This is a genomic window from Pedobacter yulinensis, assembly GCF_003029735.1.
GTDB classification, from domain to species: Bacteria; Bacteroidota; Bacteroidia; order Sphingobacteriales; family Sphingobacteriaceae; genus Pedobacter; species Pedobacter yulinensis.
The window spans coordinates 1,086,454-1,317,139 of the sequence record NZ_KZ686268.1 but is presented as its reverse complement, the minus strand read 5'-3'; the positions used below and the strand labels follow the sequence as shown (position 1 = coordinate 1,317,139).

At 50.4% G+C, this 230,686-nt stretch carries 209 protein-coding genes, 3 tRNA genes and 1 riboswitch (2 of these 213 running past the window's edge); of the genes, 101 read left to right on the top strand and 111 right to left on the bottom strand.

The window, feature by feature from the left end:
* A protein-coding gene (locus tag C7T94_RS05870; protein WP_107214346.1) for a S41 family peptidase crosses the window boundary here: on the bottom strand, positions 1-997 show its 5' portion. The gene continues 602 nt to the left of window position 1, outside the view; only the first 997 of its 1,599 coding nucleotides appear in the window; it begins with the start codon at positions 995-997; the stop codon falls past the left edge of the window.
* A 178-nt stretch (positions 998-1,175) separates the two neighbouring features.
* Between C7T94_RS05870 and murQ the strand changes: the two genes are divergently transcribed.
* The 8 genes from murQ (at position 1,176) to C7T94_RS05830 (ending at position 10,890) form a co-directional block, all read left to right on the top strand.
* Positions 1,176-1,991 carry an N-acetylmuramic acid 6-phosphate etherase gene (gene murQ, locus C7T94_RS05865; RefSeq protein ID WP_107214345.1) on the top strand — a complete coding sequence of 272 codons (816 nt, stop codon included), beginning with the start codon at positions 1,176-1,178 and terminating at the stop codon, positions 1,989-1,991.
* 10 nt (positions 1,992-2,001) lie between these two features.
* Positions 2,002-2,568: a hypothetical protein gene (locus tag C7T94_RS05860; protein ID WP_107214344.1), complete on the top strand. Its 567-nt coding sequence runs from the start codon at positions 2,002-2,004 to the stop codon at positions 2,566-2,568.
* A 35-nt stretch (positions 2,569-2,603) separates the two neighbouring features.
* Positions 2,604-3,350, top strand: a complete 747-nt coding sequence (locus C7T94_RS05855) for a Bax inhibitor-1/YccA family protein (RefSeq protein WP_107214343.1) — start codon at positions 2,604-2,606, stop codon at positions 3,348-3,350.
* A 114-nt stretch (positions 3,351-3,464) separates the two neighbouring features.
* Positions 3,465-3,568: riboswitch (SAM riboswitch) on the top strand.
* Between the two features lie 130 nt (positions 3,569-3,698).
* A complete protein-coding gene (metH, locus tag C7T94_RS05850) occupies positions 3,699-7,397 on the top strand; it encodes a methionine synthase (protein ID WP_107214342.1) in 3,699 nt (1,232 codons plus the stop codon).
* Between the two features lie 41 nt (positions 7,398-7,438).
* Positions 7,439-8,392 carry a methylenetetrahydrofolate reductase [NAD(P)H] gene (gene metF / locus C7T94_RS05845; RefSeq protein ID WP_107214341.1) on the top strand — a complete coding sequence of 318 codons (954 nt, stop codon included), beginning with the start codon at positions 7,439-7,441 and terminating at the stop codon, positions 8,390-8,392.
* Positions 8,393-8,469: 77 nt separating this feature from the next.
* Positions 8,470-9,984, top strand: coding sequence for a glycoside hydrolase family 10-like protein (locus C7T94_RS05840; RefSeq protein WP_107214340.1), 1,515 nt, complete (start codon positions 8,470-8,472; stop codon positions 9,982-9,984).
* 84 nt (positions 9,985-10,068) lie between these two features.
* Entirely contained in the window at positions 10,069-10,365 is a 297-nt protein-coding gene (locus tag C7T94_RS05835) for a hypothetical protein (protein ID WP_107214339.1), read from the top strand.
* A 69-nt stretch (positions 10,366-10,434) separates the two neighbouring features.
* Positions 10,435-10,890: a tail fiber domain-containing protein gene (locus tag C7T94_RS05830; protein ID WP_107214338.1), complete on the top strand. Its 456-nt coding sequence runs from the start codon at positions 10,435-10,437 to the stop codon at positions 10,888-10,890.
* Between the two features lie 70 nt (positions 10,891-10,960).
* Here the strand turns inward: C7T94_RS05830 and thrC are convergent, their stop codons facing one another.
* Genes thrC through thrA form a run of 3 tightly spaced genes read right to left on the bottom strand, consistent with a single transcriptional unit; the run spans position 10,961 to position 15,733 of the window.
* Entirely contained in the window at positions 10,961-12,268 is a 1,308-nt protein-coding gene (gene thrC, locus C7T94_RS05825; protein ID WP_107214337.1) for a threonine synthase, read from the bottom strand.
* Positions 12,269-12,290: 22 nt separating this feature from the next.
* Positions 12,291-13,226 carry a homoserine kinase gene (locus tag C7T94_RS05820; protein ID WP_107214336.1) on the bottom strand — a complete coding sequence of 312 codons (936 nt, stop codon included), beginning with the start codon at positions 13,224-13,226 and terminating at the stop codon, positions 12,291-12,293.
* A 56-nt stretch (positions 13,227-13,282) separates the two neighbouring features.
* Positions 13,283-15,733 (bottom strand): bifunctional aspartate kinase/homoserine dehydrogenase I, encoded by a 2,451-nt coding sequence (gene thrA, locus C7T94_RS05815; RefSeq protein WP_107214335.1) that lies wholly within the window; start codon positions 15,731-15,733, stop codon positions 13,283-13,285.
* Positions 15,734-16,154: 421 nt separating this feature from the next.
* Between thrA and rsgA the strand changes: the two genes are divergently transcribed.
* From rsgA to C7T94_RS05795, 4 genes are read left to right on the top strand one after another with little or no spacing between them, the layout of a single operon-like run.
* Entirely contained in the window at positions 16,155-17,075 is a 921-nt protein-coding gene (rsgA, locus tag C7T94_RS05810) for a ribosome small subunit-dependent GTPase A (RefSeq protein WP_107214334.1), read from the top strand.
* A 31-nt stretch (positions 17,076-17,106) separates the two neighbouring features.
* Positions 17,107-17,559: a D-aminoacyl-tRNA deacylase gene (dtd, locus tag C7T94_RS05805; RefSeq protein WP_107214333.1), complete on the top strand. Its 453-nt coding sequence runs from the start codon at positions 17,107-17,109 to the stop codon at positions 17,557-17,559.
* Between the two features lie 55 nt (positions 17,560-17,614).
* On the top strand, positions 17,615-19,153 hold the full coding sequence (locus C7T94_RS05800; protein WP_204353214.1) for an ArnT family glycosyltransferase: 1,539 nt from the start codon (positions 17,615-17,617) through the stop codon (positions 19,151-19,153).
* Positions 19,143-19,472 (top strand): nucleotide pyrophosphohydrolase, encoded by a 330-nt coding sequence (locus tag C7T94_RS05795; RefSeq protein ID WP_107214331.1) that lies wholly within the window; start codon positions 19,143-19,145, stop codon positions 19,470-19,472. Before C7T94_RS05800 ends, C7T94_RS05795 begins: the two co-directional genes overlap by 11 nt.
* Before the next feature lie 9 nt (positions 19,473-19,481).
* Here the strand turns inward: C7T94_RS05795 and C7T94_RS19705 are convergent, their stop codons facing one another.
* The 4 genes from C7T94_RS19705 to greA are packed head-to-tail and all read right to left on the bottom strand — an operon-like array spanning position 19,482 to position 21,600.
* The gene (locus tag C7T94_RS19705) at positions 19,482-20,195 is read right to left on the bottom strand and encodes a beta/alpha barrel domain-containing protein (protein WP_317046909.1); all 714 of its coding nucleotides are present in this window, start codon (positions 20,193-20,195) and stop codon (positions 19,482-19,484) included.
* Positions 20,196-20,226: 31 nt separating this feature from the next.
* Entirely contained in the window at positions 20,227-20,604 is a 378-nt protein-coding gene (locus C7T94_RS19700) for a beta/alpha barrel domain-containing protein (protein WP_317046908.1), read from the bottom strand.
* Between the two features lie 54 nt (positions 20,605-20,658).
* Positions 20,659-21,069: an HIT family protein gene (locus C7T94_RS05785; RefSeq protein ID WP_107214330.1), complete on the bottom strand. Its 411-nt coding sequence runs from the start codon at positions 21,067-21,069 to the stop codon at positions 20,659-20,661.
* 57 nt (positions 21,070-21,126) lie between these two features.
* A complete protein-coding gene (gene greA / locus C7T94_RS05780; protein ID WP_107214329.1) occupies positions 21,127-21,600 on the bottom strand; it encodes a transcription elongation factor GreA in 474 nt (157 codons plus the stop codon).
* 226 nt (positions 21,601-21,826) lie between these two features.
* On the opposite strand from greA, the gene C7T94_RS05775 reads away from it, so the two are divergent.
* Positions 21,827-23,707 (top strand): M1 family metallopeptidase, encoded by a 1,881-nt coding sequence (locus tag C7T94_RS05775; protein WP_107214328.1) that lies wholly within the window; start codon positions 21,827-21,829, stop codon positions 23,705-23,707.
* Between the two features lie 14 nt (positions 23,708-23,721).
* Here the strand turns inward: C7T94_RS05775 and C7T94_RS05770 are convergent, their stop codons facing one another.
* The 3 genes from C7T94_RS05770 to rsmA all read right to left on the bottom strand — a co-directional run bounded on the left by C7T94_RS05770 (position 23,722) and on the right by rsmA (position 26,257).
* Entirely contained in the window at positions 23,722-24,198 is a 477-nt protein-coding gene (locus C7T94_RS05770; RefSeq protein ID WP_107214327.1) for an OsmC family protein, read from the bottom strand.
* A 334-nt stretch (positions 24,199-24,532) separates the two neighbouring features.
* Positions 24,533-25,456, bottom strand: a complete 924-nt coding sequence (locus tag C7T94_RS05765; RefSeq protein WP_107214326.1) for a 2-hydroxyacid dehydrogenase — start codon at positions 25,454-25,456, stop codon at positions 24,533-24,535.
* A 15-nt stretch (positions 25,457-25,471) separates the two neighbouring features.
* Positions 25,472-26,257: a 16S rRNA (adenine(1518)-N(6)/adenine(1519)-N(6))-dimethyltransferase RsmA gene (gene rsmA, locus C7T94_RS05760; RefSeq protein ID WP_107214325.1), complete on the bottom strand. Its 786-nt coding sequence runs from the start codon at positions 26,255-26,257 to the stop codon at positions 25,472-25,474.
* 141 nt (positions 26,258-26,398) lie between these two features.
* Here rsmA and pdxA point away from each other — a divergent pair, with 141 nt between their 5' ends.
* From pdxA to C7T94_RS05695, 13 genes are all read left to right on the top strand, one after another.
* A complete protein-coding gene (gene pdxA / locus C7T94_RS05755) occupies positions 26,399-27,478 on the top strand; it encodes a 4-hydroxythreonine-4-phosphate dehydrogenase PdxA (protein ID WP_107214324.1) in 1,080 nt (359 codons plus the stop codon).
* Positions 27,479-27,784: 306 nt separating this feature from the next.
* Entirely contained in the window at positions 27,785-28,312 is a 528-nt protein-coding gene (locus tag C7T94_RS05750; RefSeq protein WP_107214323.1) for a YceD family protein, read from the top strand.
* A gap of 17 nt (positions 28,313-28,329) precedes the next feature.
* Positions 28,330-28,521, top strand: coding sequence for a 50S ribosomal protein L32 (gene rpmF, locus C7T94_RS05745; protein ID WP_107214322.1), 192 nt, complete (start codon positions 28,330-28,332; stop codon positions 28,519-28,521).
* 100 nt (positions 28,522-28,621) lie between these two features.
* The gene (plsX, locus tag C7T94_RS05740) at positions 28,622-29,560 is read left to right on the top strand and encodes a phosphate acyltransferase PlsX (RefSeq protein WP_107214321.1); all 939 of its coding nucleotides are present in this window, start codon (positions 28,622-28,624) and stop codon (positions 29,558-29,560) included.
* Positions 29,561-29,576: 16 nt separating this feature from the next.
* Positions 29,577-30,566 carry a beta-ketoacyl-ACP synthase III gene (locus C7T94_RS05735; protein ID WP_107214320.1) on the top strand — a complete coding sequence of 330 codons (990 nt, stop codon included), beginning with the start codon at positions 29,577-29,579 and terminating at the stop codon, positions 30,564-30,566.
* Between the two features lie 119 nt (positions 30,567-30,685).
* Complete coding sequence (accB, locus tag C7T94_RS05730) at positions 30,686-31,171, top strand: acetyl-CoA carboxylase biotin carboxyl carrier protein (RefSeq protein WP_107214319.1); 486 nt, start codon at positions 30,686-30,688, stop codon at positions 31,169-31,171.
* A gap of 65 nt (positions 31,172-31,236) precedes the next feature.
* Positions 31,237-32,580, top strand: coding sequence for an acetyl-CoA carboxylase biotin carboxylase subunit (accC, locus tag C7T94_RS05725; protein ID WP_107214318.1), 1,344 nt, complete (start codon positions 31,237-31,239; stop codon positions 32,578-32,580).
* A 139-nt stretch (positions 32,581-32,719) separates the two neighbouring features.
* Positions 32,720-33,601, top strand: coding sequence for a twin-arginine translocase subunit TatC (gene tatC / locus C7T94_RS05720; RefSeq protein WP_107214317.1), 882 nt, complete (start codon positions 32,720-32,722; stop codon positions 33,599-33,601).
* A 60-nt stretch (positions 33,602-33,661) separates the two neighbouring features.
* A complete protein-coding gene (gene rpiB, locus C7T94_RS05715) occupies positions 33,662-34,105 on the top strand; it encodes a ribose 5-phosphate isomerase B (protein ID WP_107214316.1) in 444 nt (147 codons plus the stop codon).
* Between the two features lie 18 nt (positions 34,106-34,123).
* The gene (locus tag C7T94_RS05710; RefSeq protein ID WP_107214315.1) at positions 34,124-35,716 is read left to right on the top strand and encodes a M28 family peptidase; all 1,593 of its coding nucleotides are present in this window, start codon (positions 34,124-34,126) and stop codon (positions 35,714-35,716) included.
* Positions 35,717-35,820: 104 nt separating this feature from the next.
* Positions 35,821-37,206, top strand: a complete 1,386-nt coding sequence (locus C7T94_RS05705; RefSeq protein WP_107214701.1) for a LutB/LldF family L-lactate oxidation iron-sulfur protein — start codon at positions 35,821-35,823, stop codon at positions 37,204-37,206.
* 4 nt (positions 37,207-37,210) lie between these two features.
* On the top strand, positions 37,211-39,187 hold the full coding sequence (locus C7T94_RS05700) for an alpha-ketoacid dehydrogenase subunit alpha/beta (RefSeq protein WP_107214314.1): 1,977 nt from the start codon (positions 37,211-37,213) through the stop codon (positions 39,185-39,187).
* A gap of 52 nt (positions 39,188-39,239) precedes the next feature.
* The gene (locus C7T94_RS05695) at positions 39,240-40,064 is read left to right on the top strand and encodes a hypothetical protein (protein ID WP_162618559.1); all 825 of its coding nucleotides are present in this window, start codon (positions 39,240-39,242) and stop codon (positions 40,062-40,064) included.
* A 40-nt stretch (positions 40,065-40,104) separates the two neighbouring features.
* Here the strand turns inward: C7T94_RS05695 and C7T94_RS05690 are convergent, their stop codons facing one another.
* The 10 genes from C7T94_RS05690 to C7T94_RS05645 all read right to left on the bottom strand — a co-directional run bounded on the left by C7T94_RS05690 (position 40,105) and on the right by C7T94_RS05645 (position 51,366).
* On the bottom strand, positions 40,105-40,734 hold the full coding sequence (locus C7T94_RS05690; protein WP_239494935.1) for a SprT-like domain-containing protein: 630 nt from the start codon (positions 40,732-40,734) through the stop codon (positions 40,105-40,107).
* A 153-nt stretch (positions 40,735-40,887) separates the two neighbouring features.
* Positions 40,888-42,336, bottom strand: coding sequence for a M28 family peptidase (locus tag C7T94_RS05685; RefSeq protein WP_107214312.1), 1,449 nt, complete (start codon positions 42,334-42,336; stop codon positions 40,888-40,890).
* A 108-nt stretch (positions 42,337-42,444) separates the two neighbouring features.
* Positions 42,445-43,491: a TerC/Alx family metal homeostasis membrane protein gene (locus C7T94_RS05680; protein ID WP_107214311.1), complete on the bottom strand. Its 1,047-nt coding sequence runs from the start codon at positions 43,489-43,491 to the stop codon at positions 42,445-42,447.
* A 3-nt stretch (positions 43,492-43,494) separates the two neighbouring features.
* On the bottom strand, positions 43,495-44,466 hold the full coding sequence (locus C7T94_RS05675) for a polyprenyl synthetase family protein (protein WP_107214310.1): 972 nt from the start codon (positions 44,464-44,466) through the stop codon (positions 43,495-43,497).
* Between the two features lie 281 nt (positions 44,467-44,747).
* Positions 44,748-45,710, bottom strand: a complete 963-nt coding sequence (locus C7T94_RS05670) for a YpdA family putative bacillithiol disulfide reductase (protein ID WP_107214699.1) — start codon at positions 45,708-45,710, stop codon at positions 44,748-44,750.
* 5 nt (positions 45,711-45,715) lie between these two features.
* Positions 45,716-47,116 (bottom strand): MBL fold metallo-hydrolase, encoded by a 1,401-nt coding sequence (locus tag C7T94_RS05665; RefSeq protein ID WP_107214698.1) that lies wholly within the window; start codon positions 47,114-47,116, stop codon positions 45,716-45,718.
* A gap of 136 nt (positions 47,117-47,252) precedes the next feature.
* The gene (locus C7T94_RS05660) at positions 47,253-48,272 is read right to left on the bottom strand and encodes an asparaginase (RefSeq protein ID WP_107214309.1); all 1,020 of its coding nucleotides are present in this window, start codon (positions 48,270-48,272) and stop codon (positions 47,253-47,255) included.
* A 214-nt stretch (positions 48,273-48,486) separates the two neighbouring features.
* The gene (locus C7T94_RS05655; RefSeq protein WP_107214308.1) at positions 48,487-49,254 is read right to left on the bottom strand and encodes a TatD family hydrolase; all 768 of its coding nucleotides are present in this window, start codon (positions 49,252-49,254) and stop codon (positions 48,487-48,489) included.
* 75 nt (positions 49,255-49,329) lie between these two features.
* The gene (locus tag C7T94_RS05650) at positions 49,330-50,304 is read right to left on the bottom strand and encodes an FKBP-type peptidyl-prolyl cis-trans isomerase (RefSeq protein ID WP_107214307.1); all 975 of its coding nucleotides are present in this window, start codon (positions 50,302-50,304) and stop codon (positions 49,330-49,332) included.
* A gap of 54 nt (positions 50,305-50,358) precedes the next feature.
* Positions 50,359-51,366, bottom strand: a complete 1,008-nt coding sequence (locus tag C7T94_RS05645; RefSeq protein ID WP_107214306.1) for a DHH family phosphoesterase — start codon at positions 51,364-51,366, stop codon at positions 50,359-50,361.
* Between the two features lie 121 nt (positions 51,367-51,487).
* Between C7T94_RS05645 and C7T94_RS05640 the strand changes: the two genes are divergently transcribed.
* From C7T94_RS05640 to C7T94_RS05630, 3 genes are all read left to right on the top strand, one after another.
* Complete coding sequence (locus C7T94_RS05640; protein WP_107214305.1) at positions 51,488-51,907, top strand: nucleoside-diphosphate kinase; 420 nt, start codon at positions 51,488-51,490, stop codon at positions 51,905-51,907.
* Positions 51,908-51,980: 73 nt separating this feature from the next.
* Positions 51,981-52,745 (top strand): FKBP-type peptidyl-prolyl cis-trans isomerase, encoded by a 765-nt coding sequence (locus C7T94_RS05635; RefSeq protein ID WP_107214304.1) that lies wholly within the window; start codon positions 51,981-51,983, stop codon positions 52,743-52,745.
* A 111-nt stretch (positions 52,746-52,856) separates the two neighbouring features.
* The gene (locus tag C7T94_RS05630; RefSeq protein WP_107214303.1) at positions 52,857-53,039 is read left to right on the top strand and encodes a hypothetical protein; all 183 of its coding nucleotides are present in this window, start codon (positions 52,857-52,859) and stop codon (positions 53,037-53,039) included.
* 1 nt (position 53,040) lies between these two features.
* Here C7T94_RS05630 and C7T94_RS05625 read toward each other — a convergent pair whose 3' ends face one another.
* Together C7T94_RS05625 and recF are read right to left on the bottom strand one after the other, a co-directional pair.
* The gene (locus C7T94_RS05625) at positions 53,041-53,331 is read right to left on the bottom strand and encodes a DciA family protein (RefSeq protein WP_107214302.1); all 291 of its coding nucleotides are present in this window, start codon (positions 53,329-53,331) and stop codon (positions 53,041-53,043) included.
* Positions 53,324-54,433 (bottom strand): DNA replication/repair protein RecF, encoded by a 1,110-nt coding sequence (recF, locus tag C7T94_RS05620; RefSeq protein WP_107214301.1) that lies wholly within the window; start codon positions 54,431-54,433, stop codon positions 53,324-53,326. Before recF ends, C7T94_RS05625 begins: the two co-directional genes overlap by 8 nt.
* A 125-nt stretch (positions 54,434-54,558) precedes the next feature.
* Between recF and C7T94_RS05615 the strand changes: the two genes are divergently transcribed.
* From C7T94_RS05615 to ytxJ, 3 genes are all read left to right on the top strand, one after another.
* Positions 54,559-55,224, top strand: coding sequence for a tetratricopeptide repeat protein (locus C7T94_RS05615; protein WP_107214300.1), 666 nt, complete (start codon positions 54,559-54,561; stop codon positions 55,222-55,224).
* A gap of 130 nt (positions 55,225-55,354) precedes the next feature.
* Positions 55,355-55,846: a 6,7-dimethyl-8-ribityllumazine synthase gene (gene ribH / locus C7T94_RS05610; RefSeq protein ID WP_107214299.1), complete on the top strand. Its 492-nt coding sequence runs from the start codon at positions 55,355-55,357 to the stop codon at positions 55,844-55,846.
* Between the two features lie 12 nt (positions 55,847-55,858).
* Positions 55,859-56,188 (top strand): bacillithiol system redox-active protein YtxJ, encoded by a 330-nt coding sequence (ytxJ, locus tag C7T94_RS05605; protein ID WP_107214298.1) that lies wholly within the window; start codon positions 55,859-55,861, stop codon positions 56,186-56,188.
* A 314-nt stretch (positions 56,189-56,502) separates the two neighbouring features.
* Here ytxJ and C7T94_RS05600 read toward each other — a convergent pair whose 3' ends face one another.
* Both C7T94_RS05600 and C7T94_RS05595 read right to left on the bottom strand, forming a co-directional pair.
* Complete coding sequence (locus tag C7T94_RS05600) at positions 56,503-58,008, bottom strand: malate:quinone oxidoreductase (RefSeq protein ID WP_107214297.1); 1,506 nt, start codon at positions 58,006-58,008, stop codon at positions 56,503-56,505.
* A gap of 81 nt (positions 58,009-58,089) precedes the next feature.
* Complete coding sequence (locus C7T94_RS05595; protein ID WP_107214296.1) at positions 58,090-58,494, bottom strand: OsmC family protein; 405 nt, start codon at positions 58,492-58,494, stop codon at positions 58,090-58,092.
* Positions 58,495-58,673: 179 nt separating this feature from the next.
* On the opposite strand from C7T94_RS05595, the gene lipA reads away from it, so the two are divergent.
* From lipA to C7T94_RS05580, 3 genes are read left to right on the top strand one after another with little or no spacing between them, the layout of a single operon-like run.
* Positions 58,674-59,564 carry a lipoyl synthase gene (gene lipA, locus C7T94_RS05590; protein WP_107214295.1) on the top strand — a complete coding sequence of 297 codons (891 nt, stop codon included), beginning with the start codon at positions 58,674-58,676 and terminating at the stop codon, positions 59,562-59,564.
* 49 nt (positions 59,565-59,613) lie between these two features.
* A complete protein-coding gene (locus C7T94_RS05585) occupies positions 59,614-60,165 on the top strand; it encodes an RNA polymerase sigma factor (RefSeq protein ID WP_107214294.1) in 552 nt (183 codons plus the stop codon).
* Positions 60,166-60,188: 23 nt separating this feature from the next.
* Positions 60,189-61,031 carry an anti-sigma factor gene (locus C7T94_RS05580; RefSeq protein ID WP_162618558.1) on the top strand — a complete coding sequence of 281 codons (843 nt, stop codon included), beginning with the start codon at positions 60,189-60,191 and terminating at the stop codon, positions 61,029-61,031.
* Here C7T94_RS05580 and C7T94_RS05575 read toward each other — a convergent pair.
* Entirely contained in the window at positions 61,023-62,513 is a 1,491-nt protein-coding gene (locus C7T94_RS05575; RefSeq protein ID WP_107214697.1) for an NAD(P)H-hydrate dehydratase, read from the bottom strand. The two genes, C7T94_RS05580 and C7T94_RS05575, sit on opposite strands and share 9 nt — an antisense overlap.
* 108 nt (positions 62,514-62,621) lie before the next feature.
* Here C7T94_RS05575 and C7T94_RS05570 point away from each other — a divergent pair, with 108 nt between their 5' ends.
* A complete protein-coding gene (locus C7T94_RS05570; RefSeq protein WP_107214292.1) occupies positions 62,622-64,535 on the top strand; it encodes a beta-N-acetylhexosaminidase in 1,914 nt (637 codons plus the stop codon).
* 50 nt (positions 64,536-64,585) lie between these two features.
* Here C7T94_RS05570 and uvrA read toward each other — a convergent pair whose 3' ends face one another.
* Both uvrA and C7T94_RS05560 read right to left on the bottom strand, forming a co-directional pair.
* Positions 64,586-67,429: an excinuclease ABC subunit UvrA gene (gene uvrA, locus C7T94_RS05565; RefSeq protein ID WP_107214291.1), complete on the bottom strand. Its 2,844-nt coding sequence runs from the start codon at positions 67,427-67,429 to the stop codon at positions 64,586-64,588.
* A gap of 197 nt (positions 67,430-67,626) precedes the next feature.
* Entirely contained in the window at positions 67,627-68,346 is a 720-nt protein-coding gene (locus C7T94_RS05560) for a lytic transglycosylase domain-containing protein (protein WP_239494934.1), read from the bottom strand.
* A gap of 269 nt (positions 68,347-68,615) precedes the next feature.
* On the opposite strand from C7T94_RS05560, the gene C7T94_RS19765 reads away from it, so the two are divergent.
* Both C7T94_RS19765 and C7T94_RS05550 read left to right on the top strand, forming a co-directional pair.
* Positions 68,616-70,064 carry a pseudouridine synthase gene (locus C7T94_RS19765; protein WP_107214290.1) on the top strand — a complete coding sequence of 483 codons (1,449 nt, stop codon included), beginning with the start codon at positions 68,616-68,618 and terminating at the stop codon, positions 70,062-70,064.
* Positions 70,065-70,140: 76 nt separating this feature from the next.
* A complete protein-coding gene (locus tag C7T94_RS05550) occupies positions 70,141-71,256 on the top strand; it encodes a lactonase family protein (RefSeq protein WP_107214289.1) in 1,116 nt (371 codons plus the stop codon).
* 23 nt (positions 71,257-71,279) lie between these two features.
* On the opposite strand, the gene bshA is transcribed toward C7T94_RS05550, so the two are convergent.
* The 3 genes from bshA to tilS all read right to left on the bottom strand — a co-directional run bounded on the left by bshA (position 71,280) and on the right by tilS (position 74,375).
* Complete coding sequence (bshA, locus tag C7T94_RS05545; RefSeq protein WP_107214288.1) at positions 71,280-72,431, bottom strand: N-acetyl-alpha-D-glucosaminyl L-malate synthase BshA; 1,152 nt, start codon at positions 72,429-72,431, stop codon at positions 71,280-71,282.
* 113 nt (positions 72,432-72,544) lie between these two features.
* Complete coding sequence (locus C7T94_RS05540; RefSeq protein ID WP_107214287.1) at positions 72,545-73,045, bottom strand: hypothetical protein; 501 nt, start codon at positions 73,043-73,045, stop codon at positions 72,545-72,547.
* Positions 73,035-74,375, bottom strand: coding sequence for a tRNA lysidine(34) synthetase TilS (gene tilS, locus C7T94_RS05535; RefSeq protein WP_107214286.1), 1,341 nt, complete (start codon positions 74,373-74,375; stop codon positions 73,035-73,037). Before tilS ends, C7T94_RS05540 begins: the two co-directional genes overlap by 11 nt.
* 52 nt (positions 74,376-74,427) lie before the next feature.
* On the opposite strand from tilS, the gene C7T94_RS05530 reads away from it, so the two are divergent.
* Positions 74,428-76,782: an OstA-like protein gene (locus C7T94_RS05530; RefSeq protein WP_107214285.1), complete on the top strand. Its 2,355-nt coding sequence runs from the start codon at positions 74,428-74,430 to the stop codon at positions 76,780-76,782.
* 55 nt (positions 76,783-76,837) lie between these two features.
* Here the strand turns inward: C7T94_RS05530 and rdgB are convergent, their stop codons facing one another.
* Together rdgB and C7T94_RS05520 are read right to left on the bottom strand one after the other, a co-directional pair.
* Entirely contained in the window at positions 76,838-77,416 is a 579-nt protein-coding gene (rdgB, locus tag C7T94_RS05525; protein WP_107214284.1) for an RdgB/HAM1 family non-canonical purine NTP pyrophosphatase, read from the bottom strand.
* Positions 77,416-78,018: a hypothetical protein gene (locus C7T94_RS05520; RefSeq protein WP_107214283.1), complete on the bottom strand. Its 603-nt coding sequence runs from the start codon at positions 78,016-78,018 to the stop codon at positions 77,416-77,418. Before C7T94_RS05520 ends, rdgB begins: the two co-directional genes overlap by 1 nt.
* A gap of 187 nt (positions 78,019-78,205) precedes the next feature.
* On the opposite strand from C7T94_RS05520, the gene C7T94_RS05515 reads away from it, so the two are divergent.
* The 3 genes from C7T94_RS05515 (at position 78,206) to C7T94_RS05505 (ending at position 81,230) form a co-directional block, all read left to right on the top strand.
* A complete protein-coding gene (locus C7T94_RS05515) occupies positions 78,206-79,573 on the top strand; it encodes a peptidylprolyl isomerase (protein ID WP_107214282.1) in 1,368 nt (455 codons plus the stop codon).
* Between the two features lie 4 nt (positions 79,574-79,577).
* Positions 79,578-80,540, top strand: coding sequence for an AAA family ATPase (locus tag C7T94_RS05510; RefSeq protein ID WP_107214281.1), 963 nt, complete (start codon positions 79,578-79,580; stop codon positions 80,538-80,540).
* 168 nt (positions 80,541-80,708) lie between these two features.
* Positions 80,709-81,230 (top strand): hypothetical protein, encoded by a 522-nt coding sequence (locus tag C7T94_RS05505; protein ID WP_107214280.1) that lies wholly within the window; start codon positions 80,709-80,711, stop codon positions 81,228-81,230.
* 26 nt (positions 81,231-81,256) lie between these two features.
* Here C7T94_RS05505 and C7T94_RS05500 read toward each other — a convergent pair whose 3' ends face one another.
* The 8 genes from C7T94_RS05500 to mutL all read right to left on the bottom strand — a co-directional run bounded on the left by C7T94_RS05500 (position 81,257) and on the right by mutL (position 90,391).
* Positions 81,257-82,141 carry a glycerophosphodiester phosphodiesterase family protein gene (locus tag C7T94_RS05500; protein ID WP_107214279.1) on the bottom strand — a complete coding sequence of 295 codons (885 nt, stop codon included), beginning with the start codon at positions 82,139-82,141 and terminating at the stop codon, positions 81,257-81,259.
* Between the two features lie 113 nt (positions 82,142-82,254).
* Positions 82,255-83,109, bottom strand: a complete 855-nt coding sequence (locus tag C7T94_RS05495) for a nuclear transport factor 2 family protein (protein WP_107214278.1) — start codon at positions 83,107-83,109, stop codon at positions 82,255-82,257.
* A 73-nt stretch (positions 83,110-83,182) separates the two neighbouring features.
* On the bottom strand, positions 83,183-84,175 hold the full coding sequence (locus tag C7T94_RS05490) for a M28 family peptidase (protein WP_107214277.1): 993 nt from the start codon (positions 84,173-84,175) through the stop codon (positions 83,183-83,185).
* Positions 84,176-84,255: 80 nt separating this feature from the next.
* The gene (cysS, locus tag C7T94_RS05485) at positions 84,256-85,716 is read right to left on the bottom strand and encodes a cysteine--tRNA ligase (RefSeq protein WP_107214276.1); all 1,461 of its coding nucleotides are present in this window, start codon (positions 85,714-85,716) and stop codon (positions 84,256-84,258) included.
* Between the two features lie 114 nt (positions 85,717-85,830).
* Positions 85,831-86,955 (bottom strand): endonuclease/exonuclease/phosphatase family protein, encoded by a 1,125-nt coding sequence (locus tag C7T94_RS05480; protein ID WP_107214275.1) that lies wholly within the window; start codon positions 86,953-86,955, stop codon positions 85,831-85,833.
* Positions 86,952-87,824 carry a rhomboid family protein gene (locus C7T94_RS05475; protein ID WP_107214274.1) on the bottom strand — a complete coding sequence of 291 codons (873 nt, stop codon included), beginning with the start codon at positions 87,822-87,824 and terminating at the stop codon, positions 86,952-86,954. The genes C7T94_RS05480 and C7T94_RS05475 overlap by 4 nt, the downstream gene beginning before the upstream one ends.
* The gene (locus tag C7T94_RS05470; protein ID WP_204353213.1) at positions 87,817-88,521 is read right to left on the bottom strand and encodes a rhomboid family intramembrane serine protease; all 705 of its coding nucleotides are present in this window, start codon (positions 88,519-88,521) and stop codon (positions 87,817-87,819) included. Before C7T94_RS05470 ends, C7T94_RS05475 begins: the two co-directional genes overlap by 8 nt.
* 4 nt (positions 88,522-88,525) lie before the next feature.
* A complete protein-coding gene (gene mutL, locus C7T94_RS05465; protein WP_107214694.1) occupies positions 88,526-90,391 on the bottom strand; it encodes a DNA mismatch repair endonuclease MutL in 1,866 nt (621 codons plus the stop codon).
* 273 nt (positions 90,392-90,664) lie between these two features.
* Between mutL and C7T94_RS05460 the strand changes: the two genes are divergently transcribed.
* From C7T94_RS05460 to C7T94_RS05450, 3 genes are all read left to right on the top strand, one after another.
* Positions 90,665-92,293 carry an amidohydrolase gene (locus C7T94_RS05460; protein WP_107214273.1) on the top strand — a complete coding sequence of 543 codons (1,629 nt, stop codon included), beginning with the start codon at positions 90,665-90,667 and terminating at the stop codon, positions 92,291-92,293.
* Positions 92,280-94,088: a serine hydrolase domain-containing protein gene (locus tag C7T94_RS05455; protein ID WP_107214272.1), complete on the top strand. Its 1,809-nt coding sequence runs from the start codon at positions 92,280-92,282 to the stop codon at positions 94,086-94,088. The genes C7T94_RS05460 and C7T94_RS05455 overlap by 14 nt, the downstream gene beginning before the upstream one ends.
* 167 nt (positions 94,089-94,255) lie before the next feature.
* Positions 94,256-94,852 (top strand): peptidoglycan recognition protein family protein, encoded by a 597-nt coding sequence (locus C7T94_RS05450; protein WP_107214271.1) that lies wholly within the window; start codon positions 94,256-94,258, stop codon positions 94,850-94,852.
* A 92-nt stretch (positions 94,853-94,944) separates the two neighbouring features.
* Here C7T94_RS05450 and C7T94_RS05445 read toward each other — a convergent pair whose 3' ends face one another.
* Complete coding sequence (locus C7T94_RS05445; protein WP_107214270.1) at positions 94,945-95,907, bottom strand: isopenicillin N synthase family dioxygenase; 963 nt, start codon at positions 95,905-95,907, stop codon at positions 94,945-94,947.
* A gap of 198 nt (positions 95,908-96,105) precedes the next feature.
* On the opposite strand from C7T94_RS05445, the gene msrA reads away from it, so the two are divergent.
* The gene (gene msrA, locus C7T94_RS05440; protein ID WP_204353212.1) at positions 96,106-96,714 is read left to right on the top strand and encodes a peptide-methionine (S)-S-oxide reductase MsrA; all 609 of its coding nucleotides are present in this window, start codon (positions 96,106-96,108) and stop codon (positions 96,712-96,714) included.
* A gap of 42 nt (positions 96,715-96,756) precedes the next feature.
* Here msrA and C7T94_RS05435 read toward each other — a convergent pair whose 3' ends face one another.
* Both C7T94_RS05435 and C7T94_RS05430 read right to left on the bottom strand, forming a co-directional pair.
* On the bottom strand, positions 96,757-98,058 hold the full coding sequence (locus C7T94_RS05435) for an SGNH/GDSL hydrolase family protein (RefSeq protein ID WP_107214269.1): 1,302 nt from the start codon (positions 98,056-98,058) through the stop codon (positions 96,757-96,759).
* Positions 98,059-98,076: 18 nt separating this feature from the next.
* Positions 98,077-99,291, bottom strand: a complete 1,215-nt coding sequence (locus tag C7T94_RS05430; RefSeq protein ID WP_107214268.1) for an OmpP1/FadL family transporter — start codon at positions 99,289-99,291, stop codon at positions 98,077-98,079.
* A 183-nt stretch (positions 99,292-99,474) separates the two neighbouring features.
* Here C7T94_RS05430 and C7T94_RS05425 point away from each other — a divergent pair, with 183 nt between their 5' ends.
* From C7T94_RS05425 to C7T94_RS05410, 3 genes are all read left to right on the top strand, one after another.
* Positions 99,475-100,080, top strand: coding sequence for a TetR/AcrR family transcriptional regulator (locus C7T94_RS05425; protein WP_107214267.1), 606 nt, complete (start codon positions 99,475-99,477; stop codon positions 100,078-100,080).
* Positions 100,081-100,095: 15 nt separating this feature from the next.
* Entirely contained in the window at positions 100,096-100,728 is a 633-nt protein-coding gene (locus C7T94_RS05420; protein WP_107214266.1) for an NAD(P)H-dependent oxidoreductase, read from the top strand.
* A 324-nt stretch (positions 100,729-101,052) separates the two neighbouring features.
* Entirely contained in the window at positions 101,053-103,800 is a 2,748-nt protein-coding gene (locus tag C7T94_RS05410; protein ID WP_239494933.1) for an Ig-like domain-containing protein, read from the top strand.
* 2 nt (positions 103,801-103,802) lie between these two features.
* On the opposite strand, the gene C7T94_RS05405 is transcribed toward C7T94_RS05410, so the two are convergent.
* The 4 genes from C7T94_RS05405 to C7T94_RS05390 form a co-directional block, all read right to left on the bottom strand.
* A complete protein-coding gene (locus tag C7T94_RS05405; protein ID WP_107214264.1) occupies positions 103,803-104,606 on the bottom strand; it encodes a DUF4249 domain-containing protein in 804 nt (267 codons plus the stop codon).
* Positions 104,607-104,608: 2 nt separating this feature from the next.
* Complete coding sequence (locus C7T94_RS05400; RefSeq protein ID WP_107214263.1) at positions 104,609-106,921, bottom strand: TonB-dependent receptor; 2,313 nt, start codon at positions 106,919-106,921, stop codon at positions 104,609-104,611.
* Between the two features lie 135 nt (positions 106,922-107,056).
* Positions 107,057-108,655: a PspC domain-containing protein gene (locus C7T94_RS05395; RefSeq protein ID WP_107214262.1), complete on the bottom strand. Its 1,599-nt coding sequence runs from the start codon at positions 108,653-108,655 to the stop codon at positions 107,057-107,059.
* A 25-nt stretch (positions 108,656-108,680) separates the two neighbouring features.
* Positions 108,681-109,034: a PadR family transcriptional regulator gene (locus tag C7T94_RS05390; protein ID WP_107214261.1), complete on the bottom strand. Its 354-nt coding sequence runs from the start codon at positions 109,032-109,034 to the stop codon at positions 108,681-108,683.
* A 295-nt stretch (positions 109,035-109,329) separates the two neighbouring features.
* Between C7T94_RS05390 and C7T94_RS05385 the strand changes: the two genes are divergently transcribed.
* Positions 109,330-111,693: a phosphocholine-specific phospholipase C gene (locus C7T94_RS05385; RefSeq protein ID WP_107214260.1), complete on the top strand. Its 2,364-nt coding sequence runs from the start codon at positions 109,330-109,332 to the stop codon at positions 111,691-111,693.
* Positions 111,694-112,122: 429 nt separating this feature from the next.
* Here the strand turns inward: C7T94_RS05385 and C7T94_RS05380 are convergent, their stop codons facing one another.
* A complete protein-coding gene (locus C7T94_RS05380; RefSeq protein WP_107214259.1) occupies positions 112,123-113,211 on the bottom strand; it encodes a DUF4185 domain-containing protein in 1,089 nt (362 codons plus the stop codon).
* 193 nt (positions 113,212-113,404) lie between these two features.
* A complete protein-coding gene (locus C7T94_RS05375; protein ID WP_204353211.1) occupies positions 113,405-116,692 on the bottom strand; it encodes a S41 family peptidase in 3,288 nt (1,095 codons plus the stop codon).
* 134 nt (positions 116,693-116,826) lie between these two features.
* Here C7T94_RS05375 and C7T94_RS05370 point away from each other — a divergent pair.
* Positions 116,827-116,899, top strand: a tRNA-Lys gene (locus C7T94_RS05370).
* A gap of 249 nt (positions 116,900-117,148) precedes the next feature.
* Here the strand turns inward: C7T94_RS05370 and C7T94_RS05365 are convergent.
* The 7 genes from C7T94_RS05365 to C7T94_RS05335 all read right to left on the bottom strand — a co-directional run bounded on the left by C7T94_RS05365 (position 117,149) and on the right by C7T94_RS05335 (position 122,135).
* Positions 117,149-117,862, bottom strand: coding sequence for an SPFH domain-containing protein (locus tag C7T94_RS05365; protein ID WP_107214257.1), 714 nt, complete (start codon positions 117,860-117,862; stop codon positions 117,149-117,151).
* Positions 117,862-118,053 (bottom strand): hypothetical protein, encoded by a 192-nt coding sequence (locus tag C7T94_RS05360; RefSeq protein WP_107214256.1) that lies wholly within the window; start codon positions 118,051-118,053, stop codon positions 117,862-117,864. Before C7T94_RS05360 ends, C7T94_RS05365 begins: the two co-directional genes overlap by 1 nt.
* A 310-nt stretch (positions 118,054-118,363) precedes the next feature.
* Positions 118,364-118,846 (bottom strand): DUF1772 domain-containing protein, encoded by a 483-nt coding sequence (locus C7T94_RS05355; RefSeq protein WP_107214255.1) that lies wholly within the window; start codon positions 118,844-118,846, stop codon positions 118,364-118,366.
* Between the two features lie 174 nt (positions 118,847-119,020).
* On the bottom strand, positions 119,021-119,476 hold the full coding sequence (locus tag C7T94_RS05350; RefSeq protein WP_107214254.1) for a hypothetical protein: 456 nt from the start codon (positions 119,474-119,476) through the stop codon (positions 119,021-119,023).
* Positions 119,477-119,583: 107 nt separating this feature from the next.
* Positions 119,584-120,237: a GNAT family N-acetyltransferase gene (locus C7T94_RS05345; RefSeq protein WP_107214253.1), complete on the bottom strand. Its 654-nt coding sequence runs from the start codon at positions 120,235-120,237 to the stop codon at positions 119,584-119,586.
* 91 nt (positions 120,238-120,328) lie between these two features.
* A complete protein-coding gene (locus C7T94_RS05340; RefSeq protein ID WP_107214252.1) occupies positions 120,329-121,102 on the bottom strand; it encodes a LytR/AlgR family response regulator transcription factor in 774 nt (257 codons plus the stop codon).
* Positions 121,083-122,135, bottom strand: a complete 1,053-nt coding sequence (locus C7T94_RS05335; RefSeq protein WP_162618557.1) for a sensor histidine kinase — start codon at positions 122,133-122,135, stop codon at positions 121,083-121,085. The genes C7T94_RS05340 and C7T94_RS05335 overlap by 20 nt, the downstream gene beginning before the upstream one ends.
* Before the next feature lie 263 nt (positions 122,136-122,398).
* Here C7T94_RS05335 and C7T94_RS05330 point away from each other — a divergent pair, with 263 nt between their 5' ends.
* Positions 122,399-122,845: a GNAT family N-acetyltransferase gene (locus C7T94_RS05330; protein ID WP_107214250.1), complete on the top strand. Its 447-nt coding sequence runs from the start codon at positions 122,399-122,401 to the stop codon at positions 122,843-122,845.
* 90 nt (positions 122,846-122,935) lie between these two features.
* Here C7T94_RS05330 and C7T94_RS05325 read toward each other — a convergent pair whose 3' ends face one another.
* From C7T94_RS05325 to C7T94_RS05305, 5 genes are all read right to left on the bottom strand, one after another.
* Positions 122,936-123,505: a dihydrofolate reductase family protein gene (locus C7T94_RS05325; protein WP_107214249.1), complete on the bottom strand. Its 570-nt coding sequence runs from the start codon at positions 123,503-123,505 to the stop codon at positions 122,936-122,938.
* A gap of 111 nt (positions 123,506-123,616) precedes the next feature.
* Positions 123,617-124,384: a LytR/AlgR family response regulator transcription factor gene (locus C7T94_RS05320; RefSeq protein WP_107214248.1), complete on the bottom strand. Its 768-nt coding sequence runs from the start codon at positions 124,382-124,384 to the stop codon at positions 123,617-123,619.
* Positions 124,365-125,441 carry a sensor histidine kinase gene (locus C7T94_RS05315; protein ID WP_107214247.1) on the bottom strand — a complete coding sequence of 359 codons (1,077 nt, stop codon included), beginning with the start codon at positions 125,439-125,441 and terminating at the stop codon, positions 124,365-124,367. The genes C7T94_RS05320 and C7T94_RS05315 overlap by 20 nt, the downstream gene beginning before the upstream one ends.
* The gene (locus C7T94_RS05310; RefSeq protein WP_162618556.1) at positions 125,438-126,490 is read right to left on the bottom strand and encodes a serine hydrolase domain-containing protein; all 1,053 of its coding nucleotides are present in this window, start codon (positions 126,488-126,490) and stop codon (positions 125,438-125,440) included. Before C7T94_RS05310 ends, C7T94_RS05315 begins: the two co-directional genes overlap by 4 nt.
* Before the next feature lie 49 nt (positions 126,491-126,539).
* On the bottom strand, positions 126,540-126,911 hold the full coding sequence (locus tag C7T94_RS05305) for a hypothetical protein (RefSeq protein WP_107214245.1): 372 nt from the start codon (positions 126,909-126,911) through the stop codon (positions 126,540-126,542).
* Positions 126,912-127,187: 276 nt separating this feature from the next.
* Here C7T94_RS05305 and C7T94_RS05295 point away from each other — a divergent pair, with 276 nt between their 5' ends.
* The 8 genes from C7T94_RS05295 to C7T94_RS05255 all read left to right on the top strand — a co-directional run bounded on the left by C7T94_RS05295 (position 127,188) and on the right by C7T94_RS05255 (position 132,555).
* Complete coding sequence (locus tag C7T94_RS05295) at positions 127,188-127,529, top strand: ArsR/SmtB family transcription factor (RefSeq protein WP_107214243.1); 342 nt, start codon at positions 127,188-127,190, stop codon at positions 127,527-127,529.
* Entirely contained in the window at positions 127,510-128,472 is a 963-nt protein-coding gene (locus C7T94_RS05290) for an SRPBCC domain-containing protein (protein ID WP_107214242.1), read from the top strand. Before C7T94_RS05295 ends, C7T94_RS05290 begins: the two co-directional genes overlap by 20 nt.
* Positions 128,469-128,867, top strand: a complete 399-nt coding sequence (locus C7T94_RS05285) for a DoxX family protein (RefSeq protein WP_204353210.1) — start codon at positions 128,469-128,471, stop codon at positions 128,865-128,867. The genes C7T94_RS05290 and C7T94_RS05285 overlap by 4 nt, the downstream gene beginning before the upstream one ends.
* Before the next feature lie 60 nt (positions 128,868-128,927).
* Positions 128,928-129,722 (top strand): helix-turn-helix domain-containing protein, encoded by a 795-nt coding sequence (locus C7T94_RS05280; protein ID WP_107214241.1) that lies wholly within the window; start codon positions 128,928-128,930, stop codon positions 129,720-129,722.
* 97 nt (positions 129,723-129,819) lie between these two features.
* Complete coding sequence (gene estT / locus C7T94_RS05275; RefSeq protein ID WP_107214240.1) at positions 129,820-130,668, top strand: macrolide hydrolase EstT; 849 nt, start codon at positions 129,820-129,822, stop codon at positions 130,666-130,668.
* Positions 130,669-130,794: 126 nt separating this feature from the next.
* Entirely contained in the window at positions 130,795-131,499 is a 705-nt protein-coding gene (locus C7T94_RS05265) for a hypothetical protein (RefSeq protein WP_162618554.1), read from the top strand.
* A gap of 148 nt (positions 131,500-131,647) precedes the next feature.
* Entirely contained in the window at positions 131,648-131,827 is a 180-nt protein-coding gene (locus C7T94_RS19300) for a hypothetical protein (RefSeq protein WP_162618553.1), read from the top strand.
* Between the two features lie 14 nt (positions 131,828-131,841).
* The gene (locus tag C7T94_RS05255) at positions 131,842-132,555 is read left to right on the top strand and encodes an SDR family oxidoreductase (protein ID WP_107214236.1); all 714 of its coding nucleotides are present in this window, start codon (positions 131,842-131,844) and stop codon (positions 132,553-132,555) included.
* Positions 132,556-132,568: 13 nt separating this feature from the next.
* Here C7T94_RS05255 and C7T94_RS05250 read toward each other — a convergent pair whose 3' ends face one another.
* Positions 132,569-133,174, bottom strand: coding sequence for a TetR/AcrR family transcriptional regulator (locus C7T94_RS05250; RefSeq protein ID WP_107214235.1), 606 nt, complete (start codon positions 133,172-133,174; stop codon positions 132,569-132,571).
* Between the two features lie 167 nt (positions 133,175-133,341).
* Here C7T94_RS05250 and fabF point away from each other — a divergent pair, with 167 nt between their 5' ends.
* Together fabF and C7T94_RS05240 are read left to right on the top strand one after the other, a co-directional pair.
* Positions 133,342-134,586: a beta-ketoacyl-ACP synthase II gene (gene fabF / locus C7T94_RS05245; RefSeq protein WP_107214234.1), complete on the top strand. Its 1,245-nt coding sequence runs from the start codon at positions 133,342-133,344 to the stop codon at positions 134,584-134,586.
* 158 nt (positions 134,587-134,744) lie between these two features.
* Positions 134,745-135,488, top strand: coding sequence for a LytR/AlgR family response regulator transcription factor (locus C7T94_RS05240; protein ID WP_107214233.1), 744 nt, complete (start codon positions 134,745-134,747; stop codon positions 135,486-135,488).
* Between the two features lie 42 nt (positions 135,489-135,530).
* Here C7T94_RS05240 and C7T94_RS19295 read toward each other — a convergent pair whose 3' ends face one another.
* Positions 135,531-135,674 (bottom strand): hypothetical protein, encoded by a 144-nt coding sequence (locus tag C7T94_RS19295; RefSeq protein ID WP_162618552.1) that lies wholly within the window; start codon positions 135,672-135,674, stop codon positions 135,531-135,533.
* 94 nt (positions 135,675-135,768) lie between these two features.
* On the opposite strand from C7T94_RS19295, the gene C7T94_RS05235 reads away from it, so the two are divergent.
* Positions 135,769-136,878 carry a sensor histidine kinase gene (locus C7T94_RS05235; protein WP_107214232.1) on the top strand — a complete coding sequence of 370 codons (1,110 nt, stop codon included), beginning with the start codon at positions 135,769-135,771 and terminating at the stop codon, positions 136,876-136,878.
* On the opposite strand, the gene C7T94_RS05230 is transcribed toward C7T94_RS05235, so the two are convergent.
* From C7T94_RS05230 to recO, 6 genes are all read right to left on the bottom strand, one after another.
* Complete coding sequence (locus C7T94_RS05230) at positions 136,814-139,612, bottom strand: lantibiotic dehydratase (RefSeq protein ID WP_107214231.1); 2,799 nt, start codon at positions 139,610-139,612, stop codon at positions 136,814-136,816. The genes C7T94_RS05235 and C7T94_RS05230 overlap by 65 nt on opposite strands.
* Before the next feature lie 373 nt (positions 139,613-139,985).
* A complete protein-coding gene (locus C7T94_RS05225; RefSeq protein WP_107214230.1) occupies positions 139,986-140,546 on the bottom strand; it encodes a pentapeptide repeat-containing protein in 561 nt (186 codons plus the stop codon).
* Between the two features lie 28 nt (positions 140,547-140,574).
* A tRNA-Val gene (locus C7T94_RS05220) sits at positions 140,575-140,649 on the bottom strand.
* Between the two features lie 96 nt (positions 140,650-140,745).
* Positions 140,746-142,833 (bottom strand): CehA/McbA family metallohydrolase domain-containing protein, encoded by a 2,088-nt coding sequence (locus C7T94_RS05215; RefSeq protein WP_239494932.1) that lies wholly within the window; start codon positions 142,831-142,833, stop codon positions 140,746-140,748.
* A gap of 248 nt (positions 142,834-143,081) precedes the next feature.
* A tRNA-Val gene (locus C7T94_RS05210) sits at positions 143,082-143,159 on the bottom strand.
* 65 nt (positions 143,160-143,224) lie between these two features.
* Positions 143,225-143,950, bottom strand: coding sequence for a DNA repair protein RecO (gene recO, locus C7T94_RS05205; RefSeq protein WP_107214229.1), 726 nt, complete (start codon positions 143,948-143,950; stop codon positions 143,225-143,227).
* A 188-nt stretch (positions 143,951-144,138) separates the two neighbouring features.
* Here recO and C7T94_RS05200 point away from each other — a divergent pair, with 188 nt between their 5' ends.
* Positions 144,139-144,693, top strand: coding sequence for a transposase (locus C7T94_RS05200; RefSeq protein WP_107214228.1), 555 nt, complete (start codon positions 144,139-144,141; stop codon positions 144,691-144,693).
* Here the strand turns inward: C7T94_RS05200 and C7T94_RS19290 are convergent.
* Complete coding sequence (locus tag C7T94_RS19290; RefSeq protein ID WP_162618551.1) at positions 144,630-144,923, bottom strand: isoleucyl-tRNA synthetase; 294 nt, start codon at positions 144,921-144,923, stop codon at positions 144,630-144,632. The two genes, C7T94_RS05200 and C7T94_RS19290, sit on opposite strands and share 64 nt — an antisense overlap.
* Before the next feature lie 11 nt (positions 144,924-144,934).
* Positions 144,935-145,126: a hypothetical protein gene (locus C7T94_RS05195; RefSeq protein ID WP_107214227.1), complete on the bottom strand. Its 192-nt coding sequence runs from the start codon at positions 145,124-145,126 to the stop codon at positions 144,935-144,937.
* Between the two features lie 81 nt (positions 145,127-145,207).
* Between C7T94_RS05195 and ileS the strand changes: the two genes are divergently transcribed.
* The 5 genes from ileS (at position 145,208) to C7T94_RS05170 (ending at position 151,216) form a co-directional block, all read left to right on the top strand.
* On the top strand, positions 145,208-148,597 hold the full coding sequence (ileS, locus tag C7T94_RS05190) for an isoleucine--tRNA ligase (RefSeq protein ID WP_107214226.1): 3,390 nt from the start codon (positions 145,208-145,210) through the stop codon (positions 148,595-148,597).
* Between the two features lie 4 nt (positions 148,598-148,601).
* Complete coding sequence (locus C7T94_RS05185; RefSeq protein WP_107214225.1) at positions 148,602-148,985, top strand: TraR/DksA family transcriptional regulator; 384 nt, start codon at positions 148,602-148,604, stop codon at positions 148,983-148,985.
* A complete protein-coding gene (locus tag C7T94_RS05180) occupies positions 148,985-149,587 on the top strand; it encodes a lipoprotein signal peptidase (RefSeq protein WP_107214224.1) in 603 nt (200 codons plus the stop codon). Before C7T94_RS05185 ends, C7T94_RS05180 begins: the two co-directional genes overlap by 1 nt.
* Positions 149,588-150,039: 452 nt before the next feature.
* Entirely contained in the window at positions 150,040-150,738 is a 699-nt protein-coding gene (locus C7T94_RS05175) for an SIMPL domain-containing protein (RefSeq protein WP_107214689.1), read from the top strand.
* 163 nt (positions 150,739-150,901) lie between these two features.
* A complete protein-coding gene (locus C7T94_RS05170) occupies positions 150,902-151,216 on the top strand; it encodes a hypothetical protein (RefSeq protein ID WP_107214223.1) in 315 nt (104 codons plus the stop codon).
* Positions 151,217-151,318: 102 nt separating this feature from the next.
* Here the strand turns inward: C7T94_RS05170 and serS are convergent, their stop codons facing one another.
* Positions 151,319-152,590 carry a serine--tRNA ligase gene (gene serS / locus C7T94_RS05165; RefSeq protein WP_107214222.1) on the bottom strand — a complete coding sequence of 424 codons (1,272 nt, stop codon included), beginning with the start codon at positions 152,588-152,590 and terminating at the stop codon, positions 151,319-151,321.
* Between the two features lie 82 nt (positions 152,591-152,672).
* On the opposite strand from serS, the gene rsmI reads away from it, so the two are divergent.
* From rsmI to C7T94_RS05145, 4 genes are all read left to right on the top strand, one after another.
* Positions 152,673-153,386 (top strand): 16S rRNA (cytidine(1402)-2'-O)-methyltransferase, encoded by a 714-nt coding sequence (rsmI, locus tag C7T94_RS05160; protein WP_107214688.1) that lies wholly within the window; start codon positions 152,673-152,675, stop codon positions 153,384-153,386.
* A 181-nt stretch (positions 153,387-153,567) separates the two neighbouring features.
* Complete coding sequence (locus tag C7T94_RS05155; protein WP_107214221.1) at positions 153,568-154,236, top strand: PH domain-containing protein; 669 nt, start codon at positions 153,568-153,570, stop codon at positions 154,234-154,236.
* A gap of 11 nt (positions 154,237-154,247) precedes the next feature.
* The gene (lnt, locus tag C7T94_RS05150; RefSeq protein ID WP_107214220.1) at positions 154,248-155,867 is read left to right on the top strand and encodes an apolipoprotein N-acyltransferase; all 1,620 of its coding nucleotides are present in this window, start codon (positions 154,248-154,250) and stop codon (positions 155,865-155,867) included.
* 173 nt (positions 155,868-156,040) lie between these two features.
* Positions 156,041-156,451: an OsmC family protein gene (locus tag C7T94_RS05145; RefSeq protein ID WP_107214219.1), complete on the top strand. Its 411-nt coding sequence runs from the start codon at positions 156,041-156,043 to the stop codon at positions 156,449-156,451.
* A 90-nt stretch (positions 156,452-156,541) separates the two neighbouring features.
* On the opposite strand, the gene C7T94_RS05140 is transcribed toward C7T94_RS05145, so the two are convergent.
* Together C7T94_RS05140 and C7T94_RS05135 are read right to left on the bottom strand one after the other, a co-directional pair.
* The gene (locus tag C7T94_RS05140) at positions 156,542-158,182 is read right to left on the bottom strand and encodes an NAD+ synthase (RefSeq protein ID WP_107214218.1); all 1,641 of its coding nucleotides are present in this window, start codon (positions 158,180-158,182) and stop codon (positions 156,542-156,544) included.
* A gap of 13 nt (positions 158,183-158,195) precedes the next feature.
* Positions 158,196-158,870 carry a porin family protein gene (locus C7T94_RS05135; protein WP_107214217.1) on the bottom strand — a complete coding sequence of 225 codons (675 nt, stop codon included), beginning with the start codon at positions 158,868-158,870 and terminating at the stop codon, positions 158,196-158,198.
* A 138-nt stretch (positions 158,871-159,008) separates the two neighbouring features.
* On the opposite strand from C7T94_RS05135, the gene C7T94_RS05130 reads away from it, so the two are divergent.
* Positions 159,009-159,824 carry a patatin-like phospholipase family protein gene (locus C7T94_RS05130; protein WP_107214216.1) on the top strand — a complete coding sequence of 272 codons (816 nt, stop codon included), beginning with the start codon at positions 159,009-159,011 and terminating at the stop codon, positions 159,822-159,824.
* On the opposite strand, the gene C7T94_RS05125 is transcribed toward C7T94_RS05130, so the two are convergent.
* From C7T94_RS05125 to C7T94_RS05095, 7 genes are all read right to left on the bottom strand, one after another.
* Positions 159,821-160,543 carry a 2-phosphosulfolactate phosphatase gene (locus C7T94_RS05125; protein WP_107214214.1) on the bottom strand — a complete coding sequence of 241 codons (723 nt, stop codon included), beginning with the start codon at positions 160,541-160,543 and terminating at the stop codon, positions 159,821-159,823. The genes C7T94_RS05130 and C7T94_RS05125 overlap by 4 nt on opposite strands.
* A gap of 2 nt (positions 160,544-160,545) precedes the next feature.
* Positions 160,546-161,625: a glycine cleavage system aminomethyltransferase GcvT gene (gene gcvT, locus C7T94_RS05120; RefSeq protein ID WP_107214212.1), complete on the bottom strand. Its 1,080-nt coding sequence runs from the start codon at positions 161,623-161,625 to the stop codon at positions 160,546-160,548.
* 78 nt (positions 161,626-161,703) lie between these two features.
* On the bottom strand, positions 161,704-162,906 hold the full coding sequence (locus tag C7T94_RS05115; protein ID WP_107214211.1) for a glycosyltransferase family 4 protein: 1,203 nt from the start codon (positions 162,904-162,906) through the stop codon (positions 161,704-161,706).
* A 16-nt stretch (positions 162,907-162,922) separates the two neighbouring features.
* On the bottom strand, positions 162,923-163,534 hold the full coding sequence (locus tag C7T94_RS05110) for a ribonuclease HII (protein ID WP_107214208.1): 612 nt from the start codon (positions 163,532-163,534) through the stop codon (positions 162,923-162,925).
* Positions 163,535-163,695: 161 nt separating this feature from the next.
* Positions 163,696-164,811, bottom strand: a complete 1,116-nt coding sequence (locus C7T94_RS05105; protein ID WP_107214207.1) for an ABC transporter permease — start codon at positions 164,809-164,811, stop codon at positions 163,696-163,698.
* A complete protein-coding gene (locus tag C7T94_RS05100) occupies positions 164,808-165,941 on the bottom strand; it encodes a glycosyltransferase family 2 protein (protein ID WP_107214205.1) in 1,134 nt (377 codons plus the stop codon). Before C7T94_RS05100 ends, C7T94_RS05105 begins: the two co-directional genes overlap by 4 nt.
* On the bottom strand, positions 165,919-166,896 hold the full coding sequence (locus C7T94_RS05095) for a lysylphosphatidylglycerol synthase transmembrane domain-containing protein (protein WP_107214203.1): 978 nt from the start codon (positions 166,894-166,896) through the stop codon (positions 165,919-165,921). Before C7T94_RS05095 ends, C7T94_RS05100 begins: the two co-directional genes overlap by 23 nt.
* A gap of 43 nt (positions 166,897-166,939) precedes the next feature.
* Here C7T94_RS05095 and ruvC point away from each other — a divergent pair, with 43 nt between their 5' ends.
* The gene (gene ruvC / locus C7T94_RS05090) at positions 166,940-167,506 is read left to right on the top strand and encodes a crossover junction endodeoxyribonuclease RuvC (protein ID WP_107214200.1); all 567 of its coding nucleotides are present in this window, start codon (positions 166,940-166,942) and stop codon (positions 167,504-167,506) included.
* Here the strand turns inward: ruvC and C7T94_RS05085 are convergent.
* From C7T94_RS05085 to C7T94_RS05035, 11 genes are all read right to left on the bottom strand, one after another.
* Positions 167,492-168,367: a DUF4349 domain-containing protein gene (locus C7T94_RS05085; protein ID WP_162618550.1), complete on the bottom strand. Its 876-nt coding sequence runs from the start codon at positions 168,365-168,367 to the stop codon at positions 167,492-167,494. The two genes, ruvC and C7T94_RS05085, sit on opposite strands and share 15 nt — an antisense overlap.
* A 372-nt stretch (positions 168,368-168,739) precedes the next feature.
* Entirely contained in the window at positions 168,740-168,955 is a 216-nt protein-coding gene (locus C7T94_RS05080; protein ID WP_107214196.1) for a hypothetical protein, read from the bottom strand.
* Positions 168,956-169,015: 60 nt separating this feature from the next.
* Positions 169,016-169,801 (bottom strand): 5'-nucleotidase, lipoprotein e(P4) family, encoded by a 786-nt coding sequence (locus C7T94_RS05075; RefSeq protein WP_239494931.1) that lies wholly within the window; start codon positions 169,799-169,801, stop codon positions 169,016-169,018.
* Between the two features lie 91 nt (positions 169,802-169,892).
* Entirely contained in the window at positions 169,893-170,774 is an 882-nt protein-coding gene (atpG, locus tag C7T94_RS05070; RefSeq protein WP_107214193.1) for an ATP synthase F1 subunit gamma, read from the bottom strand.
* A 72-nt stretch (positions 170,775-170,846) separates the two neighbouring features.
* On the bottom strand, positions 170,847-172,421 hold the full coding sequence (gene atpA / locus C7T94_RS05065; RefSeq protein WP_107214190.1) for a F0F1 ATP synthase subunit alpha: 1,575 nt from the start codon (positions 172,419-172,421) through the stop codon (positions 170,847-170,849).
* Positions 172,422-172,478: 57 nt separating this feature from the next.
* Complete coding sequence (atpH, locus tag C7T94_RS05060) at positions 172,479-173,021, bottom strand: ATP synthase F1 subunit delta (RefSeq protein ID WP_107214189.1); 543 nt, start codon at positions 173,019-173,021, stop codon at positions 172,479-172,481.
* 65 nt (positions 173,022-173,086) lie between these two features.
* Positions 173,087-173,581, bottom strand: a complete 495-nt coding sequence (locus C7T94_RS05055) for a F0F1 ATP synthase subunit B (protein WP_107214187.1) — start codon at positions 173,579-173,581, stop codon at positions 173,087-173,089.
* A 68-nt stretch (positions 173,582-173,649) separates the two neighbouring features.
* Entirely contained in the window at positions 173,650-173,859 is a 210-nt protein-coding gene (gene atpE, locus C7T94_RS05050; RefSeq protein WP_062551197.1) for an ATP synthase F0 subunit C, read from the bottom strand.
* Between the two features lie 40 nt (positions 173,860-173,899).
* Positions 173,900-175,036 (bottom strand): F0F1 ATP synthase subunit A, encoded by a 1,137-nt coding sequence (gene atpB / locus C7T94_RS05045; protein WP_317046907.1) that lies wholly within the window; start codon positions 175,034-175,036, stop codon positions 173,900-173,902.
* Positions 175,037-175,071: 35 nt separating this feature from the next.
* Entirely contained in the window at positions 175,072-175,479 is a 408-nt protein-coding gene (locus tag C7T94_RS05040) for a hypothetical protein (RefSeq protein ID WP_239494930.1), read from the bottom strand.
* Positions 175,480-175,531: 52 nt separating this feature from the next.
* A complete protein-coding gene (locus C7T94_RS05035; RefSeq protein WP_107214183.1) occupies positions 175,532-175,750 on the bottom strand; it encodes an AtpZ/AtpI family protein in 219 nt (72 codons plus the stop codon).
* An 84-nt stretch (positions 175,751-175,834) separates the two neighbouring features.
* Here C7T94_RS05035 and porW point away from each other — a divergent pair, with 84 nt between their 5' ends.
* The 4 genes from porW (at position 175,835) to uvrC (ending at position 183,114) form a co-directional block, all read left to right on the top strand.
* Positions 175,835-178,687, top strand: coding sequence for a type IX secretion system periplasmic lipoprotein PorW/SprE (gene porW, locus C7T94_RS05030; RefSeq protein WP_204353209.1), 2,853 nt, complete (start codon positions 175,835-175,837; stop codon positions 178,685-178,687).
* Positions 178,688-178,692: 5 nt separating this feature from the next.
* A complete protein-coding gene (locus C7T94_RS05025; RefSeq protein WP_107214179.1) occupies positions 178,693-180,912 on the top strand; it encodes a transglycosylase domain-containing protein in 2,220 nt (739 codons plus the stop codon).
* 87 nt (positions 180,913-180,999) lie between these two features.
* On the top strand, positions 181,000-181,212 hold the full coding sequence (locus tag C7T94_RS05020; protein WP_107214177.1) for an alkylphosphonate utilization protein: 213 nt from the start codon (positions 181,000-181,002) through the stop codon (positions 181,210-181,212).
* 60 nt (positions 181,213-181,272) lie between these two features.
* Positions 181,273-183,114, top strand: coding sequence for an excinuclease ABC subunit UvrC (gene uvrC, locus C7T94_RS05015; RefSeq protein ID WP_107214175.1), 1,842 nt, complete (start codon positions 181,273-181,275; stop codon positions 183,112-183,114).
* Between the two features lie 8 nt (positions 183,115-183,122).
* On the opposite strand, the gene porN is transcribed toward uvrC, so the two are convergent.
* The 6 genes from porN to C7T94_RS04985 form a co-directional block, all read right to left on the bottom strand.
* The gene (porN, locus tag C7T94_RS05010; protein ID WP_107214173.1) at positions 183,123-184,040 is read right to left on the bottom strand and encodes a type IX secretion system ring subunit PorN/GldN; all 918 of its coding nucleotides are present in this window, start codon (positions 184,038-184,040) and stop codon (positions 183,123-183,125) included.
* A gap of 1 nt (position 184,041) precedes the next feature.
* Positions 184,042-185,583 (bottom strand): type IX secretion system motor protein PorM/GldM, encoded by a 1,542-nt coding sequence (gene porM / locus C7T94_RS05005; RefSeq protein WP_107214171.1) that lies wholly within the window; start codon positions 185,581-185,583, stop codon positions 184,042-184,044.
* Between the two features lie 11 nt (positions 185,584-185,594).
* Positions 185,595-186,161: a GldL-related protein gene (locus C7T94_RS05000; protein WP_107214169.1), complete on the bottom strand. Its 567-nt coding sequence runs from the start codon at positions 186,159-186,161 to the stop codon at positions 185,595-185,597.
* 12 nt (positions 186,162-186,173) lie between these two features.
* The gene (porK, locus tag C7T94_RS04995; RefSeq protein WP_107214167.1) at positions 186,174-187,493 is read right to left on the bottom strand and encodes a T9SS ring complex lipoprotein PorK/GldK; all 1,320 of its coding nucleotides are present in this window, start codon (positions 187,491-187,493) and stop codon (positions 186,174-186,176) included.
* A 66-nt stretch (positions 187,494-187,559) separates the two neighbouring features.
* Positions 187,560-188,330 carry a uroporphyrinogen-III synthase gene (locus C7T94_RS04990; RefSeq protein WP_107214165.1) on the bottom strand — a complete coding sequence of 257 codons (771 nt, stop codon included), beginning with the start codon at positions 188,328-188,330 and terminating at the stop codon, positions 187,560-187,562.
* 12 nt (positions 188,331-188,342) lie between these two features.
* Complete coding sequence (locus tag C7T94_RS04985) at positions 188,343-189,308, bottom strand: DUF4271 domain-containing protein (RefSeq protein WP_107214163.1); 966 nt, start codon at positions 189,306-189,308, stop codon at positions 188,343-188,345.
* Between the two features lie 129 nt (positions 189,309-189,437).
* On the opposite strand from C7T94_RS04985, the gene hemW reads away from it, so the two are divergent.
* The 6 genes from hemW (at position 189,438) to C7T94_RS04955 (ending at position 194,984) form a co-directional block, all read left to right on the top strand.
* Positions 189,438-190,571 carry a radical SAM family heme chaperone HemW gene (gene hemW, locus C7T94_RS04980; RefSeq protein WP_107214161.1) on the top strand — a complete coding sequence of 378 codons (1,134 nt, stop codon included), beginning with the start codon at positions 189,438-189,440 and terminating at the stop codon, positions 190,569-190,571.
* The gene (locus C7T94_RS04975) at positions 190,561-191,358 is read left to right on the top strand and encodes an SDR family oxidoreductase (protein ID WP_239494929.1); all 798 of its coding nucleotides are present in this window, start codon (positions 190,561-190,563) and stop codon (positions 191,356-191,358) included. Before hemW ends, C7T94_RS04975 begins: the two co-directional genes overlap by 11 nt.
* A 188-nt stretch (positions 191,359-191,546) precedes the next feature.
* Positions 191,547-192,098, top strand: coding sequence for a fasciclin domain-containing protein (locus tag C7T94_RS04970; RefSeq protein ID WP_204353208.1), 552 nt, complete (start codon positions 191,547-191,549; stop codon positions 192,096-192,098).
* 185 nt (positions 192,099-192,283) lie between these two features.
* Entirely contained in the window at positions 192,284-193,165 is an 882-nt protein-coding gene (locus C7T94_RS04965; protein ID WP_107214159.1) for a cupin-like domain-containing protein, read from the top strand.
* A gap of 53 nt (positions 193,166-193,218) precedes the next feature.
* Positions 193,219-194,016 (top strand): DUF3050 domain-containing protein, encoded by a 798-nt coding sequence (locus C7T94_RS04960; protein WP_107214157.1) that lies wholly within the window; start codon positions 193,219-193,221, stop codon positions 194,014-194,016.
* Between the two features lie 89 nt (positions 194,017-194,105).
* Complete coding sequence (locus C7T94_RS04955) at positions 194,106-194,984, top strand: cupin-like domain-containing protein (RefSeq protein WP_107214683.1); 879 nt, start codon at positions 194,106-194,108, stop codon at positions 194,982-194,984.
* Positions 194,985-194,998: 14 nt separating this feature from the next.
* Here the strand turns inward: C7T94_RS04955 and C7T94_RS04950 are convergent, their stop codons facing one another.
* Positions 194,999-195,442, bottom strand: a complete 444-nt coding sequence (locus C7T94_RS04950) for a YybH family protein (protein WP_107214155.1) — start codon at positions 195,440-195,442, stop codon at positions 194,999-195,001.
* A gap of 71 nt (positions 195,443-195,513) precedes the next feature.
* Here C7T94_RS04950 and C7T94_RS04945 point away from each other — a divergent pair, with 71 nt between their 5' ends.
* The 4 genes from C7T94_RS04945 (at position 195,514) to C7T94_RS04930 (ending at position 200,486) form a co-directional block, all read left to right on the top strand.
* Complete coding sequence (locus tag C7T94_RS04945; protein WP_107214153.1) at positions 195,514-196,380, top strand: carbohydrate kinase family protein; 867 nt, start codon at positions 195,514-195,516, stop codon at positions 196,378-196,380.
* Between the two features lie 162 nt (positions 196,381-196,542).
* Positions 196,543-197,640: a vWA domain-containing protein gene (locus C7T94_RS04940; protein WP_107214682.1), complete on the top strand. Its 1,098-nt coding sequence runs from the start codon at positions 196,543-196,545 to the stop codon at positions 197,638-197,640.
* Positions 197,641-197,659: 19 nt separating this feature from the next.
* Positions 197,660-199,156 (top strand): sigma 54-interacting transcriptional regulator, encoded by a 1,497-nt coding sequence (locus C7T94_RS04935; protein ID WP_107214151.1) that lies wholly within the window; start codon positions 197,660-197,662, stop codon positions 199,154-199,156.
* A gap of 67 nt (positions 199,157-199,223) precedes the next feature.
* Positions 199,224-200,486: a metallophosphoesterase gene (locus tag C7T94_RS04930; protein ID WP_107214149.1), complete on the top strand. Its 1,263-nt coding sequence runs from the start codon at positions 199,224-199,226 to the stop codon at positions 200,484-200,486.
* A gap of 72 nt (positions 200,487-200,558) precedes the next feature.
* Here C7T94_RS04930 and C7T94_RS04925 read toward each other — a convergent pair whose 3' ends face one another.
* Together C7T94_RS04925 and C7T94_RS04920 are read right to left on the bottom strand one after the other, a co-directional pair.
* Positions 200,559-201,209 (bottom strand): class I SAM-dependent methyltransferase, encoded by a 651-nt coding sequence (locus C7T94_RS04925; protein ID WP_162618548.1) that lies wholly within the window; start codon positions 201,207-201,209, stop codon positions 200,559-200,561.
* A complete protein-coding gene (locus C7T94_RS04920; RefSeq protein ID WP_107214145.1) occupies positions 201,206-202,120 on the bottom strand; it encodes a UbiA prenyltransferase family protein in 915 nt (304 codons plus the stop codon). Before C7T94_RS04920 ends, C7T94_RS04925 begins: the two co-directional genes overlap by 4 nt.
* Before the next feature lie 212 nt (positions 202,121-202,332).
* Between C7T94_RS04920 and C7T94_RS04915 the strand changes: the two genes are divergently transcribed.
* The 9 genes from C7T94_RS04915 (at position 202,333) to C7T94_RS04875 (ending at position 214,013) form a co-directional block, all read left to right on the top strand.
* Positions 202,333-202,728 (top strand): META domain-containing protein, encoded by a 396-nt coding sequence (locus tag C7T94_RS04915; RefSeq protein ID WP_107214143.1) that lies wholly within the window; start codon positions 202,333-202,335, stop codon positions 202,726-202,728.
* A gap of 27 nt (positions 202,729-202,755) precedes the next feature.
* On the top strand, positions 202,756-204,633 hold the full coding sequence (locus C7T94_RS04910; protein WP_204353207.1) for a 7TM diverse intracellular signaling domain-containing protein: 1,878 nt from the start codon (positions 202,756-202,758) through the stop codon (positions 204,631-204,633).
* 281 nt (positions 204,634-204,914) lie between these two features.
* Complete coding sequence (locus C7T94_RS04905) at positions 204,915-207,821, top strand: SusC/RagA family TonB-linked outer membrane protein (RefSeq protein ID WP_107214139.1); 2,907 nt, start codon at positions 204,915-204,917, stop codon at positions 207,819-207,821.
* Positions 207,822-207,831: 10 nt separating this feature from the next.
* Positions 207,832-209,250: a RagB/SusD family nutrient uptake outer membrane protein gene (locus tag C7T94_RS04900; protein ID WP_107214137.1), complete on the top strand. Its 1,419-nt coding sequence runs from the start codon at positions 207,832-207,834 to the stop codon at positions 209,248-209,250.
* Between the two features lie 52 nt (positions 209,251-209,302).
* Positions 209,303-210,706, top strand: a complete 1,404-nt coding sequence (locus tag C7T94_RS04895) for a glycoside hydrolase family 30 protein (protein ID WP_107214135.1) — start codon at positions 209,303-209,305, stop codon at positions 210,704-210,706.
* Between the two features lie 118 nt (positions 210,707-210,824).
* A complete protein-coding gene (locus C7T94_RS04890; RefSeq protein WP_107214133.1) occupies positions 210,825-211,514 on the top strand; it encodes a helix-turn-helix transcriptional regulator in 690 nt (229 codons plus the stop codon).
* Between the two features lie 88 nt (positions 211,515-211,602).
* Positions 211,603-212,100, top strand: coding sequence for a DinB family protein (locus C7T94_RS04885; RefSeq protein WP_107214131.1), 498 nt, complete (start codon positions 211,603-211,605; stop codon positions 212,098-212,100).
* A 124-nt stretch (positions 212,101-212,224) separates the two neighbouring features.
* On the top strand, positions 212,225-213,274 hold the full coding sequence (rlmN, locus tag C7T94_RS04880; RefSeq protein WP_107214129.1) for a dual-specificity RNA methyltransferase RlmN: 1,050 nt from the start codon (positions 212,225-212,227) through the stop codon (positions 213,272-213,274).
* 46 nt (positions 213,275-213,320) lie between these two features.
* Positions 213,321-214,013: a ComF family protein gene (locus tag C7T94_RS04875; RefSeq protein WP_107214127.1), complete on the top strand. Its 693-nt coding sequence runs from the start codon at positions 213,321-213,323 to the stop codon at positions 214,011-214,013.
* 169 nt (positions 214,014-214,182) lie between these two features.
* On the opposite strand, the gene C7T94_RS04870 is transcribed toward C7T94_RS04875, so the two are convergent.
* From C7T94_RS04870 to C7T94_RS04860, 3 genes are read right to left on the bottom strand one after another with little or no spacing between them, the layout of a single operon-like run.
* A complete protein-coding gene (locus C7T94_RS04870; protein WP_107214125.1) occupies positions 214,183-216,945 on the bottom strand; it encodes a PAS domain S-box protein in 2,763 nt (920 codons plus the stop codon).
* A gap of 20 nt (positions 216,946-216,965) precedes the next feature.
* A complete protein-coding gene (gene glyA / locus C7T94_RS04865; protein ID WP_107214122.1) occupies positions 216,966-218,237 on the bottom strand; it encodes a serine hydroxymethyltransferase in 1,272 nt (423 codons plus the stop codon).
* Between the two features lie 48 nt (positions 218,238-218,285).
* Complete coding sequence (locus tag C7T94_RS04860; protein ID WP_107214120.1) at positions 218,286-219,053, bottom strand: segregation and condensation protein A; 768 nt, start codon at positions 219,051-219,053, stop codon at positions 218,286-218,288.
* A 130-nt stretch (positions 219,054-219,183) separates the two neighbouring features.
* Here C7T94_RS04860 and dxs point away from each other — a divergent pair, with 130 nt between their 5' ends.
* Positions 219,184-221,112: a 1-deoxy-D-xylulose-5-phosphate synthase gene (dxs, locus tag C7T94_RS04855; RefSeq protein WP_107214118.1), complete on the top strand. Its 1,929-nt coding sequence runs from the start codon at positions 219,184-219,186 to the stop codon at positions 221,110-221,112.
* A 57-nt stretch (positions 221,113-221,169) separates the two neighbouring features.
* Positions 221,170-221,745 (top strand): OmpA family protein, encoded by a 576-nt coding sequence (locus C7T94_RS04850; RefSeq protein WP_107214116.1) that lies wholly within the window; start codon positions 221,170-221,172, stop codon positions 221,743-221,745.
* Between the two features lie 355 nt (positions 221,746-222,100).
* Here the strand turns inward: C7T94_RS04850 and C7T94_RS04845 are convergent, their stop codons facing one another.
* The 3 genes from C7T94_RS04845 to C7T94_RS04835 form a co-directional block, all read right to left on the bottom strand.
* Positions 222,101-223,732, bottom strand: coding sequence for a hypothetical protein (locus C7T94_RS04845; RefSeq protein WP_107214114.1), 1,632 nt, complete (start codon positions 223,730-223,732; stop codon positions 222,101-222,103).
* A 54-nt stretch (positions 223,733-223,786) separates the two neighbouring features.
* A complete protein-coding gene (locus C7T94_RS04840; protein WP_107214112.1) occupies positions 223,787-224,482 on the bottom strand; it encodes a hypothetical protein in 696 nt (231 codons plus the stop codon).
* A gap of 81 nt (positions 224,483-224,563) precedes the next feature.
* A complete protein-coding gene (locus tag C7T94_RS04835) occupies positions 224,564-225,931 on the bottom strand; it encodes an undecaprenyl-phosphate glucose phosphotransferase (protein WP_107214681.1) in 1,368 nt (455 codons plus the stop codon).
* A gap of 539 nt (positions 225,932-226,470) precedes the next feature.
* Between C7T94_RS04835 and C7T94_RS19285 the strand changes: the two genes are divergently transcribed.
* Positions 226,471-226,740, top strand: a complete 270-nt coding sequence (locus tag C7T94_RS19285; RefSeq protein ID WP_162618547.1) for a hypothetical protein — start codon at positions 226,471-226,473, stop codon at positions 226,738-226,740.
* A 12-nt stretch (positions 226,741-226,752) separates the two neighbouring features.
* Here the strand turns inward: C7T94_RS19285 and rfbD are convergent, their stop codons facing one another.
* The 3 genes from rfbD to C7T94_RS04820 form a co-directional block, all read right to left on the bottom strand.
* Positions 226,753-227,637: a dTDP-4-dehydrorhamnose reductase gene (gene rfbD / locus C7T94_RS04830; protein ID WP_107214110.1), complete on the bottom strand. Its 885-nt coding sequence runs from the start codon at positions 227,635-227,637 to the stop codon at positions 226,753-226,755.
* A 78-nt stretch (positions 227,638-227,715) separates the two neighbouring features.
* A complete protein-coding gene (locus tag C7T94_RS04825) occupies positions 227,716-229,335 on the bottom strand; it encodes a gliding motility protein RemB (protein ID WP_107214680.1) in 1,620 nt (539 codons plus the stop codon).
* Between the two features lie 109 nt (positions 229,336-229,444).
* Positions 229,445-230,686, bottom strand: partial view of a polysaccharide biosynthesis protein gene (locus C7T94_RS04820; RefSeq protein ID WP_107214108.1) — the 3' portion only. It continues 705 nt past the right edge of the window; the window shows 1,242 of its 1,947 coding nt (coding positions 706-1,947); its start codon lies beyond the right edge, outside the window; its stop codon occupies positions 229,445-229,447.

The window sequence follows — 230,686 nt, the reverse complement described above, 5'->3', positions numbered from 1 at the left end:
CCAGGCCTTTGCCGAAAGAGCGCCGGCCTACAATTACGCCGCGCTTCAGGTCTTGTATGGCGCCGGCTACGATCTCACTGGCCGAGGCCGAATTTTCGTTGATCAGTACCGCCAGCTTTTCGCGTGTAAACTCGCCCGTACCTGTAGAAAAATATTCGGTTCGTGGTTCGTGCCTTCCTTCTGTGTAAACGATCAATTTATTCTCTGGCAGGAACTGGTCGGCCAGGCCGGTAGCAGCCATCAGGTAACCGCCGCCATTGTCGCGCAGGTCAAGGACCAGTTTACGCATGCCACGGCTGCGCAGCATCCTGGCCGCATCGGCAAAGTCCTGATCGGTTTGTGCACCGAATTTACTGATGCGTACATAACCGGTTTCAGGATTGAGCATGTAGGCAGCATCAATGCTTGACAAGCGCACGCTGCCCCTGGTAACCATTACCGTTGATGGGAGCAAGTTTCCGGGATGCAGCAGGGTCAGTTTGACACTGGTTCCGCGGCGGCCTTTGAAGCGGCCGGTCATTTTCTCGCGCGGGAGGTTACGCCCGCTTATGGTCATGGTATCAACTTTCAGAATCTTATCGCCTTTCTGTATACCCGACTGCCAGGCTGGCCCGTCTTTTACAACATTGGTAACCAGCAAAGTATCTTTAAGAATATAGTATTCCACGCCGATGCCTTCGAAGTTGCCTTCCAGGTCTTCGGCAAGCGCCAGCGCTTTGGTTGGCGGCAGGTAACTGCTGTGCGGATCGAGGCGGTGAAGAACACTGTCTATAGGAAGGTTGGCCAGCTTTTCGGTATCCACATCGTCGACGTAATTGCCATTGATGATGTGCAGGATTTCATCGACCTTTTCAGGGTTGTTATCGGCATATTTTGTACGCTTCTCCAGCACATATCCCTGGTCTTTCAGAAACTTATAACCCATGAACATACCCAGGATCAGGACCAGAGAATAACTAAGGGAAATGAGTAGGTTGATGCGCGTATTTCTTTTCATTCGAAAGCCAATACAAATTTATGAAAATTAAAGCGTTATGTAAGATACAGCGGGAATTATTTATTTGTTTTGGAAGATTATTCGACAATTATTTGCAGGCTACTGATCTTCTGTATAAAATTGTAGAACATTTCCGCCCGAACCGCAATAAAGCTGTGGTTCAGATAAAATTAAACGCATGAAAAGGGTTACCGAGCAGGATTCAAACTACAGACATATCGACAAGATGTCTGTACAGGAAATTCTTACAAACATTAATAACGAAGATAAAACCGTTCCATTGGCTGTCGAAAAAGCCATTCCCCAGATAGAAAAACTGGCCACCGCGGTTGCCGAAAGAATGCAGCAGGGAGGCCGGCTGTTTTACATTGGTGCAGGCACCAGCGGAAGACTTGGCGTTGTTGATGCTTCTGAATGCCCGCCTACTTATGGCGTACCTTTTGACTGGGTTGTCGGTATCATTGCGGGCGGTGATACCGCTATTCGCAAGGCTGTCGAATTTGCGGAAGATGACGAACACCAGGCCTGGACCGACCTCCAGGAATTTAACATCAATCCGAAAGACTGCCTGGTTGGCCTGGCTGCATCAGGCACCACGCCCTATGTGATTGGCGGCCTCAACAGCGCGCGCAGCCAGGGCATCCTGACGGGATGTATTGTGTGTAATGAAGGCAGCCCGATCGCGGCAGAGTCTGATTACCCGGTAGAAGTGGTCGTTGGGCCGGAATTCATTACCGGATCAACCCGCATGAAGTCAGGTACCGCCCAAAAGCTAGTTCTTAACATGCTCAGCACCACGGTAATGATAAAATTAGGCCGCGTGGTCGATAACAAAATGGTCGATATGCAGTTAACCAATAATAAACTGGTCGACCGCGGAACGCAAATGGTCATGGATGAACTGCACATTAGTCAGCAGGAGGCCTCTCACCTGCTTACGCAGCATGGAAGCGTGCGCAAGGCGGTCGAAGCCGGTCAGAAATCGACACTTTAAAGCATTTTTTATGCACGAAATTGAGCCTTTTTTTCAATGGCGTGACGACTACATATCTTCTGAAGATGAACGTTCGCCTTTCTACAATACGGAGTATTCCGAGTTGTATTTTGACAAACAGGTCTACAATTTCCTGCTCCACCCGCAGTGGGATGATTTCGGTTCGACAACCCTGTACATCAAGGTGCTCTATGCCGATTACGACCGGGGTTATGCCATCGTTGAAATGATCGGCGAATGGAACGATGCGGTGAACAACGACATCATGCTGCTGAAACGGGAGATCCTGGAAATGATGATGGATGAAGGCCTCAACAAATTTATCCTGATTGGTGAAAACGTGCTTAATTTCCATGCCTCAGATGACTCTTACTATGAAGAGTGGTTCCAGGATGTAGATGAAGGCTGGATTGTCGGCGTGAATTTCCAGCAGCACGTGATCGACGAATTCAGGCACAACAACATTGATTATTACATCAACTTTGGCGGACAGCTCGACAACCTGCACTGGCGCAGACTCAAGCCATTGCAGTTTTATAAAAAAGTTGAGGAAGTCCTGACAAAAAGATTAAACTAAAACTCTATTTTTAACATCCACACAATTTAATTAACATGGAACAACAAAATTATTCATACGATGACCAGAGCGTTTTTGTTCAGCAGGAACGTTCGGTATCAAAAAAGTTTTTCGCGAGCGTCTTTATGTGGATGTTCGTTGCCTTGCTGATCTCAACCCTTGCAGCAGTCTTTGTCAGCAGTTCAGAAGAAACCCAGGCTTTGCTCTTTAACCGGGAAACAGGTCAGCGCACCGGGCTTGGCTACGTAGCCATGTTCGCACCACTGGGGCTGGTCCTGCTGATGGGCGCTGGCTTCAGCCGGCTGTCTTATGGAGCCATTTTAGGTGTTTTTATTCTGTTTTCGCTCTTGCTTGGCGTCAGCCTTAGTTTCGTTCTTCTGTATTATGCAGAGGCCTCTATCATCAGCTGTTTTATCGGTGCCGCCGTTATTTTCGGTATCATGGCGGTTATGGGTTACACAACCAACATTGATCTGAGCAAGTTCGGCCCAATTCTGATGGTGGGTGTAATAGGTTTGTTCCTTGCCGGACTGGCAAATATGTTTATTCAGAGCGAGCAGTTCAGCTTTATCATGGCCTTCGTAGGTATAGCCGTATTTACCGCACTTACTGCATACGACGTACAAATGATTAAACGCATGGGCCAGGGAATTGAGCGTGACGGCAGCAGCATTGCGCATGCAGACACGAAGAAACTGGCCATCATGGCTGCTTTGTCACTGTACCTGGATTTCATCAATATTTTCCTTTACCTGCTGCGCATATTCGGCGGTAGAAAGTAAGCCCCAATCAAAACAAAATTTTAAAAGCCATGCATTTTTGTGTGGCTTTTGTTATTTAATTCGGTTGAGCCGGTGATTTTTTGGAAATCAGATTTCTTTGTTGCATTTTTGTGTCGCTTATTAAGAAAGATGGAGGGATTAGACCCTGCGAAGTCTTAGCAACCTGTGCCAACAAGGTGCTAAATTCTATCCTGGTTAGTGCCTGGAAAAGATAAGTAGAGAGACCCTTCCCGGATTTCCTGATAAGCATCGTCACCCCGGAAACTGCGCTGATTCAGCCGTTTCGGTCGTGCCGGTTTATTGATGTAATACAGGGTAATCCTACACGGGCGAAGGCCCACGCGCAACATGAGCATTAAGAAAGACTTAGAAGAACGCATTCTTGTGATCGACGGGGCCATGGGCACCATGATCCAGCGTTACACCCTCACAGAAGAGGATTTCAGGGGCGAACGCTTCAAAGATCACCCCTGCGATGTAAAGGGGAACAATGACCTTTTAAACATCACCCGCCCCGACATCATCAAAGCCATTCACCTCGAATACCTGGAGGCCGGAGCCGATATCATTGAAACAAACACGTTCAGCACACAGCGCATTTCCATGGCCGACTACCAGATGGAAGCGCTTTCATACGAGCTGAGCCTAGAAGGTGCACGCATTGCCAAAGCGGCCTGCCAGGAGTTCATGCAACAACATCCCGATCGCCGCTGTTATGTAGCAGGCGCCATCGGACCAACGAACCGCACGCTTTCACTGTCGCCTAATGTCAACGACCCCGGTTTTCGCGCCATCACGTTCGACGAACTGGTCGATGCCTATTACGAACAGGTTCGCGGCCTGGTAGATGGGGGTTCAGACCTGCTGCTGATCGAGACCATTTTTGACACACTGAATGCAAAGGCGGCGATCTTCGCCATTAAAAAATATGAAGCCGAGCTTCGCGCCGACCATAAGACAGCGCTGTTTGAAGAGCGGCCAATCATGATCTCGGGTACAATTACCGATGCATCGGGCCGTACGCTTTCAGGGCAGACCGCCGAGGCCTTTTTAAACTCGGTTGTTCACGCCAATCCGTTAAGTGTCGGTTTCAATTGTGCCCTGGGCGCAAAAGAAATGCGGCCGCACATCGAGGAACTCGCGCAGAAAGCACCCTGTTTCGTGTCGGCCTATCCGAATGCTGGTTTGCCAAACGAATTTGGTGCGTACGATGAACTGCCTGCAGAAACTGCAGCTTTCATCGAAGATTTTCTAAATTCGGGCTTTGTGAATATGGTTGGTGGCTGCTGCGGCACCACGCCTGCACACATCCGCGCCATCGCACAGATTGCCCGCCGGTCCAAGCCGAGGCAGGTGGCCCAACCTGAGCCCTTTATGCGGCTGAGTGGCCTGGAGCCTGTAACCGTTACACCCGAAAGCATTTTTGTGAACATTGGCGAGCGGACCAACATTACCGGGTCGCCCAAGTTTTCGAAATTGATTTTGGGCGGCGACTATGAGGCCGCGCTCGCAGTGGCGCGTCAGCAGGTTGAGGGCGGTGCGCAGATCATTGATGTGAACATGGACGAAGGCATGCTCGACTCTGAAGCAGCCATGACAAAATTCCTGAATCTGCTGGCTTCAGAACCAGATATTGCAAGACTGCCGGTTATGGTCGACTCTTCCAAATGGAATGTCATCGAAGCCGGGCTAAAGTGCCTGCAGGGCAAAGGCATTGTCAACTCGATCTCTTTGAAAGAAGGCGAAGATAAATTTCGCGAAAATGCCCGTACCGTTATGTTGTACGGTGCCGCCGTGGTGGTCATGGCGTTCGACGAAAAGGGACAGGCCGACAATTACGAACGCCGCATCGAAATCTGTAAACGCAGCTACGACATCCTGGTTAATGAGATCGGTTTTCCGCCCCAGGACATCATCTTTGACCCCAACATATTGACCGTTGCCACCGGACTGGAGGAACACAACAACTATGCGGTAGATTTTATCAATGCAACACGGTGGATCAAAGAAAACCTGCCCCATGCCAAGGTAAGCGGCGGCGTATCGAACATCTCCTTCTCGTTTCGCGGCAACAACACGGTACGCGAAGCCATGCATTCGGCCTTCCTGTACCACGCCATCCGGGCAGGACTCGACATGGGTATTGTTAATGCCGGCATGCTGGAGGTATACGAAGAAATTCCCAAAGAACTGCTGGAGCGCGTTGAGGATGTCCTGCTCAACCGCCGCGACGATGCCACTGAACGCCTGGTCGAATTTGCAGAAACCGTCAAATCAAAGGGCAAAGAGGCGGTTAAAGACGAGGCCTGGCGACAGGGCCCGGTCGAAGAGCGTTTATCACACGCGCTCGTCAAAGGGCTGATCGAATACCTGGACCAGGATGTGGAAGAGGCGCGGCAAAAGTATCCCAAACCCCTGCACGTCATTGAAGGCCCGCTCATGGATGGCATGAACATCGTCGGTGACCTGTTTGGCGCCGGCAAGATGTTTCTCCCCCAGGTTGTCAAGTCGGCCCGGGTCATGAAAAAGGCGGTGGCTTATCTGCTCCCTTTTATCGAGCAGGAAAAACTGGACAACCCGGACGGCAACCAAAGCTCTTCGGCCGGAAAAATTTTGCTGGCTACCGTAAAGGGCGATGTACACGATATCGGCAAAAACATTGTAGGCGTTGTGCTGGCCTGCAATAACTTTGAAATCGTCGATATGGGCGTGATGGTGCCGGCACAGGAGATCATCCGCAAAGCGCGCGAAATTAACGCTGACATCATCGGTCTGAGCGGACTGATCACGCCATCCCTGGATGAGATGGTACATTTTGCAAAAGAAATGGAACGTGAGGGTTTTACAATTCCGCTTATTGTTGGCGGGGCCACGACCTCGCGCATTCATGCCGCTGTTAAGATTGCACCGAACTATTCCGGACCAGCCATCCATGTTCTTGACGCCTCCCGAAGCGTTACGGTTTGCAGTACGCTGATGAACCAGGAAACCCGCGAAACCTATATTCGTGACATTCGGGCAGAATACGACAAGGCGCGCGAGGCACACCTGAACAAACGTTCTGACAAACGGTTCAAAGACATAGATGAAGCGCGTCAAAAACGTTTTCAGATCAACCTGAACGGGATGATGCCGCCCGCACCCAGCTTTACCGGCACGCGTGTTTTCGATGATTTTCCGCTCAACGAGCTGGTTCCCTACATAGACTGGACGCCATTTTTTCACACCTGGGAGCTGCGGGGCAGTTATCCGCGCATTTTTGACGACAAGGTAGTCGGCAACGAAGCACGCAAACTCTTTGCCGATGCGCAGGAACTGCTTAAAAGGATCCTTGACGAAAAACTGCTCACAGCAAAAGGCGTTATCGGTTTCTGGCCCGCACAGGCTGTAGGCGATGACATCGAACTGCTCGTGGATCAAAACGGAAAAACAGACAAGGTAACCATTCATACCTTGCGCCAGCAGGCAGAAAAGACCGAGGGGCAGCCGTATTATGCATTATCAGACTTTATTGCCCCTCAGGACAGTGGCATCCCTGACTATTTCGGCGGATTTGCCGTAACAACCGGCATTGGCTGCGATGAACTCGTCGCAACTTTCGAACAAAATCACGATGATTACAACAGCATCATGACCAAAGCACTGGCCGACCGGCTGGCAGAAGCTTTCGCAGAAAAGATGCACGAACTGGTCAGAAAAGAATACTGGGGTTATGCACGCGGTGAAAACCTCAGCAATGAGGATCTCATCAAGGAACAGTACGCCGGCATCAGGCCCGCACCGGGTTACCCGGCCTGCCCTGACCACACCGAAAAGGAAACCTTGTTCAACTTGCTCGATGCTGAAAAACAAATTGGGCTTCGCCTTACCGAAAGTTACGCCATGTACCCGACAGCTGCGGTAAGCGGTTATTATTTCGCGCACCCCGAATCGAGGTATTTCGGGCTGGGTAAAATTACCCGGGACCAGGTGGCCGACTATGCGCAACGCAAAGGCATGACGCTTGAAGAAGCGGAACGCTGGCTTGCACCCAACCTGGCCTATTAATTTGTGATTCACGCAGACAACAGAAGTATCCAGACAACCACATGAAAATTACAGAACATATCAGCAACGCAAAGGGAAAAACGCTCTTTTCATTTGAATTGCTGCCTCCAATCAAAGGCCAGAGTATCCAGTGGGTCTACGATGCCATCGACCCCCTTCTCGAGTTTAACCCGCCGTTCATCGATGTAACCTCACTGCGTGAAGATTATATCTATAAGGAACAGGACAATGGCCTGTTGCAGAAAGTATCGTACCGGAAACGGCCAGGCACCATTGCGATCTGCGCAGCCATTATTCATAAGTATAAAATCGATGCCGTGCCGCACCTGATTTGCGGCGGCTTCACCAAAGAAGAGACTGAAAATGCACTGATCGACCTGCAGTTCCTGGGTATAGACAATGTCCTGGCGCTGCGCGGTGATGCCAGGCAGGCCGACCCTTCGTTTATCCCGACACCAGGCGGCCACTGTTATGCAACAGACCTTATTCAGCACATTAAGAACCATAACGAAGGCAAATTTCTGCACGAAGACGTAGAGAGTTTCAAGAGCGATTTCTGCATCGGTGTGGCTGGTTACCCTGAAAAACATTTTGAAGCGCCCAACCTGGGTACTGACTTTAAGTATCTGAAGAAAAAAGTCGACATGGGTGCCGAATTTATCGTTACGCAAATGTTTTTTGACAATAGGAAGTATTTTGACTTCGTGAAAAAATGTCGTGAAAACGACATCAATGTGCCCATCATTCCCGGCCTGAAGCCGATCAGCAATGCCAAACAATTGATCTCTTTGCCAAAGATCTTCCACATTGACCTTCCCGAAGACCTGTGCGATGCCGTACAGCATTGCAAGTCGGTCAAAGAAGTAAAAGAGGTAGGCACTCATTTTATGATCAAACAGTGTAAGGAACTGATTGAATTCGGCGCCCCTGTGCTTCACTTTTACACGATGGGCCGGCCGGAGCAAACCAAAGAAATTGCGCGTGCAATTTTTTAGGGCAGCTGCGTAAAATTTTCGGGAACATCGTATCCTCTGCGGCTGAATCGTTATGTTAGCCCAGAAATTAAACCGACATGCTTAAAAAACTTCTATTCGCTCTTCTGGCTGTGCAGCTGGTATTTACACACTTGGTTGCACAGGAAATCCCGGCGCCACCGTCTGCCAATCGTGAGTTCCGGGCGGCCTGGGTTGCCACCGTAGCGAACATCAACTGGCCAAGTAAACCCGGACTGACAACTAAAGCGCAGCAGGATGAAGCCATCGCCCTGCTGGATATGCTGCAACGCCAGAATTTCAATGCCGTCATTTTCCAGGTCAGGCCACAGGCCGATGCCTTGTATGCCAGCAAACTGGAACCCTGGTCATTCTTCTTAACCGGCGAGCAGGGAAAAGCACCCGAACCCTATTATGACCCCCTCGAATTCTGGATCGAGGCCGCGCATGACCGTGGCCTGGAGCTGCATGTATGGCTCAACCCCTACCGCGCCCATCACATAGCAGGGGGCCCGGCAGGTCCTGCTTCTATTGTCAGCAAACGCCCAGACCTGGTTTATAAACTCAAGCAGGGATACTGGTGGCTGGATCCGGCAAAAAAAGATGTTCAAGACCTGTCTGCTGCTGTTGTTCGCGACCTGGTAAGCCGGTATGACCTGGACGGCGTCCATTTTGACGATTACTTTTATCCTTACGAAGAGTACAATGGCGGCGGTGATTTCCCGGATCAGGACAGCTGGAATGCGTACACACGCGGCGGCGGTAAACTGAGCCGCAGCGACTGGCGCAGGGAAAATGTGAATGTCTTTATTAAACGCGTGTACAAGGAGATCAAATCAATCAGGAAAGAAGTGAAGTTCGGGCTAAGTCCATTCGGTATCTGGCGACCCGGTTATCCGGCATCCGTCCAGGGATTTGACCAATACGACAAATTGTATGCAGATGCGAAGCTGTGGCTGAATAAAGGCTGGATCGATTACTTTACACCGCAGATTTACTGGCAGATCAACGACTACCCGCACAGCTTCCCGGTTTTGCTTGGCTGGTGGCAGTCAGAAAATACACAGGGCCGTCACCTCTGGCCCGGACTGAACAGCGGCCTGGGCGGCGGAGATAAAAACAGCGATGAGGTCATCAACCAGATCATGATTACACGCGGCATGCTTCCGCAAAGTCCTGGTGTTATTCATTGGAGCATTGCCGCCCTCACCAAACATGAAAGTTTGCGTAAGGACCTGCTGAACGGTCCCTATAAACGGGAAGCACTTGCGCCGGCCTCCCCCTGGCTCGACCGGAAGGCACCTGCATCGCCGGTTGTAACCACCAATGCTCTTGAGGCAGATCTCAACGTCAGGTGGACCCACCGCAAGGAAACCGATGTATTTAAGTGGATTGTTTACAGCCGCTATGGCAACAATTGGAATTATAGGATATTGAACCGAAAAGACCGCTTTTTTGCGCTAAGCCGGAATGCCCCTGCCACGTCAAAAATTGGCGCAAAAACACCGCTCCAGACACTGAATGCCATTGCTGTAACGGCAGTTGACCGCAGCGGCAATGAAAGTAACCCTGTCATTTTGCCGGTTTCTCAATAAAAGACCATTAGTTTTTTGATTGTGACGCCCATACGATAAATAAAGGCTCGAATTTTGCTAGATTCGCAGCATAACGCTTGGTTCATGAGGTTATTGAAAGTTGTTTCTGTTTTCGTATTGCTTTTGCTTTTTACCAGCAAGATCGTCTCTGACGCGCGGATTTTCGCGTTTTCAAACGCGATCGAAAGTGTAGCGGCCGAAGCCGGGGAAACAGAAGAAACCGAACCCAGGCTTAACGAACTTTTCATCAGTATTTCCGTATTAATGGTTATTGCGCCGTTCTTCCTGCTTCTTGGTGAGAAGCAGGTGCCCTTAAAACACCAATCCTGGATATCTTTTTATCCGCCTATCCAGACACCCCCGCCGAACAGGCTGTTTTAAGACCCGAACAAGCAATGAATCAGGCGGCGACCGGCCGCCCATGTTAAACCCATTTATATAATTCTGAGCATGAAAATTTTAATGACAGCCCTGGTATGTGGCATAATGGCATGCAGCCTTGGCAGCCAGGCACAAAAACTGAGTGACAATCAACTAAAGTCAAACATTCAACCGATCGAGAACCCGGTTAACCGCCTTGTGCAGCTTGAACCTGTCAGTTTTGAGTACAACAAAGATTGGAGCACACGGCTAAAACTTGGCCAGAACAAACAGTTCGGCTTCGTTGCTGAAGATCTTGGTAAGGTTTTCCCTGAACTTGTCTTTACCCAGAACAAAGACTACCCATCAGGAAAAAATGCCAGCAAGATGGCGAGTGTGAATAAGGTAGATCTGGAGGCTCTGGTGCCCGTACTGGTTGCGGCCATGAAAGAGCAACAGGCAGAGATTGAAAATTTGAAAAAAGAAATTAGCGGCCTGAAAAATGCCGGCCTTGCTGACCAGAAACAGCGCATGCAAGGTAAATAGAATACCAGTGGTTTGGTTATGCTGCCGGCAGCAGGTTGGTCTCGGTCAACCTGCAGGTCCGGCAGCTTTTTTATTCTGAGGCAGTCAGAAAGGTTTTGAATGCATTGAAATCTGCCGGCATGGCGAATGCTTTGCCTTCACGCCCGGCCAGCGAGTTGAGCTGCTCCGGCGTACTGATCCGCGCTGCCAGCTCTGCCGAGAACACTTCGGGGAATTTGCAGGGGTGCGCGGTCGAAAGAAACACGCAGTGGTAATCTCCCGGCTGTTCCTTGCGAAACTGCTCTGCACCAAGCCAGGCTATCGCGGTATGGGGGCAGGCAATATAATCATAACGGTCAGCCAGTTCGGCCATAGCCCTTACTGTCTCTGCATCTGAGAAACGGGCGGGGTGCACAACCCGCCGTACAGCCTCCAGGTCGCCGCCGAACAGATCCATGATGCGTACCCAATTGCTTGGCGCTCCTACATCCATGGCATTCGCATAGGTCTGCACCGAAGGTCTCGCCTCATACACCCCACTTTCCAGGAAACGCGGAACCGTATCATTTAAATTTGTTGCGGCAACAAAACCTTTTACAGGCAAGCCCATTTTCATGGCGAGCAGGCCCGCTCCTATGTTTCCAAAATTTCCGCTCGGCACAGAAAAAACGATCTCAGTGCCGCCTGCCCGCCGTACTTGTGCATAAGCATGGAAATAATAAAAAGTTTGCGGGATCAGCCTGGCAATGTTGATGGAATTGGCTGAGGTAAGCCTGAGTTGCGCGTTCAGTTCAGGGTCTGCGAAGGCCTGTTTAACCAGGGCCTGGCAGTCATCAAATGTGCCCTCCACCTCGATGGCCCTGATGTTTTGCCCATTGGTAACAAGTTGAAGTTCCTGGATCGGACTGACCTTGCCCCTGGGGAAAAGAATGGTGACCCGCGTTCCGGGAACACCAAGAAAACCCAGGGCAACGGCGCCGCCGGTATCGCCTGAAGTAGCCACCAGCACATCGAGCTGTTTCTGTCCTTCGCGCAGGTAATGGCCCATTACACGGCTCATGAACCTGGCACCGAAATCTTTAAAAGCAAGAGAGGGTCCATGAAAAAGTTCCAGGACAGCAGTGTGCTGGTCAAGCGGCACCAGCGGCGCATCAAAATTGATGGCGTCGGTAACCAGTTCACGAAGGGCTTCTGGCGCAATATCATCGCCAAGCAGGGCCGATGCGACGCGGAAAGCAATATCAGGCAGGGAATGCTGATCAATTTTGCTTATAAACTGTGCATCAAGCCGGGGTATGTGCTCGGGCATATAGAGACCCTTATCGGCCGGCATGCTGTTAAAGACGGCTTCCTCGAATCCGACACGCAGGTCTTTGTTATTTGTACTGTAAAATTTCATGGTTCGTTTGTCTGGTGATTAATTAATCAAGCACTTTTGGCCCTTCAGCATTCACCTGAGACACAAAACTCTTGCTGTTGATATTGATGCGGTGCAGGTGGTTCTGCAGCTCGAACGTGATCTTACGTGCCGTTTCCCGGCTCCCTGCCAATGCAAAAACAGACGGGCCTGAGCCTGAAATTCCGAAGCCGGCGGCCCCCGCATCCGTGGCAAGTGTACGCATCTTTTCAAAATCGGGTATAAGAATGGAGCGCACGGGCTCGACAAGCACATCCTGCATGCTGCGCCCGATCAGGTCAAGATCTTTCATAAAGAGTCCGCTGACCAGTCCGGCAACATTGCCCCATTGTGTTACGGCGTCTTTCAGAAAAACTTTGTTCCTGATCATTTGCCGGGCATCTTTTGTGGGAACATCAACTTCCGGATATACGATTGCAGCGTAGAGCTCGTCGGGGAAAGGAAGGGCAACCAGGTCGAGCGGCTGGTAACTTCTGATCAGTACGAAACCGCCCATGAGTGCAGGCGCTACGTTATCTGCGTGCCCGTAGCCGCAGGCAAGTTCCTCGCCCTTCATGGCAAACGGGACCAGTTCACGGGTACTGAGCGGCCTGCCCAGCAATTCGTTAACGGCAAACAGTCCGGCTACGGTGCTGGCAGAGCTCGAACCGAGGCCGCTCCCAATGGGCATTTTTTTATGCAGGGCAATGTCCAGGCCGACCTCGGTGCGGCCCAGGTGCTGCAGGTAGTGCTGAACACTGGCACTTACCGTGTTTTTCGACGCCTCGCGTGGCAGCCGGCCTTCATCGCCGGTAATCTGACTGATGGTGATGCCGGGCTTGTTGGTCAGGCGCATCACCACCTCATCGCCGGGTTCGTTCACGGCAAAACCAAGTACGTCAAATCCACAGACCACATTTGCAACCGTGGCGGGTGCGAAAACTTTGATGGTATCTTTCATTTTTCTTTAAGAGTTTGGGTTGGCGGCTGCTGGTGATCAGCCGTCAGAGCAATGCGCTATAAACTATGGCCTACGTTAATGATGTCAGCAAAAACGCCTGCGGCCGTAACTTCGGCACCTGCACCTGGGCCTTTTACCACCAGCGGGCGATCCTTGTAGCGCTCTGTCGTGAACGAGATGATGTTGTCGCTGCCGGAGAGCATGTAAAACGGGTGGCTTTCGTTGACCATCTCCAGGGCAATCCGCACAACACCGTTCTCCAGTTTGCCAATGTAACGCAACACCCTGCCCGAACCCTCAGCTTCAGCTTTGAGGCGCTCAAAATACCCGCGGTTTTTGACCAGTTCTTCGTAAAACTCAGCTACTGTATCGGCATGCAGGCAGGAGTCTGGCAGAATATTTTCGATCTGTACATCTGCAGCTTCCATCGGGTAACCCGCATCGCGCGCCAGGATCAGCATTTTGCGCATAAAATCCTTTCCGTTCAGGTCATCCCGCGGGTCAGGTTCCGTGTATCCCTTTTCCTGCGCCTCACGAACAATTGCAGCAAAATCATGCTCGCCCTTGAAATTATTGAAGATAAAGGAGATCGTACCCGAAAGGATCGCCTCGATCCTGGACAGCTTGTCGCCACTCAGCATCAGGTCTTTCAGGGTTTTGATAATTGGCAGCCCTGCACCCACGTTGGTTTCGTAAAAAAAGTCGACACCGAAACGACGGGCTGTATCTTTGAAACTGCTGTATTGCTCCAATGTACCTGAATTACCGATCTTATTGCAGGTTACAACAGATATGCTGCTGGCCAATACACCCTGGTAGTAGGCAATCGGCGCCTCACTGGCGGTATTGTCAACGAAAACACAATTTGGTAAGTTAAAGGCTTTCATCCTTTTAACAAATTGTTCCAGGTTAGCCGGCTCTCCGTGGCCGGTCAGTACTTCTTCCCATTTGTTGAGTGCAATGCCCTGTTCATCGAAATGCATAAGCCGGGAGTTGGCCATTCCAATCACCTTTACCTGCAGGTCATTATTTTTATCCAGGAAGGGTGACTGTTCACGCAACTGCCTGAAAAGGGTCTTGCCGATGTTACCTGTTCCCAGGCAAAAAACATTCAGCGTACGTTTCAGATCTGAAAAAAATGCTTCGTGGACTGCGTTCACCGCTTTCGACAGATCACCCCTGGTCAGAATAACCGAAATGTTGTACTCGGAGGATCCCTGGGCAATGGCCCTTACATTTACGCCGTTACGGCCCAGCGCGTGGAACAGTTTACCGGACATGCCCGGCGTATGCCGCATATTCTCGCCGACTATAGCCAGAACAGACAGATCGTTCTCCACTTCAGGCAGGTCGAGTTTCCGGGCTTCAAGTTCGAGTTCGAACTCTTTGCTGATCAGCCCCACAGCCCGAACGGCGTCTTCAGGTTTTACGGCAAAGGTGATGCTGTGTTCAGAAGAGGACTGTGTAATCAGCACAATGTTGATCTGTTCTCGCGATAGCAATGAAAACAGCCGGCCGCTAAACCCGGTCTTGCCAACCATGCCGCTGCCCGAGAGGTTAATGATGCTGATTTGATCTATTGAGGAGATGCCTTTGATCTGAAGGGAAGAGGGACGAACATCATTTTTGATAAAAGTTCCTGCAAACCCGGGGTCGAAGGTGTTTTTGATAACGATCGGAATTTTTTTCAAAAACGCAGGGATCATGGTGGGTGGATAGATTACTTTGGCGCCAAAGTACGAGAGCTCCATCGCTTCGGTATAACTGAGTTCGGCCAACGGAAATGCTTTACTCACCATACGCGGATCGGCAGTCATCATGCCGTTCACATCGGTCCAGATCTGAATCTCTGATGCATGGAGCGCAGCGGCCCAGACCGCAGCAGTGTAATCACTGCCCCCGCGACCCAGGGTGGTTACGCGGTTTTGTGCGTTACTCGCAATAAAGCCGGTTACAAACAGGACCCGGTCCTGGTGTTCGCGGTAAAATGCAGTGATGAGGCGTTCAGTCAGTTCCGTATCGACCCGGGCAGAGCCGAAATCACTGTTTGTTTTGATCAGTTCAGAGCCATCTACAAAGAGACTTCCTTCAAAGTGTTTGTTGGCAATATGGCTCACCATGGCTGTGCTGCAGCGCTCGCCATAACTCAGGATCAGGTCCCGGGTCTGCAAACTGAGCTCTTTCAGGTTGAAGACTGCCTGCAGCAGGTCTTCCAGTTCGTTGAAATAAATTTTAAGCCTGGTCAGCACGGGGTTTTGAGCCGAGGCTGGCAGGAGCGCTTTGATCACATCAAAGTGACGCTTTTCAATGTGTTTCAAATCGTCGCTGTAATCTTCGCCCTGCTCGGCTTTGGCTGCCATAGCTGTAAGGAGGTTGGTTACACCGCTCATGGCAGAAAGTACAACGACCGGGTTGCCGCCCGTTTTTTCCTGTTTGACGATCTCGATCAGGGTGCTGATGCTCTGTACTGATCCGACTGATGTGCCTCCGAATTTTAATACTTTCATGTTGGTTTGGTCATAAAAAAAGCGCCTTCCGTTGGAGGAAGGCGCTTTTTGTGTTTTATCTTTTTTCTCGATTTTTACAGCATTAGCTTTCCTTCCTCCGGTTATCCCCGATGGTAATAATAATGCTTGTAATAATCGATTGCTGGTTATACATGGTTGCTTAGTGTATCTTCTACACCGGCAAAGAAGGAGATTATTTTTTAAAGATGCAAACGATCTTCAAAATATTTTTAAAATACTTCAACTAAAACGCTTTTGCATTGTCAAATTCTTAGCCTGAAAGAGACCAAAAATTTTCGTCCCGGGCCCATGTAACGTTGTGGCGAACGGGTTTGTGTTCTTTTCAACTGTAGCATTGACACTCATTCTGGCAATCTGGCTTCGCAGCGTGCGTTTGTTTTTTATACCTTTACCAGAGCTTATGCAGGGATTAGTAATCAAATCGACGGGAAGCTGGTACCACGTACTCGCAGACAATGGCAAGACTTACGATTGCCGCATTCTCGGCAAGTTTCGCATAAAAGGAATCAAAACAACCAATCCTGTTGCCGTTGGCGACAGGGTCAGGCTGCAGTTTGAGCCAGGGGGCGAAACGGCTATCATTACCGAGCTGCTTCCCCGTCGCAATTACATTATTCGCAAATCGATCAACCTGTCACGGCAGGCGCAGATCCTGGCGGCTAACCTCGACCTGGCGCTGCTGGTCGTTACACTGGCATCACCCCGCACATCACTTGGTTTCATTGACCGCTTCCTGGTTACTGCCGAGGCCTATGACATTCCCGCCATCCTGGTGTTTAACAAACTGGATCTGTTCAGCGATGAGGGCTTAGAAATTCTCCAGGATTTCAAAGCCATCTATGAAGATATCGGTTATTCCTGCTACGAGGTTTCTGCCTTGCAGGGAACCAATATTACCGGACTCCAGGAAGTCATAGCCGGCAAAACAACGCTTATTTCCGGTCATTCGGGCGTAGGAAAATCCAGCCTGATCAATGCCCTGCTGCCAGACCGGCAAATCCGTACCGGGGCGGTTTCTGACTGGAGCGACAAAGGACAACACACCACGACTTTTGCCGAAATGTATGCCTTGCCCCAGGGCGGGCATATTGTTGATACGCCCGGCATTCGCGAATTGGGCATCATCGATATCGAGCCGCAGGAACTTGGCCACTTTTTCCCTGAGATCTTCAAGACCTCTGACAATTGCCGGTTCAACAACTGCAGGCACATCAATGAGCCTGGCTGCGCGGTGATGGCGGCCGTTCAGGAAGGAGGCATAGCGCCTTCCCGCTATGAAAGTTACCTCAGCATTTACCATGGCAACGACACGAGAAACTAAATTTCCCTAAGCCTTTACAGACCGATCAGTTATGCGAGCCATTATTCAACGTGTTACAGAAGCTTCCTGCACCGTCGACAACCGGGTTACAGGAAAGATCGCAGCCGGCCTTCTGGTGCTGCTCGGCATTGAAGATGCCGACAACGATACAGAACTTGAATGGCTGGCACAAAAAATTGTGAACATGCGCATTTTCAACGATGAAGCGGGCCTGATGAACCGGTCGGTAACTGAAACAGGCGGCAGCATTCTGCTGGTCAGCCAGTTTACACTCTTTGCAGCCACGAAAAAGGGAAACCGGCCCGGTTTTACCCGTGCAGCCAAACCACCCATCGCGATTCCCTTGTATGAAAAAATGGCCGGCCGCCTGACCGAGCTGACCGGCAGGAAAACCGAAACAGGTGAGTTCGGGGCCGATATGAAAATCAGGCTCTTAAACGACGGGCCGGTTACCATCTTTATCGATTCGCTGAACAGGGAATAATTAGTCGGGCAGCAGACCGTATTTTTTTGTATTTTCAATAAATCACTGCAGCATTTTGAAAGCACGTGCCCGTAACGGACAGGAAACGCCCCTGCTTATTTTTTTCCTGGTCCTCAAAATTTCCTTGTCTTACCTGCTTGTTAACCGGGTGTATGAACTGCACCGCGATGAATACCTGCATCTTGACCTGGGCAACCACCTTGCAGCCGGATACACATCGGTACCACCGCTTACCGGGATCGTTTCAGCATTAATTAAACTTGCAGGAGGCGGTTTTTTCTGGGTAAGACTTTGGCCGGCATTATTTGGTGCAGCAACCATTTTCTTTTGCTGGAAAACGGTCAGGCTGTTGGGGGGGAACCTCCTTGCCTGCTGCTTTGCAGCGCTGGCCTGCCTGTGTTCGGCCTTGCTCCGGATCAACACCTTATACCAACCCAACTCCTTCGATATCCTGGCCTGGACGGCTGTTTTTTATTATCTACTGAAGTACTTCAAAGACGATCAGCCGCTCAGGCTGTACCAGGTTGCCGTATGTGCAGCGCTTGGTTTTCTGAATAAATACAATATCGTTTTTCTGGGCATGGGTCTCGTTCCCGCATTGATGCTCAGCCCACAGCGGCGCATCTTTGGCACAAAACATTTTTACCTGGCTTGGCTGCTTGCATTGCTGCTCGTTCTCCCGAATCTTATCTGGCAATTTGAACAGGGTTTTCCGGTGTTGAAACACATGCGCGAACTGGCCAGCAAGCAGCTGGTTCACATAAACAGGGCAGATTTTCTTATCAACCAGCTGCTGTATTTTCTTAACAGTATCGTTTTTTTAGTCTGCGGATTGCTTGCCCTTCTTTTCTACAGGGATTTCCGCAGCCATCGCTGGGTGATTCTTGTTTATGTTTTTACCATGGCGATCTTTGTATGGTTCCGGGCAAAAGATTATTATGCTCTTGGCCTGTACCCGGTTCTGCTTAGCTTCGGCGCGGCATTCCTGGGCCGCAAACTGCAGGGCAGGCCCCTGGTTACGGCCCTTCTTGTTACAGTAACAGCGGGTTCCTTGCTGCTGATACTGCCTTATTTGATGCCGCTTTGGTCCCCTGACCAGATTATGCGGAACAGACAGCGGTTTGAAGACATGGGGCTGCTGCGCTGGGAAGATGGGAAAAACCACCACCTGCCGCAGGATTTTGCAGATATGCAGGGCTGGCGGGAGCTTGCCGCTCTGGCAGACCGCGCATTCGAAGCCGTACCCGATCGCAAAGCGGTTTTGGTCCGGTCTGATAACTACGGACAAGCAGGCGCAATCAACTATTATTCAACGCATAAAGACATCAATTGCCTTTCTTATAACGCCGACTACCTATATTGGTTTGACCTCAGCAAACCCATCAGGCACCTGATCCTGATTCGCGGGGCCGACGATTCCGACCCGAACCTGACAGCCGAACGGCTCTTGTTTAAACGTGTTCGAAAACTCGGCAGCGTGCGCAACAGGCATGCCCGGGAATACGGCACAAGTGTATATTTGCTTGAATTTGCACAGGAGCCGATCAACAACAGGCTCCGGCAGGAAATCAAAGAAGAACAACATGACCATTAAAGAAGCACAGACGCTGGTAGATGAATGGATCGGCACAACCGGAGTCAGGTATTTCAGCGAACTGACCAATACGGCTCTTCTCATGGAAGAGGTGGGGGAAGTTGCCCGCATCATGGCCCGGACATATGGCGACCAGTCTTTCAAAAAAAGTGATGAAGATGTGAACCTAGCAGATGAAATGGCAGACGTACTCTTCGTATTGATTTGCCTGGCCAACCAGACAGGAACCGACCTGACGGCAGCCCTCGAGGCGAACCTGCAAAAAAAGCGTATCCGCGATAAGGACCGGCACATTAACAACCCGAAGCTGCGGCGTTAATTGCACACCTTATTCCAGGTTAAGCACACGCCTGGCCAATTCGATGGCGGCCGGGCTGCCCATATATTTATGGCTTTCGTCGGATAATTTAACCACTTCTGTCCACTGGTCTCCATAAGTTTGAACGTGGGTCATCTTAATGACGATATTCATTGGATGAAGGCCCACATCGTTTGTGAAATTGGTCCCGATTCCGAATGAAACACCGATTTTTCCGCTGCAATAGGCTGCGATCCCGGCCACTTTTTCTGCGTTCAGCACGTTAGAAAAGATGATCATTTTTGAGACGGGATCAATATGGTGGCGATGGTAGTGTGCAATGGTACGGTCGGTAAAAGCGAGCGGATCCCCGCTGTCATGGCGAACACCATCGAACAGCTTGGCAAACATTTTATCAAACTGTCTGAAAAAATTTTCACTCGTAAATGTATCCGACAGGGCGATGCCAAGATCCCCGCGGTAAACGCTTACCCAGTTCTGCAGGCCGAGAAGGTTTGCCCTCGTATAGCCATACTTTCCCGCATGGAACATAAACCAATCATGAGCATGGGTGCCTATTGGCCGGGTAGCATATTTCATAGCAAGGTGTACGTTGCTTGTCCCGATAAAGGCACCATTCCCCTTTTGCCTGAGCGCGCTGACCACCAGGTCGTGAACGCGGTAAGAATGACGGCGACGGGTGCCAAACTCGGCGATTTTCAGACCAAGTTCCTTATATCGCACAATTTTACGCGTGCCAGTATCAAAAACCTGCTCAGCAGATGGCCTGGAATGTCCTGTAAGCTGATAAAAAAAGTTCTGAGATCAGCGCCAGGAGTCGCACTTCCCAAAGAATGGTCCGGTACCAAAACCCTTCAACGACTACTTGCAGCTCACCTCCATCTTGCGCAATCCTCACTTCTGACGGATCAAACCGGTATCCCTGCAGAAAGTCCAGGTAAGTTCGATCAAGGTACGGACAGGTTTCGGCCAGGTAATGTTTTTCGCCGGCAGACAAGGCAAGTCTTGCCAACTGGCCGGTTGCTTCATGCAACGCCCGGTCAAAGCCAGCAGGGAACACATGCCCGCCACGGTTTATAAATTCATACCGTACACAGGCAGTTGGAAATAACCTGATCACCGCATGCTGCATGGTAAATTTATAGAAATCGTTACCAGCAGAGCGGCGATTGGCATAAGCAGCAGGTTAAGGCGCTGTGATCTCGCGCAGGGCTTCGACAATTTTGGCCGCGGCCTCTTTCAGTTCGCCCTGGCTGAGCTGCAGCTTGGGTTTGCTGAAATTAAGGTCATCGACATTGTTCATCGGGATCAGGTGTATATGGGTATGAGGAACCTCCAGGCCAATAACTGCTACGCCCACTTTGCGACAGGGGAAGGCTTTTTTCACCCCGTTTGCCACAACCTTGGCGAAGATGAACAGCCCGCCGTAGGTATCATCGTCCAGGTCGAATATATAATCGACCGGCTTTTTGGGAATTACCAGCACATGCCCGGGAGCAAGCGGCTGGATATCCAGAAATGCCAGGTAATCGGCGGTTTCAGCAACGACATGGGCCGGTATTTCGCCAGCTATGATCTTTGAAAATATTGTAGACATTGGGGGAGGTTTTATACCTGCGGCCACCGGTTCTTATGGTTGCCACAGGTTGTTGAGTTACCTGGAGATTTCCAGGATTTCGAATTCCATTGTTCCGGCAGGCACCTGAATCTCGGCCTTTTCGCCGACAGATTTGCCCAACAGGCCTTGTGCTATAGGCGACTTTACGGAGATTTTTCCGGTTTTCAGGTCTGCCTCAGATTCAGCCACCAACTGGTAAGTCATGGTCGCACCATTCTTCACATTTTTGATCTTCACGATCGAAAGCGCCAGCACCTTTGACAGGTCGAGTTTCGACTCATCGATCAGGCGTGCAGAAGCAAGTGTTCCTTCAAGTTTGGCGATCTTTGCCTCGTGCAGACCCTGCGCTTCCTTTGCCGCATCGTACTCGGCGTTCTCCGAGAGATCACCCTTATCCCGGGCTTCGGCAATGGCTTTTGCAATTGCTGCCCTACCCTCCGTTTTCAAGTGTTGAAGTTCTTCTTTCAGCTTATCTAACCCTTCCTGGGTATAATAGGTTACTTCTGACATAGCTCGTATTCTTTTTCTTAAGTCCTATAAAAAACAAACAAGACTATATCGGCTTTCGCCTACATAGTCTTGCTATCATTAAAAACGAAGATAAAATTAGGAAATTACATTTCCAAATAATTTGTTTCTGACAACCGGGAAAGCCACGCAGGTACTATGAAAAGACTTTCAATTTTAAAAACATAAAAATCTGAATCTGCGTACCTTTGCGGCAGAATTTTAACCAATGAAAAAATTTTTAACTACAGCACTCGCCTGTTTTGTTTTCGCCACGGGCCTGCCGGCGCAGCAGCTCTACATGCCGAGAAACGTCAAAGCCGCTTTTGAGAAAGGTACCCGGTCAATGGATGGAAAACCAGGCCGGAAATACTGGCAGAACAATGCCCAGTACGACATGAAAATAACTGTCGATCCGAAAACGCGGCTGGTAAGCGGTACGGAAACAATCCGGTACAACAACAACAGTCCCGACACACTTAAGACATTGGTGATGCGTTTTGTAAACAACCTGCACAAGCCTGAAGCCCCGCGGGCCGGGCAGGTAAGCACAGATTTCCTGGCCCCGGGACTGGTTATTTCGTCTTTTATTATCGATGGAGAACGTTACGGAGTCACCGCAGCGGACTGGGGCACGACTGGCGACGTCAAGCTTAAAAAACCGCTTCATCCGCGCAGTACAGCCACGCTCGAGATCAGCTGGCAATATCCGCTGTCTAAGGAAAGCGGCCGCGAAGGCCAGATTGACGAACGCACCTTTTTTGTAGCCTACGCCTATCCGCGTGTATCAGTTTACGACGATTACAATGGCTGGGATCGCGTACCGCATACCGATCGCGCAGAATTTTACAATGATTTTAACGATTATAGCTTCTCTGTCACCGTTCCCAAAAACTATGTCGTCTGGGCCACCGGCGATCTGCTCAACCCCGAAGAAGTGCTGCAGCCGGAAATTGCCGCGCGGCTAAAGCGTTCTTATACCAGCGATGCAGTGATCCACGTGGCTACGGCCGAAGACATGGAACAAGAGCGGGTAACCCAGCAGAAAAAGAACACCTGGAAGTTTGCTGCCAAAAATATTTGCGATATCACCTTTGGCTTAAGCGATCATTATGTCTGGGACGCCGGCAGCACGGTTGTAGACAAAAAAAACAACCGCAGGGCGAGCACACAGGCTGCATACAATAAAACGGCGAAAGATTTTACCAATTCGGTAGCCTGGAACAATTATGCGCTAACCTGGTTTTCCGAGAACTGGCCGGGAATCGCCTATCCGTTCACAAAAATGACTGCCTTTCAGGGTTTCGCCGATATGGAATACCCGATGATGGTGAATGATGCCTCAGTAAATGACCTCAATTTTGCGCGGCTGCTGCAGGATCATGAGGTGGCCCACACGTATTTTCCCTTTTTCATGGGCACCAATGAAACCCGTTACGCCTTTATGGATGAAGGCTGGGCCACCACCTTTGAGTACCTGATCGGCATGAGCCACCATGATAAGGCCTATGCAGACGAAGCCTATAAAAACTTCCGGGTAAAACGGTATATCTTCGATTCCTCTGCAGAGCAGGACCAGCCCATTATTTCCATGTCAACACAGGTCAGCGGCGCAGGATATGGAAACAATGCCTACGTAAAAGCTTCGCTGGCCTACCTGGCACTGAAAGACCTGCTGGGCGATGCAACGTTTAAAAAAGCCCTCCACACGTACATGAACAATTGGAACGGGAAACACCCCATGCCCTGGGATTTCTTTAATTCGATGAATGCTGGCTCAGGTCAGAACCTCAACTGGTTTTTCAACAACTGGTTTTTCAGCAACAACTACATCGATCTCGCGGTTACTTCACTCAGAAAACCTAAGTCGGGAATTTCCGAGCTAACCATCGAAAACAGAGGCGGCTTTGCGATTCCTTTCGATGTCGAAATGACGTTCGCCGATGGCAGCAAAAAGAAAATCCATCAGACACCCGCCGTCTGGAAAGCGGGCAGCAAACGAATCAACATTGCTCTGCCTGCTTCCCGGAAGATCCGTTCGGTGCGTGTTGACGGAGGGCTGTACATGGATCCGACGCCAGCGAACAACCTGTTGAACGCAAACAATTAACCGGCAATTTGAGGTTATTCATCTTCAGCCGTGCAGACGGCTTCATGTTTAACCGGAAAATTGCAGGAATTCGCAATGAAACACATTCTATTGGCCTCGGCGTGAAGCGCCTGGGCCTTTTCTTTTTTCGATGCCGCAGAAATGCGAACTTCCGGTCTCAGTGTTACTTCGACAAAGCGGCCGCTGCCGTCCGGGCCTTCTTCCATTTTGCCGGTGGCCGCGTCGCGGTATTCAATTACCACGATATCGTGCTTCGAGCACAGGTGCAGGTACCAGAGCATGTGGCAGGAGGAAAGCGAAGCAACCAGCAGGTCTTCAGGATTGTGCCGGTGTTTGTTACCAAGAAACTGGGCATCTGATGATCCTAAAATATCTGGCTTGTCATTGATGGAGAGCGTGTAATCCCGGTCATACGAGCGGTAGTCCATCGTGCCTGATCCGCGGTTTCCGGTCCAGGTAAGGTGTGTGGCATATTCATGTAGTTTTAGCATTGGGGAGATATTTTTGATACAGGCAAGTTAACAATTCCCGGATTTTTCCGGCGATAACAGCAGCACAATTTAGGCATGAACCTGATTATTTCACCGGCAGTTGATGTTGCCTGTACTTTGAACACGGGCAAACGCCTGCGCGACCGGAGAAGATGATGTATTTACGGCTGAGAATCGCATGAAGGCTTGGCTTCGATCCCGCAGGACCAGCGCCGAAAGGTAATAAATTTTAATTTTTGGCTTTATTTTTTAACTTAAAGTTGGTAACTTTTGTAAAGTTACCAACTTTGCAGGACTCGAACTGGCTGCAGTGCCGATCAACTACCGATGTCGTTTACAGCCGTTCCAGTTTTTCAGCCAGCACTTCGGATATTTTATAATAGGATTCAAAAGTCCAGCCGCCCACATGCGGGCTCAGCAAAACCCGGTCGTTTGACCGCAGGGCTTCATACCACGGCTCGGCCGAAAGCGCCGGGAACTTTTCGGTTTCCAGTACGTCCAGGCCGGCCCCCAAAATCTTTCCCGTTTCAATCGCCTTGAGCACAGATTGTGTGTTCACGATTTCCCCGCGTGCGGTATTGATAAAAAACAAAGGCTTTCTGAAATGAAAAAGGTATTCGTCGTCCACCATCTGCCGGGTTTCCGGCGTTAGGGGTATGTGGAGGCTGAGTACATCTGTTTGCCGTACGATCTCTTCCATACTCACCTCCTGCGCAAAATTATCGCTGAAACCGGTTTTATATTTGTCGTAGGCCAGCACCCTGACCCCGAACCCGCTTAATTTCCGGGCAAAGCTCTGGCCCATGAAACCGTAGCCGATAATACCGACTGTGCGGCCCTTCAGCTCATAACCCCTGTTGCCTTCGCGATCCCAGACACCCTGCCGCACGCCGGCGTCTGCCTGGCGCAGGTTATTCATCAAAGAAAGCAGCATACCCATTGCATGTTCGCCAACCGCATCCATATTGCCCTCGGGTGCATTAAGCAGCGTAATGTTCCGGGCCCGGGCAGCCTGTTCATCGATATTATCGAGTCCGGCGCCGGCACGGGCAATGAACCGGAGTTTTGTTCCCGCACCGATCAATTCCGCGTCCATCTTAAATTTTGTTCTGATGGCAATGCCATCATAACCCGCAATGCATTCCAGCACTTCCTGCCGGGTAATGCCGGGCAGATCGTCGACCTCATAACCCATGCTGCGCGAACGCGATGCAAAAACCGGGTGCAGGGCATCGGCAATCAGTATCTTTCCTTTCATGTGTTAAATATTTTCTTATCTGGCGGCAAGCTCCTGCAGGTGCAGTGTCAGGGCCACAAAATCTGCTACGGTCAGCTGCTCAGCGCGTTTTTCAAAGTAGGTATGCTGGTCCATTTTATCTTTGGGCAACACTACAGACAAGGCGTTGCGTAACGTTTTCCGGCGCTGGTTGAAACCGGCCTTGACCACGCGCCAGAAAAGTTTTTCATCGCAGGGCAAGGCTTCCACTTCATTGCGCAGCAAACGAATAACGGCAGAATGTACTTTAGGAGGCGGATTGAAGGTACCCGGCTTTACCGTAAACAAATAATCAATGTGGTAATACGCCTGGAGAAAAACGCTCAGTATGCCATACTCTTTTGAACCGGCGGCAGCCGCACAGCGCTGCGCCACCTCTTTCTGAAACATACCGACCATCTCTACCACCTGCTGGCGGTTGTCGAGGACCTTAAAAAGGATCTGCGAAGATATGTTGTATGGGAAATTGCCAATGATGGCAAATTTATCAGGGAAGTAGGCAGAAAAGTCCAGCTGCAGAAAATCACCGTTAATGAGCCTCTTGCCCAGGTCAGGATATTTTTCCTGCAAAAAGGTGTACGACTCCTCATCAATGTCAATCAGCCAGGTTTCAAAATCGGTCCGTTTGACCAGGAAATCAGAAAGTATCCCCATACCCGGCCCAACCTCCAGTACCTGGGTATATGCTGTAGTACGGCTCAGGCTGTCAACAATGCGACCGGCAATGTTTTTATCGGTTAAAAAATGTTGTCCGAGGTGCTTTTTTGCTTTTACCAAACTCATACAGAAGGGCCGGCCTTTGGTCAGGCCGTTGCCTGGCTGTACAGCCTTTTTTTAATATACAAATTAAGTAAAGTTTTATGGCTTTGAGGCTGGTTCCGTTCAAAAACTGTAATTTGCGCTTAAATTTCTGCACTCTGAAGCATGAGCAATAAAGTAAAGATCGGAATCAGCATAGGCGATGTAAACGGCATCGGGCTCGAAGTAATTATCAAAACACTGGCAAACAGCCATATTCTGAATTATTGTATTCCCATTGTTTACGGACATACCAAGGTGGCATCTTTTCACCGCAAAGCCACCGGTGTGAGCGACTTCAGTTTCCAGGTCATCCCTTCAGCTGCACAGGCCAGTGCAACGAAGGCCAATATCATCAATTGCTGGGAAGAGGACGTACGTGTGGAATTGGGCACGGCAAATGAAACGGGCGGCAAATACGCTTTTCTATCGCTGGAAAGAGCCACGCAGGACCTTGTTAACGGTGAAATCGATGCCCTGGTTACCGCACCGATCAACAAGCACAATATCCAGTCTGAAGATTTCCGTTTTCCCGGCCATACCGAATACCTCCAGGAAAAAAGCGGCAGCAGTGATGTCCTCATGTTCCTGCTCAGCGATGATCTCAAAGTAGGTGTTGTTACCGGTCACATCCCGGTGCAGGAGGTTGCTGCCCAGATCACTAAGGAAGGCATTCTGCGGAAATTGAAACTGATGAACGAAAGCCTGAAAAAAGATTTCTGGATCGAAAAACCGAAAATTGCCGTGCTCGGATTGAACCCGCACGCCGGCGACAGCGGCCTGCTTGGCAAAGAAGAAGAAGCGATCATTACCCCCGCCATACAGGAAGCTTTTGACAAAGGGATCATGGCGTTCGGGCCGTATCCGGCCGATGGCTTTTTCGGCAAAGGAAGTTTCAGGCAGTTCGACGCCGTACTGGCCATGTACCACGACCAAGGTTTGATCCCGTTCAAAACGCTTGCGTTCAGCACCGGGGTCAACTACACCGCCGGGCTCAAAGTGATCCGCACTTCGCCCGATCACGGCACCGGTTACGACATTGCAGGCAAAGGCATTGCCGACCATGCGTCGTTTACCGAAGCCCTGTTCACGGCCATTCATATCGTCAAGAACCGCCGCGAGCATGAAGAACTGCTGAGCAATAAACTGCGTACCGGCGGAAAAGTCATTGAAACTGCGCTCGACATCAAGGACGACGCATCTTAAGCGCAAAACAGGAACAGACCTGCGCGATGGTGCAGCGGCCAGGGTTCAATAAACCCGATTGGCGCGGAAAGCCCGCAGCGGCACGATGCGGCTTGCAGCGAAAGCGGGACTGCCGCTCATCTGTGCAGGGCCCTTGCTTTTCAAAAAGAAAACAGGCACCCAGATGAGAGCAGCATGCGATGACCGGGCTTCCCGCAAGATGCCTTGTTAAAGAAAACCAGGTATTTAGCCGCACACAATTTTCGCCAAACATTTTCGATATCTAAAAAATATTCCTACATTTGCAGGCTCAAATTTCGTCGCATTTTGAAACCGCTAAAACAGTTTTCAGTTCCGTTTACCGGATTAAAATTAGGCAAGCACGATTTTGAATTTGAAATCGATGATGCCTTCTTCAATGAATTTGAGTATTCATTGATCAAGAGCGGAAAACTGAAAGTCCAGATGGAAATGGACAAGCAGGAAACCATGCTGCTGCTGAATTTCAGGATTTCGGGCAGTGTCAGGTTGAACTGCGACAAATGCCTGTCTGATTTTGATCAGCAGGTTACAATTGAGGAACGGCAGATTGTAAAATTTGCTGAAGACAATTTGGAAAGTGATGATCCGGAGATCATCATCCTGAACAGGAGCGAAAGCGAGATTGATGTATCGGGCCTGTTGTATGAGATGATCAACGTGGCGGTTCCGTATATCAAGAACTGCAGCAACGGCGGGAACGGCCAGCAATGCGATCAGCAGATGATTGACAAGCTGGAAAGTCTTTCTGCCGAAAATAATGAAGAAACAGAGACGGTCGACCCACGCTGGGAAGCCCTGAAAAAATTAAAATAAAATAAAAATTTACTAAAATGGCACATCCAAAACGTAAGCTTTCTAAATCGAGAAGAGATAAAAGAAGGACGCATTACAAAGCTGAACTTCCTTCTTTGGCAACCTGCCAGACAACAGGTGCCGTACACGTGCCTCACCGTGCATACAACGTTGATGGTAACCTTTACTACAACGGCAAACTGGTTATTGAAAACACAACAATAGGTTAGTTTTCTTAAAAATTTGTTTGTGTTTTCATGGGCTTAAGCTTTACCTTAGCCGTCTGAAACGACCGGTAACTTACCGCAAAAGCACAAACAGAATTTTACTATGAAAATAGGCCTGGATATAATGGGTGGAGACTATGCTCCCAAAGCGATCGTTTTGGGAGCAATAGCAGCCCATGAAGCACTTTCGGCGGGAGAGAGACTTGTGCTTATCGGTGATACTTCACTGATCAAGCCTGTTCTGGCCGAGCAAGGGTTTAACCCCGACCATTTTGAATATGTCCATACCGAGGAAGCAATCGGCATGGGCGAACATCCCACCAAAGCTATTGTTCAAAAGCCCAACTCGAGTATCGCAGTTGGTTTCCAGCTTTTGAAAGAAGGCAAGATCGATTCTTTTGCCAGTGCCGGCAACTCAGGCGCCATGCTCGTCGGCGCTGTGTTCAGCGTAAAGACGATTCCGGGCATTATCCGCCCGTGTCTATCTACACTCGTTCCCAAGTTAAAAGGTGGCGCAGGCCTGTTGCTCGATGTGGGCGCAAATGCAGACTGCAAGCCCGACACCCTGCTGCAATTTGGCATACTGGGCAACCTGTATGCAGAGAATATCCTGCAGATCGCCAATCCGCGCGTAGCGCTGATGAACATCGGGGAAGAGGAAGAAAAAGGAAACATGGTCGCCATGGCTACCTTTCCGCTTATGCGCGATACCAGGTTTTTCAACTTTGTAGGTAACGTAGAAGGACGCGATCTCTTCAACGATAAAGCCGATGTCATCGTTTGCGATGGTTTTACCGGCAATATCGTACTCAAAATGGCCGAATCGTTTTATATTCTCACCCTTAAGAAAGGCTTCAAAGACGAATTTTTTGACCGCTTTAACTACGAAAAATACGGCGGCAGTCCCATTCTCGGTGTCAATGCCCCCGTTATCATCGGGCACGGCATTTCCAGTCCCGAAGCCGTGAAAAATATGGTCCTGCAATCTAAAGACATGATCGAAACGCAGCTGGTCGAAAAGATTAAAAAAGCTTTCAAGTAATTCTAAATTGAATAAAATGAGCAAAATTCACGCTGCGATTACCGCGGTTCACGGTTATGCACCCGACTATGTGCTGACCAATAAAGAGCTCGAATCGATGGTAGATACCACAGACGAATGGATCACCACCCGTACAGGTATAAAAGAGCGGCGAATCTTAAAAGGTGAAGGCCTTGGCACCACCGATATGGCCATGCATGCTGTAAACGGCCTTTTAGAAAAACGCGGCATCTCTGCTGAAGAGATTGACATGATCGTTTTCTGCACCACTACGCCCGACCTTTCTTTCCCCGCTTCGGCCAATATACTCGGCGAAAAAGTAGGCGCTAAAAACGCCTGGGGTTACGATGTCCAGGCCGCCTGTTCAGGCTTTATTTACGGACTGACCATCGGATCGCAGTTCATTGAAACCGGCAAACACCAAAAAGTACTGGTCGTAGCGGGCGACAAAATGTCGTCTATTATCGACTATACCGACCGCACCACCTGCATTATTTTCGGCGACGGCTGCGGCGCCGTATTGCTCGAACCGAATCACGAAGGGCTGGGCGTTATCGACTCCATTCTTCGCAGCGATGGTTCAGGCATCAAACACCTGCATCAGAAAGCGGGGGGCTCGGTTAAACCTGCCACGCACGAAACCATTGACAACCGCGAGCACTATGTCTACCAGGAAGGTCAGGCCGTGTTCAAATTTGCGGTGACCAATATGGCAGACGTAGCCGCCGAGATCATGGACCGCAACCAGCTTACCGCCGACGATGTGGCCTGGCTGGTTCCGCACCAGGCCAATAAACGGATCATCGACGCAACGGCCAACCGGATGGGTGTGGGCAGCGATAAGGTGATGATTAACATTGAACGGTATGGCAATACCACGAACGGAACCATCCCCCTCTGCCTCTGGGAATGGGAAGATAAGCTCAAAAAAGGCGACAATGTTGTCCTTGCTGCGTTCGGCGGTGGCTTTACCTGGGGGTCAGTTTATCTTAAATGGGCCTACTAGTACCATAAAACGGCCCTGACGGCACGAACCTTGCGGCATTAACCTGCTGACAATTAATTACTAAAGAAAAAACATAACTTAGTTATACATTAAGACAAGTTTACTTAACAAGACAAAGAATGGATATCAAACAAATTCAGGAACTGATCAAGTTTGTTTCACGCTCCGGCGTAAATGAGGTTGCGATCGAACAGGAGAATTTTAAAATCACCATTAAAACCAACCAGGCCCCTACTGTCGTAAACGCTACTGTACCAGCACTTCCGGTTCAGCAAGTACAACAGGCGGCCCCTCCCGTTGCGCCTCCTGCTGCCAGCCCGGCAGTTGAAACAAAATCGGCTCCTGCCGCAGATGATACGTCTAAATACATCACCATCAAATCGCCGATGATCGGAACTTTTTACCGTTCAGCAAGCCCCGAAAAGCCATCCTTTGTCAACGTGGGCGATGAGGTGACCGCCGGAAAGGTGATCTGTATCATCGAAGCCATGAAGCTCTTCAACGAAATTGAAAGTGAAGTTTCAGGAAGAATCGTTAAGGTACTGGTAGACAATGCCTCGCCGGTAGAATACGACCAGCCGCTTTTCCTGGTCGAACCCGCATAGCCTAACTTATTTTAACTTCAGGACGCCGGGGCTAGTGCCCGGCTTTGCCTGTTAGCAGCTCAAATATGTTTAAAAAGATATTAATTGCCAACAGGGGCGAGATTGCCTTGCGCATTATCCGCACCTGCAAAGAAATGGGCATCAAGACCGTTGCCGTTTATTCTACCGCCGACCGCGAAAGCCTGCATGTGCGTTTTGCCGATGAAGCGGTTTGCATCGGTCCGCCTCCAAGCAAAGACTCTTACCTCAATATTCCAAATATCATTTCTGCTGCCGAGGTTACCAATGCAGATGCCATTCATCCGGGATACGGCTTTCTTTCAGAGAACGCCAAGTTCTCGAAAATCTGCCATGAGTACGGCATCAAGTTTATTGGCGCCACGGCTGATCAGATCAATGCCATGGGCGACAAGGCCTCTGCCAAAGACACCATGAAAGCTGCCGGTGTGCCTACCATTCCGGGTTCAGATGGCCTGCTGTCTGATGTGAAACAAGGCATCCAGGTGGCCAACGAGATTGGTTACCCGGTTATCCTGAAAGCAACGGCAGGCGGCGGTGGCCGTGGTATGCGTATCGTCTGGAAAGATGAGGAGTTTGAAAATGCCTGGGACAGTGCACGCCAGGAAGCCGGCGCAGCCTTTGGCAACGATGGCATTTACCTCGAGAAATTTATCGAAGACCCGCGGCACATCGAGATTCAGGTAATCGGCGACCAGTATGGAAAGGCCTGCCACCTGTCTGAGCGTGACTGTTCAATCCAGCGTCGGCACCAGAAGCTGGTCGAGGAATCGCCTTCTCCTTTCATGACCGATGAACTGCGCGAAAAAATGGGTGAAGCGGCCATTAAAGGCGCCGTAGCCGTTCAGTATGAAGGTGCAGGTACCATTGAGTTCCTGGTAGACAAGCACCGCAATTTCTACTTTATGGAAATGAATACCCGTATCCAGGTAGAACATCCCGTTACTGAAGAGGTGATCAATTACGACCTGATCAAAGAACAGATCAAAGTGGCTGCCGGTGTTCCAATCTCAGGCGCCAATTACCTGCCAGACATGCACGCGATCGAGTGCCGCATCAACGCAGAAGATCCGTTTAACGGCTTCAGGCCTTCGCCGGGAAAAATTACTAATTTCCACTCGCCGGGCGGGCATGGCGTTCGCGTAGATACCCATGTATATGCGGGGTACCAAATTCCACCGAACTATGATTCTATGATCGCCAAGCTGATATGCGTGGCCCAAACCCGTGAAGAGGCCATCTGCACCATGGAGCGCGCACTGAGTGAGTTTGTCATTGAAGGTGTAAAGACCACCATTCCTTTCCACCTGAAGCTGATGAAAGATCCCAATTTCAGGGCCGGCAACTTCACCACGAAGTTCATGGAAACTTTTGAACTGACCGCCGACTAAGTATTTTGTAACAGCGAAAGATCAAAAATGCCGTTTTTCCGCACTTTTGATCTTTCGTTTGTAACATCGGCAAACCAATCAAGATATTTTATCCGTACATACCATTCTATTAGACCAGAATGGTATTTTTGTTTCCCGTATGAGCGTAACTAAAGAAAGAAAGTCACTTGTAAAAAGCATTACTGAAAAAGGAAAAACGATGGAAGCTGAAATGTCGTTTTTCGATCACCTCGACGTGCTGCGCAAACACCTTGTACGTTCGGTACTCGCGATCGCGGTCTTTACCGGCCTTGCTTTTTATTACTATGATTTTATTTTCGACACGGTCGTTATGGGCCCCCGGAAGGGCGACTTCTGGACTTACCGCATGATGTGCAAAATGGTCGAGGCCTTCCCCAAATATATCGACAAAGATTTCTGCATCACCAGCATACCCGGAAAGATCATCAACACCCAGATGGCCGGACAGTTCACCCTGCAGCTGAACTCATCGGTCATTTGCGGTATTGTGCTGGGCATCCCCTATCTCCTGTTTGAGCTCTGGAAATTCATCCGGCCGGCATTACACGAAAATGAAAGGAGATCTGCCAGCGGCTTTGTGTTTTTTGCTTCTGTTCTGTTCCTGCTCGGCGTCTTGTTTGGTTATTACATCGTAAGCCCCCTTTCGGTTAATTTTTTGAGCAACTACTCTGTCAGCAAGGAGATAGAAAATACGATTACGATCGATTCTTACCTCTCCTCTGTGGCCACGCTCACGCTGGGAACCGGGATCATCTTTGAACTGCCCGTTATTATTTATGTCTTGTCTAAACTGGGCATCATGACGCCGAAGTTTATGCGTTCAAACCGCCGGTATGCGGTGGTCCTGATCCTGGTCATATCTGCCATTGTTACACCTACGGCGGATATCATGACCATGCTGATTGTCAGTGCGCCGCTCTTCCTGCTGTTTGAACTGAGCATTTTCATTTCTGCCAACATTGAGCGCAAGCGAAACAAAGAACTGAACGGCGCCGCCTGATCCCGAGGTTAACGAAATATTTACGGCAATAAGCCGATATTCTTGTTATTTTTGATCATCATGTCAGAAAACAAAAAACTGAAGATCGCAATAGGCGCAGACCATGCCGGTTTCGATTACAAGGAAATGCTCAGGGATTACCTGGCCAACCAATATGAACTGAAGGATTTTGGCACCTACTCTTCTGAATCGGCCGACTACCCTGATTTTGCACACCCGGTGTCACTTGCTGTTGAGAGCGGCGAATTTGATTTCGGCGTACTCGTATGCGGAAGCGGCCAGGGAGTCGCCATCACTGCCAACAAACACCAGCACATTCGTGCAGCCCTTTGCTGGACGGTTGACATTGCCCGCTTGTCCCGGCAGCACAACAATGCAAACGTGATCTGTATCCCTTCGCGTTTTGTTTCTGAAGGCCTGGCCACCGAAATGACTGAAGCTTTCCTGACTACAGACTTCGAAGGCGGCCGTCACAGCCGGCGCGTGGACAAAATTGAATGCTAACATCACTAACTAACTATTATGAATAAATATTTTTTAACCCTGGGACTGCTTGCAGGGCTGGGGTTTGGCTGCGTGGCGCAAAACAAGAACGCCATAAAATTCGGCCAGACCATTACAAAAGACAATGCTTATAAGCACCTTTCCGTCCTGGCCTCAGACGAGTACGAAGGCCGTGAAACCGGAAAGAAAGGCGCATGGATGGCTGCAGAATATATTCGCAACCATTTCAGAAAGATTGGCCTGAAAGGACCTGTTAACGGAGATTACTTCCAGAAGATCGACATGATCAAATCATCGATCGGCCAGGGAATCCTAACCATCAACGGGCAGCCGGCAGAGTACCTGAAAGACTTTTATTTTAACCCAACCAGCCTGTCGGCCGAAGGTTTTACCTTCAACGCCAACAGCATTCTGTTTGCAGGTTACGGCATCAAAACCGATAACTACAATGAGTTTGCCGGCCAGAACGTAGCGGGTAAAGTGGTTCTGATCTTTGCCTCTGGCACACCCGGCGACAAAGCGAACGTAGGTGGTGCAAACGCTACCCTGCCAAAGAAACTCGCATACCTGGGCGAGCAAAACGCCGCGGCGGTGATTGTTATTGATCCGCGGGTAGATAAATTCGGCGCAAGCCAGTGGGGTTATCTGAAAGCCGGCCGTGAAATTTTGCTCACAGATGAGGTCGTAGCAGCCCGAAAAGCGAAAAAGACCCCGGTAGTGGTGGTTGGCACCAGCGTTGGAAATACCCTCCTGGCAGGAGCTAAAACGAATATCGAAGACGTTAAAAAGAAAATTTCTGATAGCGGACAGCCTGCTTCGCAGGAAATTACGATCCCGGTTTCTGCGAGCGCCGTTGTTAAAGAAACGCCATTGCGGGCAGAAAACGTTCTGGGCTTCCTGCCTGGATCTGACCCCAAACTGAAAGACGAAGTCCTGGTAATTACCGGTCACTATGACCACATCGGTATCGACTCAACACTTAAAGGAGACATGATCAACAATGGCGCAGACGACGACGGTTCAGGAACGACCGGCGTGCTGATGATTGCCGAAGCTTTCGCCAAGGCAAAAAAAGCAGGCAACGGCCCGAAACGCAGCATCCTGTTCATGACCGTGGTGGGCGAAGAAAAAGGCCTGCTTGGTTCTGAGTGGTATTCAGAACACCCGATATTCCCGCTGGCCAATACAATTGCCAACCTGAACATCGATATGATTGGCCGGGGCGATGAAAAACACAAGGACGACAACAACTTCGTGTACATCATCGGCTCAGACATGCTGAGCAGCGACCTGGACAGAATTGGCAAGAAAGCGAACGCAGATTACGTGAACATTAAACTCGACGAAACTTACAACAACCGGACTGATCCGAACCGTTTCTACTACCGTTCAGATCATTATAACTTTGCTAAACATGGTATACCGGTTATCTTTTATTTCAACGGTGTTCACCCTGAGTACCACCAGCCCGGAGACGAGATCAGCAAGATCGATTTCCCGATGCTGGCCAAGCGCGCCCGCCTCGTTTACTTCACCGCATGGGAACTGGCCAATGGTGCCAAAAGACCGGTTGTTGATAAGAACGACGACGGTACACCAAAAACAAAATAACCGCCAGCATAACAAAAAGCGCCTCCAGCCAGAGGCGCTTTTTTTGGCTTTTTGCGTCCGGGAGGCCGATGGTATCCTCAACCCTATTTCCTATATTTGAAAACATGAGCATTGCTGAAGATTTTTTGGTACAGGCCGACGACAAGGCTTTTGATGAGAAACACCGCCATACCATCAATTACAACATTGGCAAGTATGACCTGGCCGTCGCAAAAGGTCTTTCACGTTTCGAAAACCTGGAAGCCTCCAAGCGGAAGGCCCATGTGATCAAGTGGCGCGTCATGGAAAATCTCGATAAATTCCTTCCAGAATTCGAGGCGAATTTTCAGCGTCGCGGCGGCAAAGTGATCTGGGCAAATGATGCGGAAGAAGCCAACCGTGAAATCCTGAACATTCTGCGTCGCAAGAATGCCAAAACGGTGATCAAGTCGAAATCAATGACCACAGAAGAACTCCATCTGAATGAGTTCCTCGAAAAAAATGGTGTCGAATCGCTCGAAAGCGACCTCGGAGAATACATTGTCCAGTTGCTCGGCCAGCCGCCCTACCACATCGTTACACCGGCCATGCACCTGAGTAAGGAAGAGATTGCCGCGCTGTTTCATGAGCGTTTCGGCACACCGCTAACGGCTACGCCCGAAGAGCTGACGCAGAAAGCACGCGAATTGCTGCGGGATAAATACCTTACAGCCGATGTGGGCATCACCGGCGGCAATTTCCTGATCGCCGATACGGGCAGCATCGCGCTCACCGAAAATGAAGGGAATGCCCGCCTTTCGACCACCTTCCCAAAGGTGCATATTGCCGTGGTAGGCATTGAAAAGCTAATCCCTTCCCTGGCCGACCTGGACCTTTTCTGGCCCCTGCTGGCCAGCCATGGAACCGGACAAAACCTGACAGTGTATAATACGGTGCTAAGTGGGCCCCGCCAGCCCGGCGAAACCGACGGGCCCGAAGAGATGTACGTGGTGCTGCTCGATAACGGCCGTACCAATTTGCTTGCCCAAAAAGACCAGCGTCAGGGCCTCTACTGCATTCGCTGCGGCGCCTGCCTCAATGCCTGTCCGGTGTACAAAAACATCGGCGGCCATACATATAACACGACTTACAGCGGACCCATTGGTTCGGTCATTACACCACACCTGAAAGGCATGGAAGAGTTTAAGCACCTGAGTTATGCTTCCAGTCTGTGCGGCAAATGTTCTGAAGTTTGCCCGGTTAAGATCGATATCCACAAGATGCTGCTGCTGAACAGGCGCGATGCGGCGCAGGGACACAAGAACGGCAAGGTGGAAGATTTTGGCTGGACGCTCTGGAAAAAGAGCATGCAAAAGCGTAACCTCGTCGATCTTGTTGGCGGAAAGATTAAGAATTTCGTGCTCCGCACCTTTTTCAAAAAGAAGTGGAGTAAATACCGGGAATTGCCGGAAGTAGCGCCCAAATCGTTCGCTGCGCAGTGGGAAGCGCAACAGAAAACCAAAACAGACTGATCTCATGCTTTACCAAGGGGCTAACCGGTCGCCTGACATGCTGCTCAGCATCTATCAGAAGCTGCTTTACCCCCGCATGGTCGAAGAAAAAATGCTCATCCTGCTCAGGCAGGGGAGAATTGGCAAATGGTTTTCGGGGATTGGGCAGGAAGCGATCGCCGTAGGCAGCTCCCTGGCTATGAACGCCAGTGAATACATCCTGCCGATGCACCGCAACCTGGGTGTCTTTACTACCCGGAACATCCCGCTCGAAAAACTCGTTGCCCAATGGCAGGGCAAAGCGACCGGCTTTACCAAAGGGCGCGACCGGTCTTTCCATTTTGGCACTCAGGAGCACAAAATCATCGGCATGATCTCACACCTTGGCCCCCAGCTGGCCCTGGCAGCCGGCATTGCGCTGGCCGACCGGCTGGCAGGGAGGCCGCATGTTACACTGGTATTTACCGGCGAAGGGGCGACAAGCGAGGGTGATTTTCATGAGGCGCTCAATGTGGCCGCCGTCTGGGACCTGCCTGTGATCTTCCTTGTCGAAAATAATGGCTATGGCCTGTCTACGCCTGTAACCGAACAGTACCGCTGCGAACGGATCAGTGACAAGGCTGCTGGCTATGGCATGGAAGGCCTGCAAATTGATGGCAACAACGTTCTTGAAGTATTTGATACCGTAAACCGCCTGGCGCAGGAGCTCCGGGTACGGCCGCGGCCAGTACTTCTTGAATGTATGACCTTTCGCATGCGTGGCCATGAGGAGGCTTCAGGAACCAAATATGTACCGCCAGAACTGCTCGAACACTGGGCGGCAAAAGATCCGCTGACAAATTATGAAAACTACCTGCTGCAGACCGGCGTACTGACGCCCGGCCACCGCCTGGAACTTCGTGCAGCTTATAAAAAAGAAATAGATGAGTCCTGCGAACGCGGCTTCGCTGCGCCAGAGCCCGTTTTTGATGCAGCCGCCGAAGAGGCTGACATGTATGTGCCCTACGTTGCCGAAGAAACCGGCATGCCGCAGGGAAACAAGGCCATGCGGTATATTGACGCCATCAGCGATGCGCTTCGCGAAGGATTGAAAAAACACCCTGAACTGGTGCTGATGGGACAGGACATAGCGGAATACGGAGGTGCCTTCAAGATCACCGAAGGTTTTGTCACTGAATTTGGCAGGGACCGGATCCGCAATACACCGATCTGCGAGTCGGCGATTGTTGGTGCAGGCCTGGGCCTTTCCATTAATGGGGCGAAAGCCCTGGTCGAAATGCAGTTTGCCGATTTTGTGAGCTGCGGATTTAACCAGGTTGTCAACAACCTGGCCAAGACCCATTACCGCTGGGGCGAAAAGGCCGATGTGGTTATTCGCATGCCCGCAGGCGCCGGCACAGGTGCAGGCCCTTTTCACTCACAGAGCAATGAGGCCTGGTTCACCAAAACCCCGGGACTGAAAGTCGTTTACCCGGCCTTTCCGAAAGAAGCGAAAGGTCTTCTTTTGTCTGCCCTGGCCGATCCGAACCCGGTTTTGTACTTTGAGCACAAGCTCCTGTATCGCAGCCTGACAGCAGGGGTTCCTGAGGGATACTTCCTGACTCCTATTGGGCAGGCAGCGGTGCTGAGAACAGGAAAACAGTTCAGTATCATTACATACGGGCTCGGGGTGCATTGGGCACTGGCCTACCTGCAGCAACACCCTGAGGCAGACGCCTTCCTGGTCGATCTGCAGACGCTGCAGCCCTGGGACAAGGACACCGTAGCACAGGCCGTTCGGGCAACAGGAAGGGTGCTCGTCCTGCACGAAGATACGCTTACCTGCGGCTTCGGCGCCGAGATCGCTGCATGGATCGGTGAACACTGCTTTCGCGACCTGGATGCCCCTGTGATACGCTGTGCCAGCCTGGATACCGCCATTCCCATGAACAAAGACCTTGAAGCAGGTTTCCTGGCGGAATCGCGCCTGGCCGAAAAAATCGCTACGCTCCTTGCGTTCTGAGCCCTTGGCACGATAATCGCCCCGGTAGCAGTACCTACTTAGAAAAACAATTATGAAATGCCTGCCATCTCTGCTCTTGCTGGTCGCCTTGTTTTCCAGCGCCTGCAACAAGCTTCGCTCAGATCATCCCCAGGCGGGAATTGATCGTGATACAACCGCAACATCGCTCAATGCAGCCAACATTACGCATTACGCCGATTCAATAGAAAAGATGCGCACACAGGCCGAAAAAGCCTACAGCCTGGTATACATGCTCGGCGGATCTTCCTTTTACACAGAAAAATACAGCCTGCGCGACGAGCCCGTGCTTTACATCGAACACATTGTGAACGGGAACGGAAGCACCACAAAATGTTATTACCTGCGTAACGACAGCCTGGTGCTGCACAAGGAAGCCAGCACCCTCAGCAACGATGATGCAGAAGTGTTTAAGGAGAGCCGGACGTTTTTTCGCAATGGCGTCGGTTTCAAAACCGACTCCAGAACGGCTTCGATGTACGAAGCCCTGCAAAACCAGCCCTTTCTTACCGTACAGCCCGGCGATGATCCGGCGGCAGTCCCTGCTTACAAAAACCTTCTCGCTAACCTGGAAACCCTCGAAGACGCCCTGCACCGGCGCAACAGGTTCGATATGGTCTTTGACAACATCACGGCCCATCCCGAAGCGGCCTACATCGTTTTAAAAAGCAAAGATCCCAACGGTTACACCTCGAGTGTCCTGGTAAAAGACCGGGACGCCTGGGTAGACAGTGTGGAAAACAATGTAGGCATGTTCAAAGACAAACATTTAAATGTGCGTTTCAGGATCGAGAACGGCGAAGCCATTTATGCCGGCAGTGAAGCTGATCAAATGGCCGGAGCAACAAAGCACCAATAGCTGCGGGGGCAGGCGCGTGCCTGGCTGCCAGATCCATGTGTCAGGTTCCTGAAACAGGCGATTCGGTGCCGCGTACGACTTCGGCCAGGGCATTGAATAAATACATTTGCCCGTTGTCCAGGCAAAGGCAGCGAAACCTTTTGCGAATCTGCTCCCCTTTTCTAAACCTGCGGCCATCTTTGATCGAGAACACCGCATGCAGGGGCAGCTGCTCAAGGTGCACCTGGTTTTCATTCTTCCGGTCATATTTTTTCAGCGCCCTGGCCAAATGCAGATCGGTGCAGCTTGCAGCTGCCGGGTTAGACAGGTAGCGGTCAATGGCGCGGTGAATATCTTCCGGAAACACACGAAGTTCGAAAAATGGCTGCATCATGCGCTTAAAATTCTGCTTCCACTCGGCGCCGTGTGGCTTTACCCGGTTCTTGTGGTCGTTCCAGGTAAGCAAATGCGCAAACTCATGAACGGTGGTTACCAGGAAGGCATAATTATTCAGGTTGTGATTCACGGAAATGCGGTGGCCTTTGCTCCCAAAAGGATGGCGGTAATCGCCAAGTTTCGTGTTTCGGTTCCGGGCAATCTTGAACTCACACTGAAAGTAGTCGATCCACCGCGCCACGAGTGGTGCAGCGCCCTCGGGCATGTACTGGGCCAGGACCATCACTTTATTCACGCTGCAAAAATAAGAAATTTAAACGCAACAGGTTAACTGACACACGTTCCAGGCAGAACCTGACAGGATACAGACTGGCCCGGTGATTTTGCAGCCACGCCCACTTTTTTCTACGCCTGGCCACGGGCCGCAACAACTTACTGGTACCGCACACTAGTCTTTCCAGCGCCATTCGCCGGCAATGGTGAGCGGCTCCTTCAGGTTCTGCGATTCCAGAAAGGGCTTCAGTTCCGCATCGCCCAGTCTTCTGACTGGAATTTCGGGTGTCTGTGCAAGTCCGTAAAGCAGCATGGCACTGAACCTGACCGTGTTTTTAAGCTCCTGTTCATCGACCAGATGAAAGCCGTCTTTGTCTGAATGGTAATAGGGCCCGGAGTTATTCGGCAGTTTGCCGCCTGCTCCGCCCCCGGTCGGAATGCCTGCCAGCAGGAAAGGCTGGTGATCGCTGTGCAGTCCGGCACCGGCATGAAAGAGATTTTTAAAACTGCTGTCTATGGCTGCGGCCTGGCCACCCCAATTGGTAAACAGCTGCCGCATTTCCTGCCGGGAAGTGGAAAAACCCTTCGGGTCATTGGTCATGTCGTAATTCAGCATGAAGCGGATGTTGTCCAGCTCGTGCGCCTGCTCTGCAGCCGCCACATAGGCTTTAGAACCCAGCAGGCCCTGCTCCTCCCCCATAAACAGCACAAACTCTATCGTCCGCCGGGGTTTAACCTTCAGCGCCGAGAAACTGCGCGCCATATCAATAATCGCAAATGAGCCGATGCCGTTGTCTATCGCGCCTGTGGCCAGGTCCCAGCTGTCCAGGTGCCCGCCAATGACAATTTTCTCTTTCGGCAACGACCCTTTCAGCGTAGCGATCACGTTTCTGGCTTTGATCATGCCCGAGAAGTTGGTCATCTGCAGGCGGGCAAACTGTTTGCTTGTAGTCAGGGCGGTCTTTAATTTCATGCCGTCTTCCAGGCCTATGCAGACTGCCGGTATCGGGATCAGTTTTCCGGTTACCGAGGCCGTACCTGTCAACAATACGCCATCTTTGACCGAGTTGATAATTATGACACCCTTCGCGCCGTATTTAATGGCGATCGCTGTTTTTTCAGAGCGATGCAGGCTCTTGGTTCCCCGCGGCGAACCGGGGAGTACACCAAGATAAAGCAGAGCGATCTTGCCCCTAGCGCGATCGGGATTTGCCTGGTAATCTGCTTCCAGGCCGTTGCCCATATCAACAACCTCAGCTGAAACATCGGCACTGACCGGCGAATGGGCCAGGGTTACTGCTTTAACCGGCTGTAATGATGCCGGCGTTGCGCCTGTCTGCACATTGACGGTCTTCCTGGCCCAGCTTTCTACACTGAAAGGCTGGTATTTGACCTGATAACCATACGATTTCAACAGGTTATAAGCATAAGTCTCGGCTTGTGCACCCTGGGGCGAGCCCGTAAGGCGGTGCCCAATGGTCGTGGTTGCGTCTTTGAGGCTGCTGTAGGCCCTGGAATTCTGTTGTACGTCGCGGTTAATGGCCTCGAAAGCAGCTGAGAAATTGTCCTGCGCCTGCACGGCTGCAGCAGCCAGGCACAGCAGTAATAAAGTGAGTTTTTTCATGAATCGGTTTAGTAAAGGGACGTTGTTCAGGTGCAGGGATAACTGCTCCTGTTTACTGCCGGAAATTAAGAATTTTCAAACGCAATCCAGTCGCCCGGCGCAATGAAATTAAGTTTTGGCTTTTTTTGGAAAGACCAGGGAAGCCAGAATGCTGATTGCCAGGATGCTCACGATCACAATGAGCGAATGCTGGGTTGAAAAACCCCAGCTTTCCAGGTACCCGTGCAACAGCATTTTCAAACCGATAAACGTGAGGAGCACGGCCAGACCCGCTTTCAGGTAATGGAAACGGTGAATGATGTTGACCAGCAGGAAGAACAGCGAACGGAGACCCATGATCGCAAAAATGTTTGAAAAGAAAACGATAAATGGATCGTGTGTAACGGCGAAAATAGCAGGGATGGAATCGACTGCAAACAACAGGTCTGTAAACTCGACAATGAGCAGCACGAGGAACAGCGGCGTGATCATTTTTTTCCCGTCGCGCTTTAAGAAGAATTTTTTTCCGTCATAATGCGGGTGAATGGCAAATATTTTAGAAGCCCACTTTACAACCGGGTGGTTCTGCGGGTCTATCTTTTCGTCTTCATCTTTGGAGAAAAACATCTTAAGGCCCGTAAAAACCAGGAAAGCGCCAAATACCAGCAGGATCCATTCGAAACGACTGATAAGCGCGGCCCCGACAAAAATGAAAATAAAACGCATGATGATGGCACCGAGGATGCCCCAAAACAGTACGCGGTGGTAGTATTTTTCGGGAACCGAAAAGGCAGAAAAGATCAGGACAATGACAAAAATGTTGTCGATCGATAAGGCATATTCAACAACGTACCCTGTAAGGAACTCGATGCCCAGGTTGGCCCGGTAAAGATCCAGGCTGGCCTGAAAATCGCCAGGTATAAGCGTAACCGGGTGCCGGTGGCTGGTCACGACTTCTGCCAGGCGGGCCATGTCATGAATGCCATGCAGCTGATGCCCCTCCAAACGCAGAAAAACATAAAATCCCAGCGCCAGGCTGACCATAATCGCACTCATGATACCTGCCTGCTTCAGGCTGACTACGTGTTCCTTTTTACTGAAAAGTCCGAGGTCAAGCACCAGGATGAGCAGGATCAGGCCAAGAAAGCCTGCACTAAAAAGCAATTCGTTCGACATGTCTTATTTTTTTCTCTCGGTCGTATAACGTACCAGTTCTTCCAGGCCTGTCCTGGCTTCGCCCGCCGGGAATGTGGCGAGAATTTCAAATGCCTGTTCCTGGTATGCCTGCATTTTCTCATTCGCATACCTGACACCTTGCATGTGGTTTACGAAGTCGATGATCTCATGTATTTTAGCCGGCTCTTCTCTGTGGTTCTTCACCAGGTTAATGATCCGCCTCTTGTCGGCCCGGTCTGCGCGGTTAAGCGCATAAATCAGCGGCAGGGTCACTTTTTTCTCTTTAATGTCTATGCCGAGCGGTTTGCCCACATCATCAGTACCGAAATCAAACGTGTCGTCCTTGATCTGGAAAGCAATGCCAACCAGCTCACCGAAGTAACGCATCTTTTCGACCGTCTCCTCATCGGCACCAGCCGAAGCAGCTCCACAAGCACAGCACGATGCAATGAGCGAAGCCGTTTTTTGCCTGATGACATCAAAATACAGATCTTCACTGATGTCCATTCGCCGCACTTTCTCAATCTGGAGCAGCTCGCCCTCACTCATCTGCTTTACAGCCTCTGATACGATCTTCAACAGGCGGTGTTCATTATTGTTTACAGATAACAGCAATCCTTTGGCAAGCAGGTAGTCGCCCACCAAAACCGCGATCTTGTTTTTCCAAAGTGCATTAATGGAGAAAAATCCCCGGCGTTCATAGGCGTTGTCGACCACATCGTCATGCACAAGCGTGGCCGTATGCAGCAATTCAACAAGCGATGCGCCACGGTGTGTGGACTCGCTGATCCCGCCGCATAGTTTTGCAGCAAAAAACACGAACATAGGCCTGACCTGTTTGCCCTTTTGTTTTACGATGTAATGGGTAATGCGGTCTAACAGGGGCGCATCGCTGTGCATAGACGCCTTGAAATTTTTTTCAAAGGCTTGTATATCTTCGGCAATGGGTTGTTTGATGCGTTCTATTCCCTGCATGTACGCTGGTCTGAATGTGTGTGCAAACTTAAGTGAATTTCTGCTAAAACCACAATGTCACAGCATTTCGTATCGATTTTGACACCGTCGTACATCCGGTTTTCCGGCCGGGCTGAAAAACTGCGCTGATACATCCTGACAGGTTTGGGTCGCGCTCGCAGCCGGCCTCCGGAAAAGCTCGCTCAGCGGGGATTGCCCCGAAACAAACCGCTGCGGGCAAAACCTGAGCCGCTTCCCAGCACAGGGTGTTCAACCCAATCTGATAAAGCAATTTTCGCAGCTTAACCGCGTTTGGTGATGTCCTGTATAATGAGCCCGGCATGTACGCGTGAGTTTTCAATGAACAGCTTGTGCGTATCCATACCTCCGCAAACAACACCGGCCAGGTACAGTCCCGGCACATTTGTTTCCATGTTGTTTTCCAGGTATTCGGGTCGGAGCGCTTCAGACAAATTGATACCGAAACGACTGAGCAACTTGAAATCGGGATGATAGCCTGTCATAGCAATCACAAAATCATTCTTCAGCGTTACCAGGCCTCCTGGAGTTTCGATATCCGCTTCGGTTTCACGAATGGCTGAGAGCCTCGAACCAAAGTATGCACGGATGGAACCTTCCTTTATCCGGTTTTCTATATCCGGCCGCACCCAGTATTTAACGTTCGGGCCGATCTCATCGCCCCGGATAATGAGCGTAACCCGCGCGCCTTTACGGTAGGTTTCCAGAGCCGCGTCGATGGCAGAATTGTTAGCACCCACCACGATCACATCCTGGAAGGCATAAAAATGAGGATCTTTATAATAATGCGTAACCTTTGAAAGTTCCTCTCCGGGAATATCCATCATGACCGGAACGTCATAAAAGCCGGTAGCCACAATAACCTTCCGGGAACGGTAGGTCCCCCGCACTGTTTCGGTCAGGAAACTGCCATCGGCCTGTTTATTGACCTGCGTAACCGTTTCGAACAGCCTCATGTTGAGCTTGCAGGTCTCGGCCACCCGGCGGTAGTATTCAACTGCTTCATTCCGGTTTGGTTTCGGATGAACGGTCACAAACGGAAGTCCGCCGATCTCCAGGCGCTGTGAGGTGGAGAAAAAGGTCATAAACACCGGGTAATTGAACAGGCTGTTGACGAGGGTACCTTTCTCAATGACCACATACGTAAGACCCGCACGCCCGGCCTCGATGGCACAGGCCATACCAATGGGCCCGCCGCCTACAATAACTACATCAAATTCTTCCATCGCCATCAGCTTGTCTGACAAGCCTCGCCGCTGCGCGGCAATTCGGTGGTTTTAATCGCCGCATATCCGCCGGCCACATCAATGACGTTTTCTACCCCCCGCGACCGGAGGATCGAAGCAGCGATCATGGACCGGTAGCCGCCGGCGCAATGAATGTAATACGTTTTTTCTTTATCAATACCCGGCATCCAATCGTTCAGATAATCGAGCGGGCGGCTGAGCGTAAAGTCGAGGTGGCCGCTTTCATACTCACCCGGCTTACGCACATCGAGGGTAAACACCCCGCCGGTTTGTGCCTGCTGCGCAAACTCGGCTGCCGATACCGATTCGATCGTATCGATTTCCTTGCCGGCAGCTGTCCAGGCGGCTATGCCCCCCTCCAGGTAACCGATCGTGTTGTCATAACCCACCCGTGCCAGTCGAGTGATGGTCTCTTCTTCTTTGCCCGGGTCGGTAACCAGCAACAGGGGCTGGCGCAGGTCTGTGATCAGCGCTCCAACCCAGGGCGCAAACTGTCCGTTCAGTCCGATATTTACCGAACGGGGAACGAACCCCTTCGCAAATACCTGCGGATCGCGGGTGTCGATCACCAGGGCCGAAACGGCATTGGCCTGTGCTTCAAAGTCTGCGGGTTTGAGAGGCTGCAGTCCTTTTTCATACACCTCCTGCAGGTTGTCATAACCCGTTTTATTGATGAAGGCATTTTTGGCAAAGTACTGCGGCGGCGGCAGGATGCCGGATGTTACCTCATCGATAAACTGCTCGCGGCTGCCGGCACGCAAAGCATAATTCACCTTTTTCTGGTTTCCAAGCGTATCGAAGGTTTCTTTGCTCATGTTTTTACCACAGGCGGAGCCGGCGCCGTGCGCCGGATAAACGATCACCTCGTCAGGAAGGTTTAGGATCTTACTGTGCAGCGAATCGTACAGGCTTCCGGCCATATCGCGCTCGGTCAGCTCACCCTGCTGGGCCAGGTCCGGCCGGCCCACATCGCCTATAAAAAGAGTGTCGCCGGTGAAAATGCAATAAGGATTACTCTGCTCATCACGAAGCAGGTAAGTAGACGATTCAGGGGTGTGGCCGGGCGTATGCAATACCTCGATGGTACACTCCCCGATCCTGAACACCTCCCCGTCGGTTGCAATGTGTGCGGGAAAGTCTGTAACGGCAGTCGGGCCATACACGATCGGTGCGCCAGAACGCTCAGACAGCTCAACGTGGCCTGAAACGAAATCGGCATGGAAATGTGTTTCGAAAATATACCTGATCGCTACGCCGTCTTTTTTTGCTTTATGCAGGTAAGGGTCAACCTCGCGCAGCGGATCAATGATCGCGGCCTCACCGCCGCTGGTAATGTAATACGCCGCTTCGGCCAGACAGCCTGTGTAAATTTGTTCGATCTTCATGTTTTCTAAGTTAGCAAAGCGGCCCCGGGGGTACGCCGCTTGCGTACCGGGCATTTTCCCCGTATGCTTTTCAGCAAAAATACCCCAATTTACGGGCCGGCAATTTTTGAAGCCGGCAATTTACAGAACTTTTACCCTATACCGGCGTTAACTCGCCACGCAATGGCCTCTCCACCAGTGCCCGGGTCTCTGCCATAGGCAGCCGCAGTCCCAGCACATACATCAGTTTCGTTACTGTAGCTTCGTAGGTCATGTCAAAGCCGCTCAGCACACCGATCTCCTGCAACTGTTTACTTGTTTCGTAAACACCAAGCTGTACCGATCCTCTTTTACACTGCGTAATGTCGACGATGATCTTACCCAAATCGACGGCCTTTTTCAGCCGGTCAATAAACCAGCCGGCAGTCGGCGCATTGCCCGAACCAAAGGCCTCCAGGATGATCGCTTCGACCGGCGATTCGGTGATGGCTTCGACCGCCTGTACCGAAATGCCCGGGTACAACTTCAACACGCCAATATTCGGATTAAAACGGGTCTGAAGACGCAAAGAGCCCTCAGGTGCAGGAAGGATGTAATTCTGGTAAAACCTGAGGTGTACACCGGCTTCGGCCATGATCGGGTAGTTCGGCGAGCGGAAGGCCTCAAACTTTTCTGAATTGTACTTAATGGACCGATTGCCCCTGAAAAGCTGGTAATCAAAATAAACACAGACTTCGGGCACCATGGCCAAGCCGTTTTGCCGGGTTGCAGCGATCTCCAGGGCGGTGATGATGTTTTCCTTGGCATCTGTCCGGATCTCACCGATGGGCAGTTGCGACCCCGTAAAAACCACTGGCTTGCCCAGGTTCTCCAGCATGAAACTCAGCGCCGAGGCCGTGAAAGACATGGTATCTGAACCATGCAGGATAACAAAACCATCATACCGGTCATATTCTTTGGCGATCAGTTCAGCCAGTTGCACCCAGATCTCGGGCGTCATGTTTGAGGAATCGATCAGCGGATCAAATGAGTGAACAGAAAGGTTGTATTCCAGGCGGCCCAGTTCAGGAACGTTTTCCTTGATCTGCTTAAAATCGAACGGCATGAGCGCACCCGTGGCCGGGTCGTTTACCATGCCAATGGTACCGCCGGTATAAATAATAAGTATGTTCGTCAATGTTGCTCTGGTTTGAGACACGAATTAACGCATTTTTTTGATAGCAGAAAATTTTTGACAGAAGCATTCAGGACCTTTGCTGTTCTCCGGAAGGCCTGGGCAGGTCCCCACCGGCTACTCGCTGTAGCCCGGTACCCGGGGGCTGCCGCTGCTGCCCGGCTTAAACGGCAGCGGCGCTGGTTGCGCTGCAGGTAAGTACCTCGAAAGCGGTTGATCAGATGCCGAAAACCTGTTGTGAATTTGCGGTCGTGATGCGCGCCACTTCTTCAAGACTGACGCCTTTGATCTCGGCTACGCGGCGGGCAATATGTACCAGGTAACTGCTCTCATTTCGCTTGCCCCGGTGCGGCACCGGCGCCAGGTAAGGCGCATCAGTCTCGAGCACCAGGTGTTCCAGGTTCTGCAGCGCCACAACCGCATCGAGCCCTGAATTTTTATACGTCACCACACCACCAATGCCAAGGTAAAAATTCAGTCCGATGGCCTGCTCTGCCTGTATCGCATTGCCGGTAAAGCAATGAAAAATACCCCTGAGGCGTTCATCACGTTCTGACTCCAGCACCTCGAACACCTCGTCAAAGGCCTCCCGGCAGTGTATCACAATGGGTAGCTGCAGTGACTTAGCCCAGGCAATCTGTTGCCTGAAGGCGTCCTGCTGGATGGTCAGGGTGGATTTATCCCAGTGAAGGTCAATGCCAATTTCGCCAATGGCACAGATCTGCCGGCCGGCAATCCCGGCATGCAGCTGAGCCAGCTGCCGCTGATAATCGTCCTTTACATCGCAGGGATGCAGCCCGGTCATGGCAAAACAGTACTCAGGCCAGGTGGCCGTCATTTCGTCGATCATGGCTACCGATTCCACATCAACATTCGGCAGGAAAAGCCGGCTGATGCCTGCATCAAGGCAACGCTGCACCTGTTCAGCGCGCTGTTCCGGGTCTTTTTCATAATAAATATGCGTATGTGTATCGGTCAGGACCATGGGCTAAAAACGTTAAAAACAACAAAGGCACAAAGTTATGCAAACTTTGCGCCTTTGAAGGGAAGAACTCCTGTATTACCTTTTTACCGGTGCGGCCGCAACGGGTGCGCCTGCCTTCGGTTTCTTGATGTCGATTACTTCGATTTCAAATACCAGCGGACTGAAGGGATTGATGCTTTGGAAACCATTTTCGCCATAACCCAGCTTTGAAGGAATAACCAACACGGCTTTACCGCCTTTGGCCAACAGTTTCATGCCTTCGTCAAATCCTGGAATGGTCTGACCAATCAGCATGGGCACAGGGCCATATTGTTTCATCGGCGTATAGTTGTTATTTTCTTTTGCTACTTTCTCAATGTTGGTGTCGAAGATATTGTATTTGCCATCCTGACGTTTCATCGGGAATTTACCAACGTAATTCACCATAACCGTATCACCTGCCGCAGCCTTTGCACCGCTGCCTGGTGCCTGGATTACATACTGCAGTCCTGACGCGCTGGTTTGGGTCTTCAGGTTGTTGTCGTCAATATATTTTTTAATTTTAACGGGCTCTGACGCTTTATTGGCAGCAACCAGTGCTTTGTACTCTTTTTCGTAAAACTCACGGCGCTTGCGGTCGGCCACAGAGTCAGGCTCGTTGGCACCTTTACGCAAGACTTTCTCTACCTTAACAGTGTAAACAGTGTATTTATCTTTTACTCCTGCCTGCTTAGGCTGACCGGTATATTTTGCTACAGAGTCCAGGTTAATTTTAAAGGTAGCACTGTCGCCCTCGTGCAGTTGTTTCACTGCGTCAGTGATGTCGCCGGGGAACATGGTCTTGCCAATTGGGAAATAGAATGGGCGCTCCATGTCATAGGTGCTCATTTTAACAGAATCACCTTCGGTTTTTTCTACTGCATTCAGCTTGACAAAATCGCCTTCTTTCAGTGTCTCACCGCTGCCCGATTTATGGACTTTGTACTGCAAATCGCCGGGGCCTTTTTTGTATTGCTTACAGGCGGTGAAGCCCATCGCTGCTGCCAGCAGAAAAATAACTTGTTTTTTCATTTGAATCAATTTGGTTTTTCAAACGCTGCCGCCTGTGGTTCAGCCGGCCGGCGTTTATTGTAATAACTGTGTTTTATATTCTTTTAATATGTTTTTGAATTTTTCAATAACAGCTTCGAGCGGCTCTTCAGAGACACCGCCGGCGGCATTCCGGTGGCCGCCGCCATTGAAATACTTCTTGCAGATCTCGTTGGCAGGGAAATCGCCGGTAGAACGGAGCGATAACTTAACCCTGTCGGGCCGGTCAATAATCAGCGCAGCGAGTCTGATCCCGTTCACCGAAAGGGCATAATTCACCACGCCTTCCGTATCGCCGGTTTCAATGGCATATTGCTGAAGTTCCTCCCGGGTAACGGAGATGTACGCTGCGTTGTATTCGTGCAGCACGACCAATTTTTCAGACAGGCAGTGGCCCAGAAACCGCAGCCTGTTTTCTGACGCATTGTCGTATACCAGTTGGTGAATGCGCCAGTGCTGGGCTCCAAGATCGATCAGGTTCGCCGCGATCCGGTAAACGTCTGCCGTAGCCGAGGGGAACCGGAAAGAACCGGAGTCTGTCATGATGCCTGTGTACAGGCAGGTGGCAACGTCTTTGGTAACCAGCGCCGGTTCCTGCAGCTCGTTGATAACGAAATCATAGATAAGCTGCGCCGTTGCACAGGCATTGATGTTCCAATGGCGGTAGTCATCAAAGTCTTCAGGATCAAGATGGTGGTCTATCATGATCTTTTTGCCCTCTGCATTTCGGACCAATTCGCCCAGTTCATTGATGCGCGACAGGTTATTGAAATCCAGGCAAAAGATCAGCGAAGCGGCTGCCACCAGCTTTTCAGCCCTTGAGCGGTCTTCGGTGAAAACCAGGACTTCAGCATTGTTGGGCATCCAGTGCAGAAACTGGGGATAGTCGGTCGGTGTAATGACCTGTACATGATGGCCCTTCTGTACCAGGCAGGCATAAAGTCCCAGCGATGAGCCCATCGCATCTCCATCAGGTTTGTGATGCGTTGTGATCACAATGTGCTGGGGTTGTGCAAGTAAAGATTGTAATTCGGCCTTGGTCATTTTATTCAGCTTGCAAAGCTAACTAATTATAAATGATAATTGGCAGCGTATTTCAAACCTGCTATAATATTAATACTATAAAGCTTACTTTTGTAAAAAATTTTAAATATACCCAGACAAGATGAGCACGAACAGAACTTTTACGATGATTAAACCCGATGCGGTTGCAAACGGCCACATCGGCGCGATCATCAATGATATTACTTCAGCCGGATTTAAAATCATTGCCCTTAAATACACCAGGCTTACGGCAGAAACGGCCGGCGCATTTTACGCCGTTCACCGGGAACGCCCTTTTTACAACGACCTGGTCAATTTTATGTCGTCAGGACCGATCGTGGCTGCGATCCTTGAAAAAGAGAACGCGGTTGAAGATTTTCGCAAACTGATCGGCGCTACCGATCCTTCAAAAGCAGACGAAGGCACCATTCGCCGCAAATATGCCAAATCGATCGATGCGAACGCTGTTCACGGTTCTGATTCAGACGAAAATGCGGCCATCGAAGGCAGCTTTTTCTTTTCGGCCTTTGAACGCTTCTAAACAAGATAACCACACAGATAAGCCACTGCCGCCTGCAGTGGCTTTGTTTTAATTCCCTAACCATCCAGACAACATGAAGAAAATACTGACGGCCATGCTGGCCATCGGCGCCCTGGCCGCTTCGGCGCAGGTCAGGAAGGCGCCTGCCAAAAAACCTGCACCGGCAAAACCCGCAGCAGTAAAAGCCGGAGTACCGGCAGCGGTCCTGAAAACGCCGCTTGACAGTGCCAGTTACGCATTCGGTTCATCTATAGGCAAAAGCCTGCAATCGACCGGCTTAAGCACGCTGAACTATGACATCCTGCTCAGGGGAATCAAAGATGCCTTTACAGACGGTAAGCTCGTTCTTGATCAGTATGCCGCCCAGCAGGCCATCGAAAAACAGATCAAAAAAGCAGGTGAACAAAAATTCTCAGCCAACATCACTGAAGGAAAAATCTTCCTGGCCAGGAATAAATCGGCGGCAGGCGTGAAATCGACCGCATCTGGCCTGCAATACCAGGTGCTGAAAGAAGGAACCGGTGCGCATCCTGCTGCAGAAGACACCGTTACGGTACATTATAAAGGAACTTTACTGAACGGAAAACAATTCGACAGTTCATACGACCGGAATGAGCCGCTGGCACTGCCGCTGAACGGTGTTATCCGCGGCTGGACAGAAGGCGTGCAGCTGATGTCGCCCGGTGCCAAATATAAATTCTGGATCCCCTACGACCTCGCATATGGCGAGCGCGGCGCGGGGGCTGATATTCCGCCTTACAGCACCCTGGTCTTCGAGATCGAACTGATCAAAATTGGCAAGGCTGCAGATCAGGCAGCCGACCAAAAAGGACAATAGAAAAAATCAAAGCAAGCCCTTTCAGCCATTCTGAAGGGGCTTGTTGCTTCAGAACGGCGCAAAACAATTTCAGGGGCATGTTGTTATTTTTTCAAATAAACTCTGAACAACATGGCTTCACTAAAAAAATTCGTCCCCTTTTCCGTCCTGTTGCTGCTGCTGACAACACTGAGCAGCTGTGATCTTGTACAAGGAATTTTCAAGGCCGGTGTGTGGACAGGCGTTATCCTGGTGGTGGTGGTCGTGGCGCTCATTATCTGGCTCATCAGCAGGGTATTCGGCGGTCGCCGTTAACCTACAGAAAGACGATTTCATCCACAACGCTGTTTCCTACCCGTTCGTTGATCTTCTGCAGAATGCCCTGGCGCACAAGCACCAGCTCGTTTTTAATTACTGAAGACTCAATCCGGACAAAGAGGCGCCGGTTGTGTATATAGATCTGTTTGGTGCGGTTGCCGACAGCAATGCCAACGATCTCCGGCCAAAGCGATACGATTGAGGTTTCGTCGAATTTCTGGCGCAGGCGATACGTATCGAGCATTTTGCCGATCGCGTCTTTCAGGCTGATGTCATTGGGCTTACGCATGGCTGTGAACTGTTCCGTTTTCTACGTCGAACAAATGTACGTCTACACCTATACTATTGAAAATGAATCTCACCCTTTCTTTCCCGGTGTCGGTGATGAAGATCTGGCCAAAGTCGTGGTGCGAAACCATTTCCATCAGTTTGTGGATCCGCTGATCGTCCAGCTTGTCGAAGATATCATCGAGCAGCAGCAGCGGCTTGAACCCCTTGTGCTGCTGCAGGTAGGCATACTGCGCCAGTTTCAGCGCAATGAGAAATGATTTTTGCTGGCCCTGCGAACCGAACTTTTTCAACTGCATATCGCCATGAATGTGAAACAGCAGGTCGTCTTTGTGAATGCCGGTGGTGGTGCGTTCCAGGGCTCTGTCCTTGTCTGCGGTATTGATGAGCAGCTGCGCAAATGAGGCCTCGTTCAACTGTGAGTAATAACCCAGCTGTACCGCTTCGCCTCCGCCGGTCAGGAAGGCATAATACTTATCGAAGTAAGGGATAAAGTGGTCCATGAAGGCCCGGCGTTTATCGAACAGCCGGTTGCCGGAGGCTACAAGTTGTTCGTCGTAAATTTCGAGCAGGGCCGGATCATAGCGGCGCGTTTCAGCAATCTGCTTCAACAGGGCATTGCGGTTCAGCAGGTGGCGGTTGTAGGCAATCAGTTCATCCAGGTAAGCAGCATCGGTCTGCGAGATCACATTATCCATAAACCGCCTGCGTTCTTCGCTGCCTTCGAGGATCAGCGCACTGTCGTTTGGTGTGATCATCACCACCGGGAACAGGCCGATGTGATCGGCCAGCTTGACGTACTCCTTTTTGTTGCGTTTAAATTGTTTTTTATGGCCGCGTTTAAGCCCGCAGCTGATTTTTTCGTTTGCGCCATTGCGTTCAAAATCACCCTGTATCAGGAACAGTTCCTCGCCCCGCCTGATCTGCTGAACATCGACCGGATTAAAATAACTTTTACACAAGCAGAGATAATGAATGGCATCGAGCAGATTTGTCTTGCCCGCCCCGTTGCTGCCCACAAACGCGTTCACACTTTCAGAAAAGACAATAGAAGCGTCTGCGTAATTTTTAAAATGCAGCAGACTTAGATTTTTGAGGTGCATGTCAGGCTTCAAAGTTAACCTTTTGCCGTCTTTAATACGCTAAAGATTAATCAAATACTTTCAGCAGGGGGTTGATACTTTGGCCGAATATTGTATTTTTGCACACTTAATTTTTTTAAACAACTATGTCTGCGACAGAAAAAGAGACAACAGTAAAGGTGAGAAAGGGTTCTTTCTTTGAAGAAAACAGCAAGAGCATTCTGTTCATTGCAGGTGCGATCGTCGTATTGGCGGGCATCTACATCTGGTACCAGAATGTTTACCTGAAAGACCGTGCACAGGAAGCTGCTGCCCAGATGTTCAGAGCCGAGCAATACCTCGGTATCGATTCACTTGCAGATAAAGCGATTAAAGGCGAAGGCGGTTACCCCGGCCTTGAGAAGATTGCCGAAGAATACAACAACACCAAGTCAGCGAACCTAGCCAACCTGTACCTGGGTGGTATTTACCTGCGCAAAGGCGAGTACAAAAAAGCGGTAGATGCGTTGAACAAATACAGTTCAACCGGCAGCCCGGTAGCAGACCCGCTTGCACTTGGCCTGCTTGGCGATGCCTATAGTGAACTGAAAGACTACAAACAGGCGGCAAGTTATTACCAGAAAGCAGCAGATAAAAATGCAAAGTTCACGTCGCCCATGTTTCTGAAAAAACTGGGCCTGGTTCAGGAAGCTCAGAAAGACTATAAAGCTGCAGCAGAGGCCTATACAAAAATTAAAACGCAATATCCTGAAAGCCAGGAAGCGCAGATGATCGATGCATACATTGCCCGCGCTGAGGCAAAAACCAAGTAATTAAGACAAAAGCTTTTCAAAGACTTCGCCACGGGCGGGGTCTTTTTTTTTGGCCCGGACCTTGCGGCGGCACCACTGCGGTAAACGCTCCGGTCTACCGGGCATGACACATTAAACGTACCTGCAGAATATGGCAACACAACTAAAAAACCTTTCAGATTTTTCGCACACGACGGTACCTACAGGTACCGGCTTTAAATTCGGCATCGTCGTGGCCGAATGGAATGCAGCCATTACCGGAAGCCTTTATGAAGGTGCCCTTAACACATTAAAGGCGCATGGCGTGTCTGATGATCACATCTTGTCTGTAACTGTACCGGGAAGTTTTGAACTAACTGTTGGTGCTGAGTTGCTGCTCTCAAAACAACCTGAGCTGGACGGTGTTATTTGCCTGGGCTGTGTGATCCAGGGAGAAACGCGTCATTTCGATTTCATCTGTGACGCGGTTGCCCAGGGACTGACAAATGTAGGCATCAAACACAGCAAGCCGGTTATTTTCGGTGTGCTGACCACAGACAACCAGGAGCAGGCCCTTGACCGGTCAGGCGGCAAACATGGAAACAAAGGAGACGAAGCAGCAATCACCGCCCTGAAAATGGCTGAGTTGGCTGCAAGTCTGTAAAACAACTACAAGATGGATTGGATAGCATTTTCTACGAAAGAGCAACTTGAGGAAATCAAGAACAGGGACGGATACAGCGTCATCTTCAAACACAGTACGCGCTGTCCCATCAGCGCCATGGCAAAGAGGCGTTTTGAAATGGATGGCGATCTACTGCCATCAGACGTTCCGCTGTATTTCCTTGATCTGATCCAGTACCGGGAAATTTCAAACCAGATTGCCGAAGACTTCAGTGTGGCGCACCAGAGCCCGCAGGTACTGCTGATCAGGAATGGCGATTGCGTGTTGGAATCGTCGCACGGCGATATTTCGGCAGAGGAAGTTGCCGGCGAGATCCGGTAGCTGCGCGTTCGCACTATCCCCGAAACGGAAAACTACAGGCTGTAATTACTCGCCGCCGGCTGCACTGTCAAACTTCCGGCAAAAAGACCCTCAGCCCGGCCATGCGGAGGGGTCGGGGCTTGTATGAGTTATTGATGGTTTTGCCCATTGATTAACCTTAAGCAACCGGCCGGGGCAAATCATAACCTTCGCAGTATTTAACTGCGACCTGCCGCGCTGATCATAAAGATCACATACAGATGCTCAGGTGCCGAGTCCCTGGGCCTTTAACCGGTCGGGCGCAGCTATCCCGGCATATCACGGGGGCTCAGGCCTTAGGCTGTTGCTTCAATATGCAGAGACCGTGCCGTGCGCTCCCGGACTTCCCGGCAAAGGTCTTCGTTGGCCGAAAGTGACTTGCCATAGGTTGGGATCATCTCGCGCAATTTCTGCTGCCAGGCGGCACTCTCAACCTCGTCCTTGAAACAACGGTGCAGCAGGTCGATCATGATCGAGACGGCGGTAGAGGCTCCCGGCGAGGCACCGAGTAACGCGGCGATCGAGCCATCGGCTGCGCTGACTACTTCGGTCCCGAACTCCAGGATTCCGCCCTGCTCCTCGTCTTTTTTAATAACCTGGACGCGCTGTCCCGCAGTTTCAAGTTCCCAGTCCTTCATTTGCGCCTCGGGCATGTACTCACGCAGCGCTGCCAGACGGTCTTCATTCGATTGTCTGACCTGGTCAATAAGGTATTTGGTGAGCGGAAGGTTATGGATACCGGCCGACAGCATTGGCCTGATGTTGTTCAGTTTAATGGATAACGGCAAATCGAAGTACGAGCCATGTTTCAGGAATTTGGTCGAAAAGCCCGCATAAGGACCAAACAGCAAGGCTTGTTTGCCGTCGATCATGCGTGTATCGAGGTGGGGCACAGACATGGGGGGTGCCCCGACTGCCGCCTTACCGTATACTTTGGCGTGGTGACGTCCAATCACCTCTTCGTTGGTACATTTCAGCCATTGTCCGCTAACCGGGAAACCGCCAAAACCTTTTCCTTCAGGAATATCAGACTTTTCCAGCAGGGGCAGTGAGCCTCCGCCGGCGCCTATAAAAACAAAACGTGCCGTGCGGCTTCGTTTCTCGCGTGTAGCCAGGTCGCGTACCACGACTTTCCAGCCCCCTTCACGGTTTCGTTTCAGGCTTCTGACATCATGGTTAAAATAAAGCGGCGACGTATCTTTCAGGGTATTGAACATGGCCCGGGTCAGGGCGCCGAAATTGACATCGGTACCGATATCCATTCGCGTGGCAGCCACCTTTTCTGTCCGGTCGCGGCCCTGCATCACCAGGGGTATCCACGACTTGATCTCGTCGAAAGACTCGGTGTACTTCATGTCGCTGAACAGCACACCTTTTTGCAGCGCTTCAAAACGCTTTCTGAGGTATGAGACATTCTTTTCTCCCCATACAAAACTCATGTGGGGTATGTTCCGGATAAAACTTCCGGGATCTGAAACAATACCTTTATCAAGCAGGTAGGCCCAGAACTGTTTAGACACCTCGAAAGACTCGGCAATTTTGAAGGCCTTACTTGTTTCGACACTGCCATCAGGAAGTTCGGGAGTATAATTCAGTTCGCAAAAAGCCGAATGTCCTGTGCCCGCATTGTTCCAGGCGTCAGAGCTCTCTGCAGCGGCTATATCCAAACGCTCGTAAATTTCTATTTTAAGTGCCGGGTTGAGTTCTTTCAGCATGACGCCCAAGGTAGCACTCATGATCCCTGCGCCAATTAAAATAACATCTGCATCTGCCTTAAACTCGGTTTTCGATCTATTTTTCATTCATTTTCTCGCGATGCGCAAATTTAGAACGATTCTCAACAAAATTCCTGCCTTTTGCCAGGAAATAGAAAAAATATCGGATTAATAATTGAACCTGATGGTTTTTACAATATCAGGGTGTAAACTGTGTGCGACCGGGCAGGTTCTTGCCGAATGTTCAATGATGGCTTTCTGTTTGTCGCTGTACTGCTGGTCAGGAAACTGAAAATCGACGATGATCTCAACAACGCGGCGTGGCTGTTCGCCCATAACCTTCGTTACTTCGGCCGTTGTACCGTCGATACTGAAACCATGTTCAGCCGCCGCAATCCCGGCAATAGTAAGCATACAATTTCCCAGTGATGTTGCCAACAGATCGGTGGGCGAAAAAGCCTCCCCTTTTCCTTTGTTATCGACCGGGGCATCGGTCAGGATTTCACTACCAGATTTCAGGTGTACAGAAGTGGTCCGCAAACCACCGTTATAAGTTATTTTCGAGGTTGCCATCGTTGGTTTTTTTTACAAGATTACGCTTTCTCGGGCAAATTCGGCGGCTTAGGGCCTAAATTTGAAGTTCTTGTGAAAATGGCAGGGCTCAGGGAACGGTGTAAGCAAGGCACATCTTCTTACATGCCGCCGACAGTCTGTTTTTCGCTGATTTGTTTTCTATTCTTTACCTTTGTAATATGATTGAATTGCCTGTAGTTCCCGCAGTAGAGGTAAAGAGAAAACCGGACTGGCTTCGTGTTAAGCTACCGGTTGGCAAAGAGTACGCCCAGGTACGTAACCTGGTCGACACACACAAGCTGCATACGATCTGCGAGAGCGGCAATTGCCCGAATATGGGCGAGTGCTGGGGAGCCGGAACGGCTACATTCATGATCCTCGGTAATATCTGTACGCGCTCCTGTTCTTTTTGCGCAGTGGCAACCGGGCGCCCGCTGGCTGTCGACGCCGGCGAGCCGAACCGCGTAGCAGACTCAGTGAGGCTCATGGGGGTGAAACACTGCGTCATTACTTCTGTAGACCGTGACGACCTGAAAGATGGCGGATCCATCATCTGGGCCGAAACCCTGCAGGCCATCAGACGGGAAAGTCCCGAAACGACACTGGAAACGCTGATCCCTGATTTCAAAGGACAATGGGATAACCTGTACCGTGTATTGGAAGAGCGGCCAGAGGTGGTATCGCACAATATGGAAACGGTACGCCGCCTTACCCGGCAGGTACGTATACAGGCCAAATATGACCGCAGCCTGGAATGCCTGAAAAGGATTTCAGAACACCGGTTGCGCACAAAGACCGGTATCATGCTCGGCCTTGGCGAAACCGAAGACGATATTTACGAAGCCATGGACGACCTGGTAGCGAACGGCGTACACATCCTGACGCTGGGTCAGTACCTGCAGCCGACAAAAAGCCACCACCCGGTGGTAGACTGGATCCACCCGGACCAGTTTGCCAAATACAAGGAAGAAGGCCTGGCCAGGGGACTGAAGTACGTGGAAAGCGGACCGCTTGTGCGCTCCTCGTACCACGCAGAGAAACACCTCTTTGATCTCGCACTCATTGACTAAAAACAAAGACTTCATTTTGCTGTTTAATTCTTTATCTTAGCCAACTGGAGTGACATCACTGAAAAAAACACCTATTTCTGAGCCTGAACTTGTCCTTGCTCTGCAACGCAGAGATCCGGTCATTCTGAAGCGCCTTTATCAAATGTATTCGGCAGCGCTGTATGGTGTTATTTCACGCATCGTTATCCAGACCGAGATCGCCGAAGACCTGCTGCAGGAAACTTTTCTGAAGATCTGGAATTCGGCAGACAGCTACGATTCTTCAAAAGGCCGTCTTTTTACCTGGATGATGAACATTGCCAGGAACCTGAGTATTGATAAACTTCGTTCCAAAGATTTTAAGAACGCGGCAAAAAACCAGGACATTGAAAATAACGTAAATGATATCGACAGGGGAAACAATGTGAGTTTTAACCCCGATACGTTAGGGATGAGAGATTTAATGGGAAGTTTGAAGCCGGATTTACAAAGGGTATTGGAACTCGTCTATTTTAAGGGATATACACACGTCGAGGTTGCAGAAACCTTAGATTTGCCATTGGGTACGGTCAAGACCCGGATACGCTTGGCCATCATGGAATTGAGAAAGAACTTTAATTAGCGGTGGAAGATATCAGATCATATTTGGAATCAGGAATTCTCGAGCTGTACGTGCTGGGTGAGCTTTCGCATGAAGAAGCCGCAGAAGTGCAGGCTCTCGCCGTGAAACACCCGGAGATCGCTGATGAGATCGCTGCAATTGAGCTTGCGCTGGAGCAGTATGCACAAAGCAACGCCATTGAACCAGACACCGCGGTCGGGCAGCGCATCTTTGCTGAAATAGGCCCCGCAATTTCATTACCCGCATCGCCCGTGGCTGCGGCAGTTCCGCCCCAGCACCAAACGGTCACTGATCCTGAAACAGGGAACCAGTCTGCCCGGTTACGCAGGCTGCAGTTCTGGCTGGCCGCTGCCGTTACACTGCTTGTTGTCAGTGCCGGTGCGCTGTTTTACACCTACAGTGAATTAAGTGCTGCCCGCGAACGCATAACAGGCCTGAGCCTGCAAAACCAGCAGTATACCCGCAATGCAACCTACATGCTAAAAAGCAATGAAGAGCTGAGAACCATGCTGAACATGAATGCAGATGCAGGCTGGTCGGCTGTCAGACTCGCCGGTACCGCACAGGCTCCTGAAGCACGGATGATGGTTTACTGGCACAAAGAAAGCAAACAGGTTATGGTCAACAACGTAAACCTCAAGCTGCCTGAGCACGACAAAAACCACCAATACCAGCTTTGGGCACTGGTTAACGGCAAACCTGTAGACCTGGGCGTCTTCGATGCAGGCAAAGATACCAGCAGCATGATGATCCGCATGAAAGAGATCGCAACTGCGCAGGCATTTGCCGTTACACTCGAACCAGCCGGAGGAAGCAAAAACCCAACGCTGGAGCGCATGGTTGTAATGGGAGCCGTATCAATTTAACAAACAATGTTTTAAAACCGCCGGTATTTCGGCTGCAACCGCCGAGGCGCTGACCACAAACTGCTGGCTTGCCAGGCGCATGCCGGCTGCCCCGTGTATGTAACACCCGATCTTGCAAGCGTCATCGGCCGCGTATCCTTGCGCAAGCAGGGCCGCCAAAATTCCCGTCAGCACATCGCCCATACCACCCTGCGCCATAGCGGGGTCTCCGGTCGGATTGACAAATGCCCTGCCCCCCGGCGGCACAACAAAGGTATACTGATTTTTTAGTACGATCGTGATCTTCCTGGCTGTAGCCTGGCCGAGCGCGTTTTCCAGCCGTTCATTCCAGTCTGTTGCAGGCCCAAACAAGCGGTCAAATTCTTTCATGTGCGGTGTAAGCACGGAACCGCAAGGCAAGCGATCAAGCCATTGTCGGTCAGCCAGGATATTGAGAGCATCTGCATCGAGCAGCAGGGGCCGCCCGGTGGTCAGCAACAGGTTGACCTTCGCTGCTGCACTTTCATCGGTACCCAGCCCGGGGCCGGCGGCCAGAACGCTGAACCGGGCAAGCCCTGCGGCGTTTGCCATTTCTGCCTCTGGCAGGGCCATCACTTCGGGCAGGGCAGTATTCAATGCCGTCAGCCCGCTGGCAGGAATGGCAAGGGTAGTCAGGCCGGCCCCCGCGTTTAAGCAACCTTTCGCCGCAAGCAAGGCCGCTCCCATAGTGGCCGGACTTCCCGCAACCAGCAACGCATGCCCATATGTGCCCTTGTGGCTGAATGGTTTCCTGGGCCGTAGCAGCGAACGCATATCTTCCGGCTCCAGCAGCACCATATCTGAGTGCTGCGATTCGATGAACCGCTCATCCAAGCCAATATCCAGTACCTCAAAAGCCTGTTGGGCGGCCGCAGATTCCGGCAAGAAAAAACTTCGTTTAGGCCGCTGGAAAGTAAATGTCCGCAGTGCCCGGACCCCATTGTATTCGCCGGGAAAAGGGCGCTCCGAAGCCAGGCCACTTGGTACATCGACTGCGTACACCCTGGCACCCATGTGATTGATCTGCGCGGCGAGCCGGTTATAATTTTCATCGAGCGGCCTGTTCAGCCCGGAACCAAACAACGCGTCGATAACGACTGCCGAACTGTCCGGTACCCTGCCGGGCACGGTAATCCACACAGGCTCGATACCGGCTTCCTTTAGCCTGGCCAGGTTTACGGAAAAATCGGCACTCTGACGTCCGGTAAAGGCAGCAATGCTTACCTGCAGTCCGGGGTATCCTTCGGCCTGGAGCAGCCGTGCAATGGCCAGTCCGTCGCCACCATTATTGCCCTGGCCGGCAAAAACATGGATGCTTACCTTTTTGTCAGCTTCGCAGGCCAGAAAGGCATTGACAAAAGCCCGGGAGGCTTCTTCCATCAGGGTCAGTGATGAGATGGACCGTTGGCTGATGGTATGTTCATCGGCCAGGCGCATTTGCTGTGCCGTCAGGATCGTTTGCATAATCAAAAATATCATTAGCAAAAGTCTGCAGCGAATGAAAATGTTTTAAACCGTTTAAATCAGGAGATTAATTGATAAATTGCCAGCTTAATGTAACACATAAACTCCATGAAACAACTGACCTGTATCTTACTGGCCTGTATTTTCTCGCTCTCAGCAGCCGCTCGGCAACGGTCCGCGCATGTTAACCTGATTCCGGAACCTGTATCTGTTGTTAACAATGGCGGCCATTTTGTTCTGCCTCAGCATGTAACCATCCAGTCGGCCGCCATTCCTGAATTAAAGGTGGCGTTAGACCTGCTGAAACAAAAGATCGGTACTGCTACCGGCAGTTTTGTGAGCCATGTAACACACAGCGAAAAAACGCCGGCGATCCGGCTGGCTATCCTTGCCAAAAAGGAGCAGACGCTCGGCACCGAAGGCTACCAGTTGAGCGTAACCCCACAGCAGATCGTTGTGAAGGCAAACGAACCTGCCGGCCTGTTTTACGGGGTGCAAACGCTGCTGCAGTTATTTCCTGCCGATATAGAGAGTAAAGAAAAACAAGCCGGCGTAAAATGGCAGGTACCGTGCCTCGAAATTACCGACTATCCGCGCCTGGGTTGGCGCGGCCTGATGTTTGACGTAGCCAGACACTTCTTTACCAAAGATGAGGTCAAACAATACATTGACGCCATGGTCAGGTATAAGTTCAACATGCTTCACTTTCACCTCACCGACGATGAAGGCTGGCGGCTTGAAATCAAAGGACTGCCCAAACTGACCGAGATCGGCGCCTGGAACGTTAAGAAAGTCGGCTCATTCGGTACGTTTTCGCCTCCGGGCCCCGATGAGCCCCGTACATATGGTGGATTTTACACCCAGGATGACATCCGTGAGCTGGTAAAGTATGCAAAAGACCGGTTCGTAAACATCATTCCTGAGATCGATGTGCCGGGCCACAGCCTCGCCGTGATCGCCTCCTACCCTGAACTGTCATGCACCCCGGGCGCTGAAAAATACAGGGTACGTTCAGGTGAGCAGATCATGGACTGGTCGCGCGGCGCGCCGCCAATTGCATTGGTAGACAATACACTTTGCCCGGCTAATGAGAAGGTCTACACCTTCCTGGACACGGTCATTACCCAGGTAGCCAAACTTTTTCCGTTCGAATACATCCATATGGGCGGAGATGAGGCCCCCCACAATTTTTGGGAGAAAAATGAGCAGGTCAAACAACTCATGAAACGGGAAGGCCTGAAAACGATTCCACAGGTACAGGCTTACTTCGAAAAACGTGTAGAACAGATTGTCGTGGCCAAAGGGAAGAAATTCATGGCCTGGGACGAGATCCTGGAGGGTGGTGCCTCGCCTACAGCCGCTGTGATGAGCTGGCGCGGCATGAAATACGGGATCGAAGCGGCGAAGGCCGGCCACAAGGTAGTGATCAGCCCGACTGAGTTTGCGTACCTCGACTACATGCAGGCAGATGAGGCCACCGAGCCGCGCGTGTATGCCAGCCTGCGGCTGAACAAAAGTTACCAGTTTGAGCCGGTTCCTCCGGGCCTGGATCCAAAAAACGTACTGGGTGCACAGGCAAACCTTTGGACCGAGCAGATTTATAACATCCGTCAGGCCGAGTACATGACCTGGCCGCGCGGCTTCGCCATTGCCGAGTCGGCCTGGTCTCAGCCCGATAAAAAAGACTGGAATAATTTCGTAACACGTACAGAAGACCACTTCAGGCGTCTTGACCTTGCAGAAACCAAGTATTCGCCGGCCATTTATGACCCGGCAGTTCGCGTTCGCCGTACGGCTGATAAACAGTTGTCAGTCGAATTAACACCAGAAATTCAAGGGCTCGATATTTATTACAGCTTCGATAACTCGACACCAGACCATTTCTACCCAAAATACACAGAACCGGTAGCCGTACCGAAAGATGCTTCGCTGCTCCGGGTTGTGACCTATAGGGGTAAGAAGCAGGTGGGCAGGCTGATAACGATCGCCGTAAGTGACCTGAACAAGCGGTCAGGCAAATAAAAAAACGGGCGGCTTCGATGAAACCGCCTGTTTTTTGTCTTATCAGGATTTTAACCTTCCATTTCCTTGCGCAGGAACTTGCCCGTCAGGCTGATCGGATTCTGGATCAACCCTTCGGGCGTGCCCTCAAAAATGATCCTTCCGCCGCCTGAGCCGCCCTCTTCGCCGAGGTCGATGACCCAGTCGGCCACTTTAACCACATCCAGGTTGTGTTCAATGACCAGCACGGTATTGCCACGGTCTACCAGCTCGTCGAGTACACCCAGCAGTACGCGGATATCTTCGAAATGCAGGCCGGTTGTAGGCTCGTCAAGGATGTAAAATGTTTTGCCCGTATCTTTTTTCGACAATTCGGTTGCGAGTTTCACCCGCTGCGCTTCGCCGCCAGACAGGGTCACAGACGACTGCCCCAGGGTGATGTATCCGAGGCCAACATCTTTGAGCGTTTTGATCTTGCGGTATATGGCAGGAATATGTTCGAAAAACTCTACTGCAGCTTCAATGCTCATATCCAGCACATCGCTGATCGATTTGCCGCGATAGCGCACCTCGAGCGTTTCGCGGTTGTACCGCTTGCCTGAGCATTCCTCGCAGGGAACCTGCACATCTGGCAGGAAATTCATTTCGATCACTTTCATGCCAGCGCCCTGACAGGTTTCGCAGCGCCCACCCTTCACATTGAAAGAAAAGCGCCCCGGTTTGTAGCCTCTGATCTTTGCTTCAGGCAATTGCACAAACAGGTTGCGGATGTCTGAAAACACGCCGGTATAGGTAGAAGGATTTGAACGCGGCGTGCGGCCGATCGGCGTCTGGTCGATCTCGATCACCTTATCTATTTCCTTTAGCCCGGTAACTTTTTCATACGGCAGCGGCGTTTTTTTGGCCCTGAAAAAATGGTGGTTCAGGATGGGGTAAAGCGTTTCGGTGATCAAGCTGGACTTCCCGCTGCCGGAAACACCGGTTACGGCAATAAACTTGCCGAGCGGAAAGTCGACAGACACTTCCTTAAGGTTATGTCCGGTTGCCTTGGTGATGGAAAGCTTATGTCCGTTCCCTTTGCGGCGTTTTGCCGGCACGGGAATTTCCTTCCGGCCGTTCAGGTAAGCTGCCGTGAGCGTGTCCGATTTCAGGATGTCTGCGGGTTTGCCCTGTGCAACGATGGTTCCGCCATGTAAACCTGCAGCCGGCCCCACGTCGATGACGTAATCGGCTTCCAGGATCATATCTTTATCGTGTTCGACGACGAGGACTGTATTGCCCAGGTCGCGCAGGTCCTTTAGGGCCTTGATGAGGCGTTCATTGTCGCGCTGGTGCAGTCCGATACTCGGCTCATCAAGAATATACATCACATTCATGAGCTGGGAGCCGATTTGCGTAGCGAGGCGAATGCGCTGCGCTTCGCCGCCCGAAAGCGTCCTGGACGTACGGTCCAGGGTCAGGTAGGTCAGGCCAACATCGGTCAGGAAACCGATCCTGGCGCGTATCTCTTTCAGGATCTCGCGGGCAATGGTATTCTGGCGCTCAGAAAGCTGTGCTTCTACTCCCGAGAACCAGCCTTTCAATTCACCGATATCGATAGATGCCAGTTCGAAAATATTTTTTCCGGCTACTTTGAAATGCAGGCTTTCCTGTTTCAGTCGCGCGCCGCTGCATTCAGGACAGGTTTTCAGCTTCCGGAAAGCATCCATATCATCAGTTACCCCTTCGGTACGCCGCTCCTGCTGTTCTTCGAGCGTTTTGATAATGCCATCAAAGGTAATGCTGTAGTTCTGAACATTCCACTTGTTATATTCGACCGGCACGGTGATCAGGTCCGGGCTGCCATTCAGAATAATATCGACTGCTTCTTCAGCCAGTTTCTCGATCGGTGTAGACAATGAAAAATTGTATTTCTTGCCCAAAGCCTTCAATACCTGGAACATCCAGGTGTCCCGGTACTCGCCAAGCGGGGCAAGACCGCCGTTCACGATGCTGAGTTTCGGATTGGGGATAACTGATTCGCGGTCAACCACAGTAATATATCCCAGGCCGCTGCAGCGCTCACAGGCGCCGTACGGCGAGTTAAACGAGAAGCTGTTCGGTTGCGGTTCGTCATACGATATACCCGTTGTCGGGCACATCAGAAAGCGGCTGAAATGGGCTACGTTGTTATCCTTGTCGCTGATCTTGATAATGCCCTTGCCCATTTTCATGGCCGTTTGCAGGGAGTCGAGCAAACGCTTCCGGTCTTTCCGGTCTACGAGCAGGCGGTCTACGACCACTTCGATATCGTGGATCTTGTACCTGTCTACCTGCATTTTCGGACCGATGTCTTTGATCTCCCCGTCTACCCTGACCTTGACGTAACCTTGCTTACGGATCTGCTCAAACAGTTCGCGGTAGTGCCCCTTGCGGCCCTTTACGACCGGCGCAAGGATATTGACGGGCATGCCGTCGAATTTTTTGAAAATGGCTTCCACGATCTGGTCTTCAGACATGCGTTCCATCTTCTCACCGGTGTTGTACGAAAAGGCATCTGCCACCCGCGCAAACAGCAGGCGCATGAAATCATAGATCTCGGTGATCGTGCCTACCGTAGAACGCGGGTTTTTGCTGGTCGTTTTCTGCTCGATGGCGATAACCGGGCTCAGCCCCGATACCTTATCCACGTCGGGCCTTTCCATGCCGCCCATAAATTGCCGGGAATATGCACTGAAGGTTTCCATGTACCGGCGCTGGCCTTCGGCGTAAATGGTGTCGAACGCAAGCGAAGACTTTCCACTGCCGCTCAACCCCGTTACCACGACGAGCTGGTTGCGCGGGAAACTGACGTCGATATTTTTTAAATTATGGACCCGGGCACCATACACTTCTACATCCTTTTGCTCGCCCAGATCGACGGTATTTTTGCTCATATATTAAGTTGAAGATCAACGCCGGTAACCGGCATTTTCAAAGCACAAAAATGCTAAAAATTTTATCAAAAGAAAAGCCGGAATTATTCTGATGTTGAACAAACGAAGCCGCCTGTTGTTTGGCGCCGCCCGGGGCTTTGCATAAAAAAAGGACATCCTTGCCGGACATCCTTTTCGTTGTGCTCGCTTTTATTTTTTTAGTCGTTATTCATGGCCAGAAGCGATTTATTCTTGTTATAGCCATACCGGACCGGATCTTCCAGGATCTGTTTCATGGAGATCAGTTTATAGACATACGCCCCGGTTTCCCGGTTCAGCCTCATTTTGTAATAGTTGTCCTGATTTTGCCGGTGTATCTGGCGCATCAGTTTGACATCGCCTACATTGTAAGCTGCCGCCACGAGTGTCCAGTTATCGAAAATGCTGTAGAGTTCCCTGATGTACTTGCAGGCTGCAACGGTAGATTTGCGCAGGTTATGCCGCTCATCGACATGGCGGTTTACCTTAAGGCCATAGCTGCGGGCGGTCTGCGGCATGAATTGCCAGATGCCGGCAGCACCCTTTGGTGAAATGCCGACTTTAAGACCAGATTCGACCAGCACGATGTATTTAAAATCGTTGGGAATGCGGTATGCAGCCAAAATGGGTTCGATAACGGGAAACCACCTGGCCGCCTTAATGTGCAACAGATTGGTTTGCAGTTTGCCGTAGGAATGCGCAGTAAGCGTTTTCCTGAGTTTTTTTTCTACCCGCCGGTCGCCGGCAGGGAGATCTTCGTTTGCGAAGCTGAACCGGGAAATATATGGCGTCTCCGGCGCCGCCTTCTCAACCCTTAACCGTGGTTTGGGTTCATTTTTTACTTCTTTTAAGGACTTGTTTTTTGCTTGGGGCAATTGGTAAGCGAACACTTTTGCCATGATCAATAAAACAATAATTATTGAGCATGTTAACAGGTGTTTCTTTATCATTTTCCTCCTTTTTTTGGTGAACAATTTAAAAGCGGCAACAAATGTACGATATATATATCTAATTATCAAATAGTTACAAAAAATCATTCCAAAATCGGCGTTTAAACAGCCGTGAAGGCCGTTTTTCAAAACAGAGAATTGGCGTGTTTTTGCCTTCGGCATCCGCGCTTTTTTCGTAAATTTGCTGTTGCATATTTTTATGCGTTTACATAGAACACATGAGTAGTCAGAACAAGAGGAACAGTCGGGATGACAAGTCCGGATCGGATCGCCAAGGATCCGAAAACAAGCGGGGAAGAAGCACAGGCAGCACAGACCGGAAAACCGGCGGAACCCGGGGCGCGAGGCCCGAAAGGCCGGGCAGCCTGAGCGGAGCCAGGAAGAAGCCGGCAGGCAGCCGAGAGGACAGCGCTTCTGGCGCCCGCAAAGCGCCTGTAAGACGCAAATCTGAAAGCAGCGAAGGAGAAAGAGATTACTCATCGAGGGCCCGCAGCACACGCGAGAACCCCGAACGCGGACGCAGCGCTGCCCGCAGCAATGACCGCCCTGAACGAAATGAGCGCGCCCCATGGGGAGAAAGATCCGAACGTGCACCAAGAGGCGAAAGACCGGAACGTGCTCCAAGAGGTGAGAGACCGGAACGTGCTTCACGAGGTGAAAGACCGGAACGTGCTTCAAGAGGTGAAAGACCGGAACGCGCGCCGAGAGGTGAAAGAACGGAACGAGCACCAAGAGGTGAAAGAACGGAACGCGCACCACGTACAGAAAGAGCAGACCGGGCACCGCGTTCTGAGCGCCCCGAGCGTTTCAGCCGCGAAAAAAGCGCCGATACAGATCGCGGATTTTCAGATTCGCGCCCATTCAGAAAACGGGAAACCACAGGAAGGAAACCAACTGTCAGGCGAGAAGCAGGTGATGCTGCCCCCGTCCGCAAGACAGCCGAAGACAAGGGCCTGATCCGCCTGAACCGCTACATTGCCAATTCGGGCATTTGCTCACGCCGCAAGGCCGACGAACTCATTGAAGCAGGTACCGTAATGGTAAACGGCGAAGTGATCAGCGAACTCGGCCATAAAGTTGACCCTGCTAAAGATGAGATCCGTTACAACGGCGAACTCTTGAAGCGCGAGAAAAAAGTTTATGTACTCCTGAATAAACCCAAAGATTATATCACCACGACAGACGATCCGCAGGAACGCAGAACCGTCATGGCGCTGGTTGAAAAGGCGAGCAAAGAACGCATTTATCCCGTAGGCAGACTTGACCGGAATACCACCGGGCTGCTGCTGATGACAAATGACGGCGACCTTGCCGATAAACTTTCGCATCCTAAAAATGGTGTGACCAAAATTTACCAGGTAGAACTGAACAAGAACCTGACGCAGGGCGACATGAACAAGATTGCCTTCGGCATTGAACTTGAAGACGGCGTGATCAAACCGGACAGCGTTTCTTATGTTACAGGCGGCTCTAAAAAAGAGATCGGCATTCAAATTCACAGCGGTAAAAACCGCATTGTACGCCGTATATTCGAACACCTCGGCTATGAGGTGGTCAAGCTGGACCGCGTGGTGTTTGCCAACCTGACAAAAAAAGATCTTCCGCGCGGCCGCTGGCGTTACCTGGAAGAACATGAACTGATCCAGATCAAACACCTGATCAAATAAACTGCAGCAGAAACAGATTGCTCCGGGGCTTTCAGGCCACGCTTGCCAGGACTTAAAAAAAATTTAAACAATCGGAATGAAAAAGTTTTTCTATTTGTTACTCATAGTCATGACAGCAACAGAAGCCCCGGCGCAACAGTTTAACCTGCTTATCGGCACTTACACCCATGGGGGCAAGAGCGAAGGCATTTATTCCTATCGTTTCACAGCAGCAAGAGACTCGTTCTCTTACATGCGGCAGGGTGTAACAAAACTCTCAGATCCCAGTTACCTGTGCGTATCGCCAGATCAACGCTTTGTTTATGCTGTAACCGAAGGTAGTGAAGAAAAAAGTGCGGTCAGCGCGTTTAAATTTGACAAAAAGAATGGGACACTTCTTTTCCTGAACAAAGCGCTGACCAATGCCGAGGCACCCTGTTTCGTTACCGCCAACCGGCACCATGTGATCACGGCAAACTACGGCGGCGGAAGCCTTTCCGTTTTCGGCCGCAGCGAAAGCGGAAAACTGACAGATCTCAAACAACAACTTCAGCATACCGGCAAGGGTATCGACGCAAAAAAAAGACAGGAAAGTGCGCACGTACACATGGTGCGGTTTACACCTGACAAAAAATTTCTGCTCGCAACCGACCTCGGTGAGGACCACATTTACGTGTATCGCTACGACAAAACGGCCGAACGGCCCTTGTCAGTGAAATCAGTTGTTAAAACGACTGCAGGCACCGGCCCGCGGCACCTGACCTTCAGCCCGAACGGGCGCTTCGCCTACCTGGTACACGAGTTTAACGGCAGCGTTTCGGCATACCGCTACCGGAACGGGGAACTGGATCTGCTGCAACAGATCACCACGATCGATGCCGGTTTCAGAGGCAATGTAGATGCGGCCGACATTCATGTATCGCCTGATGGCAAATTCCTCTATGAAACAAACCGTGGGGATGCCAACAGCATCAGCGTCTTTTCCATCGGTAACGATGGCCGCCTGACATTTGTTCAGCGCATATCGACCAAAGGCAAAGGGCCGCGTAACTTCGTGATTGACCCCACAGGAAACTATGTATTGGTTGCACACCAGTACACGGACAACGTGGTCATCTTCAGACGCGATAAAACTACAGGCCTTTTAACAGATATGAAATCTGAGATTAAGGTCGGCGCACCGGTTTGCCTGGTTTTTACCCCGGTACGTTAAGCACGGAGTTTAAAGTATTCAGATCAGGCATTTACCCGAAGGTCTGCCTGTGCTTTCTCCAGAATTTCCGTGTAATATTCGATGTATTTTGGCAGGATCAGCTTGAGGTCAAAGTCCCTGGCCCTGGCAAGCGCATTGTTCTTAAACCCGGCAAGCGTTTCGTCGTCTTTCAAAATGGTAATGGCGTTCTCTGCCATGCCATCTACGTCCCCAACGTCGTTCAAAAAGCCTGAGAAACCCTGAACATTCAGTTCGGGCAGGCCGCCCGCGTTGGAAGAAATAACGGGAACTTTACAAGCCATCGCTTCAAGCGCAGCCAGTCCGAAACTTTCAGATTCAGAGGGAATAAGAAAGAGGTCTGACACAGACAGAATTTCCTCGACAGCATCCTGCTTACCTAAAAAACGAACATGGTCACAGATCTCCATGCTGCGGCACAGCTGCTCGTTGTAAGCCCGTTCCGGCCCATCGCCCACCATTAGCAGTTTTGAAGGGATCTGCTGCAATACTTTTTCAAAGACCCTGATCACATCATCTGTGCGCTTCACTTTCCTGAAATTGGACGTGTGGATCAGGATGCGCTCATTGTTTGGCGCTATGGCTTTTTTGAAGTGGTCCTTGGCCTGCAGGCTAAACCTTCTGAAATCGATGAAGTTCGGGATCACACGAATGTCTTTCTTGATCTCGAAATGGTTATAAGTATCCTCTTTCAGGTCGGCCGAAACGGTTGTAACACCGTCAGACTGGTTAATGGAAAAAGTAACCACCGGTTTATAGGTCGGGTCCTTGCCTACGAGCGTGATATCTGTACCGTGCAGTGTGGTGACAACCGGGATCCTGATGCCATAACTGGCCAGGATCTGTTTGGCCATGAAGGCGGCCGAGGCATGCGGAATGGCGTAATGTACATGCAGCAGGTCGAGGCTCTCGAAACGCACCACATCCACAAGTTTACTGGCCAGGGCCGACTCGTAGGGGGCATAATCGAACAGCGGATAGTCGCGTACCGATACCTCATGATAAAACAGATTCTGGGAGAAAAAATCCAGCCTGGCTGGCTGGCTGTAGGTAATGAAATGAACCTGGTGTCCTTCTTCCGCGAGCGCTTTACCCAATTCTGTCGCTACAACACCGCTTCCACCAAAGGTGGGATAACAAACAATACCTATCTTCATGAACAGGATCTAATGAAAAATGCGCTGACGCGTCCTTACGAACCTGTCATTGCCTTGTTAACTGATGTACAAATAAAAAGGCTTTCGGCGAATATTGTGTTAAGCGATTGCAATTATTTGAGCCCGGTTTCGGGGCTGTTCATTTCTTCCCTGATCACAAGGTAAAGCTCGTTCGGGCGTTGCGTGCCAATGTAGTATTCCAGGCCGTCCCGGTCTGTCAGCACAACGGCATCTTTGCCTGAGGCGTAAAAACGGATGCTGCCTTTGCGGTGAAGGTTGTAAACAGGGTTATTGAAGAGATAAGTGCTGTAACTGTCTTTACGAACATCTACAATTCCTGCCAGGTCGATCTTTACCTTTTTTGCTGTCCAGAGGCCATCGAGAATAACGCTCCTGTTGTGAACAATGATTTTGTACTGGATCAGGAACAGTAAAATTATGGACACGCCGATGATGCCGAAACCAACAACCAGGAACAGGTCTTTTGTGCGATCGCGGTCGCGCTCGTAAACATAAGCGGCAAAACAGAATGCTGCCATGACCAGCCTGATACAGATGCGGATGTAGTCCCTGCCGATGTATTGTTTCTCGAGATATGCGTATTTACCTTCCAACTGGATTAATTTTAAATTCGAATATAATAACTTTTTCTGTGCCTGGGCCCACTTTGTAGCGGTCGTCCAGGCGCATGCCTGCAACCCAGACAATGTCTCCGTTGCCGTTTACCAGCAAAGGTACCCTTTCTTTCTCGGCAAGACTGAGTTTCCGGTCTACAAAAAAATCGCTGACCTTTTTGAATCCTTTCATACCCAGCGGCCGAAAACGATCGCCCTGCTGCCAGAACCGCAGCGTAAGCGGGTACACAAGTTTATCGCGGTCGCACCAGGCAACATGCTGTTCGTCGGGTGGCTGTCCGGGAAGGCCTGCATGCTGGCTGACCGTCCAACCGGTGGCGATAACGGCCTCATCGTCAGGCTGCAGGATCCATGTTGTTGTTCCGGCTATCTGAACCGGTTCAATGACCAGGTGGTTACGGTCCTTGATCAGGCGGTGGCCGGAGCTGAAGAATTGCCGGCCACTCGGCGCATCCAGTACGCTGATGATGCGCGTCACAGCTTCTGCATGAAAGCCGAAAGGCCTCAGCAGTTCGAACAAAAGCAGCTCTTGCGGGTCGAGGCTTCTAACCAGTTCCAGGGGCAATTTTTGTAGGGGGCCGTCATGAATAAACGACTTGCGTAACGCCGCGACCGTATTGCCGAGCAACCGCTCTGCCTGTTCCATCCGCGCCGCGTTGTCGCTAAAGGTTGCTTCGAGCGAGGGATTGATCTGGCGCAACACTGGCAGCACTTCTTGACGGATCTTGTTGCGCTGATAATCGGTGCTGGCATTCGAGCTGTCTTCTACCCAGCCCATGCCGCAGCTTCGCGCAATTTCGTGTATGCCTGCAGCAGTTAAGAACAACAGCGGGCGGATCAGCTTTCCGTTTTTTGACCGGATGCCGTGCATGCCGCTAATACCGGTACCACGTAACTGGTTAATGAGCACCGTTTCGACCAGGTCTGTCTGGTGTTGTGCAAGCGCAATACAGGCAAAACCGCCCTCAACACGCTGTTCCTCGAACCATTGGTACCTGAGTTCGCGGGCAGCCATCTGGATAGAAAGCTGCTTTTCTTTGGCATAAGCGCGTGTATCGAACTTCCTGCTTAAAAATGGAACACCAAGCTCGGCTGCCAGCCGGCAAACAAAGGCCTCATCCCGTTCAGACTCAGCCCCCCGCAGGCCGAAATTGCAGTGTATGATCGAAAAGTTATACCCTGCTGCGTGGAACAGCCGGGCCATGAGAACCGAATCACGCCCGCCGCTTACTGCAAGCAGCACACGCTCTTCGGGGCTGAAAAGCTGCTTATCGGCAATAAACTTACGGAACGCGCTGAGCGGAAGCATGTGTCAAAAATATTTAATTTAAAATGGCTCCGCAAACAACTAACTTTGTAACGTGAAAAAGTTGCCTTTTCTGCTCTGCCTGATCTTGTTGCCAGGAATTCTCCTTGCGCAGAGCAAATCGCCCATACAGCTAACCAGTTATACCATTATCAATGGCGTGCCTGCACAGGACCTGGTCAGGTTGGGCAAACCTACGTTCAGACAGGACAATGCTATTCTGACTGCAGACAGCGCACATTTTTACCAGAAAAAAAATGTCTTCGAAGCCTTTGGAAATGTTCACATTAATCAGGCCGACACCGTTAATATCTTTTCTGACCAGCTTCATTACGACGGAAACAAAAAACAGGCACACCTGACCAATAATGTACGCCTGGTGCAGCGGGAATCGGTACTGACCACCAATGTGCTCGATTACAACATGGTGAGTAAAATCGGCACATACACCAACGGCGGGAAAATCGTAAACAAGGACGTAACGGTGACCAGCCGCAATGGCTATTACTTTGCCAACACCAATGACTCGTATTTTCGCTACAATGTCCTGGTCAAAACGCCGCAGAGTACGATTACTTCAGATACGATGCGGTACAATACGCAAAGCAAATGGACCTATTTTTATGGCCCGACAAATATCAAGGGCAAGGACGATAATTTGTACACTGAAAACGGACTCTACAATACGCTTTCTGAAAAAGCTTTTTTTGGAAAAAGGAACCTGTATAAAAACGGCAGCAAGTCGCTTAAGGGCGACAGCCTGACCTGGGACGGAAAAGCCGGATATGGCAAGGCGGTTGGGAATATCTTTTTCCGGGACACAACAGACAAAACCCTGCTGCGCGGTGAGGTTGGGGAGTATTTTAAAAAAACTGAACGCACGCTCGTTACCAAAAATGCGTATTTCGGCATAGAAACATCAGATTCTGTCAAGGTTGGCAAGAAGATGACCCTCGACAGCCTCTGGATGGGCGCTGATACCCTGGAAACACAGATGGTGCTTCAGAAAACGCTCAAATTATTACCAAAGATATCCGTAAAGGCAAACAATGAACTGGATTTCGAAGAGCGCGGCGGTGCCGAGTCACAAAGTGACAGCACGGCTGCTGTAAGGCCTCCGATGTCAGCACCGGGTGAAAAAGCCAGCGCACCAGCAACCGCTCCTTCGGTTGAGCAGGCAAAAACTTCTTCCCCGAAAAAAGAAACGCCGGCAGAGCGGCGCCGAAAGCGCCGGGCCGAAAAAGCGGGCGAACCTGCAGGAGCGAGGCCGGAAGTGGCGAGCCCAGCCGCCCTGGCAACAGATTCAGTGAAGTTAAAAGCAGCGGCAGACAGCCTGCTGCGCAGCAAGGCGGCAGACAGCCTGGTCAGAACAGCAGCAAAGGCCCGTGCCGATTCTGTCGCATCAAAACCAAATGGCCTTACGCGTGCCGAGATCAGAAAAGCAGGCCGGGCGGCCCGAACGGTGACCCAATCTGCCGCTAATGCGGCCGCACAGCCCAAAAAGCAAGCTCCGGTTACGCCGCTGGATACTATGCGCACACGGGTGATCAACGCCTACCACAATGTAAGGGTATACAAAAGCGATATGCAGGCCAAGGCCGACTCACTTTTTTATACCAGCGCAGACTCCACACTTCGCTGTTACCAGAACCCCATACTCTGGTCGCAGGGATCGCAGCAAACCGGCGATACCATTCATATCCAGTTTGTCAATAAAAAGGTTAATTCTGTACAGGTTATCCAGTCGGCATTCCTGGTTAATACCCCGCCAGATTCCCTGCGGTTTAACCAGATCAAGGGAAAAATATTAACCGGTTTCTTCAGCAAAGGCAAACTCAACACGCTTTTCGTTGACGGCAATGCAGAAAGTATTTACTTCACGCAGGACGACAGCACGAAACTTTACAAGGAAATGAACCAGACGGTAGGCAGCCGGCTGAAAATTTCTTTCGCAGATAACGAGATCGAGAAGATCGTCAACATCAAAAAGCCCGAGGGTGTACTTTATCCTGTAGAAGAAGCCCCCAAAGAATCTTTTTTAAAAGGATTTATCTGGAAACCTGAAGACCGGCCTAAATCAAAGCTCGATGCCATCAGGGCGCCAAAGAAAAAGACAAGTAAAGCGGCGGCGGCGAAAAAACCTGGAGCCCGCGCCCAAACCCAGGCAAAACCAGGCACTGCCGGCAAACCGGCCCGGCAACCGGGTGTTACAACGCCTGCAACAGCTGCGCCGGCAAGCGGCACAGGTACCAGGCCACGCCCGGCCACACTGCAAGACACGACCGCTGCGCCGGTACGAAAGCTGCCAAACCTCATTCCTGATACAACCGGCAGAACTGAGCCGCCGATTGTCCGCCCGGGAAGCACACTGAAAAAACAGGCAGACAGCGCTGCAAAAAGAAATAATTAAGTACCGCTGCAGCTGCCTGCGCCATGCGTTGTGCAACTGCCAGAGAACATACCGGCTACTGCCCCTGCAGAAAAGCGATCAGTTTGGCCATGGCCTTTGCCCGGTGGCTAATCGCGTTCTTTTGTTCAGTCGCCATTTCAGCAAAAGTGCAGTCGTAGCCTTCCGGCTGAAAAACCGGGTCATATCCAAAACCTTTGCTTCCCGATGGCGCGGTTCTGATGGTCCCCGTTGCAAAACCTTCGAAATAATAGGTTTCTGATCCTTGTATGAGACAGATAACCGTACGGAACTGCGCCCTGCGGTCGGCAATGCCTTCCATATTTTTCAGCAGCAGCGCCATATTCGCGGCGTCACCGCCACCACCGGCATACCGTGCTGAAAAGACGCCCGGTTCCTCGTTTAGAGCGGCAACTTCCAGTCCGCTGTCATCAGAAAAACAATCAACCCCGAAATTATCTTTTACGAACTTGCTTTTCAGCAAGGCGTTCTCATTGAAACTGGTTCCGGTTTCGGGAATATCGGTGGTACAGCCAATGTCTTTCAGGTTAAGCACCTCGTACGCGTCGCCAAGATAGGCGCGTACTTCGGCGGCTTTATGGTCGTTGTTGGTTGCAAAAACAAGCTTTTGTTTCATCAGGCAGGGAAATTGAGTTTTTGAAGCGTGCCCCAAAGCTCCTTTTTCGCCATCGCGTCTGCATTCAGTGCATCGAGGCCGGCTGTAAGCACAACGGTCTGACCGCCCAGCTCGGCAGACCGGTGCAATGGAAAGTCGCCCAGGCCCAGGCTGGATGCCGGAACGCCGAAAATGATAAAATGACAGCCCGGGAAAAAGGCGGTATATTCGTTGAAGGTAGCACCGGCATTCCGGGCATGGTTGAGCAGGGCAAAGTCATTTCCGGAAAGGTTTACCGATTTCACGATCTTGCGCAGCAGTTCCCTGCCGGCTTCGCTGCCTATTTCATGCGTTTCATCGTTTACCAGGATGACCACGTTGCGTGCATTTTTTCCGACAAAAGAAAAACTCCGGGCTGGTTTTGCGGCTGTATCCGGCGCGATAACAACCTTTGCCTCCGCCTGCGGCACTACGAACTCTGGCTTTGCGACCTGCAGATCCGGTTCCCGGTGCGCCCCAACGCTTTGCAGCGGCACCACTAACGTGGGCTCCTCGACCAGGAAAATCTCTTCGGTAAAAAACAGCGAAAGGGTTGCGGGATCGGTACTTGTCTGGGTGTCCATGTGTTTATTGCGGCAGCAGATTTTCTGTTAAAATTAGTTAAATATCTCCAATAGCAACCCGATATTCTTACTTTTATGTTCCCGAAACACCCTTCATACCCTGTGCCGGGCAGATTCAAAAATGTTCATCTGTCAGTTGCAGAATTAGTTGTAAATTTGCGGGATATTAAAATTGAAATCAATCAGAATGAAGAGAATTCTTGTGGCGGTGCCTTTTGTGCTCTGCCTGGCGATCAGTGCGAAGGCTCAAAAAAAAGCGATAGATAAGGTTGCTGCCATTGTAGGTAACAACATTATCCTGGCTTCCGATCTTGATCAGCAATACACACAATACCTGGCACAGGGCAATCCGGCAAACCCGGAAGTAAAATGTTACTTTTTGCAGCAGTTACTTACACAAAAACTTTTGAAGCAGCAGGCCGAGATCGACTCGGTCATGGTAGATGAGGGCCAGATTGACGACGAAGTAGACCGCCGCATGCGTTACAGCATCAGGCGCGCAGGTGGCCAGGAACGCCTCGAGCAAATGCTGAACCGCTCTGTGCTGCAGTACAAGGACGAGATCAGACCCGATGTAAAAGAAGCCCTTATTTCGAACAAAATGCAGGGACAGATTACCAAAGATGTAAACGTAACCCCGCTCGAGGTAAAGAAATATTTTCAATCGCTCGGCGACAGCGTTCCACAGTTCAATACAGAGGTCGAAGTGGGCGAAATCGTTTTATACCCCAAGCTGACCAAAGAAGAAAAACAGAAATACTACGACAAGGCAGAAGCCATGCGTTTGCGCATTAAAAGCGGCGAAGACTTTGCCTTTCTGGCCAAAACGTATTCAGAAGACCCGGGATCGGCTGCCGACGGCGGTGACCTTGGATTTTTTGACCGTTCAACCATGGCAAAGGAATTTACGGCCTGGGCATTTAAGCTGAAAGCCGGCGACATCTCGCCGGTTTTTGAAACGCAGTACGGTTACCACTTTCTGCAGGTTATTGAGCGCCGTGGTGAGCAGGTTCACGCACGCCACATCCTGGTTATTCCGAAAAACACACCTGAAAGCATGCAGCGCCTGAAGTTACATGCAGACAGCATTTACCAGAACATCAAAACCGACAAGATACCGTTTTCGACTGCCGCTTCGCTGTACTCGAACAACGATGAGACCAAATATACCGGCGGCATGATCCTGCACTCAGACGAAGTATCTTCCCGTACAACCTTTATCCCGGTAGACAAACTGGATCCGAACGTCTTTGTTGTCATTGATACCATGAAAGTTGGCGGCCTGTCGCGTCCCACCGAATTTACCGGACAGGATGGCAAAACCGGATACCGCATCCTTACGCTGAAATCAAAAATTCCACCGCACAAGGCGAACCTGGAACAGGATTACCCTAAAATCAGGGAGGCTGCCCAAACCGATAAGGTAAACCGCACACTGAGCGAATGGTTCGAGAAACGCCGCGAAAGCACATACATCAAAATAGACCCCGAGTTTGCAACCTGCGAACAGCTGAAAATCTGGGCAAAAAATCAGGACCAGAAAGAATCAAAATAGCCTGATGCAATACAAAGACGAGGTCGAGGCAGTACATGCGCTGCAAACAGCTTATAAACAGATCAGGGCCGAAGTAGCCAAGGTTGTCGTAGGTCAGGACGATGTAGTCAAATCGGTGCTGATCGCCATTTTCAGCAACGGGCACTGCCTGCTTGTCGGCGTTCCCGGGCTGGCCAAAACCCTGCTTGTGCAAACTGTTGCCAGCGTACTCGATCTCGGTTTTAACCGAATTCAGTTTACGCCAGACCTGATGCCAAGCGACATCATCGGCTCTGAAATTCTTGGCGAAGACCGGCAATTCAAATTTGTAAAAGGTCCTGTATTTTCGAACATCATCCTGGCCGACGAAATTAACCGCACACCGCCCAAAACACAGGCGGCCCTGCTTGAAGCCATGCAGGAAAAGGCGGTTACTGCAGCTGGTCTGACACATGCACTGCCAAAGCCGTTTTTTGTGCTGGCCACCCAGAATCCCATTGAGCAGGAAGGAACATATCCCCTGCCAGAAGCGCAGCTGGATCGCTTCATGTTCAACATTCAGCTCGGTTATCCATCACTCGAAGAAGAGCTGCATATTGTTCGCAATACCACAAGTCAACGGCAGGTGTCGCTGAGCAAGGTTATGGGCATGGAACAGATCCAGTATTTCCAGTCGCTGATCCGTGAGGTGCCTGTTACCGACCATGTTCTGCAGTACGCTGTAAAACTGGCTTCAAAAACCCGGCCCCAGACAGAACTGGCTACGGAAGCCGTAAACAAATACATCAGCTGGGGCGCTGGTCCCAGGGCTTCGCAATTCCTGGTACTGGGCGCCAAAACGCATGCCGTACTTTCAGGCAAATATGCGCCCGATATAGAAGATGTACAGGCGGTGGCCGAGGCCATTTTGCGGCATCGCATTGTGAGGAACTATCGTGCGGAGGCCGAGGGCCTGTCGGTCGAAAAAATCATTCGGGGGCTTTTCTAGCGTTCAATCCTGGCAGACACAAGTGTGGCTGTTTATGATCTGCGGGCAATAAACAGTCTGTCGGGTTTCGGTTGAAGGCAATTTTCCGGATAAGACTGATCTCTGCAGCAAACAACCGCCACGAACTTATTTACCATTATCGGCCGATGGCCGTACAATCTCATATCAATGGACACGTTATTATCTGTCGACGAGAAATACCTCCAGGTACTGGAAGAACTATACTGCGGAGAGCTGCCTAAGGCTTTCCGCCTGCTAAACGAGATACTTGCCGCTGAACCGGCATATGCCCGGGCACATTTTCAGATGGCAAGGCTGCAGCACGAACAGTTCCGGGACCTGCGTGCCGCTGGTTATCACTACCAGCAGTGCGAACAGATTGATCCGGATTTTCCCGACGTCTATCTGCCCTACCTGAAGTTATGCAATGAACTCGGGAAGCACAAACTGGCCCGGACACTGGGCGAAAAAGGCCTGCGGGTAGCGGGTACAGATCGTTATCAGCTCTGCAAAGAACTTGCCCGAAGCGCTGATCTGCGCCGCGAGTACAATGAAGCCCGTGAACTTCTGAACAGGGCGCTGCTGCATGCACATGAACCCGAGCAGGAAAAAGAAATGCTTGAACAGCTGAAAACGCTGAACAGCAAAATGAAGCGTGATGCACCCTTCGTTTACCGGTTGGAAGAATAAGACGCCCGCGTGCCAGGCCTTTATCGCTAATTCAGCTGCTTGATGAGGTTCGGATAATCGGTAATGACCCCATCAACCCCCAGGTCCCGGAGGTACCGCAGTTCTTTCAGCGAATTGATGGTCCAGGGAATGATCTTTACACCCGCCTCATGGCAGCGGTCAACAAGTCCTTTGCCCACCAGCAGCGAATACGGACTGTATATGGTCGGTTTAAAACCCAGCTGACTAATGTAATTGTCGAACGGTTCCTTTTCGTCGATTAGCAGCGAGGTGCGGACCTTTGGATATTTTTCGTGCAGGTATTGAAGCGTACGCATATCGAACGACTGGATAATGACTCGCCTGGCAATCTTTTTCCGGTTCACCACCTCCATGATCAGTTCAACGAACTCAGCTGGATCAGGTTGAAATTCACCATCGCCTTTGGGGATCAGTTTCGTTTCAATGCTATAATCCACTTTCGCCAGCCGGTTGGTTTTGATGTGTGTTTCAACCGCGTCGATCACATCTTCAAGCAGCGGTTTAATCGCTTTCATCTTGCGCTGCCCGGGAAACCGCGGATGCACTTTACTTCCCACATCGAAGGTCTTCACCTCCTCGTAGTCCATTTTGTAGATATTGTACTGCTTCTGATCTTTCAGGCTGATCGGCTTTCCCTTTGGGCTAAGCGATATCTCATGATTAAAATACGGTTCCTGCGAGAGCACTACCTTTTTATCTCGGGTAATCACGGCGTCCATCTCGAGCGTACTGACACCCAGATCGAGAGCCGTCAGCATACCGGGAATGGTGTTTTCAGGGGCCAATCCCCTTGCACCGGCTTTACCCTGCACATCAAAACTTCGCTTTTGGGCGCCGGCGCCGGGCGCGGCGAGCAGGAAAAAGACAAATGGAAGTAGGTATCTATTCATTCAGTTGGTTTCAGATAAAAGAACAAAAATCCTGCCTGCCCTGGTAACGTTACCAGGCGGCCGGGCAAAAAAAAACCTGCAGCACGCTGCAGGTTCTTGATCTTCTCGCTGGTCTAACGTTCTGCCGAAACGAAGACCTGCGCAATGATGTTCCAGGTGTGGTCGCTCTGGCGTTCCCAGACAAATACATAATTGAAAGCCTCCCGAAGGTCTGTCTTGTAATCAACAGTAGCCAGGCCATACGTGTAAGCCAGGTCTCCGCCGGCAGCCTTGTCGGCTTCGGTTGTTTTAAGGTTAATCTTGCTGACCATGCCGTTCATGAATTGCAGAATTTTCTCCTTCCCTACGATCGGCTCGTTCCCGGGGAAAAGCAGGCGGGCGTCAGCATTCGAGAAACCGGCAAATGCAGCCACGCCATAGGTCTTAAGCATGGTGTTCAGGGTCTTTTCGGTAGTCAGGATAATGTCTTTACCAGCCTTGATCTCTTTGGCATTCGCAAACTTTGGTTTGTAATGGTCTTTTGGTTCCACAAAACGCGCTGCAGGTTTCGCAAGTGGTTTGTTGTGTTCGGTACCGATATCGAGCGCTACTTTCCAGCGGTCGTTTTCAGCCTTCCAGACAGACAGGTAAGAACCGTATTTTTTATCGCTGGTTCCGATGCTGTACTCGCCGGTTGTTACCCCCCAGTCGCCGCTGCGTGAAACCCGGGCAAAAACGGGCTCCCAGGTCATACCCTGAATATCGGCTGCGCCGGAATTATAAGTCCTGGCATTAACCGGGTTAGGCCTGAACACAAGCCCGGTAGCCGAGGCATATTCATCTGTAGCAGCTTTAAGGCCGTTTTTGGCTGCTGCTGCAGCGTATTCATTTTCGGCTTTTACCAGTGACCTGGTCGTTCCGTCGGCGCGCTGTGCAAAAGCTCCTGCAGAAATGGCAAGTGCCAGGCAGGTGGATAGTATTGATCTCATATATGGGTAATTGTTATGCGAATATAATCTGTTGAAGACAGGCTTGATTTAAAAGTAATTAACAAGTAGACATTTAAGGTGCAGGCTGTTCCCTGTAAATCGTTTCGAGAACGGTTTGCCCTACGGCCTTTAAGGTATTCCGGTCCAGGTTGGCCAGGTTATCAAGCTGGGTATGCCAGTTCATATAAAACCCTGCATTATCAGAATAGTGAATAATGTCGATACATGGGATACCGGCTTTATTGACCCATGCATGGTCGTCGATGAGCCTGCCTGACGTCATGTAAACAAAATAGGAGGAATAACCGATCTCATTGCCGATGTCCCATACCTTTTTTACCACATCTGCGGCATACTGGCGCGATACTTCATCTTGTGTAAATTGGGCATTGCCGCCGCCAACCATATCCAGGTTGATACCATACAAAGGTTTATTCTGTTTGGCCAGTTCGCTCTTGGCCCAGTACTGCGAACCGAGGCACCAGGTCAGCTCTTCTGGCGAACTGTCATTGGCGTCGCCATAATCTTCAAGGTCCCACAAGATAAAATCGACCCCGACATTCGGCTGCTTTTGCTGGATCTGTCTGGCCATTTCAAGAATGACAGCTACGCCGCTAGCGCCATCGTTTGCGGCGTCGAACGGTTTGTTGCGCATGCTGCTGTCAGGATCCTGATCAGAAAACGGTCTTGCATCCCAATGCGCCGTAACCAGCACGCGCGCTTTGCGCTCTTTGTTAAAAGAAGCCAGGATATTTTTCAACTGGTGGCTTTTCCCATCGTAGGTTTTCACCGCAGCGGTCTGCACGCGCACTTCAGCCCCAAAGTCTTGCAGTTTGCGCTGAAGATAAGCTGCACAGGCTGCGTGGGCACTCGTAGAGGGTATCCGGGGCCCGAAATCGACCTGGGCCTTTGCAAATGCATAAGCGCTGTCTGCATCGAAAGCCGGCGATACCAGCTTTACTTCCTGCTTGTCGCCGGTGGTCTCTTCTGACTGCCTGGGTTCATTGTTGCATGCGGCCAGGGCCAGGAGCACGAAAATGGGTAACAACCCGGTAATTTTTCTCATTGTTTATTGCATTCGGTGTAAACGTGCCGCCTGAGGCACCGTTTCAGCATTAACGTTTCTTTTTACAATTCGGTATGGCCTTAATTGCGGCTCCAGGTTGTACCTTCTTTGCTGTCTTTTAGCTGGATGCCCATCTGCTGCAGGCCGATCCTGATCTTATCAGACGTTGCATAGTCTTTATTTTCTTTGGCCTCGCGACGCAGGTTGATCACCATATCGAGTACCTCTTTGAAGCCGCTGTCACCCTGCTCCTCTTCCTGAAGCCCGAAAACGTCAACAACAAAGTCTTGCATCAATTGTTTCAACTGGTCCAGGTTCTGCGCGTCGATCTTTCCTTTACCATCGTAAAGCGTATTGATAATGCGTACGCCTTCAAAAAGCTCAGCAATGACGACCGGTGTGTTGAAATCATCGTTCATGGCCTGCAGGCAGCGCTCGCGCAGCGGCAGGATCTGAAAGTCGGTCGCATTTGAAGCCTGGATTTTGTGCAGCAGCGCCAGGGCATTCATGAGCCGCCGGTATCCTTTTTCTGAAGCTTCAAGGGCCTCATTGCTAAAATCGAGCGTGCTCCGGTAATGTGCCTGAAGCATAAAGAACTTGACCGTCATGGGACTGTACCCTTTTTTAAGCAGGGGATGTGTTCCGGTAAACAGCTCGTGCGGAAGGAAGCCGTTGCCCGCCGATTTAGACATGCGGGCCCCGTTTACGGTCAGCATATTTGTGTGCATCCAGTACTTTGCCGGCTGCTGGTGGCTACAGGCTTCTGACTGTGCAATTTCGTTGGTATGGTGCGTAGCGGCAAGGTCCATTCCACCGCCATGTATATCAAAGGTATCACCCAGGTATTTGGCGCTCATCGCCGAGCATTCAATGTGCCAGCCCGGAAAACCGAGGCCCCAGGGCGATACCCATTTCATCAGTGTTTCTGGCTTGGCCTTGATCCAAAGCGCAAAATCCAGCCGGCCGCGTTTCTCGTCCTGCCCGCCCAGTTCGCGTGTGTTGGCCAGCATGTCATCGAGGTTCCGGTTGGTCAGAATTGTATAGTTGTACGTTTGACTGTACTTTTCAACATCAAAGTATACCGTTCCGTTCACTTCGTAGGCGAAACCGTTGGCCAGGATCACCTTGATCATTTCGATCTGTTCAATGATGTGCCCGGTGGCAGTAGGCTCAATGCTTGGCGGCAGGGTATTGAACACACGCATCACATCCCGGAAACCGAGTGTGTACTTTTGCACGATCTCCATAGGCTCGAGTTGTTCAAGCTTGGCGCGTTTGGCAAATTTGTCATCGCCCTCGTCCCTGTCGCCCTCTAAATGCCCGGCATCGGTAATGTTCCTGACATAACGTACTTTATAGCCTGCATAACGCAGGTAGCGAAAAATAACATCGAAGGAAATGAAGGTGCGGCAATTGCCCAGGTGTACATCGTTGTAAACGGTAGGACCGCAAACATACATACCCACATGGGGCGCATTTACGGGCTCAAAAATTTCTTTCTTGCGTGTCAGCGTGTTGTACACCTGTATACCTGTAATCATGCAGCAAATATAAGATTATGAAGCAACGATCTAAGCGGTTTTTTAGCTGTTGACAACTGCGTGAACATACCGGCCCCGCCGGCACAAAATCCGGTTCGGGTTGTCGCATAAAACTTACTCGCTGTCTGGTCTGAATTGCAGGTCGCTGCGTACCGGAAAATGGTCAGATAATCTGGCTTCGATAATCCGGTAGGTTTTTACATCAAGCGCTTTGCTGCAGGCTATGTAGTCAATCTGGAAATTCGGGAACTTCCCGTTATAGGTCTTTCCGAATCCCTTGCCCTGTACGGCAAATGCATTATTGAGTGACCGGGTGAGCTCGGTAACGGCGTAAGATGCCGGCGTATCGTTGAAATCGCCAGCGATAACAAAGGGCGTGCGGCACTGCGCCATATTGGCTTTGATTACATCAACCTGCTCACTGCGTTTCCTGAAAGCATTGCGCAGGCGAATCAGGATCTTTTTTGAAGGTTTCAGTTCTGTACCGATCTTGTGGGTCATCCGGTCCATGTAGTCATAGTCGTCTTTATCGAACCCGATCGACTGTAAATGGACGTTGTAGACGCGCAATACTCTTTTGCCGACCTGGAGATCGGCAAAAATGCTTTCATTGCCACGGTTGGCCGGATCAAAAAGGATGGTGCCGCGGTTGCGAATGGGGTATTTTGAAAATATGGCCAGGCCGATCGACTCATATTCATTTTTCATTGAAGCGTCGAAATAGAAATGGCGCATACCCAGCCGCCGTTTCAGCGTATCGACATTGTTGTAAGGACCTTTATTTCGGCTATAAAATTCCTGGAAACAAACGACATCGGGAGCTTCGGCGATCACCGTGCGGAACATTTTTTCTTTGATTTCCCGGTCGGTCTCGCCTCCGTATACCTTGAAATTATGAACATTGTAAGTCAGCAGTCGCAGGTAACTGCTGTCTGCCTTTGCGGATTGTCCGGTATTCCCCGAGAAACTAAAAGTGGCATGCAGGGTCGTCCAGCCGGTAAAGATCAGTGCGAGGGTTGCCAGGGCAAGGAACCATTTGGCCCGGATAACCCACCACGCAATCAACACTACGTTAACGAAGAGAATATAGGGATAGGCCAGCCCGAAGAAAGCGATCAGACCATGTTTTCTGGGATCAAACGAGCCAGCAGAAAAACCAAGCACGAGCGCAACCGCCATGATAAGCGCGACCAGCAAAACACATTTATCTAAAAAACTAAGCCGTTTTCTTTTTTTCATTGCTGTTTTCCCGCTTTAAAAAGCGTGTCTTTTTCTTCTTTGCTGAGTTTGTCGTAACCTGACTTGAGGATCTTGTCGAGAATCGCGTCAATCTCTTCCTGCCTGACCCGTTCGGCGTGCCTGGCCTGCGCTGCTGCAGCCGTTTTCGGCTGGCTGTTCTTCACCACACGCAGTTTTGGTTTCCGTTTAAAAAGCCGGCTCCAGTCATTTCCGCTTTTAAGGCTTTTAATATAAAGAAAACCAAGCAGCGCTCCGCCGAGGTGGGCAATACTCCCCCCCGCATTTGCCGATGCGATACCGATCAGGTCCAGTACAATGTAAACGAGAGCCAGATATTTTAATTTCACATCGCCGAAAAAAAGCAGGCGGATCGTAAAATCGGGAACGAGTGTCGCCGTTGCAACTACAATGGCCATCACAGCGCCCGAAGCGCCAAGCAGGATGGCCAGTTCTGTATTTGACGCAAAAAAGGGAATGAAATTAAAAGCCAGCAGGAACAAGATACCGCCGGCTATTCCGCCGGCCCAGTATACGAAATGAAACTGCCGGTTATTTAAAAAATCAAGAAAAATACGACCCATCCAATAGAGCCACAGCATGTTAAACAGGACATGAAAAAAACCTGCATGCACGAACATGCTCGTGATCAGGGTGTAGAACCGCTGCGGAAAGAGGGAAAACGGAGCAGGGAGCGCCAGGTAAGTCGCAACCAGCCGGTCGATCACCGGGCCCTGCCCTGAGATAACGAAAAGCATATTCAGCAAGGCCGCTGCAACAAAGATCAGCGCGTTTACGCCGATATAAAGGAACAGGGGGTTGCCCGACTGGAAAACCTTGAATCTGAGATCCCTGAACAATGTATTACTCATAGTAATTGTAAAAGTTATTGTTGTCTTTCCACAGCTTAATCAGGATAAAGCCGATCAGCGCCCCGCCCAGGTGGGCAAAATGCGCGACCGAATCGCCTTGAACACGGGCCAGCCCGAGCGAAAGCTCGATCAGTATATATACAGGAACGAGATATTTTGCTTTAACGGGTACAGGAATTAAAAAAACATACAATTCGGCATTCGGATACAGCATACCAAAGGCAATGAGGAGGCCGAAAATAGCACCTGATGCCCCCACCATTGGGCTCTGGTAAATCTCCACTGCCTTCTGGGCATCTGCAATATCGAGTGTACGCAACAGATCCAGCGATGGCACCAGCTGGCCGGTAGCCTGGTACATTTCAAAGGCCTGTACAGCCCATTGCAAGCCAAGGGCCCCCAGCCCGGTTACCAGGTAAAAGATCAGGAAACGTTTGGCACCCCAGCGGCTTTCGAGCAGGCTGCCGAAAGAGTATAAAGCAAACATGTTAAAAAAGATGTGTGCCCAACCTCCATGCATGAACATATAGGTTACAGGCTGCCAGCCCTTAAAAAATGGCGAGCCGAAATAATAGACCGGCAGGGTGTTAACAACCTGGTCAGACAGCAACCCGTTGAAGACGTAGGTGACCAGGAAAAACAGCACATTAATGATCAGCAGGTTTTTAACTACAGGGGGAATATAAATGTTGTTCATGTGCTTACTTGTCAAATTTTTTATCGAGTTCGGCCAGGCCGATCGTCTGAATTACCGGTTTCCCGCTGATGCTGAAGTTAGGCGTTTCGCAGGCAAACAGCTGATTAATGAGCGTATTCATTTCTTCCTGCCCCAAAGGCACCCCGCTTTTAATGGCGCTGTTGCGGGCAAGGCTTCGCGCAAGCCGGTCGCGTTTGTCCAGTTTTAGCTCCTGCTGGGAATTTTTGAAGCCTTCAATCAACTGTTCAAACAGCTGGATCTCATTTATGTTTGTACTGCCCAGGTCGACCGGTATCCCTTCTACCACCAGTGTATTTTTACCAAATTCCCTGACCTCGAAACCAAGGCTCTTGATATCATCGAGCAGGTTTTTGACCAGCTCATAGTCTTGCGCACTGAGCGTAATGGTCTGCGGAAAAAGGCTCTGCTGCGACGCACCTTTCCGGTCTTCCAGGTGCAGCAGGAACCGCTCATACAAAATGCGCTCATGTGCTGCCTGCTGGTCTATCAGCATGATGCCTGATTTGATCTGCGAAACGATATAACGGTTATGTACCTGCATGAGTTGTTTCGGCTGCGGATGCGCAAGCGCTTCAGATTGGCTGGAGTCCTGTTCAGGATGCAGTTCTCCCTGTTCCTGAAAAGGCTGCCGGCTGATCTCGTATAGCGAACCCCAGTTTTTGGTGCTTGCTACCGGCTGATAAGAACCCCCGCTGCGCGTGTACCCATTGCCGCCGGCAGGTTTCCCGTCTTCGCCAGTGTTGAAAGGATTGAACTCGGGGTTGAAGCTGATACTTGGCGGAATAATATCTTCGGGCGCTTTTGGCGTAATCATGCCACTGAAACCCGTTTCCTGGTTAAAATCAAGGGTTGGCGATATGTTATACCGGCCTATTGACCGCTTTACCGCCGATTTCAAGATGGCATAGATCGATTTCTCATCAAGGTACTTGATCTCGGTTTTCGTAGGATGAACGTTTACGTCGATCTTGGCGGGATCAATTTCAATAAAAAGTACATACATCGGGAAACTGTCGTCTGGCAGCAGTTCGTCAAAAGCCGAAGCTACCGCGTGGTTCAGGTAACCATCTTTTATGAACCGGTTGTTCACGAAAAAAAACTGCTCGCCACGGGTTTTTTTTGCAAACTGCGGCTTCCCAATGAAACCCTTGATGTTGATGATGGTCGTTTCTTCCTCTACCGGCACGAGCCGTTCATTGTAGTTACTGCCAAACAGGTGTACAATGCGCTGTTTCAGGGTGCCTTTCGGCAAATGAAAGACCTCCTGCCCGTCGTGGTGCAGGCTGAAGAAGACCTGCGGATGTGCCATGGCCACGCGTTGAAACTCGTCGATGATATGGCGCATTTCGACCGGGTTGCTCTTTAGAAAGTTGCGCCTTGCCGGTGTATTAAAAAACAGGTTTTTAATGGCGATCTGCGTGCCGGCAGCAACGGCAACCGGCTCCTGGTTAATCACTTCGGCTCCTTCAATGCTGATGCAGGTGCCGATCTCATCTTCATGACGGCGCGTCTTCATCTCAACCTGAGCAATGGCAGCGATCGAGGCCATGGCCTCGCCCCGGAAACCCATGGTGCGAATGGCAAAAAGGTCTTCGGCTTTCTTCACCTTGGAAGTGGCATGGCGTTCAAAACACATGCGGGCATCTGTAACGCTCATTCCGCAGCCATTATCAATGGTTTGAATAAGCGCCTTGCCGGCATCTTTAACGATCAGCTGGATTTTATCTGCCCCTGCATCGATCGAGTTTTCCAACAGCTCTTTCACCGCTGATGCCGGTCGCTGAATGACCTCGCCGGCGGCAATCTGGTTGGCCACGGCATCCGGCAGTAAATGTATCACGTCTGTCATGTGTCGGATCAAAATATACCCGGCTAATTTAAGCAAAATCGGGCAATTGCCGGGCAGGCGCCGCTGCAGGTGCAGGTCAAAATATCGCCGCATGCCGTTTTCGGGCCGCCGGCGGGGACGGGATCCGGAAAGACTGGAGCCGAAAAGACTCACACGCAATGTGATAGGTACGCCTGCAGCATACGCAGCCAGGAAACGCTTAATAAGCTTTTGTTTTGTTTCTGTTACGCAGCGCAGAGATTTAAAACACATTACATTTTCTATATTTAAGCCATGAAATTATTTGCCTGGGGCGCGCTGCTCTGTATGCTTTGTTCCTGTGCAGGAGAACGCGCCGATCTGCTTGTTTACAATGCCCGCATTTATACGGTTAATGAACGTTTTGATACAGCCGGCGCCATGGCCGTACGCGACGGTAAAATACTGGCCGTAGGCAGCGCTGAAGCGCTGCGAAAAAAATACGATGCGACGGAACAGCTCGATGCTGGCGGAAAAACTATATATCCAGGTTTCATCGATGCACATGCGCATTTCTTTGGTTATGGAAAAAGCCTGTATACAGCAGACCTGCGCGGAACCAAAAGCTGGAAGGAAGTCTGCGACCGGCTGGTGGATTTTGCAAAATCAAATCCTGAAGGCTGGTTAACGGGAGGCGGTTGGGACCAAAACGACTGGCCTGACAAGCAGTTTCCTGACAAGGCAGCGCTTGACAGCCTGTTTCCCAAACGCCCGGTCCTGCTTGAGCGTATAGATGGCCATGCAGCCATTGCCAACCAGGCCGCGCTGGCGGCAGCCGGCATCAATGATGCGCGCAAACTGATTGGTGGAGAAATTATAAGCCGCAATGGACAGCTCACCGGCCTCCTCATAGATAATGCTGTTGGCCTGGTTGCCGCCAAAGTTCCCGAACCTGATGCAGCCCAATGGCAGAAAATACTGTCCACGGCCGAAAAGAATTGCTTCGCAGCCGGCCTGACAACCATCGATGACTGCGGACTGGACTACCAGGCAACCGAACTGATCGAGGCCTTACATAAAAAAGGCGCACTGAAAATGCGCATGTATGTAATGCTGTCAGATAAGCCTGAAAATTACGACTACCTTTTTAAGCGGGGAATCATCAAAACGCCCCGGCTAAACGTTCGTTCGTTTAAAGTGTATGCAGATGGCGCACTCGGCTCGCGCGGCGCGGCGCTGCTGGCCGACTATCATGACAGTCCGGGCAAAAAAGGATTTCTTTTAAGCGAACAACAGCATTTTCGGCGCATTGCAGGAAAGCTTGCCAACAGCGGCTTCCAGATGTGTACGCACGCGATCGGCGACTCTGCTAACCGCACGATACTCAAAATTTACAGCGAGGTACTAAAGGGGAAGAATGACAAGCGATGGCGAATTGAGCATGCACAGGTGGTTAATCCGGCAGATTTTAGCCGTTTTGGCGCGGCCGGCATTGTGCCTTCGGTACAGCCAACGCATGCCACGTCAGATATGTACTGGGCAGCCGACCGCCTGGGTCCGGAGCGTGTTAAAGGCGCTTATGCTTACAAACAATTGCTGAAACAGAACGGCTGGATCCCGCTTGGCACCGACTTTCCGGTAGAACAAATCGATCCCATGCTTACATTTTATGCCGCAACCGCACGCAGGGACGCATCAGGATTCCCGGCCAATGGTTTCCAGACCGAAAACGGGCTGAGCCGCGAGGAAGCCTTACGCGGCATGACCATATGGGCCGCGAAAGCGAACTTTGAAGAAAAAGAGAAAGGCAGCCTTGAACCCGGAAAACTGGCAGATTTCGTGATACTGGATCAGGATATTCTGAAAGTCCCGCAGGAAAAGCTGTTGAACATTAAGGTATTGAAAACCTATTTGAACGGAGAAAAAGTATATGAGAAAAAGTAACCTGGCTGCCCTCCTGGGCCTTGGCCTTGCCTGCACCATCGCTGCCGGCGCCTGTGCGCAGGACCACAGCAAAAATGAAAAACGGTTTGCAGAGATGAAACGCATCAGCAGCGCTACCGTTTTGCTGAACAATGATTCCAAGACTGTACCGATCGTTGTACTTAAAGACAACAGGATTGCTTCGGTAAGCCTGATGTTTGCGCACCGCCAGACATTCGACAGCCTGATGAACAAGTACGCAAAGGTAGATGCATTCAGTGCCGATCTGTACCGGGATTCTGCAAATCTAAACACGCTGGAAGACGATCTTAAGTTTTACCAGACGGTTGTAGTAAGCCTGAACGACAGCCTGGCAACGACCGGCAAATACCTGAACTTTATTCAGAATCTCAGCCAGACAAAAAAAGTGATTGTTGCGCTTTTCGGCGGCAATGGCCGCGCACTGGCCGCGTTCGATAATTTCCGGGCGCCGCTCATCTGGAGCCCCATGAACAATTCCGAGGCTGCCAGTGTGGTACCGCAGCTTATTTTTGGCGGCATGCCTGCCACCCAGCGCCTTAAAACCGGATTTTCTGCCCGGTACACTGCAGGTTCCGGCTTTAGCACAGAAAAAATCAGGTTGTCTTATACGGTTCCGGAAGCCGTTGGTATCAATTCCAACAGCCTGCGGGAAATCGATAACATCGCTGCCGAAGCCATTGCCCAGCGTGCCGCTCCCGGAATGGTCGTGCTGGCCGTAAAAGACGGACAGGTGATCTTCAATAAAGCATACGGCACACATACCTATGACACCAATGTTCCCGACCGGGTAACCGATATCTTCGACCTGGCCTCGGTAACCAAAGTAACAGCCACGACACCAAGCGTCATGCGGCTTGTTGAGCAAGGCAAACTGAACCTAGATACAAATATCGGCGCGTATATTCCACGGGCAAGGGCCACGCCGATGAATGCCATTCCGGTGCGTGAGGTGATGCTTCATCAGGCTGGCTTCATTCCGTATATCCCGTTCCACAATGCAATTAAAGCCGGCGATTACAGCAGCGATTCGTCTGCTTTATATCCTACCAAGGTTGCCGATAACTATTACATCAGGAAAGGCTTTTTCCGGGATTACATGTGGCCAAAGATGCTGAACTCGCCAATCAAAACACGGGGCAAATATGTGTACAGCGATATCAGCATGTATGTCATGAAAGACATTGTCGAGCACCTGGCCGAACAACCGCTTGATCAGTATACGCAGGAGAATTTCTACACCCCGCTCGGTATGCAAACCGCCGGGTTCCTGCCTCGCAACCGCTTTGCGCGCGAAAAGATCGTACCCACAGAAAACGACACCTATTTCAGGAAAACCTTGTTGCAGGGTTATGTACACGACCAGGGCGCCGGCCTGGTGGGAGGCGTTTCCGGCCACGCCGGACTTTTCTCTTCGGCAAACGATCTGGCCATCATTTACCAGATGCTGTTGAATCGCGGCAGTTATGGCGGCACGCGATATTTTAAGCCTGAAACGGTCGACATGTTTACGCAGAAACAGTCTGACGTGAGCAGGCGGGGTCTTGGTTTTGACCGTTGGGACCCGGACCAGACAAAGAATTACCCGTCAGAGCTGTCTTCCCCGCAAACTTATGGGCATACTGGGTACACGGGCACCTGTGTCTGGGTAGACCCGGCAAAAGGCCTGGTTTATGTGTTCCTTTCAAACCGTGTAAACCCGACTGTGACCGACAAACTCATCAACATGCGAATCAGGGGCCGCATACAGGATGTACTGCTAAAAGCGATAAAATAACATTAGCTGGCTGAGTTGAGGGCAGCAGGAACCACATTACCTGCACCAGGCCCATTCGGCCGGACGGCTATGCCAGCAAAAGCGCATACAGTTAAAGAGCAGGGCTGCCACTTTCGAGGCCGCAGTCCTGCTCTCTTTAATATAAGTCTGACCTAACTAGTTAAAAAATGAAACGAATTGGCATCCTCATCATGCTCCTGACCGCCAACCTGGCCAATGGCTGCAGCGTGCAAAAAAGAAAACCTGCTGCAGAACTAAAGACGGTAAGCCGCAGCGAATGGCAGGCTGCGCCGGCGAAACCATATAAAAGCAACCGTCCTGTGCGCATCACCGTACACCACGAAGGAACATTGATTGACAGCAGTAAAAACGTTGCTCAGTTTATCAAGAACATACAGACCTGGGGAATGGGCAAGGATCGGAATTGGGCCGATGTGCCGTACCACTTTTTTATTGGCCCCGACGGGCGGGTGTACGAAGGGCGCGATGTGTTCACGGCTGGGGAAACGGCAACAGAATATGATCCATCAGGCCATTTGCTGATCAGCTGCCTTGGAAATTTCGAGAAACAGGAAGTACCACAGCGCCAGCTGGATGCACTTGTGGCGCTGATTGCACAGTGCAATGCAAAATACAACATCCCGGCAGATAGCCTGGGTACGCACCGTGATCACTCAAGCAAGACGACCTGCCCCGGCAAAAACCTGTATAAATATTTTGCAGACGGATCGATCGCGAAACGCGTAAAAGCCCTGGAAAAATAACATCGTGATGAAAGCTATCACGAGTCCTGCAAAGTTGGTAACTTTTATAAAGTTACCAACTTTAAGTTAAAAAAAATAAATAAACAATTAAATTATTTTTTCAATCCGATCTCCCGCAACCGTTCGTCGAGATATTGCCCCGCGGTCATATCCTCATACAATTTGGGGTGCAGCCCGTCAATACACGATTCAAGGCTTGTTAGATCCATGTTGCTCTTTGGATGTAAAAAGAAGGGAACGGAAAAGCGTGAGGTTTTCATCAGTTCGCGGGGCGGATTCACCACGCGATGGGTTGTCGACTTCAGTTTGTTGTTGGTCAGGCGCTGCACCATATCGCCCACGTTAACGACGATATCTGTATGGTGGGCCTTGATGGGCAGCCATTCATTGCCCATGGTGAGAACTTCAAGCCCGTCAGCGCTTGCACCGATTAGCAGTGTAATGAGATTGATGTCTTCATGTGCCCCCGCACGTACGGCATCGGCGGGCAGGCTGTCGGGATCTTCGATGGGAAAATAATGGATACCGCGTAAGATCGAGTTGCCATTGTGCACATGCGCGTCAAAGTAGTTGATCGGCAGGCCCAGGTAAGTAGCAATAGCCCGGAGCAGCTCAATTCCGTTTTCTTCAAGCTTAGTGTAGACTGCCCTGGTTACCTTATTAAAGTCTGGCAGTTCTTCAAGCACTTCGTTGTCAGGATATTCTGACTTTACAGGATCTCCGTCGGTCACCTCCTGCCCGATTTGCCAGAACTCTTTGAGGTCTGGTGTCTTAGCGCCCTTTGCCGTTTCCTTCCCCGGACTGGTATAGCCCCGCTGGCCGGCCAGTTCAGGTTTTTCATACTTTTGTTTGATCTCCATCGGCAGGGCAAAAACCGCCTGAATGTTTTCATACAGCTGATCGATCAGTTCCTGGCTAAGGCCATGATTTGTGATGGTCACGAAACCGGAATCATTAAAAGCGCGGCCAAGCTCATCGGAAAATTTTTTCCTGTCTTCTTCAGATCCGTTTACGTACGAGCCGAGGTCAAGACAGGGAATATAGGGTGCAGACATATGCATTGGTTTTGTTGAACAAAAATAGCAAGGAATGTTAACAACCCTGCTTGAATGAACAAATTACAAAACATCCATTTGATAAACAAGAACTTACTTTCTCCACATCCCAAAGCAATCACATGGCATTGTCATAAAGCCCTCATTATGTCTGTAATAAAAACCAAGTGTTTTATTTTGTCGTAATTCCAAATAAAAATGATGAACAAGATCGTGATCTTACTGGCCATGCTGCTGGGGGCAGCCAACGCGCAGGCCCAAAAAACAAAGCTAGAAAAAGCAACTTTTGGCATGGGCTGTTTCTGGTGTACAGAAGCATTGTTTCAGCGGCTGGAAGGTGTGGCAACGGTGCGCTCGGGTTATGAAGGCGGCACTATGGCAAACCCCACCTATGAGGAGGTTTGCACGGGTACGACCGGACATGCCGAAGTGACTGAAATTAGCTTTGACCCGGCTAAAATTTCTTACGACGAGCTGCTGGAGGTATTCTGGAAAAGCCATGATCCGACTACCTTAAACCGCCAGGGTGCAGATGTGGGCACGCAGTATCGCTCTGTTATTTTTTATCACAATGCGTCGCAAAAGGCGGTAGCAGAAAAATACAAGGCCGAGCTAAATAAGAGTAATGCTTATGGCAAAAAGGTGGTCACTGAGATTACTCCGGCCAAGCCTTTTTATGTGGCGGAGGCCTACCACCAGAATTACTATAACCTGAATGCACAAAAGCCATACTGCCGGGCAGTAATCCAGCCAAAACTGGAGAAACTCGAGAAGATCTTCAAGGCTAAACTAAAAAAGAAAGCATAAAGAAAGCCTCCGTATGATGCGGAGGCTTTTTGCTAAAACAACTCAGGGGAACAGCACACCCCTGAATTTCGTTACATCGGGTGTTGGTACACTGGAGCCATATTGTTTATTGATCGCTTTGATAAATTCACTGGCTGTTAACGCATAGCCCATTGGCGTCAGGTGAATGCCGTCAAGCGAAAACAGGTTGCCGGTTATAAAAGCCGAGCTGATGGTCACGCCATTGACAACCTTTCCGGCAGCATAAGCATTGAGCACCGCGCCGGCATCCATAACGGCCAGGTTTTTCGACGCAGCAATCGTCTTGATTGACTGGTTGTATGCATTTGTAAAATCGGTTACGGTCGCCACCTCATCTTTATCCAGCACATACTTGCTTTCGATCGGGTTACCAGGATGCAAACCATAGGGAATGCCCAATCCATTTGGCTTACCCAGCATGGTTGGCGCCAGGCTGCTGAACGGAAGGATAAAGAGGTCTTCGGCGGTGGCCGCGCGCGGCCCTCCGTTCGTTGCAATATACAGGGCAGTAACCTGCGGAGCATTCGCCTTAACCGTAGCAAGAAGGATCGCTGTCGTTACCGTACGGAAGTAGGGTGTGGTGGTTACATCTGGAATCGTTGCAACCACGCCCTTCGCGCCATTGGCGGTTAACCGGGCAATAGCAGCAGTGTATGCGGCCGTAAACGTGCCTTTGTCTGTAGGGCTATCGCCTACCCCGCCACCGCTTGCATAACCCAGAATATCATTATTTCCCAGCCAGCAGCTGAAAAATGTATAGGGTTTGGCCGTAGCAAAATCCAGGTAGGCCGTGTTGTGCGTGCCGATGTTGCCTGTAAGCAGACGTTCATAATATGGGTTGGCGTTGCCGTAAGCGGCAACACCTGCATGAATAAGTTTGATACCCGGCACGCCATAATTATTGATCTCGCCTGAATATTTGGCGAGTGTCCTGACGGTGCCCACGCCCGGTATTGTCACTGAACCGGTCTCGGCGCCCGGCGCAACATCGCCGATCACCGGATTACCGTTTGCCGCGAAACCCTGTAATTTTTTATACCCCGAGCCGTTGGCCTGCGCTGCATTAAAGAACGGGGTCGAGAATGCGCCGCCGCCTACAGTTTTTAGCTGCGCACCGATAATTTCCGGGTAAGAATTTTTTTGTCCGTCAAGATAGAGCCCGCCATCGGCAAAACCGGCGGTTAAAGAATTGCCAACCGCAATGTAGCGGCTAAAGTCGGCGCTTCCTTTTTCGGGACTAACGTCTGCCAGTTCAGGTTTGCACGATGCAAGTGCCAGCACCGCGATCGCGGCCAGGCTTCTGGATAAGTATTTAAAGTTCATAACAGCTCAATTATAAGATTACCATTTATAAGACACGGAAATACCCGGTATGTAAGCGACCGTTTTAAAGGTGCCGCTCAGGTTGGTTTCCAGGTTGGTCTGGGTGCGTGACTTAACGTTTTCATACAGGAACGACAAATCGATCTGGAAGTGCTCATCGGGTTTATACCCCAGGCCGGCACTTAGTAACCAGCGGTCTGCATCAGGAACCTCGGGGGTCACATAACCATCTTCGACCGGCGTTATGGCATACCCGACGCCTGCCCGAAGCACAAATTTGCTGTCGAGCAGGTGCTGGGCGCCCAAACGAATTGCCCCGGCATCTTTATAATTTCTCGGCGACTCGGTGTCTGGTATTCTTGCGTTGTTGTCATAATCGAAAGAAAGTGTTTTATACCGGTTCCACTGCACCCAGTTCACATCGAGCGCCAGCGTGGTTTCGGCAGAGACCTGGTAGCCGATGCCCAGGCTGGTGGTAGCCGGCAGGTTTAGTGTCGCATTAAAGGTGGTTGGAAAAGTAGGCCGTAGCGCTTCAGGGACATCGAACCGCGCGTCGCCGTTTTTCACGGTGGCATCAACTTTAGAGCGGTGCGTCAGGCCGAAAGTAAGCCCGTTGCCAGCGTCGGCGAACAACCCAGCATTCCAGCCAAAGTCATGCGAATGCCCCTCCAGCTGTGCGGTTGCACTGCTCCCGTCTGCCTTGGTAATCGGAAGTGCCCGCCTCAGATCAACTTTTCCATTGGCGTAAACGAAGCCTGCCCCGATGCCCAGCCAGTCGGTCAGTTTGTAACTAACTGTTGGCTGCACGAAAATAGCCTGCAGGTCGAGCGATGTGACGGTGTATTTGCCAGTCCAATCCTCATCCCAGTGCATAGCCCCGCCGAATGGGGTATATACCCCGATGCCGAAGCGAAGCTTGCCCGATGGCGAACCAAACGTGGCATAGGCCTGTAAAGGCGTGGCCAGCTTACTTTTGTTATAGGACGTCATGTCAGACCCCGTTTCCCGGAAAGCGGTCTTAAGGAAAAGCGGACTGACGCCAGCCTGCACACCGTTCTGTTTCAGGAATGAAACGGCCCCCGGGTTAAAGAAGACGGCCGCTTCGTCCATGGCCAGGCCGGTGCCGGCGCCAGCCATTCCGATTTGTTTCTGGCCCTGCAGGTTAACCTGGAAGGACTGCGCAAATCCCAGTACGGGCGTGGCCAGCAGCATACTTAGTAAAATCTTTCTCATTGCTTGTTCATATTTGGATCGTGTACAGAGGGCGCTAAACAAATCTAAAAAAGTTTTGGATATATTATGCCTGCATAGCAAATAATTTCAGCAGGCCAATTTATCATAGAAAGGTAAATAGGCACTAAAAGTTTGCGGTATTTTAAGATCGTCACTAGATTTGCTAACACTGTTAATTTTCCGATGGGCATTAGTGAAAGAAAGGTACGGCAACGCGAAGCGATGAAAGACATGATCCTCACCGCGGCGCAGGAAATTGTAGCTGCTGAGGGCTGGCAGGCTCTGAGCATCAGGAAGATTGCCGAGGCCATCGAATACAGCGCGCCTGTTATCTATACCCACTTTGAAAACAAGGATGCCATTCGTGAAATCTTTGTCAGGGAAGGATTTACCCTGCTCGGCAATGCGGTCGAGGCCGTGCTGGCCGGAGCGGGAACGGCAGAAGAAAAATTATGGAACGTGGCCGCGGCATACCGGCATTTTGCCATTACACAAAGCAGTTATTACCGGATCATGTTTGATTTTGGCATTCCAAGCTGCGAGGCTGCCTCGATGTATAGTGAAATTCACCGGTTTGGTTCCCTGATCCGTTTGGCCATTAGCCAGGCAATGGGGCCGACAGTAGCAGAAGACAAGATCTGGCTTAAGTTCCATACGTTCTGGTCAATTCTGCATGGCTTGATTGCCATCAACTTGCTCAAAATTACAGAAACACCCGGCGAGCTCAGAGATCCTGTTTTCGACGATGCCGTTCAGGGCTTTATACACCACCTTAACACAAAAGTTTAAACATAATTTAAAACGATGAGCTTAAAACAAGCACTTCAGTGGCGCTATGCCACCAAAAAGATGAACGGGCAGGCCGTTCCTCAGGAAAAAGTTGATCAAATCGTAGAAGCGGCACTGCTTGCCCCTTCATCTTCCGGGCTGCAACCCTATAAATTAATTGTGGTCAGCAATGCTGAGCTGAAAGAGAAACTCAAGGCAGTGGCCAGCAACCAAAGCCAGATCACCGATGCTTCGCATGTCCTGATCTTTGCCGCCTGGGACAATTACACCGAAGAACGCATCAACAATGTTTTCTCCCGGATGAACCGGGAACGGGGCGTGCCTGATTCTGCGACAGATGCATACAGAACCTTCCTGCTCAGCGCTTACGTTCCGCGCACGGCGCAAGAGAATTTCGAACATGCTGCCCGCCAGGCGTACATCAGTTTTGGTATTGCGCTCGCAGAGGCAGCGGTGCTCGAGGTAGATGCCACACCAATGGAAGGATTTGACGCAGCGGCACTCGACGAGCTGCTGAGCCTGCGCGAAAAAGGCCTGCGTAGTGTTGTGATTATGCCCCTGGGCTACCGCGATACCGAAAACGATTGGCTGTACCCCCTGAAAAAGGTGAGAACGCCAATGGAAGAATTCCTGATCGAAGAGAAATAACCCAGCCTGCCGGCATTGCTGAAACGCCCGTTCTGCACAGGAACGGGCGTTTTGTTTTGACACACCCGACCTGCTGCCTGCCGGAAAACCATGCGCTTGTCCGGGCCATCTAAACCTGGTTGCAGCGGCAGCCCCGACGAGGGAAGGCTACAGCGGAAAACAGGGCTGCCTTTAACCCGGGCACTGCAGCTGTTTTCCCGACAGCAATCCGGAATTTATCTGCCCCCTGTACAGCAATGTCAAAAAGTGTTAAACGACAGAGACGGGTTTGATGGCTGGCGATTTATAAATATCTTTATGCGGTTCACCCATACAAAGATTTAGATGAAAGGATTGTTACGTTTCTGGCTCTCGCTCACCGTTCTTGCCCATTGTTACCTGCTAAATTTCGCTCAAACTGCTCCGCAGCAGCCGGCTGGCGGCATCAATGCGCTTTTGACCCGAACAGCAGGCGTTCTGAGCAACTATCCTACCGAGAAAATCCACCTTCATTTCGACAAGCCTTATTATTCTGTTGCAGATACCATCTGGTTCAAGGCGTATGTTTCGAGTACCCTGAACGTGGCTTCGCCGATTAGCAAAGTGCTGTATGTCGATGTCATCAACGAAAAGGACTCACTGATCCGTTCGCTCAAACTCCCTGTCAGCATGGGTACGGCCAAAGGACAGATCCCCATAGACCAGGGCGATTTTGCACAGGGCAATTACCGCATTCGCGCCTATACACAATGGATGCTGAATTTTGCCGACGACGCCTTCTTCAGCAAGAACATTTTTATAGGCGAGGCCATTGACAAACAGCTGATCACACATGTACGGTTCAAAAATGTATCAACAGACAAGTTACGGCGCGTAGATGCCCGCATCCAGTTCAAAGACGCCGATGGTAAGCCGTACGCCAATAAAAACGTAAGCTGGCAGGTGGTTTCGGGGTTCGAAACCACACTTAAAGGCCGTGGTACCACAGATGCAAGCGGCTACCTGACGGTTGTCATGAGCGAGAAGCCGAATGTAGAATCGAAGCTGAACGATGGCGTGCTGTACACTGCAATTGCCGTTTCAGATAAAAAAACGGTCGCCGGCAGCTTTTCTTTGAAAAAAACCATCCTTGAAAACGATATCCAGTTTTTTCCTGAAGGCGGAAACCTTGTTTCAGGCATCAGCAACCGCGTTGCCTTTAAGGCCATTAAAAGCGATGGCCTGGGGGTCGGCGCAAAAGGCACCCTGACCGATGGCAGCGGCAAACAGGTGGCGACGTTATCGTCAGAACACTTGGGTATGGGCAGTTTCACTTTTGTGCCTCAGGCCGGTACGAATTACAAGGCCAATGTAACTTTCGCCGATGGCAGCACCAAAAGTTATAACCTGCCGGTTGCGCAGGCCTCGGGCATTGTCTTGAGCCTGAACAACAGCGACCCGGAAAAATTGGGGCTGAAGATCCTGGCAAACGATGCCTTCATGGCGGCTAACCCGAACCTGGGGCTGTACCTGGTGGGCCGCAGCAAAGGCAACATCTGTTATGCTGCACAAATGGTACTCAGCAGCGGTGAATATGCAGCTTCGGTCGCCAAATCCAAATTCCCGAAAGGGATTGCCCAGATTACGCTGCTCTCTGCAGCAAATGTTCCGCTCAGCGAGCGCATGGTATTTATTGACCGGAAAGACAGCCTGGAACTTAAACTGAGCAGCGATGCGGCCAGTTACGGCATCAAAAAGAAGGTTAAGCTTACGCTTGATGTAAAAAAGATGGCGCAGGCCTTTCCGGGTGGAGATTTCTCGCTGTCTGTGGTCGACGAATCAAAAGTTCCCGTAGATGCTGATGCCGAAACCACTATCATGACCTCGCTGCTGCTTTCTGGCGATCTGAAAGGATATGTTGAAAGGCCCAATTATTATTTTAACAAACCTGGCGAAAAGAGAACAGCAGACCTGGATCTGCTCATGCTTACCCAGGGCTACCGCAGCTTTGCCTTTACCGATATGCTGGCCGGCAAATTCCCGACCATCAGCTACATGCCTGAACAAGGCATCGAAATTTCGGGCATGCTGCGCATGAGTAACGGCCTTCCTGTTCGCAAAGGCACCATGCTGCTCAGTATTCCGGATAAGCGCTACAACAAGGACATTCAGACCGACCCGGTCGGAAACTTTAAGTTCAGTAACCTGGTTTTCAATGACAGCTCGAAAGTCGTCATATCGGCAAAATACAACCCCAACTACCGGGATATGGTGGTTACGCTGAACGGTTCGCCTTTCCCCTCACCTACAGCGAACCCCAACGCGCCCGACGAAGCGCTGAACATTGACAGCCTGATTGCTCCTTACCTGAACAACAGCAAGAAACGCTACAGTTATTTGCACACGCTCGAGGATGTGGTGATTCGCGGTACGCCCGAGCGCAAGCCCAGCCATGCCGATTACCCCTCGTTAAGCGGTCTCTCTTCTATACCCGACCACATCGTTTCAGGCGACCGCCTGACCGGTTGCGCCATGTTTATCCAGTGTCTGCAAAGCATGATAGCCGGCGTAACTTACGACCAGCAGACCAACAATTTCTATGTGACGCGTGATTACAACAGTGGGCGCCGCATACCCATGTCGATCTTTCTGAATGGCATGAACATCGATGTGAACGGGCTGAATGGCATCATTCCTGCAGAAGTTGAATCAGTCGAGGTTTTTTTGCGCGATGAACTGGGAACGGTAAATCGGGCTTACAACACCAATGGCGTGCTCGTTATCAACAGCAAGAAAAAACCAAAGGGAACAAAAATGACAAGAGAACAGCTGATGAGCATGTTGCCCAAAAGTTATGAACTTAATTTCTCGCCCGGCGGGTATAGCATTGAAAAGCAGTTTTATTCGCCGAAATATGAAACGGCAGCATCCTTGAACCAGAACGACCTGCGTACAACTATTTACTGGAATCCTGCTGTAGTTACAGACGCAAGCGGCAAGGCCACGGTCGAATTTTACAATGCCGACGGCAAAGGCAATTATAAAGTAATTGCAGAAGGCTGGGACGGGGAAGGTAACCTCGGACGCGCTGTGTACCGTTACCTGGTTAAATAAACTCAGGGTGTCGTAACGACCATTCGCTGGGCCGTGTGTGCGCTGAAATAACCCAGCGCCCCGCCAGAAATATTAGAATCGGGATTGGAAGGCGTGGTGCCCCCGCCTGGCCCCCGGCCTGATGATTGCGTCAGTACAAACCAGTAATTATACACCTGCCGGTCCACACATTGCATTTCAACCTCGACCACATCGCCGGTTTTGATCGATTCAATGTTGTCGCTGCGGTAAAACAGCCGTTCGGAAATGCTGTTCCCATTCGTAAACCGGTCATTGTACGGCAGCGGCCGCTGGACCTGCCTCCCATTGATAAACATCCGGAAGTGATAATAATTTGTCGCGCCTGCAGGGTCTTTAAAATTTACATAGAGTTCTTTCTGTTCTTCGCCGAAAAACGTTTCTGTCGCAATACTCAGAGAATCAAGTTGAACTTTCGCCGGCATGACCGATGTAGCGGTATACGATTTTCCTTCAACCTGCACATCCAGCTTGTAACTGCGTCCCGGCTGACCACGCAAAAGCCGCCTGTACACACCCGGCTCAGCTTCCGGAAACAAGACCGTATTGCCCAGATTATCTGTAACGCGAACGGTTGCACCGCGTACTGCGGGAAATACCGAAGGTTCTGTGTAAGGCACAGACTTGCTTAGCCGCACAACCTGCGAGGTGGTTTCATCAGTAATGGCGCCTTCTATAACCAGCTGGGGCTCGGCGTTGTTCACGTCAACCTCGATCACTTTTTCACAGCCCTGAAAAACCAGGGCGCCCATGGCCAGCAGCACGAACAGTATGGATGGTGTTTTCATTGTTAAAACTTAAAATTCCAGGTAACCGAAGGGATAATTCCGAACAAAGCCGTCTGTACCGCTTCTGTACGGGTCGGATCGTTCTCCACATTCCGGAAATCGATCGAATAAGGATTTTTACGGTTCAGGACATTGTAGATGCCGAAAGACCAGCTCGAATTGAACCGTCCGCCGGTTTTGCCCTCAAGGGTTGCACTTAGGTCCAACCGGCTTTGGTAAGGCATGCGGCCGCCGTTTCGCTCTGTATAATAATAGGTTGTTGTGCCGTTCACCCGGTACTTTCCTGCCGGGTAGGTTACCGCATTGCCCGTACCATAAATGTAACTGGCAGAGAACGTCCACCGCGGGTTCATGTTGTAAATGCCCACCAGGGCAACATCATGCGTGCGGTCATATTTTGCCGGAAAGTACCGGCCGTCATTGATGCCTTCGAACTGCCGCTCGGTGCGCGACAGCGTATACCCTACCCAGCCGTTCAGTTTGCCGTATTTTTTCTTGAAAAACAGTTCAACGCCATAAGCCCGTCCGGTGCCGAAAAGCAGTTCAGACTCAACCTGCGTATTGGCCAGCAGCTCTGCACCATTCTTGTATTCGATCTGGTTGTCGAGCGACTTGTAATAGACCTCTGTGGAAAATTCATAGGCGTTACCGGCGAAGTTGCGGAAATAGCCCACTGCATACTGGTCAGCAATTTCCGGACGGATGTTATTGCTGCTCAGCACATACTGATCTGCGGGACTGCCAGCATTTGAGTTGCTCAGAATGTGTATATTCTGTGTATTGCGGTTGTACGAAGCTTTAAAAGACTGTTCATCTGAAAACCGGTAGCTGAGCGAGAACCTCGGTTCCAGGTTCAGGTAGGTTTTGTAAAATTTTCCCGATGCAACCCGTTCCACCGAAATCAAGCTGCCCGCTGCGTCGTAATTGCTGAACGTACCTGGTCCAAGCAGGGAAAAGGCACTGAAACGCAATCCGTAAAGCAGGTTGAGCCGTGGACTAACTGCCCACTCGTCAGACACATAAGCGGCAGCTTCGACACCATACCGGCGCTGCTGCTGCAGCGGGTTGATGCTCGAACCGGCCTGTGCCTCAATCTCGATCGGCGATACGCGGTGGTGTATGCCCTGCACTCCAAATCTGAACGCATGTTTGTTAATGAAGTACTGAAAGTCCTGCTTAATGTTAAAGTCGCGTATGAGCGAGGTGGCCTTGAAATTCACTGCATCATCCAGCAGGGTGACAGAAAAATTATAGTTGTTATAAATAAGCGAAGTATTGCTGAACAGACTGTTGTTAAAAATATGGTTGTACCTGATGGTCGTCGTTACATTGCCCCAATTGTTCAGAAACAAGTCTTTCACGCCGATGTTGTCCTTGCCAAAATAACCCGAAATGTAAAGAATGTTCTTGTCGTCGAATTTATAGTTCATCTTGGCATTGATGTCATAGAAATTAAGTGCACTCCCGTTCAGCACCGAATCTGGCGAAGCCTTCAGAAACACATCCAGGTAAGTTCGGCGGGCGCTGAACATGAAAGAGGCCTTGTCTTTGATGAGCGGACCTTCGGCTTTGATGCGCGAGGCAATTAGCCCGATACCGCCCTGGAAAGCATAATTTTTGTAGTTTCCTTCATTCATCTTTACATCAAGCACAGACGAGAGTCGACCGCCGTATTGGGCTGGCATACCGCCCTTATAAAGCGATACGTCTTTCACCGCATCTGCGTTAAAGGTTGAAAAAAAGCCAAGCAGGTGTGAGGAATTGTACACCACCGCTTCATCGAGCAGGATCAGGTTCTGGTCTGAGGCGCCGCCACGTACATAAAAACCAGTATTGCCTTCGCCGCCAGACTTGACGCCAGGCAGCAGCTGGATGCTGCGCAGCACATCCTTTTCGCCGAGCAACACAGGGATGTTGTTTAAAGCCTTCATATCGACCTTTTCAAGGCCCATCTGCGCGCTGCGCACATTTTCGTCTTTCCTTGCGTTGGCACGGATAACCACGTCGTCAAGGTTGCTGGCGTTTTTGAGTTCAGGATTTAACCGCAGGTTTTTATTCAGCGTGACCACCTGGTTGAGCTGTTCGTAACCAACGAAACTGACGGTAAGTGCATAATTACCCTGTGGCATTGTTAACGCATAGTATCCGTAGGCATTGCTGGTGGTAACGTAATCGGTTCCTGCCCTTACGGTTGCGCCGATCATCGCCTCGCCGGTAGCCGCATCGCGGACCGTTCCGCTCAGTGTAAACTTTTGCTGCGCAGATGCAGCCAGGAAAAAGAACAGGGAAAGCAGGGTCAGAACGGTGGTCTTCAAATCCGGAAACAGCTATTTAAAATTTGCAAATTGCCTAAAGGTACAAATCAGGTTTACATACGAAAAATCCGGTTGCAGAATTATTAAGCTGCAACCAGATTTTATGTAAGATCGGGCGATTTTTGCCTGCCGGGACTATTCTTTAGGCTCGTTCTCAGGCAGATCCAGACATTTAAGTCCTTCTTCGGTCATGAGCCAGTTGCTGTAATCGCGGCGTGTATTTTCTTCGTCGTTCAGGCAGGACCAGATGTAGTAATTTCCGATATACTGGTTTACATTGCGGTTAATGCGCAGTTTTGTACCAACCGGCACCTGCAGCAGCAGCCTGACTTCCTGGTTGCGCCAGCGCTCATTCTTTGAAACCTGCAGTTTGGGGCTGAAATTTAATACCGAGTCCTGCTGCACAAACTTGTAACGAATGTTCTGCGCGTTAAGCAGGGCCTGTTTATAGGTTTTGCCATTTGCCGAGTAGTTTTCGCTAATCATGACGCGACCCGCTTCGCTTTTCACAATCTCAAGGCGCATGTTGTCGGGCGCCTCGAAGGGGCGTCCATCTGTGTTCAGCACCACCCGGCGGTCTGAGGGATAACGGTCAAGTCCGTAACTGAGGCTGTCTACCCGGGTAAACAGTTCAGTGTCGTCCAGTTCGAGCCGGTAAGCCGGGAACGTCTTAACCACCTGCTGGCGGTTAAATTCTGCCATTTCACGAAATTCAGATGAAACCCGTGCAGTCAGGTATACGCCGGCGCCGATACCCGCCAGCCAGACAATAAGCAGGCTGAAAGAAGTAACTTTGCTCACCGGGCGGTCAGTAAACGCCACCCGGATCGAAAACAGAACCAGGGCCAGGACAGGAACAAACAACACAACAAAAGCTGTGACGGCAATCGGCACCTGCAGGTTTCCGTCTACGGCGCTCATTGGGAAATAGTTACTTACATCGGTATCCCAGAATCCGAGAAAGGCTACCAGGCCTACGAAAAAGACCAGCAGCATCACAAAGCCAAAGGCAACGATACAGATGGCCGCAACCTTGAGCAGGATGCGCCCGCTGCCCCTCAGGAAACCGCCTATGGTGTCAAAAAATTCGCGCAGAAAAGAGCCTGCCCGCCGGCCTGCCGGGCCCAGGTTCTCGTTCAGGGCAGCCATTTCTTCGTCAAAATTTTTCTTGAAATTGCGCAGGTTCAATTGCTCGCCGCGCATGGCCATCTTTTCCGGCCGCGTATCGGCCCTCGGTGTAATGATCCACAACACCATATAGGCCAGCAGTCCTGAACCGCCCAGGAAAATAAGCAACACGAAGGCCACCCTGACCAGGCTCACGTCAATATTCAGGTAATGCGCCAGCCCTGAGCAAACGCCCGCTAAAACCCGGTTGTCCATGTCGCGGTACAGCCGGCGCTCACGGTATGCCGGCTCAGGCTCGATCGGCCGGTCGCGCAGCGGCTCATCGGCTACAGCTTCGGCGCCTTCTTCAAAATCGTTCACACTTCCCATTTGCGCCATCACACGCCTTACATCGTCAAGCGAGGCCACCTGTTTGTTGTCTGCCCGCATCATGCCCAGCAAGAGCTCGGCTACGCGGTTTTCGATATCGGTTACGATCTCGAAGTCGTCTGCGCTATTGGCAAAATGCGCTTTCACCTCGTTCAGGTATACGGTAAGCGCCTCGTAAGCGTCTTCCTCAAGGTGAATGATGGAATTTCCTATGTTGATAATCGTCGTCTTTTTCATGTTCTGTTTTCCAGGGCCTCCTGGTTTATGCTGTTTGAGAATTGTCGTTGTCTTTTAGTTGCTGGGCCGTGCGCACCGCAAAGGCCAGTTCGTTCCAGGTACCGTCCAGTTGGCCCAGGATTGCCTTTCCGTCTACCGTCAGGTTGTAATATTTGCGCGGCGGACCCGAGGTCGACTCTACCCAGTTGTAACTCAGCAGGCCGTTGTTTTTGAGCCGGGTCAGTAAGGGGTAAAGGGTACCTTCTACTACCAGTAACCGCGCATTGCGCAATTCGGTAATGATATCTGAAGCGTATATCTCCCCGCGGGAGATAATCAGGAGTACGCAATACTCCAATATGCCCTTACGCATCTGCGTCTGTGTATTTTCTGCTAACATATTGCAAAGATATAGGTGTTACTAGGTAATATGCAATACATAGTACCATATAAAATTGCAACAACCTGATATGTAAGCACTTAATTTTTATTTGGCAAGCATACAGCGCTTATTTCGGAATCTGACAAGCACCTGTGATGAATTTTAAATCTGGAAAACTTATTTGCAGTTGCTTCACACGAACCTAGTACGACCGGTTTGCTCCTATGCCTAACCGACATGTTTCCCTCTGGTTGGTAGCGAAAAAATAACCTGGAAAGCTCGGGTAAAATGCATTCGTTTTTTAGCTTTGGGTATGGATTCCAGACGTGCTTTCTTAAAAAAAGCTGCACTCCTTTCAGGTGCTGCCGGGTTGTCGAGTATGCTCCCTGCATCGATCGAGCGGGCAATGGCCATTACGGCCGATCCCGGTACGAGTTTTTACGATGCAGAACATGTGGTCTTTCTCATGCAGGAAAACCGTTCCTTTGATCACCTGTTCGGAAGCATGAAAGGGGTTCGCGGGTTTAATGACCCCCGGGCCGTCAGGCTGCCGAACAACAACAAGGTTTGGCTGCAGGATGACAAGAAGGGACAAACCTTTGCACCCTTTCATGCCGACCTGCATAAGACCCGGGTTACCTGGCAAGGGGGCCTTCCCCACTCCTGGCCCGACCAGCTGGCTGCACGAAACGGAGGCCGTTACGACAACTGGGTGCCGGCCAAGTCGCTGATGACCATGGCGCATTTTCAGCGGCAGGACGTTCCGTTTTATTATGCCCTGGCCGATGCCTTTACCATTTGCGACCATTATTTTTGTTCCTCTTTAACGGGCACAACGCCCAACCGGCTGTTTTTCTGGACAGGAACCGTGCGGCCTCGGCAAACGGGCACCGCCATGGCCGTGGTCAATAATTCGCAGGCAGAGTCCCGGACCAATACTTTTGTTGACTGGCAGACTTTCCCTGAACTGCTGGAAGACAATGGCATCAGCTGGAAAATTTACCAGAACGAGTTATGGACCAGCCGCCTGCCCGAGGGTAAAGATGAATGGCTGGGCAATTACGGCGACAACGCGGTCGAGTACATTCGCCGGCACCGGGTCAAACTATCGCCCTGGTTCAGGAAAAACGGCGACCCGACCGCAAAGCCGCCCCTGAGTGCAGCCGAGGTTACAGCCAGGTACGAACGGCTGAACCAGCGCGAAAAAAACCTGGTCGACAAAGCGTTCGGCACAAACATCGACAATCCGGGTTACCTGGACCTGGAGCCATATACGTTTACCAACGATAAAGGGGAAAAGCAAACCGTAGACCTTCCGAAAGAAGATATCTTTTATCAGTTCCGTCAGGACGTTGATTCAGGCAAGCTGCCCATGGTTTCCTGGCTGGTAGCGCCAGAGCGTTTTTCTGACCACACGAGCGCACCGTTTTACGGGACCTGGTATGTATCTGAAGCGCTGGATATCCTGACCAAAAACCCGGAGGTCTGGAAAAAAACCATTTTCATTCTCAACTATGATGAGAATGACGGCTATTTTGACCACATTCCGCCCTTTGTGGTGCCCCGCCACGACGAGCCGCAAACCGGCAAGGTGACGGCAGGCATCGATACCCGGCCTGATTTCGAATACCGGAAGGGCAGTCCGATCGGTTTGGGTTACCGCGTACCCATGCTCGTTGCTTCGCCCTGGAGCCGCGGCGGTTTTGTCAACTCGCAGGTTTTCGACCATACGTCGACCCTTTTGTTCCTTGAAAATTTCTTGAGCAAGAAGACCGGTCGCAAGATACACAGCCCAAACATCAGCAGCTGGCGCCGGGCAGTTTGTGGCGACCTAAGCTCCGTATTCCGTCCCTACCGCGGCGAAAAACTCCGTATGCCGGCCTCCCTGCAGCGCAATCAGGTTGTGACCGATATTCAGAATGCCAAAAACAAGCCCGAGCAGCTCACTCCCTCTCCGCTTACGCCACAGGAAATTGCGGGCTTCAACCGCCATCTTCCCTTTGAGAAATCTGCTCCCCGCCGCATGAGCCGGCAGGAAAAGGGAAGCAGCCAAGCATGTGCGCTTCCTTATCAACTGCATGCAGATGCCAGCCTTGTTGAACGGGTTGTCCGTTTGCGCATGCAGGCTCCGGCTTTCGGCTTTGACACGGTGACCCCTGCAGGCGCCGCCTTCCAGGTCTATGCTCGGGGCAGCCACGCAGGAACCAGTGGTACCATTCGCAATTATGCCCTCGAGGCTGGTTCCGTTCTGGAAGATGAATGGGCGATAGCCGCGTTTGATTCCGGCGTGTACGACCTGCATCTGCACGGTCCAAATGGATTTTTCAGGGCATTTACCGGAAATGGTGATGACCCGATGTTATCGATGTCAACAGTGTATACCATGCCCCGTTTGCTGCGGGGCCGTTCTGGCGGCAACCTCATTCTCAGGATCAAAAACCAGGATAAATCGCTGGTGCGTGTCGTTCTGCAAGAGCAGACCTATACCAGCCGGCGTCTGGAGATTCCGGTTCGGCCAGGCGAAGAAAAAGAAATTCCGTTTAACCTTCAGCACAGCTACGGCTGGTATGATTTTACCGTCAGCACTGGAGACAGCGCCTGGTCCCGGCAATACGCGGGCCATGTGGAAACGGGAAATGAATCTGTAACCGACCCTTTTATGGCCGGACAGGCATAAAAAAAGCACCTGGCCGTGCCAGGTGCTTTGGGGTGTATGATAGACACAAAGCTGCAGCTTTGTGGGTATTGCTATGAAAAGATAATGGCACCTGCTATCACTGCAAAAAGCATAACCAGCATAACGATCCGATCAACTGTGATCCACTGGCTTTTGGATAATCTTTCTTGCTTTTTACTGCTTTCCAGGCCTCGCCTCGCATATCCCGGAATCACGGTCACCAACTTCGCTAACATAACAGGTCAATTTTTATTTACTTACGTGGTACAAGAAAGTTGCCAAAAATGCGACCTGCAGATGAGCGCACTGCAACTCTGACGTTTTTGTGAGATTATGCCGGCTTTACTCTTTTTTGATCTGAAATTCAGGTATTTGCCACAGTAATCGTGGAATTTACGTTGAAACGACGTGTCGGTTTAAACAGACATGTCACCAGGCAGCGTGCATCAGGAAAACATTATAGGGCTTCCACACGGACAACAGGAAATAAAATCCATTCGCCTCAACATGAGGGTAAATGAAGGCGCCATAAAGTCCGGGAAAATCTTTGTAGCTGGCCAGGACCTGTTCGTCTGACCAGGGGCCCGTTATGGAGTCTGCCCGCCGCAGCACAAGCGCACCTTGTTGCTCATTCAGATAGGTGAGCAGCCAGCAGCGCGCCTGCGGATGCCATGCGAGCGACAATTCGCCGGCGGGCGAAGAAAAGAGATCTGAAGCTTCCTCTTCCCTGCCGCGAACCCATTCGCCAAGCTTGTTCCGGTATTCCCACCGGTGCTGGTCTTCAACGTGTCGTTCCTTTACCCTGGCCAGCCTGACCCTGCCCCAGCGCCCCGCAGGGGTGCCCATAATATACACGTAACCGCCGGCAGCGGCAAAGCCAGCCTGCGCAAAATTGCTGTTGTTCCCGAAGCTGAAATCTTTCACCGCCTGCCAGCTCCTGCCCGCATTGTCTGAGACGTAAAGCCCCGAAACATTTGTTGCCCACCTTCCCGGACCGAGCCATTTGCGAACATCCATGTAATGTACGTATTCCTTGCCGGCGGCGTGAATGGCGGCAGTTGGAATAGCGGTATGGCTTCCTTTTCCGTCTGTCTGGTGCGGGCTGAAAATCACTTCTGCAGCCGCGGCGCTGCCTTGCTGGCTGTACATGGAATCAAACTGAAGGCCATTGGCCAGGTTGCGGTCGCTGGAAAAAGCCAATACATTCGAGCGCCAGGCGCCGGCCTTGCCGGGGCCGCCTTCAGGCACAGGAATAAAGTCCCGCCCATACGAATCGCCGAACCAGATGCCTACGTTGCCATTGCCCATCTGCCAGGCAATACCCAAATCGGTACCACCCAGATTATAGCGCTGATGCGTCTGGTTCGGGTTGGGCAGTTTCTCGCCCGGCATGCTCCGGCCCGTAACGCGGGCAACCTGCGTGATGCGAATGGCAGATGGCCGGCGCTGCGCTCGGGCGCCGTGCTCAAGAGTGAAAAGAAAATAGATATAACTCAGGATAAGAAAAAAACGGCTCATTAATTTAATCGTTTAAGCAAATATACGCATCACCGCCGGCAACACAAGCACAGCCTGATCGGTATTGGATCAGGTCCTGTAGATCAGCCGCTGCTGAACAAATCCTGTCTGAGATTTTGCAGGCCCTGCGCACGGTGAGCTGGTTGCTGCAAGAAAAAGGCTGCTAACGTTTACATTAGCAGCCATCAGGAAGTTATTTTCTGACCCTGACCGGGTAGGGCGGTCGCTGCGGCGCGGGCTGCGGATTTTTACGCAGTTCTTCCATGGCAATGCGAATTGCCTGTTCCAGCTGTGGATCGCGGCCGGCGATGACCTCGGCCGGTGTCTGCTCGACCTCTACGTCTGGCGCCACACCCTCATTTTCGACGATGAAACCGTCTTTTGTCCAGATGGCCACGTTCGGGGCGGTGATGCTGCCTCCATCAAGCAGTTCAGGAAAACCAAGTATACCAACCAGGCCACCCCAGGTACGTTTCCCTACAATTGTTCCCACCTTAAATTTGCGGAACATCCAGGGCAGCATATCGCCGCCAGAACCGGCGGTTTCGTCCGTGATCATCACTTTGGGCCCTTGTATGGAGCCGCTGGGTGTTTTGAGGTCCATGCCATAACGCATGTTCCAATGCGCCTGGTAGGGATTCTGCAGCAGGTTGATGTAATAATCGGCCAGCTGACCGCCGCCGTTGAAGCGTTCGTCTACGATGATCGCTTTGCGGTTGGCCTGCGGATAAAAGTATCGTTTAAAATAGTCATGCCCTTCGCCGGCGGTGTTCGGCACATACACGTAGGCCACTTGACCGTCAGTGGCCTTCGTTACCTTTTTCAGGTTCCCTTCTACCCAATCGCGGTTGCGCAGAGCAGCTTCGCTGGTGATCGGGACCACCTTAACCACACGCGAACCACTTCCGGTGGGATTTGGCCCAAGCGTGATTTCGGTGATTTTCCCGGCCGTATTCTCAAAAAGCTCGTACAGATTTTTGTCTGCATGGAGTTCGCGGCCATTCACGGCCAGGATATAATCGCCAATGTTGGCTTCTACTCCCGGTTCGGTCAGCGGCGCACGCAGGTAGGGTGTCCAGTTGAGCCCCCCATAAATCTTGCGAATGCGGTATCGGCCATTGTCTACTTCATAGTCGGCGCCCAGTAGTCCGCCGTTGATGCGGTTGGCTGTGCTCAGGTAGTCGCCACCGTTCGTGATGTAGTGATGGCCTACCGAGAGTTCGCTGCACATCCACTGGATCAGCGTATTGAGGTCGTTCCGGCAGGCAAGATCAGGCAGAAAGGCGGCATACTTCTTCTTCATGGCCGGCCAGTCTGTGCCGTGCATACCCGGATCATAAAAATAGTCGCGGTTTACGCGCCAGGCTTCATCAAAGATCTGCTGCCATTCTGCCACAGGATCGATTTTGACCTGCAGCGCATCTGTGCTCAGCATGCCTTTTCCGGGCTCAGGTTTTTCGCCGGCATTGCTGATATAATAACGCCCGCCGGCGTTGTAGATCATTTTTTTGCCATCGGCCGAGAGGCCATAATAATACATGTCCATCACCTCGCTGTCGCTGCGTTTCCTGAAACTGTAGCGGTGCAGTTTTGGTGAGCCGTTGGGCGGCATCTCGATGTAGAGGAGGTCACCATCGGCGGTAACGCCTAAATTTCCATAAGCGGCAGGGCCCAGGGGCAGGTCGATGATTCGGTTCTCAATACCCTCCCAGTCGATTTTGAAGCCGGATGAAACTCCGGTTTTGGCCGTTTTTAAACTCTTTTTGCTTTTGGCAACTGTCGTAGCCTGTCCGGAAACTGCTTCGGCCGGCTTGACGGGCTCTTCATCATTTTCACGAAAAAGCGGCGAAGGCGTCGATTTCTGCAGGGTAACCAGGTAAATCGAGGCAGTGCGACGCATGTCGGCATTCGACTGGTCAAACCAGTTCAGCACCGGACCGGCATCTGTCGAAGCGAAAAAATAAATGAACCTGCCGTCCCTGCTGAATTTAGCTTCATCAGCATCGCTGAGGCCGTCGGTGAGCGGATAACTCTTGTTTTCTGCCGCCGACCAAAGATAAATTCGACGGAAATTGGTCCCCGTGATGACCGTGTAGGCTAGCCATTTAGAATCGGGCGAATAATCGGATGCCATGTCATGAAAGGCGCCGGGTGTGTAGACTTCGTCTGAGGCCACTTTCCTGATGCGGCCATCGGCTACCGTTAACACATACAGGTTGCGCGCATTGTCCACGTAACTGATCAGTTTTCCATCCGGCGACCATTTTGGGTAAGCGAAAAAACCGCTTCCTTCCAGTTTAAAGTCTTTCACCGCTCCTTTGCCATCCTGAGCTTTGAGGTGCAGCCGGTATTCGCCGGAGGCGTCTGAGAAATAGGCAATCCAGCGACCATCGGGCGACCATGCGGGATATTTTTCATGCGCGCCGGTGGTTTGCGTTACATTCCGGTAATCGCCCTTTTGCGCGGGAACGGTCAGGATGTCGCCCCTGAAGCCGATTACAGCGCGTGAACCTGAAGGCGAAATATCTGTACTGCGGATGTAACTGCTACCGGTTGCAAACCGCTCGCGCAGTTCGAGCAGATCTGCGGCGATGCCAATGGTCAGCTTTTGCGCTACCGCGGATGCCGGATCCAGGCTGTGCAGGTACCCCGCCTGCTCAAATATGATTTTGCCATTTCCTGAACTGGCATTCATGACCGGGAAGTCTTTAAAAAAAGTGAGCTGTTTGATTGCTTTGCTGCTTAGGTCATAGGCAAAAATGTTGAACTCCCCGTTGCGGTCGCTGCGGAAATAAACCGTATTGCCCATCCACATGGGGCCGGTATCGTTACAGCCACCTGCCGGCTGAGGAATTTTGACGATGCTGTTGTCAGCAAAGCTGAACAGCCAGATATTGGCAATGGAGCCGCCGCGGTAATTTTTCCACTGGCGAAAAGCATCGGCAATGGGTGTGTAGGCCATGAACTTGCCGTCTGGCGAATACGTGGCATGAAAGGCATTCGGTATTTTGAGCTGAACTTCCTGTCCGCCGGCAAGCGGCACAGTAAACAGCTGGCTATATCGGTTATTTGAGGCTGCGCGGGGCGAGCTGAAGAGGACAGATTTGCCATCGGGCGAAAAGCCCTTTACGATATCGTTGCCCGGATGCCAGGTGAGCCGCCGGGGTACGCCGCCTTCGACCGGGATTATGTAGACGTCGGTGTTGCCGTCGTACTGTGCACTGAAAGCGATGGTCTTCCCGTCGGGCGAAAAATACGGATTGCTTTCTGAGCCACTGCTCACAGTGAGGCGCTGCGGCTGGGAGCCGTCGGTCTGCGCCACCCAAAGGTCCTGTGCGTAGATGAAGGCCACGTGCCGGGAACTAATGGCCGGCTGCGACAGCATGCGCGTATTTTTGGCATCGATAGCGCCGGCAAAAGCCGGCACCATACCCAGCATTCCCGCGAGAAGGGCTCCAGGCTTAAATAATTTTCTGATCATATAGGTTTGTTTAGTTCCGGGAATAAGACGAGCATTAAAGGGCAATGGTTACAGACAAATTTAAAAAGCCTGCAGATGCCGGCTGTAAATGGAGCACAACCATTTTTCAAAAAAACCATTACATTTGCACACATGACTTCGTAGCTCAGTTGGTAGAGCAACAGACTCTTAATCTGTGGGTCCTGAGTTCGAGCCTCAGCGGGGTCACTTAAGCCACCTAAAAAAGGTGGCTTTTTTATTGCCGCGCCGGAACTTTATTTCGGCAGCGAGGAAAGTGTTCCCTTAAGCGCTTAACTTTAGCGCATCTGGGCAAAGGCAGGTACAGTCGGGTTATCATACGCCCCAAGCGAAGTGGCGGGCTAAAGCCTCGAACGAACGACGAAAAATGCCGGCTGACTGGGCATACCGACATTTTTGTCATTGACTAAGTTCAAGTAGTGTGTCGGTTCCGCAGCCTTACTTCGACTCCTCGGTCTCTGTTTTCGGCTCCGGAACGTTTACGTCAATTTTAGTCGCGCCGGCACGGGCGGATGACACAGCCCTGCCCACGTCTCCAAGGCCTTTACTCTCATAAATTTTCATGGCCGTTACTACATCAATAGCCTGCCGGGTCTGCTCTTCCGGAATGGGTACAAAAGACAGAAAGTTAAGCGTTACACCCTTAGATTTCAGGAGGTTGTTTACTTCTTTCAGCAAATCAGATTCGAAATCATTCTGGTTAAACTCAACGATATCCTCGTTAATCAGGAGGTTTCTTGCCACCTCTTTGATGCGCTTATCAATTACTGAGTTCTCTGCAGTCTCATACGCTTTGGAACTATTCACCTCGCTGTCGCTGTCGCTGTTCATCTTGCCCAGGTATTTTGCCTCCCCGATGTACAGTTTGGCATCAGTGATGGAATAATCGTAGGTAACCTCGATCTTGGCCATTACACGGTTTTTAAAAGCACTCTTGAAGATGCTTTCGCCCTGCATGGGGTAGTCAGGTATGGTGACCTTGTATGAGCACATGCCCACGCCCTTCGGAACGGCTTCACCGGCTTTGATCAGCTTCCATGACACGCCGCAGTCTGACGTGTATAAGGTTTGTACATTCGACTGCGCACGATCGCATGACACGAGCGCTGTAGCGGCTGCGAGAAAAAAGACTGTCTTTTTTAGTATTTTCATTATTGAGCGTTTTTAATGGTTTTAATCAGGTACACCGATGCAAGGAGAACAAGTATCGGTAAAATTCCAAATATGGTGGCCATAAACAGGCCGGCACTGGTGTAATACTTTCCCAGGATATAGAACTGATACCAGAAATTGATGAGGCAAATAGCTGCTATTGCCACAATAAGGTATAAAAATATCTTCATGTTGTTGGTCAGTCAAACTTACTAAGATTTTTGAGGCAAGTGTCGCATTTTTTTGTGGTTTTATGCCGCCTGAATTTTGATGAGCCGCCAGCCGGAGAGGAAGGATTGTTTTTGACCGGCCTTGATGCTGTCCTGGCCGGAGCAGATTTGCCCTTTGGCGGCATATCGGCATGCTGCCAGTAAGGCTGCAACCGGAAATATACCTGCAACGATCAGCGACCTACAGATCTTTAACCGGGTTAAGCATTACCGGAACGTTCTGCACCTGGTTTTCTTTGGTCCAAGATGTAGGGAAGAACTGAGCCGGAGATCATTTAAACCGGCACCTCATCAGCCCAAGCATAGCCAGCACCGATGAAACCAGGCTGGTCAATAACCTCAGGTGATGTGCGTGTTGAAAATCGACAGCAAACTCTTTGAGGGTTTCGGCATTATACCTGCTCAGCCCCTCGGTAAAAAGCGCTTCGTTGAGCGGCCAGAAATACAATATAGACAGAATGCCATCGCCGGCAAGTAAAAGAAGTACGCTGCCCAGCAACAGGTGAAACGCTGGCCTGTCACGAAACGCAAGCACCACCGCCGGGATTGCTGTTGCCACCACGAGGCTGCCGAAAGGCGGAAAAAAGTCGGCAGGGGTCACAGCAGAAAAAAACTTCATGGAAAGCTGCAATGAAGCCGGGGGATCGCGGAAAATATTCGGGTACATCAGAAAGGTCTGAAACACCACGGTCCCTGTTAAAATCACCTGGAGGTAACTGTACGCAAAAGTGAGTATATGCCGGACTTTTTTCATTTCATCTATGCTGACAATCAAAAATAGCCGGCTGGAGTGTTCAGAAGAAGCAGTTCGCCGCGCCTTTTGCCCGCCTCGGTCTACTATTGCCTGGACACTGCTGGACACAAAAAAGCAAGGCACCGGTTAAGCACCAGGCTGCCTTGCAGGGATATAATTGTGGGATAACTGCTGTTAGCGGGAATGAACGGCACCGTCCGGATCAATTGATTTGTCCTGCTTCGACGATCCGTTGGCTACGTGGAACACAAAGTTGCTGACCGGCTGGGCGCCAATGATCTTTTTCAGGTCTACATTAACAGTCGTTTCCTGCTCCGGGTTACAATTCCTGCCGCCCTCATTAATCAGCACCAGCCGGATCCGGGCCGGTTGCGACTCCATGATGCTGCCATCCCAAACAAGTTTAAACTGTTGCTCTGCACATCCGCCTTTTACATGCACACTGAGCGTCGTGTTTGTACGGCTGATGTTTTCAATGCTAAAAGTAGCGGCGCCAGATTCACGTTTGGTCAGTAGTTCGTTGTACTGACCCTTACTTTTCAGCAGGTTTGCATCAAGCATGACGTCAGCTTCTGTTTCAGCAGATTTTTTGCAAGAGAAAACAAGGACCGCGAGGACGAAGACCGTCATCAGCGTGAATTTTGATTGTAATCTGTTATTTATCATAGCCTTAAGAATGATTTATATTTTTGATAACGGCAGCATGTTGCCCTCCTGCTACACCATTGGAAGCTTTTCTATTGATTTGCATTTGTTACCGGAGGGCGCAACATGAACCAGTTCTGCACACCGAGCAGGCTGCCTTCAGCCACCACGGCAAACCCAAACCGTTTGTAGAGTGCAAGATTCATTTCCTTGTCGGTTTCGAGGTAAGCGGTCTGACCAGTCCTGTCCATTTCCCGGCAAAAGCATTCCAACAGCGCCGAACCAACGCCCTGACCCTGGTGTTCCGGGTGTACGGCAAGCGGACCGAAATGTACATGGGGCCGCTTATGATCATGCCGCTTCCAGTTGAGCTGCCACCTCAGTACGCCCCAAAGGGATTTGCCAAGCACCGCCCAAAGTCTCGGCAACATGCGCAGCAGCGGCATGGGCCGCAGCTGGCAATGGTCTGAACTGACATAACACATGATACCGAGCAGCTGCACCCCTGCCTTTGCTGCGAAGACCCGCGTATGCGTCATGGTCAGCGCCTTCTCGAACAGGAGCCGCTGCTTCTGCAGGCCGGAAGCATCTTCCCGGCCAAAGACTGCCTGGGGCACCGGATTTCCAGACATGCTCAGGGTAACCAACTCCACAGCCCCGTCGAGATCGGTTTCAGATAATTCGCTGATCAGTACATCTTGCTGCGCCTGGAGAGCCGGTGCAGCGCCGCTGTTATTTAAATGCATGGCCGCTATGCTTTTTATTCCTTGCGAAAATAAAACTGCAGACCCGCAGATTCAGAAAACTGGGCACGTTAAATGCCTGCCTGGCAGAACATTAGGCCCGGTTCGCCGGACCCGCTTCCAGCCAGTTCAGAAACTGACTGGATTTAGCTTTACTGACTACAATGGGCTCTTTAACCGCCTTTACAAAAACAAGCAGCTTGCGTTCAAAATAATGCTCAATCTCAGCAATGCCGCTCCTGGACAGGATAACCTGCCTGTTTGCCCGGTAGAATTTGTCCGGATCCAGCACACTTTCCAGGTGGTCCAGCGTACACGACACGTTGTACTTTTTACCTTCAGCAGTGCACAGTTCTGTCAGGCCACCAGCCAGCTTGAAAAGATAGATGCTGTCTGTGTCTACCGGGAAAAGTTTCTCGCGGTACGACACCAGGAAAGTGCGTTTATAGGGCTGCTGCAAAAATTTACTGCTCAATTCCCGAAGTGACGTACCCGCCGTCTGCACCAGGGCATGCTGCAGGTTGCGGTGTTTTTTCAGGCTCGCCGCAACCTCTGCTTCTTTCAGGGGTTTCAGGATGTAGTCTATGCCGTTTGTTTTGAACGCCTGGAGCAGGTAATCATCATACGCGGTACAGAAGATAACCGGGATGCTGATGTTCAGTTCCTGAAATATCTCGAACGACAAGCCGTCGCCGAGCTGGATGTCTGAGAAAATAAGATCGGGCGGCTGGTGTTTAAAAAACCAGTCTTTGCCGGCCTCTACGCTGTCTACAACAGCGAGAACCTCCATGCCCGGATGCAGGCCAAGCAAGATTTGCTTCAAATCCCAGGCTGTCTGTATTTCGTCTTCAATGATCAGTACTTTCATTTTCTTCAATCAACGGAAGTGATACCTGAAAAAATTCGGCCGATTTGTGAATTGCGATTTCCTTATTAAATAAGAGGGCATAGCGGCGGCTGATGTTTTTCAGGCCTACGCCCGAGGTCTCGGCAGGCCCTCTTGCCTTTTCTGAAAAATTGTTCTGCACAACAAGGAATTTTTCGGTTGAAAAGATCCGGATGTAAAGTGGATATTTCATGCTGAATTTATTGTGCTTTACCGTGTTTTCGGCCAGCAGCTGCAGGGTATGCGGCGGGATCAGGGTGCGGAGGTGTTCGTCATTCACGTTTACCTGCATCTGGAACGCTTCGCCGAAGCGTATTTTCAGCAGATAGAGGTAAGACCGCAAAAAATCCAGTTCTTCGCCAACAGTTACGTACTTTTTGTCGCGCCTCAGCAGCATATAGCGATATACTGACGAAAGTTCGCCGATAAACGCGACCGACTGGGGAGAATTTTGCTTAACAAGCGATTGCAGCGTATTCAGGGAGTTGAAGAGAAAATGAGGATCGACCTGTTGCTTCAGCGATTCGTGTACGGCGTTGAGGTGTTCCCGTTTCAGGTGTTCGTTTTCAAGCAAAATTCGGCGCTGTTCGGCACCGCTGTCATACAGGTATTTGGTTATGATGATACCAGCATTAAAAAGCATGATGCGCAGCAGGAAAAAAAACCAGGACTTACCCGAAAAGTTGCTGTTGAAAAGCGAGGCGAGGGTGGCCTGTTCCTGGCGGAATACTGCAGCGAGCAGCAAATAAACCGGGACCGAAAGAACTGAGGTGGCGGCCATGCGGGTGTATAGCCCGACTCTACCCCGGCGCTCCTTTTTGGGCACGGCCAGTTGAAAATCAATACACGCGTAGTTCAGTATCCAGATGGCCGCGATGAAAAGGAAAAAATTAAGAAAGCGGAGCAGGACGTCTGACACCGTAGGCGCAGGCTGCGCAAAGGTGAAAATAGCCGGAAACACCAGCGACACACCGATGCCTGTTTTCAGATTGAACCGTTGAATCTTTTTTTTCAAGACTGCATTTTTTGAGCATTGTCGCCAGGCCTGCCCTGCCGACCCATTTTTCTGCAAAGATATCGTAATCAGGGCAATAGCAATGCCTGCTTCAGCAGCCTTATTGCCCGGCTCAGTATCATCGGGCAGCCTCAAACTACCAGCGCCCCTTCTTCCTCCCATTTTTATGAAAAGGCCATATTTGCTTGTGAACTGGCAGAAATGCTGCCCGGATCGCCTATGGGCCAGCGCGAATCAGTTAACTTTATGCTTAAAACCTCAGTATGAATATCGACATCCAGAGAATCAGTCCGGGCAATCCGGCGCAGCTTATTGAACTAATCGGCGTTTACGAAGAAGTGTTTGCCATGAAAGATTTTAGATTACCCGATGCTGCACATTTGCAGGCGCTGCTGCTGCGCCCTTCATTCATGGCCTTTGTTGCGTTGGCGGAGGGCCGGGTGGTGGGCGGAATGACCGTGTACGTGCTCGACCAGTGTTACTCCACACGACCACTCGCCTATATTTTTGACCTTGCTGTACTGCAAAGCTACCAACGGCGGGGAATAGGCACGAAGCTGATTAAGTTTTCAAAAGATTATTGCAGGGAACTGGGTTTCGAGGAAGTGTTTGTGCAGGCAGACGTGGCAGATGATTATGCCCTGGAATTTTACCGGTCAACGAATCCTTCGGATGAGGAACATGTACGGCATTTCTACTACACGCTTTAACGCAGCTGCCCGGCTGGTTAACTAACCGGCCGGGCGGCACCGCATCTAACTGCCTCCCAATCCTCCGGCAGGCTGGCACAGGGCAGCAGGTCAATTGCGCTTAACGTACTGAAGAAGTACGATACCACAGTCAAACCTGATTACCTGCTGCAGCGAAAAAGCAGCATAACCCTCAAGCTCAGCAAATATAGCCTGCCCGCGGCCAATTGCTGTCGGATTTACGAACAGGTTAAGCTCGTCTACCAGTTGAGCACGCAGCAGCGAAGCTACAAACTGTCTTCCGCCGTAAGCCATGATATCCCCGCCCTCCCGGCTTTTTAACTGACCGATTTCAGTCGCCACGTCGCCTGCAGACACCGTGGTATATGCCCAAGGCGATTCCTGAAGAGTTTTAGTAAAGACGATTTTCGGCGTCTCTGTAAATTTTTTACCGGCATACATTTCGGGATGATGGGGATCTGCAGCCACCGATGTCCAGTAAGGAATAAACCCTTCGGCCAGTTTTCTGCCCAGCACAATACATGCTATAGGCTGGGTGATATCATCAACGTACTCGGTAATATCTTTTGACCAGGGTAAGGTCATCCAGTCCATTTCTCCATCGGGACCACCGATGAATCCATCAATGGTCATCTGGACTTGTAACTTTAGTTTTCGCATAGTTCTTTAATTGTTTCAGCAAATATAATTACAATCAAACGGTTGTATTTTTATTTGCGCGCGGAGCGGTCAAAATGCCGACCGAAGCAGGCATATCAGCTTCCGACAGCATCAGACCTGCATCCATTGGCGGAAGGAGGCTGCTTTGGCTTTACTGATCAGCACCCGTTCGGGCGCTGGCGGATTTAATTCTACAGAGAGGCGTCCGTTAAAGAAAAAGGAAAGGTGCTTGATCGCCTTTCGGCTTACCAGATACTGTCGGTTTACACGGAAAAACTGGTCGGGGTCAAGCCGGTCGCTCAGCTCTTCCAGGCTCTTTTCTTCCATCGTTACCTGCTGACCGGTAAATTGCGTGCCGGTCACGATCCCGCCGGTACTGGCAAACCAGGCCAGGGACTCGGTAGCTACTGGAATAAGCCGGTCCCGGTAAGGAACAAGAAAACTCCGTCTGTATGTTTTTTCCTGCATCAGCATGTCGGTTACCCTTTTCAGAGCAAGCACATCCACTTCGCCAGCCGGGGCTGGCCGGAGCCGCATGCACTTATCAATGGCGCGCTGCAGGTGCTCCTTTTTAACTGGCTTTAGCAGGTAGCCGATGCTGTTCAGCTCGAAGGCCCGGATCGCGTATTCATTATAGGCCGTTGTAAAAATAACCGGCGTATCGACTTTGACCGCATCGAAAATTTCGAAAGACAAACCATCCGACAGGTAAATATCGAGCAGGATCAGATCTATGGGCGGGCCGGCAGTCAAAAAGGCCACAGCATCCTCAATGCTTTCTGGCGTAGCGGCTATGACCGCCTGCGGTGCCACTTCCTGCAGCATGTCAGCAAGTTGCGCAGCAGCTAATTCCTCGTCTTCAATTATTAAGATATTCATTACCGGAATTTTTGATCAGGGGTACGCCAACCGAGAATACATCATCAGACCTTTTCACAGATAGCTCCTGACCGAACAGATACCTGCAGCGCTCGTTCAGGTTGAGCAGGCCCAGGCCGGTACCCGGTTCATCGGGTAACCTGCTCTGGACATTGTTTTCAACCACAAGCAGGCCCTTCTCCGTAAAGATGTGGATCGTTAACGGTTTTTTAGATGATGCGTTGTTGTGTTTCACTGCATTTTCAATGAGTGCCTGGATTCCCATCGGTGGGATCCTGTAAGCAGCCAGATCGACAGGCAGGGACAGGTCGATCCGGATCTTGTCGCCATGCCTGATCTTAAGCAGACCTGTGTACGCTGCTACGAGTTGCATTTCCTCGGCAAGTGACACGGCCTCGGCATGGCTCGTGGTTAATGTACACCGCAGCACATCAGACAGGTTGTCTACGAAACGGCGCGCAGCTTCAGGGTCTTTCGTGATCAGGCCTTTGAGGCTGTTAAACGAATTAAACAGGAAGTGCGGCTTCAGCTGGCTTTTGAGCGCTTCAAACCGGGCTTCGGCATGGGCTTTTCGGAGTGCGTTATAACCGATCGCCAGTTCCTGGTTCCTGAGCACCAGGTGGTACATGTGCGCGATCAGCATAACCAGGATGAGTTCGAGGGCCAGGCTTACGTTAAAGAAAACCCTGAACACCCGCTCATTCAGGAACGGGTCGAAGAAGAAAATATGGGTCTGCACAACCAGAAACCTGAAAACAAAAAAACCTACTACATTCAACAGAATGCGGTCTGCCAGCCGGTCCGGATCGAAAAAAGCACCCGCCATGCGGAATTTGCGAAAACGCAGGTTCAGGTACAGGAATACAAGAGCCAGCAGCAGGGAGTAGGCTGTTTTGGCCCAAAAATCGGCAGAAACGGCGCCGATATCCCGGTTCATGTTGCCGGCCTGCCTTAAAACGGCAAGCCGGGGCAACATAAATAACAGGCTGAGCGCAACAGCAGCGAGCCATATGAGCATGTTTTCCCGCCTGCTGCGGGGTTTCGCTGTCAGTCTCATTTGCCTGTTGATGCCATAATATCGCGTATCATCTGCCTGATTTTTAAACTCGTAGCCTGGCTTATGCGTGGCGCAGTGCGCGTAAAGACGATTCCTGCAACCTGGTTTTTGCTATCCTGCCAGGGATGCGCACCGAGCAGTCCCGGGCTGCTCGACTCCAGGACATTCCCCGCCGGGTCCACGACATCGAGCCAGTTGCCAACGCCGTAACGGAGGTCTTTGTTGTTATAAGGGGAAAACGGATTGTTGGGGTAAGGCGTGCCGACAATGGTGGCCCCATTGGTCTGGTCTTTCAGCATATCGCTCAGTGCAGACCTGCTCAGCACCTGCCGGCCTCCGTAGCTTCCCCCTGCTGCGATCATTTCCAGAAAATTCAGGTAATCGCGGGCAGTTGTGCGCACGCCGCCGGCAATCAAGGGGTTCTGCGCCCGAAGAAAATACTCAGCCCGCATCTGGCATGGCTGCGCAATCTTCTCATTGAACAGCTGCCCCCAGGGTTTTCCGCTAACGACCTCTGCTATTCGCCCAGCCACCTGCATGCTGGCGCTGCCATAGCTGAATATGGCACCAGGGGTGGCAACCAGTGGTGTGTACGCGGCGATCGAATCAACAGCCCGCGCCAGGGTGAGATCGTTCCGGTACTCGTATTTGTCTGTCGTATCCGAGCCATCGCCGTCTCCGGCAAATCCAGAAGTATGTGAGAACAGCTGACGAATGGTGATATGGCCTTTCTTGTACTTAGAAAAATCAGGCAGAAATTTACCGACGGTATCGTTCAAAGATAACTTCTGTTCATCGGCCAGGGCCATGATTACCGCTCCCGAAAGCCATTTAGAAGCCGAAGCAATAGGAAGCGGTGTATTTAAGCCCATATTCACCTCTTTATGGTAAATGATCTGGCCATTTTGAGATACAAGAATGGCTACTTTATTCTGGTAAACGCCCAGGTTTTCGTCAACAAATTGGTCGACGGCAGAAAAGTCGTATTTCGCATTCTTGTACGGGTTATCGTCTTTTTTACAGCTGCCCAGGGCAATGGGCAGAAGCATCAGAATCACTAATTTGGGAAATGAGATCATAAGGTGAATGGTGTGGTTGTTACTGTTTGTTTCTTTGCGCTTTAAGCTCATCTTTCATTGCTGACTGAAATCGCTTGTACTCCTTGTATTGCGCGTCGTTGAGCACCGCTTTCATGTCCTGATCCCGCTCAGATTCGAGTGCCTTGTATCGCTTGTACCGTTGCAGTTTGCTTCCGCTTGCCGTTTTAAGCGCCGAAACGGATTTGAAAAACTTCAGGTTAACGGAGTCTACCTTTTCTGATTGCCCTGCAGTTAGTCCGGCTTTACGCTTAAAATCATCATACCTTGATAAAAGCTCTTTTTTTCGGGCGTCCGGCAATCTGCCTTGCGCCTTGACGCTTGTGGCCGCTGCCAGTAAGAGGCAGGCCGCGAGTGTGACTAATGTTTTCATGTGATTCAATTCTTAATGCTGGAGCTTGGGTTACAAACGGGGCCCGCGCTGTAAATGCCACTGCCAGCTGTTTATTTTTTTAGCAAAGAAATGAGACAGCATTCCGGTCAGGAGGTTTATCTGGACGAACCGGCTTTTTTTTTGGTTGAACATCCAAAACCGGCAAATGAACCGACTTACACCGGAGCAGGATAAACTAACCGAAAGAAAAAAATAAAAAAAATTTGCAACCATGTGATTGCGCAGTATATTTGCAACCAAATAGTAGCAAATTTTATGGAGACAAGACGTGACGTATTTCAGGCCATTGCAGACCCTACCCGCCGCGCCATCATCATGTTGCTGGCTGTCGGGGCCATGACACCAAATGCCATTGCCACACATTTTGACTCAAGCCGCCAAGCTGTATCAAAACACCTCCTCGTACTTACAGAATGCGAGGTGCTAAAACCGCAGCAGCAAGGCCGGGAGATACATTATCACCTCAACGCTGAAAAGATGAAGGACATTGAAAAGTGGCTGGAAGAATTTAAGCAACTGTTTGCACAGCGCTTCAGCCAACTGGACACCGTTCTCGCCCTACTTAAAGCAAAAAAAAATGAATCAGGCAGTATTTAATTTTCTTGTAGACAAGAGTACCCGTACCGTGCGGGTTGAGCGGTCTTTCGACGCGCCTGTCGAACTGGTGTGGGCGGCATGGACCGACCCTGGAATCCTGGACCAATGGTGGGCCGCAGCGCCCGACCGTGCCATGACAGCCACTATGAATTTTACCGAAGGCGGTCGCTGGCATTATTGCATTGTAAATCCGCAGGGGCACAAGCGATGGCGCCTGTTTAACTTTGAGCTGATCAGGCCCCTCGAAAGATTTGCGGGGACAGATACATTTTGCGATGAGCATGCCGTTTCCGATCCGTCCAAACCCCGGGTAAGATGGGATTATGTGTTTACCAGCCGGGCACAGGGTACTATTGTAAACATTGCCGTCCGGTTTGAGCGGCTTGAGGACCTCGAGCTGATTGTTCGCAATGGTTTTACCGAGCAGCTCGAAGCCGGTTTTAATTACCTGGAGCAGTACATCGCTGCACAGTTTCTTCTCAGGAAACAATATAAAAATAACAATATGGCAAGAGTAGCAACGTATCTGAACTTTCCTGGCAACACGGAAGAAGCGTTCAATTTCTATAAATCTGTCTTCAGAACGGATTTTACAAATGGCATCAAGCGGTTTGGCGACCTGCCGGCAGACCCTGCGCATCCGCCGGTCGGCGAAGCACTCAAAAAAATGGTGCTTCATGTAGAGCTGTCCATCCTGGGCGGCCATGTGCTTATGGGTACAGATGCACCAAAAGAAATGGGATTTACGCTCACGCAGGGCAATAACATGCACATCAGCCTGGAACCTGATTCGCGCGAAGAAGCGGAGCGCCTTTTTAAGGAACTGTCTGCCGGCGGAAAAATACAGATGCCCCTGCAGGACATGTTTTGGGGTGCCTATTACGGCGATTTCACGGATAAATTCGGCATCAACTGGATGGTTAACTATCAAAACAAAGCATGATGAAACAGACAAACATTTTCTACTGGATCCTTACCGCCTTATTGGTGCCTGCGCTGGGCATTGGCTCGGTGATCGAACTTGCAGGCAATTCCAAGTCGGCCGAAGTACTGACCTCACTCGGCTACCCATCCTATATCTCGCCTTTTCTGGCAGCAGCAAAAGTGCTTGCGCTCATCGCGATTTTTATACCGCGGTTAGACAGGGTTAAAGAATGGGCCTATGCCGGCCTCGTTTTCGACGTAACCGGGGCTACCTATTCGCTGCTCGCAGTGGGTCGTCCGATCGCCGATGTGATTATTCCGGTCGTTACCCTCGCCATTATCTTTGGTTCATATTACTTTTACAACAAAAGGCAAAGGCAAATGAACCTGCACATGGCAGGACACAGCCTCTGACCGGCATATTGATAACATGCTGAATAATCAAGTCAATTGTTGAGCACATAAGAACGGCTTATGAACTACAAAAGGTTTTTTCCTCCTGCAGCCATACGGCCGTTCGTTCTGTTCTTTTGGGAATTTGAGGGTGATTTTTCGGCTGCCGCCCCATATAGTCATGCTGTTTCAGCCTCCGTTCACAGCAAACTCGCCTTTCAGTTTAAAGGGCAAATGCGATCAGGACACACAGGCCGGCAGGAACCGCTTTTTAAAAGTGGCTTTCAGTGCCAGAACAAAGCCTGCTATCAGATTTCTGCCCAGCATAGTGTGGGTATATTCGGCGTGTACCTGCAGCCGCTGGCTGTTCCCCTGCTATTCAACATCCCGGCCGAGACGCTGACTGATTACAACGTCGAAGTGTCAGACCTGCTCGGCCCAGGTGGCAGGGAACTGGAAGAAAAGATCATGTTATGCACCAATGCCGCAGAACGGATTGATACCATCAGCCGCTTTATAGCGCAGCGGATCAGCGACGTTCCCCACGGGCATCGTGGCGTAGCGGCGGCGGTGCAGCAGATCATTTCCATGCAGGGCCTGGCCGACATCGGCGCGCTGACCCGGCAGCAGTTCATTTCCCAGCGGCAGTTTGAGCGTAGGTTCAAAACGCTGACCGGCTTCAGTCCTAAAATGTTTTCAAGAATTGTCCGGTTCGAGGCGTGCATAGCCAAGGCGGCAGCGGCTTCTTCGCTGACGAGTCTGTCTGTGGCCTCGGGATATTATGACCAGTCGCATATGATCAGGGATTTTATAGAATTTTCAGGGGGCAGTCCGAAAGCCTATTTTGCCGAAGACCATACACTGCTTTTAGGTTAATTGTCGAATACGTACAATTCCCTGCGCTTAACCTGCGGTACTTTAGCGCTTCAGGTTAACGGCGCCCGGCTATGGCACCTGCTTAACACATGGAAATATGAACGAAAAAATCATTGATAATAACGGTGTTTCTATCTGCACCGAAAGTTTTGGACATGCCGATAATCCAGCCTTGCTGCTGATTGCTGGGGCAACCGTATCCATGCTCTATTGGCGGGAGGAATTTTGCCAGTTGCTGGCTGATCAGGGTCTGTTTGTGATCAGGTTTGACAACCGAGATGTTGGCCGCTCCGGCACTTATGCGCCCGGAACCACGCCTTATACCATTGTTGACATGGCGGATGATGCGGTTGCCGTTCTGGACGCATACCGGGTCCCCTCCGCGCACTTTGCGGGCATGTCGCTCGGCGGACTGATCGCACAGATCGCCGCCCTCAGAAGTGCTGTTCGTGTAAAGTCGCTTACGCTGATCGCCACTGGCCCCTGGGCAGAAAGTTCGGCCGATATTCCTGAAATGGATACGGCCGTGCTCGATTTTCAGGCTAAAGCCAGTAAAGTAGACTGGGCCAACGAAGAAGCAGTAGTCAGCTACATGCTGCAAGGCGCAGCGCTCATGACTGGCGGGCATGCATTCGACAGAGAAAGCGCTGAACGGTTGGCCCGGGCTGAGTTTAAACGCGCCAACAACTACTTGAGCATGTTTAACCATGCCGCGCTCGGCGGCGGCGAGGCATACTATAACCGGCTGCATGAGATCAGTCAGCCTACGCTGATCATTCATGGCACCGACGACCGGATCTGGCATTTCAAAAATACCGAAGTACTGCTGGACAAAATTGGCGGCGCCAGGCTCATTGCGCTGGAGGGTTCGGGCCATGAACTGGCCAGGGTTGACTGGCCCGCAATTGTTGAGGGTATTAACAGCCATGTGAACAACGGCAGTTAACCGGCTGCCTCTACCCAAACATCCGCATAAACAAGCATGAAAGGCTTGCCAATAAAAGAATTTTTTATTCCTTTTATAGCCTGGCTACGAAAGCCGCTGCAATTGCCTATGTTCAAATTCCCCAAAATGTCGCTGCTGGCTCTGGCCGCATATTTTTTCTTCCTGACTGCCTGTACGCAGGATTCGCGCATGGCAGATATGCGGACAGATTCTGTATCAACGTTAGATACTGTTGTCCCTCCAGATAACCCCAAGGCTGCGACTGCTGCGACCGGGCTAACAGCCATTTCAGCCGCGGCCTACCTGCAGGACAGGAATTCCTATCGCGACCCCTTCCAAAAAGACTCGCTGCGTTTTGCAGTACAAGACGGGCGCCTGAGCATTCCAACCAGCAGCGGGCCGGTAATATTTACCGACAATGCGGGGGTGCCTCACGATGAAAACGAGAAATATCACAGGTACCTGGGTTTGCTGAAGCCTGCAGGCAAACACCTGGTCAGCTTACAGGAATATGAAGAGCATGCCATACTCCTTATCGACAAGCGCAGCGGCATAATCGATACCATTGCCGGCATTCCGCTGCTGTCGCCGGACAACAGGCATATTTTTACCAGCCAGTTGAATGGGTACGAAACGTATCCCGACCTCCCGCCGCCGACCGAAGACCTGGAACTTTGGAGCATTGGCAGCTCAGGGAAACTGCAGCCGGTATGGTCAAAGCCCTGTAAATGGATAATGAAAGAAGCATATTGGCGCAACAACCGCTCGGTAAATATCAAGGCAGAAAAAGAGGAAAACGGGACGCCCCTGTACTGGCAGCTTAATTTTTAATCATCAGGAACCTGACCATTTTCCTGTTGTTTCTTTTTTGGAATCGCAGCCTGCAGACAGGAGCAGAAACCAGCTAAGCAGAAAAAACCGGGTATGCGAAGCAAACACTGACCGTAGTATCCTTTGAACGAACCTGCTGCGTTGAGCTTTGACCAGGTTACCGACGCTGTGCTCATCGTTCCTGTTAAGCGCTGATCAACCAGCGCTGATTCATGCTGCCGTATCGGGAATGGAAAAACAGGATCATGCCGGTCTGGATGAGACCGGCCCGGCGCGAACAGATTCTGTGTTCGGGAATGCGCAAACTTTTCTGACCTTCGGCAGTTAATTCATAAAAAAAACATGACAACAAATAACCAGAAAGTAGCCCTGATTACGGGGGGCAGCAAAGGCATAGGTCTGGGCATCGCAGCGGCTTTGCTCAGGTCAGGATATAAAGTAGCAGTAACAAGCCGTTCGCACGAAAGCGCTGAGGCGGCGGCCAGGCAACTGGAAGTTTCGGGCGAGGTGCTCGGTATCGCCGCCGATGTGAAAGACCTCACCTCGCAGCAGCGTGCCGTTCAGCAGATACTGGACAAATGGGGCCGGCTGGATGTGCTGGTGGCAAATGCCGGGATCGGCACATTTGCACCAATCGACGAGCTGGATGTAAAAACCTGGCAGGAAACGATAGACACGAACCTGACGGGCGTTTTTTACAGCATCAAGGCCTGCGTTGAAGAGATTAAACGGACGGAAGGACACATCATCACAATCTCCAGCCTGGCAGGCACCAACTTTTTTGCCAACGGTGCCGCGTATAATGCAAGCAAATTCGGCCTGACCGGCTTTACCCAGGCGGTTATGCTTGACCTGCGGAAATATAACGTAAAGGTTTGCACCATTATGCCCGGCTCTGTGGCCACCCATTTTAATGAACATGAGCCTGACGCAGAAAAAGATGCCTGGAAGATCCAACCGGAAGACATCGGTCAGCTGGTGAATGACCTGCTTAACATGCACCCCAGAACCCTGCCAAGTAAAATCGAGATCAGGCCAACGCTCCCCAAATCTTAACCGGTGCTACCGGTTAAGGCCGCTGCAGGTTATCAATCAGCCATTCTACAGTTAGCAGCACCCGGTCAAGGTGTTGCTGGCTGTTGGTTAATTTGCCGATCATGACCCCGCCTTCGATCAGGGCGATCACAGACAGTGCTGTCTGTACCGCATCGCAATCGGCGCGAAACTCGCCGGCGGCTTTTCCTTTTTCAACCACCGCCTCCAGCTGTTGCTGCCACCTGCCAATAGCAGCTGCTGCCAGTTCGCGCAGGCGGGGCGAAGTGTCGTCTGCCTCTGTGGCGGTGTTCAGGACGGGGCATCCTCCGCCCGGGAATTCTCCGCCGATAAAATTCCGGTACGCGGCAACATAGGCCATCAATACCGCACGGCTGCTTTCTGCGCCGGCGGCATACCGTTTTACGGCCTGTTCAACCTTATTCAGGTTGTATGCAAAAACGGCCACCGCCACCGACTCCTTGTTTTCAAAATTGCCATAAATACTGCCCTTGGTCAGACCCGTTGCGGCCGTCAGATCTGACATAGAGGTGCCCGCATACCCTTTTGTGTTAAAAAGATCTGCAGTCTTTTCAATGATAAATTGCCGGGTGCGCGCCGATTTTGGGGTATGTTTTAACACGGCTTAAATATACCAATTGGTATTTTAAATCACAAACCCATGCCTGCGCTGTAATCTTGCCTGGAGATGCCTGTTTTTTTTGCGTCGCAATACCTCGGATTCAAAAATTAAAATTTATACCGTTCGGTATAAATACGCTATATTTGCGGCGATTTAAAACAAAAGTTATGCTTAAAAGAGTAGTGATAACCGGCCTTGGCGCCTTAACGCCACTGGGTAACAATGTCAGGAGTTTCTGGCAGAATATCGTTGCCGGTAAAAGTGCAGCAGCCAGGATCACGCGTTTCGATGCTTCCCTGTTCCGGACAACTTTCGCTTGTGAACTCAAGGGTTTTAATGCGGCCGATTTCCTGGACCGCGCAGAACTTAAACGTACCGATCCCTTTACACAATATGCACTGGTCGCTTCTGATGAAGCCATCAAAGACTCCGGTTTCGATTTCAGCAAAATGGATCCTTTTGATGTTGGCGTCATCTGGGGAACCGGACAGGGCGGGATGGAAACCTTCGAGGAACAGGTAACCGGTTACGCGCTGGGCAACGGCCAGCCCCGTTTCAGTCCGTTTTTTGTGCCTAAACTGATCGCCAACATGGCTTCGGGGATGATCTCCCTGCGCAACGGTTATATGGGAGTGAACTACACAACCGTTTCTGCCTGTGCAACCTCTAACACGGCCATCATGGATGCTTACAATTACATCCGCCTGGATAAAGCGAAGATCATTGTTACAGGCGGTTCAGAGGCACCCATCACGCCGGCCTCGTTCGGTGGGTTCAGCGCCATGAAGGCCATGTCTGCAAGAAATGAAGATCCGGCCACAGCTTCGAGGCCTTTCGACGCGGACCGTGACGGATTCGTGATGGGCGAGGGCGCAGGTGCCCTTGTACTGGAAGAGTACGAACATGCGGTAGCCAGGGGCGCCAACATTTATGCAGAGATCTGCGGCGCAGCCATGACCGCCGATGCCTATCACATGACAGCTACACATCCTGACGGACTTGGTGCCGCGCGTGCTATGAAAGACGCGCTCGCCGAAGGGCAGCTGACCATTGCCGATGTCGATTACCTGAACATGCATGCCACTTCCACACCTGTCGGCGATCTTTCTGAGGTGAATGCCATCACAGCACTCAGCCATGGACAGGACCTGAAAATGAAGATCAGTGCTACGAAATCCATGACCGGCCACTTGCTTGGCGCGGCGGGTGCGGCTGAGGCAATCGTATCCATCCTGTCTATCCGTGAACAGGTGGTTCCTCCAACCATCAACACAGAAGTTGTAGACCCGGCTGTTCCGACAAACCTGCAGATCGTACTGAAAGAGGCGATCAACCATCCGGTTAAAATTGCCATGAGTAACACCTTTGGATTTGGCGGGCACAATGGCATTGTTGTCTTCAGATCTGTGTAGATAAACTGCGCATTTCCCGATCGTAAATCTTAAAACCCGGACACATGTCCGGGTTTCTTATTTCCATATATTTTTTGGCTGTTATCTGACTGAAATCACGAACCAGGTTAAAGTTTTTTCCTTGCAGTTTGCTATCTTTAGGCTGAAATTTTTGTTTCATGCTTCATCCCGTATATACGTGTATCGCAATCGACGATGAGGTTCATGCCATTGAAGGTTTAAAAAGGTATGTTGAATCTGTTCCGGGCCTGGACCTGGTTCAGACTTTCACCGACCCGCTCATTGCGCTGCGAACTTTGTTGGTATCAGCGCGTGTAGACCTCGTTCTGCTGGATATCGATATGCCCGGACTGAACGGCATCGAACTGTCGAAAGCGATCCGCACAAAAACAGATAAACTCATATTTACGACCGGGCATACAGAATATGGCTACGAAGCCTTCAGGGCAGAGGCTGATGATTACCTCCTGAAGCCTTACAGCCTGGCAGAGTTTGTGGCTGCTATCAATAAGTTGTTTCCTGGAAACGGTGCGCGGAACGGGGCTGAACGCGGCGGTTCCTTCTTTGTAAAAAGTAAGACAGATCAGCACAAGCTCATACACATCCGTTTTTCAGACGTGGTCCTGGTAGAAAGCAAACTGAATTACGTGCTTATCCATACCACCAGCCGCAATGTGCTTACATACATGACGCTTCGGGAAATCGGGGCTATTCTGGGTCAGCATCCCGGTTTTATGCAATTTCAGCGAAGTTACATCGTTGCACAGGCGCACATTGATTACATAGATGGGAACACCATTCGAATGTTGAACGGAGTCGTGATCACGGTGGGAGAATATTACAAAAAGGCTTTTGCAGCGTTTCTTGACCGGCATGTACTAAAAACGGGGAAAAGGAATTAACCCCTCCCCCGCTGGGACGATATCAACAATCGGTAAGAATGTTTACGGTTGGCGCAGTGCCCGGCCTGTCGTATGCGTCGTTGTCGTGATCATTGACGTGGTTGGGTCGGTACTGCGTTTGGCTGCCTGCTCCTGCTTAAAGACAAAAAGCCGGGAGTCGGTGAATTTGAATGTGCGCTTTCTCATAGTTTTAATTTTTACTGAACTTACCAAGAGGCCGCCAAGCCTCCAAAAGTCTTATACAGAACCTTGATTTTTCTACACACAGCGGTCTCTTTTCATGAAAAAGAATGTGCATGCCTGGCTTAAACGTTACCGAACCGAGATCCTGGTCTGGGCGGCTTTTATTGCATATGAAACATTGTTGCTGCGGCTTGTGGCGGGAGTCTCGGGTGCTGCAATCAATTACGCAGTTCATTATTCGCTGACTATTTTCTGTTTTTATGCATTTGCCACCTTTGCTTTGCCATGGGCTTTTGCAGAAAGCAGGCAATCGGCCCGTTGGCGCGGTCCCCTCACCTTCATCGGATATTTCCCTTTTTACATCTGCCTTCACCACCTTGGCGACGTATTGCTAACGCTCGGCGGAATGCCTATATCGGCTTCAGAGCTGCGGCTGGACCGCGATGCGGTGCTGCGGAATGCCTACCGTGGCATATTTTTTATGGGCCTTGCCACCGGCTATTATTACCTGTTCAGATTTGCCCGGCAGCAACGCGAACAGAAAGCGCTTCGCGCAGCACAATACGAACAGTTACAGCACCAGCGCAATACAGAGCGGGCGCTTTTCGAAGCGCGCAGCGCCTACATGAAGGCGCAGATCAGTCCGCATTTTCTCTTCAACACGCTCGATTATGTATACCATACCATTGGCTACAATAACCAGCAGGCTGCCGAGGCTATCCTGATTCTTTCGCGAATGATGCGTTACGCTGCGTCTCCCCCTGCAAACGAGGGCTACATACGCCTGGGCGAGGAATTGGAACACGTCCGGAACCTCCTGAAGCTGTATGCCCTGCGAAAAGATCAGGGCATGGCCATCGACATTCAGACCGATGAAAAGGCAACAGACCTGCCCTTCATTCCACTTGCGCTGATGACGCTGGTTGAAAACATGGTCAAACATGGTGCGGCCAGCGGGCGCGATGCTTGTCTTCGGGTAAAAACCGAAGCGGGCTTCCTGCATATCGAGAGCCGCAACCGCATGCCAGCCCGGAAAGACAGCAGCGGTACCGGCACCGGTCTGCGCAACCTGCGCGCCCGCTTGCAGCAGGCTTACGGTACCGAAGCCAGGCTGGAAATCCGGACAACCGCTCATTCTGAGTTTATTGTCCGGATCCGGCTTCCGGTCGTTGTGCTGCACGGGCACGATGGGCCTGCAGCGACTTGAGCAGGTGCTGATAAAGTACAGCCTCATGCAGGCGCTGTTCGCTAGCGAATGACCTGTTCACATGCATGTGAATCAGGTCTGCCAGCAAACGCTTCCGTTCTCCCGGACTGCCGCACCCTTGCAAGAGAGCGGTGAGCCTGGTCTTCAGCGCAATGGTCGTGCCCGGATCGGTGTTAGAAAACGGTTTTATCTGTTCATTGAGCTTTCTGAAGGTCTCCTTATTGAAGCCCATTTCTGCAGCAAAAGCGCCTGCAAGGGCTGAAACGAATTTAAATTGTTCTCCTTCATCACCAAGGGCAGCCAGAAACACATCTGCCAGCAGCCCCGCTGCTGCCGGGTAAAGCTCTTTTTCCGGATCGCGCCGGCCAATCAGATCCATCACCAGAACGCTGTCCTCATGAAAACAGGCCTCGACCTCTGACATCCGTGCTGCACCATACCGTTCGGTTTCACGAAAATAGGTGTTCAGCGTAAAATCAGCTACGGTGCCTACTTCCAGGTGCGGCTCCAGCCTGGTTTGCAACGCTCGCAAAATAGCCGCCGCGCGGAGCGGATGCCTAAGCTGCAGGCGCAGTCTGAGGTGCGAACGCGGGTCTTCATACCGGATAAAGAACCATTTCTCGATGCTGTTGCGGAATTGATTCAGTACAGGCTGCACTTCTTTCAGCAAGAGCGCGTTGCTGCGGGAAGGATGGCAAAAGATCGAAAAGAACAGCCAGTCGCCTCCCGGCATCAGCATCTTTCTGACACTGGTGTGTTCCCGATTCTGCTGCGGATAGTCTGTGTAAATGCGGTCTCCGTGACACAGTGAAACGACAAACTGGGCGGCATAAGACTGTCCCCTTTCATCGGTCACATCACCTTCGTCGGGGAGCAGCGCTTCAGAAATATAGCTTTCAACTTGTTTGTCCTGCCGCAGATAGTGTAAAAACATACGCAGGTCTTCATCTGCCTGCGGATTAAATACAAGGGCAAGGTCGGCATGGCCGGCTTTGAACGGTTCGGTGATCTGCCGGTCCGCCAGCCAGTCCTTCAGCGCGTTCAGCCCGCTGCCGGGCGCACCGCCTGCAAATTTACCGGCAGGAATTTTCCATTTCGCCGCCGAAACGATCAGTTTTTTATAACACAGGCGCGGGTAGTGGTCCAGGCCCGGCAAGTAGGCTGCCGGGTCAAAATTCAGGTCTGCTACAAGCCCCTCATGCTGCAGATCGCATAAAAACCGGTAAACAGCAAGATCTGAACGCGTGTAGTTATAGGCCGAAGCCAGTCTCGGTACCAGTCGCCTGCCATCCTTTAACGAGGTCAATACGATCTCTTCACCGTAAACTGCAACCGCCACATCGTTCAGATCGATGGTGCTTTCCTGGCAGGACCAGGACAAAATGGGCATTTCAAAATTGTATATCGCGCGCCTGCGGTTCACATTGTCAACCTGTTGCTCGGCCTGGTAAGCGATATCGAAAAAAATGACCTCCGGGTTGGCTTGCGCTTCCAGCCCGGCCATGTTGCGCGCCATTTTTTCGTAGGGTGCCCCCGCCAGCGTAAACCTGCCCAGCAGCGAGTTGGCCGTACTTCCCGCCGCTGCATTGAGCACGGCGCTGCCTGCAGAGAAATGCAGCAGTAAGCCCATCGAGTTGGGGAGTTTGGCTTCTGCAAGCCGGTCGCCCGTAAAAGCGTGCAGCTGCACAGGTTCTTTACCCAGCACGGCATTCAGCAGGAAACGCTGCAGCGCCGTAGCTGCTATTTGTGTCGCCTGCCGCGGGTTCGGATTCTCAGCTCGTGCAACGAGGTCAGGGCGCCCCGCCGGCCTGGCCAGTTGCCCGTACCCCACGCCTACTTCAGGGTCAAGAGCCAGCAACAGCGGAACCTGGCGTTGTTCAAACTTTTTCAGGAAGGCGAGCCTGAACGCCCTGAGGTCTGGATGCCGTTGATCAGGAATGTACGCAGCAACAAATCTGGCCCATTCTTTCAGGACATCCAACTTCTTACGGTCAATCGCACCAGAGCATATATTGCGGCTTGCCACCTCAAACGTTTCCAGCCGTTGCCGCCGGTGCCCGATCCGGTCGAAAAAATCAGGCCCGGTAATGTTCGGGCAGCGGTCTGTCAAAATAAGCTGCCTGGTTACAAGTTCGATGATAAGCCCGATTGTTTCCGCTCCCTCGAGGTCAAATTCAGCGTTCAATGCCTCTGCGAGCGAACGGAGGGATCGTTTGCGCCGGCAAAGGTGGAGCACGGCGTCCAGTTCGGCAAAGGCCTCGGTCGCCGCAAGCTCAAACTGCCCCTCACGAAAGCAAATGTAGCGGATCTCGCTGCCGAGCCGGTACATGCTGCCGTTGGTAACAAGCATAAGGCTGCTGTCTGCAGCGTTAAGGGGAAAAGTGTCGATTGCCGCTTTTTCTTTCCAGTCGGTTAAACAAGTAACCTGCAAGGCAGGGTCAATACGCAGCGGCTGGACAGGTCCGGCCGCGACGTCGGCCAGAGACACAGCTGCGAATCGGCCGAAAGGCGTGGCCCGGAACCGTGCCCGGTTAAAGTACTTCCAGGTTGTAAATGCAATTCGCGGTTCCATTGCCGCCAGATCTGCGGGGCCGAGGCCGGTAATCTGCGAGAAAAAGTCGGCCGAGGCACCGGATATCTTTTCTTTCAGTTCCTCCCATGAGGATTCCAGTACCGCTTCCATGCTAAATGCTGGCGTACGGCAAAGCGCTGTCTCATAAAAATATAACTTCATAGAAGTGTTGTTGATGATTGATCATACCCGACGATTGGAAAGGGATACAGTAAATCAAAAAACACTTCAGGCTGCCCCACGCTAATGAAACCTGGAGCGCATACAGAAGCCGGCACAATATCAGAAAAAGGAGTGGTACATAAAACAGTACCAATGAGTTTTATGAAGATTTTTGCTTCATGGAGAAATTAATCGCGTTCAAGCCCTGCCGGAGCCGCTGGTTGCGCCAGGCCTTTACCAGTTATCATGTGATGTGAAGGTTAAAGGGGCGGATCTTAGCGCGATGGAGCATCTTTAGCTAATTTTGCTCAACAACCCATAGCCAAAGACAGGACGAGTGCCCCAGGTATGGCTAATGCCGCTGAACGAGGCCTCAGGAAATGAGAATGTCAAAGTCAGTCAGCAGTCCCTGCAATCCTTCACGGGAAAACCTGGCTTTTTTAAGCATGTTCCGGTCCGGACGGATGGTGTAATTGTAAGCCGACCTGAAGTCGGCTTTCTGCAGGTTGCAGCCTTCAAAAACTGCCATGCTCAGGTCGCTCCCTGCGAAATTCGCCCCCGTCAGATCGGCACCGGCAAAATCAGCCTCGCGCAGGCTGCAGGCAGTAAATTGTGTGTTTTTAATTTTCAGTTTGTAAAACGAACAGAGGTCCAACTGGCAATGTTCAAAGCTGAAGTCGAGCAGGAAGGCATTACAGGCACTGAAATGGACACCCAAAGCTTTGCACCGGCTGAAACGGCTGCCGCGAAAGGACGTTCCTGCGACCATGCTGTTGCTCAGGTTGCAGTCAATGAAAGTACAGTCTGTAAATTCGAAGCCGCTAAAATTAACCTGACCAAGATCGGCATGCTGAATGGTGCAGCCGTTGTAGCTGCCAGCCACCAAAGAGGGAACCTGGATAAACTCCTGATCTGTAAAATGATGTTGTAGCATACAGCCTGAAGGTGGCTTGTAAACGATGTGGGAATTACTGGGTTCGAACCAGTGACCCCTACCTTGTCGAGGTAGTGCTCTAAACCAGCTGAGCTAAACTCCCGGGGTGCCGAAACCTGCGTTTCGAGCAGCGAATATACAAATTCCGGCTAAACTGTGAATAATTTTTCTTTTTTGTGTGTCATTGGCACGCTACACCTTATTTCAGGTAAAAGGTCTGGCTGAATGCTCCGTTCACCGCGCTGTCCCACGCCTCTACACGCACCCATTTACGTCCTTTCAACTTTGGGCGGAACTGGAAGTCTTTCGCTCCGAAGGCCTGCGTGGCGGTCAGGTCGATTCTTTCCCGGTATACCTTGTTGCCATCGCCCGATATGATCTCTACAAAGTTCATCGGGAATGTCCAGCTTAGTTTAAGCCGCACGTCGGCGGTACCATCGGCATGCAGGCGCAACGTTTCGCCCGAAAAATGCCCGTTGATACGCAGATCATGGATAAGCACCTCGCCGGTTGTGCTAAAGAACCTGCCTTTCTGCATGGCCTCCACTACCGGTTTCCAGCCTTGTCTGTACGCGGGAAGTTCATCAAGCATCATGTAGTTGACATTCATGTGCGCATACATTTCGTTTTCGTGCGTAATGGTAAACAAATCTGCCTCGCTGATGACGGTCTTTTTTTCGCCCCAATTGTTCATGTCATCGAGCAGGTCCAGCACGCGGTTGCCCAAACGGGGTTGTGAAAGGTCTGCCGGCATGGCTTTCCAGGCAGCACCCATAAAGCGGTCAGACTTGAAAAAATCTTCATGGTTGTAAATATCCGGGGCGTTGACCGAACCTTTTGTCCTGGCGTGTGCGGTCCAGGCCAGCCCGCCTTCCTCTTTCAGCAGCCGCAGCATGTCATCTTTGTCGCCTACGTGATATACCTTTCCAAAGCCCGGCCTGTTCTCGACAAACGGAACGCCTTTTTGCCTCGACATGATCCAATACACCGGTTTTGGGAAAATCTGCAGCCAGTGACCGCCAAAAAACTCATTGGGTTCTTCGCCGGGGATCAGCAGAAAATCGCGGTCAGAAAGGCGTTCGCATTGTTCAAACAAAGCCTTCAGCTCGCGCAGGCGCAATGAATCGGGGCCTTTAGGGTGAGCGGTATAATGGAACTCGCCAAGGTGTACCATATCCACACCCATGCGTTTGAAGACGTCTACGAACTCCGGTTTCTCGGGGACCGGTTTTCCGGCCAGCACCACATTCATGATGAATTCATTGTGAAAGTGGCTCGACATGGTTTTGAAGCCCGGAAGGCTGACGTAACGGTCGGCATTTGTAAATTTCTTTACCGCGTCCAGCGCATCATGGTGCCCCTTCTCGCTGAGCAGGCAGAAAAAGTTCAGCCGCTGCCGCGTACCCGGTGGGGCATTGAACCAGGGCACAAAGCGGCGGTCACCCTCGAGTTCCTGCCTGATGCCCATGCCATAACCATCGACCATATTGCGGTAATCTTTGCCATGCCAGATAAACTTCAGGTTAAAAGCTTCATCCAACGGATAGAAATACTGATGCGGTGCCGGGAAGAGTGCCAGCGCGCCGGCTTTTCCCTGCGCACTGATGGTGCGGTACTTGACCGACAGGTTTTTGGACGACTCGGCATACTGAACCGGGGCGGTTTGAACCTGGTCGGCTGTGCTGGTCCAGGATAGACTGCTCCATTTTTGTGTCCGGCTAACCAGCCCGGCATCGTAAACGATCGCCGTGGCATCGGCTTTTGTGCTCATGACCGCAGCGACGTTAAATAGCGGACTGCCGTGATAAAAGGTAATTTCAAGCTCGCCCGCGAACCTGTCGGCGACCAGGTTGCCAATCACCACAATAGTGCGGCTGCCGGTACTTTTTACAGTGATGCCTGTTTTTTTGAGGGTGACCGGGAACGTTTTATAAGGCCGCAGCGGCACTTTATCAAAAAAGATATTCCAGCCGTTTTGCGAGAGCAGGTCCCTTTTGCCGATACTCAGCAGAAAGGCAGCGTCGAGGTCTTCTGATATGGTATGCGATTCGCCCCCGGCGGTGAGGGCTATCGTTTTAAACAATGGGTTCCCTGGAGAAAGGTCAAAGGTTACTTTTCCCTGCGTTTGCAGCCCTGCGGGCCAGGAGAGTTGCACCAGGTTTTTCTGCCTCGTTACCGCAGCACCGCTGCCGGGATTAAACTGTTTGGTGTCTACGTTGAGCTGTGCATGAGCAATTGTCATCTGGCTGAGGAAAACAGCCGCCATTAAAAATGTTCGAAGGTTCATATCAGGCTTTTGGTTATGCCAACATACAGATTTTCCCGGAAACATGCGCATGGATTCTGCTAAATCGAATTTCCGCGCAATGCGCATTCGGGAAACCAAAATGGAATGTGCACCTGAGAAAAGAAGGACCAAATTTTATGGGTGCTTAAGAAATCCGTTTTTGGAGGTCCTGGGTTCAATTGCGAATGCAAAAGATTCTGCCGGAAAATGCAGATACAAAAAAGCCCAAAACTTTCGTTTCAGGCTTTTGGTGGGAGATACTGGGTTCGAACCAGTGACCCCCTGCTTGTAAGGCAGGTGCTCTGAACCAGCTGAGCTAATCTCCCTCGTCCCGTTTGGGAATGCAAATATAGCGCCTTTATCTTTCTCTGCAAATATTTTTTAAAATTTTTCAGGAAAGTATTTCCTCGAGAATTTTGTGCGATTTCACTTCACCAAAAGCGGCTACATGTAACTGGTAGTAGATCAATATTTTGCCAAGTATCGCTCGCCTTCTCGTAGTAGAGATCGACAATTCATGAAGTGAATCAAATTTCGCGCGGAAGAGTTTTAAAAACAGATCGGCGTCTTCTTCATCCAAAAAATATGGGTGCGAAGGCAGGGCAGATCCAAACGCTCCTTCCTGCAGATCGAAGTACAAGTGGTCGCCCCGGCCCGTGCCGCCCGGCCCGAAACCCAGGAAACCGGTTAATTTGAGCAGGAACGACAAGTGAAAATTCTGGTCCTGACCGCCTGAACCATCCAGCCAGCACAAGGCATGGTGAATAAAGTCAAAAAGATTCTGGTCGGCATCCTGCCCGCGGATGCTTTTGTACAGCACCTCGTTCAGGAAAATGACAATGGTCCGTTTCACCAGATCGTAGGGAATGCTGGTAAAAACCGGCGAAGTCCTGAGCTCGGCGACACGCTGTACCTGGTTTGATGCTTTGTGATAAGCAACCAGATCAAGCAGGTGTAAAGGCTGCAGCATGTTGAGGCTAATCTTTGCCCTGGGCTTTTTGACACCGTTAATGAGATAAGACTGGGTACCGAAAAGGTCGGTAAAAATTTGCACCACCACACTGCTTTCCGAGTAATCGGTAGTTTTCAGTACGATCCCTTTCAGTTTGTGCAACATTGGCCGGCTTTTACGCAAAGGTAGGGAATTAGCCGCTCCCAACACCTTCTAGGTTTTAAAAACCTAGAAGGTGTTGGAGAAGGATGTAATTATAAAAAAAAGAAATTTTTCGAATCATATCCAATTTTTACAGCAAATAATTTTAACTATAAAACAAAATATTTACATTTACAATACATCCCCTGGTTATGAAATATTTTGATTCTTTTGAAGAAGGGCGCTTCTTCCACATTTTCGGCCATGCCGTTGGCTTTGAAAACCTGTTCAGGTGTGCTGAAAACTACCGCTACTTCCTGGAACGGTACCACGAGTACATTGATCCCGTTGCTCATACTTTTTGTTACTGCCTGATGCCTAACCATTTCCATTTTCTCGTCAGGTTTCACTTGCAGGATAATGCTGTACACCACAAACTCATGCGGCCCTTGAGCAACCTGTTAAACGGCTACACGAAAGCCTATAATAGAATGTTTGAACGCAGGGGTGCGCTGTTCATCAACAGGACACGCAGAAGAGCAGTGAAAAACGATGTGTACCTGAATACGCTGATCGACTACATTCATGAAAATCCGGTAAGAAGCGGATTTTGCCAAACCCCGGGCGAATGGCGGTATTCTTCATTCAACCAGTTCGAGGCATGGCGCAAACATTCATCACAACATGAGTCTTACCTGTACAATCAGCTTTTTGAAGGAGCAGGATTTTTTTCTTCTTCGGCCGCGGGTCTCGGCGCTTCGGCATGATGTAAACCTTTCACATCGGTAATAACCCGGACGTTTCCTTCCCGGTCTTTCCTGGCAATTAAAATAGGATATAAAAAGAGTAGAGCTGCAAGGATCATGAGCACGCCTGCCAACTGCAGCACATACACACTGCCCGTAATTTTGTATGAACTCATTACCGTGCCTGCCACCGCCAGTACGATCCCCATCACTGCCGCAACACCAGACCGTTTTACCTTTACAACCTTCATCGCAATTAATTTTAAGATTTTTTGTCGCCGAATAAAGAAAAGAGCACCAGCGCCAGGCCAACAACTTCTAAAACCATGCCGAAACCAAACAAAATCCGTCCCGCCAGTGCAAAAGAATCACTCGCCCTCAGCAAGGCCGCGGCAGGAATCAGCAACAACGCCGTTATCATACAGACAAGGCCATTCCGGAATTGATTTTTCATAAACTAATTCAGCCCAAAACTACCATTTATCAATCATTAATCTTAACTTTGCAACCTTAATTTTTGAACGATACTGCACTGATGTATAGGGAATTTAAACAACTTGAGCTTGCCAAAATAGGAGAGGAAATACTGGAGTTCTGGAAATCTGAAAATATCTTTGAAAAAAGCATCAGCAGCCGTTCCCAGTCCAACCCCTTCACGTTTTATGAGGGTCCCCCCTCTGCAAACGGAATGCCCGGCATTCATCACGTTATGGCCCGGGCCATCAAAGACATCTTTTGCCGGTACAAGACGCTTAAGGGTTTCCAGGTTAAACGCAAAGGCGGATGGGACACCCATGGCCTGCCTATTGAACTGGCCGTTGAGAAAAAACTGGGCATCACAAAAGAAGATATCGGCAAAAAAATCACTGTTGAGGAATACAACGCCGCCTGTAAAGAAGAGGTCATGCGCTACACGGATGTGTGGAACGACCTGACTGAAAAAATGGGCTATTGGGTCGACCTTGAAAATCCCTATGTAACTTATCACAATGAGTACATAGAAACCCTCTGGTGGATCCTCAAACAATTGTACAACAAGGGTTTACTTTATAAAGGATACACTGTTCAGCCTTATTCGCCGGCTGCAGGAACGGGGCTGAGTTCGCATGAGCTTAATCAGCCCGGAACGTACAAAATGCTGAAGGACACGTCGATCACTGCCGAGTTCAAGCTGAAAAGAGAGCAGGAGCATCCGCTGCTGCCGGTTCTTTTTGAAGACGACAGCGAGGAAACGGCGATCATTGCCTGGACAACCACCCCGTGGACACTTCCATCAAACTGTGCACTGGCTGTTGGCAATAAAATCACCTACGTAAAGATCCGCACGTTTAATCCGTATACGTATTTGCCTGTCAGCGTTGTCATGGCGAAAGACCTGGTATCAAAATACTTCAAAAATGAAGCGAAAGACCTTTCTTTCGATGATTACAAGGGCGGCGACAAATTGATTCCCTGGTCCATAAAAGCCGAGTTTGAGGGATCGCAGCTCGTCGGCCTGCGTTATCATCAGCTTATGCCCTACGTAACGAATGAAGACCTGGAGAAAAATGCATTCCGCGTTATAGCCGGCGATTTTGTGACTACAGAAGATGGTACCGGTATCGTTCACACCGCTTCGATCTATGGCGCAGACGACTTCCGCGTTGCTCGGGAAAACGGTGTGCCTTCGGTCCTGGTTACAGACGAAAAGGGAAATGAACTTCCCCTGGTTGATAAGCAAGGAAAATTTCTGCCGCAGGTTACCGACTTCGCGGGCCGGTATGTGAAAGAAGAATACTATAGCGATGAAGAACGCAATGCGGCCGATTTCAAACCGACCGACGTTCTGATCGCCATCAAACTTAAAGAAGACAACAAGGCTTTTGATGTAAAAAAATACGAGCACAGCTATCCGCATTGCTGGCGTACAGACAAGCCGATTCTCTATTATCCGCTTGACAGCTGGTTTATCAGGACCACTGCCTTGAAAGAGAAAATGGCTGCGCTGAACAAGTCGATCAACTGGAAGCCGGAGGCGACCGGCACAGGCCGTTTCGGGAACTGGTTGGAAAACCTGGTCGACTGGAACCTCTCCCGTTCACGTTATTGGGGTACGCCCCTTCCTATCTGGCGCAGCGAAGATGGGACCGAAGAAAAGTGCATTGGCTCGATTGAAGAACTGCAAGCCGAAATCCAGAAATCCATTGAAGCTGGCCTGATGCCCGCCGGTTTCACGCTGAAAGATATGCACCGCCCGTACGTGGACGATGTCATCCTGGTTTCTGATTCAGGCAAGCGAATGACACGCGAGGCCGACCTGATTGATGTCTGGTTTGACAGCGGCGCTATGCCCTATGCGCAATGGCACTTTCCTTTCGAAAACAAAGACCTGTTTGAAAACGCCTATCCGGCAGATTTCATTGCCGAAGGCGTGGACCAGACAAGAGGTTGGTTTTTCACCCTGCATGCCATTGCGGTGATGTTAAGCGAATCGAGCGACGAGATCATGGCCATCAACGAACGCCTTAACAATCCGGGAATTGCGTTTAAAAATGTGGTATCTAACGGACTGGTGCTCGATAAAAACGGCAACAAAATGTCCAAGCGCCTTGGGAATGCGGTTGATCCGTTCAGTACCATTGAGACCTACAGTGCAGATGCAACCCGCTGGTACATGATCAGCAATGCTTCGCCCTGGGATAACCTGAAGTTCAATACAGAAGGACTGGACGAAGTGCGTCGCAAGTTCTTCGGAACGTTGTATAATACCTACGCGTTTTTTGCGCTCTATGCGAACATTGATAAATTTGAGATAGACCGCGACCAGCAAACCCCGGTTGCATCACGCACAGAACTTGACCGCTGGATCCTATCCCTGCTGCAAACCCTGGTTACAGAAGTAGATGACAGTTATGCGGCATACGAGCCTACGCGGGCAGCGCGGGCCATTCAAAACTTTGTCGATGAACACCTGAGCAACTGGTACGTACGCCTTTCGCGCCGGCGTTTCTGGAAAGGTGAGATGACCAGCGATAAAAAAGCCGCTTACGAAACGCTTTTCACCTGTCTTGAAACTATTGCCCAGCTGATGTCGCCTGTCGCACCATTTTTTGCAGACTGGCTTTACAAAAACCTCGATGTAAAAAAATCGGCAGAAGCCTCTGTTCACCTGAGTTTGTGGAAAGATGCCGACCCGACTCTGATAGACCGGGCACTGAACGAGCGCATGGAACTGGCCCAGCAGGTATCGTCAATGGTTCTGTCGCTGCGTAAGAAAACAGGTATCAATGTTCGCCAGCCGTTGGCGAAGATCCTCATCCCAGTGCTTGACGCAGATTTTCAAAGCAAAATAGAACTGGTCAAAGAATTGATCCTTTCTGAAACCAATGTCAAAGACATTGAATACATTACCGACACAGCAGGCTTTGTTAAAAAGAAAGTGAAACCGAACTTTAAAGCGCTGGGGCCAAAAGTTGGCAAAGATATGAAGTCAGTTGCAGCGGCCATTACGGAATTGAGCCAGGAAGATCTGACCAGGTTTGAACAAGCCGGGGAGATGCAGGTTCCTGGTACCGCTTATACCGTATCCATCGAAGATGTAGAGATCATCGCCGAAGACATCCCGGGATGGCAGGTGACCAACCTGGGTAGTTTGACGGTAGCACTTGACATCACGCTTACCGACGCCCTTAGACAGGAAGGTCTTTCGCGTGAACTTGTTAACAGGATCCAGAACCTGCGGAAAGAACAAGGGTTCGAAGTAACAGATAAAATTGAAGTTCAGTTGCAGGAGGATGTACGCATCAGGCAGGCTGTCGAAAACAACCGCGCTTATATCTGCGAAGAAGTACTGGCAGAAAGTTTAGAATTAACTAACGGTTTAAATAGTGGAAACAAAATCATAATCGAAGATGTTGAACTTCAAATTTTGATTATAAAAAAATAAAAACATGGAAAATAGCACAAAGACCCGTTATTCTGATGCGGAGCTTCAGGAGTTTAAAGAACTCATTCTGGAGAAACTGCGCATAGCCAAAGAAGAATTTAACGAGCTCACCTCATCGCTCAGTAATCCCAATGCCAACGGCACCGAAGATACCTCCGGAACTTACAAGACCCTTGAAGACGGCTCGGCGACCATGGAAAAAGAGCAGATTAATCAGCTCGCGGCCAGACAGAAAAAGTTCATTGACAACCTTGAGAATGCCCTTGTTCGCATTGAAAACAAAACGTATGGTATTTGCAGGGAAACCGGTAAACTGATCCAGAAAGAGCGCCTGCGCGCGGTACCGCACGCTACACTAAGCATGGAAGCCAAATTGAAACAATCTTAATGAAAGGATATACGAAACCCCTGATTCTTATTCTGCTGGTTCTGATCGCTGATCAGGCCATAAAAACATGGGTTAAAACCACCATGTTTTATGGGCAGGAACACAAAATACTTGGAAACTGGTTCATCCTTCATTTTACAGAAAATAACGGGATGGCCTTCGGTATGGAATTTGGCGGGGAGTTCGGCAAACTTGCATTATCTCTGTTCAGGATTGTTGCCGTAGCAGGTATCGGCTACGGACTGCACTACCTGATCAGACACAAATATCATCGTGGATTAATTCTCAATGTCGCACTCATTTTTTCAGGAGCCCTGGGCAACATCATCGACTCTGTCTTTTACGGTAAAATTTACGGCTATGCGACCTTACTTCATGGCCGTGTAGTCGATATGTTTTATTTTCCCATTATCCAGGGAACGTTCCCTGCCTGGGTGCCTATCTGGGGTGGCGAAGATTTCATCTTCTTCAGGCCGGTTTTTAACCTGGCAGACGCAGCCATTTCAGTCGGCGTGATCCTCATCCTGATCTTTCAGAAAAAATACTTCAAAGAAGATCAAAAAGATGAGATTAGCATCAATAACGAAGTTGTAGAAGATTAATAACCCTCCATAAAATGAGCTCCGGCAACCAGCCGGAGCTTTTTTTTTGCCCTACCGAACCCTTCCCGGGGTCAATTTGGCCGGCGGCTGCACGCGATGTTCTTCGCTCTTGGCCTATCCGAAGATGATCCGGTTAGATTGCCTGATCGGGAACGACTCATTCAGTGAACACGGTTGCTTTTCCTCAGCCCCTTCTCTCCCGCGCGCTGATTTTGTATGAAAAGCGGGCATACTCTTTCAATCCCCGCACCCCCATCCATAAACCCGTGACACCGAGGCACTAATCAGATTTTGGCAATTTAAGATCAGACAACTGTAGCAAAACTGATGCTCATTACGTTTCGCGAGCCGCTGACTTTTTTTCGTAAAAGTTCAGGACATCCTTGTGGAATTGGTATGATATTTTCATCATACCGGCAAACTATAGTAAACACACAATTAAATATAACATCATGAAAAAGTTCATCACCTTCGCCCTTGCCACACTTGTTAGTATCAGTGCCATGGCTCAGCAGGCAGACCTGCGCAAAAAGATCACGGTTACCGGCAATTCTGAAATCGAGGTTACACCAGACATCATTTATGTGAACATTTCGCTTAAGGAGTATCTTGAAAATAACAACAGTAAAAGAAAAATAGACATCACCAGGCTCGAAAACCAGCTTTATACAGCGGTTCAGAAAGCGGGCATTCCAAAAGAGAACCTTACCGTTAACAACCTGGCCAGCTACAATTATGCAACCGAAAAAAAGAAGAACCCGGATTTCCTGGCCAGCAAACAATACCGGCTAAAAGTAAGCGACCTGAATAAGTTTAACGCAATTATTGGCGCCATAGATCCGAAGGGCATCAGCAACACAAACATTGATGGCTATGACTACTCGAAACTTAAAGAGTTAAGAAGAGAAATGAAGATCAAGGCGCTCATGGATGCCAAAGAAAAAGCGACCTATATGGTAGAAGCACTCGGCAGCAAGCTCGGATCGGCTATTGACATCCAGGACCTCGGTAACGACAACATCAACCAGCCGGTGTTCAGAAATTACGCCATGGCCAAAGCCGAAATGGCCGACGCCGCGTCTGCCCCCGAACTCGATTTCAAAAAGATAAAGCTTAGTTATAACATCAACGTCGTCTTCGAGATCAGGTAGTTGTATAGTGTGCTGGACAATCTGCGCAGAACTTCAAATCTGCGATTGATCGCAAAAATCTGTTAATCAATCGATTGCAAAATCGACGAACTAAACAAAAAACCTACCAGAACAGCTTGGTAGGTTTTTTGTTTAGCTGAATCAGACACTTAATCCTCAATACATGAAAAAACTCATCTACACACTCGTCCTTTTCTTTTCATTGGGACTGTCGGCAAATACCGTTTCGGCTGCAGACAAAAAAGCAAAAAACCCTTCCGAGCTATCGGCTGAACAGCGCGCTCAATTGAAAAAGATCACTGATCGCGTCGAAGAGATCCGGTCAATGGACAAATCAAACCTTTCTAAAGAGGACCGCAAAGCCCTGCGTAAAGAATTAAAAGAAATGAAAAATCAGGCGCGGGCAATGTCAGGCGGCGTTTACCTTTCGGTAGGAGCCATCATCATTATCATTCTTCTGCTCATCCTGATCCTGTAATATACTGCCTTCAACACACCACAGATGCTTGCATCTGGCCTACACAAAAAAGCTTCCGCAGCACAGCCGCGGAAGCTTTTTTTATCTCCTTATATTCAGATGTTAGTTGATTAAATTAAAACCGGTATAGGGCACAAGCGCTTCGGGAATCCGGATGCCCTCGCTGGTTTGATAATTTTCAAGAATAGCCGCAACGATTCGCGGAAGGGCAAGCGCACTTCCATTCAATGTATGTGCGAGCTGGGTCTTTCCTTCTTTTCCTTTAAACCGCAGTTTCAGGCGGTTGCTCTGGTAAGTCTCAAAGTTTGAAACAGAAGACACCTCAAGCCAGCGCTGCTGTGCCGCGCTCCATACTTCCATATCGTACGTCATGGCCGATGTAAAACCCATATCGCCACCGCACAGACGCAGCACCCGGTAGTGCAAGCCCAGCTCTTTCAGTAAGGATTGTACATAATTGCTCATCTCTTCAAGTGTCTGATAAGACTGCTCAGGATGGTTGATCTGCACCAGTTCAACTTTATCAAATTGGTGAAGCCGGTTCAGCCCCCGTACATGCGCACCGTAAGAGCCCGCTTCGCGCCTGAAACAAGGCGTATAGGCCGTATGCTTTACCGGCAGCGCCTCTTCCTTCAGGATTACGTCCCTGTAAAGATTAGTAACGGGAACTTCGGCTGTGGGGATCAGGAACAGGTTATCTACACCTGCGTGGTACATTTGTCCTTCCTTGTCGGGAAGCTGTCCTGTACCAAAACCAGAGGCCTCATTTACAAGGTGCGGCACCTGTACCTCGTTGTAGCCATTTTCAACAGCACGGTCCAGGAAAAAATTGATCAATGCCCGCTGCAAACGCGCACCCTTGCCTTTATAAACCGGGAAGCCGGCGCCTGTAATTTTGTTTCCGAGTTCAAAATCAATAATGTCATATTTTGCCGCCAGTTCCCAATGCGGTAAGGCTGCCGTATCAAGTGCAGCAGGCTCGCCATGCGTATACACGATGTCATTATCTTCTGCGCTGCTCCCGGGGCTTACCTGCTCGTGTGGCAGGTTAGGCACCTGAACAATTAACTGGTGCAGCTGTTCTTCAAAATTATTGAGCCGCTCGCCAAGTTCTTTCACCTGTTCCTTATAAGCTGCGGTGTTAGCCTTGATGTTCTCGGCCTCGTCTTTCCTGCCTGTGCGCATCAGTTCGCCAATTTGTTTGGCTGCTGCATTGGCCTCTGCCGAAATGTTGTCCAGGGCGGCCTGCGTCTGCCTGCGCTGATCATCTTTCGAGACGATCTGCTCAATCAGTTCAGGTTGTTTAAAATTGCGGACCGCCAAACGTTCCAAAACTTTCTCCTTATTTTCACGGATATAGTTAACTTGCAGCATTGTTTCTAATTTTTGGCAAAGATAACAAGAGTTGGGAGAAAGCCTGCTCCTTCAGGAAAAACTCAGGCTCGAACGCAACGACATGACTGGTAAACTATATCTTGTTCCGACGCCGATCGGCAATCTGGAAGACATGACCTTCCGCGCCATTAAGGTTCTGAAAGCCGCCGACCTGGTTCTTGCTGAAGACACACGCACCAGCGCTCCGCTTCTCAAACATTTTGGCATAGATAAACGTGTCTTTGCCCACCACCAGCATAATGAGCACAAAGCAAGCGCAGAAATTGTTCGTTTTCTGAAAGAGGGGCAGCAAATCGCACTGATCTCCGATGCCGGAACGCCGGCCATCTCCGACCCGGGTTTTTATCTTGTTCGTGAGGTACTCAAAGCCGGAATAGAAGTCGAGTGCCTGCCCGGCGCCACGGCATTCGTGCCTGCCCTGGTTAATTCGGGGCTGCCTGCAGACGCCTTTGTGTTCGAAGGGTTTCTTCCTGTCAAGAAAGGCAGGCAAACCCGGCTTAAAAAACTGGCGGCCGAAGACCGGACCATGATCTTTTATGAGAGTCCGCACCGGTTGCTGAAAACGCTTACCGAGTTTGAAACCACATTTGGTGCAGACCGGCAAGCATCTGTAAGCCGCGAACTGACCAAAATTTATGAAGAGACGGTTCGGGGCAGCCTCAGCGAAGTCAGAATACATTTCGAAAACAACCCGCTCAAAGGCGAACTCGTCATCTGCGTTGCCGGCGGTCTCCCTGAAAAGGGCCGGCAGAAGGATCGCCATGACGGGGAATAGGCTTGCCACCTCTAAATCCAACCGCTGGCAGACTCGTTTCTGTTCACATGCAGATCGTGTACCCAAACGGCCGCTCCTGTCAAAGTCTACAAAAACCTGCGTCCGACCAATACTTCGGCCTATATTTTGTAATTTGTGTCGCGGACAATAACCATCATAAAAAAACTCAATTTGAAAGAATATGATCTCAATAGATAGATTTTTAAGCGACGAGCAGGACCCCAAGGCCGTTGAAAAAGTTATCGGTAAATTGAATGACCTCCTGACCAGCAATGAGGAGATCTTGTACCTGGCGGTGCAGAAAAAACCAGCAGTGAACCTGCTGCCAGACAGCATTGCCGTTACCAACAAGCGCATATTTTATTGCGAACCGGGCAACCTGGGCTTAACCATGAACTTCAAGGACATTTCCTGGAAGAACGTGAAGGAAGTTTCTTTTAAAGAGGAATTTTTCGGTTCAAAGTTCATTTGCGTTCCGCAGCAAGGTGAAAACATTGTGACTGAATTTATACCAAAAGTTCAGGCACGCAGGCTGAACCAGGCTGCCAACGAACAGCTTGAGCAACTGCGCGAACGCCAGCGGCTCGATCTGCTCGAAGAAAAACGTACATCACCATCGCCGGTTACGGTGCATGCAAACCCTGAACCCGAAGTGCAACAGGAAACAACCATAATGCCTGTTCCCGAAGTACCTGCAGTTTTTGCAGCACCAGAACCCTCGCCAGCCCTGGCAGAACCTGAAGATGAGACGACGCTCAAACTGAGAAAGCTCAAGACATTGTTCGATAAACACCTGATTACCCAGGAAGAATATGATGCGAAAAAGGCCGACATCTTAAACAGCCTGTAACCGGCACGTCCATGTCAACAAAAAAAACGTACCTGCTGGCATTGCTCAGCGCCTTGCTGCTCTGGCTCGGGTGGCCACCTATGCCCTATACCGCACCATTGCTCCTTTTTGCACTGGTTCCGCTGTTTATTGCATTGGAAAACATTCGCCGCCGGGGCGGTCCCAAAGCGGGCAGACAGGTATTTCTTCATGCCGGATTTACCTTTGTGCTCTGGAACACCGCCAGCATTTATTGGGTGTACAACGCCATCAGTGCATATAATGGTCCGCTGGTGGCACTGCCGGTTTCGTTGATTCCTTTCTGCCTGGGCCCGCTCCTGCTTACTTTTGCCTTCTGGCTGCACCACCGCCTGCAGTACGATGTTCGCCGCTGGACGGGTTATGCGGCCCTTATCTGTTTCTATCTCGCTCTTGAGTACTTGCAACAGGTCTGGGACCTGTCCTTTCCATGGATGACGCTGGGCAACGGACTGGCCGCGACGCACCAGCTTGCCCAATGGTATGAATTTACTGGCGTATACGGGGGCTCTGCATGGATCTTGCTGAGCAACGTTCTCGCCTTCGAGGCCTACCGGCAATTTAAGCAACCGGCGTCAATGAGAAAACGTAAATTCTGGCTTTACCTTGCTCTTTGGATCATCGTACCTGCCTGTCTTTCGCTCGGCCGGTATCTGAGTTATAAGGAGATGGGTACGCCATCAAATGTGGTGGTGGTACAACCCAATGTAGACCCTTATCAAAAATTAGGCAGTATTCCACCATGGCAGCAGGTGGAGCTGCTTACCCGGCTTTCAGACTCGGTGGGTCAGCCCAATACCGAATATTTCATCTGGCCTGAAACAGCCATACCCAATTACGCAGACGAGGCAGGAATACGGGAAAACCGGGAATACCTTCAGGCGCAAGCCTTTTTAAGCAAGTACCGCAATGGCACGCTGATCACCGGCATTGAAAGCAATGCGCATTACGACACAAAAAAAACGGCTTCTGCCTACTTTGATCCGAACCGCGGCACTTTCCGGGACAATTTTAATGCAGCCATGCAGGTCGAAAATTCCTCGAATGTGCAGTTCTACCACAAATCGAAACTGGTGCCCGGCGTTGAGCGCATGCCTTTTCCCGCCGTCTTTTCCTTTTTAGATGGCGTATTTGCCCAGCTCGGCGGAACGGTTGGTGGCTGGGGCTGGCAGGAACATCCTGCCGTTTTTTATGCCCAGAGCGGTATAGGCGTTACCCCGGTTATCTGCTATGAAAGCCTCTGGGGCGACTGGATTAGTGAATCGGTCAGAAACGGGGCGCAGTTCATTGCCATCATTACCAATGATGGCTGGTGGGGCAATACCTCGGGCAAGGACCAGCACATGTTATACGCCAAGCTCCGTGCCATCGAAACCCGCAGGGCCGTGGCCCGCTCTGCAAATACCGGCATATCCTGTTTCATCAATCAACGGGGCGATGTCACTGCCAAAAGCTCCTGGTGGAAGAGCACAGCCATCAAGTCAGACATCCTCCTGAATGACCAGCTAACCCTGTATGTACGATCGGGCGATCTTCTTGCAAAAATAGCCTGTCTGGGAAGTGGTGTATTTCTCCTGGTTATACTGTGGTTTAAATTCGGAAAAAAACGATAGCGGGTTAACCATGCAGCGGGTGTTGGCAATACCGCAGCATGTCTGTCAGGAGTAAAAAAAAGTACGGCCGGGCACATGATCAAAAATATCGTTAATTTAGAATCGGTGATCACAACAGGTCACCGGACTTATCAAAACCAGTTCGGCAACAGCCGCACACAGATTCAGAAATTATGAAAAGACATGCAACCGCCGTATGGCAAGGATCAGGCAAGTCAGGTAAAGGAACCCTGAGCAGCCAGAGTACCGTTTTAAACGAAACCCAATATTCATTCAATTCCCGGTTTGAAGATGGCGTAGGCACCAACCCTGAAGAACTTATTGCCGCCGCGCATGCCGGCTGCTTTACAATGAAACTTTCGTTCAATATTGATGAAGCAGGATTTACAGCAGATAAGCTGGAAACAAAATGTGAAGTTAAATTTGAAAACGGTGCCGTAGTTAGTTCACACCTGATCCTGAACGCCACCGTTCCAGGCATATCACAGGAAAAATTTGATGAAGTAGTTGCCGACGCAGAAAAAAACTGTCCCATCAGCAAACTTCTCAACACATCAATATCGGTCGAGGCAACCCTCGCCTAAATAAAAAAAGAACCCGGTTTCCCGGGTTCTTTTCTTAAAAGAACAACCTGGCTTCTCTCAGGTTCTCCGCATCAGCGGGGAGTTCCTCTTTCAGGACATGTATTTCCCAACAATCGGCATTCTCCGGCCCATGCCGAACGCCTTTGGCGAGACACGCAGAATAGGCGGCGTTTGGTAGCGTTTAAATTCGGCCAGGTTAACAAGGCGCAGTGTTTTATTAACCACTTCAGCATCAAAACCCTGGGCAACAATGTCTGCCGCGCTCTTCTTCAGTTCGATATGCTGGTACAACACCTGGTCAAGAATTCCATAATCGGGCAGCGAGTCGCTGTCTTTCTGGTCCGGCCTCAATTCGGCAGAAGGGGGCTTTACAATGGTATTAACAGGAATAATTTCCCGTTCCTTATTGATATGGCGGGCCAACTCAAACACCTGGGTTTTGTAGACATCACCAATAACGGCAAGCGCCCCGCACATATCGCCGTAAAGTGTTCCGTAACCCACTGCACACTCGCTTTTATTTGAGGTGTTCAATAAAATATAACCGAATTTATTGGACATGGCCATGAGCACGATGCCCCGGCAGCGCGCCTGGATATTTTCTTCAGTCAGGTTAAAAGGCATGTCCTTAAAGACAGGCTTCATCATGCTGTCAAATGCATCGGCAGCCTCCTTGATGGGCACGACCTCATGCTTGCAGCCTATGGCCCCGACCAGGTCCAGTGCATCTTTGAGGGAATGGTCTGTACTGTATTTTGATGGCATCAGAACAGCCATTACATTTTCCGGTCCCAGCGCCCTGCAGGCAAGGGCACACACTACGGCAGAATCAATTCCTCCCGACAAACCGAGCACAGCCTTGCTGAAGCCTGACTTGCGAAAATAGTCGCTGATGCCAAGTAGTAAAGCGTCATGGATTTGCTCAATATCGCCGGCGCGTTCCTGTGCAGGGTATTTATTCCTGACATTCTGTATCTCATCAAGCTCGAAAATCTGTACATCTTCAGTAAAGTATTTCATTTCTGCTTTCAGCGCACCCGATTCATCAAAAACGAGCGAGCCACCGTCAAAAATGATCTCGGTCTGCGCACCAACCTGATTCACGTAAAATAATGGCAGTTTGTATTTGGCAGCATTGCCTGACAGCACCTTGATGCGCTCGTCATCGTGCGTGTATGAAAAGGGTGATGCCGCGATGTTAATCATCAGGTCTGGCTGCTCCAGGATCAGTTCATCCATAGGGTTGCTTACATACAGCGGATTGTCATTGATGTTCCAGAGGTCTTCACAAATGGTCAGCGCAATTTTTTTACCCATAAATTCTATACAGCCGAAACTCCGCGCAGGTTCGAAATACCGATATTCGTCAAACACATCGTAGGTAGGCAGCAAAGCTTTGCGCACAACAGCGGACACCTGTCCATTCTCAATGAACCAGGCCGCGTTGAACAGGTCCTTGCCACCTGCTTCCTCATTCGGTATCGGGAGGCCAATAATACAGGCGATATCCTGGCAGTGGGTAGCCACCTCCCCTGCCGCCTGCCGGCACAGGTCGATGAAAGCAGCCGACTCCAGAAAGTCGCGCGGCGGATAACCGCAAATGGCCAGTTCTGCAAAGACGACCAGGTCGGCACCTTTTTCTTTCGAAGCATGCAGGCATTCGATCATTTTGCGGGTATTTGTTTCGAAATTACCAATGTGGTAATTGAGTTGGGCAAGGGCAATTTTCATATGTGTTAGCTGCTTAAAAGAATACGCCTAAATTCAGAGAAACGTAGTGGTTCCGCACATTGCGGCTCCTGTCTGTTGTAATATCGGTAAAACCATTATTCAGGGTAAGACCAGCCGTAAAGCTGGCGTTCCGGTCAATATCATATTCGGCGCCTCCGCCAATGATCAGTCCGGCGCGGTAAATGGCAGTCCCGTCATTGATATTAAGCCCGTCAGTAATGTAGCCGCCGGGCGAGCGGGAGGCGTCCTGTTTCGCCCCCAGGCGGATGCCGTTCGAAAGCCCAAACTGGCCGTACCACCGCAGCAGGCCAACTTTCGCCGTTTTCAGTTTCAGCGTGATGGGCAATTCAAGATACTGAATGCGGTATTTCAGGTCATAAGCGTCGGCTTTTTCCCGGCTGTTTTCATCGTAAGGCATAACATCCAGCTCAGTACTTTTCCCGTTCAACGTCGTTACCGTAAGACCGGTGGTGAAGCTGTAATTCTCTGCGAAATTAAAATCGCCCATGAGGCCGTAAGAAAATCCCAGCCCCAGGCCATTGCCTTTAACTCGTTCGCCTTTGATCCAGCCAAAGGTTGGGTGAGCGGTCAGCCCAAGTCTGAAACCATAATTGCCTTGCGGAATGAATTGTGCATGTGCCTGGACAGCAAAAAATAAGACCAGTATGACCGTCGCGAATCTTCTCATGTCGTTATATTTGTTTAGGGATTAACGTAAAACTTCCCAAATCTATCTATTTTAAGGTTTCTTGGAGATTTAAAATCCTGCTTTTTGCAACCGTATGCACCGGTGGTCTGCGCGCCTGTCATATCACAACAAAATAACATGATGAAAGTTGGAATCGTATTATCCGGGGGTGGAATCAGGGGCATTGCGCACCTTGGCGTACTAAAGGCCTTTTCGAATCTGGGTATCAGGTTCAGTCACATCAGCGGCACCAGCGCAGGGTCTATAGCAGGTGCGCTTTTCGCTGCAGGCATTGATCCGCAAGAGGGCCTGGACATATTCATTAAAACAAAACTGCTCAGGTTCATCAGGCCCGCCGTTGGATCCCTTGGCCTGATCAGCATTGAACGTACGGCAGAACTGCTGAAGACCTTTTTTCCGGAAGACCGGATTGAAAAGTTGCAAATACCACTCACCATTGCTGCTGTTAACTTTAGCGAAGGCCGGCTTGTGTATTTTGATCAGGGCCCATTAATTAGAAGCATACTGGCCAGCAGCTGTATTCCGGGAATTTTCCGGCCTATCATGATCGACGGGCAAATGTATGTGGATGGCGGTGTGCTTAACAATTTTCCTGTCGAACCCCTGCTTAACAATTGCGATTACATTATCGGCTCATCCTGCAATCATCTGCGCGCGGTCGATAAGATCACTAACATTACACGGTTGATGGGACGTGCGGGCGTCATGTCGATCAATAAAGATATGGAACAGAAGGCAGCCTTTTGCAATGTGATGGTAGAGCCCAAGGGTATGGGCGAAATCAGCACATTCGACATGGCCAAAGCCGAAACAATCTACTGGCTGGCTTACGAAGAAGCCCTTAAAACGATCCGGGCTGACGAGAGTTTGCGGGCCCTGGTCGAAAACAACATCTTGCTTAAGAAAGATGCTGGCGATGCCGCCAGCAGTTAAGATCCCGGGGTCATGCGCACCAACCGGTCGCCCTGTAATACCGGTATTACCGAACAGGTGTCGGTCTGCAGGCAGAAACGCACATCTTCTTCGATATTCAGTTCGGCAAGCCGGTGGCTGTGCGAAGACTTGTGCAGGTAAGCCCGCAGATCGTTTCTGGCCAGCAGGTAAAGGTCTTCTGCAGCTACGCCCGAGTCATCAAAATGGGTGAATCTGCCGCGCAGCCGTTGTACGACAGCTCCGGCAAAAAGCGTATCCTCGAGATTGAACTGGTCTTTCCAGCCGGCACAAAGCAGCAACACATCGCGTTGCTCTGTGGCCAGCCAGTTGCAAAGCGCCTCCAGGTTGAGAAAAGAGCCGATCACGACCGTATTGTGTTCCTTGTTGGCCAGGTGCAGGGCTTTGGTACCATTGGTCGTTGTAAGCACAATCGTTTTCCCTGCCACTTTTTCTGCAGTATAGGAAAATGGTGAATTGCCAAAATCATACCCTTTAACTACCTCCCCGTTGCGTTCGGCGGCCAGCAGGTATCCGTTATCCTGGTAGGCCAGGCAGTCTTCCACCTGTGAAACAGGAATGATGGCGGTGGCACCATTCTCGATGCCGTAAGTTATGGACGAGGTTGCCCGCAGGATGTCGATAACCACAACGATATGTTGTTCAATATTGTAGAGATGCAGCAAGGCAGGCGTTAAACAAACTTCGATTTTTCGCTGCATGTTTATTTGTAAAAGGGTAATTTGACCACTTTTGCCTTGATGCTATTGTTGCGTATGGAAACAAAAATTTCTGACCCTTCTTTGCTGAAGGCCTTGTCAACATAACCAAGACCTATGGCTTTCTGCAGGGAAGGCGACTGGGTTCCCGAGGTAACGCGGCCAATGGTATTACCGGCCTCATCAACAATCGGATAATCATGTCTCGGTATGCCCCGGTCTACCATTTCAAAGCCGACCAGTTTGCGGGCAATTCCCGCTTCTTTTTGTGCCTGCAGCTGCGCTGAATTGGTAAATGGTTTGGTGAATTTAGTGATCCAGCCCAGGCCGGCCTCAAGCGGAGAGGTGGTGTCGTCGATATCGTTGCCGTACAAACAGAAGCCCATTTCCAGGCGCAATGTATCGCGGGCGCCAAGCCCTATCGGTTTGATGCCGTAAGGTTTGCCTGCCTCGAAAATGGCATCCCAGATGGCACTTGCCTTGTCGTTGTCAAAATAGATCTCAAAACCGCCTGCGCCGGTGTATCCGGTAGCAGAAACAAGTACGTTGTCAAAGCCTGCAAAATTCCCTTTCTCAAAGCTATAATATCCCATCGAGCCCAGGTCAATATCGGTCAGGCCCTGAAGCGCATCTGCAGCTCTAGGCCCCTGCACTGCCAGCAGCGATGTTTTGTCAGAAATGTCGACCATTTCTACGCCTTCAGTATTGTGCTGGCTGATCCAGTTCCAGTCTTTTCCGATGTTCGAAGCGTTCACAACCAGCAGGTAACTCTTTTCATCCAGGCAATAGATGACCAGGTCATCGACGATACCACCTGTGGTGTTCGGCAGACAGGAATACTGCACCTTACCAGGATACAATTTTGACGCGTCGTTGCTGGTTATCTTTTGTATCAGGTCGAGTGCGCCTTCACCCTTCAGGATAAACTCGCCCATATGACTGATGTCGAAAACACCGACCGAGTTGCGCACGGCAGCATGTTCGGCATTGATTCCCTCATATTGAACCGGCATATTATAACCGGCAAATGGGACCATTTTTGCGCCTAATGAGAGGTGTTTATCGGTGAGTGCAGTATTTTTCATGTGTAAAAATTGTTTTCCCGGCCGGTCAGTAAATTGTTGCCGGGTTGGTTTCTGAAATTGGGCAAAAGTAAACAAAAATTAAACATTTACGAGTTCCTCGTATACACCGAACATTCTTCTGCCAGAAGAGTGCATTTCATGGTCACGTTCAACCGTTCTTCGGGCATTTTCGCCGATCTCGCGCCAGATGCGCGGGTTTGTAACGCATTGCAGAATGGACCGGTAAAAGTCGTCGGGGGTATTGGCAATCAGGATGTTGTGGCCGTGCCGGCAGTCTATTCCTTCAGCGGCGAAAGAGGTGGCGATGATACACCGGCGCATGGCCATTCCCTCGATAATCTTAACCCGCATGCCGCTTCCTGACAAAAGCGGCACGATCATGATTGATTTTGAGTTCATGAATTCGACGGCATCGAAAATTTCTCCCTCTACGATCAGGTTCTCAGAATCATAATCAAAAAACTGCTTCTGCATTTTTTTGCCGGCAATGTAAAACCTCAGGTCTTTATTCAGTGCCTCTATGTCGGGCCACACCTCGTCGAGAAACCACTCCAATCCTTCCTTGTTGGGGCGCCAGTCCATTGCCCCAAGATGAAAGAGTGTTGGAAAACTTGTTTTGCCCAGGTCAGACCTGTACCGGTCAAGTTCTACCGCTACCGGGAACACGTCGATCGGATTTTTACAGCCGAATTTAACGATGCTCAGTCGATCCGGCTCACTGATGGCAAAGATGCGGTCAAACCGGTTGATCTGGTCGGTTTCATAAGACTTGAGCCTGCTGGCGAGGAACTCCAGGTACCAGCGCCTCGGCGCAAATTTTTCTGATGCTGCCAGGCGCTCCCAGATAGCCGACTCAATGTTGTGCGCCCGGTAAATAAGTCGTGCCTTGCTGTTTTGCTTGACAACGTCCAGGTATGGCACAACGAACAGTCCTTCAAACTGGATGACGTCGAATTCCTGTTCTCGCAGGATATTCTCAAGCATTTTCACGGCTTCTTCTTCGAAGAAGCGCGAAACGTTATAAGATTCGTTGGTAAAAATATTTAGAAAGGCACTCCAGATGTTAACATCGGTGTCTATGGTGTACGTCTGGAAGTTGATTTCCGAGAAAACCGGGTCGTAAACATCGTCGGGCTCTACCCAGTGTTTTCTGGGATTAAGGCTGAACAGCGTCACTTCTGCACCAAGACTAAGCAGGCCTTTGATCGTGTTGTAAACCACGATCGGATATCCGCTGTTTGGCGGGAATGGGATCCGGTAGCTCAGCAGAAGTACTTTCACAAGCTCAAAATACGAATTATTGAGCGCTTAGTGAAAAGAGTTCCAGCTGCGGGTCGGTGATGCGGAAAGTTTTCCGGTGGTATGGCGAATGGCCGTTTGCCAGGACCGCTTCCCGGTGAAAGATGGTTGGATAACCCTTATTCTGCCGCCACTGGAAATGGGGGTATTCGCCGTCAAGCTGCTCCATATAGGCATCACGATGGGTTTTCGCAAGAATTGAAGCTGCTGCGATGTTCAGGTATTTCCCATCGCCTTTGATCACGCAACAATGCGGTACTTCGCGGTAGGCCTTGAACCGGTTACCATCTATACAAAGGAACCCGGGTTGCAGGTGCAGGGCGTCGAGCGCACGGTGCATGGCCAGAAATGAGGCATTCAGAATGTTGATGCGGTCAATTTCGTCGTTGTCTACAGACGCTACTGCCCAGGCCAGGGCCTCTCTTTCAATAATGGGGCGCAGGACATCGCGCTGTTCATGTGTCAGTTTTTTGGAATCATCAAGCTCTTCGAGATAAAAATCGCGGGGCAGGATGACCGCAGCTGCGAAGACCGGTCCGGCAAGACAGCCGCGTCCGGCCTCATCTAAGCCCGCCTCAAGGAATTCGGTCTGGTAGCAGTTGATCAGCATAACACAAAGGTAGAATTTATAGAAAGACGGCACAAGGGGCGCCCAGAGCGATTTAGAATTAATGCTTACATTTTAAACGAAAAATAACTGAAGTGCTGCTTTTTTTAACTTAAAGTTGGTAACTTTACAAAAGTTACCAACTTTGCAGGACTCGTATTGTGTTAAATGCTGGCGCCCTGCGATTTTACGTCAAAAGCATCTCGAAGGCCGATGGCCAGCACATTAAATGCATAAACCGTTAACATGATCGCCAAACCAGGCAAAATGGCCAGGTAAGCAGCATCCATAATGATGTACCCATAGTGCTCCTTAATCATGCTCCCCCAGCTCGGCATGGGCGGCTGCGCGCCGAAACCCAGAAAACTGAGTCCCGTTTCCAGCAGAATCGCCGCCGCAAAATTTGATGAGGCGACGACCAGCACCGGCCCTGCAATGTTAGGTAAAATGTGCCTGACAATGATGCGCGCGTGTCCGAATCCAAGTGCACGTGCTGCTTCCACAAACTCAACCTCTTTTAAGGCAATGACCTGCCCCCGAACAAGGCGCGCCACATCGACCCAGGTCGATAGGCCTACAGCAATAAAAATCTGCCAGAACCCCTTGCCGAGTGCAAAGGAGATGGCTATAATCAGCAACAGGGAGGGCAACGACCACACCACATTCATCAGCCAGCTTATGGAAGCATCGGTCCTGCCTCCCCAGTAGCCCGCCAGGGCACCAAGGCCAACACCGATGAAAAGCGAGATCAGCACGGCCATTAATCCGACAGACAACGACACCCTGATGCCAAGAATTAAGCGGCTAAGCAGGTCGCGGCCATAAATGTCACTGCCCAGATAAAACGTCTGCTCATACATGGTTTTGCGGATGAATGTGGCCTGGTCGCCGCATTCCCGGCAAATTGCCTGGCGTGCAAAAGCAGTCTCATCTCCCTTTGCCTCATCGCCGATATACGGCCGCACATACAGGCTGTCGCCAGAGAACCGGTAGTCAGTAATCGGCAGGCTTTTATAGTCAGCCGGCTGACCAAAGAGCATCTTCTCGAATAAGCCCACCTGCTCTATCCCCTGAACAGGCGTTTTCAGGAACATAAATGTGCGCCCCGGCTTTTTTTTGCTCAGCTGCAGGTGCATTGTATTTGCCATCGGGGTTTGGTCGGGCATAATCAGATATCCCAGTATGCCCATTGCACTTAGCAGGCAAATAAATACCATACCGGCCACCGCCAGTTTATTTCTTTTAAATTTTTTCCAGATTTTTCCCGATGGACTGCTCATTTTACCATCCTGCCTTTCCAATTGTATTTTCCGCTGTTGCCGGCTATTCCAATATAAACCATATACAAAATGTGTAAAACGTTAAGCAAGGGCAAAACAGCCAGCAATTTTCTGCGCTTCATGAAACCGGTAACATCCCAGAGGAAACAGGCTTCGATAATCATTTTGGCAACCAGCTGGCACAAGGCGGTCTGTAGCAGTACCGGATAAAATAGTCCTGCAGCTGCGTTGACCAGGATACTCAGGTTAAATAACCAGATGCATACGCCCAATGCAATGATCGACTTGTCTTTGTAACGTGTACTTTTCGAAGCCCAGCGCCTGCGTTGCTGGATGAACTGTCCTAGCGTTTCTTTGGCGGTTGTATATACAACAGCGTCCGGATTTTTTAGAAAACCAATTTTACCCGGATAACGCACCGCCATTTTATGCAGCAGCAATTCGTCATCGCCCGATGCCAGGTCGTCGATTCCTTTAAACCCGCCAACTTCATGAAAAGCATCCCGTTCATAGGCCAGGTTCGCGCCATTACAGGTAGAGGGTTTGTTGTTCCCGATGGTAGAGGCACCAAGGCCGATCAGATACAGGAACTCGAGCGACTGGGCGGTTTCAAACCAGTTGCGTTCCTGGTGGTACGCCACGGGCGAAGAGATCATTTTACAACCTGAACGTTCGTAAAATTGAACGATCGTCCGCAACCAGTGCGGGCCCATGCGGCAATCAGCATCGGTCGTAATGATCAGCCGGCTTTCGGATCTGGCGATAGCCGTTTGAATCGCTTTCTTTTTGTAGCTATTGAGGGCCTGGTTTTCATTCAGACTGATCAGTTTAACACCCTGCTCAGCATAGCTGCTCACAATAGCCGCCGTCTGGTCGGTCGAATGGTCGTCTATAATGATCACTTCGGCCCGACCGTCATAATCCTGCATCAGCAGATCTTCTATCGTATCGGCAATATTTTGTTCTTCATTTCGTGCGGCTACAATGACCGAGACAGATGTGGAGCCTGGCGCGGCATCGGCACTAAAAATTTTTAGTTTATGCCATCCCCTAATGAAAGCCAGGACCAGCACGATATACAAAACTGTAAAAAAAGCAGATATAAAGCTAATTACGCCTGGAACTTCCAAAGAAATTGAGTTTAAAAACGAAATAAGTGCCTAATATAGCAGGAAAAATGATATTAATGAGCCAGATACTGGCTGTGCAGGCAATGACGGCTACATCATGGTCGGTAATGAAGCTAAAAAAGTACGATGCAGTAAGACTCCTGACACCTACGTCAAACAGGTCGAGCGAAGGCAGAGTGGACTGTACAAAGAACAAGAGGGAGATCATCATGACAATTTCTGAACTTCTCAGACCCGGAATGAGCCAGGAAAAAAGCAGGAAATACTGGCTGCTGAAAACGGCATACCTTGCCAGGCAAAACAGCAGCACTTTTGACAATTCAGCCTTCCGGTAGCGGGCCAGCACCCGGTAAAACTTCTTATACCGGCGGGTAAAAGGAACAGCCAGAAGCAAACCGTTCAACCAGCGGATATTGAAATAAAACAGAATAAAAAATCCTGCAAAACAGGTGCTGAGGATTCCTATCGCATATAGGAACACGGGGTCGAGCGGCACATAATTAAAGACAAAGAAAAAGGCTGCCAGCGCACCAAAGACATTGGTCAGCACGAGTTGACCGATGTTTCCTACCGCCATGGCTACTACCCCGATTACCCGGCGCTTGGGCGATAGAAAAAACACCCTGCCGCCATACTCTCCAAGCCTGTTTGGGGTGAAGATGGCGAGCGTAAGTCCGCAAAAAACACTTTCTACTGCGCGCCATAGCGAGATCCGTTCTATATGACGAACAAGTCGCTGCCATTTTAAAGCTTCCAGCAGCCAGTTTAGCAGCATCAGGGCGATGACCACAGCACCAGCCAGCCAGATCTCGGCCGAGGGCAGATTGGTAATGAGTCTGCCAAAATTTTGCAGGTTGGCATTTTCAGAGACCTTCAGGTAAACGAACCAGAAAGTAAGCAGCACGATCGCGGCTTTGATAACGAGCGTAAGTACTTTTTTGCGGCCTGGGCTCAAATTTTATCGTTTTACTCCTGCAAATATGCTTATTATTGTCCTAATGTCTGCTGAAAAAAAAGAACGGGTAATCCTGGGTATCGACCCCGGCACCGCGGTGATGGGATATGGTGTAGTTTGTGAAAAGGGCAGTAAACCAGCGCTTGAAAGCCTGGGTATCGTTAAACTCGACCACCTGGAAGACCACTTTCTGAAACTGAAACTTATTTTCGAAAAAACCGTCTCGCTGATCGATGCCTATCAACCCGATGTACTTGCCATTGAAGCGCCCTTTTACGGCAAAAACATACAGGTTTTGCTGAAGCTGGGCCGGGCGCAGGGCATTGCAATGGCAGCCGCTTTAAGCCGCAGCATTCCGGTGTTTGAATACGCACCCCGTAAGATTAAACAATCCATTACCGGCAACGGGAACGCCACAAAAGAGCAGGTTGCAGCCATGCTGCAGCGCCTGCTCAATTTTAAAGAAACGCCTGAATTTTTAGATGCTACCGACGGACTTGCTGTTGCGCTTTGTCATGCCTTTCAACGCAACCCTGCAAGCAGCGGAACCGGCAAAAGCTACTCGGGCTGGGCCGGATTTGTCAAAGACAACAAATCACGGCTGAGGTAGCGTGACCGTCTTAAGGCTATCCCGGCGACTTTTGTAGCGCTTTATGACCAGGTAGGTAATCAGGCCAATGAGCGGCAGCATCCAAAGGTGTGCAAGTAACAGCAGGAACTCTTTGAAAAACATCCATCCAGCCAGTATGTTCATCCAAAGCCGGCTGAAAAACGGAGGCCCGAAGTCGCTGAGCTTGTCGTTGGCTATGGTAACCTGCGAGACCGAGTTGCCCTCATAAAACTCCAGCCTGACCGTGCTGAAGCGCACCTGCTGATCAATATGCATGTTTTCAATTTTTCGCCGCACATAATCGTCATTAAGCCCGACTGCCGTATACAGTTCGCCGGTCTTGCTGAGCTTTTTTGCGGCGGTCATGTCCATCAATTTCTTCCTGTTAGCAGATAGCAGGCTATTCTCCAGGTATTTCAACTGCTGGTCGTCCCGCTTCATTGACGCTTCATCTATATAAACGGCCAGCCCCTGGGTCTGATGTAAAAAATCTTCAAGCCGCGTGGCAGGCACGCTGACCTTCATGCTGACCTGGTAATAAAATGCACTGACTTCGAGCAGCGAGTCTGGCGATTTCTGAATGCGCTCAGTGGAAGCTACATTCCTGGTTAGCGTGCTTTCAATGGTCGTGCCGCCAAGTGTCTGCAGGTTTTTTGTAATGGCCTCTTTTGTTTTAAGGGCATTGCTTACGCGCATTCGCATATCGGCTGTGCGGATGATCTTCGGCATGGCCGATGTATCTGTGGCGGGGAGGGCCGTGTCAGCACCTGTGGCAGCCAGTTCAGCGCTTTCCACTTTGTTTTCGTTCGAGCAGCCCCACACGATCATTAGCAGGACAAACAGGTATAAGGTATTTCTCATTTTTTCTTTTTTTAAGAGCAGGCCGCTAACCTGCCGCCCTGTGGTTCTTACTGCGGCTACTGCAAGACATGACGGGGCCCCCCGGCCATGGCCGGTATATGAAATATCTTGCAAAAAAGCCTAATTATTGTTGGAGAGCGTTAGGCGATCTGCCGTTCAATTTCCTGGTTAGCAGGATATTGAAGAAGAAAGATCAGCGATGAAATGCGTTTTATCCTTAATACCGCCAGGAGAATTTGGTAACCGGATAAATGAAAAAGAAACAGGAAAGTTACATTAAACTTTTGTTCGAAGGGCCTGTAGAAAGCTTTCATATACAAAAAAACCTGCCGGTTCCGGCAGGTTTTCTTTATATTCTTGATGAAACAGCTGTTACGCTTTAAGTATTTTAAATACACCTGCAATAGACACAACGGCGCCAACGAACAGGATAATCCACGATACAAGGGATAGCATAAAGGAATCGAACGCAAAACGAAGGTAGGTCCCTACCATTGCGATAAGAACGCCAACGATGATGGTCGTATAAATGCCGGGCTGGTTGGCCTTTTGCATGCTTGGAGTATTGTGTCTGATGGGTTGTTCCATAATCTGATAATCAAAGTTCTGCCACAAAAATAAGATTAATTCATTAAACTGAAGTGCCTTTTAATAAGATTTCAGCTTTTCGAGCCGGCTGTTGCCCCGCTGTTCTTCAGTGAGCTGCCCTGGCGGATACAGGAGTTTCTCCCAGTCGCCATACATCGGGTTCGGCAAAACGATAAATCGCGAACCAAACTGGCTTTGGGCCCGTTCCGTCTCTGTCTTTGTCTCGCGGTTCTCGCGGTAAAAGACATTTGAGAAATCGCTGAGGTTGTCGCCGCATAACATCAGAATGTTGTAGCGTTCGGCCACAGCTTTGCGGCGCGGTTCCTTGTCTGAGGTCTGCTCTTTGACAACCAGGTGGGCTTCATCGGCATTGGGAAAACCATAACGACGCAGGTTCTCTAAGGTACCCGCATGCTCTGCCCTTTCCCGGTTGGTGATGTAAAAGACCTCGATCTTTTTAGAAGCAGCAAACTTTAAAAAGGCATGCGCGCCGGGAACCGTGTCTGCCTGTGCAAGCGCAGCCCATTCGGTCCAGTCCTTTTGTATAAAACTTGTACCTTTTTTGATCTCATGACCCTGGAAAGCAGAATTGTCCAAGACGGTTTCATCTACATCAACAATGATGCAGTTCGGTTTTCTCCTGTCGCGCTTCTTCATCGCCGCTTTGAGCGATACCCGGGCAAAATTGTAAGCCTGAAAACACAAAGCGCGGTATTCGCCCGAATGCTGCTGCCATAAGACAGCCGTGGTGTAGTGCCTTGCGGCCTCAGGCTGATCCTGCGCATGGGCGAAGCCCGACATTAAAAACACGCCCAGACAGATCGTAAAAAATTTCCTTGAAGACATGGTTATACTTGTTAAAGTGCAGTCTGGCTGCGTATAAAAATAAAAAGCCCCGCAGCGTAGCAACGGGGCTTCAAAAAAGATAAAATCATGGTTAACCGTTAAGAGCGGCCGCGCCACTCACGATCTCGGTAAGTTCTGTGGTGATCGCTGCCTGACGTGCCTGGTTATATGACAGTTTCAACGACTTCAGTAATTCGCCGGCGTTGTCTGTTGCTTTGTCCATCGACGTCATGCGTGCGCCATGCTCAGAGGCATGTGAATCAAGTACTGCTTTGTAAAGCTGGATCTTGATCGACTTGGGGATCAGCTGCTCTACGATCAGTTCCTGCGAAGGTTCCAGAATATAATCTACTTTGGTGCCTGTTGTTTGCTCTGCAGGTTCGGTCTTTGGCAAAGGAAGCAACTGTTCAGTTGTAATAAACTGCACAGCGGCATTTTTAAAGCGGTTATATACCAGTTCCACTTTATCATAGTCGCCTTTAACAAAACCATTCATAATGGTCTCCGTTATATGCGTTACATTTTCAAAAGTAAGATTTGTATACACCTCATTGTTATTGCCGACCACATTGTACTTACGTTTCTCGTAGAAATCCTGAACTTTTTTTCCGATCGCTACGATGCTGACATTTCCGCTTTTGTATTGTGAACTGTACTTTTCAGCGATCAGGTTATTGGCCGCTTTGATGACGTTCATGTTAAACGCACCGGCCAGACCACGGTTGGAGGAGATCGTTACGATCAATACCTTATTCGGCTCCCGTTCCTGGATAAAAGGAGAATGTGATCCTTCCAGGCTGGCAGACAGGTTGCTGAGAATTTCCTTTAGCTTGGTGGCGTAAGGTCGCAAGGCAGTAATGGCATTGGTCGCCCGTTTCAGCTTGGCCGCCGACACCATTTTCATGGCCTTGGTGATCTGCTGTGTCGATTGTACCGATGCAATTCGGTTTCTTACTTCTTTTAAATTTGCCATTCTCTGTTAGATGTTAGAAAGGAGCTGAAACAGGAACCTGAAGACAGGGGCCTGTTTCTGACTCAGATCTTATTAATATTTTGCTGCCAGTTCTTTGGCTACAGTTTCCAATACACCGGTAATGTTGTCATCAAATTTACCGGCTTTCAGCGCCTGAAGCGTTTCAGGATGACGCAGTTCCAGTTGCTGCAGGTATTCTGCTTCGAACTCACGTACCTTGTTAACCGGCACCGAACGCATGAGGTTTTTAGTTCCTGCATACACGATGGCAACTTGTTTTTCAACGGTAAACGGAGAAAACTGTGCTTGTTTCAGAATTTCCACGTTGCGTGCACCTTTATCCAGTACTGATTTGGTCGCTGCATCCAGGTCTGAACCAAATTTCGAGAAGGCTTCCAGCTCGCGGTACTGCGCCTGATCAAGTTTCAGGGTACCGGCTACTTTCTTCATCGATTTGATCTGGGCGTTACCACCCACACGCGATACCGAGATACCCACGTTGATGGCCGGACGCACACCTGAGTTGAACAGGTTCGACTCAAGGAAGATCTGGCCGTCTGTGATCGAGATCACGTTCGTAGGAATGTAAGCAGAAACGTCTCCAGCCTGTGTTTCGATGATCGGCAGCGCTGTCAAAGAGCCACCACCCTTCACGATACCTTTCAGAGAATCCGGAAGGTCGTTCATGTTGCGTGCAATCTCGTCTGAAGCATTGATTTTAGCGGCACGCTCCAAAAGGCGGCTGTGCAGGTAAAATACGTCGCCGGGATAAGCTTCGCGGCCCGGTGGGCGACGCAGCAGCAGCGATACTTCGCGGTAAGCAACGGCCTGTTTAGAAAGATCATCATAAACGATCAATGCCGGACGACCTGTATCACGGAAAAATTCGCCGATTGCGGCACCTGCAAAAGGTGCATAGAACTGCATTGGTGCAGGGTCTGAAGCTGAAGCCGATACAACAACTGTGTAAGGAAGCGCACCATTTTCTTCAAGCGTACGGACAATATTGGCTACAGTCGAATTTTTCTGACCCACCGCCACATATATACAAAACACGGGGTTACCGGCTTCGTAAAATTCTTTCTGGTTAATAATAGTATCGATACAAACCGCAGTCTTACCAATCTGGCGGTCACCGATAACCAGCTCGCGCTGACCACGGCCAATCGGGATCATGGCGTCGATGGCCTTAATACCGGTCTGGAGCGGCTCATTTACGGGCTGACGGTAGATTACACCGGGAGCTTTACGCTCGATCGGCATTTCATAAGTCTCTCCGCTGATCGGCCCTTTACCATCGATCGGCTCACCAAGCGTGTTTACCACACGGCCAAGCATGCCTTCGCCAACACGGATCGAAGCAATCTTTTTGGTACGTTTGATGGTATCACCTTCCTTGATCTCGTCTGAAGCGCCCAAAAGAACGACACCTACGTTATCTTCCTCAAGGTTAAGTACAATACCCTGCAAGCCATTGGCAAACTCAACCAGCTCACCTGATTGAACTTTTGTTAAACCGTATACACGGGCGATACCATCACCCACCTGCAACACGGTACCTACTTCTTCAAGTTCGGTTTCTGATTTGAAGCCGGCCAGCTGTTGCCTGATAATTGCCGATACTTCATCTGGTCTTACCTCTACCATAATTTTATTTTAATTGTATCTTTTTTAATTAATCAATATTCCCCTGCCGGGGACTTTCTATTTGCCGGCAAACTCTTTCCTGAGCTTACTTAAGCTACCTGACATGCTGGCATCGAACTGCCTGTCGCCCACCTTCAGGATAAAACCGCCGATCAGTTTGTCGTCAACCTTTTCGTTTAGCAACACTTCTTCCGCGCCAAGTTCCTTTTTTACGATGGCCTTAAAGGTTGTGCGTGCCTCTTCAGTAAGGGCTGTAGCAGAAGTTACTTCGGCTTTCACGATTCCCTTCTGAACCTGGTACTGGCGAATAAATTCCTTTGCCGTACTATACAAAACATCTGAACGGCCTTTGTTGACCAGCACTTTAAAATAGCTGCTGGTAACAGCGTTCACGTTGCCGGCAAAGACCGCATTGAGAATACCGACCTTTTTATCCAGGGATACGATCGGGTTGTTCATGATCGCCTCCAGTTCGGGGTTTTCATCAATCACGCGGTCAAGCAGGACCATGTCGTTCATGATGGCTTCCAATGCGTTATTCTCATTGGCCAGGTCGATCAGCGCTTTCGCGTACCGGGTTGCTACTTTTGTATCTGACATATATTCTGTTTGGAGAGTTGGTTTGTGCGGAAAGGGACACTTCCCTGCGCGTTCACAGTCTCTGCTTAATTCAATTCAACGTCTTTCAGCAGGTTTGCAACAAGTGCTTCCTGTTTGCTTTTATCTTCAAGCTGGCTGCGCAATACACGCTCCGCAATTTCCAGCGATAAAGCAGATACCTGGCCTTTTACTTCGGCCAGTGCCGCTTTCTTCTGGTTCTCGATTTCGATCCTCGCCTTTTCGATCAGCTTGGCACCTTCTGTCTGCGCCTGTTTGCGGGCTTCGCCTACAATACCGTCTTTCAGTTCTTTGGCCTCTTTGAGAATGCGGTCGCGTTCAGCACGGGCTTCTTTCATCAGGTCCTCGTTCTGCGCAGTTAACCGGGCCATTTCCTGTTTAGCGAGTTCAGCCTTGTTCAAAGCCTCGTCGATCGAGTTTTCACGTTCTTTGATGGCGCCCAGTACAGGTTTCCAGGCAAACTTTGCCAGCAGGAACATGAGTAGTAAAAATGCGATCGTCTGGAAAATAACCAGGCCTACTTCAGGAATCAATAAATCCATATAGTTTTTTCTTACTAATTTTTAATAGATGAATAAAGTGTCCGGCCTGAGACCGGACACCTAAGGTTTTACCCGTTACCCATCAGGGCAACTACTACCGCGAAAAGCGCAACCGCTTCAACGAATGCGGCAGCGATCAACATCGCAGTTTGAATTTTTGACGCAGCTTCTGGCTGACGGGCAATGCCGTCCATCGCAGAACCACCGATACGTCCGATACCTAAACCAGCGCCAATCGCAGCTAGTCCGGCACCAATTGCAGCAATACTTCCTGTCATTTTAATTGGTATTTATATATGTTAAAAATTAATAAACTAATTAATGGTGCTCTTCGATCGCCATGCCGATAAAGAGCGCTGACAGAATCGTAAAAATGAACGCCTGGATAAAAGCAACCAGCAATTCAATTGCCCCGATAAATACTGCAAAGGCAATAGAAACAGGCGCAATGTACAGGCTGTTGAAAACGAATACCAGACAAACGAGCGACAGGACCAGGATGTGTCCGGCGGTGATGTTCGCAAAAAGACGAATCATCAGGGCAATCGGCTTTGTAAAAATACCAACGACCTCAACCGGTACCATCACCACGTACATCCACTTTGGAACATCTGGCAAAAATATATGCTTCCAGTAATATTTGTTTCCGTTAAAAATTGTGAGCAGGAACGTAGCGATAGCAAGGATCATTGTTACCGCAATATTTCCTGTCAGATTTGCTCCGCCCGGAAGGAACGGCACCAGGCCAAGCATGTTGTTGAACCAGATGAAAAAGAACACAGTTAGCAGGTAAGGCATGAAACGCTCGTACTTATGACCCAGGTTCGGCTTCGCAATATCATCACGCACAAAAAGAATAATTGGCTCCAACCAGGACTGAAGACCTTTGGGAGACTTGCCTTTGCGGGTTTTGTAAGCCTTGGCTACACTCAGGAACACCCAAAGCATGATCACGACAGACAGCAGCAGGGTACATACGTTTTTGGTGATCGAAAAATCAAGCGGACGCTCGTTCTGTGCATGGTGGCTTTCATCAAGCGCAACATACTGACCGTGTTCGTTCGCCGTTTCAGAAGCATAATAGATCTTTTCATGCATCTTCACGAAGCGCTGCCCGTCTTTCTCCACAACAACCCTGGCATCATCATCGTGTTTGAATTCCGAAGAATTGAAAGTCACGATACCTGCAGAGGTGTAAAGGATAACAGGCAAACCGATATAGGTATCACCGATCACATGCCAGGTGTGCGAATCAGCCACGTGGTGCAAGGCAAACTGGCCGATATTGAACTTCTTTTCCTCAGCACCATGACCAGCTTGAGCAGCATGCTCCCCATGCGCCGAAGTGCTGTCGGCAGCTGCCAGACTGTCAACCTGCGCAAAAGCCCGGGTGTTAAATGAGAAAAACGCGATTAAAAGCGTAAAAACAGTGATTAGCCTCTTAACTTTTGACACAAAAATTGGGTTATAATCCATTTACTGGCAGATTTTTACTTTAAATTTTGGTGGCGCAAGTTACGCAACAAACAGAATATTTCAAAGGCTGTAAACAATAAATATAAAGAAAAAAAGTCAAGCGTAAAGACAATCCGGTTTCCCTTCTCTTTTATGCTGTAAATCAGCACAAAAGCCATACAAAATATCATCTTCAAACCAATCGATGCCATGATGGCCATTATTCCGGTTTCAGGGTTCCTTTTCAGCCCTATTGAGGCCACCGTATAGGCAATGAAAGTAATGCCGGCCATGAAGCCGAAAACGAGCCAGAACTTCGGCACAAACAGGGTCACATCAGGAAAAAGGTTTTGCAGCAGGACCACGACCCCGATCAGGATGCCACAAAATATCAGGTATATACTTGTAAAACGCGCCAGGTTCAAATCAGATCTTTTTTGCAAAGGTAGCTTTTTAGCGCCGCATTCCTGGTCTGGCGGTTCTTCAGAGGGCAGGCTACCGGTTTCTCATCAATTGCCGTATGGTCTGGTATAAACCGCCGCAAACGCCAATCAGGCCAAACAATGCTGTGAAAAGCGGTGTTTTGCCGGGCCGTGACTTGTCGATCTGATGCCCGATAAAGGTGAACAAGCCAATAATGGCGAGCAACTGGAAGCCAATTGCCGAATACCTTGCAAAATTTGTCAGTTCCCTCTTTCGCTTTTCAGGTTCCATCTGCCTTATCTTTTCTGTTAAATGCAGTCTAAGTTACGAGCGTTTACGATATTTTTGCGTACATTTTGTCATTTGACCAGACCATTGAACAAAGCCCCTGTAATTTTGCTGATTGCCCTGGCCTGCTGCACAGCATCCCTTTTCTGGGGCTGCAGCACACAGAATGGATCTGCTTATAGCCGCGGCCTGCAGAACCTGACGGCCCGGTATAACTATATCTACAACAGCAAAACCCTGCTCGACGAATACAGCAATACGCAGCTTGCCGTTCAGCCTGAAAATTATGATGAGATCCTGCCGGTGTACCCAGGCCCCCCGCCGCGGCAGATAGACGCCGTCGCTCTGCCGGGAGAGCGAACCAAGGCGCTCGACGAGCTGATTGCAAAGGCCAAGGCCATTATCACCGATAAAAGTTACAGCAACTATATTGACGATGCTTACCTGCTCTTGGGCAAGGCCTATTATTATAAGAGCGATTATTTTATTTCCTTTGAATATTTTGATTACGCAGCAAAGACCTACCGACGGCAGGTTCCGGTCTTTGTTGAAGCAAATACCTGGGCAGCGCGCACCCAGTTGCAACTGGGCCGGACAGTCCAGGCGGCCCGCCTGCTCGACTCGATAAAAAAATACCTCCCGTTGCTCAAAAAGAAAAAAGCGGCGGCACTGGCCACCCTGGCGCAATTTGAGATACAGGGTAAAAACTATGGCAAGGCACTCGATTACCTTAGGCTGGCCATGAAACAACAGCCTTCAAAACAGGAAAGGATCCGCTGGAACTACATCGCGGCGCAATTGTCTGAGCAGCTGAAAAATCCGGCACAGGCGTACCGGTATTATACGCTGGTTAAAAAAAGTAACGCGCCTTTCGAGCTGTATTTCAACGCCGATTTAAACCGCCTGCGCATTAGCCTGGCCGGCAGCAGCAGCCTCCAGGAAAAAGAACGACGCTTGCTCAGCCTGCTGCGCGACGATAAAAATCTAGACTATTCAGACCAGGTGTACTACCGCATTGCCGAACTGTTTCGTGAAGCCGGGCAGCAGCAGGCCGCCGAACGTTACTACCGCCGGTCGGCCGCGCTAAGCATACAAAATAATTACCAGAAGGGCCTTTCTTACCTGCGCATTGCCGACCTGAATTTTGAACAGGCCAATGACTACGTTCAGGCTAAACTCTATTACGACAGCGCCGTGGCGAGCCTGCCGCCTACATATCCTGAATACAGCACCATTTCCAAGAAGGCACTAAACCTGGAATACCTGAGCAGCCGGTACCAGGTTATTTCCAGGCAGGACACCCTGCAGATGCTTGCTGCCTTGCCCGACGGCGCTCGGCGCAGCCGCATCTTGACGCTTGTTAAAACACAGCAGCAAAGCAGCGAACAGCCTGTTGCACAAGGCGGCTCAGCGCAGCTAAACCCCGATCAGGGCTTTCCGGCATCGATGGTCGCCACAGGCAGCAACTTTTACTTCAATAATCCGGCGGCAATGACAAGGGGACGTACTGATTTTGTGAGGCGTTTCGGCAACCGACCATTAACCGATAACTGGCGGCAGCAGGTCCGGTCGTCCGTTCAAAGTGCAACAGCAGCGATAGATCAGGGCCTTGCACCGGCACAGCAAGGGCCGGGGGCGGCTGCATCCCCTGTTTCGCAGGAAGAACAGCAGATCCGTGCGTACACAGACTCCCTGCCGCTTAACGCAGAGCGGCTGCTGGCGTCGAATAAAAAAATAGCCGACGCCCTGTTCCAGCTGGGCTCCTTTTACCAGCAGGTATTAAACGACACGACCCAAGCCATCAGAAGTTACGAAAGACTGCTGGACCGTTATCCGCAGAACGCCTACCTGCCAATTGTTTACTACAGCCTGTACCTGGCTTATAAAGACCGCGATCCGCAGCAGGCAGATCGTTACCGCGAGAAACTGCTGCGCGGATACCCCAGTACGCTGTATGCCCGCATGCTGACCGATCCGCAGTTTTTTGCCGAAAGCACCAAAAAAGAAAAAGAAGTAAACCAGCACTACGATGGCGTATTTACGCAATATGAAAAAGGTGATTATGAAGCCGTTATCGCCGCGGTTCAGGATGCTGCAGGCCGCTTCCCTGACAATTTCCTCTCGCCCCAGTACGCCTATCTGCGGGCCATTGCCATTGGCAAAACACAGCACGTTGATTCCCTGGTCAATGCTTTCAGCAGCCTCGTACTGCGCTTTCCTGACGACAAGGTCATCACCCCGCTGGTAAAGGAACACCTTGCCTATATCCAGGCGCACCTTCCTGAATTTAGCCGTCGCGCCATAGCCCTGACAGATTTCGACCCGAACGAGCCGCACTTCCTGGCGCGGACCGAACCCCGTCAGCCAGCGGTTAGCCGGGCCCCAGGCCTGCCCCCGCCTGCGCTGGCCAGTGCGCCGGTAAAACCTGCAGGCGGCAGGCCGGCAACGCCAAAACCAGACAGTACAAGCGGCAGGCCGTCTGTTGCCAGGCCTCCGGCCGATACCACCGCAAAACCGGCTCCTCCTGCCCTCGCAAACCGGCCGGTTGCACAGCCCCCCCCGGCGCCAGATCCGGCAACAACCTTCAGCAAGGCTGCCTCAAATACCTATTATGTTGTAATCCGGGTAGCAGACCCCTCGCTGGTGCTGAGTTCCTCACGTTTCGGTATCGGGCAATTTAACCGGGGTAACTATGCAGCAGCCGGTTTAAGACACCAGCTCACGCAATTGCCGGCCGATCAACTGATCTATATTGGAAACTTTAGTAGTTTTGCAGATGCAAAGGCTTACTCGGCAGCCATGGTACCATTGTTGCGAAGCATCATGAAGGTTCCGGCCGACAGGTATGAGCCCTTTATCATCAGCAGGGAAAATTTCGAACTGTTGAAAAATACAGACCTGATTGAGGACTACCTCAATTTTTATAAAAACAACTATTAACACAAATGACAAAAACGCTTACTGAAGCCGACATCAAAAAATACAACTTTCGCATCTGGAAAATCGTTGTTGGCGGCATAGCCGTGTTCGCCATATTTATTACGTGTGTTGGGTTTGGCTTTTTCGGACAATTGCCCTCGTTTCGCGACATTGAAAACCCGAAAAGCAACCAGGCCTCAGAGATCATTGCCGATAACGGCCGCACATTGGGCACCTATTTCGTCCAGAACCGCTCAAACGTTACCTATCCTGAAATTTCGCCCAATGTCATCAATGCCCTGGTGGCCACTGAAGACACGCGTTTCAAGGAGCACTCAGGTATTGATTTCAGGCGAACCTTTACCATTATATTTTACAACCTGATTGGAAAAAAACAGGGTGGCAGTACCATTACACAACAGCTTGCCCTGAACCTGTTCTCTGAAACGGGCCGGGAACGGAATTTTTTCAAACGCGTAATGCAGAAATTTAAAGAATGGATCGTAGCGGTTAAACTGGAAAGGAACTATACCAAGGAAGAGATCATCACCATGTACTTAAATACGGTAGATTTCGGCAACAACGCCTTTGGCATCAAGTCAGCTGCACGCGTGTATTACAGCACCACCCCAGACCGCCTCACGGTAACGCAGGCTGCTACACTGGTTGGCCTGCAGAAGGGTGTAACGCGGTATTCGCCCACCCGGAACCCCGAACGGTCGCTGGCACGCAGAAACACCGTTATGGCCATGATGGTTCGCTCCAACCTGCTCACCGAAGCCGATTTTGAACGCGAAAAAGTGAAACCCCTCGGTTTGCGTTTCAATGCAGCAACGGTGGCAGACGGCATTGCCCCGTATTTCAGGGCCGTGCTTAAAAACGACATCAAACGCATTTTCGAAGAACGGTCTATCCTGAAAGCCGATGATACGCCTTATGACCTGGATCGCGACGGACTGAAGATCTACACCACGATCAACTACGACATGCAGGTTTATGCAGAACAGGCGCAAAAAGAATACATGAAACAGTTACAGGCGCAGTTCATAAAAAGCTGGCGCGGACGCAATCCGTTCAAAGGTAAAAAACTGGAAATTGAGCAGGGCATGCGCCGTTCAGACCGCTACAAGGCACTGAAGCTGGAAGGCAAAACAGACGAAGAGATCCGCGCAGACTTCAACACGCCAACCAAGCTGACCATTTTTACCTGGAAAGGCGACATTGATACGCTGATGAAACCCATCGACTCGGTGCGGTACTACAAGATGTTGCTGCGCAATGCCATGATGTCTATGGACCCCCGAACGGGTTATGTAAAGGCCTGGGTTGGCGGCATCAACTTCCAGCACTTTAAATACGACCAGGTTAAAATGGGTACAAGGCAGGTGGGCTCGACTGCTAAACCGCTTACCTATGCAGTGGCCATTGAAAATGGCTACTCACCCTGTTTCTCGGTACCGAATGAACCTGTGACCATAGACGGTTACGGCGCGCCGTGGACACCCCGCTCATCAGGAACAATTCCCGGCTATCTTACCCTGCAAAAGGGTCTGGCCGCCTCGCAAAACTACATCGCCGCCTACCTCATGAAACAGGTAGGTCCTGTTGCTGTAGCCAACCTGGCTGCAAAAATGCACATACCGAACGTGCCACCCTACCCGTCCATTGCCCTGGGCTCTTTTGATGCATCTGTCTTTAGCATGACCGGTGCCTACAGCGTGTTTGCTAACCGCGGGGCCTGGACCGAACCCACCTACCTGCTCAAAGTTACCGACAAGAACGGCGTGGTCCTTTTTGAACAAACACCCAAAGTTGAACTGGTCATGAACGAAGAAGTTGCCTATGTAATGACGCGCATGCTGCGCGCCGTTGTTAACGGCGGCACAGGCAGCCGGCTTAACTACAGGTACCAGGTCAATGCCCCGATAGGTGGTAAAACCGGCACCACGAACGACAACAGCGACGGTTGGTTCATGGCCGTTACTCCGCAGCTGGTAACGGGTGTCTGGACTGGATGCGAGGACCGTGCCTTTCACTTCATCAACACAAGAGAAGGCGACGGCGCAACCACAGCCCTGCCCATCTTTGCAGGCTTTATCAAGCGGGTCTATGCAAACCCTAAACTGGGCATCCAGAAAACAGATTTTGAACCGCCTAAAAACGGCGTTTCGATCGTCATTGACTGCAACCAGTACCAGCAGCAGGAACAAGGCAGCACTGAACTTGATGAAAAACTGGGCTTCTGATCAGGCCGCCCCGCAACGGATTTTTCACCATAAACCCGGCATTCTTTTTTACACGGCCTACCCGGAAAGCCCCGGGAAAAATCATAAATGGAAACAAAAGACAGCAACGGCAATGTGCTTAACGACGGCGATTCGGTTATCGTGAACCGCACGCTTAAGGTTAAGGGCATGGCCGCCACCATTAAACAGGGAACAACCGTTAAAAACATCAGGCTTACCGGCAATCCCGGCGAGATCGAGGGACGGGTCGATAAAACCGTTATTGTACTGAAAACAGAGTTCCTGAAAAAGAAATCCTGACACATCCGGCAAACGGCATCTTTTTGATAGCCGTTTAAATTCCGGATATTTGCACAGTCCATGAGCAAATTCGATTACAAAGCCGAACTCCAGAACATTCCGCACAGACCGGGCGTATACCAATATTGGGATGCGGATGGCAACCTGATCTATATCGGCAAAGCCAAGGATCTGCGCAATCGGGTAGGCTCTTATTTTATCCAGGACAATCAGCGTAACAATGGGAAGACGCGGATGCTTGTTTCCAAGATCCGCAAAATCACATTTACGCTCGTCGACACAGAAATTGATGCATGGCTGCTCGAAAACAGCCTGATCAAAAAACACCAGCCCCGGTATAACATCAACCTGAAAGATGACAAGACCTATCCCTGGATCATCATTAAAAAAGAACACTATCCCCGCATTTTCTGGACCCGGAAGGTGATCAAAGATGGTTCGACGTACCTGGGGCCCTATGCTTCTGTGGGGATGATGCACACCATTCTAGACCTGATACGCGAAACATATCCCCTGCGCACCTGCAACCTGCCGCTCAATGAAAAAAGTATAGCCGAAGGCAAGTTCAAGGTGTGTCTGGAATACCAGATCGGCAATTGCAAAGGGCCCTGTCAGGCATTCCAGAGCGAGCCGGATTACGACCATAACATTGAACAGATCAAAAGCATCCTGAACGGAAAGATTGGCAATGTCATCAAAGAAGTTAAACAGGTTGTCAAAAAAGCATCAGAAGAGCTGAACTTCGAACTGGCGCATGAGTACCAGAAAAAGCTGGGTATCCTTGAAAAATACCAGAGCAAGTCGACCGTTGTGAACAGCTCCATCACCAATGTAGACGTGTTCAGCATTGCTTCCGACGAACGGTACGCCTTTGTCAACTACCTGAAAATCGTAAATGGAACGATTACGCAAACGCAGACTATTGAGATTAAGAAACGCCTGGACGAGTCTGACGAGGAACTGCTGAGCATAGCGATTACCGAGATCCGCAACAATTTTAACAGTACATCAAAAGAGATCATCGTTCCCTTTGAGCTTTCGCTCGATGATGAGAATATTAAATTCATTGTTCCGAAACTGGGAGAAAAGAAAAAACTGCTGGAGCTTTCAGAGAAAAACGTACTTTTTTTCCGGAAAGAGAAACTAAACCAATATGAAAAGCTAAACCCTGAACTGAGGACCGACCGCATCCTGACCCAGATGCAGAAAGACCTGCGGCTTACACAGCTGCCCCGGCACATCGAGTGTTTTGACAATTCGAACTTCCAGGGCAAGTACCCGGTTTCGGCCATCGTTGTATTTAAGGATGCCAAACCTTCAAAGAAGGATTATCGCCACTTTAATGTAAAAACGGTCGAGGGACCAAACGACTTCGCCACCATGGAAGAAGCTGTATTCAGGCGGTATCGCCGCATGCTGGAGGAGGGAACAGAGCTGCCGCAGCTGATCATCATTGACGGCGGCAAAGGACAGCTTTCCTCGGCCATGACCAGCCTCAAAAAACTCGGTATCGAGAATAAGGTAACGGTTATCGGCATTGCAAAAAGGCTGGAAGAATTGTTTTATCCGGGCGATTCCTACCCCTTATACCTGGATAAAAAATCAGAGACCCTGAAAGTCATCCAGCAGCTGCGCGATGAAGCGCACCGCTTTGGCATTACTTTTCACCGTAAGAAACGCGATCAGGGCACGTTAAAGACAGAACTGGAACAGATTGCCGGTATTGGCAAGACAACGGCAGAAAAACTGCTGAAGCATTTCAAATCTGTAAAAAAAATTCGCGAAGCCACCGAAGCCGAACTGGCGGCGGTACTGAACCTGAAGCAGATTCACATGCTTAAAATGCATTTTAACGGCGACACAGGACCGACAGCGCCACCGATCGGCGAAACGCCTGCATAACCGGCGCTTTAACTACCCGTCCGAGACGGCTTTTTAGCTTTGCCCTTGCCTTTTTTAGGCTTTTGAACAGGATCAGGTGTTTCAACGGCTGCGTTGTGTTCTTTCATCAGCAATTCCAGGCGGCTCATCAGTTCGCGGTCAATCCGTTCCCTTACCTTGTCAAGATCCTGGCCTTGGTACATCACATCGAGCGGAACATCAAGCGGATTCGAAATCTTATAAATGCGGCCATTGAACCGGCGTTTCATAAACCAGTCGTCATAACTCCATTGCGAGGCGTCGTTTTCAAATAAGGCAATTTTGCGTGTGGCCAGGATGTAGCGCAATTCAGGAAAATAAACCCAGAACGGCACATAGTCATCGATCTCTTCGCCTCCCGCTTTAACGCTGAGCAGCGGGGCGATACCCAGAATACGGGCTTCGAACACGCCCCGGTTCCGGTCAAAAACCCAATCTTCCATGATCATGTATTTTTTGATCTGGTCTGGGTTAAAATCCTGCTGCATCATGCGGCCGCCAATCTGGTTGCCGTCTTTATCATACTGCGGCACGAAAATGCTGTCAGAGAGCTTTTTGGTGATCTGGTCGTTGTTCAGCACTTTGGAGAAATAACTTCCCGACGGACCGGCCGGCACATCGTAAGCCGTAAGTTCGCCTTCTTTTAGCGCATTCATCATGATGTCGCTCAGTTTAGACTGCGGCGCGAGCAAACTCCAGTTCACGGTATCTTTTGTATCGAGGGTACGCCACAACCGTTTGGAAAACAGCACATCCTCTTCCGATAGCGGTACATAGTCGATCACCTGTCCGTTCAGGAACAGGGATCCGTAATAGCCGTAAGAAGTTTTCTCATCAGGTTTCTGTGCAAACAACACCTGGCAAAGCAGTAGTATAACAGGTACTAAAAAAATGCCTTTCCTTTTCATATCAATTGATGGTCATAATAATCGGGTTCAATACCCTGTCTACCCCGTCGGGGCCTGTACACAGGATGTTGTCGAAAATAACTTTGCTGCCAGGCCGGACCGAATTGAAAGCCGCTTTAAGCTGCTGGCCAAAATCAGCTCCGTTGTTTTGGATCACACTCAGCTCGCGTGACGGCCCCACGATCGTGACGGTAAACCGCCTGATCGAATACTTCACATCGAACTCGAAATCTTCGACATTCGCGTAAATAAAATCCTGGTTGCGCAGCACAACCGGGTTCATGGTGCCGGCCGTCTTGCCTGCAAACTTAGCCGTTGGGTCTTTAAGTTTTTTTATTCTGAACTCCTGGCTGCCCAGCGAAATGCTGCGCCCATCGACCGTAGTCGTGGTCTGCAGCACCACACGTTTACCGATCCCCTCGCTGCCAACCTGGTAACTATACCCGGTCTGTGTGCGCCGCAAAGACCCGGGGCCTGAAAGGCTCACATTGAGTTTATCGGTTGAAAAACCGGCGGCAGAAATGCGCAGCGGATTCCCGATACCGGCATAAAAGATGTTCAGTTTTTCAGGAGCAATGGTTGCTGAAGGTGCCGCCACCTGGTAGGTCTGTGGTTCGGTCTGGAACTCTTTGATGGTTCCATCGGTCTGGCGCATGCGTACCGTTCCGCGCCAGGTATACACACCGGGTCTCGAAGACCGGGATTCGTACTTCCCGATACCATTCACAACCGGTATGGATTGGCCGTTTACTGTGACCTGCGCGGCCCTGGCCGAATTGTAGGAGTTGAGGTAAACATCAGCCCGGTAAGGCTGCCCCGCGAGGACGTAGGCCGTTGGCGCTGAAGCAGTGGCAACAAAGCGGTCCAGCGTGATCACGCTTTCATCATAATGCCCGAGAATCTTTTTAACCAGGTAGTTTTCAGCGTTTACGGCTTCAGATTTAAGCATAGACAGGATCGTCACTGCCGCCGTAACCGGGGTCTCTTTGCCAAAATTGTACATTTCCCAGCTTTCGGTTTGCCCTGAAGCAGTCTTCTTATCTGTGGCACTCATTTTAAAGTTCAGGGTATGGCGTTCTGTTTCCGGAAAGAGCGCAAGCAAGCGGCTGCGGGTTTCATTGATCCTTTTGCGAAGTGCTGCTGCATTCTCCTTTTTTATAAAAAACTGGTAGGTCAGGTCGGTGTTCTCGCCATTGGCGACTTCTCCGGTTTCTTTTCGGTAACCACCTGTTTGGTCCAGCAGCACGCCTTTTAATGAATCGATGTAGTTATTTAACCCCGCGACCAATGAGACTGCCTGACCGGCCCGATCCAAAATGATCGTGTTTTTTTCAGGATCACCTTTAAGCCGTTTGTCGCGAAAACTGGCCAGGTAAGAACTGGTTTCGAACTGGTTTTTCTGGATAGACTCCTGCAGGTTATCGTCGAGGTTTTTAAAGGCGTTCAGAACAGAATCGGGAATGCTCAGCGCAAGCATGGCCAGCAAAACCAGGTACATCAGGTTTACAAGCCGTTGCCGGGGTGTCATTTTTGATTTCGCCATGGTTTAATGAATCAGGCGCCGGGCATGTTCATGGCCGAAAGCATATTCCGGTAAACCGAGTTGATCGCGGTCAGATTTTTAGCCATCTTATCCATTTCAAACTGTACCCGCTGGGCCGTCTGGGCCTGCCCTTCGAGGGCCTGAAAATCGGCCGCCATTTTTTCGAAAGACTGGTTCATTACTTTCAGCTTCTCGACCATTGCGGCCACCTCACTGTCATAGGCCTCGGCGGCAACGGGCGCAGACACCGAGGTGTTCGCACCGCCAAAGCCGCCTGAAGAAACGGCTACCGGGTAGCCGGGCTGTGCAGTCGACCCGCCCGGTACGGGAACAGCACGGGTGTCTGCCTGCGTTGTGGCTGTGGCCGGCGTATGGTCCAGGGTGATCACTTCATCGTCGTCCTCCCGCTGAAAACCGAGAATAAAAAACAGGATGGCTTCGGTCAGCATGCCTGCAATGATCAGCGTATCCGCTGCCTGCCAGCGCAAAAGTTTGGCCATCACGCCGATGATCACCACCGAGGCTCCCCAGGAAGTAATGGAGTTGATGGTGACCCTGAATTTCTTTTTTTGTCTCATGATCTGAAGCTTTTACTTGAGAATGGCGCGCTCGTCAGAGATGCTGACAACCGTCCTGAAACCAATGTTTGAACGGGCCGTATCCTGGTATTCGAAAGAGCGGGCGGCATTGCGCATAAAATAAGGACCGTCTTTCCAGGAACCTCCCTTGACTACCCGGCGCTGCATGTCTTTGGCATCGCTGCGCTGCGGCAGGTGTTGGTTACGGGGGTTCAGGTCGCCGGCTTTGGCAAGTACAGACGTACTGTAAAGGTCTGCCGTCCATTCAGCAACGTTTCCGGCCATATTGTACAAGCCGTATCCATTGGGATAAAAAGACTTCACCGGCGAGGTATAGATCCCTTTCTCTTTGACATAATTTCCAGGTCCGGATTTGAAGTTAGCCATCAGGCAGTCGCAATCGTTTTTCAGGTTATTGCCCCAGGGATATTCTTTCGCAACCAGGCCGCCCCTTGCCGCATATTCCCATTCGGCTTCTGTTGGCAGCCTGAATTCAGATTTACGCCGTTTCTTGTTGCGGCCGTAATAGTTGTTCACATAATTGGTGCGCCACACGGTAAAGGCCAGTGCCTGCCGCCAGCTAACACCCACAACCGGATAATTGGCCAGCGCCGGATGCGAAAAATAATTACGCATGAGCGGATCGTTTGCTGAATAGTTGAAATCTTTTACCCATACGGTGGTGTCAGGGTATACGTTTACCGTATCGCGAAAAGTAAACTCTTCGCGGCCGCGTACCGGGCTGTTGCGGGCGGCAAAAGCCTGTTTAAAGTCGAACAGGCTGTACTGGTATCGAAGCTGACTGACGTCCAGATCACCCTTGTTGCTGAACAAACCGTCGCTTGAAAGGAACATTCGTTCCAGATCGGGGTTTTTCTTGCGGTTTACCTTGTTCCAGATCAGCCGCCCGTCGCCTACTTTGGCCCAGTTGATGCGTTTGGGATCAAAAGAAGGATCTGTTTTCTTGCCCGGAGGCGGCTTCAGATACCAGGACTCTTTATCTGTAATGTAATTTGTGATGGCGATCGAATCGCGCACCCAGTTTACGAACTTGTGGTAAAGTTTATTGTCAACCTCGGTCTCATCCATGTAAAAGGAAGAAACACTCACTTTCCGCTGCTGCGAAAGCTGGTCAAAAATCTCATTCTCCTTGCTTTGGCCCATGACAAAGGAACCGGAAGGAATAAACACCATGTGCTGCTCGCCCGGATTGGTGCTATAGGTCACTTTTGCAGATTTCCGCGCAAGCTCTGCCGTTCTGCTGCTGTTAAAGCTGTTACAGGCGGTAAATGAGAAGCAGCATGAAAGGACCCAAAGTAGATGTTTGGACATTATCGGCTATTACGTCTGGATGAAATTTCTTTTTGAACTAAGATAGTAATCCGGGCGCAATTCAGGCTATTTATTTGAAATTTTAACATAGTTCTCGATAGCCATGATCATGGAAGGAACGCCGGGGGCAGGAGCTGCGATGTCGACGATTAACCCATTCTCTTCCACTGCTTTCGAGGTATTTGTACCGAAGGCGGCAATGCGTGTTTTGTTTTGTTTGAAGTCAGGGAAGTTTTTGTAGAGCGACTGGATGCTTGACGGACTGAAAAAGGCGATCACGTCATAAAACACATCTGCAAGGTCTGAAAGATCACTTACAACCGTGCGAAAAAGAACTGCAGGTGTGAAATTATACCCGTTTTTCTCAAGAAAGTTCATGGTGTCTTCAGTAGCCACGTCAGAGCAGGGATAAAGAAACTTTTCGTTCGCATGTTTTTTTAGTACCTCGGCCAGGTCGGCAGCGGTCTGTTTGCCAAAAAAGATCTTCCTTTTGCGGTACTGAATGTATTTCTGCAGGTAAAGGGCGATGGTTTCAGACAGGCAGAAATATTTCAGGTCGGCAGGCACTTCATAACGCATCTCTTCACAAATCCGGAAAAAGTGATCTGCTGCATTGCGGCTTGTGAAGATCACAGCCGTAAAGTCTGCAAGGTTAATTTTTTCCTTTCTGAAATCGCGAGCCGGAACGCCTTCCACATGGATGAAAGAGCGAAAATCGATTTTTAAGTTGTACTTTTTTGCGAGGTCAAAGTAAGGAGATTTTTCCGTCTCGGGCTTCGGTAAAGTGATCAGGATACTTTTTACTTTAGTCCTTCTTTCTTCAATCTTATCTTGCATTGTCTGGATCCGCTATAAACCTATGGTCTTTATTAATATCAAAATAGGACATATTTCGAGGGCGCAAAAGTACAGAAACAAATAGACTTTTGAAAACTTATTGTGAGACAGAATATTAATTCCCGCCCTGATCAGTTGAAATGTGAAAATGACCCCCGTCATGATGCCCGCCAACACGATAAAAAACTGGCCGTACCGCAGCGGCATTAAAGCAAATGCCAGGACCAGCGGCATAAACACCAGCGAGGCATTGAAATAGCTCAGATAAAGGATCGATACATACTCTCCTACAGGCTTTTGAATGTTAAACAGAAAGCCCAGGAACCGCAGCACCAGGATTTTCAGCGCATATAACAGGATGATGACGACCGATATCCCCGCATAAAACTCAAATTCACGCCAGGGCGAGGATACGCCATAATAAGTGCTGGCTAGGTAAAAGAACATACCGATCGTAAAGCCAAACTGAATGAACAACAGCAGGAAAGGCCAGGAAGTAAACAGGTTCTCTTCCTTGTTCAGGTTCGACAACACCCGGTTGCTGAAGAAAGACAGGACAATGGTCTGCAGCTGCCTGAAAAATGAAAACTTGAGGATGGCAAACAGGAGCAGGAGCATAAAAATAACGCCCAGCACCCAAACCTTGCCTTTCGCCAATGGTTTGCCTTCGCGCACGCGGCTTTCCTTTTTTTTAAGGTGGCCATACTTGGCAAACCATCCTGCCAGGTCGAATTTGGGATAAAGGTATTCCTTTTCAAGCCGGTCGAGTGTCTGGTTGGGCAGCGGCGTACCCGGGCGGTGCAGCCATACCTGGTAAATCGACGAATCGGTAAAACGGCGTTGCTTTTCCAGGTATGCCGAGTCGCGCAGCGGCCGCCACCTGGAAACCCGCTGCAGGCTGTCGGCCACAGGCGCAACCTGTGCTGCCGCACTGAAACAGCAGATCATAAAAGCAAATGCGAAAAGGTGTTTGAGCATGTGCGGCGTTTCCCGGTTTATGTGAGCAAAGTTAGGGCATTATTTGCGGATTGGCCAGCCCAGGCCTGATTTATCTTTGCTCAGCCACAACCAGCGGGTTCATGCCGCCAATAATCGTAACTTTGCAGCGTGTTCGGCATTTACATTCACATTCCGTTTTGCAGGAAAGCCTGCCATTATTGCGACTTTCATTTTTCAACCTCTTTGAATTACATGGATGAGATGGTCGATGCGATCTGCAAAGAGATCGCGTTGAAAGCCGACCGGGTAAGCGGCACCGCAGGAAGCATTTATTTTGGGGGCGGTACCCCATCGATCCTGCCGGCAACAGCCCTGCAAAAGATCTTTCAGACCCTTGAAAAACATTTCGACATTGCGACCGGCGCAGAGATTACGCTCGAGGCAAATCCTGACGACCTGAATGCGGCGGCGCTGAAGACAATGCGCGCGTTGCCCGTAAACCGGTTCAGCATCGGTGTGCAATCGTTTTTCGAGGAAGACCTGCGGTGGATGAACCGGGCACACCATGCCGGCGAAGCCATAGACAGCATCAGGCGCAGCCAGGACGCAGGTTTTGAGAATCTGAGCATTGACCTCATTTATGGTTATCCGCTGCTCAGTGATGAAAAATGGGAAAGCAACCTTGCAACCGCTATTTCCTTGCAGGTTCCACACCTTTCTTCGTATTCCCTGACAGTTGAGCCGCGCACGGCGCTCGCGGCCGCTATCGAAAAAAGAAAGGAGCCGGCACCAACCGATGCGCAAAGCGCCGAGCAGTTCAGGATGCTGATGGCGCGCCTCCAGTCTGCTCGTTTTGAACACTATGAAATTTCCAACTTTGCCTTGCCGGGCCAATATGCGGTGCACAATACGAACTACTGGCGGGGTGTCCCCTACCTGGGTATCGGACCCTCAGCGCATGGGTTTGACGGGCATACGCGTTACATGAACATGGCCAGCAATGCAACTTACATGCAGGCGCTTTTGCGCGGGCAGCTGGCCGAAGAGCGGGAACTCCTGACTGATCATGACCGCTACAATGAATACGTCATGACGAGCCTGCGTACCATGTGGGGGCTGGATCCTGAACTTGTGATAAGCCGGTTTGGAAGATCTTATCACGATTACCTGCACACCGCGCTTGGAAAATTGGGCAGCAACGACTGGCTCATTTCCGGCGACGGCAAAATCAAACTGACCACCGAAGGCAAGCTGTATGCAGACCACATTGCCTCAGAATTATTTAAAGTTGATGAAGAATAACAGCATGAACGGCAAGGTTGTCTGGATAACGGGCGCCTCCTCCGGAATCGGCGAGGCACTTGCCTATGCCTGCGCAGCAGCAGGCGCAAAACTGATCCTGTCTGCCCGCAACCGGGACGAGTTGTTCCGGGTAAAACAAAACTGCCGGTCGCAGGCGCACGTGCATGTGCTGCCGGTCGATCTTGAACAGGCAGACACGCTCGTGGATAAAGCTGCGAACGCACTCAGGATCTATGGACGTATCGATCTGCTTATCAACTCGGCAGGCATCAGCCAGCGCGGCCGGGCGCTTGAGACCAGCAGCGAAACCGAACACCGCATCATGAACACCAATTTCTGGGGTACCGTAGCGCTCAGCAAGGCTGTTCTGCCCGCCATGGTTGCCGCACGTTCCGGTCACCTGGTCTGCATCAGCAGCATTGCAGGCAAGCTGGGCACAAAGAACCGTTCGGCTTATGCCGCCTCCAAACATGCGCTGCATGGCTATTTCGACTCGCTGCGGGCCGAACTGCATGCAGATAACATCAACGTCACCCTGGTATGCCCGGGTTATATCAAAACCAACATCTCTTTAAACGCGCTGACCGCCTCGGGGCAGCCACAGGGTACCATGGACCACAACCAGGCAAACGGCATTTCTCCGGAAGACTGCGCCGCAGCCATCATGAAGGCCATTGCCGCACGGCGCGAGGAAATGTACATTGGCGGTCAGGAAACCATGGCGGTCTGGCTGAAGAGATTTTTTCCCGGCTTCCTCTCAAAAAAGCTTCGCGAGCGTGAAAAATAAAATTAAGTAGCTGTTAATCAATGTATTATACATATCTTTAGCATTTATTTTCATTTTTTAAAATCCGGGTGGCCGGCTGCCTCCGTACATCTGATCACAAAACAAGCAGGCCTTGAACCCGTAAAGATTTAAAGCTTACCCTGATCAGTAAACCTTAGCCGGTGTTCCCTGCATTCAAAAACATGAAAATGAAAAAACTCTTTACCTCTGCAATAGCCATCGTAGCGATTGCCTTTGCAACCAATGTTTATGCCCAAAGCAACAAAATGGTAGGCGGAGCCGCCATGTATCCAACTAAAGACATCGTAGACAATGCCGTAAACTCGAAAGACCACACCACGCTCGTCGCTGCAGTAAAAGCAGCCGGCCTGGTCGATGTACTGAAAGGTGCCGGTCCGTTCACCGTTCTCGCGCCAACCAATGCCGCTTTTGCCAAACTGCCAGCAGGAACTGTAACCAGTTTACTTAAGCCCGAAATGAAAGATATGCTGACCAAAGTGCTGACCTACCACGTCGTAGCAGGAAAGATGGGCAGCAAAGAAATTGCGAAAGCCATCAAAGCCGGCGGCGGCAAAGCTGAACTGGCCACCGTTCAGGGGGGGAAACTGTGGGCCTGGATGGAAGGTAAAAACCTGATGATCAAGGACGAAAAAGGCGGGACAGCAACCGTAACCATTGCTGACGTATTTCAGAAAAACGGCGTGATCCACGTCATCGACACGGTACTCATGCCTAACTAGGCGCATTTTACACACCAAAACAATGCAGGCGGCACCTTCGGGTGCCGTTTTTTTTTTAATTTAAATACGCAGACAAACTGACTTTCGCGGTACGATTGTCAGCTTTTTTTCAGAATTTAAAGACCGCTGCACCGGGCACCTTATTTTAGATTAATTTTGCAGCAGGTTTATATTAATTTAACAGGATGAAATTCGATTTATCTCCAATCGACATCGTTGACGACATCACGAAATCAGAGTTTGAGCAGAAATACCTCAATCTGAGAAAGCCCGTTATCATCAGGAAGATGGCAAAAAATTGGCCGGCCTACGAAAAATGGACGATGGATTACATGAAACAGGTTGTCGGCGACACGAAAGTTCCTTTGTATGATAGTTCGAAAGCCGACCCGTCCAAACCCATTAACGCCTCAGCTGCCGAGATGAAATTTGGCGACTACATTGACCTGATCAGGGAAACGCCAACCGACCTGCGCATCTTTCTTTTTGATCCGATCAAATTTGCGCCCGACCTGCTTAACGACTATCGGGCACCGAAAGAGCTGATGGGCGGATTCCTGGACAGCTACCCGAATATGTTTTTCGGGGGGCAGGGTTCTGTGACTTTCCTGCACTATGACATAGACCTGGCGCACATCTTCCATACACATTTCAATGGCCGAAAGCACATTATTTTGTTCGACTACAAATGGAAAGAACGGCTTTACCAGATTCCATTCGCAACCTATGCGCTCGAAGACTATGATGTGGAACGCCCTGATTTTGAAAAGTTCCCCGCACTTAAAGGTGTGCAGGGACTGGAAGGATTCCTGGAACATGGCGACACGCTCTTTATGCCAACGGGTTACTGGCACTGGATGAAGTATCTGGATGGCTCTTTCTCCATCAGCCTGCGGGCCTGGGACAAAAGCTGGGCGGTCAAGGCAAAAAGCTTATACAACCTGACCATTCAACGGAAATTCGATGATTTTATGAAAGGAAATTTCCGTGAGAAATACATGACCTGGAAAGAACAACTTGCCGTTAAACGCGCCAACAAGGCACTGGCAAACCATTTACCCCGGTAATTAAACACATTAATCTGAAGCCGGCCTCGCTGCCGGCTTTTTCGTTTCTGCACATGCACCTTCACATAGACAACATCAGGGAAGAAATTACGCCGCTTCGTCAGCGCATCAACGAACACCCCCTTTATCGGTCAGTTGCTGGAATTAAAGAACTGCGCATTTTCATGCAGTTCCATATTTACGCCGTGTGGGACTTTATGTCGCTGCTCAAAGCACTCCAGATTCGCCTTACAGGCGTATCGATTCCCTGGTTCCCTGTTGGCGACCCGCACACGCGGCAGCTCATTAACCAGATTGTTGCCGGTGAGGAAGCAGACACGGACGAAACCGGTAGTATCAAGAGTCATTTCGAAATGTACCTGGACGCCATGCAGCAGTGTGGTGCAGATACCGGCCCTGTGCTTGAGTTTTTGCGTAACCTGCAGCAGGGTGAGACACTGCAGGCTGCCTGCCAGGCGGCGGGCGTACCAGCTGCCGCCCGGCAGTTTATGGAATATACATTTCAGCTCATCGGAAATGCGCGGTTGCATGAAACAGCAGCCGCCTTTACCTTTGGTCGCGAAGACCTCATCCCGGGTATGTTTATCTCCATGGTGCGCGATCTGAACAGTGCTGGCAACGGCTCCATCTCTAAGTTTCACTATTACCTGGAACGCCATATCGAAGTGGATGGCGATGAGCACAGCCACCTGGCGCTTGCCATGACCGAAAAACTCTGCCATGGCGACCCCCAGCATTGGCAGGAAGCATCTGCCGCGGCAAAACAGTCGCTCGTGATGCGCATAGCGCTTTGGGATGCCGCCCTGACAGCGATCGAACTGAACAGGATTCGGGGCACGGACACGCAATAGATGCGGCCGTATCAGGATAATTTTACATCTTTGCTGCAAGAGAAAAAATTCAGAGATGTAGCTGGGTCCTTTCCTTCTCTATGATCAAGATGGGCTTTAAATTGGCTACCGTCGATGTTGTTGAAGACATCAGTGCAGCAGACTTCAGGAAAAATTACCTGCTCCCGCGCAAACCACTCGTTATTAAAGGGCTGACCAAGACCTGGCCTGCACGCGAAAAATGGTCAGCAGCTTACCTTAAAGACCTGGCCGGCGACCTCACCGTTCCTTTGTACGATAACTCGAAGGCTGATCCTTCCAAGCCTATTAACCAGGCCGCCTCACACATGAAATTTGGCGATTACCTCGACCTGATTAAGCGGGAGCCTACCGAGCTGCGCATCTTTTTCTTTAACCTCTTCAAGCACAGGCCCGAATTGCTGAGAGACATCGAACTGCCGCGCTCCCTGATGGGCGGCTTTTTAGAGAGCATGCCCGCCATGTTCTTTGGCGGATCGGATTCTGTTACCTTCCTGCACTACGATATTGACCTTCCGCACCTTTTTCATACACATTTTTGCGGACGGAAACATGTGATCCTGTTTGACAACAAGTGGAAAAAACGTCTCTATGAACTTCCCAATACCACGTATGCACTTGAAGATTACGATGTAGCGAATCCGGATACCAGCCGTTTCCCGGCGCTTGAGGGTGTTGAAGGGTACGAGGTATTCCTCGAACACGGAGACACCTTGTTCATGCCGACCGGCATGTGGCACTGGATGAAATACCTGGACGGCTCTTTTTCCCTGACCTTGCGTGCATGGGATGCATCCTGGACCCGTAAAGCGCAGAGCGTGATGAGCCTTGCCATGAAAGGCGGACTGGACAGCATGCTGAAAATGGCTTTTAAAGGCCGTTATGCCAGGTGGCGGGAAAAAATTGCAATAAAACGCGCTGAACGGGCGCTGGCAGCCGGTAAACCTTAATTCAGAATGTTCTGCTAGGAACTGTGGTCTACAAAAATTTTCCAGCCCTGCGCCGTTTTGCGCATCAGTAGCGTAAAAAATCCTTTCGGCTCATCTTTTTCCCGTTTCAGGTGCCATCCGCCAAGCACAAATGCAACGTCGGCGGCCAGGAATTCGACCTTCCGGATATCAAAGGTGAGTGTACCCATTGCCGCCTTATCAGGATAACCTTGCCGGTAATTGTCCAGCGTCTGCTGCCAGCCGTAAGTGGGCCCGCTTTGGCCTACGAAGAGTACGCTGTCACTTTTCTGGTAGGTCTGCATAAATGTTTCCAGGTCGCCTTTGTTCCAGGCTTTGCGCTGGGTGTCAAGCACACTGAGTATGTCGCGGCGATCTGCGGCAGTTTGGGCCTGAACGGTCAGGTTACCCAGGCAAAGCAGTGCAAGCACAAAAAGGCTGAAGAGGTTCCGGTTTCTCATGCCGAAAGATAGTGATTTTAACCCGCTGAAAAAATGCTTGCAAAGCCTGGTTCCGCCACCTATTTTTAGAAATGCAAAAAAGAGTTGTTGCCATTGGCGAAATTTTATGGGACATGCTGCCATCAGGCCGGAAACCCGGAGGTTCGAGCATGAACGTTGCGCTGAACCTGCACAAGCAGGGTGTAGATTGCGCCTTTGTCAGTGCCATTGGCAGGGATGCGGCAGGCCGGGAACTCTGCGATTTTCTCGCTGCACAGAATTTTTCGGCAGCCTTTATTCAGCAAAACGCTCTGCCCACCAGTACCGTCGATGTAACGCTTGACGCTTCGGGCCAGGCCACCTACACCATAGCTGAGCCCGTAGCCTGGGATGCCATCGATGCCAGCCCCGCCCTGCTGCAAATGGCCCGGGAGGCAGACGCGTTCGTGTATTGTTCGCTTACCTGCCGCAGCAGCCAGACACGCAGCACCGTGCTTCAGTTGCTGGAATATGCTTCTTTCCGCGTTTTCGATATCAATTTGCGGCCGCCTCATTTCAGTCCCGAGACACTTGCAGCATTGCTCCATGCGGCAGACCTGCTGAAAATCAACGAGGAAGAGATCGTGTACCTGCAGCAAACTTTCGACCTGCAGCCTGGAGATGAAAGCCGGCTGCTTAAGCAGATCAGCCAGAAGTTTGACATTCCGGTCATTTGCCTGACGCTCGGCGGTGCCGGGGCGCGGGTCTGGTCGGGAGACATGCTGTACGCGCATCCCGGTTACCAGGTTGCCGTTGCAGACACGGTCGGTGCCGGCGACGCCTTCCTGGCTACCTTTGTGGCGAGCTACCTGCAGGGCTACCCGCTCGAAACGACGCTTGACCGCGCCTGCAAAGTCGGGGCTTTCGTGGCTTCGCAGCCCGGCGCGAACCCTGAATACGGCCCAACTGTGTTCAACTGAAAGGGTCCGGCCGCACCAGGACCGCTCCGGATGGTTGAAAGAAGGTTCTGTAACGCAGCAGTCTGCAGCTCCGCAACCGGTTGGGCGGGGTGTACCAAAAATGACATCCGCCTTAAAAAATTGCCTGACCAAACTTTTAACTTAGTTGTTCCTTTAAAAGATATGCGCGGTTTCAGATTTACAGATTTTTTGCCCGGCGATCTGCCGAAAGGCGGCTTCGACGAGTTGCTCAAGCTTTTCAGCGAGTTGCTCAACTACACCGCAGGCGATGCCGGCGAAGCGCTTTCCTGGCTCAACGAGCTGGACAAACAATACAAACTGACCGGCAACGATTACGGCATCGGCGATTTTATACAGGATCTGAAAGACAAGGGTTACCTGAACGAGGATCCTGCAGATGGTGAACTGAAGATCACTGCAAAAACTGAGCAGACCATTCGCAAATCGGCACTGGAAGAAATATTCGGCAAACTGAAAAAGGCCGGACGAGGAAACCACAACAGCAACATTTCGGGCGTAGGCGAGGAAAAAAATGCAGACAGGCGGGAGTTCAACTTCGGCGACAGCCTGGATCAGATCGACATGACCGCCTCCATACACAATGCGCAGATCAACCACGGCATCGGCAATTTCACGTTAACTGAGCGCGATCTGGAAGTTGAAGAGAAAGATTACAAGACACTTACCTCGACCGTGCTGATGATCGACATCTCGCACAGCATGATCCTTTATGGTGAAGACCGGATTACGCCGGCGAAAAAAGTGGCCATGGCTCTGGCCGAACTGATCAAAACGCGGTATCCGAAAGACACCCTTGACATTGTGGTGTTCGGAAACGACGCCTGGCCCATCAGCATTAAAGATTTACCTTATCTGCAGGTTGGGCCATACCATACCAATACATTCGCCGGACTCGAGCTGGCGGCCGATCTGCTTAGAAGAAGGAAAACACACAACAAACAGATCTTTATGATCACCGACGGTAAACCTACCTGCCTGAAGGAAAACGGCCGTTATTACAAAAACAGCATGGGCCTGGACCGCAAGGTAATAAACAAGACGCTGAACATGGCAGCACAGTGCAAGCGGCTCAACATTCCGATCACCACCTTCATGATCGCTAAAGACCCTTACCTGCAGCAGTTTGTAAGGCAATTCACAGAGATCAACGGCGGACGGGCCTTTTACAGCTCGCTGAACGGCCTGGGCGAATATATTTTTGAAGATTACATTAAGAATCGCAGGCGAACAGTACGCTAGCCGCGAACAACGAACATACATGGACATCAACATAACAACACTCGGCGAACTTAAAAAAAGCGGCTACCGCAGCCGCTCGGTAAAAGAAGAGCTTCGCTCAAACCTCATCCAACTCCTGCGTACCAATAAAGAAGGTTTCCAGGGAATTTTAGGTTACGAGGAAACAGTCATTCCGGAATTGCAAACCGCGCTGCTGTCAAGGCATAACGTGCTGCTGCTCGGTCTTCGCGGCCAGGCGAAAACTAGGATTGCCCGATTAATGGTCAATTTGCTCGACGAATACGTGCCTTACATTGCCGGCAGCGAGATCTTCGAAGACCCGCTTCAGCCGATTTCCTGGTATGGCCGGTCACAGATCGAGGCGCGAGGCGACGAAACGCCTGTTGCCTGGCTGCACCGTTCAGAACGCTACACGGAAAAACTGGCCACGCCTGACGTGACAGTAGCTGACCTCGTGGGTGATGTAGATCCAATCAAAGCAGCAAGTCTGAAGCTGAATTACAACGATGAGCGTGTGATTCACTACGGACTGATACCCCGGGCCCACCGCGGCATATTTGTTATCAATGAGTTGCCCGACCTCCAGGCGCGCATCCAGGTGGCTTTGTTTAACATGCTGCAGGAAAAAGACATCCAGATCAGGGGCTTCAAATTGCGCCTCCCACTTGATATTCAGTTTGTTTTTACTGCCAATCCTGAAGATTATACCAACCGTGGCTCAATTGTAACGCCGCTTAAGGACCGGATTGAAAGCCAGATTCTGACCCATTACCCGAAGAGCATTGATATTTCGCGCAAAATCACTTTCCAGGAAGCGAAACTTACCGACGAGCAGAAAACGCAGGTCGAGGCCGACGGATTGCTGAAGGACCTGGTAGAACAGGTCGCTTTCGAAGCCCGGAAAAGCGAGTACATTGACCAGAAGTCGGGGGTATCTGCCCGGCTTACCATCTCGGCTTACGAAAACCTGATCAGTACGGCCGAGCGGCGTATGATTGTGAATGACGAAAAAAGCACCTTTGTCAGGCTTTCCGATCTGAGCGGCATTACGCCGGCCATTACCGGTAAAATTGAACTGGTATACGAAGGTGAACTGGAGGGACCAGTGCATGTGGCCAACACCCTGATCGGGAAAGCCATCAAGACGCTGTTCACCCGTTACTTCCCCGATCCGGAGAAAGCCAAAAAGAGCAAGCGGGCCAACCCATACGCAATTATTACAGAATGGTTCAGCGAGGGGCATACTGTAGACCTGACTGATCAGCTATCGCAGGTGCAGTATAAAAAGCTCTTAATGGAAGTGCCCGGCTTGTACGACCTGGTCAAAAAATTTCACAGCAAACTTACAGAGAACCAGACGCTGGTGATGATGGAGTTTGTGCTGCACGGTCTGGCCGAGTTTTCACAGCTTAGTAAAAACAACATGGCAGGCGGAACGGGCTTTTCAGATATGTTCGGCAGCCTGTTCAACGCAGAGTTTGGAGATGAGGATAACGAAGACGAGGACCTGCGATAACTGACGGCCTGTCAGACCGGTTGCCATGGCACCCTATTTGACAAGCTAACCAAAATTCCGGAATCTAATGGGAAGAACTTCCTTACTGATCCTTGCCTCGCTGTTTGTCCTGGCATTTGATGTTTATTGTTATAAAGCCTTGTTATCGGTTTTCCACAAGTGGAGGCCACGCACAAAGCGAATTTTTACGGTGCTCTATTGGGGGTACAGCATTGTGCTGATCGTCGGGGTTTTCTGCAGCATTTACCTGAACCTTTACCTGACCATCAGGTCTGTTATCCTGGTGGCGTTTTTTCTGACTGTAGTCTGCAAGATCATTATGCTGCCTTTCCTGCTGGTCGATGACATACGCCGCGGTGGAATAAAACTATGGCGTTACGCACGAAAGAGTAAAACGCTTTCGTCTGCAGATCCTGAGCCGGTACATGCCGGCGAACCGATCAGCCGCTCGGCCTTTCTTGTAAAGACGGGCCTGGTTGCCGCCGCGATCCCGCTGAGTTCGCTTAGCTGGGGCATCATCTCCGGCGCATATGATTACCGGGTTCGCCGCCAGAAGCTGGTGTTACCCAATCTGCCCAAAGCGTTTGACGGCATCAAAATGGCCCAGATATCAGATATCCACTCCGGGAGTTTTTACAACCGGAAGGCCGTTCAGGGCGGGATTGATCTGCTTTTGAGCGAGAAGCCCGATTTTGTTTTTTTTACCGGCGACCTGGTTAACAACCTGGCTAGCGAAATGCGCGACTATCAGGACATTTTTGCAAAGGTAAAGGCGCCCCTGGGGGTATACTCCTCGCTGGGAAACCATGATTATGGTGACTATTATTTCGGCCGCAATCCTTCTGCAGCACGTACAAAGAACCTGAACGACCTCAAGGCCGTGCACAAGGTCATGGGATACGACCTGCTGATGAATGAACATCGCCGCTTAAAAGTAGATGGAGAGGAGATCGGTATTCTGGGTATTGAAAATTGGGGAATGGGTCGGTTCCCGAAATACGGTCGGCTGGACCTTGCTGTAAAAGATACTGATGATTTGCCTGTCAAACTGCTGCTGTCTCATGATCCATCGCACTGGCGGGGAGAAGTGCTGGAAAAATATCCGCAGATCGATGCCATGTTCAGCGGGCATACCCATGGCATGCAGTTCGGCGTCAGGCTCGACCAGTTCCAGTGGAGCCCGGTCCAATACATTTACAAGGAGTGGGCGGGCTTATACCAGGAAAAACGCCAGCAATTGTACGTCAATGTAGGTTACGGCTTCTTAGGCTATCCGGGCCGGGTCGGCATGCTGCCGGAGATCACAATTTTTGAGCTTAAACAGGCTTAAATTTAAAAGAAAATAATTCTCTTTTTCAGAAATATTGGATCAAAGTTGGTAACTTTATGAAAGTTACCACCTTTAAAGGCTGGATTCTGTCTTGTGCTTTTTGATAAAGACGCCAGAATCGATCAGGCCCCCATAGTACGATTGCCAGCGCATCCGGCGATAGCCGCGGCTCAGAAATACCTGCTCCATATCTGGCATGTGCCTGACCTCAACAATGTCCAGCAGGTTGAAAAAACGGTACATGATTTTAGCTAACATTTGCTGCCACCAGGCATCAGCTGGCTCAGGCTTTTTAAAGTCCGCATATATCCATCGCCCGCCGGGAACCAGCAGCCGGTCCAGGTTTGCAAAGAGTTCCTCTGCCCCGGCCTGCGCAAAGTGATCGAAAATAAACGGGGTAAAAATCACATCGAATGGGTTCTCAGTTGAATAATTCACCGCAGAAGCCTTTACAAACTCAATCCTGTTGTTGCCCCTGGCACGGCCTTCAGACAACCTGGTCATCTGCTCAGATGTTTCCACGTAAACGATATCAAGCGCCTGCGGTGTCTTTGCCAACTCGTCAAGTATCCAGCCCGTGCCCCCACCGGCAATCAAAAGACGCCGGCCAGCGGTAAGTTCGCCCAGGTGGTCGGTCTGTGCCCTGACCTGCGCCCCGCCAAACACCAGCCGGCTCATCCAGTCATAATGCGCCGCTATCCGGTCATAGCCCCTTTTCTTCATGCCCCTGAAAATTGCATACCAAGAATGCCGCATAACGCTTTAAACAAGATGAGTCCGTCGATCACCATCAGGTAATAAAGAATCGGCTGCCGTTTGTGCATGGAATACGCGACCGCAATGGTAGCGATAAACGGCAGAACATTGAAGAGAACCTGTAACGGACTGAAGGCCCTGAACCAGGCAAACACGAAGAGCGAGAGAAGACCGATGAGCAGAAGGGGTATCAGAATGTAAAATATGGTGCGGCGCAGGCCGAAACGAACCACGAACGTACGCAAATGCCGGTTCGCATCGCTCGGGTAATCCTTGATATCGAACAGGATGGCATTTACCGTACAGAACATCCAGTTCTTTATAAACAGCCAGATCCATAAGGGCAGGTCTTCTTCTGCCACGCCCCGCTCGACCTTTAACACCACAAGCAACAAAACGTTTACGCAGCAGGCCCAGACGAAGCCGATCACAAATGCCTTTAGCCACCCCGTATTGCGCAGGTTCAGCCATGCTGCGGGCGCCGGGAGCAGGCCGTAGTACAGCGCGGCGGCCAGAACCAGGACACCGATGCTGAGCCAATAGTCTGGAGGCAGGGTCATGATTGATGAAAAGTTACGGCCAACCAACCAAAGCAGCAGCGCCATACACACAACCGATAACGCCACCTGGCTGCTGCGTACAAAGTGGCGGTGCTCCTGGTACCAGCGCGTACGGGCATTGCTGGTGCCAACCTGGGTGCCCTTGCCGATATATGCATAGGTGTAATACACAACAGGAGCGAGAAAAAGCAGCAAATAATAAGCGGGCGAACAGGCAGGAAGACGCAATTGCAAACTGGCCTCTGCGGTCAGTGCGACTGCCAGCAGGCCAACGAAGTAATTGCCAAAAAAAATAAAGCGGATAACCGACCCGTTCATAACATCTTGTGATTTACAATATTGCCCATTTTAGGGCATTGCTGCAAGAAACCATCCCTGCCAATTGCCCCGAACAAAGAATTATATGTATTTTTGAATAGATACGGATGTGCTGCCGCATCCCTTCCGATGCGTACAAACCCCGGTTATCCGGCCGGGTGGGTTACCGCAAACCGGCTGTATGAATATTGTTGTACCATAAACACCCTGCTATGAAAAACTATCTATATGTATTATTCCTCGCCTGCCTGCTTGGCAGCTGCCTGGAGAAGGTTGACCTGGCCAGCCTGAACGGATCTAAATGGGAACTGACCGAGCTTCCGGGCAAAACGCTCCCGGCTAACGGTAAAGGCACCTTAAATATTGACGGCAATAAGATTGGCGGCAAAGCTTTTTGCAACGGCTTCGGAGGCAGTGTCGAAGTAACAGGCAATAAGATCCGCATTGGCGAGATCATCTCTACAAAAATGTTCTGTGAACAATTGAGCGAATTTGAACAGGCTTATATCAGCGCATTGGAACGCGCCAACACCGTTAAAATGGAAGGCGCGAAACTTGTGCTGTCAGACGACGGCCAGAAGCTACTGGTTTTTTCAAAAACCAACTAATCGATAAAAGGGCAACCGGCCAGGCATGTGAGGGCATTACTGACTTTATTATTTATTCTCAGCTTTTTTAAAGTTCCCGCACAGCAGGCGGTTGAATTAAATGACCGGCTGCGGGAACATATTTTTTCGTTCGGCCAGATCGAAACGCTTGAAGACCCTTCGGGCAGACTCAGCTTTGCCGAAGTAAGCAGCCCGGTATATTCAGCACGATTCAGGCCCAGCGCGAAGAGTACGCCCCAAACCTTGAATTTGGGAAGTACATACTGGTTTCGCATCCGCATTGACCAAAAGCAGGTCACCGGCAATCCTTACCTGCTTGAATTCTTTGACCAGACCATTGATGACATTGAAGTCTGGGTACCCCAAAAAAACGGCACATATCTTTTCCGGCGCCTCGGCGACGAATACAGTTTCGGCAACCGCAGCATTCTGCATAAGAACTTCGAAATTCGGCTGGACAACACTCAAACCGGCACCCAAACGTGGTATTTCAGGATACGTTCCGCACAAATTGCAGATGTGATCATTGTGTTGCGTTCGGTAGACTATTTCATTGGTTATGCCCTGAACGAGTATTTTTATTTCGGCATTTTCTACGGCATGATCCTGGTATTCAGTTTCTATAACCTGATCATGTTCATTGCCATCAGGCAGAAACAGTACCTCTATTATGTCCTGTACAACCTCAGCGTGGGTTTTTACGAAATGAGTACCGATGGTATTGCCTACCAGTACCTGTGGCCGCATTGGCCCGAATGGAACCAGGTGGCTTACGCCTTTGCTTTGTATGCCGTTGGCGTATTTGCCCTCCTGTTTACGCGCGAGCTGCTGTACGTAAAAGCCAAGGCACCGCGGCTCAACCGCTTTATTCTGGGCGTCATTGCCCTGCGTACCGGCTTCCTGCTCTATGCCTATTTTATTGACCGCTCGCTGCTTAATTACAAATTCGTAGAAGCCCTTCCCCTGGCAACGGCATTTTTCACCGGCATCTATATTTACCGGCAAGGTTACCAGCCCGCCCGCTTTTTCGTACTGGGTTACAGCTTCCTTTTTATTGGCTTTCTTCTGAAATTCCTGATTATGCTGGGGTTCTCATCCCTGAATTTCGGCGTAATCAGCTATTACAGCCTCGGATTCTGTTTTGTTCTTGAAATGGTCTTCCTTTCTTTTGCGATCGGCGATAAAGTTCGTATCCTGAAGAAGAAAAAAGACAAGGCACAGCAAAAGATGTTCAGGCAAATGACCATCAATGCACGGCTCAAAGACACCCTGAACAACGAACTTGAATTGCAGGTAAGTGAACGCACAAGGGAGGTATTTCATAAATCGCTGATCATTGAAAAGAAAAATGAAGAACTGGAAAAGGCAAACCAGTTGCTCCAGCAGCAGGCCGAAGAGATCTCGCGCATGAATGTCCTGCTGGAACAGGACAACTTCGAACTGCAGCACAATGTTGCAAAGGTAACACGTGACCGGGTCATGTCTGCCGATGTGGATTTCGAAGAATTCAGCCGCATCTATCCAGACAAAGACAGTTGTTACGATTTTCTGGCCCGGCTGAAATGGCAGCATGGATACGCCTGCAAAAAATGCGGCAACGACCACTATTACTCCGGACATATAGCGCACAGCCGGCGCTGTGCCAAGTGCAGCTATGAAGAGTCGGTAACCAGCTATACCATTTTTCACAATACCCGCATACCGATCAACAAGGCGTTCTATATGATTTATCTCGTCTACTCTACCAAAGGCAAGATTTCCTCACACAAACTTTCCGAGCTGCTTACATTGCGACAAAGCACCTGCTGGACCTTTGGCACCCGGATCAAAAAAGTAATGGACGACCGCCGCAAACAGCTGAAAAAACCAGGCCGGAATGACTGGAGCCAGCTTGTTCTTGACTAAAAACCCGTTGCCTGCCGCTCCCACATCATTAAAATCAGCTGTTTTTTCTTACGGTACCAGAACGTATCGGGACCAGCCCGGTCATATCTGGTTAGCTATGATTTAAGTTTGAATGTCAGCAAGTTCCGCCCTCAGAGCTTACGGTATTGAACCGTATTAAAACTAATACAAACCACTAAAAATCAATATGTTACATTAAATATTTCCAGCCATTTTCTTGTTTTTATCCCCCCTGTCCGGCTAACTTTACTCCCATATTTTAATCATTAACAGCAAATTTTATGAGAAGAAACATTACGCTATTTGTATGTTTCCTGATTTGTCTGCCGGGCCTGCTCTTTGCGCAGGAAATAAGCATTACCGGTAAGGTAAAAGACAAAGCAGGAATAGGCATTCCAGGCGTTTCCGTGAGGGTAAAAGGAAGCACCCAGGGTGTTGCCAGTACCGCAGACGGATCTTTCAGTATCCGTGCAACCGGCAATGCGACCCTGGTTTTCACTTCGATCGGTTATGTAACGGCCGAAGAAACCGTGAACAACCGCGCTGTGCTCAACGTAACCCTGGGCAACGACAACCAGCAACTTAACGACGTGGTGGTTATCGGCTACGGCACCCAAACCCGTAAGGACCTGACCACCGCTGTGGTTTCGGTATCTGCAAAAGACATCGAGAACCAGCCGATCACCAATCCACTGCAGGCGGTCCAGGGCCGGGCAGCCGGCGTGCAGGTTTCATCGCAGTCGGGAAAGCCGGGCTCAGGCATCTCGATCACCATTCGGGGAAATACCTCGATCACCGCGTCCAACAGTCCATTGTATGTCATTGACGGTGTTACCTCGCGTGATGCCAGTTTCCTCAACCCGAACGACATCGAAACGATGACGATCCTCAAAGATGCCTCAGCAGCTGCGATCTATGGTTCAAGCGGCGCAAACGGTGTGGTGCTGATCACGACGAAAAAAGGCACTGCCGGCAAACTCCAGGTGGCTTTCAACGCCTTCAGTGGTTTCTCAAACCTCTGGCAAACGCAGGATGTCCTGGACCGCGACCAGTATATCGCGCTGATGAAGGAGCTTGGTTATACCACTTTTGGCGGGGACCTGAACACGGACTGGCAGCAGGAAACTTTTGGTACCGGGACCCAGAACAGTTACCAGGTATCACTCTCAGGCGGAATCAAGGGTGGCCAGTACTATTTCTCTTCAGGCTATCAGCAAGACAAAGGAACTGTGGCACCCGCCAAACTGGACAGGTACACATTTAACTTCAACGGCACGCAGAGCCTGAACAAATGGCTGAAACTTTCGGCCAATGCCGCGCTCACATCACGCAATTCGGTCGATGTAGGTGACAACGCAGGCGTTTCCCGGGGAGGAACCATCCTTGCAGCCCTGACTACGCCGCCAACCATCGGCATTTTCGCGCCGAACGGGCAATACACCACCGTACCAAATGCCGGTGGCTGGGACAACCCTGTTGCCCTCGCTTTCGGGAACGACAACAACACCCGTAACCTGCGTTTTGTCGGCGCATTTGCGGCAGAACTTAACTTTACCCGCGACCTGTCCTTTAAGTCCAGCATCAGCAGCAACGTGAATAAAAACCATTACCGGTATTATGTTGATCCGTTTATGACCACCTATGGCCGGCAGGAGCGCGGGCTCTTCCGCACAAACGATACCTACGACAATGTCTGGCTGAATGAAAACATCCTGAATTACACAAAAAATTCTGGCAAACACGCCTTCACTGCGACGGCCGGTTATACGATGCAGGCCTCCAACTACCGCTATTACGAACACCAGGAGTCGCGTTACCTGGACCAGGCTACGGGCGCTCCTGTTAAACCCTCGGTTGCCCTGACCATTCCGCAACAGGCACAATGGTCTAAACAATCGTTCCTGGGCAGGCTCACCTACTCCTGGGATAGCCGCTATTTATTCAGCTCGAACTTCAGGGCAGACGGATCCTCTCGGTTTTCTTCGAAAAACAAATTCGGGTACTTCCCATCTTTCTCTGCCGGGTGGCGAATCTCGGGTGAAGATTTCCTGAAAAACAGCAAGACCATAGACGACCTGAAGGTTCGTGCGAGCTGGGGGCAGGTAGGTAATGATGAAGGGATCGGGGACTACGCATACATGAAACTTTACCAGATCACGGCCCAGGGCGATTACACGCTATCTAACCCGGCAAATGAAGACCTGAGATGGGAACGCACCACGCAAACCAACCTTGGCCTGGACCTGACCATGTTCAACAACCGACTGGTCTTTACTGCAGATGCCTACCTGAAACGCACAAGCGATCTGCTGATCAACGTACAGTTGCCGCCGTCTTCAGGTTTCGGTGTTCAGGCTTACAACGTGGGATCTATGGAAAATAAGGGGCTCGAGTTCGTGCTTTCGTCAAAAAATTTCGTTCGCGAAAAATTCAGCTGGTCTACTGATGTCAACTTTTCGCTGAACCGCAATGAGGTGACCAGTCTCGGCAATACGCAGAAGTCGCTTGACTTCGCAGGAATTTATGAGCGCGACGCCGCGGTGCGCATTGAGGCTGGCAGACCACTCGGCAGTTTTTATGGCTATATTTTTAACGGTGTAAATCCGGCCAATGGCGCTGCCCTTTATGCCGACCTGAACGGGAATGGGAGCACTGACGCGGCAGACCGTACGTTTATAGGCTTGGCCCAGCCCGAATTCACATATGGCCTGAACAACAGTTTTACATTAGGTAACTGGGGCCTCAATGTCTTTTTCCAGGGTGTACAGGGAAATCAATTGTTTAATGCCTCCCGCATCGATCTGGAAGGCATGTTTGACAGCAAAAACCAAAGCGCTGCAGTGCTGAACCGGTGGACAACCGCAGGGCAGATCACCGACATTCCACGGGCGCTTTCCCAGTCTTCTGCAAACTCCCTTACATCCAGCCGTTTTGTTGAAGACGCCTCGTACCTGCGCCTGAAAACGACCACCCTGTCGTATAACTTTGGGCAGGCCGCACTCGGCCGCCTGCGCATGCGTAAACTCATGCTGTTCGCTACAGGCTACAACCTGCTCACTTTCACGAAGTACAGCGGCCTCGATCCGGAAGTTAACCAGTATGGCGCCAACGGACCGTCGATGGGTGTTGACTATGGCACTTACCCGCAGGCACGTACCTTTCTTTTTGGCGTAAACGTTGGCTTTTAATTATTGACACATGAAACTGAAAATATATCTATCCGGTGCAGCTTTAGTCCTCGCGACAGCAGGAGGCTGCAAAAAAGACTTCCTGGATAAACAACCCTTTAACCAGGTAACGCCAGGTGTTGCATTCACAACTGCAGCCGGGGCAGAGAAATTGCTCGCAGGGGCATATGGATCCATGTATAACGATTACCATATCTGGGATTACATGGTCAACGGCGACGTTACGGCAGACAATGCCTACGCTGGCGGCGATAACCCCGCAAACATCCAGATCGACCTGTTTACAGCCAACTCGACGAACGGTAATGTAAGCCGGGACTGGGGTTTTCTGTACAGCAACATAAAAAATGCAAATGAAGTCCTCGAAAATGTACCAAACATCAGCGATCCTGTCCTGGATCAGGGCGGACGGCGCAACCAGATTTTGGGCGAGGCCAGCGCCATTCGTGCCTACATGTACTTTCACCTGGTACGGCTTTGGGGGCCTGTTCCGCTCGTGCTGAAAACTCCGGCCAGCCTGGAAGACATGCAAAAGCCAAAATCGCCGGTTAATGAGGTGTATGCGCAGATCATCAGAGATCTGGAGTTTGCATTGGCCAGCGTACGCAGCACAGCCCCTAACAAGGGTATTGTAACGAAGGGTGTAGTCAATGCCCTGCTTGCAAAAGTACATGCGTCTGCACCGGCACCGGACTGGGCCAAAGTAAACCAATACGCTGATGCCGTTATTGGCGGCGGTTACAGTTTGTTCGGCAGTTTTGACGGCCTGTTCTCCGGCAACAACAAGAACAACTCAGAATCGATCTGGGAAATGCAGTATGATGGTTATGGCGGGCCTACCGGCCGGGGTAACTGGATGCCGGGCGTTATCGTGGGCACCGGCTGGAAAAGATTTTGTACGCCCACCAATGATCTGGTGGCAGCTTTTGATGCCGAAGGTGATGTGCAGCGCAAAAATGCGAGCGTAACTTTCAAAAATGCTGCCAGCGAAGGGTGGTCTGACAATTATTGGCCGAAAGCCAATTATCCCTACATCAACAAATACCGCAATGACGACAAAACGAACGCCTACATCATCCGCCTTGCAGACATCATCTTGCTGAAAGCCGAGGCGGTGAATGAACTTTCGGCAGGCGGCTGGGCACAGGCCAAACCGCTTGTAGATCAGGTTAGAAGCCGGGTCGGTTTAGGCGGAACCCCTGCAGCCAGCCAGGCCTCCATGCGCCTGGCCATTGAAAAGGAGCGAAGGCTTGAACTGGCGTTCGAAGGACACCGCTGGTTCGACCTGCTTCGCACCGGCCGCGCCATCGAAGTCATGAATGCACAGAAAGACGGCAGCGGCAATAACCTGAATTACAATGTTTCGGCACAAAAGCTACTTTTCCCGATTCCGCAAAATGAACTGGATCGCAACCCGAACGCACGCTGATAATTATACACCCATATGGACCCTCTGGGGTCTCTTATAAAAGAAGAAAAACATGTATTTCCCCTTTCCGCCTCTAAAAACGATTTTGCTGCAGGTGGTGCTGTCGGCTTGCCTGTTGAGCGCCGGCGCACAGCAATTACCCGTATCCTGCTACCTCACTACTCCCGATAAAAGCAGCCTGCTCAGTCCATCGGAAACTCGCCTGGCCTGGAGCAAGGGCCCGGCAGGGGGCACTGCCATTCGTATTAATCCAGGCAAAACATTCCAGGAAATTGACGGTTTTGGCTACACCATGACAGGAGGCAGCGCAACGCTGATCAACCGCTTGCCCGCGGCCCGTAAAGATTCCCTGCTGCGCGAGATGTTCTCCTCAGCCGGCATTGGCATCAGTTACCTGCGCATCAGCATTGGTGCTTCAGATTTGAGCGCCTCGCTTTTTACCTACAACGAGCTGCCTGAGGGCCAAACCGACGAGACTCAGGCCAGGTTCTCGCTCCGCGAGGAAGAGACCGACCTCATTCCGGTGCTGAAAAGGATCGTTGCCATTAACCCGAAAATTAAGATCCTTGGCTCGCCCTGGACTGCGCCAACCTGGATGAAAGACAACAGGAGTTTCAAGGGCGGAAGCCTGCTGAAACAGTACTATTCCGCATACGCGCGTTATTTTGTTCGGTACATTCAGGGCATGAAAAAGGCCGGCATCACCATCCATGCCATTACGCCGCAAAATGAGCCGCTGCACCCGGGCAATAACCCCAGCATGTTTATGTCGGCTGAAGACCAGGCTGTTTTCATCCGTGTGCTCGGACCAGCTTTCAAAAAAGCCGGTATCAGGACCAAAATCATCGCTTATGACCACAATGCCGACAGGCCCGATTACCCGCTGACAGTTCTGCGCGATCGGGAAGCAAACAAATGGACCTATGGTTCAGCTTTTCACCTGTACGCCGGCAAGTTGTCTGCCCTTTCAGAAGTGCGCAATGCCTTTCCTGACAAACACATTTATTTCACAGAGCAGTGGGTCGGCGGACCGGGGAATTTTGCCGAAGACCTGAAGTGGCATGTGGGAACGCTCCTGATCGGGGCTACACGAAACTGGAGCCGTACCGTGTTGGAATGGAATGTTGCTGCCGATGCCAGCTACGGTCCTCATACCGACAAAGGCGGTTGCACGAGCTGCCTGGGCGCGCTGACTATTGACGGACAAACGATCACCCGCAATGTGGCCTGGTACGTGATTGGCCATGCGTCAAAGTTTGTCCCGCCGGGTTCGAAGCGAATCGATTCCGACCTGCTGCCAGGGCTGCCAAATGTGGCCTTCAGAACACCAGCGGGGAAAACGGTATTGATCGTAATGAACACCGCTACCGCCACGCAGCAATTTACCGCTGAGGAAAGCGGGCGCCATTTTACGGCCAGCGTTCCGGCCGGAACTGCCGCTACTTTTATCTGGTAGAGATCTTCCGAACAAAGAAAGGGATGTCAGTACGCTGCTCATCCCTTTTTTTGTCTGACAGGCGTAGTCTGGCTCAGGAAAATTAGGCAGGAATTAAGCGCTTGCTTATCTTTAAAGCATGAACCGAATTGACCGGCTTTTTGGCTTGCTCACCTACCTTCAGTCGCGAAAACACACATCTGCCGAGCAGATCGCCGAAAAATTCGGAATGAGCCTCCGCACAGTATACCGCGATATGCGGGCGCTCAATGAGCAGGGCGTGCCGGTCGCTTTTGAGCCTCATAAAGGCTATTTTATTGCAAGCGGATATTTTCTGCCCCCGATCACCTTCAATATGGAAGAGGCCAACGCGCTGCTGCTCGTTGAAAGCCTCGTAAACGGATTTGCCGACCGCTCTATAAAAAAACACTATGGCGAAGCCCTTTCAAAGGTAAAGAACGTGCTCAAGGCCTCGCAGAAAGAGGTCCTTGAAAACATGAATGAACACATACGGCTGCAGCTGCCAGGCCGTTATGAGCTAAGCTTTGAATATCTTTCCGTTTTACAGGCCGCCATTTCTGCAAAAAAAATCATTGAACTCTGTTACACGAACAGGCAAGAGGAACAGAGTACCCGCAGGTGCGAGCCTATCGGCATTATCTTTTATGCATTTGGCTGGCACCTGATCGCCTGGTGCCACATGCGCCGCGAATACCGGGACTTCAGCCTTGTACGCATCCGCGCCATCCGCACACTTGAGCTCGATTTTACCCGCAGCGACCACATGCACATCAATGATTATATGAAGCTGTTGCCTGTAAACTATTAATTTTTTAGTCCCCTCTGATCCTGACTGACATAAGGTTGTCAGTAGCCCTATTTTTCTTTGCTGTATCACCAAAAACAACAAAGAAAACATGAATATCATTGACCTGCTGCTGACCGAGATGTCTCATGAAGCAACGACGACCCGCAAAATGCTTGCTCTGGTTCCTGCCGAAAAATTCGATTGGGCACCGCATGAAAAAAGCATGAAACTGAAAAATTTGTCTACCCATATAGCCGAGCTGCCCGGATGGATAACCATGGCGCTGACTACAGACGAAATCGACTTTGACCAGAACTCGTGGAAGCCAACAGATGTGGCCGACAACGCTGCACTCATGCAACTGTTCGAGGATAGCCTGACTTCAGGCCGCAGCACGCTCGAAAAAGCAACAGAAGAAGACCTGAATGGAACCTGGACATTGCGCAGCGGCGACCAGATCTTCAACACCTGGACCAAGTATGAAACGATACGCCATGCATTCTGCCAGACCGTTCACCACCGTGCACAATTAGGTGTGTACCTCAGGCTGCTCGACATTCCTATACCGGGAAGTTACGGCCCGAGTGCCGATGACCCTGGTATGTAATGCCCCGGTAAACCGTTAACTGATTGTCATCCCGTCTTTTCTGCTCCCGGCCCGTTTATCGGCCCGGGATCATTTTTTTCCGGCGTTCTGGGTTTGCAGTTAATTTTCGGTAATTTTGCAGGTAATGGTTTCCACAAAAAAGACAGACATTCGTTCACTCAACCTGGAGCAGCTGCAGCAGCATTTTGTGGCCATGAGCCAGCCAGCCTACCGCGCCAAACAGGTTTATCAGTGGCTGTGGGAAAAATCAGCGCGTAGCTTTGATGAAATGAGCAATTTGTCTAAGGAGCTCCGTGAGAAACTGAAGGAAACCTGTGTGATTAATGCGGTCGAGGTGAACAATTCTCAGTTCAGCGCTGACCAGACCATCAAAAGTACATTCCGCCTGGCCGATGCGAATATCGTAGAAGGAGTACTGATCCCTGCAGACGATCGCATGACTGCTTGTGTGAGCTCACAGGTGGGCTGCAGCCTGACCTGTAAGTTTTGCGCCACCGGATACATGGACCGGAAACGAAACCTGAACGCCGATGAAATCTATGATCAGGTCGTCTTGATCGACCAGCAGGCAAAAAAGAACTACAATGTGCCCCTAACAAATATCGTTTATATGGGCATGGGCGAGCCTTTGCTTAACTATGCGAACGTGCTGCGGTCCATAGACCGCATTACGGCACCTGACGGTCTGAATATGTCTTACAAACGCATCACCGTTTCAACAGCCGGCATTGCAAAAATGATCAGGAAACTTGGCGATGACCAGGTTAAGTTCAATCTGGCCCTTTCCCTTCACGCAGCGAACGACAGCAAACGAAACGAGATCATGCCGATCAATGAGCAGAATTCGCTGCCTGCACTTGCCGACGCATTAAAATATTATTTTGCCAAGACCAAAAACCCGGTTACCTACGAGTACATTGTCTTCCATAATTTCAATGACGAACTGGAAGACGCGGCTGAACTGGCCAGGTTCTGCAAACACATTCCTTGTAAGGTAAACCTGATCGAATACAATCCTATTGCTTTTGCCGATTTCAAAAACGCCGATGGTGACAAGATCGAGGCCTTTTCTGCCCACCTCAAATCGAAAGGGATTATTACCAACATCAGGCGCAGCCGTGGCAAAGATATTGATGCCGCCTGTGGCCAACTTGCGGTAAAAGAAAAAAACTAGCTGTTAACCTTCAAATTATTTTCATAACTTTTAAGAAATAAAAGTTATGAAAGCGGCTGCTTTGTTGTATGATTTTTCACTCCTGCTCTTCCCTGAACCTTGTCAGGCCTGTGGGAAACCGCTGTTCAGGGGCGAGACGTTAATTTGCACCGACTGCATCTATAATCTGCCTTATACAGATTACCATACCGATCCTGAAAACCGGCTTGCCCGGCAATTCTGGGGGCGCGTACCCCTGGCGGCCGCAACGGCCCTGCTGTATTTCCGAAAGGGGGGGCGCGTTCAAACCCTGCTTCACAGGCTTAAATATGGCCATAAACCCGAGTTAGCCAGGCTCATGGGCACCCTGCTGGCCAGGCAACTTATGCAGTCTGCCCTAACCCGGCCAGACGACGTTATCCCGGTTCCCATGTACAAAAGGAACGAGCGGAAGCGTGGGTACAACCAGAGCTGGCTGATTGCGGCCGGGCTTTGTGCCACAGCGAACTTGTTGCTAAGCGACAAGGTATTGGTCAAAACGCAGAAAACCAGCAGCCAGACCCGCAGAAGCCGGTTCAGCAGGTATGAAAACATGCGTCAGGTATTTGAATTGCAGCCCGCCGCAAACATTAACGGAAGGCATGTATTACTTATTGATGATGTGGTCACGACCGGCTCTACGGCCGAAGCCTGCGCCCTCGTGCTGCTTGGTGCCGGGGCTGCATCGGTAAGCCTGGCTACACTGGCTTTCACAGAATGACATAAGTGGTTGTCAGCGAGCACCTTGGTATTTAATTCAGATTTTTTCAGTTGCCTGTGCAACATTTTCCAAACGGGCCCGTTTATAATATCGAGAGCGTTAATTTAGATGGTAAGGGTCGATATTTTCATAGCAAAATATCGGCCCTTTACTTTTGATGAGAAGGCAATTAGTGTGCGGTGAAAAAAGCATCAAAGATATTCCGCACTTCTTCCGGCTTAAAGGGTTTCAGCAGGTAAGCGCTCATCCCACTATCAGCAAACGCCTCAGCTTCCTCTCTTTCAATAGAAGCACTCAGCGCAACGATTGGCAGGCTGGCCAGGTACGTACCGCCAATTTCCCTGATCTTCCGCGTCGCCTCATAGCCATCAAGAACCGGCATATGAACGTCCATAAAGACCATATCGTAGGGCGGCTCGTTCAGGATCATGTCAACAGCTTCCTGCCCGTTAGCGGCCGAATCGACCTTGACACCCCAACGTTCAAAGATACGCCTGGCAATAACGATATTGACCTCATTGTCATCTACAACAAGTATTCGTCTTCCTGCATACAGGTCTCCGGCTTTGGTTTCAGGTATCTGAACCGCATCGGTGGCGGCTAGCGAAAAGCTAATCGTGAAAGAGAAAGCTGTTCCCTCTCCTTCCCGGCTATGCAATTGAAGATCTGCCTGATGCAGACCAAGCAGTTTTTTAGTAATTGCCAGACCCAGACCGGTGCCGCCATACTTGCGGGATATTTCTGTCTTTGCCTGAGTAAAAGCTTCAAATACATATTCCTGTTTGTCAGCCGGTATGCCAATGCCGGTATCGCGTACTTCAAAATGCAGGCTTATTTCGCCGTCGGCTTGCCCAACGTCGCTGACATTGAGTTCAATCAGGCCGTTTTCAGTAAATTTGATCGCATTTCCAAGCAGATTCATGAGCACCTGATACAGCCTTGTCCTGTCGCCCGTAACAAGCGGAAGCGAACCGGCATTTAACCGGAGTGTGTTGCCTCGCTTGGCCGCATTTACCTGTAAAGACTGGATAATATCCCGGCAAAGCGCCACGATGTCGAGGGGTAGTTTTTCCAATTGCAGCTTACCTGTTTCTATCTTGGTAAAATCCAGGATGTCGTTGATAATACTAAGCAGGTTATCTGCAGAAAACTTCAAAATGTTCAGGTCTGCCAGCTGCGACTCTTTGGGATCGTTATCAAGCAGGAGATTGGTCATGCCGATCACGGCATTAAGCGGTGTGCGGATCTCATGGCTCATGACAGACAGGAACATTTCTTTGGCCTCGCTTAAACGCAGGGCCTGTTCTTTCGCGTCAATGATCTCCGCCTCGAATGCTTTGCGTTCAGTGATGTCGGTGATCAGCTCGACCTGGCGTTCAACCTCACCCTCTGCATTGACAATGGGTGTGTTGGCGACCGACACCCACATTCCCCGCCCGCTCTTGTCTCTTGCCTGGATCTCAAGGTAATAAGGCTGTTTCAGTCCGGCTTTGTTTCGCGCTTCTTCGATTCGCGACAGATCGGTCTCGGGCGCAGCCAAAAGGTCGCCTGGCCGCTTACCCAGCAAATCCTTTAACGGGTACCCGCTTAACTTTTCGAACGATTCGTTTACCCAGGTAATGTGACCGCTGCGGTTGTAAATAACCACGCCGGTATTCGCTTTGCTCGCCACGAGCGACAAGACCTGCAACTGTTCTTCGGCCTTCTTTTTTTCTGTAATGTCAAGGATAATCTCTACCTCTGCATCAACCTTGCCCTCTTCATCCAGCACAACCGTATTATAGATCGATAACCAGATGGGGCGTTTATCTTTGCGGTAGGCGAGAATATCTACGGTAAATGATTGTTTGTTCCGGCTAAGCTTTCGCGCCTTTTCAATGAGCAGCAAATCGGTTTTCGGCCCTGCTATAAGGTCGCCAAGCCGTTTGCCGCGCAGGTCCTCAGAGCCGAAACCGGTGATTTTTTCGAAGGCGTTATTGACCCAGGTTATCTGGCTGTTTGCATCACTGATCACGATTCCGTTGTTCACCTTACTCGCTACAAACGACAATTGAAGCAGCTCACTCTGTACACGTTTGCTCTCGGTTACATCCCGGCCATAGCCATACCAGCGATCCCCTTTCGAGACCATGTTCCAGTTGACCCAGCGGGTTTCGGCATAATTTCCAACGATCCTGAACTCGATGTTAAATTGTTTTTCATGGTTCTTCAGGCCTGACTCGAGCAGGCGTAAAAGTTCCTTCCGATCATCTTCATGGCAGAATGTCCAGATACTTTCGCCAGAGACCTCTTCAGGCTGGTAACCGAACATGGTGGTTACAGCTGCATTGATAAACAGGATTTTGCCCTGACGGTCAAGGATACAATGCAGATCGGGAGAGAGGTTGAAGATATCGACAAATTCCCGGCTGCGTGTAAGCTGTTCCTGAAGCGCAAAGTTGCTTTTTCGCAGGGAAAGGTGCAGGATGACCTCCCTTGACAATGTTTCAAGTGTAATGCGCTGCGCTTCGGTCAGTGATCGCTTTTTCATGTCGCACACACAGAAAGCGCCCAGGCAGTTGCCTGCGGCATCGATCAGCGGCATGCCGGCAAAGAACCGGACGTGCGGGCTTCCAGCTACCGCTGAAGCCTCCATGAACCTGGTATCGGCACTTGCGTCTTCGACGAGTAAGAATGCTGCGGTGTCGATCACGAAACCCGTCAGCGTACCTTCAAGCAATACTTTCGATTCTTCAAGGCCGGTTGCCGACCGGATCCACAACAATTCTCCTTCTTTGAACGAAATATAGGCTCGCGGCACCTCGCAGATCATGGCCGCGAGCCTGGTAAAATTATCGAACGCCAGCTCCTGTCCCTGTTCACTAACGCCATGCACACCCAGCTGCGATGGCTGAAGCGTGTCGTCGGGCAGGAAGGTTGACGGTTCGTCCATTTCAGGAAATTCAGGTCATCTTATTTATAAAGAGGAAATTTGCTTACTAAGTCCCGTACTTCCGCGCGCACGGCGGCAATGGTTTCTTCGTTCTCTGCATCGGCCAGCACCCGGTCAATCAGGTCAACAACGGCCTGCATGTCTGACTCTTTCATTCCCCTGGAAGTAATCGCTGCCGTACCGACCCGGAAACCGGATGTTACGAATGGTGACTTATCATCGAACGGAACCATGTTTTTGTTGACGGTAATGTCTGCTTTTTCAAGCGCATTTTCAGCAAGTTTACCGGTAATGTTTTTATTGCGCAGGTCGATCAGCATCAGGTGGTTATCTGTACCGCCCGAAATGATGCCATATCCTTTTTCCAGGAAAGCTTTGGCCATGGCCTGGGCGTTTGTTTGAACCTGTTTGATGTATGTGCCGTATTCATCTGTCAGGGCTTCGCCGAAGGCTACTGCTTTGGCAGCGATGATGTGCTCAAGCGGACCACCTTGCGTGCCCGGAAAAACGGCTGCATCCAGTAAAGCCGACATCATTTTGGTTTCCCCTTTTGGCGTCTTCAATCCGAAAGGATTTTCAAAATCCTGGCCCATCATGATCATACCTCCACGTGGCCCCCGCAGTGTTTTGTGTGTGGTGGTGGTTACAATGTGACAGTGCGGAAGGGGATCAGCCAGTAAACCTTTGGCGATCAGGCCGGCTGGGTGAGAAATATCGGCAAGCACCAGCGCCCCGATCTTGTCGGCGACAGAACGGATGAATGCATAATCCCATTCCCGTGAATAGGCAGAAGCCCCGCAGATAATCAGTTTTGGTTTTTCGGCCAGGGCCGTTTCTTCCAGTTTTTTATAATCGATCAGGCCGGTTTCTTTCACCACTCCATAAAAAAGCGGCTGGTACAGTTTTCCTGAAAAGTTAACAGGCGAACCATGTGTCAAGTGACCGCCATGAGAAAGATCAAATCCCAGAATTTTATCACCCGGCTGAAGTACGGCCAGCATAACGGCAGAATTGGCCTGAGCACCTGAATGCGGTTGCACATTGACCCATGCAGCACCAAAAAGTTCCTTAGCGCGTTCAATAGCCAGTGTTTCCACCTGATCTACAACCTGGCAGCCACCGTAATACCGTTTGCCGGGCAGGCCTTCAGCATATTTGTTCGTCAAAACAGACCCTGCTGCTTCGATTACCTGTTTACTCACAAAATTCTCTGAAGCAATCAATTCCAGCCCATGTTCCTGACGGTCGAGTTCCTGGTTAATAAGATCGAAAATCTGGGTATCTCTTTTCATTTATAAGTTGGTTTTTAAAGAAGCAAAATTAAGGAATCGGCAACAATTTCAAGCCTCAAATTCATAAGCACTTACAGTGAAATTGTTGAACCCCGCTCCAATTTGAATATTTAATAATTTTTGCTGCAGCATTTCCAGAATGGCAAGGAAATTATAGACGAAATGGACCTTGTTCTCTGAATTTTTTGAAATTAATGCAAAATCAAGACTGCGATTTATTTCAACAAGCTGCGCAATGACGTTCTTCTGCTGGGTGATCGTATAAGGATATTGAACGACAGTGTGTTTGACTTCTACTTTCCGAAAGTCATACTTTTGGTTAACCCGCTGGTAGGCCATAAGCAGTTTATACAAGTCCAGGCTGTGCAGTTCATCGGCTACAGCGGCGGGAGCCGTTTCGGCCATCAGCTGCAGGTCCTGCTCAAAATTTCCCCGCCTGAACTGCAGCATCCGCGCATCTTCGAATACCCTGAGTTTTTCGGCCACTTCTTTAAACTGTTTGTAGGCAATGAGCTTGGCGATCAGGTCCTGCTGTGGGTCTACCTCGTTTCCATCTGCGTCATGCTCAGGCCGCGGCAAGAGCATTTTTGACTTGATGCGCATCAGGGTAGCGGCCACAAGGATAAATTCACCTGCCAGTTCTACATTCAGCGCCGTCATGCGGTGCAGGTAGTTCAGAAAATCATCTGTAATTTTGGCTATCTCTATCTCGTGGATCTGCAGTTCGTCCTTTTCGATAAAAAAAAGGAGCAGGTCAAACGGGCCCTCAAATACGGGTAGCCGGATCTCGAAACTGCCTTGCTCGTCATTTGCCATTGAGGTTCAAATATACGATATTGGGCTTAGAAGTTTTGTTTCAAACTATTCACACAAACCCGTAGCTTTTTGGTTAATATATAAAACAAAATAGTTTACTTTGCATCTTATTTTTGCACCAGACCAGGATATGGAAGTTAAGGCAGGTCCGTTGTTGTCCACTATAAATTACCCCGCTGATCTTAAGCGGTATACCGAAGCAGAACTTGAGCAGATCTGCCATGAGCTTCGACAATACATCATCGATGTGGTCAGCGTGAATGGCGGTCATTTTGGTGCAAGTCTCGGCGTGGTCGAGTTGACGGTTGCCTTACACTATGCACTGAACACGCCTTACGATAAACTGGTCTGGGATGTAGGCCACCAGGCTTACGGGCACAAGATCCTGACCGGCCGCCGGGAAGTGTTTCATACCAACCGCATTTACAAAGGCATCAGCGGGTTTCCGAAAATCAGTGAGAGTGAATATGATACCTTCGGAGTAGGCCATTCATCGACCTCCATCTCGGCCGCGCTCGGCATGGCTGTTGCCTCGCAGCTTAAGGGCGAAAAAGACCGCCAGCATGTAGCTGTAATCGGCGACGGCGCGATGACGGCCGGAATGGCTTTCGAAGGGCTGAACCATGCCGGCATTGAAAATTCAAATGTGCTGGTTGTGCTGAACGACAACTGTATGTCGATAGACCCCAATGTCGGTGCACTGAAAGAATACCTGACCAGCATTACCACCTCCAGGTCTTACAATCGTTTTCGTGATGATATTTCGACAGTGCTGAGTAAACTATCGGAACTGGGGCCAAATGCACACAAGTTTGTTAAAAAAATCGAAAAGAGCATCAAAGGAACGCTGTTAAAAAACAGCAACCTGTTCGAGGCGCTGAACTTCCGGTATTTTGGCCCGGTTGATGGCCATGACGTAAAGCGACTGGCTGCGATCATCAAAGATTTAAAAGAAATTCCCGGCCCTAAACTGCTGCACTGCGTAACGGTTAAGGGGAAAGGTTTTGCCCTGGCAGAAAAAGACCAGACCAAATGGCATGCCCCCGGGTTATTTGATAAAATTACCGGCGAAATCAAGAAGCCGGTTTCTGCAAAAGCACAGCCGCCAAAGTATCAGGATGTTTTTGGCCACACCATGGTCGAACTGGCAGAGGCGAATGAGAAAGTAGTTGGCATTACACCGGCCATGCCTTCAGGATCATCGCTCAACATCATGATGAAAGCCATGCCCACCCGGGCCTTCGACGTCGGCATTGCAGAACAGCATGCGGTTACTTTTTCTGCCGGACTGGCAGCCCAGGGGCTCGTGCCTTTCTGCAATATTTATTCGAGTTTTATGCAGCGCGCTTATGACCAGGTTATTCATGACGTGGCCATACAGAAACTAAACGTGGTCTTCTGCCTTGACCGCGCCGGCCTTGCTGGTGCAGACGGCCCAACGCATCATGGGGCTTACGACCTGGCCTTTATGCGCTGCATTCCAAACATGATCGTTGGCGCTCCCATGAATGAAGAGGAGCTGCGAAACATGATGTATACGGCACAATTACCTGACATGGGCCCCTTCAGCATACGTTATCCGCGTGGAAACGGGGTACTCGCCGACTGGAAACGTCCTTTTAAGGCGCTTGAACCTGGAAAGGGACGTATGATCTGCGCGGGCGACGAAGTAGCGATCCTGACCATCGGCCATGTAGGGAATTTTGCCGTTACGGCCTGCAGGGAGCTCAATACAGAAGGAATTTACCCTGCGCACTATGACCTTCGTTTTGTGAAACCACTTGATGAGCGGCTATTGCATGAGGTCTTTACGACCTACAAAAAAGTGATCACCGTAGAAGATGGGTGTTTACAGGGCGGCATGGGCACCGCAGTGCTGGAGTTTATGGCAGACCACAATTATCATGCAGAGGTGATCAGGCTCGGCATTCCGGACCGGATCATCGAACACGGCGAGCAGCCCGAATTGTGGGCAGAGTGCGGCTACGATACGGAAAGCATTATTACCACTGTCAGGGGAATGGCCAAAATAAGGGCTACCAAGACCATGGCCGGCTAGCTTAATCAAACATTCGCGCCCGAACGCTGTTTCCATTAGTACTAAAACTTAAGTACTATGGCTGTCCATGAACAAAAACCTAAAACTCCAAAAAACTGGTACCTGGCTCTGGGTGCTATAGCTGTTACGCTCGTACTGGTAATTATTTTTACTACCGGTAAAAGCGACCATTCCTCAGACCACCGGGGTGCTGCCAGGGACTCATCTACCATTGAAAGTGAGATCAATGCAAATTGGTCAGGTGTTGAACCTAAACCCGATGCCAATCTGCATGTTTCAGACTCATCTGCAACCAACAGCGACAACTTACAGGCCTATACCATCGACGAGAGCATTGTATTTGAACCGGGTAAAGCCGCGCTCGATGCAGACGCTCAATCAAAAATCCGCTCGGTAGCTTCAACGTTTACCAAATCATTTCCTGAGTCTACGCTGGAAATTGCGGGTGTAAGCAGCAATGCCGCCGGCAACAAACTGGCAGATGAACGTGCCAAAGCCGTACGGGAATTTATGATTAAGAATGTACAGGTACCTGCAAGCCAGTTAAAGATGACGGCGCCTGAGCCTGCTACGGCCGGTAAAGGCGAAACAGGTAAGGAACCTGGCGTACACCTGACCGCGCGTAAAAAATAAGCGCTTCGCTTGCGGTAAATAGATTAAGGGTCCTCGTCAATTGATGAGGATTTTTTTTTGCCCAGCGGTCTGTATGACGGTTTTATAAAGTTACCCTTTCAACACACGCTACACTGGAAACCCCTGCTGCGGCATGACTCCGCCTCTCCACGCGTATGGTATCCCGTGGCCCAGCCACGGATCTGCGTCTTTGCTCTTTCGGCTGATCATCCCGCAGCCAATTGAGGTGAGCTCTTCAGCCCCTCCTCTTTTTGAGCGGTGGCAAAAACGACACAAACAACTTCCCTGAACGAAAAGCAAGGACATAAAAAAAGCAGCTCATTGCTGAGCTGCTTTCCCTTATAAATTAATGTTCTTATCTGTTTTTACAAGCTTCGATCAGCAGTGATCTGTTGTACTGCGGCGTATTGGTTCCGAAGAAGTCGAACTCTTCACCAACGGCAGTCGACAGGTCAAGGCTGGTGATGGTTTTGTTGTTAACCGTCTTCGTCTGGTTACCCCAGTTCGCCCGGAAGTCATAGCTTGAACCGACAGTAAGCATCACGGTCTTAAGCATGCCTTTTTGTACCTCGCCAAGCAACTTATATTGTGAAGCTGGTGCACCTGCCGGTTTGTAAAATAAGGTGAAGCTTGGTGGCACGATCGGTCCTACTCCAGGGCAGCTCACCACCAGCGTTAAGGTAACCTGTTGAACAGGCTGACCCGGCTGGCCGAGTGTGATACCAATATTCCCACCGTTACAAGCACTATTAATGGTACCTTCAGCAAGTACATTGCGTGTACTGGCGTTAAGCACTTTGTAGCGCACAGCAAACGGAGGAAGACCTGTAACCGGAACAACCCGACCGTCACTAACGATGACAGTTTCTTCGTCAAGCAAAGTCTCACCATCCATACGGAACAGCTGTACCGCGGTAGTCAGCGTACTTGAGCCCAACCATGGTGCTGTGAAAGTGAACGTTGACGGCGCACAGTTCCTTGTGCTCACCACGTTACCTACGCAAAATACGGTAAGGTGATTAGTTGCGAAAGCAACTGCAAGTTTTTGCGACGCATCCCGGGTAACAGTAACTTCTTTTTCATACTGCCATTGACCGGTGCTGTTTTGATAACTGTAAACAACCAGTTTGTCACCTACTTTAACGTCTTCGGTTGTACCTACGGGCTGAAAGTCAGGATTGATCTGGATGCCCACATTAATATCTTGAGAGAAGGTCTTAACTTCCTGTCCCCCTACGAACATGTCAATATCTGTGAAACCTGCAGGAACAAAGAAAGCGGAACCTACTTGCCCGTCAGGACCTTTAACATTAGGCGAGCTGAGGTCAGCACCAGGGAACATATCAAGTGCAGCTGGGTTACCTGCGTCAAAGTTAATGGCGCGGGCAGTCAACGTACCGCCTGAAAGCAGCTCGCCAGCTGCGTTGCGGAAAGAAGTACCAGCAGGAATGCTGATGGATGTTACTTCAGTAACGGTTCCTGTAGCAGGCGTTACAAGGCTTACCGGTGCCGTCGTGGCACCACCTGTTAATCCGACTTCTACGGTTTTAACCGCCGAAGCTGGGGTATTGCTGATTACTTTCAGCATGGCGGCACGCAGGATCTGGCTGAACTGGTTCGGCAGAATGGTAACCGGAATATTCCTGGGCTCATAATTATCAGCCGTAACCTGCACATTGAATTGCAGCGGCCTGGTCGCCGTCGGCTCAATTTTTGGATCGATACCAAGTGTGATCACACCGTTAGGCGCGGTAATGGCTTTAAGACCGGCAAAGTCATAGACGTTGGCGGCATCCTGTCCGCTAACGGCAACTTTAAGGTTGGCTGGCAAGGCAGCGCCATCGGCTTCAACAAGCATAATCGTGGTTTTGTACTTGATTACGTCACCATCGAACAACACATTCAACTGGTAGGCAGGGTTACGGCAACCGTAATTCAAAATGCCCAGCAGGAACGTTAAACTTAAAAGCGTAAAAATCTTTTTCATATCTGTAAAAATTTTCCCGGTTTATAACAGTCCGGGGAGCTGTGATGAATTTGCTTAAAAAAGGGAAAAATTAAGGCTAACCTGTGCAACCGGCAGGAACCTGTAAAACGACATGTTCTCGTCAAATTGTCTTTGGTTTGCCTGGGTGTTAACAAGCAGCTTGGTTCCTGTCAGCGTAGCATCCGGCCTTCCCATGTAGAATGCGCCTACCGAAAAACTCACATTAACCTTGCGCATTGGAAACGGGTTTGCAAAGCCAATGCCTGCATAAGGGGCCACTTTGTTCCACTCTACAACGCCAGTTAATTCGCCTAGTTCAGAACTTGGGATCGAAATATCGCCGTATTGGTAAGTACCGTCATACGAGGCGGTGCCGGTACCTTCAGCTTTCCAGAAATATCCGGCACCAAGGCTTACGAAAGCTTTTTTCGAAAGTCCCTTTTCTTTTAGGAAAGGATGCCAGTCGAGGATCAGGTGCGCATTGTTGAAATCAGCCTGAATATCGATTTTGGCAGGTTGCGCACGTACCGACATCACAGTGTTGTAGTCAAATGGCAGAATGCTTGCGCCGGCGCGAAAGCCAAAGGCGGGCGTAACGGCTACTTTAACGTCCAGGCCGGCGCCGGAGGTTCCGACGTGTGCCGATAGATAGGCACGGGTACGACTGCTGTCGGCTGTAGTCTGGGCACTTGCTCCAGTTACTGCTGCCACTACAAAACCCAGTATAAGGGAGGTAAAATGTCTCTTCATTTCTGAATGGTCAATTTGATGGATAAATTATTGTTTCTTGTCTCTATTTTAGGTGCGCTTAACCGGAAAAATCCGCCGGTGTTAACCGGCGGCTTCTTCTCCTTTTATTATATTAATAATCGTCATGAATACGATCTTGACATCGAGCATGGCCGTCCATTTTTCCATATACCAGAGGTCGTGCTCAACCCGCTTCTCCATGAGCGCCGGGTCTGTCGTCTCTCCCCTGAACCCATTTACCTGGGCCCAGCCGGTAATACCGGGTTTCAGGAACTGCCTGGCCATATAGCCATTGATCAGTTTGCTGTATTCTTCTGTATGTTTTAGCATGTGCGGCCTCGGCCCAACCACACTCATCTCGCCCATCAGTACATTGAAGAACTGCGGCAATTCATCCAAACTTGTTTTGCGAAGAAAGCGGCCTATCGGCGTAATCCTGGCATCTCCCTTCCGGGCCTGTTTGCTGTCGCTGTCGTTGTTCACATACATGCTTCTGAATTTGAAGCACCAGAAAGGCCGGTTGTCGCGGCCGCTGCGAAGTTGTTTAAACAATACCGGACCGCGGCTTTGTAATTTGATCGCCAGTGCAATGATTGGGTATAACCAGCTTAACACGAAAACAATGACGAGTGTACTGAAAACCATGTCGAACAAGCGCTTTTTGAAACGGCTCTCCATTTCTTCCAGCGGTTCGCTGCGCAGGCTGATTACAGGAAACCCGTCCATATAGCTGATATCGAACGGCTCATTGATCGACCCGGTAATATCAGGTACAAATTTTAAACGGAGACACTGTTTTTCAGCTTCTTTCACCAGGCTACCTGCAGAGGCCATTTCCTGAGGCGACAAGGACACATAGATTTCGTTGATGCCACGCTCAGAAGCCTCACGAAAAATTTCTCCCTGTTCATTCACATATAGCCCCGACTTCTCATCGAGAAAGCCTTCGAATGCATAGTTACGGTTGTATTTTTTAAAATAGGCCGCCAAACGCATCCCTGTTTTGTTTCGCCCGAGAACAGCAACTTGCTTTCTGCGCCCTTCCTTTTTGATAAACCGCATCATCAGTACCGTTCCTGCAAGACGACTTACGACGAAACCGGCGCTGAGTAAACCATAGTTCACCAGGAACAACTTCCATGAGATTTCACGTTCAGACGAAAGCCCGATATATGCGAAGAGCAACAAAACGTGAATCACAACGGCCCGCCAAGTATTGCGATAAACACTCTCAGGAGTCTGCAACTGTTCGTTGCTGTACATTCTGAGAATGACGCAGCTCAAAAGCCAAAGCAAGTTGAATACAACCAGGTAGTGCTTCAGCACAACCAGATCCATTCCCTGTTTAAACCCAAGAAAGTAAAAGGAAAAAGCAAAAACAATATTCAGCAGGAATAGATCCGAGATACTGAGTACCATCCTTAACAAAAAGATGTTCCTTGTTTGCATGAGAGCGGGCGTTATCAGCATAATTTCAATAATTTAGTGTTCTTAACAAAAACCCTTACTATTTCCAGAATGCTCGTATTGTTATGTATATATTTCGAACAAAAATTTGAAAAATTTTTATAGACAAAGGAATTTCTAGGCTCAAACTCCAATGTTCTAGCGACAAAAATGGCACTAAAACCTAAAAAAACATTCAATATTTCGCTACTCTTCAAATTTATCATCCTTTTGGCCCGAATACAATACCCACATATGGGTATTTGCTCATAATCAGCCACCTAGTGTTCAACTGTTGGCTATTTATTGTCTTGTCTTGTAAGATACACGTTCAAGTAGCTCAGACATTCCACACGATCAACCAAACTAATCATTTTAGGCGCTGCAAATGTACGCAACTGTTGCTCAGTGATGAATACCCTATTGTGGGTATTTTCAAGCCCGGCAAGAACGAAAACTTAACATTAAAAAAATAAAAAATGCTTGCAAATGCCGGTCTTTTCTTATATTGACTATTGCAAGGCACAGATAAGCGCAGAACCATGAACCAGTCAATGAATGTAACGCAAGTTAGTGAGAGGGAAACGAGAAAATTTTCTTTGGCGAACACGGCAATTATATCCGGAATTTTTGTGCTTAGCCTTTTATTCTTTATCGGCATGCTTGTCTATCCGCAGGTTTTCATACGAGTGGTTATTTGCTCCGTTTCAATCATGAGCGCACCGTTTGTGCTGATCAGGCTGGGCGATCAACCGGACCGTGAGGCGCATACCTGCGCCGTTGAAACCGGCTCGCGGATTGCCGATCGGTAACCGGTTCAACGGCTAAGCGCCGGATGAAAGATCCTGTTTATGAATGGCAGTGATACACCGCGCCAGACTTTGCCGCCAGTGCGGTATTTCGATGCCAAAAGCCTCTTTTATTTTAGACTTATCCATTACTGAGAATGCAGGCCGTTTAGCCTTCGTTGGATAAGCTGTTCCTGGTATGGGATTCACTTTTACTTCCAGTCCGCCGAGCTCAAAGATGGCAACGGCAAAATCATACCAGGAGGCCACACCTTCATTGCTGTAGTGATAAAGCCCAAAGGGCCGTTGTTCACTTCTAATGATCTTACAAAGTACGTGGGCAAGGTCAATGGCGTAAGTTGGCGTACCGACCTGATCGGCAATGACGTTGAGTTCAGAGCGCTCTGCTCCCAACCGCAGCATGGTTTTCGTGAAGTTATTCGCGAACTCAGAATACAGCCAGCTGGTACGAAGAATGTAGTAACGGTTGGTCAGGGCTGCGATTTCCTGTTCTCCCTGAAGTTTGGTCAGCCCATAGACATTAATGGGTAGCGCGGCATCCTCCTCTGCAAGGAGCTTCGGGCTATCGCCACCGAATACAAAATCGGTAGAAATATGCAACAGATTAGCGCCTGCCGCTTCACTGTAGCGGGCAACGTTCGCGGCCCCTACGCGGTTCACCTGATCGCAGATTTCCGTCGAATCTTCTGCCTGGTCAACAGCAGTATAGGCAGCGCAATTGATTACATAGTCGGGCCTGGCTGCAGTAAACAACTGTCGCAAGGCATTCTCGTCCAGGATGTTTCCTTCTATTTCGTCGAGAAAACGGACATTCTCCAGGTTATACAAGGGCATCACAGTCTGCAGGCATTGGCCAAGCTGGCCGGTGCCGCCGAAGACGAAAATAAGCGGGTTGTTCATATGCTCAGGTTTTGGCCAAAAGTGCAAAAATGGTTCGGATGTTTCATGCGGAATTTACAAACACCGGAAATGTCTCCGTTAGAAGTCGCTATACAGTTGTCTGAAGGTACTGCGTAGTCCGAAGGTGACAATGAAGTTATTGTTCGTACCAATTTGTTCAGTGCTTTCCCGCCGGTAAATCCCGCCCAGTTCAAAGCGAAGGTTGTATTTGGGATTGATCAGGTAAGCTACTTTTGCCTGTCCATAATACAGGTTGGTTTTCAGTCCCTGACCAATATGGCTGCCATAGTCTACCGACCTGGTTTCATAGTTCTTAAAAATGTCCTTTCCATAGTTGGTACTGTCGCCATCCAGGCCGTAGCGCGCATACATGGCATGTGCACTGAAGTCAAAACGTTTGTAACTGTAATTGAGGATCCCCAGCACTTCTTTAAAATTGGCACCAAACGGGTGGGCCAACGGTTGATTGTAATTGGAGTAGTTGGACAGGCGGTTGAAGTGAGCATAAGTATACGGCCGCGCTGTATTGAACTCGGCCAGATAGTTCAGTCCCTGAACCCTGAAAAGATCAGAGCCGCGGAAACCAATTTGTGTTGCATACTTGTTGGCCCAGAAGCCGTTGCCTGCAAAAAACTCTTTAGCTACAAACTCATCGAACATAAACTGTCCATAAACCGTCGTTTTATCTAAAATCTCATACTTGGCATTGAAACCAAGACGCATCTTATCTGGCGAATTTCTGTTTGCGCTTTCGAGCGGACGTAAGAAAACAAATGGATGAATATAGTTCAGATCAAATCCGCGTTTACCTTCCGGTTCGGCATCGGCCCAGGTTACTGCCTGAAAGAACCCGATAGAGAAGCGGTCAGTTGCATTCCAGTCCACATAGTGGGCGGCCATCCACTTGCCGCGGTCGCCCAGGCGGCGATCGTTTGTAAGCCGTTCTGCACCCGGATCAAGCATGTAGGCGAAGATGGTTTGGTACTGCACGTTCCCAAGACTGGCCCGTAACCGCAGGAAACTATAATTTGACGATACGTCTGAAAGCAGCATGGATCGGTAGCCGTCGCCGATGAAATTTTTGTCGTACCCAAGCGTCAGGTTCAAGTGCTTGTTTGGCGTATAAGAAACAAGCGCCGACACATACGACCAATCTTTGGTAGCACCGTCAAGCTTGCCAAGGCTGCCGCCGGTCTGTCCTGGCACAACCTGGTTAGTTTCCACAAAATTGGTGTAATAGTTCGCAAAACGACCCTGATTTTCAAATCCGCTGGTGTAAAAAGAAAATTTATCGCCAACCGTACCGCCCAGTTGAAAACCCCGGGTATTGAGCCAGGTATTGCCTTTCTGGCTCAGATCATATCCAATTTGAAAATCAGGCAGGAAGTCAGCAAAAAAAGTATAGTCATCGCCTTTGGCATTAACGAGGTGCTCTTCGGTGAGCTTACGCCTTACCCACGACCGGCGATTCAGCGTATCTGTTCCATACCGCATGAGCGAATCGTAAGTAGGCCGCAGCAGGGAATCATCCATAAAGTACGCCCGGATCGAGCTGTGCAGGCGGCTGTTTACGTCGTAAACTTTTTTATTAAATTTCTGGTAAAAGTCGTGCGAGTAAGGGATTTGAACGTTGGGTGTTTGGGCGAAAGCGCCAAGGGTAGCAAAGGCCGCACATGCAGCGAGCAGGTATCTTTTCATTCCAGGTTTTCGATTGTCGTCTCCAGGCATCCGGGCGTAGGAGACAAAGTATATGTTGCGGCACGAGCCGCGAAGTTCATGCCAAAACTACATAGACATACCGTCAAGGTTAGGCTTCCTTGCCGATCAGCTCGTCCAGCTCCTCAAATATCGAGTTGTTGCTTTTGTACTCTTTCACCAGCGACTTCATTTTGAGTACGACCTGGCGATCGTCATTCTTGTTGGCAGATTCAAGCAGGCTGGAGATTTGTTTGGACACTTCAGAGAACAAGTACTCTCTCACCTTCCCGATCATAATTTTCTCATGGTGTGTCGGCAAGGTATTTTCATTATCATTCAGCAACTCTTCGTAGAGTTTCTCCCCTGGTCTCAAACCGGAATACGTGATCTGGATATCCTGGTTGGGAATCATCCCCGCCAGCCGGATCATCTTGCGCGCCAATTCAACGATTTTGACCGACTTGCCCATGTCGAAGATGAATATCTCGCCACCCTTGCCCATGCAGCCGGCTTCGAGTACCAGTCGGCATGCCTCAGGAATGGTCATGAAGTACCGGGTTATTTCGGGATGTGTAACCGTAATTGGCCCACCTTTTTCAATCTGCTGTTTGAATCTGGGAATAACTGAGCCGTTCGATCCCAATACGTTACCGAAACGCGTTGTGATAAACTTCGTGATCGGCTTCACATCCAGCTCGTTAATGTAGCTCAGGCCATTGCTAAAGATCACATCAGGGCTATTCAGCGAGTTGTTGAGCGATTGTACGTAGATTTCGGCGATCCTTTTTGAGGCACCCATCACATTGGTCGGGTTTACCGCTTTGTCGGTAGAGATCATCACAAATTTCTGAACACCGTATTTCACAGACAGGTCCGCGATAATCTTGGTTCCCATTACGTTTGTGCGGATAGCCTCGGCGGGATTATCCTCCATGAGCGGCACATGTTTATACGCTGCTGCGTGATAAACGTAATGCGGCTTATAGGTATTGAAGAGGTGGTCCATGCGTTTCTCATTGCGTACGTCGCCTATAAATGCATGGAAATTCTGGTCTTTTTTTGTTTCGTCAAGCTCCAGATAAAGCTCGTGCAGCGCAGTTTCACTCTGATCGCAAAGAATGATCAGACCGACCTCGAACTTCATCAGCTGTCGGACAATTTCGCTGCCAATTGAGCCCGCCGCACCGGTAATCAGGATGCGTTTATTATGCAGCATCTTGCCAATGCCTTCAATGTCAATATCAATAGATTTTCTGTTCAGCAGGTCCTCGATATTGATGTTCTGGATCTGGTTAAACTGAAGCTGCCCGTTGGTCCATACTTCCGGCGGTGGAATGTTCAATACTTTTAC

What these genes read in the sequence shown, in the direction of transcription:
- rsmA (WP_107214325.1), bottom strand. Translation starts at nt 26,257, where the DNA reads ATGAGTTTGGTAAAAGCAAAAAAGCACCTCGGACAACATTTTTTAACC.
- C7T94_RS05515 (WP_107214282.1), top strand. Translation starts at nt 78,206, where the DNA reads ATGAAGAGAATTCTTGTGGCGGTGCCTTTTGTGCTCTGCCTGGCGATC.
- C7T94_RS05230 (WP_107214231.1), bottom strand. Translation starts at nt 139,612, where the DNA reads ATGAAGTTATATTTTTATGAGACAGCGCTTTGCCGTACGCCAGCATTT.
- C7T94_RS05840 (WP_107214340.1), top strand. Translation starts at nt 8,470, where the DNA reads ATGCTTAAAAAACTTCTATTCGCTCTTCTGGCTGTGCAGCTGGTATTT.
- C7T94_RS04890 (WP_107214133.1), top strand. Translation starts at nt 210,825, where the DNA reads ATGAACCGAATTGACCGGCTTTTTGGCTTGCTCACCTACCTTCAGTCG.
- C7T94_RS05455 (WP_107214272.1), top strand. Translation starts at nt 92,280, where the DNA reads ATGAGAAAAAGTAACCTGGCTGCCCTCCTGGGCCTTGGCCTTGCCTGC.
- C7T94_RS05820 (WP_107214336.1), bottom strand. Translation starts at nt 13,226, where the DNA reads ATGAAAGATACCATCAAAGTTTTCGCACCCGCCACGGTTGCAAATGTG.
- dtd (WP_107214333.1), top strand. Translation starts at nt 17,107, where the DNA reads ATGCGAGCCATTATTCAACGTGTTACAGAAGCTTCCTGCACCGTCGAC.
- fabF (WP_107214234.1), top strand. Translation starts at nt 133,342, where the DNA reads ATGCTTAAAAGAGTAGTGATAACCGGCCTTGGCGCCTTAACGCCACTG.
- C7T94_RS04845 (WP_107214114.1), bottom strand. Translation starts at nt 223,732, where the DNA reads ATGAAAAAGATTTTTACGCTTTTAAGTTTAACGTTCCTGCTGGGCATT.
- rpmF (WP_107214322.1), top strand. Translation starts at nt 28,330, where the DNA reads ATGGCACATCCAAAACGTAAGCTTTCTAAATCGAGAAGAGATAAAAGA.
- C7T94_RS05175 (WP_107214689.1), top strand. Translation starts at nt 150,040, where the DNA reads ATGAAAAAGTTCATCACCTTCGCCCTTGCCACACTTGTTAGTATCAGT.
- C7T94_RS05155 (WP_107214221.1), top strand. Translation starts at nt 153,568, where the DNA reads ATGATCTCAATAGATAGATTTTTAAGCGACGAGCAGGACCCCAAGGCC.
- C7T94_RS05445 (WP_107214270.1), bottom strand. Translation starts at nt 95,907, where the DNA reads ATGTCTGCACCCTATATTCCCTGTCTTGACCTCGGCTCGTACGTAAAC.
- C7T94_RS05835 (WP_107214339.1), top strand. Translation starts at nt 10,069, where the DNA reads ATGAGGTTATTGAAAGTTGTTTCTGTTTTCGTATTGCTTTTGCTTTTT.
- C7T94_RS05185 (WP_107214225.1), top strand. Translation starts at nt 148,602, where the DNA reads ATGGAAAATAGCACAAAGACCCGTTATTCTGATGCGGAGCTTCAGGAG.
- C7T94_RS05285 (WP_204353210.1), top strand. Translation starts at nt 128,469, where the DNA reads ATGATGAAACAGACAAACATTTTCTACTGGATCCTTACCGCCTTATTG.
- rlmN (WP_107214129.1), top strand. Translation starts at nt 212,225, where the DNA reads ATGGTTTCCACAAAAAAGACAGACATTCGTTCACTCAACCTGGAGCAG.
- serS (WP_107214222.1), bottom strand. Translation starts at nt 152,590, where the DNA reads ATGCTGCAAGTTAACTATATCCGTGAAAATAAGGAGAAAGTTTTGGAA.
- rsmI (WP_107214688.1), top strand. Translation starts at nt 152,673, where the DNA reads ATGACTGGTAAACTATATCTTGTTCCGACGCCGATCGGCAATCTGGAA.
- C7T94_RS04915 (WP_107214143.1), top strand. Translation starts at nt 202,333, where the DNA reads ATGAAAAACTATCTATATGTATTATTCCTCGCCTGCCTGCTTGGCAGC.
- C7T94_RS05685 (WP_107214312.1), bottom strand. Translation starts at nt 42,336, where the DNA reads ATGAAAAAACTCACTTTATTACTGCTGTGCCTGGCTGCTGCAGCCGTG.
- porN (WP_107214173.1), bottom strand. Translation starts at nt 184,040, where the DNA reads ATGAAAAGGAAAGGCATTTTTTTAGTACCTGTTATACTACTGCTTTGC.
- C7T94_RS04905 (WP_107214139.1), top strand. Translation starts at nt 204,915, where the DNA reads ATGAGAAGAAACATTACGCTATTTGTATGTTTCCTGATTTGTCTGCCG.
- rpiB (WP_107214316.1), top strand. Translation starts at nt 33,662, where the DNA reads ATGTCAGAAAACAAAAAACTGAAGATCGCAATAGGCGCAGACCATGCC.
- C7T94_RS05490 (WP_107214277.1), bottom strand. Translation starts at nt 84,175, where the DNA reads ATGAGAAAAATTACCGGGTTGTTACCCATTTTCGTGCTCCTGGCCCTG.
- C7T94_RS05645 (WP_107214306.1), bottom strand. Translation starts at nt 51,366, where the DNA reads ATGACCAAGGCCGAATTACAATCTTTACTTGCACAACCCCAGCACATT.
- C7T94_RS04970 (WP_204353208.1), top strand. Translation starts at nt 191,547, where the DNA reads ATGAAAAAACTCTTTACCTCTGCAATAGCCATCGTAGCGATTGCCTTT.
- C7T94_RS04885 (WP_107214131.1), top strand. Translation starts at nt 211,603, where the DNA reads ATGAATATCATTGACCTGCTGCTGACCGAGATGTCTCATGAAGCAACG.
- C7T94_RS05295 (WP_107214243.1), top strand. Translation starts at nt 127,188, where the DNA reads ATGGAGACAAGACGTGACGTATTTCAGGCCATTGCAGACCCTACCCGC.
- C7T94_RS19700 (WP_317046908.1), bottom strand. Translation starts at nt 20,604, where the DNA reads ATGCAGCATGCGGTGATCAGGTTATTTCCAACTGCCTGTGTACGGTAT.
- uvrA (WP_107214291.1), bottom strand. Translation starts at nt 67,429, where the DNA reads ATGAGCAAAAATACCGTCGATCTGGGCGAGCAAAAGGATGTAGAAGTG.
- C7T94_RS05375 (WP_204353211.1), bottom strand. Translation starts at nt 116,692, where the DNA reads ATGATCAGAAAATTATTTAAGCCTGGAGCCCTTCTCGCGGGAATGCTG.
- C7T94_RS05325 (WP_107214249.1), bottom strand. Translation starts at nt 123,505, where the DNA reads ATGCGAAAACTAAAGTTACAAGTCCAGATGACCATTGATGGATTCATC.
- C7T94_RS05130 (WP_107214216.1), top strand. Translation starts at nt 159,009, where the DNA reads ATGATGAAAGTTGGAATCGTATTATCCGGGGGTGGAATCAGGGGCATT.
- tatC (WP_107214317.1), top strand. Translation starts at nt 32,720, where the DNA reads ATGAGCGTAACTAAAGAAAGAAAGTCACTTGTAAAAAGCATTACTGAA.
- C7T94_RS04900 (WP_107214137.1), top strand. Translation starts at nt 207,832, where the DNA reads ATGAAACTGAAAATATATCTATCCGGTGCAGCTTTAGTCCTCGCGACA.
- metF (WP_107214341.1), top strand. Translation starts at nt 7,439, where the DNA reads ATGAAAATTACAGAACATATCAGCAACGCAAAGGGAAAAACGCTCTTT.
- gcvT (WP_107214212.1), bottom strand. Translation starts at nt 161,625, where the DNA reads ATGAAAAATACTGCACTCACCGATAAACACCTCTCATTAGGCGCAAAA.
- C7T94_RS04860 (WP_107214120.1), bottom strand. Translation starts at nt 219,053, where the DNA reads ATGGCAAATGACGAGCAAGGCAGTTTCGAGATCCGGCTACCCGTATTT.
- C7T94_RS05025 (WP_107214179.1), top strand. Translation starts at nt 178,693, where the DNA reads ATGACAAAAACGCTTACTGAAGCCGACATCAAAAAATACAACTTTCGC.
- accC (WP_107214318.1), top strand. Translation starts at nt 31,237, where the DNA reads ATGTTTAAAAAGATATTAATTGCCAACAGGGGCGAGATTGCCTTGCGC.
- ribH (WP_107214299.1), top strand. Translation starts at nt 55,355, where the DNA reads ATGGCAACACAACTAAAAAACCTTTCAGATTTTTCGCACACGACGGTA.
- porM (WP_107214171.1), bottom strand. Translation starts at nt 185,583, where the DNA reads ATGGCGAAATCAAAAATGACACCCCGGCAACGGCTTGTAAACCTGATG.
- C7T94_RS05470 (WP_204353213.1), bottom strand. Translation starts at nt 88,521, where the DNA reads ATGAACAACATTTATATTCCCCCTGTAGTTAAAAACCTGCTGATCATT.
- C7T94_RS05860 (WP_107214344.1), top strand. Translation starts at nt 2,002, where the DNA reads ATGCACGAAATTGAGCCTTTTTTTCAATGGCGTGACGACTACATATCT.
- C7T94_RS05340 (WP_107214252.1), bottom strand. Translation starts at nt 121,102, where the DNA reads ATGAAAGTACTGATCATTGAAGACGAAATACAGACAGCCTGGGATTTG.
- C7T94_RS05705 (WP_107214701.1), top strand. Translation starts at nt 35,821, where the DNA reads ATGAGCATTGCTGAAGATTTTTTGGTACAGGCCGACGACAAGGCTTTT.
- C7T94_RS05855 (WP_107214343.1), top strand. Translation starts at nt 2,604, where the DNA reads ATGGAACAACAAAATTATTCATACGATGACCAGAGCGTTTTTGTTCAG.
- murQ (WP_107214345.1), top strand. Translation starts at nt 1,176, where the DNA reads ATGAAAAGGGTTACCGAGCAGGATTCAAACTACAGACATATCGACAAG.
- C7T94_RS04950 (WP_107214155.1), bottom strand. Translation starts at nt 195,442, where the DNA reads ATGAGAAACCGGAACCTCTTCAGCCTTTTTGTGCTTGCACTGCTTTGC.
- C7T94_RS05495 (WP_107214278.1), bottom strand. Translation starts at nt 83,109, where the DNA reads ATGAGATCAATACTATCCACCTGCCTGGCACTTGCCATTTCTGCAGGA.
- C7T94_RS05560 (WP_239494934.1), bottom strand. Translation starts at nt 68,346, where the DNA reads ATGGCAAAAGTGTTCGCTTACCAATTGCCCCAAGCAAAAAACAAGTCC.
- thrC (WP_107214337.1), bottom strand. Translation starts at nt 12,268, where the DNA reads ATGAAATTTTACAGTACAAATAACAAAGACCTGCGTGTCGGATTCGAG.
- C7T94_RS04960 (WP_107214157.1), top strand. Translation starts at nt 193,219, where the DNA reads ATGCACCTTCACATAGACAACATCAGGGAAGAAATTACGCCGCTTCGT.
- C7T94_RS05665 (WP_107214698.1), bottom strand. Translation starts at nt 47,116, where the DNA reads ATGAAGATCGAACAAATTTACACAGGCTGTCTGGCCGAAGCGGCGTAT.
- C7T94_RS05775 (WP_107214328.1), top strand. Translation starts at nt 21,827, where the DNA reads ATGAAAAAATTTTTAACTACAGCACTCGCCTGTTTTGTTTTCGCCACG.
- C7T94_RS05785 (WP_107214330.1), bottom strand. Translation starts at nt 21,069, where the DNA reads ATGTCTACAATATTTTCAAAGATCATAGCTGGCGAAATACCGGCCCAT.
- C7T94_RS05310 (WP_162618556.1), bottom strand. Translation starts at nt 126,490, where the DNA reads ATGCTTCTGCCCATTGCCCTGGGCAGCTGTAAAAAAGACGATAACCCG.
- C7T94_RS05670 (WP_107214699.1), bottom strand. Translation starts at nt 45,710, where the DNA reads ATGGAAGAATTTGATGTAGTTATTGTAGGCGGCGGGCCCATTGGTATG.
- C7T94_RS05635 (WP_107214304.1), top strand. Translation starts at nt 51,981, where the DNA reads ATGAAGAAAATACTGACGGCCATGCTGGCCATCGGCGCCCTGGCCGCT.
- C7T94_RS04965 (WP_107214159.1), top strand. Translation starts at nt 192,284, where the DNA reads ATGAAATTCGATTTATCTCCAATCGACATCGTTGACGACATCACGAAA.
- C7T94_RS19290 (WP_162618551.1), bottom strand. Translation starts at nt 144,923, where the DNA reads ATGAAGGTTGTAAAGGTAAAACGGTCTGGTGTTGCGGCAGTGATGGGG.
- C7T94_RS04975 (WP_239494929.1), top strand. Translation starts at nt 190,561, where the DNA reads ATGAAGAATAACAGCATGAACGGCAAGGTTGTCTGGATAACGGGCGCC.
- C7T94_RS04945 (WP_107214153.1), top strand. Translation starts at nt 195,514, where the DNA reads ATGCAAAAAAGAGTTGTTGCCATTGGCGAAATTTTATGGGACATGCTG.
- recF (WP_107214301.1), bottom strand. Translation starts at nt 54,433, where the DNA reads ATGCACCTCAAAAATCTAAGTCTGCTGCATTTTAAAAATTACGCAGAC.
- C7T94_RS19295 (WP_162618552.1), bottom strand. Translation starts at nt 135,674, where the DNA reads ATGAGAAAGCGCACATTCAAATTCACCGACTCCCGGCTTTTTGTCTTT.
- ruvC (WP_107214200.1), top strand. Translation starts at nt 166,940, where the DNA reads ATGTCTGCTGAAAAAAAAGAACGGGTAATCCTGGGTATCGACCCCGGC.
- C7T94_RS05640 (WP_107214305.1), top strand. Translation starts at nt 51,488, where the DNA reads ATGAGCACGAACAGAACTTTTACGATGATTAAACCCGATGCGGTTGCA.
- C7T94_RS04990 (WP_107214165.1), bottom strand. Translation starts at nt 188,330, where the DNA reads ATGCAAGATAAGATTGAAGAAAGAAGGACTAAAGTAAAAAGTATCCTG.
- uvrC (WP_107214175.1), top strand. Translation starts at nt 181,273, where the DNA reads ATGAGCAAATTCGATTACAAAGCCGAACTCCAGAACATTCCGCACAGA.
- C7T94_RS04935 (WP_107214151.1), top strand. Translation starts at nt 197,660, where the DNA reads ATGGACATCAACATAACAACACTCGGCGAACTTAAAAAAAGCGGCTAC.
- C7T94_RS05080 (WP_107214196.1), bottom strand. Translation starts at nt 168,955, where the DNA reads ATGGAACAACCCATCAGACACAATACTCCAAGCATGCAAAAGGCCAAC.
- C7T94_RS05575 (WP_107214697.1), bottom strand. Translation starts at nt 62,513, where the DNA reads ATGCAAACGATCCTGACGGCACAGCAAATGCGCCTGGCCGATGAACAT.
- C7T94_RS05350 (WP_107214254.1), bottom strand. Translation starts at nt 119,476, where the DNA reads ATGACGGTCTTCGTCCTCGCGGTCCTTGTTTTCTCTTGCAAAAAATCT.
- atpA (WP_107214190.1), bottom strand. Translation starts at nt 172,421, where the DNA reads ATGGTAGAGGTAAGACCAGATGAAGTATCGGCAATTATCAGGCAACAG.
- C7T94_RS05320 (WP_107214248.1), bottom strand. Translation starts at nt 124,384, where the DNA reads ATGAATATCTTAATAATTGAAGACGAGGAATTAGCTGCTGCGCAACTT.
- C7T94_RS05020 (WP_107214177.1), top strand. Translation starts at nt 181,000, where the DNA reads ATGGAAACAAAAGACAGCAACGGCAATGTGCTTAACGACGGCGATTCG.
- msrA (WP_204353212.1), top strand. Translation starts at nt 96,106, where the DNA reads ATGATGAACAAGATCGTGATCTTACTGGCCATGCTGCTGGGGGCAGCC.
- atpE (WP_062551197.1), bottom strand. Translation starts at nt 173,859, where the DNA reads ATGACAGGAAGTATTGCTGCAATTGGTGCCGGACTAGCTGCGATTGGC.
- C7T94_RS05125 (WP_107214214.1), bottom strand. Translation starts at nt 160,543, where the DNA reads ATGCAGCGAAAAATCGAAGTTTGTTTAACGCCTGCCTTGCTGCATCTC.
- C7T94_RS05795 (WP_107214331.1), top strand. Translation starts at nt 19,143, where the DNA reads ATGACCATTAAAGAAGCACAGACGCTGGTAGATGAATGGATCGGCACA.
- C7T94_RS05615 (WP_107214300.1), top strand. Translation starts at nt 54,559, where the DNA reads ATGTCTGCGACAGAAAAAGAGACAACAGTAAAGGTGAGAAAGGGTTCT.
- rsgA (WP_107214334.1), top strand. Translation starts at nt 16,155, where the DNA reads ATGCAGGGATTAGTAATCAAATCGACGGGAAGCTGGTACCACGTACTC.
- C7T94_RS04850 (WP_107214116.1), top strand. Translation starts at nt 221,170, where the DNA reads ATGGCTGTCCATGAACAAAAACCTAAAACTCCAAAAAACTGGTACCTG.
- C7T94_RS05710 (WP_107214315.1), top strand. Translation starts at nt 34,124, where the DNA reads ATGAATAAATATTTTTTAACCCTGGGACTGCTTGCAGGGCTGGGGTTT.
- C7T94_RS05385 (WP_107214260.1), top strand. Translation starts at nt 109,330, where the DNA reads ATGGATTCCAGACGTGCTTTCTTAAAAAAAGCTGCACTCCTTTCAGGT.
- C7T94_RS04840 (WP_107214112.1), bottom strand. Translation starts at nt 224,482, where the DNA reads ATGAAGAGACATTTTACCTCCCTTATACTGGGTTTTGTAGTGGCAGCA.
- C7T94_RS05595 (WP_107214296.1), bottom strand. Translation starts at nt 58,494, where the DNA reads ATGGCAACCTCGAAAATAACTTATAACGGTGGTTTGCGGACCACTTCT.
- C7T94_RS05360 (WP_107214256.1), bottom strand. Translation starts at nt 118,053, where the DNA reads ATGAAGATATTTTTATACCTTATTGTGGCAATAGCAGCTATTTGCCTC.
- C7T94_RS05200 (WP_107214228.1), top strand. Translation starts at nt 144,139, where the DNA reads ATGAAATATTTTGATTCTTTTGAAGAAGGGCGCTTCTTCCACATTTTC.
- C7T94_RS05700 (WP_107214314.1), top strand. Translation starts at nt 37,211, where the DNA reads ATGCTTTACCAAGGGGCTAACCGGTCGCCTGACATGCTGCTCAGCATC.
- C7T94_RS05305 (WP_107214245.1), bottom strand. Translation starts at nt 126,911, where the DNA reads ATGAAAACATTAGTCACACTCGCGGCCTGCCTCTTACTGGCAGCGGCC.
- ileS (WP_107214226.1), top strand. Translation starts at nt 145,208, where the DNA reads ATGTATAGGGAATTTAAACAACTTGAGCTTGCCAAAATAGGAGAGGAA.
- estT (WP_107214240.1), top strand. Translation starts at nt 129,820, where the DNA reads ATGAACGAAAAAATCATTGATAATAACGGTGTTTCTATCTGCACCGAA.
- lnt (WP_107214220.1), top strand. Translation starts at nt 154,248, where the DNA reads ATGTCAACAAAAAAAACGTACCTGCTGGCATTGCTCAGCGCCTTGCTG.
- C7T94_RS05215 (WP_239494932.1), bottom strand. Translation starts at nt 142,833, where the DNA reads ATGAACCTTCGAACATTTTTAATGGCGGCTGTTTTCCTCAGCCAGATG.
- C7T94_RS05380 (WP_107214259.1), bottom strand. Translation starts at nt 113,211, where the DNA reads ATGAGCCGTTTTTTTCTTATCCTGAGTTATATCTATTTTCTTTTCACT.
- C7T94_RS05650 (WP_107214307.1), bottom strand. Translation starts at nt 50,304, where the DNA reads ATGAAAAAACAAGTTATTTTTCTGCTGGCAGCAGCGATGGGCTTCACC.
- pdxA (WP_107214324.1), top strand. Translation starts at nt 26,399, where the DNA reads ATGAGCAATAAAGTAAAGATCGGAATCAGCATAGGCGATGTAAACGGC.
- C7T94_RS05735 (WP_107214320.1), top strand. Translation starts at nt 29,577, where the DNA reads ATGAGCAAAATTCACGCTGCGATTACCGCGGTTCACGGTTATGCACCC.
- C7T94_RS05770 (WP_107214327.1), bottom strand. Translation starts at nt 24,198, where the DNA reads ATGCTAAAACTACATGAATATGCCACACACCTTACCTGGACCGGAAAC.
- C7T94_RS05265 (WP_162618554.1), top strand. Translation starts at nt 130,795, where the DNA reads ATGTCGCTGCTGGCTCTGGCCGCATATTTTTTCTTCCTGACTGCCTGT.
- C7T94_RS05680 (WP_107214311.1), bottom strand. Translation starts at nt 43,491, where the DNA reads ATGTCGAACGAATTGCTTTTTAGTGCAGGCTTTCTTGGCCTGATCCTG.
- C7T94_RS05570 (WP_107214292.1), top strand. Translation starts at nt 62,622, where the DNA reads ATGAAACAACTGACCTGTATCTTACTGGCCTGTATTTTCTCGCTCTCA.
- recO (WP_107214229.1), bottom strand. Translation starts at nt 143,950, where the DNA reads ATGTTGCACAAACTGAAAGGGATCGTACTGAAAACTACCGATTACTCG.
- C7T94_RS05110 (WP_107214208.1), bottom strand. Translation starts at nt 163,534, where the DNA reads ATGCTGATCAACTGCTACCAGACCGAATTCCTTGAGGCGGGCTTAGAT.
- C7T94_RS05085 (WP_162618550.1), bottom strand. Translation starts at nt 168,367, where the DNA reads ATGAGAAATACCTTATACCTGTTTGTCCTGCTAATGATCGTGTGGGGC.
- C7T94_RS05460 (WP_107214273.1), top strand. Translation starts at nt 90,665, where the DNA reads ATGAAATTATTTGCCTGGGGCGCGCTGCTCTGTATGCTTTGTTCCTGT.
- C7T94_RS05420 (WP_107214266.1), top strand. Translation starts at nt 100,096, where the DNA reads ATGAGCTTAAAACAAGCACTTCAGTGGCGCTATGCCACCAAAAAGATG.
- C7T94_RS05500 (WP_107214279.1), bottom strand. Translation starts at nt 82,141, where the DNA reads ATGAATAGATACCTACTTCCATTTGTCTTTTTCCTGCTCGCCGCGCCC.
- C7T94_RS05035 (WP_107214183.1), bottom strand. Translation starts at nt 175,750, where the DNA reads ATGGAACCTGAAAAGCGAAAGAGGGAACTGACAAATTTTGCAAGGTAT.
- C7T94_RS04875 (WP_107214127.1), top strand. Translation starts at nt 213,321, where the DNA reads ATGAAAGCGGCTGCTTTGTTGTATGATTTTTCACTCCTGCTCTTCCCT.
- C7T94_RS05450 (WP_107214271.1), top strand. Translation starts at nt 94,256, where the DNA reads ATGAAACGAATTGGCATCCTCATCATGCTCCTGACCGCCAACCTGGCC.
- C7T94_RS05505 (WP_107214280.1), top strand. Translation starts at nt 80,709, where the DNA reads ATGGACACGTTATTATCTGTCGACGAGAAATACCTCCAGGTACTGGAA.
- glyA (WP_107214122.1), bottom strand. Translation starts at nt 218,237, where the DNA reads ATGAAAAGAGATACCCAGATTTTCGATCTTATTAACCAGGAACTCGAC.
- C7T94_RS05315 (WP_107214247.1), bottom strand. Translation starts at nt 125,441, where the DNA reads ATGAGACTGACAGCGAAACCCCGCAGCAGGCGGGAAAACATGCTCATA.
- C7T94_RS05365 (WP_107214257.1), bottom strand. Translation starts at nt 117,862, where the DNA reads ATGAAAATACTAAAAAAGACAGTCTTTTTTCTCGCAGCCGCTACAGCG.
- ytxJ (WP_107214298.1), top strand. Translation starts at nt 55,859, where the DNA reads ATGGATTGGATAGCATTTTCTACGAAAGAGCAACTTGAGGAAATCAAG.
- C7T94_RS05140 (WP_107214218.1), bottom strand. Translation starts at nt 158,182, where the DNA reads ATGAAAATTGCCCTTGCCCAACTCAATTACCACATTGGTAATTTCGAA.
- C7T94_RS05195 (WP_107214227.1), bottom strand. Translation starts at nt 145,126, where the DNA reads ATGAAAAATCAATTCCGGAATGGCCTTGTCTGTATGATAACGGCGTTG.
- C7T94_RS05235 (WP_107214232.1), top strand. Translation starts at nt 135,769, where the DNA reads ATGAAAAAGAATGTGCATGCCTGGCTTAAACGTTACCGAACCGAGATC.
- C7T94_RS05170 (WP_107214223.1), top strand. Translation starts at nt 150,902, where the DNA reads ATGAAAAAACTCATCTACACACTCGTCCTTTTCTTTTCATTGGGACTG.
- C7T94_RS05630 (WP_107214303.1), top strand. Translation starts at nt 52,857, where the DNA reads ATGGCTTCACTAAAAAAATTCGTCCCCTTTTCCGTCCTGTTGCTGCTG.
- C7T94_RS05255 (WP_107214236.1), top strand. Translation starts at nt 131,842, where the DNA reads ATGACAACAAATAACCAGAAAGTAGCCCTGATTACGGGGGGCAGCAAA.
- C7T94_RS04835 (WP_107214681.1), bottom strand. Translation starts at nt 225,931, where the DNA reads ATGCAAACAAGGAACATCTTTTTGTTAAGGATGGTACTCAGTATCTCG.
- C7T94_RS04895 (WP_107214135.1), top strand. Translation starts at nt 209,303, where the DNA reads ATGTATTTCCCCTTTCCGCCTCTAAAAACGATTTTGCTGCAGGTGGTG.
- C7T94_RS05225 (WP_107214230.1), bottom strand. Translation starts at nt 140,546, where the DNA reads ATGCTACAACATCATTTTACAGATCAGGAGTTTATCCAGGTTCCCTCT.
- bshA (WP_107214288.1), bottom strand. Translation starts at nt 72,431, where the DNA reads ATGAAGATAGGTATTGTTTGTTATCCCACCTTTGGTGGAAGCGGTGTT.
- C7T94_RS04925 (WP_162618548.1), bottom strand. Translation starts at nt 201,209, where the DNA reads ATGAAGAAAAGGGGCTATGACCGGATAGCGGCGCATTATGACTGGATG.
- C7T94_RS05550 (WP_107214289.1), top strand. Translation starts at nt 70,141, where the DNA reads ATGAAAAAGTTTTTCTATTTGTTACTCATAGTCATGACAGCAACAGAA.
- tilS (WP_107214286.1), bottom strand. Translation starts at nt 74,375, where the DNA reads ATGCTTCCGCTCAGCGCGTTCCGTAAGTTTATTGCCGATAAGCAGCTT.
- C7T94_RS05480 (WP_107214275.1), bottom strand. Translation starts at nt 86,955, where the DNA reads ATGAAAAAAAGAAAACGGCTTAGTTTTTTAGATAAATGTGTTTTGCTG.
- C7T94_RS05435 (WP_107214269.1), bottom strand. Translation starts at nt 98,058, where the DNA reads ATGAACTTTAAATACTTATCCAGAAGCCTGGCCGCGATCGCGGTGCTG.
- C7T94_RS05240 (WP_107214233.1), top strand. Translation starts at nt 134,745, where the DNA reads ATGCTTCATCCCGTATATACGTGTATCGCAATCGACGATGAGGTTCAT.
- C7T94_RS19285 (WP_162618547.1), top strand. Translation starts at nt 226,471, where the DNA reads ATGAACCAGTCAATGAATGTAACGCAAGTTAGTGAGAGGGAAACGAGA.
- rdgB (WP_107214284.1), bottom strand. Translation starts at nt 77,416, where the DNA reads ATGAAACAAAAGCTTGTTTTTGCAACCAACAACGACCATAAAGCCGCC.
- C7T94_RS04940 (WP_107214682.1), top strand. Translation starts at nt 196,543, where the DNA reads ATGCGCGGTTTCAGATTTACAGATTTTTTGCCCGGCGATCTGCCGAAA.
- C7T94_RS04955 (WP_107214683.1), top strand. Translation starts at nt 194,106, where the DNA reads ATGGGCTTTAAATTGGCTACCGTCGATGTTGTTGAAGACATCAGTGCA.
- C7T94_RS05180 (WP_107214224.1), top strand. Translation starts at nt 148,985, where the DNA reads ATGAAAGGATATACGAAACCCCTGATTCTTATTCTGCTGGTTCTGATC.
- atpH (WP_107214189.1), bottom strand. Translation starts at nt 173,021, where the DNA reads ATGTCAGATACAAAAGTAGCAACCCGGTACGCGAAAGCGCTGATCGAC.
- C7T94_RS05280 (WP_107214241.1), top strand. Translation starts at nt 128,928, where the DNA reads ATGAACTACAAAAGGTTTTTTCCTCCTGCAGCCATACGGCCGTTCGTT.
- C7T94_RS05520 (WP_107214283.1), bottom strand. Translation starts at nt 78,018, where the DNA reads ATGGACACCCAGACAAGTACCGATCCCGCAACCCTTTCGCTGTTTTTT.
- metH (WP_107214342.1), top strand. Translation starts at nt 3,699, where the DNA reads ATGAGCATTAAGAAAGACTTAGAAGAACGCATTCTTGTGATCGACGGG.
- porK (WP_107214167.1), bottom strand. Translation starts at nt 187,493, where the DNA reads ATGTCCAAACATCTACTTTGGGTCCTTTCATGCTGCTTCTCATTTACC.
- C7T94_RS05405 (WP_107214264.1), bottom strand. Translation starts at nt 104,606, where the DNA reads ATGAAAACACCATCCATACTGTTCGTGCTGCTGGCCATGGGCGCCCTG.
- C7T94_RS05355 (WP_107214255.1), bottom strand. Translation starts at nt 118,846, where the DNA reads ATGAAAAAAGTCCGGCATATACTCACTTTTGCGTACAGTTACCTCCAG.
- C7T94_RS04930 (WP_107214149.1), top strand. Translation starts at nt 199,224, where the DNA reads ATGGGAAGAACTTCCTTACTGATCCTTGCCTCGCTGTTTGTCCTGGCA.
- greA (WP_107214329.1), bottom strand. Translation starts at nt 21,600, where the DNA reads ATGTCAGAAGTAACCTATTATACCCAGGAAGGGTTAGATAAGCTGAAA.
- C7T94_RS05695 (WP_162618559.1), top strand. Translation starts at nt 39,240, where the DNA reads ATGAAATGCCTGCCATCTCTGCTCTTGCTGGTCGCCTTGTTTTCCAGC.
- C7T94_RS05765 (WP_107214326.1), bottom strand. Translation starts at nt 25,456, where the DNA reads ATGAAAGGAAAGATACTGATTGCCGATGCCCTGCACCCGGTTTTTGCA.
- C7T94_RS04825 (WP_107214680.1), bottom strand. Translation starts at nt 229,335, where the DNA reads ATGAAAAGATACCTGCTCGCTGCATGTGCGGCCTTTGCTACCCTTGGC.
- plsX (WP_107214321.1), top strand. Translation starts at nt 28,622, where the DNA reads ATGAAAATAGGCCTGGATATAATGGGTGGAGACTATGCTCCCAAAGCG.
- atpG (WP_107214193.1), bottom strand. Translation starts at nt 170,774, where the DNA reads ATGGCAAATTTAAAAGAAGTAAGAAACCGAATTGCATCGGTACAATCG.
- C7T94_RS05655 (WP_107214308.1), bottom strand. Translation starts at nt 49,254, where the DNA reads ATGGTCCTGACCGATACACATACGCATATTTATTATGAAAAAGACCCG.
- cysS (WP_107214276.1), bottom strand. Translation starts at nt 85,716, where the DNA reads ATGATTACAGGTATACAGGTGTACAACACGCTGACACGCAAGAAAGAA.
- C7T94_RS05105 (WP_107214207.1), bottom strand. Translation starts at nt 164,811, where the DNA reads ATGAGCAGTCCATCGGGAAAAATCTGGAAAAAATTTAAAAGAAATAAA.
- accB (WP_107214319.1), top strand. Translation starts at nt 30,686, where the DNA reads ATGGATATCAAACAAATTCAGGAACTGATCAAGTTTGTTTCACGCTCC.
- C7T94_RS05000 (WP_107214169.1), bottom strand. Translation starts at nt 186,161, where the DNA reads ATGAGACAAAAAAAGAAATTCAGGGTCACCATCAACTCCATTACTTCC.
- dxs (WP_107214118.1), top strand. Translation starts at nt 219,184, where the DNA reads ATGGAAGTTAAGGCAGGTCCGTTGTTGTCCACTATAAATTACCCCGCT.
- lipA (WP_107214295.1), top strand. Translation starts at nt 58,674, where the DNA reads ATGATTGAATTGCCTGTAGTTCCCGCAGTAGAGGTAAAGAGAAAACCG.
- C7T94_RS05330 (WP_107214250.1), top strand. Translation starts at nt 122,399, where the DNA reads ATGAATATCGACATCCAGAGAATCAGTCCGGGCAATCCGGCGCAGCTT.
- C7T94_RS05830 (WP_107214338.1), top strand. Translation starts at nt 10,435, where the DNA reads ATGAAAATTTTAATGACAGCCCTGGTATGTGGCATAATGGCATGCAGC.
- C7T94_RS05410 (WP_239494933.1), top strand. Translation starts at nt 101,053, where the DNA reads ATGAAAGGATTGTTACGTTTCTGGCTCTCGCTCACCGTTCTTGCCCAT.
- rfbD (WP_107214110.1), bottom strand. Translation starts at nt 227,637, where the DNA reads ATGAACAACCCGCTTATTTTCGTCTTCGGCGGCACCGGCCAGCTTGGC.
- C7T94_RS04870 (WP_107214125.1), bottom strand. Translation starts at nt 216,945, where the DNA reads ATGGACGAACCGTCAACCTTCCTGCCCGACGACACGCTTCAGCCATCG.
- C7T94_RS05055 (WP_107214187.1), bottom strand. Translation starts at nt 173,581, where the DNA reads ATGGATTTATTGATTCCTGAAGTAGGCCTGGTTATTTTCCAGACGATC.
- C7T94_RS05145 (WP_107214219.1), top strand. Translation starts at nt 156,041, where the DNA reads ATGAAAAGACATGCAACCGCCGTATGGCAAGGATCAGGCAAGTCAGGT.
- C7T94_RS05600 (WP_107214297.1), bottom strand. Translation starts at nt 58,008, where the DNA reads ATGAAAAATAGATCGAAAACCGAGTTTAAGGCAGATGCAGATGTTATT.
- C7T94_RS04985 (WP_107214163.1), bottom strand. Translation starts at nt 189,308, where the DNA reads ATGCTCAAACACCTTTTCGCATTTGCTTTTATGATCTGCTGTTTCAGT.
- C7T94_RS05390 (WP_107214261.1), bottom strand. Translation starts at nt 109,034, where the DNA reads ATGTTAGCAGAAAATACACAGACGCAGATGCGTAAGGGCATATTGGAG.
- C7T94_RS05395 (WP_107214262.1), bottom strand. Translation starts at nt 108,655, where the DNA reads ATGAAAAAGACGACGATTATCAACATAGGAAATTCCATCATTCACCTT.
- C7T94_RS05430 (WP_107214268.1), bottom strand. Translation starts at nt 99,291, where the DNA reads ATGAGAAAGATTTTACTAAGTATGCTGCTGGCCACGCCCGTACTGGGA.
- C7T94_RS05075 (WP_239494931.1), bottom strand. Translation starts at nt 169,801, where the DNA reads ATGTCTTCAAGGAAATTTTTTACGATCTGTCTGGGCGTGTTTTTAATG.
- C7T94_RS05475 (WP_107214274.1), bottom strand. Translation starts at nt 87,824, where the DNA reads ATGAGTAATACATTGTTCAGGGATCTCAGATTCAAGGTTTTCCAGTCG.
- thrA (WP_107214335.1), bottom strand. Translation starts at nt 15,733, where the DNA reads ATGAAAGTATTAAAATTCGGAGGCACATCAGTCGGATCAGTACAGAGC.
- C7T94_RS05135 (WP_107214217.1), bottom strand. Translation starts at nt 158,870, where the DNA reads ATGAGAAGATTCGCGACGGTCATACTGGTCTTATTTTTTGCTGTCCAG.
- C7T94_RS05425 (WP_107214267.1), top strand. Translation starts at nt 99,475, where the DNA reads ATGGGCATTAGTGAAAGAAAGGTACGGCAACGCGAAGCGATGAAAGAC.
- mutL (WP_107214694.1), bottom strand. Translation starts at nt 90,391, where the DNA reads ATGACAGACGTGATACATTTACTGCCGGATGCCGTGGCCAACCAGATT.
- C7T94_RS19765 (WP_107214290.1), top strand. Translation starts at nt 68,616, where the DNA reads ATGAGTAGTCAGAACAAGAGGAACAGTCGGGATGACAAGTCCGGATCG.
- C7T94_RS05675 (WP_107214310.1), bottom strand. Translation starts at nt 44,466, where the DNA reads ATGCAGGGAATAGAACGCATCAAACAACCCATTGCCGAAGATATACAA.
- C7T94_RS05625 (WP_107214302.1), bottom strand. Translation starts at nt 53,331, where the DNA reads ATGCGTAAGCCCAATGACATCAGCCTGAAAGACGCGATCGGCAAAATG.
- C7T94_RS05290 (WP_107214242.1), top strand. Translation starts at nt 127,510, where the DNA reads ATGAATCAGGCAGTATTTAATTTTCTTGTAGACAAGAGTACCCGTACC.
- C7T94_RS05345 (WP_107214253.1), bottom strand. Translation starts at nt 120,237, where the DNA reads ATGCATTTAAATAACAGCGGCGCTGCACCGGCTCTCCAGGCGCAGCAA.
- C7T94_RS05510 (WP_107214281.1), top strand. Translation starts at nt 79,578, where the DNA reads ATGCAATACAAAGACGAGGTCGAGGCAGTACATGCGCTGCAAACAGCT.
- C7T94_RS04920 (WP_107214145.1), bottom strand. Translation starts at nt 202,120, where the DNA reads ATGAACGGGTCGGTTATCCGCTTTATTTTTTTTGGCAATTACTTCGTT.